The organism is Ktedonobacter robiniae (genome assembly GCF_016587375.1).
GTDB classification, from domain to species: domain Bacteria; phylum Chloroflexota; class Ktedonobacteria; order Ktedonobacterales; family Ktedonobacteraceae; genus Ktedonobacter; species Ktedonobacter robiniae.
The window spans coordinates 55,483-286,168 of the sequence record NZ_BNJG01000003.1; the positions used below are offsets into that span (position 1 = coordinate 55,483).

At 53.2% G+C, this 230,686-nt stretch carries 203 protein-coding genes and 21 pseudogenes (1 of these 224 cut by a window edge); 116 read left to right on the forward strand and 108 right to left on the reverse strand.

All coding sequences use genetic code 11. The features are described from left to right. The 4 genes from JMJ04_RS32665 to JMJ04_RS32680 all read right to left on the reverse strand — a co-directional run. Nucleotides 1-690, reverse strand: the 5' portion of a protein-coding gene (locus JMJ04_RS32665; RefSeq protein WP_201374602.1) for a purine-cytosine permease family protein. The gene continues 723 nt to the left of window position 1, outside the view; 690 of the gene's 1,413 nt are visible here — the first part of the coding sequence; the start codon lies at nucleotides 688-690; its stop codon lies beyond the left edge, outside the window. 55 nt (nucleotides 691-745) lie between these two features. Next, entirely contained in the window at nucleotides 746-2,542 is a 1,797-nt protein-coding gene (gene ade / locus JMJ04_RS32670) for an adenine deaminase (RefSeq protein WP_201374603.1), read from the reverse strand. A 25-nt stretch (nucleotides 2,543-2,567) separates the two neighbouring features. Then, a complete protein-coding gene (locus JMJ04_RS32675; protein WP_201374604.1) occupies nucleotides 2,568-4,499 on the reverse strand; it encodes a WD40 repeat domain-containing serine/threonine-protein kinase in 1,932 nt (643 codons plus the stop codon). 110 nt (nucleotides 4,500-4,609) lie between these two features. Then, the gene (locus JMJ04_RS32680; RefSeq protein ID WP_201374605.1) at nucleotides 4,610-6,427 is read right to left on the reverse strand and encodes a hypothetical protein; all 1,818 of its coding nucleotides are present in this window, start codon (nucleotides 6,425-6,427) and stop codon (nucleotides 4,610-4,612) included. A 1,002-nt stretch (nucleotides 6,428-7,429) separates the two neighbouring features. Here JMJ04_RS32680 and JMJ04_RS32685 point away from each other — a divergent pair. Continuing rightward, nucleotides 7,430-8,125, forward strand: coding sequence for a HEAT repeat domain-containing protein (locus JMJ04_RS32685; RefSeq protein ID WP_201374606.1), 696 nt, complete (start codon nucleotides 7,430-7,432; stop codon nucleotides 8,123-8,125). 158 nt (nucleotides 8,126-8,283) lie between these two features. Here the strand turns inward: JMJ04_RS32685 and JMJ04_RS49090 are convergent. From JMJ04_RS49090 to JMJ04_RS32700, 3 genes and pseudogenes are all read right to left on the reverse strand, one after another. Next, nucleotides 8,284-9,468: pseudogene (locus JMJ04_RS49090) on the reverse strand (IS256 family transposase). A gap of 324 nt (nucleotides 9,469-9,792) precedes the next feature. Continuing rightward, nucleotides 9,793-10,860, reverse strand: a complete 1,068-nt coding sequence (locus JMJ04_RS32695; RefSeq protein WP_201374607.1) for a WD40/YVTN/BNR-like repeat-containing protein — start codon at nucleotides 10,858-10,860, stop codon at nucleotides 9,793-9,795. Then, nucleotides 10,857-11,783 carry a 3'-5' exonuclease gene (locus JMJ04_RS32700; RefSeq protein WP_201374608.1) on the reverse strand — a complete coding sequence of 309 codons (927 nt, stop codon included), beginning with the start codon at nucleotides 11,781-11,783 and terminating at the stop codon, nucleotides 10,857-10,859. The genes JMJ04_RS32695 and JMJ04_RS32700 overlap by 4 nt, the downstream gene beginning before the upstream one ends. A gap of 252 nt (nucleotides 11,784-12,035) precedes the next feature. Between JMJ04_RS32700 and JMJ04_RS32705 the strand changes: the two are divergent. After that, nucleotides 12,036-12,590: pseudogene (locus tag JMJ04_RS32705) on the forward strand (IS6 family transposase); the annotation flags it as partial. Between the two features lie 408 nt (nucleotides 12,591-12,998). Here the strand turns inward: JMJ04_RS32705 and JMJ04_RS32710 are convergent. After that, nucleotides 12,999-13,640, reverse strand: a pseudogene (locus JMJ04_RS32710) (reverse transcriptase N-terminal domain-containing protein); the annotation flags it as partial. Between the two features lie 847 nt (nucleotides 13,641-14,487). On the opposite strand from JMJ04_RS32710, the gene JMJ04_RS32715 reads away from it, so the two are divergent. Beyond that, nucleotides 14,488-15,498, forward strand: coding sequence for an aldo/keto reductase (locus tag JMJ04_RS32715; protein ID WP_201374610.1), 1,011 nt, complete (start codon nucleotides 14,488-14,490; stop codon nucleotides 15,496-15,498). A gap of 154 nt (nucleotides 15,499-15,652) precedes the next feature. Further along, a complete protein-coding gene (locus JMJ04_RS32720; protein ID WP_236038703.1) occupies nucleotides 15,653-16,126 on the forward strand; it encodes a dihydrofolate reductase family protein in 474 nt (157 codons plus the stop codon). A gap of 155 nt (nucleotides 16,127-16,281) precedes the next feature. Here JMJ04_RS32720 and JMJ04_RS32725 read toward each other — a convergent pair whose 3' ends face one another. Continuing rightward, on the reverse strand, nucleotides 16,282-16,761 hold the full coding sequence (locus JMJ04_RS32725) for a sigma-70 family RNA polymerase sigma factor family protein (RefSeq protein ID WP_201374611.1): 480 nt from the start codon (nucleotides 16,759-16,761) through the stop codon (nucleotides 16,282-16,284). A gap of 94 nt (nucleotides 16,762-16,855) precedes the next feature. Between JMJ04_RS32725 and JMJ04_RS32730 the strand changes: the two genes are divergently transcribed. Next, nucleotides 16,856-17,140 carry a chorismate mutase gene (locus tag JMJ04_RS32730; protein WP_201374612.1) on the forward strand — a complete coding sequence of 95 codons (285 nt, stop codon included), beginning with the start codon at nucleotides 16,856-16,858 and terminating at the stop codon, nucleotides 17,138-17,140. 397 nt (nucleotides 17,141-17,537) lie between these two features. Here the strand turns inward: JMJ04_RS32730 and JMJ04_RS32735 are convergent, their stop codons facing one another. Continuing rightward, complete coding sequence (locus JMJ04_RS32735; protein ID WP_236038706.1) at nucleotides 17,538-18,773, reverse strand: M3 family oligoendopeptidase; 1,236 nt, start codon at nucleotides 18,771-18,773, stop codon at nucleotides 17,538-17,540. A gap of 203 nt (nucleotides 18,774-18,976) precedes the next feature. Between JMJ04_RS32735 and JMJ04_RS32740 the strand changes: the two genes are divergently transcribed. Continuing rightward, on the forward strand, nucleotides 18,977-20,593 hold the full coding sequence (locus JMJ04_RS32740; protein WP_201374613.1) for an ISL3 family transposase: 1,617 nt from the start codon (nucleotides 18,977-18,979) through the stop codon (nucleotides 20,591-20,593). A gap of 25 nt (nucleotides 20,594-20,618) precedes the next feature. Here the strand turns inward: JMJ04_RS32740 and JMJ04_RS32745 are convergent, their stop codons facing one another. Together JMJ04_RS32745 and JMJ04_RS32750 are read right to left on the reverse strand one after the other, a co-directional pair. After that, a complete protein-coding gene (locus JMJ04_RS32745; RefSeq protein ID WP_201374614.1) occupies nucleotides 20,619-21,152 on the reverse strand; it encodes a GNAT family N-acetyltransferase in 534 nt (177 codons plus the stop codon). Nucleotides 21,153-21,785: 633 nt separating this feature from the next. Continuing rightward, complete coding sequence (locus tag JMJ04_RS32750) at nucleotides 21,786-22,703, reverse strand: phosphotransferase enzyme family protein (protein ID WP_201374615.1); 918 nt, start codon at nucleotides 22,701-22,703, stop codon at nucleotides 21,786-21,788. Nucleotides 22,704-23,070: 367 nt separating this feature from the next. Here JMJ04_RS32750 and JMJ04_RS32755 point away from each other — a divergent pair, with 367 nt between their 5' ends. The 3 genes from JMJ04_RS32755 to JMJ04_RS32765 all read left to right on the forward strand — a co-directional run bounded on the left by JMJ04_RS32755 (nucleotide 23,071) and on the right by JMJ04_RS32765 (nucleotide 28,719). Beyond that, nucleotides 23,071-23,448, forward strand: a complete 378-nt coding sequence (locus JMJ04_RS32755) for a pentapeptide repeat-containing protein (RefSeq protein WP_201374616.1) — start codon at nucleotides 23,071-23,073, stop codon at nucleotides 23,446-23,448. 166 nt (nucleotides 23,449-23,614) lie between these two features. Continuing rightward, a complete protein-coding gene (locus JMJ04_RS32760; RefSeq protein WP_201374617.1) occupies nucleotides 23,615-24,007 on the forward strand; it encodes a hypothetical protein in 393 nt (130 codons plus the stop codon). A gap of 5 nt (nucleotides 24,008-24,012) precedes the next feature. Then, entirely contained in the window at nucleotides 24,013-28,719 is a 4,707-nt protein-coding gene (locus tag JMJ04_RS32765; protein ID WP_201374618.1) for a DUF4132 domain-containing protein, read from the forward strand. A gap of 59 nt (nucleotides 28,720-28,778) precedes the next feature. Here the strand turns inward: JMJ04_RS32765 and JMJ04_RS32770 are convergent, their stop codons facing one another. Beyond that, entirely contained in the window at nucleotides 28,779-28,967 is a 189-nt protein-coding gene (locus JMJ04_RS32770; RefSeq protein WP_201374619.1) for a beta-galactosidase small subunit-related protein, read from the reverse strand. 51 nt (nucleotides 28,968-29,018) lie between these two features. Here JMJ04_RS32770 and JMJ04_RS47285 point away from each other — a divergent pair. Continuing rightward, nucleotides 29,019-29,178 (forward strand): annotated as a pseudogene (locus JMJ04_RS47285) (IS6 family transposase); the annotation flags it as partial. Between the two features lie 199 nt (nucleotides 29,179-29,377). Here JMJ04_RS47285 and JMJ04_RS32775 read toward each other — a convergent pair. Next, entirely contained in the window at nucleotides 29,378-30,025 is a 648-nt protein-coding gene (locus tag JMJ04_RS32775) for a transposase (RefSeq protein ID WP_201374620.1), read from the reverse strand. Then, entirely contained in the window at nucleotides 30,026-30,559 is a 534-nt protein-coding gene (locus JMJ04_RS32780; protein ID WP_201374621.1) for an IS110 family transposase, read from the reverse strand. 308 nt (nucleotides 30,560-30,867) lie between these two features. Between JMJ04_RS32780 and JMJ04_RS32785 the strand changes: the two are divergent. From JMJ04_RS32785 to JMJ04_RS32810, 5 genes and pseudogenes are all read left to right on the forward strand, one after another. After that, nucleotides 30,868-31,065: pseudogene (locus JMJ04_RS32785) on the forward strand (DDE-type integrase/transposase/recombinase); the annotation flags it as partial. 648 nt (nucleotides 31,066-31,713) lie between these two features. Beyond that, nucleotides 31,714-32,054, forward strand: a pseudogene (locus JMJ04_RS32790) (DDE-type integrase/transposase/recombinase); the annotation flags it as partial. 142 nt (nucleotides 32,055-32,196) lie between these two features. Next, on the forward strand, nucleotides 32,197-32,400 hold the full coding sequence (locus JMJ04_RS32795) for a hypothetical protein (protein ID WP_201374622.1): 204 nt from the start codon (nucleotides 32,197-32,199) through the stop codon (nucleotides 32,398-32,400). 551 nt (nucleotides 32,401-32,951) lie between these two features. Further along, complete coding sequence (locus JMJ04_RS32805) at nucleotides 32,952-33,590, forward strand: hypothetical protein (protein ID WP_236038707.1); 639 nt, start codon at nucleotides 32,952-32,954, stop codon at nucleotides 33,588-33,590. 107 nt (nucleotides 33,591-33,697) lie between these two features. Continuing rightward, nucleotides 33,698-34,228, forward strand: a complete 531-nt coding sequence (locus JMJ04_RS32810; RefSeq protein ID WP_007920348.1) for an AAA family ATPase — start codon at nucleotides 33,698-33,700, stop codon at nucleotides 34,226-34,228. A gap of 387 nt (nucleotides 34,229-34,615) precedes the next feature. On the opposite strand, the gene JMJ04_RS32815 is transcribed toward JMJ04_RS32810, so the two are convergent. After that, on the reverse strand, nucleotides 34,616-35,854 hold the full coding sequence (locus JMJ04_RS32815) for an IS110 family RNA-guided transposase (protein ID WP_201371172.1): 1,239 nt from the start codon (nucleotides 35,852-35,854) through the stop codon (nucleotides 34,616-34,618). A gap of 290 nt (nucleotides 35,855-36,144) precedes the next feature. Here JMJ04_RS32815 and JMJ04_RS32820 point away from each other — a divergent pair. Both JMJ04_RS32820 and JMJ04_RS32825 read left to right on the forward strand, forming a co-directional pair. Continuing rightward, nucleotides 36,145-36,273 (forward strand): annotated as a pseudogene (locus JMJ04_RS32820) (IS6 family transposase); the annotation flags it as partial. A 62-nt stretch (nucleotides 36,274-36,335) separates the two neighbouring features. Next, a pseudogene (locus JMJ04_RS32825) lies at nucleotides 36,336-36,818 on the forward strand (IS6 family transposase); the annotation flags it as partial. 306 nt (nucleotides 36,819-37,124) lie between these two features. Here JMJ04_RS32825 and JMJ04_RS32830 read toward each other — a convergent pair. Further along, nucleotides 37,125-37,736: an SMI1/KNR4 family protein gene (locus JMJ04_RS32830; RefSeq protein WP_201374626.1), complete on the reverse strand. Its 612-nt coding sequence runs from the start codon at nucleotides 37,734-37,736 to the stop codon at nucleotides 37,125-37,127. 70 nt (nucleotides 37,737-37,806) lie between these two features. Between JMJ04_RS32830 and JMJ04_RS32835 the strand changes: the two are divergent. After that, nucleotides 37,807-38,513: pseudogene (locus JMJ04_RS32835) on the forward strand (IS5 family transposase); the annotation flags it as partial. Here the strand turns inward: JMJ04_RS32835 and JMJ04_RS32840 are convergent. After that, nucleotides 38,503-39,171 carry a Type 1 glutamine amidotransferase-like domain-containing protein gene (locus tag JMJ04_RS32840; protein ID WP_201374627.1) on the reverse strand — a complete coding sequence of 223 codons (669 nt, stop codon included), beginning with the start codon at nucleotides 39,169-39,171 and terminating at the stop codon, nucleotides 38,503-38,505. The pseudogene JMJ04_RS32835 and the gene JMJ04_RS32840 sit on opposite strands and share 11 nt — an antisense overlap. Nucleotides 39,172-39,444: 273 nt before the next feature. Here JMJ04_RS32840 and JMJ04_RS32845 point away from each other — a divergent pair, with 273 nt between their 5' ends. Together JMJ04_RS32845 and JMJ04_RS32850 are read left to right on the forward strand one after the other, a co-directional pair. Next, nucleotides 39,445-40,851 (forward strand): site-specific integrase, encoded by a 1,407-nt coding sequence (locus tag JMJ04_RS32845; RefSeq protein WP_201374628.1) that lies wholly within the window; start codon nucleotides 39,445-39,447, stop codon nucleotides 40,849-40,851. Nucleotides 40,852-40,922: 71 nt separating this feature from the next. Beyond that, nucleotides 40,923-41,204 carry a DUF5348 domain-containing protein gene (locus JMJ04_RS32850; protein ID WP_201374629.1) on the forward strand — a complete coding sequence of 94 codons (282 nt, stop codon included), beginning with the start codon at nucleotides 40,923-40,925 and terminating at the stop codon, nucleotides 41,202-41,204. A gap of 522 nt (nucleotides 41,205-41,726) precedes the next feature. Here the strand turns inward: JMJ04_RS32850 and JMJ04_RS32855 are convergent. Beyond that, a complete protein-coding gene (locus JMJ04_RS32855) occupies nucleotides 41,727-42,680 on the reverse strand; it encodes a WD40 repeat domain-containing protein (RefSeq protein ID WP_201374630.1) in 954 nt (317 codons plus the stop codon). 166 nt (nucleotides 42,681-42,846) lie between these two features. On the opposite strand from JMJ04_RS32855, the pseudogene JMJ04_RS47290 reads away from it, so the two are divergent. The 3 genes and pseudogenes from JMJ04_RS47290 to JMJ04_RS32860 form a co-directional block, all read left to right on the forward strand. Further along, a pseudogene (locus JMJ04_RS47290) lies at nucleotides 42,847-42,976 on the forward strand (IS6 family transposase); the annotation flags it as partial. Nucleotides 42,977-43,397: 421 nt separating this feature from the next. Next, a complete protein-coding gene (locus tag JMJ04_RS48225) occupies nucleotides 43,398-43,529 on the forward strand; it encodes a hypothetical protein (RefSeq protein ID WP_268887412.1) in 132 nt (43 codons plus the stop codon). A 72-nt stretch (nucleotides 43,530-43,601) separates the two neighbouring features. Next, nucleotides 43,602-43,967 carry a VOC family protein gene (locus JMJ04_RS32860; RefSeq protein ID WP_201374631.1) on the forward strand — a complete coding sequence of 122 codons (366 nt, stop codon included), beginning with the start codon at nucleotides 43,602-43,604 and terminating at the stop codon, nucleotides 43,965-43,967. Nucleotides 43,968-44,312: 345 nt separating this feature from the next. Here JMJ04_RS32860 and JMJ04_RS32865 read toward each other — a convergent pair whose 3' ends face one another. After that, the gene (locus JMJ04_RS32865; protein ID WP_201374632.1) at nucleotides 44,313-46,478 is read right to left on the reverse strand and encodes a S9 family peptidase; all 2,166 of its coding nucleotides are present in this window, start codon (nucleotides 46,476-46,478) and stop codon (nucleotides 44,313-44,315) included. Nucleotides 46,479-46,922: 444 nt separating this feature from the next. On the opposite strand from JMJ04_RS32865, the gene JMJ04_RS32870 reads away from it, so the two are divergent. After that, nucleotides 46,923-47,632, forward strand: a protein-coding gene (locus JMJ04_RS32870; RefSeq protein ID WP_420799538.1) for an IS6 family transposase whose coding sequence is annotated in 2 segments (ribosomal slippage) — nucleotides 46,923-47,022 and nucleotides 47,022-47,632 — 711 coding nt in all. Because the reading frame shifts where the segments join, the coding sequence is not laid out codon by codon here. A 178-nt stretch (nucleotides 47,633-47,810) separates the two neighbouring features. Here JMJ04_RS32870 and JMJ04_RS32875 read toward each other — a convergent pair. After that, on the reverse strand, nucleotides 47,811-49,118 hold the full coding sequence (locus tag JMJ04_RS32875; protein ID WP_201374633.1) for a hypothetical protein: 1,308 nt from the start codon (nucleotides 49,116-49,118) through the stop codon (nucleotides 47,811-47,813). Between the two features lie 74 nt (nucleotides 49,119-49,192). Further along, nucleotides 49,193-50,098 (reverse strand): hypothetical protein, encoded by a 906-nt coding sequence (locus tag JMJ04_RS32880; RefSeq protein ID WP_201374634.1) that lies wholly within the window; start codon nucleotides 50,096-50,098, stop codon nucleotides 49,193-49,195. 943 nt (nucleotides 50,099-51,041) lie between these two features. Here JMJ04_RS32880 and JMJ04_RS32885 point away from each other — a divergent pair. The 3 genes and pseudogenes from JMJ04_RS32885 to JMJ04_RS32895 form a co-directional block, all read left to right on the forward strand. After that, the gene (locus tag JMJ04_RS32885; RefSeq protein ID WP_201374635.1) at nucleotides 51,042-51,542 is read left to right on the forward strand and encodes a GNAT family N-acetyltransferase; all 501 of its coding nucleotides are present in this window, start codon (nucleotides 51,042-51,044) and stop codon (nucleotides 51,540-51,542) included. 150 nt (nucleotides 51,543-51,692) lie between these two features. Further along, nucleotides 51,693-53,009 (forward strand): ISL3 family transposase, encoded by a 1,317-nt coding sequence (locus JMJ04_RS32890; RefSeq protein WP_201374636.1) that lies wholly within the window; start codon nucleotides 51,693-51,695, stop codon nucleotides 53,007-53,009. Further along, a pseudogene (locus JMJ04_RS32895) lies at nucleotides 52,897-53,295 on the forward strand (ISL3 family transposase); the annotation flags it as partial. The gene JMJ04_RS32890 and the pseudogene JMJ04_RS32895, both read left to right, overlap by 113 nt. A gap of 1,206 nt (nucleotides 53,296-54,501) precedes the next feature. On the opposite strand, the gene JMJ04_RS32900 reads toward JMJ04_RS32895, so the two are convergent. The 4 genes and pseudogenes from JMJ04_RS32900 to JMJ04_RS49095 all read right to left on the reverse strand — a co-directional run. Further along, nucleotides 54,502-54,942 carry a PaaI family thioesterase gene (locus JMJ04_RS32900; protein ID WP_201374637.1) on the reverse strand — a complete coding sequence of 147 codons (441 nt, stop codon included), beginning with the start codon at nucleotides 54,940-54,942 and terminating at the stop codon, nucleotides 54,502-54,504. A 272-nt stretch (nucleotides 54,943-55,214) separates the two neighbouring features. Continuing rightward, nucleotides 55,215-56,379, reverse strand: a pseudogene (locus JMJ04_RS32905) (RNA-guided endonuclease InsQ/TnpB family protein). A gap of 182 nt (nucleotides 56,380-56,561) precedes the next feature. After that, on the reverse strand, nucleotides 56,562-57,695 hold the full coding sequence (locus tag JMJ04_RS32910) for a hypothetical protein (protein WP_201374638.1): 1,134 nt from the start codon (nucleotides 57,693-57,695) through the stop codon (nucleotides 56,562-56,564). A 274-nt stretch (nucleotides 57,696-57,969) separates the two neighbouring features. Next, nucleotides 57,970-58,141, reverse strand: a pseudogene (locus tag JMJ04_RS49095) (transposase); the annotation flags it as partial. Nucleotides 58,142-58,314: 173 nt separating this feature from the next. Between JMJ04_RS49095 and JMJ04_RS32920 the strand changes: the two are divergent. Further along, nucleotides 58,315-58,794: pseudogene (locus tag JMJ04_RS32920) on the forward strand (IS6 family transposase); the annotation flags it as partial. Between the two features lie 16 nt (nucleotides 58,795-58,810). Here JMJ04_RS32920 and JMJ04_RS47295 read toward each other — a convergent pair. Then, nucleotides 58,811-59,131, reverse strand: a pseudogene (locus tag JMJ04_RS47295) (hypothetical protein); the annotation flags it as partial. A 313-nt stretch (nucleotides 59,132-59,444) separates the two neighbouring features. On the opposite strand from JMJ04_RS47295, the gene JMJ04_RS32930 reads away from it, so the two are divergent. From JMJ04_RS32930 to JMJ04_RS32945, 4 genes and pseudogenes are all read left to right on the forward strand, one after another. Continuing rightward, entirely contained in the window at nucleotides 59,445-59,591 is a 147-nt protein-coding gene (locus JMJ04_RS32930) for a hypothetical protein (RefSeq protein ID WP_201374639.1), read from the forward strand. 571 nt (nucleotides 59,592-60,162) lie between these two features. Continuing rightward, nucleotides 60,163-60,741 (forward strand): hypothetical protein, encoded by a 579-nt coding sequence (locus JMJ04_RS32935; RefSeq protein WP_201374640.1) that lies wholly within the window; start codon nucleotides 60,163-60,165, stop codon nucleotides 60,739-60,741. A gap of 83 nt (nucleotides 60,742-60,824) precedes the next feature. After that, nucleotides 60,825-61,310 carry a hypothetical protein gene (locus tag JMJ04_RS32940; protein WP_236038709.1) on the forward strand — a complete coding sequence of 162 codons (486 nt, stop codon included), beginning with the start codon at nucleotides 60,825-60,827 and terminating at the stop codon, nucleotides 61,308-61,310. Nucleotides 61,311-61,862: 552 nt separating this feature from the next. Continuing rightward, nucleotides 61,863-62,024 (forward strand): annotated as a pseudogene (locus JMJ04_RS32945) (helix-turn-helix domain-containing protein); the annotation flags it as partial. Nucleotides 62,025-62,177: 153 nt separating this feature from the next. Here JMJ04_RS32945 and JMJ04_RS32950 read toward each other — a convergent pair. Beyond that, nucleotides 62,178-64,973, reverse strand: a complete 2,796-nt coding sequence (locus JMJ04_RS32950) for a winged helix-turn-helix domain-containing protein (protein WP_201374641.1) — start codon at nucleotides 64,971-64,973, stop codon at nucleotides 62,178-62,180. Between the two features lie 476 nt (nucleotides 64,974-65,449). Here JMJ04_RS32950 and JMJ04_RS32955 point away from each other — a divergent pair, with 476 nt between their 5' ends. The 7 genes from JMJ04_RS32955 to JMJ04_RS32985 all read left to right on the forward strand — a co-directional run bounded on the left by JMJ04_RS32955 (nucleotide 65,450) and on the right by JMJ04_RS32985 (nucleotide 70,541). Further along, complete coding sequence (locus tag JMJ04_RS32955) at nucleotides 65,450-66,409, forward strand: NADP-dependent oxidoreductase (RefSeq protein ID WP_236038711.1); 960 nt, start codon at nucleotides 65,450-65,452, stop codon at nucleotides 66,407-66,409. A 94-nt stretch (nucleotides 66,410-66,503) separates the two neighbouring features. Then, complete coding sequence (locus JMJ04_RS32960; RefSeq protein ID WP_201374642.1) at nucleotides 66,504-67,406, forward strand: SDR family oxidoreductase; 903 nt, start codon at nucleotides 66,504-66,506, stop codon at nucleotides 67,404-67,406. 135 nt (nucleotides 67,407-67,541) lie between these two features. Beyond that, nucleotides 67,542-67,937 carry a RidA family protein gene (locus JMJ04_RS32965; protein WP_201374643.1) on the forward strand — a complete coding sequence of 132 codons (396 nt, stop codon included), beginning with the start codon at nucleotides 67,542-67,544 and terminating at the stop codon, nucleotides 67,935-67,937. A 93-nt stretch (nucleotides 67,938-68,030) separates the two neighbouring features. Then, nucleotides 68,031-68,978: an NADP-dependent oxidoreductase gene (locus JMJ04_RS32970; protein ID WP_201374644.1), complete on the forward strand. Its 948-nt coding sequence runs from the start codon at nucleotides 68,031-68,033 to the stop codon at nucleotides 68,976-68,978. A 105-nt stretch (nucleotides 68,979-69,083) separates the two neighbouring features. Beyond that, nucleotides 69,084-69,410, forward strand: coding sequence for a rhodanese-like domain-containing protein (locus JMJ04_RS32975; RefSeq protein ID WP_201374645.1), 327 nt, complete (start codon nucleotides 69,084-69,086; stop codon nucleotides 69,408-69,410). Between the two features lie 75 nt (nucleotides 69,411-69,485). Beyond that, a complete protein-coding gene (locus tag JMJ04_RS32980; protein ID WP_338001083.1) occupies nucleotides 69,486-69,863 on the forward strand; it encodes a WD40 repeat domain-containing protein in 378 nt (125 codons plus the stop codon). Nucleotides 69,864-70,022: 159 nt separating this feature from the next. Beyond that, nucleotides 70,023-70,541, forward strand: coding sequence for a DCL family protein (locus JMJ04_RS32985; protein ID WP_201374647.1), 519 nt, complete (start codon nucleotides 70,023-70,025; stop codon nucleotides 70,539-70,541). 286 nt (nucleotides 70,542-70,827) lie between these two features. On the opposite strand, the gene JMJ04_RS32990 is transcribed toward JMJ04_RS32985, so the two are convergent. The 6 genes and pseudogenes from JMJ04_RS32990 to JMJ04_RS33010 all read right to left on the reverse strand — a co-directional run bounded on the left by JMJ04_RS32990 (nucleotide 70,828) and on the right by JMJ04_RS33010 (nucleotide 76,184). Next, entirely contained in the window at nucleotides 70,828-71,049 is a 222-nt protein-coding gene (locus tag JMJ04_RS32990) for a hypothetical protein (protein ID WP_201374648.1), read from the reverse strand. Between the two features lie 227 nt (nucleotides 71,050-71,276). Further along, on the reverse strand, nucleotides 71,277-72,185 hold the full coding sequence (locus tag JMJ04_RS32995) for a hypothetical protein (RefSeq protein ID WP_201374649.1): 909 nt from the start codon (nucleotides 72,183-72,185) through the stop codon (nucleotides 71,277-71,279). Between the two features lie 80 nt (nucleotides 72,186-72,265). After that, nucleotides 72,266-74,041: pseudogene (locus JMJ04_RS33000) on the reverse strand (reverse transcriptase/maturase family protein); the annotation flags it as partial. A gap of 494 nt (nucleotides 74,042-74,535) precedes the next feature. Then, entirely contained in the window at nucleotides 74,536-75,333 is a 798-nt protein-coding gene (locus JMJ04_RS47300; protein ID WP_236038713.1) for a hypothetical protein, read from the reverse strand. A 5-nt stretch (nucleotides 75,334-75,338) separates the two neighbouring features. Continuing rightward, nucleotides 75,339-75,785 carry a hypothetical protein gene (locus JMJ04_RS47305; RefSeq protein ID WP_236038715.1) on the reverse strand — a complete coding sequence of 149 codons (447 nt, stop codon included), beginning with the start codon at nucleotides 75,783-75,785 and terminating at the stop codon, nucleotides 75,339-75,341. Between the two features lie 54 nt (nucleotides 75,786-75,839). Next, nucleotides 75,840-76,184, reverse strand: coding sequence for a DoxX family membrane protein (locus JMJ04_RS33010; RefSeq protein WP_201374651.1), 345 nt, complete (start codon nucleotides 76,182-76,184; stop codon nucleotides 75,840-75,842). A gap of 160 nt (nucleotides 76,185-76,344) precedes the next feature. Here JMJ04_RS33010 and JMJ04_RS33015 point away from each other — a divergent pair, with 160 nt between their 5' ends. From JMJ04_RS33015 to JMJ04_RS47310, 3 genes are all read left to right on the forward strand, one after another. Next, nucleotides 76,345-76,947 carry a TetR/AcrR family transcriptional regulator gene (locus JMJ04_RS33015; protein WP_201374652.1) on the forward strand — a complete coding sequence of 201 codons (603 nt, stop codon included), beginning with the start codon at nucleotides 76,345-76,347 and terminating at the stop codon, nucleotides 76,945-76,947. Between the two features lie 101 nt (nucleotides 76,948-77,048). Continuing rightward, a complete protein-coding gene (locus JMJ04_RS33020) occupies nucleotides 77,049-78,059 on the forward strand; it encodes an RNA polymerase subunit sigma-70 (RefSeq protein WP_201374653.1) in 1,011 nt (336 codons plus the stop codon). Nucleotides 78,060-78,423: 364 nt separating this feature from the next. Then, a complete protein-coding gene (locus tag JMJ04_RS47310) occupies nucleotides 78,424-78,576 on the forward strand; it encodes a hypothetical protein (protein WP_236038717.1) in 153 nt (50 codons plus the stop codon). On the opposite strand, the gene JMJ04_RS33025 is transcribed toward JMJ04_RS47310, so the two are convergent. From JMJ04_RS33025 to JMJ04_RS33040, 4 genes are all read right to left on the reverse strand, one after another. After that, a complete protein-coding gene (locus JMJ04_RS33025) occupies nucleotides 78,565-78,915 on the reverse strand; it encodes a dihydrofolate reductase family protein (protein ID WP_236038719.1) in 351 nt (116 codons plus the stop codon). The genes JMJ04_RS47310 and JMJ04_RS33025 overlap by 12 nt on opposite strands. 609 nt (nucleotides 78,916-79,524) lie before the next feature. Then, nucleotides 79,525-79,806: an aldo/keto reductase gene (locus JMJ04_RS33030; RefSeq protein ID WP_201374654.1), complete on the reverse strand. Its 282-nt coding sequence runs from the start codon at nucleotides 79,804-79,806 to the stop codon at nucleotides 79,525-79,527. Nucleotides 79,807-79,844: 38 nt separating this feature from the next. Continuing rightward, complete coding sequence (locus tag JMJ04_RS33035; RefSeq protein WP_201374655.1) at nucleotides 79,845-81,044, reverse strand: DUF4158 domain-containing protein; 1,200 nt, start codon at nucleotides 81,042-81,044, stop codon at nucleotides 79,845-79,847. Nucleotides 81,045-81,192: 148 nt separating this feature from the next. After that, nucleotides 81,193-82,482: an RNA polymerase sigma factor gene (locus JMJ04_RS33040; RefSeq protein WP_201374656.1), complete on the reverse strand. Its 1,290-nt coding sequence runs from the start codon at nucleotides 82,480-82,482 to the stop codon at nucleotides 81,193-81,195. Between the two features lie 250 nt (nucleotides 82,483-82,732). On the opposite strand from JMJ04_RS33040, the gene JMJ04_RS33045 reads away from it, so the two are divergent. The 5 genes from JMJ04_RS33045 to JMJ04_RS33065 all read left to right on the forward strand — a co-directional run bounded on the left by JMJ04_RS33045 (nucleotide 82,733) and on the right by JMJ04_RS33065 (nucleotide 87,515). Continuing rightward, the gene (locus tag JMJ04_RS33045; protein WP_201374657.1) at nucleotides 82,733-83,203 is read left to right on the forward strand and encodes an HIT family protein; all 471 of its coding nucleotides are present in this window, start codon (nucleotides 82,733-82,735) and stop codon (nucleotides 83,201-83,203) included. Between the two features lie 23 nt (nucleotides 83,204-83,226). Next, the gene (locus JMJ04_RS33050) at nucleotides 83,227-84,339 is read left to right on the forward strand and encodes a rhodanese-like domain-containing protein (protein ID WP_201374658.1); all 1,113 of its coding nucleotides are present in this window, start codon (nucleotides 83,227-83,229) and stop codon (nucleotides 84,337-84,339) included. Between the two features lie 227 nt (nucleotides 84,340-84,566). Beyond that, nucleotides 84,567-85,793 (forward strand): chromate efflux transporter, encoded by a 1,227-nt coding sequence (gene chrA, locus JMJ04_RS33055; RefSeq protein ID WP_268887413.1) that lies wholly within the window; start codon nucleotides 84,567-84,569, stop codon nucleotides 85,791-85,793. Nucleotides 85,794-86,066: 273 nt separating this feature from the next. Then, on the forward strand, nucleotides 86,067-86,450 hold the full coding sequence (locus tag JMJ04_RS33060; RefSeq protein ID WP_201374660.1) for a hypothetical protein: 384 nt from the start codon (nucleotides 86,067-86,069) through the stop codon (nucleotides 86,448-86,450). Nucleotides 86,451-87,218: 768 nt separating this feature from the next. Next, nucleotides 87,219-87,515, forward strand: a complete 297-nt coding sequence (locus tag JMJ04_RS33065; protein WP_201374661.1) for a cytochrome P450 — start codon at nucleotides 87,219-87,221, stop codon at nucleotides 87,513-87,515. A 254-nt stretch (nucleotides 87,516-87,769) separates the two neighbouring features. On the opposite strand, the gene JMJ04_RS33070 is transcribed toward JMJ04_RS33065, so the two are convergent. After that, on the reverse strand, nucleotides 87,770-88,360 hold the full coding sequence (locus JMJ04_RS33070) for a hypothetical protein (protein ID WP_201374662.1): 591 nt from the start codon (nucleotides 88,358-88,360) through the stop codon (nucleotides 87,770-87,772). Nucleotides 88,361-88,662: 302 nt separating this feature from the next. Further along, complete coding sequence (locus tag JMJ04_RS33075; protein WP_201374663.1) at nucleotides 88,663-91,020, reverse strand: ATP-binding protein; 2,358 nt, start codon at nucleotides 91,018-91,020, stop codon at nucleotides 88,663-88,665. Nucleotides 91,021-91,329: 309 nt separating this feature from the next. Here JMJ04_RS33075 and JMJ04_RS33080 point away from each other — a divergent pair, with 309 nt between their 5' ends. Beyond that, nucleotides 91,330-91,824, forward strand: a complete 495-nt coding sequence (locus tag JMJ04_RS33080) for a hypothetical protein (RefSeq protein WP_201374664.1) — start codon at nucleotides 91,330-91,332, stop codon at nucleotides 91,822-91,824. Between the two features lie 159 nt (nucleotides 91,825-91,983). Here JMJ04_RS33080 and JMJ04_RS33085 read toward each other — a convergent pair whose 3' ends face one another. From JMJ04_RS33085 to JMJ04_RS33140, 13 genes are all read right to left on the reverse strand, one after another. Continuing rightward, nucleotides 91,984-92,883 carry a LysR family transcriptional regulator gene (locus tag JMJ04_RS33085; RefSeq protein ID WP_201374665.1) on the reverse strand — a complete coding sequence of 300 codons (900 nt, stop codon included), beginning with the start codon at nucleotides 92,881-92,883 and terminating at the stop codon, nucleotides 91,984-91,986. A gap of 368 nt (nucleotides 92,884-93,251) precedes the next feature. Then, nucleotides 93,252-93,833: a GyrI-like domain-containing protein gene (locus JMJ04_RS33090; protein WP_201374666.1), complete on the reverse strand. Its 582-nt coding sequence runs from the start codon at nucleotides 93,831-93,833 to the stop codon at nucleotides 93,252-93,254. Between the two features lie 57 nt (nucleotides 93,834-93,890). Continuing rightward, complete coding sequence (locus JMJ04_RS33095) at nucleotides 93,891-94,310, reverse strand: GyrI-like domain-containing protein (protein WP_201374667.1); 420 nt, start codon at nucleotides 94,308-94,310, stop codon at nucleotides 93,891-93,893. After that, the gene (locus tag JMJ04_RS33100) at nucleotides 94,217-94,729 is read right to left on the reverse strand and encodes a MerR family transcriptional regulator (protein WP_201374668.1); all 513 of its coding nucleotides are present in this window, start codon (nucleotides 94,727-94,729) and stop codon (nucleotides 94,217-94,219) included. The genes JMJ04_RS33095 and JMJ04_RS33100 overlap by 94 nt, the downstream gene beginning before the upstream one ends. Before the next feature lie 500 nt (nucleotides 94,730-95,229). Then, on the reverse strand, nucleotides 95,230-95,661 hold the full coding sequence (locus JMJ04_RS33105; RefSeq protein ID WP_201374669.1) for a hypothetical protein: 432 nt from the start codon (nucleotides 95,659-95,661) through the stop codon (nucleotides 95,230-95,232). 4 nt (nucleotides 95,662-95,665) lie between these two features. Beyond that, nucleotides 95,666-95,959: a hypothetical protein gene (locus JMJ04_RS33110; RefSeq protein ID WP_201374670.1), complete on the reverse strand. Its 294-nt coding sequence runs from the start codon at nucleotides 95,957-95,959 to the stop codon at nucleotides 95,666-95,668. Then, entirely contained in the window at nucleotides 95,911-96,153 is a 243-nt protein-coding gene (locus JMJ04_RS33115) for a hypothetical protein (RefSeq protein ID WP_201374671.1), read from the reverse strand. The genes JMJ04_RS33110 and JMJ04_RS33115 overlap by 49 nt, the downstream gene beginning before the upstream one ends. Next, nucleotides 96,122-96,352, reverse strand: coding sequence for a hypothetical protein (locus JMJ04_RS33120; protein ID WP_201374672.1), 231 nt, complete (start codon nucleotides 96,350-96,352; stop codon nucleotides 96,122-96,124). Before JMJ04_RS33120 ends, JMJ04_RS33115 begins: the two co-directional genes overlap by 32 nt. 10 nt (nucleotides 96,353-96,362) lie before the next feature. Beyond that, nucleotides 96,363-97,634 (reverse strand): phosphoribosylamine--glycine ligase, encoded by a 1,272-nt coding sequence (gene purD, locus JMJ04_RS33125; RefSeq protein ID WP_201374673.1) that lies wholly within the window; start codon nucleotides 97,632-97,634, stop codon nucleotides 96,363-96,365. Nucleotides 97,635-98,203: 569 nt separating this feature from the next. After that, nucleotides 98,204-98,836, reverse strand: a complete 633-nt coding sequence (locus JMJ04_RS33130) for an FAD-dependent oxidoreductase (RefSeq protein ID WP_201374674.1) — start codon at nucleotides 98,834-98,836, stop codon at nucleotides 98,204-98,206. Between the two features lie 294 nt (nucleotides 98,837-99,130). Continuing rightward, nucleotides 99,131-99,667: a hypothetical protein gene (locus JMJ04_RS47315; protein WP_236038721.1), complete on the reverse strand. Its 537-nt coding sequence runs from the start codon at nucleotides 99,665-99,667 to the stop codon at nucleotides 99,131-99,133. Between the two features lie 218 nt (nucleotides 99,668-99,885). Further along, nucleotides 99,886-100,692, reverse strand: coding sequence for a transposase (locus tag JMJ04_RS47320; protein WP_236038723.1), 807 nt, complete (start codon nucleotides 100,690-100,692; stop codon nucleotides 99,886-99,888). 187 nt (nucleotides 100,693-100,879) lie between these two features. Next, on the reverse strand, nucleotides 100,880-101,836 hold the full coding sequence (locus tag JMJ04_RS33140) for a DMT family transporter (RefSeq protein ID WP_201374675.1): 957 nt from the start codon (nucleotides 101,834-101,836) through the stop codon (nucleotides 100,880-100,882). Between the two features lie 449 nt (nucleotides 101,837-102,285). On the opposite strand from JMJ04_RS33140, the gene JMJ04_RS33145 reads away from it, so the two are divergent. Then, nucleotides 102,286-103,290, forward strand: a complete 1,005-nt coding sequence (locus tag JMJ04_RS33145) for an aldo/keto reductase (RefSeq protein WP_201374676.1) — start codon at nucleotides 102,286-102,288, stop codon at nucleotides 103,288-103,290. 134 nt (nucleotides 103,291-103,424) lie between these two features. On the opposite strand, the gene JMJ04_RS33150 is transcribed toward JMJ04_RS33145, so the two are convergent. Then, nucleotides 103,425-103,946 carry a nucleoside hydrolase gene (locus JMJ04_RS33150; protein WP_201374677.1) on the reverse strand — a complete coding sequence of 174 codons (522 nt, stop codon included), beginning with the start codon at nucleotides 103,944-103,946 and terminating at the stop codon, nucleotides 103,425-103,427. 53 nt (nucleotides 103,947-103,999) lie between these two features. Next, complete coding sequence (gene pdxR, locus JMJ04_RS33155) at nucleotides 104,000-105,532, reverse strand: MocR-like pyridoxine biosynthesis transcription factor PdxR (RefSeq protein ID WP_236038725.1); 1,533 nt, start codon at nucleotides 105,530-105,532, stop codon at nucleotides 104,000-104,002. Between the two features lie 425 nt (nucleotides 105,533-105,957). On the opposite strand from pdxR, the gene JMJ04_RS33160 reads away from it, so the two are divergent. From JMJ04_RS33160 to JMJ04_RS33170, 3 genes are all read left to right on the forward strand, one after another. Then, nucleotides 105,958-106,299 carry a hypothetical protein gene (locus tag JMJ04_RS33160; protein WP_201374678.1) on the forward strand — a complete coding sequence of 114 codons (342 nt, stop codon included), beginning with the start codon at nucleotides 105,958-105,960 and terminating at the stop codon, nucleotides 106,297-106,299. 67 nt (nucleotides 106,300-106,366) lie between these two features. Beyond that, complete coding sequence (locus JMJ04_RS33165; RefSeq protein WP_201374679.1) at nucleotides 106,367-106,636, forward strand: hypothetical protein; 270 nt, start codon at nucleotides 106,367-106,369, stop codon at nucleotides 106,634-106,636. 186 nt (nucleotides 106,637-106,822) lie between these two features. After that, complete coding sequence (locus tag JMJ04_RS33170; RefSeq protein ID WP_201374680.1) at nucleotides 106,823-107,233, forward strand: magnesium chelatase subunit ChlI family protein; 411 nt, start codon at nucleotides 106,823-106,825, stop codon at nucleotides 107,231-107,233. Between the two features lie 159 nt (nucleotides 107,234-107,392). Here the strand turns inward: JMJ04_RS33170 and JMJ04_RS47325 are convergent, their stop codons facing one another. The 9 genes from JMJ04_RS47325 to JMJ04_RS33215 all read right to left on the reverse strand — a co-directional run bounded on the left by JMJ04_RS47325 (nucleotide 107,393) and on the right by JMJ04_RS33215 (nucleotide 119,988). Then, entirely contained in the window at nucleotides 107,393-109,306 is a 1,914-nt protein-coding gene (locus tag JMJ04_RS47325; protein WP_236038727.1) for a hypothetical protein, read from the reverse strand. Nucleotides 109,307-109,522: 216 nt separating this feature from the next. Beyond that, the gene (locus JMJ04_RS33180; protein ID WP_201374681.1) at nucleotides 109,523-112,120 is read right to left on the reverse strand and encodes a hypothetical protein; all 2,598 of its coding nucleotides are present in this window, start codon (nucleotides 112,118-112,120) and stop codon (nucleotides 109,523-109,525) included. Nucleotides 112,121-112,244: 124 nt separating this feature from the next. Then, nucleotides 112,245-113,189 carry a carbohydrate ABC transporter permease gene (locus JMJ04_RS33185; RefSeq protein ID WP_201374682.1) on the reverse strand — a complete coding sequence of 315 codons (945 nt, stop codon included), beginning with the start codon at nucleotides 113,187-113,189 and terminating at the stop codon, nucleotides 112,245-112,247. Between the two features lie 4 nt (nucleotides 113,190-113,193). After that, complete coding sequence (locus tag JMJ04_RS33190) at nucleotides 113,194-114,129, reverse strand: carbohydrate ABC transporter permease (RefSeq protein ID WP_201374683.1); 936 nt, start codon at nucleotides 114,127-114,129, stop codon at nucleotides 113,194-113,196. Between the two features lie 261 nt (nucleotides 114,130-114,390). After that, complete coding sequence (locus JMJ04_RS33195) at nucleotides 114,391-115,719, reverse strand: ABC transporter substrate-binding protein (protein WP_201374684.1); 1,329 nt, start codon at nucleotides 115,717-115,719, stop codon at nucleotides 114,391-114,393. A gap of 231 nt (nucleotides 115,720-115,950) precedes the next feature. Further along, on the reverse strand, nucleotides 115,951-117,177 hold the full coding sequence (locus JMJ04_RS33200) for an ROK family protein (RefSeq protein WP_201374685.1): 1,227 nt from the start codon (nucleotides 117,175-117,177) through the stop codon (nucleotides 115,951-115,953). A gap of 284 nt (nucleotides 117,178-117,461) precedes the next feature. Next, complete coding sequence (locus tag JMJ04_RS33205) at nucleotides 117,462-118,283, reverse strand: alpha/beta fold hydrolase (protein ID WP_201374686.1); 822 nt, start codon at nucleotides 118,281-118,283, stop codon at nucleotides 117,462-117,464. Nucleotides 118,284-118,680: 397 nt separating this feature from the next. After that, the gene (locus JMJ04_RS33210; RefSeq protein ID WP_201374687.1) at nucleotides 118,681-119,076 is read right to left on the reverse strand and encodes a response regulator; all 396 of its coding nucleotides are present in this window, start codon (nucleotides 119,074-119,076) and stop codon (nucleotides 118,681-118,683) included. 162 nt (nucleotides 119,077-119,238) lie between these two features. After that, complete coding sequence (locus JMJ04_RS33215) at nucleotides 119,239-119,988, reverse strand: GH25 family lysozyme (protein WP_201374688.1); 750 nt, start codon at nucleotides 119,986-119,988, stop codon at nucleotides 119,239-119,241. 419 nt (nucleotides 119,989-120,407) lie between these two features. Between JMJ04_RS33215 and JMJ04_RS33220 the strand changes: the two genes are divergently transcribed. From JMJ04_RS33220 to JMJ04_RS33250, 7 genes are all read left to right on the forward strand, one after another. Further along, a complete protein-coding gene (locus JMJ04_RS33220) occupies nucleotides 120,408-122,300 on the forward strand; it encodes a sensor histidine kinase (RefSeq protein WP_236038729.1) in 1,893 nt (630 codons plus the stop codon). A gap of 143 nt (nucleotides 122,301-122,443) precedes the next feature. Next, entirely contained in the window at nucleotides 122,444-123,025 is a 582-nt protein-coding gene (locus JMJ04_RS33225) for a TetR/AcrR family transcriptional regulator (RefSeq protein WP_201374689.1), read from the forward strand. A 214-nt stretch (nucleotides 123,026-123,239) separates the two neighbouring features. Further along, nucleotides 123,240-123,731 (forward strand): DUF6114 domain-containing protein, encoded by a 492-nt coding sequence (locus tag JMJ04_RS33230; protein WP_201374690.1) that lies wholly within the window; start codon nucleotides 123,240-123,242, stop codon nucleotides 123,729-123,731. A gap of 369 nt (nucleotides 123,732-124,100) precedes the next feature. Next, the gene (locus tag JMJ04_RS33235) at nucleotides 124,101-124,715 is read left to right on the forward strand and encodes a DUF6230 family protein (protein WP_201374691.1); all 615 of its coding nucleotides are present in this window, start codon (nucleotides 124,101-124,103) and stop codon (nucleotides 124,713-124,715) included. A gap of 434 nt (nucleotides 124,716-125,149) precedes the next feature. Next, a complete protein-coding gene (locus JMJ04_RS33240) occupies nucleotides 125,150-126,403 on the forward strand; it encodes an RNA-guided endonuclease InsQ/TnpB family protein (protein WP_201374692.1) in 1,254 nt (417 codons plus the stop codon). Between the two features lie 122 nt (nucleotides 126,404-126,525). Next, a complete protein-coding gene (locus tag JMJ04_RS33245) occupies nucleotides 126,526-127,236 on the forward strand; it encodes a hypothetical protein (RefSeq protein WP_201374693.1) in 711 nt (236 codons plus the stop codon). Between the two features lie 150 nt (nucleotides 127,237-127,386). Next, nucleotides 127,387-128,091 (forward strand): DUF6230 family protein, encoded by a 705-nt coding sequence (locus tag JMJ04_RS33250; RefSeq protein ID WP_236038731.1) that lies wholly within the window; start codon nucleotides 127,387-127,389, stop codon nucleotides 128,089-128,091. A 212-nt stretch (nucleotides 128,092-128,303) separates the two neighbouring features. Here JMJ04_RS33250 and JMJ04_RS47330 read toward each other — a convergent pair whose 3' ends face one another. Next, the gene (locus JMJ04_RS47330; RefSeq protein ID WP_236038733.1) at nucleotides 128,304-128,690 is read right to left on the reverse strand and encodes a hypothetical protein; all 387 of its coding nucleotides are present in this window, start codon (nucleotides 128,688-128,690) and stop codon (nucleotides 128,304-128,306) included. A 555-nt stretch (nucleotides 128,691-129,245) separates the two neighbouring features. Beyond that, complete coding sequence (locus tag JMJ04_RS33260; RefSeq protein WP_201374694.1) at nucleotides 129,246-130,037, reverse strand: nucleotidyltransferase domain-containing protein; 792 nt, start codon at nucleotides 130,035-130,037, stop codon at nucleotides 129,246-129,248. Nucleotides 130,038-130,459: 422 nt separating this feature from the next. Between JMJ04_RS33260 and JMJ04_RS33265 the strand changes: the two genes are divergently transcribed. Then, nucleotides 130,460-130,699, forward strand: coding sequence for an IS110 family transposase (locus JMJ04_RS33265; RefSeq protein WP_201374695.1), 240 nt, complete (start codon nucleotides 130,460-130,462; stop codon nucleotides 130,697-130,699). Here JMJ04_RS33265 and JMJ04_RS47335 read toward each other — a convergent pair. Continuing rightward, nucleotides 130,682-130,969, reverse strand: coding sequence for a hypothetical protein (locus JMJ04_RS47335; protein ID WP_201376555.1), 288 nt, complete (start codon nucleotides 130,967-130,969; stop codon nucleotides 130,682-130,684). The genes JMJ04_RS33265 and JMJ04_RS47335 overlap by 18 nt on opposite strands. Nucleotides 130,970-131,033: 64 nt before the next feature. Between JMJ04_RS47335 and JMJ04_RS33275 the strand changes: the two genes are divergently transcribed. From JMJ04_RS33275 to JMJ04_RS33285, 3 genes are all read left to right on the forward strand, one after another. Next, nucleotides 131,034-132,692: a recombinase family protein gene (locus JMJ04_RS33275; RefSeq protein WP_201374697.1), complete on the forward strand. Its 1,659-nt coding sequence runs from the start codon at nucleotides 131,034-131,036 to the stop codon at nucleotides 132,690-132,692. Beyond that, a complete protein-coding gene (locus tag JMJ04_RS33280) occupies nucleotides 132,649-133,689 on the forward strand; it encodes an IS110 family RNA-guided transposase (protein WP_201374698.1) in 1,041 nt (346 codons plus the stop codon). Before JMJ04_RS33275 ends, JMJ04_RS33280 begins: the two co-directional genes overlap by 44 nt. A 481-nt stretch (nucleotides 133,690-134,170) precedes the next feature. After that, nucleotides 134,171-135,187 (forward strand): TIGR03842 family LLM class F420-dependent oxidoreductase, encoded by a 1,017-nt coding sequence (locus JMJ04_RS33285; RefSeq protein WP_201374699.1) that lies wholly within the window; start codon nucleotides 134,171-134,173, stop codon nucleotides 135,185-135,187. 176 nt (nucleotides 135,188-135,363) lie between these two features. Here JMJ04_RS33285 and JMJ04_RS33290 read toward each other — a convergent pair whose 3' ends face one another. Then, on the reverse strand, nucleotides 135,364-135,771 hold the full coding sequence (locus JMJ04_RS33290) for a hypothetical protein (protein WP_201374700.1): 408 nt from the start codon (nucleotides 135,769-135,771) through the stop codon (nucleotides 135,364-135,366). Between the two features lie 67 nt (nucleotides 135,772-135,838). Between JMJ04_RS33290 and JMJ04_RS49100 the strand changes: the two are divergent. Both JMJ04_RS49100 and JMJ04_RS33300 read left to right on the forward strand, forming a co-directional pair. Further along, nucleotides 135,839-136,158 (forward strand): annotated as a pseudogene (locus JMJ04_RS49100) (SDR family oxidoreductase); the annotation flags it as partial. Nucleotides 136,159-136,579: 421 nt separating this feature from the next. Then, nucleotides 136,580-138,505, forward strand: coding sequence for a PAS domain-containing sensor histidine kinase (locus tag JMJ04_RS33300; RefSeq protein WP_201374701.1), 1,926 nt, complete (start codon nucleotides 136,580-136,582; stop codon nucleotides 138,503-138,505). A gap of 344 nt (nucleotides 138,506-138,849) precedes the next feature. On the opposite strand, the gene JMJ04_RS33305 is transcribed toward JMJ04_RS33300, so the two are convergent. Further along, the gene (locus tag JMJ04_RS33305) at nucleotides 138,850-140,616 is read right to left on the reverse strand and encodes an MOSC and FAD-binding oxidoreductase domain-containing protein (protein ID WP_201374702.1); all 1,767 of its coding nucleotides are present in this window, start codon (nucleotides 140,614-140,616) and stop codon (nucleotides 138,850-138,852) included. A gap of 1,095 nt (nucleotides 140,617-141,711) precedes the next feature. On the opposite strand from JMJ04_RS33305, the gene JMJ04_RS33310 reads away from it, so the two are divergent. Then, nucleotides 141,712-142,491, forward strand: coding sequence for an alpha/beta fold hydrolase (locus tag JMJ04_RS33310; protein ID WP_201374703.1), 780 nt, complete (start codon nucleotides 141,712-141,714; stop codon nucleotides 142,489-142,491). Here the strand turns inward: JMJ04_RS33310 and JMJ04_RS33315 are convergent. Beyond that, on the reverse strand, nucleotides 142,442-143,257 hold the full coding sequence (locus JMJ04_RS33315) for an alpha/beta fold hydrolase (protein ID WP_236038735.1): 816 nt from the start codon (nucleotides 143,255-143,257) through the stop codon (nucleotides 142,442-142,444). The two genes, JMJ04_RS33310 and JMJ04_RS33315, sit on opposite strands and share 50 nt — an antisense overlap. Before the next feature lie 159 nt (nucleotides 143,258-143,416). On the opposite strand from JMJ04_RS33315, the gene JMJ04_RS47340 reads away from it, so the two are divergent. Together JMJ04_RS47340 and JMJ04_RS33325 are read left to right on the forward strand one after the other, a co-directional pair. After that, entirely contained in the window at nucleotides 143,417-143,569 is a 153-nt protein-coding gene (locus JMJ04_RS47340) for a hypothetical protein (protein ID WP_236038736.1), read from the forward strand. A gap of 391 nt (nucleotides 143,570-143,960) precedes the next feature. After that, entirely contained in the window at nucleotides 143,961-144,179 is a 219-nt protein-coding gene (locus JMJ04_RS33325; protein ID WP_201374705.1) for a hypothetical protein, read from the forward strand. A gap of 102 nt (nucleotides 144,180-144,281) precedes the next feature. On the opposite strand, the gene JMJ04_RS33330 is transcribed toward JMJ04_RS33325, so the two are convergent. Beyond that, nucleotides 144,282-147,203: a PAS domain S-box protein gene (locus JMJ04_RS33330; protein WP_201374706.1), complete on the reverse strand. Its 2,922-nt coding sequence runs from the start codon at nucleotides 147,201-147,203 to the stop codon at nucleotides 144,282-144,284. Between the two features lie 778 nt (nucleotides 147,204-147,981). On the opposite strand from JMJ04_RS33330, the gene JMJ04_RS33335 reads away from it, so the two are divergent. Continuing rightward, nucleotides 147,982-149,241 (forward strand): hypothetical protein, encoded by a 1,260-nt coding sequence (locus tag JMJ04_RS33335; protein WP_201374707.1) that lies wholly within the window; start codon nucleotides 147,982-147,984, stop codon nucleotides 149,239-149,241. Next, nucleotides 149,238-151,553, forward strand: coding sequence for a tetratricopeptide repeat protein (locus JMJ04_RS33340; RefSeq protein WP_201374708.1), 2,316 nt, complete (start codon nucleotides 149,238-149,240; stop codon nucleotides 151,551-151,553). The genes JMJ04_RS33335 and JMJ04_RS33340 overlap by 4 nt, the downstream gene beginning before the upstream one ends. Nucleotides 151,554-151,797: 244 nt before the next feature. Here the strand turns inward: JMJ04_RS33340 and JMJ04_RS33345 are convergent. The 4 genes and pseudogenes from JMJ04_RS33345 to JMJ04_RS33360 form a co-directional block, all read right to left on the reverse strand. Beyond that, nucleotides 151,798-152,533, reverse strand: a pseudogene (locus tag JMJ04_RS33345) (RNA-guided endonuclease InsQ/TnpB family protein); the annotation flags it as partial. Nucleotides 152,534-152,631: 98 nt separating this feature from the next. Continuing rightward, the gene (locus JMJ04_RS33350; protein WP_201374709.1) at nucleotides 152,632-153,138 is read right to left on the reverse strand and encodes a nitroreductase family protein; all 507 of its coding nucleotides are present in this window, start codon (nucleotides 153,136-153,138) and stop codon (nucleotides 152,632-152,634) included. 127 nt (nucleotides 153,139-153,265) lie between these two features. After that, a complete protein-coding gene (locus JMJ04_RS33355; protein ID WP_201374710.1) occupies nucleotides 153,266-153,706 on the reverse strand; it encodes a YybH family protein in 441 nt (146 codons plus the stop codon). 517 nt (nucleotides 153,707-154,223) lie between these two features. Next, nucleotides 154,224-154,385, reverse strand: a complete 162-nt coding sequence (locus JMJ04_RS33360) for a hypothetical protein (RefSeq protein WP_201374711.1) — start codon at nucleotides 154,383-154,385, stop codon at nucleotides 154,224-154,226. Between the two features lie 480 nt (nucleotides 154,386-154,865). Here JMJ04_RS33360 and JMJ04_RS33365 point away from each other — a divergent pair, with 480 nt between their 5' ends. From JMJ04_RS33365 to JMJ04_RS33380, 4 genes are read left to right on the forward strand one after another with little or no spacing between them, the layout of a single operon-like run. Continuing rightward, nucleotides 154,866-156,578 carry a serine/threonine protein kinase gene (locus JMJ04_RS33365; protein ID WP_201374712.1) on the forward strand — a complete coding sequence of 571 codons (1,713 nt, stop codon included), beginning with the start codon at nucleotides 154,866-154,868 and terminating at the stop codon, nucleotides 156,576-156,578. Further along, nucleotides 156,575-158,167: a serine/threonine protein kinase gene (locus JMJ04_RS33370; RefSeq protein WP_201374713.1), complete on the forward strand. Its 1,593-nt coding sequence runs from the start codon at nucleotides 156,575-156,577 to the stop codon at nucleotides 158,165-158,167. The genes JMJ04_RS33365 and JMJ04_RS33370 overlap by 4 nt, the downstream gene beginning before the upstream one ends. 35 nt (nucleotides 158,168-158,202) lie before the next feature. After that, complete coding sequence (locus tag JMJ04_RS33375) at nucleotides 158,203-159,849, forward strand: serine/threonine protein kinase (RefSeq protein ID WP_201374714.1); 1,647 nt, start codon at nucleotides 158,203-158,205, stop codon at nucleotides 159,847-159,849. Next, entirely contained in the window at nucleotides 159,842-160,762 is a 921-nt protein-coding gene (locus tag JMJ04_RS33380; RefSeq protein ID WP_201374715.1) for a hypothetical protein, read from the forward strand. The genes JMJ04_RS33375 and JMJ04_RS33380 overlap by 8 nt, the downstream gene beginning before the upstream one ends. 159 nt (nucleotides 160,763-160,921) lie before the next feature. Here JMJ04_RS33380 and JMJ04_RS33385 read toward each other — a convergent pair whose 3' ends face one another. Continuing rightward, nucleotides 160,922-161,269 carry a hypothetical protein gene (locus JMJ04_RS33385; RefSeq protein WP_201374716.1) on the reverse strand — a complete coding sequence of 116 codons (348 nt, stop codon included), beginning with the start codon at nucleotides 161,267-161,269 and terminating at the stop codon, nucleotides 160,922-160,924. A gap of 132 nt (nucleotides 161,270-161,401) precedes the next feature. Here JMJ04_RS33385 and JMJ04_RS33390 point away from each other — a divergent pair, with 132 nt between their 5' ends. Together JMJ04_RS33390 and JMJ04_RS33395 are read left to right on the forward strand one after the other, a co-directional pair. Then, nucleotides 161,402-161,596 (forward strand): hypothetical protein, encoded by a 195-nt coding sequence (locus JMJ04_RS33390; protein WP_201374717.1) that lies wholly within the window; start codon nucleotides 161,402-161,404, stop codon nucleotides 161,594-161,596. Nucleotides 161,597-161,727: 131 nt separating this feature from the next. Continuing rightward, nucleotides 161,728-163,680, forward strand: a complete 1,953-nt coding sequence (locus JMJ04_RS33395) for a protein kinase domain-containing protein (RefSeq protein WP_201374718.1) — start codon at nucleotides 161,728-161,730, stop codon at nucleotides 163,678-163,680. A 205-nt stretch (nucleotides 163,681-163,885) separates the two neighbouring features. Here the strand turns inward: JMJ04_RS33395 and JMJ04_RS33400 are convergent, their stop codons facing one another. Then, entirely contained in the window at nucleotides 163,886-164,467 is a 582-nt protein-coding gene (locus tag JMJ04_RS33400) for a dihydrofolate reductase family protein (RefSeq protein ID WP_201374719.1), read from the reverse strand. A gap of 252 nt (nucleotides 164,468-164,719) precedes the next feature. Further along, nucleotides 164,720-165,436, reverse strand: coding sequence for a helix-turn-helix domain-containing protein (locus JMJ04_RS33405; RefSeq protein WP_201374720.1), 717 nt, complete (start codon nucleotides 165,434-165,436; stop codon nucleotides 164,720-164,722). A gap of 1,069 nt (nucleotides 165,437-166,505) precedes the next feature. Here JMJ04_RS33405 and JMJ04_RS33410 point away from each other — a divergent pair. Then, entirely contained in the window at nucleotides 166,506-168,398 is a 1,893-nt protein-coding gene (locus tag JMJ04_RS33410) for a hypothetical protein (RefSeq protein ID WP_201374721.1), read from the forward strand. Nucleotides 168,399-168,455: 57 nt separating this feature from the next. On the opposite strand, the gene JMJ04_RS49105 is transcribed toward JMJ04_RS33410, so the two are convergent. Both JMJ04_RS49105 and JMJ04_RS33415 read right to left on the reverse strand, forming a co-directional pair. Further along, nucleotides 168,456-168,590 (reverse strand): hypothetical protein, encoded by a 135-nt coding sequence (locus JMJ04_RS49105; protein ID WP_420799542.1) that lies wholly within the window; start codon nucleotides 168,588-168,590, stop codon nucleotides 168,456-168,458. Nucleotide 168,591: 1 nt separating this feature from the next. Then, the gene (locus tag JMJ04_RS33415; protein WP_201374722.1) at nucleotides 168,592-169,410 is read right to left on the reverse strand and encodes a hypothetical protein; all 819 of its coding nucleotides are present in this window, start codon (nucleotides 169,408-169,410) and stop codon (nucleotides 168,592-168,594) included. A 529-nt stretch (nucleotides 169,411-169,939) separates the two neighbouring features. Between JMJ04_RS33415 and JMJ04_RS33420 the strand changes: the two genes are divergently transcribed. From JMJ04_RS33420 to JMJ04_RS33490, 15 genes are all read left to right on the forward strand, one after another. Then, the gene (locus JMJ04_RS33420) at nucleotides 169,940-170,092 is read left to right on the forward strand and encodes a hypothetical protein (RefSeq protein ID WP_201374723.1); all 153 of its coding nucleotides are present in this window, start codon (nucleotides 169,940-169,942) and stop codon (nucleotides 170,090-170,092) included. Next, on the forward strand, nucleotides 170,089-170,628 hold the full coding sequence (locus JMJ04_RS33425; RefSeq protein WP_201374724.1) for a hypothetical protein: 540 nt from the start codon (nucleotides 170,089-170,091) through the stop codon (nucleotides 170,626-170,628). The genes JMJ04_RS33420 and JMJ04_RS33425 overlap by 4 nt, the downstream gene beginning before the upstream one ends. A 664-nt stretch (nucleotides 170,629-171,292) precedes the next feature. Continuing rightward, nucleotides 171,293-171,916 carry a phage tail sheath family protein gene (locus tag JMJ04_RS33430; protein WP_236038740.1) on the forward strand — a complete coding sequence of 208 codons (624 nt, stop codon included), beginning with the start codon at nucleotides 171,293-171,295 and terminating at the stop codon, nucleotides 171,914-171,916. Further along, the gene (locus JMJ04_RS33435; protein WP_201374725.1) at nucleotides 171,909-172,391 is read left to right on the forward strand and encodes a phage tail protein; all 483 of its coding nucleotides are present in this window, start codon (nucleotides 171,909-171,911) and stop codon (nucleotides 172,389-172,391) included. Before JMJ04_RS33430 ends, JMJ04_RS33435 begins: the two co-directional genes overlap by 8 nt. A 6-nt stretch (nucleotides 172,392-172,397) precedes the next feature. Continuing rightward, on the forward strand, nucleotides 172,398-173,381 hold the full coding sequence (locus JMJ04_RS33440) for a hypothetical protein (protein ID WP_201374726.1): 984 nt from the start codon (nucleotides 172,398-172,400) through the stop codon (nucleotides 173,379-173,381). After that, entirely contained in the window at nucleotides 173,369-174,124 is a 756-nt protein-coding gene (locus JMJ04_RS33445; RefSeq protein ID WP_201374727.1) for a LysM peptidoglycan-binding domain-containing protein, read from the forward strand. The genes JMJ04_RS33440 and JMJ04_RS33445 overlap by 13 nt, the downstream gene beginning before the upstream one ends. Further along, nucleotides 174,121-175,641 (forward strand): phage baseplate assembly protein V, encoded by a 1,521-nt coding sequence (locus JMJ04_RS33450; RefSeq protein ID WP_201374728.1) that lies wholly within the window; start codon nucleotides 174,121-174,123, stop codon nucleotides 175,639-175,641. The genes JMJ04_RS33445 and JMJ04_RS33450 overlap by 4 nt, the downstream gene beginning before the upstream one ends. A 3-nt stretch (nucleotides 175,642-175,644) precedes the next feature. Next, on the forward strand, nucleotides 175,645-175,986 hold the full coding sequence (locus JMJ04_RS33455) for a hypothetical protein (RefSeq protein WP_201374729.1): 342 nt from the start codon (nucleotides 175,645-175,647) through the stop codon (nucleotides 175,984-175,986). Next, a complete protein-coding gene (locus JMJ04_RS33460; RefSeq protein ID WP_201374730.1) occupies nucleotides 175,983-176,414 on the forward strand; it encodes a GPW/gp25 family protein in 432 nt (143 codons plus the stop codon). Before JMJ04_RS33455 ends, JMJ04_RS33460 begins: the two co-directional genes overlap by 4 nt. Next, a complete protein-coding gene (locus tag JMJ04_RS33465) occupies nucleotides 176,414-178,999 on the forward strand; it encodes a baseplate J/gp47 family protein (RefSeq protein ID WP_201374731.1) in 2,586 nt (861 codons plus the stop codon). The genes JMJ04_RS33460 and JMJ04_RS33465 overlap by 1 nt, the downstream gene beginning before the upstream one ends. Then, nucleotides 178,986-179,555, forward strand: a complete 570-nt coding sequence (locus JMJ04_RS33470) for a phage tail protein (RefSeq protein WP_201374732.1) — start codon at nucleotides 178,986-178,988, stop codon at nucleotides 179,553-179,555. The genes JMJ04_RS33465 and JMJ04_RS33470 overlap by 14 nt, the downstream gene beginning before the upstream one ends. Before the next feature lie 16 nt (nucleotides 179,556-179,571). Then, a complete protein-coding gene (locus JMJ04_RS33475) occupies nucleotides 179,572-180,051 on the forward strand; it encodes a hypothetical protein (protein ID WP_201374733.1) in 480 nt (159 codons plus the stop codon). A 30-nt stretch (nucleotides 180,052-180,081) separates the two neighbouring features. After that, nucleotides 180,082-180,984, forward strand: a complete 903-nt coding sequence (locus JMJ04_RS33480) for a Kelch repeat-containing protein (protein WP_201374734.1) — start codon at nucleotides 180,082-180,084, stop codon at nucleotides 180,982-180,984. Then, nucleotides 180,957-181,139: a Kelch repeat-containing protein gene (locus tag JMJ04_RS33485; RefSeq protein ID WP_201374735.1), complete on the forward strand. Its 183-nt coding sequence runs from the start codon at nucleotides 180,957-180,959 to the stop codon at nucleotides 181,137-181,139. Before JMJ04_RS33480 ends, JMJ04_RS33485 begins: the two co-directional genes overlap by 28 nt. Nucleotides 181,140-181,210: 71 nt before the next feature. Next, entirely contained in the window at nucleotides 181,211-181,588 is a 378-nt protein-coding gene (locus JMJ04_RS33490; RefSeq protein WP_201374736.1) for a Kelch repeat-containing protein, read from the forward strand. A gap of 62 nt (nucleotides 181,589-181,650) precedes the next feature. On the opposite strand, the gene JMJ04_RS33495 is transcribed toward JMJ04_RS33490, so the two are convergent. The 6 genes from JMJ04_RS33495 to JMJ04_RS33520 form a co-directional block, all read right to left on the reverse strand. Beyond that, nucleotides 181,651-183,645 carry a glycoside hydrolase family 31 protein gene (locus tag JMJ04_RS33495; protein WP_201374737.1) on the reverse strand — a complete coding sequence of 665 codons (1,995 nt, stop codon included), beginning with the start codon at nucleotides 183,643-183,645 and terminating at the stop codon, nucleotides 181,651-181,653. A 53-nt stretch (nucleotides 183,646-183,698) separates the two neighbouring features. Continuing rightward, the gene (locus tag JMJ04_RS33500) at nucleotides 183,699-184,547 is read right to left on the reverse strand and encodes a carbohydrate ABC transporter permease (protein ID WP_201374738.1); all 849 of its coding nucleotides are present in this window, start codon (nucleotides 184,545-184,547) and stop codon (nucleotides 183,699-183,701) included. Between the two features lie 23 nt (nucleotides 184,548-184,570). Continuing rightward, entirely contained in the window at nucleotides 184,571-185,518 is a 948-nt protein-coding gene (locus tag JMJ04_RS33505) for a carbohydrate ABC transporter permease (protein ID WP_201374739.1), read from the reverse strand. Between the two features lie 93 nt (nucleotides 185,519-185,611). Further along, the gene (locus JMJ04_RS33510) at nucleotides 185,612-186,919 is read right to left on the reverse strand and encodes an ABC transporter substrate-binding protein (protein ID WP_201374740.1); all 1,308 of its coding nucleotides are present in this window, start codon (nucleotides 186,917-186,919) and stop codon (nucleotides 185,612-185,614) included. A 254-nt stretch (nucleotides 186,920-187,173) separates the two neighbouring features. Then, a complete protein-coding gene (locus JMJ04_RS33515) occupies nucleotides 187,174-188,190 on the reverse strand; it encodes a LacI family DNA-binding transcriptional regulator (protein WP_201374741.1) in 1,017 nt (338 codons plus the stop codon). Between the two features lie 207 nt (nucleotides 188,191-188,397). Then, nucleotides 188,398-189,192 (reverse strand): AraC family transcriptional regulator, encoded by a 795-nt coding sequence (locus tag JMJ04_RS33520; protein ID WP_201374742.1) that lies wholly within the window; start codon nucleotides 189,190-189,192, stop codon nucleotides 188,398-188,400. 107 nt (nucleotides 189,193-189,299) lie between these two features. Between JMJ04_RS33520 and JMJ04_RS33525 the strand changes: the two genes are divergently transcribed. The 7 genes from JMJ04_RS33525 (at nucleotide 189,300) to JMJ04_RS33555 (ending at nucleotide 197,094) form a co-directional block, all read left to right on the forward strand. Further along, a complete protein-coding gene (locus JMJ04_RS33525; RefSeq protein ID WP_201374743.1) occupies nucleotides 189,300-191,096 on the forward strand; it encodes a beta-L-arabinofuranosidase domain-containing protein in 1,797 nt (598 codons plus the stop codon). A 200-nt stretch (nucleotides 191,097-191,296) separates the two neighbouring features. After that, complete coding sequence (locus JMJ04_RS33530) at nucleotides 191,297-192,589, forward strand: aminopeptidase P N-terminal domain-containing protein (protein ID WP_201374744.1); 1,293 nt, start codon at nucleotides 191,297-191,299, stop codon at nucleotides 192,587-192,589. A 10-nt stretch (nucleotides 192,590-192,599) separates the two neighbouring features. After that, nucleotides 192,600-194,579, forward strand: a complete 1,980-nt coding sequence (locus JMJ04_RS33535; protein WP_201374745.1) for a S9 family peptidase — start codon at nucleotides 192,600-192,602, stop codon at nucleotides 194,577-194,579. 437 nt (nucleotides 194,580-195,016) lie between these two features. After that, entirely contained in the window at nucleotides 195,017-195,400 is a 384-nt protein-coding gene (locus JMJ04_RS33540) for a hypothetical protein (protein WP_201374746.1), read from the forward strand. 186 nt (nucleotides 195,401-195,586) lie between these two features. Next, nucleotides 195,587-196,066: a transposase gene (locus tag JMJ04_RS33545; protein WP_236038743.1), complete on the forward strand. Its 480-nt coding sequence runs from the start codon at nucleotides 195,587-195,589 to the stop codon at nucleotides 196,064-196,066. A 195-nt stretch (nucleotides 196,067-196,261) separates the two neighbouring features. Then, entirely contained in the window at nucleotides 196,262-196,870 is a 609-nt protein-coding gene (locus JMJ04_RS33550; protein ID WP_201374747.1) for a hypothetical protein, read from the forward strand. A gap of 26 nt (nucleotides 196,871-196,896) precedes the next feature. After that, nucleotides 196,897-197,094, forward strand: a complete 198-nt coding sequence (locus JMJ04_RS33555) for a hypothetical protein (protein WP_201374748.1) — start codon at nucleotides 196,897-196,899, stop codon at nucleotides 197,092-197,094. Nucleotides 197,095-197,426: 332 nt separating this feature from the next. On the opposite strand, the pseudogene JMJ04_RS33560 reads toward JMJ04_RS33555, so the two are convergent. From JMJ04_RS33560 to JMJ04_RS47355, 5 genes and pseudogenes are all read right to left on the reverse strand, one after another. Next, nucleotides 197,427-197,675, reverse strand: a pseudogene (locus JMJ04_RS33560) (transposase); the annotation flags it as partial. Nucleotides 197,676-197,921: 246 nt separating this feature from the next. Beyond that, a complete protein-coding gene (locus tag JMJ04_RS49110) occupies nucleotides 197,922-198,416 on the reverse strand; it encodes a GtrA family protein (RefSeq protein ID WP_420799560.1) in 495 nt (164 codons plus the stop codon). A gap of 106 nt (nucleotides 198,417-198,522) precedes the next feature. After that, complete coding sequence (locus tag JMJ04_RS33570) at nucleotides 198,523-199,260, reverse strand: mannosyltransferase YkcB-related protein (RefSeq protein WP_201374750.1); 738 nt, start codon at nucleotides 199,258-199,260, stop codon at nucleotides 198,523-198,525. Beyond that, on the reverse strand, nucleotides 199,212-200,231 hold the full coding sequence (locus JMJ04_RS33575; protein WP_307811805.1) for a glycosyltransferase family 39 protein: 1,020 nt from the start codon (nucleotides 200,229-200,231) through the stop codon (nucleotides 199,212-199,214). The genes JMJ04_RS33570 and JMJ04_RS33575 overlap by 49 nt, the downstream gene beginning before the upstream one ends. After that, the gene (locus JMJ04_RS47355) at nucleotides 200,113-200,514 is read right to left on the reverse strand and encodes a serine hydrolase (RefSeq protein ID WP_236038747.1); all 402 of its coding nucleotides are present in this window, start codon (nucleotides 200,512-200,514) and stop codon (nucleotides 200,113-200,115) included. The genes JMJ04_RS33575 and JMJ04_RS47355 overlap by 119 nt, the downstream gene beginning before the upstream one ends. Nucleotides 200,515-200,542: 28 nt before the next feature. Here JMJ04_RS47355 and JMJ04_RS33580 point away from each other — a divergent pair, with 28 nt between their 5' ends. The 4 genes from JMJ04_RS33580 to JMJ04_RS33595 all read left to right on the forward strand — a co-directional run bounded on the left by JMJ04_RS33580 (nucleotide 200,543) and on the right by JMJ04_RS33595 (nucleotide 204,236). Beyond that, entirely contained in the window at nucleotides 200,543-201,421 is an 879-nt protein-coding gene (locus tag JMJ04_RS33580; protein ID WP_201374751.1) for a sensor histidine kinase, read from the forward strand. Next, a complete protein-coding gene (locus tag JMJ04_RS33585; protein WP_201374752.1) occupies nucleotides 201,421-202,113 on the forward strand; it encodes a response regulator transcription factor in 693 nt (230 codons plus the stop codon). The genes JMJ04_RS33580 and JMJ04_RS33585 overlap by 1 nt, the downstream gene beginning before the upstream one ends. 129 nt (nucleotides 202,114-202,242) lie before the next feature. Then, complete coding sequence (locus tag JMJ04_RS33590; RefSeq protein WP_201374753.1) at nucleotides 202,243-203,277, forward strand: hypothetical protein; 1,035 nt, start codon at nucleotides 202,243-202,245, stop codon at nucleotides 203,275-203,277. A gap of 290 nt (nucleotides 203,278-203,567) precedes the next feature. Beyond that, complete coding sequence (locus JMJ04_RS33595; RefSeq protein ID WP_201374754.1) at nucleotides 203,568-204,236, forward strand: hypothetical protein; 669 nt, start codon at nucleotides 203,568-203,570, stop codon at nucleotides 204,234-204,236. Between the two features lie 60 nt (nucleotides 204,237-204,296). On the opposite strand, the gene JMJ04_RS33600 is transcribed toward JMJ04_RS33595, so the two are convergent. Further along, entirely contained in the window at nucleotides 204,297-204,788 is a 492-nt protein-coding gene (locus tag JMJ04_RS33600) for a hypothetical protein (RefSeq protein WP_201374755.1), read from the reverse strand. Between the two features lie 432 nt (nucleotides 204,789-205,220). After that, entirely contained in the window at nucleotides 205,221-206,513 is a 1,293-nt protein-coding gene (locus tag JMJ04_RS33605) for an MFS transporter (RefSeq protein ID WP_201374756.1), read from the reverse strand. A gap of 486 nt (nucleotides 206,514-206,999) precedes the next feature. Between JMJ04_RS33605 and JMJ04_RS33610 the strand changes: the two genes are divergently transcribed. After that, nucleotides 207,000-207,446, forward strand: a complete 447-nt coding sequence (locus JMJ04_RS33610; protein WP_201374757.1) for a hypothetical protein — start codon at nucleotides 207,000-207,002, stop codon at nucleotides 207,444-207,446. Nucleotides 207,447-207,512: 66 nt separating this feature from the next. Then, nucleotides 207,513-208,301 carry a replication-relaxation family protein gene (locus JMJ04_RS33615; protein WP_201376127.1) on the forward strand — a complete coding sequence of 263 codons (789 nt, stop codon included), beginning with the start codon at nucleotides 207,513-207,515 and terminating at the stop codon, nucleotides 208,299-208,301. Between the two features lie 169 nt (nucleotides 208,302-208,470). Here JMJ04_RS33615 and JMJ04_RS33620 read toward each other — a convergent pair whose 3' ends face one another. Further along, nucleotides 208,471-208,911 (reverse strand): hypothetical protein, encoded by a 441-nt coding sequence (locus JMJ04_RS33620; RefSeq protein ID WP_201374758.1) that lies wholly within the window; start codon nucleotides 208,909-208,911, stop codon nucleotides 208,471-208,473. 23 nt (nucleotides 208,912-208,934) lie between these two features. Between JMJ04_RS33620 and JMJ04_RS33625 the strand changes: the two genes are divergently transcribed. From JMJ04_RS33625 to JMJ04_RS33645, 4 genes are all read left to right on the forward strand, one after another. Continuing rightward, entirely contained in the window at nucleotides 208,935-209,999 is a 1,065-nt protein-coding gene (locus JMJ04_RS33625) for a hypothetical protein (RefSeq protein ID WP_201374759.1), read from the forward strand. Beyond that, the gene (locus JMJ04_RS33630) at nucleotides 209,960-211,621 is read left to right on the forward strand and encodes an ATP-binding protein (protein ID WP_236038750.1); all 1,662 of its coding nucleotides are present in this window, start codon (nucleotides 209,960-209,962) and stop codon (nucleotides 211,619-211,621) included. Before JMJ04_RS33625 ends, JMJ04_RS33630 begins: the two co-directional genes overlap by 40 nt. 330 nt (nucleotides 211,622-211,951) lie before the next feature. Further along, nucleotides 211,952-212,500 (forward strand): RNA polymerase sigma factor, encoded by a 549-nt coding sequence (locus JMJ04_RS33640; RefSeq protein ID WP_201374760.1) that lies wholly within the window; start codon nucleotides 211,952-211,954, stop codon nucleotides 212,498-212,500. Nucleotides 212,501-212,502: 2 nt separating this feature from the next. Then, the gene (locus JMJ04_RS33645; protein ID WP_201374761.1) at nucleotides 212,503-213,216 is read left to right on the forward strand and encodes a DUF3221 domain-containing protein; all 714 of its coding nucleotides are present in this window, start codon (nucleotides 212,503-212,505) and stop codon (nucleotides 213,214-213,216) included. Between the two features lie 320 nt (nucleotides 213,217-213,536). Here JMJ04_RS33645 and JMJ04_RS33650 read toward each other — a convergent pair whose 3' ends face one another. Then, on the reverse strand, nucleotides 213,537-214,019 hold the full coding sequence (locus tag JMJ04_RS33650) for a hypothetical protein (protein WP_201374762.1): 483 nt from the start codon (nucleotides 214,017-214,019) through the stop codon (nucleotides 213,537-213,539). A gap of 437 nt (nucleotides 214,020-214,456) precedes the next feature. Between JMJ04_RS33650 and JMJ04_RS33655 the strand changes: the two genes are divergently transcribed. Both JMJ04_RS33655 and JMJ04_RS33660 read left to right on the forward strand, forming a co-directional pair. Beyond that, nucleotides 214,457-214,765, forward strand: a complete 309-nt coding sequence (locus JMJ04_RS33655; RefSeq protein WP_201374763.1) for a hypothetical protein — start codon at nucleotides 214,457-214,459, stop codon at nucleotides 214,763-214,765. Beyond that, entirely contained in the window at nucleotides 214,758-215,030 is a 273-nt protein-coding gene (locus JMJ04_RS33660) for a hypothetical protein (protein WP_201374764.1), read from the forward strand. The genes JMJ04_RS33655 and JMJ04_RS33660 overlap by 8 nt, the downstream gene beginning before the upstream one ends. Before the next feature lie 266 nt (nucleotides 215,031-215,296). Here JMJ04_RS33660 and JMJ04_RS33665 read toward each other — a convergent pair whose 3' ends face one another. The 6 genes from JMJ04_RS33665 to JMJ04_RS33690 form a co-directional block, all read right to left on the reverse strand. Next, the gene (locus tag JMJ04_RS33665) at nucleotides 215,297-215,596 is read right to left on the reverse strand and encodes an alpha/beta fold hydrolase (RefSeq protein ID WP_201374765.1); all 300 of its coding nucleotides are present in this window, start codon (nucleotides 215,594-215,596) and stop codon (nucleotides 215,297-215,299) included. A 437-nt stretch (nucleotides 215,597-216,033) separates the two neighbouring features. Next, complete coding sequence (locus JMJ04_RS33670) at nucleotides 216,034-216,597, reverse strand: TetR/AcrR family transcriptional regulator (protein ID WP_201374766.1); 564 nt, start codon at nucleotides 216,595-216,597, stop codon at nucleotides 216,034-216,036. Continuing rightward, on the reverse strand, nucleotides 216,587-217,303 hold the full coding sequence (locus tag JMJ04_RS33675) for an MBL fold metallo-hydrolase (RefSeq protein ID WP_201374767.1): 717 nt from the start codon (nucleotides 217,301-217,303) through the stop codon (nucleotides 216,587-216,589). Before JMJ04_RS33675 ends, JMJ04_RS33670 begins: the two co-directional genes overlap by 11 nt. 430 nt (nucleotides 217,304-217,733) lie before the next feature. Further along, the gene (locus JMJ04_RS33680) at nucleotides 217,734-218,018 is read right to left on the reverse strand and encodes an alpha/beta fold hydrolase (RefSeq protein ID WP_201374768.1); all 285 of its coding nucleotides are present in this window, start codon (nucleotides 218,016-218,018) and stop codon (nucleotides 217,734-217,736) included. Between the two features lie 22 nt (nucleotides 218,019-218,040). After that, on the reverse strand, nucleotides 218,041-218,904 hold the full coding sequence (sigJ, locus tag JMJ04_RS33685) for an RNA polymerase sigma factor SigJ (RefSeq protein ID WP_201374769.1): 864 nt from the start codon (nucleotides 218,902-218,904) through the stop codon (nucleotides 218,041-218,043). 8 nt (nucleotides 218,905-218,912) lie between these two features. After that, nucleotides 218,913-220,205 carry a phytoene desaturase family protein gene (locus JMJ04_RS33690; protein ID WP_201374770.1) on the reverse strand — a complete coding sequence of 431 codons (1,293 nt, stop codon included), beginning with the start codon at nucleotides 220,203-220,205 and terminating at the stop codon, nucleotides 218,913-218,915. A 325-nt stretch (nucleotides 220,206-220,530) separates the two neighbouring features. Between JMJ04_RS33690 and JMJ04_RS33695 the strand changes: the two genes are divergently transcribed. From JMJ04_RS33695 to JMJ04_RS33705, 4 genes are all read left to right on the forward strand, one after another. Then, complete coding sequence (locus JMJ04_RS33695; RefSeq protein WP_201374771.1) at nucleotides 220,531-221,109, forward strand: recombinase family protein; 579 nt, start codon at nucleotides 220,531-220,533, stop codon at nucleotides 221,107-221,109. Between the two features lie 166 nt (nucleotides 221,110-221,275). Further along, nucleotides 221,276-221,752: an IS5 family transposase gene (locus JMJ04_RS47360; RefSeq protein ID WP_201369692.1), complete on the forward strand. Its 477-nt coding sequence runs from the start codon at nucleotides 221,276-221,278 to the stop codon at nucleotides 221,750-221,752. After that, entirely contained in the window at nucleotides 221,718-222,152 is a 435-nt protein-coding gene (locus JMJ04_RS33700) for a transposase (protein ID WP_236038367.1), read from the forward strand. Before JMJ04_RS47360 ends, JMJ04_RS33700 begins: the two co-directional genes overlap by 35 nt. A gap of 335 nt (nucleotides 222,153-222,487) precedes the next feature. After that, on the forward strand, nucleotides 222,488-223,180 hold the full coding sequence (locus JMJ04_RS33705) for a Type 1 glutamine amidotransferase-like domain-containing protein (protein WP_201374772.1): 693 nt from the start codon (nucleotides 222,488-222,490) through the stop codon (nucleotides 223,178-223,180). Here JMJ04_RS33705 and JMJ04_RS33710 read toward each other — a convergent pair. From JMJ04_RS33710 to JMJ04_RS33730, 5 genes and pseudogenes are all read right to left on the reverse strand, one after another. Further along, nucleotides 223,143-223,822: pseudogene (locus tag JMJ04_RS33710) on the reverse strand (IS5 family transposase); the annotation flags it as partial. The gene JMJ04_RS33705 and the pseudogene JMJ04_RS33710 overlap by 38 nt on opposite strands. Continuing rightward, nucleotides 223,731-225,047, reverse strand: a complete 1,317-nt coding sequence (locus tag JMJ04_RS33715; RefSeq protein ID WP_201374773.1) for a tyrosine-type recombinase/integrase — start codon at nucleotides 225,045-225,047, stop codon at nucleotides 223,731-223,733. The pseudogene JMJ04_RS33710 and the gene JMJ04_RS33715, both read right to left, overlap by 92 nt. Nucleotides 225,048-226,157: 1,110 nt before the next feature. Beyond that, nucleotides 226,158-227,129: a ring-cleaving dioxygenase gene (locus tag JMJ04_RS33720; RefSeq protein WP_201374774.1), complete on the reverse strand. Its 972-nt coding sequence runs from the start codon at nucleotides 227,127-227,129 to the stop codon at nucleotides 226,158-226,160. An 81-nt stretch (nucleotides 227,130-227,210) separates the two neighbouring features. Beyond that, entirely contained in the window at nucleotides 227,211-227,624 is a 414-nt protein-coding gene (locus JMJ04_RS33725) for a MarR family winged helix-turn-helix transcriptional regulator (RefSeq protein ID WP_201374775.1), read from the reverse strand. A 180-nt stretch (nucleotides 227,625-227,804) separates the two neighbouring features. Next, the gene (locus tag JMJ04_RS33730) at nucleotides 227,805-228,650 is read right to left on the reverse strand and encodes a tagatose 1,6-diphosphate aldolase (RefSeq protein ID WP_236038752.1); all 846 of its coding nucleotides are present in this window, start codon (nucleotides 228,648-228,650) and stop codon (nucleotides 227,805-227,807) included. Between the two features lie 98 nt (nucleotides 228,651-228,748). Between JMJ04_RS33730 and JMJ04_RS33735 the strand changes: the two genes are divergently transcribed. Then, nucleotides 228,749-228,958 carry a DeoR/GlpR transcriptional regulator gene (locus JMJ04_RS33735; RefSeq protein WP_201374776.1) on the forward strand — a complete coding sequence of 70 codons (210 nt, stop codon included), beginning with the start codon at nucleotides 228,749-228,751 and terminating at the stop codon, nucleotides 228,956-228,958. A gap of 130 nt (nucleotides 228,959-229,088) precedes the next feature. On the opposite strand, the gene JMJ04_RS33740 is transcribed toward JMJ04_RS33735, so the two are convergent. Both JMJ04_RS33740 and tsaA read right to left on the reverse strand, forming a co-directional pair. Then, on the reverse strand, nucleotides 229,089-229,928 hold the full coding sequence (locus JMJ04_RS33740) for a phytanoyl-CoA dioxygenase family protein (protein WP_201374777.1): 840 nt from the start codon (nucleotides 229,926-229,928) through the stop codon (nucleotides 229,089-229,091). A gap of 159 nt (nucleotides 229,929-230,087) precedes the next feature. Continuing rightward, entirely contained in the window at nucleotides 230,088-230,504 is a 417-nt protein-coding gene (gene tsaA / locus JMJ04_RS33745; RefSeq protein WP_201374778.1) for a tRNA (N6-threonylcarbamoyladenosine(37)-N6)-methyltransferase TrmO, read from the reverse strand. Between the last annotated feature and the right edge of the window lie 182 nt (nucleotides 230,505-230,686).

Consider the following 230,686-nt stretch of genomic DNA (forward strand, 5'->3'; position numbering starts at 1 on the left):
CACGGCGTAACCGAAGACAGTGCCACCGAAGGTCAGCACGCTCGCGAACAGGGGCAAGCCTGCAACAGTCATAGGGAGATCTACGTGGTAATGACCTGTACCAGCAAAGAATACATACCCAAACAAAAGAAACATCGGAATCCAGGCGAAGCGCTCAAAGCTGTGGACAATGAAATAACCAAAGGTGCTGACAAGCACTGTTGCGACCACCAGAATGATGAGCCCAACCCAGAAAGGAATAGCCCCTCCACTCCAGGCTGTGAGCAGGCTGGCACCAATGGCCGAGTTCACTGCGTTCCAGCCAATGCCAGTCAGAGCGTTAAAGGCCGCTGGAAGCTTCGCTCCCTGAAAACCAAAGGCAAAGCGAGAGAGAGGCATCTGAGCCAGACCTGTTTTGGGTCCGAGTGTGCTCAGAAACGCGACCAGCAGCGCCGCCAGAGCGTTAAAGACAAGGATGACCACGACTGAACCCCAAAAACCTAGCCCTGAATAGAAACTTAGTGCTCCAAGAGCCACAGTCGCAATCACCGAGTTAGCGGACCACCATAGCCACATAGTGTCTGCTAACTGCGTATGGTGACGCTCATCCTCACCAATGCGTTCAATACCAGTAACCTCAAAGCCCGTTGTCGTTCCGGGCTTCGTTCCCACTGACGCTTGCTCAAGCTCGGAAATATTTCCTGCTTCCATAATACGTTTTTGCTCCTTTGCATAATACCAGGATTGCTAGAATATAAAATAATGTTCAGTATGATTCCTGAACAGAAATAATGCTCCATGCATCGACGTCTAGTATTCCAAGATCAGTAATCTTAAGCGATGGGACAACACTTAACGCCAGGAATGATAAGAAGCCAAACGGGTGTGCTATCTTTACGCCCATTTCCGTTACTACCTGGTCGAGGCCTTCTAAATCGCGCGCCACTTCCTCCACTGGTTGAGGAGAGACAATGCCTCCAAGGGGCAGAGGCAGTGTCGCTATGATTTCGCCATTTGCTACCACAACTAACCCTCCTTGCAATCGTTCAATTTCACGTACCGCCAGGGCCATATCACTGTCATTGCTTCCCACGACCACAATATTATGCGCGTCATGTGCCACTGAGGATGCCATCGCTCCCTGCTGTAGCCCCAGGCCATGCAGCAGGCCAACACCAACGCGCCCACGCCAATAACGCTCCACAACCGCGACTTTCAGGAGATCACGCTCAGGGGCAGCTACCAGGTACCCATCTCTGGCTTCGACCTCCATAAGCCGATCCTCAGTGACAATCTGATCAGGAATCAAACCAATCACACGCGCTTTTCCACTATGGCCCGGCAAACGCAGGCGATCAACACTAAAATCACGCAGGCGAATAGTTTGCATGACAGCTTCAAGATGTACGCTTGGCAAAGAGGGAGCCTCGAAGAGTGCTTTCCCATTCTCCGCGACCAGTTGACCGCCAATATAGACACGGCGTGGTCGAAAATCATGGAGATCTGGCACGACCAGTAAGTCTGCCAGGTAACCGGGTGCTATGGCACCGCGATCCTTGAAACCAAAATATTGCGCCGGGTGCAAGCTGGACATCTTGATAGCTTGAATAGGGTCCAACCCCAGACGGACGGCACGACGAATGATGTGATCAAGATCCCCCTCACGCAACAGGTCGCCAGGAGTGCGGTCATCAGCAACGAAGCCACTGCGCTCAGGTTTATGCTCCATAATCACGGGTAGCAGTTCTTCCAGGTTGCGCGTTGAGCCTTCACGCACCCAGAGCCACATGCCCAGGCGTAGTTTCTCCAACGCCTCCGCCGCGCTCACCGATTCATGGTCCGATTCAACGCCAGCTACTACGTAACCGCACACATCTAACCCATGCAATTCGGGGGCATGTCCATCGACCGGCAATCCACGTGCGGTCGCGCCTTCGGGTCGCCCAAGCTCTATCATCTCCAACAACACTTGATCCCCCTCTAGTACACCTGGAAAGTTCATGACCTCACCGACTGAAGCGATACGAGGATCACGTGCCAGAGGAGCCAGATCGCTAGCAGTCAGAGACGCTCCCGCGTTCTCATATGGGCTGGCTGGCACACATGAGGGCAACGTGTACATCAAGCGCACAGGTATGCCCTCGGTCGCGGCCATGAGCCAACGAATGCCCTCGACGCCTGCCACATTGGCGATCTCATGAGGATCACTGATACATGTTGTGGTACCGTGCGGTGCCAGCGCGCGCGCAAACTCACCTGGAACCAGAAGCGCATCTTCGACGTGCGTATGCGCCTCAATCAGCCCGGGCACAAGGTAATGGCCTTCGCAATCGATGATCTCCTGTCCGTCGTATGCGCCCTCTGGTCCAATACCGGCAATACGATCCCCAATTATCGCAACGTCGGCGCGGTAGACCTCATGAGAGAAGACATTGACAACGCGGGCGTTGCGAAAAACTGTGTTCGCCACCTTAAGACCACGTGCTACCTCTATGCAGTCGCGCCGCTCCTCTATTGTGAGGGGACGGACACTCTTTACGCCGTCAAACCAACGTTGAGTCATAACCTTCCTTTACCTCCTATCCTTTTTATGCGTTCCACTGTTGTAAGGAAATAATCATCTCAGCCGTGCCTATCGCGGCGATCCTCTGCTCTAAACTCCCATCGATAGAAGTTGGCATGACACCCAACTCAAGGGGTGGCAAAGGTGTCACCTGGTTACCAACTACCTGCCAGCAGCGTAGCATGCCATCCCTAGCTGCAACTGCAAGCCAGCTAGCGTCTCTTGCCCAGAACATACCCACGATTTCGCGTCCACTCTCCCTCAATTGAGCCAGGCGTTGACCCGTACGAGGCTCCCATATGTGTATTTCTGCTTCCTTTTTCCCACTCGAAGATGCAAGCAGTTTGCCATCAGGACTCCAGTGTACCTGGCGAATCTCGTCGCTATGCTTGGTATAACTCCCAAGCAGCGCCTTCGTGGCAGCGTTCCAGAGATGGATCTGCCGATCACTTCCACCAGTCGCGAGGATCTGACCGTCAGGAGACCAAGCCAACGCGGTTACACCTCGTTTATGTGTTTGCCAGAAGGCGAGTTGCGTCCCTTTGGGGTCCCAGAGCCGTATCATCTGATCCCTGCCACCCGAAGCCAACTGGACCCCGTTGGGCGACCATTCTAGCACCGTAATGGGGCCATCATGGCCCCACCAGGAAGCATCAACTCGCGCGGTAAATGTTGGAGCGTGCACGAATCTCCAGATACGCAGGGCCGCATCCTTGCCCGCTGTCGCAAGTAGCGCACCATCCGGTGACCAGCTCAAAGCGCTGATCTCGCCCTGATAACCGGTCAGGGTTGCGAGTGGCGTACCAATACGCTGCTGCACCTTCCATATCAACACGCTTCGATCTAAACTCGCCGAAGCGAGGTGTTGACCATCTGGTGCCCAACACACCAGTGTTACCGCTTCGGTATGTCCGGGCAAACGACTTAATGCAGCCAGGCGCACGGGAGCAAGTAGACTCTCCTGTTTTTTCTGGATCGAGGTGCGCCGTTCCTGTGCGGGCATCTGACGCGGGTAAAGGAGATGTTCTCCACTGTTACGAAGGGAAGCGGGCGATGGCGAAAGCTGCGTGCTCGATGGTATTTGTAAACGTGTCTGCGATGCCACGCTAAGAGCTTGCTGCAATTCACGGGCAAAGATCATTACACCAGGATAACGCGACATAGGATTCTGGTTGAGTGCGACAGCGAGAGGACGGCCAATCGCGGCAGGAAACCGCATCACTAGTGACATAAAACGCTCATCCGATGGCGAAAGCAGCTCACTTTTCATCTCATCATTGGGCAGGTGGAAGCACAGGAAATGAAACGCGAGCACCGCCAGGGAATACTGGTCCGATGCCGGGAGGAGCGTCCCTTGTAATTGCTCTGGAGCCAGATAGGGTGATACGAAGAGTTGCCTCATCCCATCTGGTTGTAAACCCCGATAAAAATCACTTACCTGGATATGGTTGGAGTTGACAATCAGGCAATTCTCAGGCTTCAAAGAACCGTGTATCAGATGGTGCTCGTGGGCATACTGAAGCGCCAGCGCGATCTGGGACACAAGTGCACCAATAGTTTCAAGAGGAAGGCGTGTGTTTGCTCTAAGCAAACGCGCCAACGAACCCGCAGCTTCATAACGCCCCAACAGATAAATGGCCTGTGCCTGATCAACCTGACCCATCTGCAATATGTGATGAATGTGCGGATGGCGTAGTGTCAGTAACGGTTCCAGCAGGCCAAGCAGGCCTGGCGAATACTCTCTTATAACCTTGACCAACATCTGCTCGCCGGGTATAGTAGATGTTGCCAGATATAGGTCGGTCGTATGCTGGCGACCAATGAGGCGTTGCGCCTGCCAGCGCCCAAGAGCAGCTCCCTGTAAAAGAAAGCCACATTGGGGAAACTGGCACCTAAGTTGCTGTTCAGTCTTTTCCGATACCTCGTGAGGCTCACTCGGATTCAAGCAGACATACATTGTTCGTCCTACAGCTAAAGATCTCAGTACTCCATAACTCACACGGAATCATTATGCCCAACTATTTCGTTCCCTATTTCGCGTCGGGGAGGAGGAAGCGCACTTGCTTTCTAGCTCTCTGACTCCCCATAGATATTGGCCTGCTTGCGGGCCTCAAGAAGCATCTCCTGATAACTCACCAGCCCTTTCTCCAATTGCAACAACAAGGCATCTAATTGCTGAGGAGAAGACTGCTCGCGAAGCATCTGACGCGTCTTTGCCATTGCCTCATTGAGAGACCTGTTACGCGTATACAGTCGCTCTAGTGTTTCATTGATATAGCGAAACTGGAGGTGCAAACGCTTGCCCAGGTGCAAAAGACTGATCATTGCGCCACCAGTCGGTAGTGCGCTGGGCAAATAGTCGCGCTTCTGTGGCAGATGTCCCTGGTTGAGTGCCTCAATATCGCCAGTTAGCAATCGTGCCTCACTTTGTAATATCCGATTCTGCTGGCTCAGTTGCTCCCAACGTTGCATACGCTCAATCAAGAGATTCAAGCTCTGGGCAACAGGCGAGAGGGGGCCCTGTACATGTGCGCGTGTAGACATATCACCGCGAGCCAGCGCAGCGTGGACGGTTTGAAGATTTTCGATGCTTGTGCGCAACTCTTCATACTGAGCGGCGCGCGAAGTGGTTGAGAGCAGTTCTTTCTGGCTATCGCGGAACGCCTGCTGCGATTGAGTGAGTGAGACACGCAAACGTTCATTTAAGAGCATATTATCCACAAGCGTGAGTCCCTGGCGGATAATAGGGAGTAAGAACAGACCAGCACATACGAACACCACCTGAATCAAAGGAGCGCTCTGGCGCAGTTCTACTTCCAACAAGAGCAAGGCACAAGTCAACAGAGACAGTATCATCGGGGCGACCGCGCGCAACGCAACACCTGTACGGCTTAGGCGGGTAGAGGATTGGACTTCGTGTATTGGTCGATGGGCATCAGCTCCACGGGCCAAGTTATTGAGATAAGTAAGCACGGCCCAACCAATCAATAGCCAGCTCAAAGGCCAACCTGCATCTTGAAGGAAACCCGTATGATAGGTTCCCTGGAGCAAGAAGTAGGCATATAACGAATCGGTAACCGCCAGCAATGTCACACCGGCAGAGAGAATTGCCAGCGTTGAATTAAAGGTTGTTGATCCAGAGGTGCCAAAGAGCAAGATCGCAGCCGCAATGCAGAGCGAAAGATCACCCAGGGGATAGGCTAGAGCAACTATTTTCGCCAGTGGTTCACCGGTCAAATTGGCGATCGTTGGACCAAGCAAGAAATACCAGGAGATGGCCAATATTGAGGCTACAGCAGTCGCAGCATCCACGACCAGGCGAGTACGTCCAACTCCGGTTCCTCCACGTGGCAAGAGGAGCGCGACTCCGACCCAGCTAAAGGGATAGACAGCCAGATAGAAGGGATCGTATGCGGCTGGAAAAGGGAACGCGGAAAGAGGCGTTGTCGCCTCATACCAGGTCCAGATGACCTGTCCGATAGCATAGGTCGCAGAGGATGCTCCAAGGCAGAAAATCGCGATCCAGGCACGCTTCGCGAGGATGTCAACGTCGCCGACCGAGACGCTGCGCAGCTTCCAGAGCGCGATACCACAAACGAGTGTACAGGCAAGGGCTCCCAAAAGCACGATAACATCGGTAATATCACGCAGAAGGGCATTTTCGAGAACATCTGATCGCGTCTGCAAGAAGATCAAGTATGCTAGGTGAGCCACAAAAAAAAAGCCCATCCCACGCGTATACAATGCTATATAGCGTTGGGGAATAATTTGATGGGCATGGGAATCAGGTCTGGGCGTCATCTCAGGCGCAGCAAATGTCGCAACTGATCCACCTGATTGCGGGACCTGTATTGATGTTGGTGTAATATTTCGCTCGTATCGCATTACTATGTTAAACCTCCACCGGAAAGTAGGGTGATCAAGAGGAAGCGCCGCATTCATAGCGAACAATAATAAGAAAAACACATCTTTGCATATCAGCCGTCATCTTCTAGAGTCATTGCGAATGAGAAGGCACGCTATGTTGTGAATGGACACAGCTAGCATGTATGCATTGAAGTATGCAACAGATTTTCAACGTGCTTAAATGACTTACTGGTCACATGTGACGCTTTATCAAACAAGAGAAGTGCCTGTGGTATTTACAGATGAAATATGTTCATTTCCTCCTTCTTCGACAAGACATAATCTCGTTGCAAAATATCTGCACAAGGGCCTTGACTTCCTTCAAGTGAAAATTATTTTGCTTATAAGCTCTTATATTGTATAAGAGCTTATAAGCAAAAAGCGATTTCTATCGATGTGAAAACTCTGTTAAAAAATAACATGCACCTACATACAATGTCAAGGCTTATATGGCTCATCTAGAGTAAAAATACTATTGAGAAAATATGGGTATAAGGTGCTTTATTAGCTAGTGTAGCAAAAGACGTTTGCACCTTTGGATCTATAATGAATAAAATTTATTTCTAGCCTTGCAAATTTATCTGCGCCTCTAAAAACATTTATCTGAGGCACGTCTATTTTTGCTGATGCTGATATATAACACGATATAAAATATTCTTCCACCTAGTAAGTAAATATCCCGGGCTCATTGCAAATTAATCTTCAAAATCACACAATTTAATAAGATAAATTTAAATCCTTGTCCTTTAGTTTATGATTTATAAATGCATTTTATCATACAAAAAAATGCATTTATTAACCATCTTAAGAGTGTGTCGATACCATGCCGAATATTGTGTATCAATAGGGCTTTCTTGAGAACCAGCTCCTTTCCCCAGAGTTCCATGAAAATACTTCTTTTCGCCTGCGATATAATAGGCCAGCACTCTTTTTTCTTCGGTCCTCTTCGCCGTTTGTCGTTCGCACGAATAGGGGTGGAACATGTTAGAACAACTTCTTGACGAGGCACTTCAGGCCACTCGTCTGGGCAATAAGCCAAAGGCCGATCAACTTCTCTACCAGTTAGCAGATGCCTCTGATGGGGTGGTGGATGTCCTAGTGAAAGCGCTTCGCCATCCAGGGAAAGCACGGCAAGCACTTGCCATTCGGGCCCTTCATCTCATTGGTTACCCCAAGAATGAGCCAGCTATCCCAGAACTCATCTACCATATTGGCGATCCGAACCTTCTTGGATGGAGTGAGGCAGTAGAGACGCTCACTGATATGGGACCAGATGTCATTGTGCCACATCTCATCCAAGCACTTTTGGAAAAAGGACCACCATATCACGCGGATGCCGGCAAGAACCAGACGTGGGCCTACGATGTCGAAGGACTCTGTACGATGTTAAGCATGAAGACGATTGCAGATGACTATGCGCTTCGTTGCTGCCCTACCGTTCATTGCTTGTTGAGTCAGGCTGGATTCTCTCAAGCGGCTGGAGCAAGCCCAGATGTCGACACCTTGCTGGATGTCGTTGAGAGAGCAGGGGATCAAGTGGCTTACGTTCTTCCAACACTCATCGCTCTGGTAAAGAAGCAGCGCGAGAGCGAGGTGGGAAAACACGCGCAGAAACTCATCTCGGCATTTCCCGAAGAAGCGCTCACGGACTACAAGCTCCAGCTTCGCCAGTTATGAAACTCATTTGCATTGGGGCTCCAACACCATCCCAACACGTGTGCAGCGCAGGGAGAAAACCATTCTTGTTACACAGGAATGGCAGTACAAGAACACCTCCTCCTGAACTACCCTTTTCGGCTGGTTGCTTTGATGAGACATCACTCAAGCTGCTCCTCTTACGAGACGGGTATTCTGGGCAAATGGATATCCTGCATGACGGCCCAGACAATGGTCAGACAGCTGGTTTCTGTCGTAAAAGCGTCTATCTGGTCCGTGCGCCCTCGAACGTTACTGAAAAAGCTTTCAATGGCATTGGTGGTGCGAATATACCGATGCATCACCTGGGGAAAGGCATAAAATGTGAGAAGATGCTCTTCATCTTCACAGAGACTGCGGATCGCTTCTGGATAGCGCTTCTGATATTTCGCTTTGAACGCTGCCAAATTGAGCAGAGCATCCTCTTTTTTCTCCTGCTTGAAGATCCCAGCTAATTCCGTGCTAACTTCTTTGCGCTCCCGATGGGGGATGGCATTGAGAACATTGCGCTGTTTATGCACGACACAGCGTTGCCGAGGAGTTGCGGAAAAGAGGGTGGAGACTGCGGAGAGGAGTCCTTCATGCCCATCTGTCACGATCAAATCCATCTGCGTAGCACCACGAGTGCGCAGATCTTGTAAGAGGCAACTCCACCCATCTTTGCCTTCCTCCGCACAAGCTCGTAAAGCAAGCACATCCTTGTTTCCTTCCAGGTCAACGGCAAGGGCCGTTAAGATGATCGTGGAATCAGTTTGACTCCCGTGCCGAACGGTAAAATGGATGCCATCGAGGTACAAGATACGGTAATGAGCAAGCAGGGGACGCTGGCGCCACGCTTCAAATTGTTCAGTCAAGGTTTGATTGAGTCAGCTCACGGCGCTAGCAGAAGGACCAACTCCCATCAGTTTTTCTGCAATAGCCCCTACCTTATGAGTGCTGACCCCACTCACGAACATCTGGGTCAAGGCTTCAGCTACCTCGGGAGCATTGCGGTTATATCGCTCGAACGCTTGTGTGTGAAACTCTCCTTCCCGATCTCTGGGAACTTTTAGATCTTCAATGCGCCCAGTGGGAGTTACCAGATCGTGCGTGTAGAACCCATTGCGATACTCACGACGATTGGGGGTGCATTCGCCCCATGATGCTCCGATGCACTGCTCTAGCTCTTCACACATGACTTGTTCGATCAAGACTTGGACGGCGCTCACCGCAAGATGACGTAAATGCTGTCGAAATTCCTCTTGTTCTGGGAGTACAGGGGACGATGGTTCTGATGTCGAAGCTTGAGGCATGGATGTAGTAGGTTTGTTCTTGGGGACAGGCATAGCATCCTCCTTTTAGGAATTGAAGGAAAATCTACGAAAGAGACAGTCTATGCCTGTAGTATCGCCTCAAAAACACCTCTTTAAAAAGCCTCTTCTTTACACACACTACGAGATGGTGTCATGTTCAAAGCGTGAGCAACGCCCGGTTTCCTTCCTCTTTGCTCGTTAGCCTGTCTTCCCCTGGTTGAAGAGAGCCTTACTGTGAGTAGCTCCCTTTCCGAGTCTCAGTCCCAAGAGAGCGTTTCTGCTGCTCGTTACCTTCAGTCACATTGGTCAATCCCACCACCCTCTCCATGGAACGTGTCCGAGCGGGAACGGAAATGCTCAGGAGAGAAGGCCCACTTTCTGCCACGTTTTGCCTCCATCGATGGTATGGTAGAACTCCCGACCCCTTTGCCCTACTTGGATCATGACAAATCCTCTTTGAGTGGAAAGGAAGCTAAAACCCCTTATGCTACCGTTAGCAGTAGGATTGTGACGCTGAAAGGTGGTTTGCTGCCAGCGGCCATTGATCAACGAGAAGGTATTGATAGCTTCTACAATGTGCTGGCCATCAGGGAGCACTTGTTGTTTGGGCATCTCCAAAGGAGGGATGATGATGCCCATGTCCTGCCCCCAGGGAAGGGCATTCCCACTCTGTTGCCAGGATCGACCCCCATCATGGGTCACATACAAGTAATACTGTAAGTTGACGCCACTAAGACCATATTCTGCGTAGACATACCCTTCTCGCTTGTTAAAAAAAGTAAGATCGAGATAGGCATTTGCTTTGATCCCTGCCAGGGCGGTATCTAGCGACTGCCGTTGCCAGCTACGTCCCCCATCATGCGTCATATAGAGGTACCCAGTATGTTCTGGAAGAGGCGCGCCTTTTTCCTGGGTAACCGTCTCACTTGTGATCCATCCCGTTTGTTCATCAAGGAACTGGACTTGCTCAATCCTTCCAGCGATTGGAAGTGGACCAATCTTTTGCCAGGATTTTCCCCCATCACGAGTATGGAGCAAAAACTGCTGGAGTTCTTTGTCCGCCTCACTCACATAATTCCCCGTTCTGACATCTTCAAGATTGATGACAAAAGGCGAGGTCACCAGCAAGCTCCACCCATGATTCTGATCAGTAAATGTCATATAATCCGGAGCCTCTGATGCATAAGGCCATTCGAAACGTTGCCAGGTCTTTCCTCCATCAAGAGTCTGGTAAAGCGCTGCATACCTTTCTCCATCATACCTGGTAATGAGCCAAGCTGTCACCTTATCGCGTACATAGAGTGACCACGAGAATTCTTTATGAAGCGTGAGATTGGGTGTGACCTGTTGCCAGTGTTTTCCTCCATCGGTTGTATGCCACACTGGCGCGTATCCTTCTTTTGTCGGGAGCTGGTTATCCATCATCCAACCCACCTGTTTGCCCCTGGATAGGCCTGCTCCACTCCACGGTGGTAGAGCGCATAAATCTCCTTGTCCCGCTCGCTCTGGCTGACCTGCCCGGTGCGCAACCGTTGGATAAGGAAGGATGGTCCCGTACTCCCTTCTACAATCTCGAGGACATCCGGCGTAAATCGGACACGACCATACGTCAAAGGAACCTCCCATGCGGCTTGGGCAGGTCGTTGTGCTGGCTTGGAAAATCGGCGGATCGCACGAGTCACAAGGATGGCGGCTTGCTGTTGATACATCATCTCGTAGGGGTGCTCTCGCGGACCTTTGACCTCCCAAAGAGCGAGTAGATACCTTTGGGGCACCTCTTCATCAACCCCGCGTCCCTGCCTTCGCTCATCCTGCAACCAGGACAAAACGCCATAGACACAACGATGAAATTGAATATAGGCTGAATCAGTACGTCTGCGTCTCAAATCCAGAACGAACTCATAGTAGTATTGGCGTGGACAACTCAGATACCGGTCGAGCCTCTCGACGTCAAACACCTGGAAAGCATCCAGAGGTGGGATTTTTACGGTGGCAGGAACATCAACCAGGCTATCACTTCCTTCCCAGAGAGCCACGGGGTTTCCTACGCCTGTCAGGTGGCGTTCAACCAACGCGAGGAGAGAAGAAGGCTGGCTCCTTCGGTTCCCGATGCGGCGAGCATAAGATATGTAGAGAACATCGCGGGCACGGGAGAGGGCCACGAAGAAGAGGGCCTCTTCTTCTTTTTCGTGCTCATTTTGTCCCCCATAAATCATCATTCCAGCAGGAGGCGGGCAGGGCTGCCACTGGCGACGAGCCGGAAAGTATCCCTGATTTAAACTGGGGAGATACACCACCCGAAACGGTAGTGTTGCAAAAAAATTAAAGCTCAGCAAATGGAAGCGCACACGAACACATTTCACGAGGAAAAAGGTACAGAACGCTCACCTTTTCTCTATGGTAATGCTTCTTGTACCGTAATTACTTACTCTATTTTCTCAGATCTAAATTTTTTGCAACACTACCACCAAACAATGGTACGAGTTCCTACGTCTCATGCCGAAACCTCGGTTGGCCCAAACACCACATTCCCCAGAGGCGTTCCCACCTTCTCTACAGAAGGAGGATACCACCCACGTGCCTTCACCACAACATTCTAACAATGGTGTCTCACATTCGGCCAACAGTATGCCAATGAGGTGAAACGTTCTCGTCCTCGAACGGGAGACAAATGGCATCTGGATGAGGCCTTTCTCAAAATCAATGGGAAAACGCATTACTTATGGCGAGCCGTCGATCAGTATGGAAATATTCTCGATATTTTGGTTCAGAGTAGGCGAAATAAGCAGGCAGCCAAGAAATTCTTCCGTAAGCTGCTTAAAGGGCTGCAATACGTCCCACGCGTCATCATTACTGACAAACTAGCCAGTTACGGAGCAGCGAAACGAGAACTGTTAGCTAGCGTAGAGCATCGACAACACAAAGGCTTGAATAATCGAGCAGAAAACTCGCACCAACCGACGAGACAACGGGAGCGCACCATACGTCGGTTTAAAACCCCGGGACATGCTCAACGCTTTCTTTCGGCCTTCGGTCCTATTTCCAATCACTTTCGTCCCAAACGGCATCGTCTTCATGCCTCAGATTATCGTGCCCTCATGCAGGGCCGATTCCAGATATGGAATAAAATCACCGGCGCACAAACCGCAGCGTAGCACCGTGCCAACCTCCCCGGTCTTTCATCTCTTTTCGTCCTCTCGTCATTCTTCTCAGAAAAGCTCTTCCTTTCATTCCTTAAGTTGACAATACCACTCATTCCGTTTCCTCACTCATTGTGAGTTGACCTGATCGTAAGGAGGTTGCAAAGGCCGGTTGTTTATGCCTCTGCATAGATCAGTATCCCGTTGAGATGCCGTAAGGATAGGCTATCGCCTAAACCGTCGGAATTGGACTTCAGGGAGTCTACCTTTCGCCATATCACACAGGTCTTGCAGGACAACAGATTGGGCATCATGTCTCTGTTCCCCGCGTTACCAGCATGCTGCTTTTCCCTTCTTCTTTCGATTCCAGGTGAGCTGGTTAACCTAGAGATGTCCCTCCTAATCTCTCCCGATCATTTCGGGAATGCCGTGGTGACTGTCACGGCGCACACAGCCCTTAATGTCGGCATCAAAGACAAACTTCGGTTTGCTTTTGATGGTCAGGAAGATCGCTCCGATGGCATCATGGCATGATCGCCCTGGTCGGAAGCCGTAACTGTTCGGTTCAAACACTGCCTCCCAGGCCGGCTCCAGTGCCAGCTTGACCAGTGCTTGTTTCGAGCGCTCCATCATGACAGGAATGCCTAATGGTCTCCGCTCGTTTGGTTTGCCTGACTTGAGTATCCAGACGCGCCGCACTGGTAATGGTCGTTTGCTGTGTTTCCAGTTCTTCGGGTGGATGTGTTGGGCCAGAGCAAAGCGTTCTTGAGGAGGGACTGATTTAATTCCATCGACTCCTGCCGTTTTCTTCCCCTGGTTATCCTGTGTCACTCGTCGTACTGCCAACAATCGTGCAGCTTCCGACTTCATCAAGAGCTTTTGTAGTTTTTCTACTTTTCGCGTATTACCATTCTGTTTGGCTCGATAGATGCGTTTTGGAATGCGGAAGCAATGCTGCTCTAGCTTGCGCCAGGGTAACTTGTTCCAAGCCACGCTCATCTTATCAGTTTCCTGAGTTGATGACGTTTTCCTTTCTTTCATTCTACTCATCTCTCTATCCTCCATACAGCAGGGTCTACGTCAGCCTATCCTCCCCATTACAGAGAGGTATTTGCTTCTTAGACCATCTCTCCCTGTGTGACATTGGTTGGAACCTACTTGACGCATCAACCACCGCCAAGAGTACAGCACAGGGTTACTCCGTTCCGATCTGTTGTTGTCCGCTGTTGTAGGTGGGTACTATCCACCGTGCGCCGTTCGTCATGGGATAAGACGATGACGAAGTCGTCTTACGACGTTCCATGTGGTTCATGGAGAAGGCACAAGTACCATTTTGGTCAAGCCTGTCATTCCGCGTAGGCTTGTTCATCATGACGATGGGTCGGTCATACCTTCAATTCACTCCCTGGTTAGAGAGCATTTCACCATGACAGCACGTTTCAGGCTTCTTCTGCCTCGGACTTGCAGTTTTCTCGCCTCACATCCCGCTTCGTGGATTGATGTCCAGTCGCTACCACGGGGATGTCACTTTCTGGTGCCCATACACCAGGTGAGGATTTGCACCTCACACCAACGGATCAGTTGTGTTGCAGTTCATCTGCAACCAGTCCATCCTCATGCTTTCGCATGTTTCGAACTAACAGGATCGCACTCGTCACATGATGCTTGAAAGGGGTGCGCACTCGAATTGGGCAAAAAAGTGGCGTAATCTCCCCACAAAAAGTCATGGGAAAACCCTCTTCTCCTCTCTCGCCTTTTTGATGGATCGACGCGGCTACCGCCCTCTTCCCCAAATTTGCTGATCATTTGCGATGAGTTTGGGATCACTTGTGTGTCCTAGAGGTGAAAGGGAATTGATCCCTCTTACACATCGAGTTTGAATACATAGAAACACTAGAAAAGTGAGCCATTGATGGACATTACATCGTTAGGGCGTACCGGCCTGAAAGTCAGCCGAATCTGTCTGGGGACCGCGACCTTTGGCAATCAGGCAAACGAAGCAACATCCTTCTCTCTTATGGATGCCGCTGATCAAGCTGGCGTCAATTTTTTTGATACCGCCGACGTCTATCCGTTCGACGCTGATTTAGAGAACGTTGGCAAGACGGAGGAGATCGTTGGGAACTGGCTACGTGAGCGCAAAGCCCGCGACCGCATCGTGCTGGCAACCAAGTGCTACAGCAAAATGGGTCCAGGCCCCAACGACGAAGGATTGAGCCGCCGTCACATTCTTGCCGCCTGTGAGCAGAGCCTGCGCCGCCTCAAAACTGATTACATCGATCTCTATCAGATGCATGCCTTTGATCCAACCACGCCCATTGAGGAAACTCTGCGTGCTCTTGACGACCTAGTGCACGCGGGCAAAGTACGCTATATTGGCTGCTCAAACTTCCCGGCCTGGCGACTCGCCGATGCGCTCTGGACCAGCAAACTGCTCAATCTGGCCCGTTTCGAGAGCGTCCAGCCGCGCTACAATATGCTCTTCCGCATGATCGAAGACGAACTGATCCCGCTGTCTCAGGCTCATAACGTCGGCGTTATCGTCTACAATCCTCTGGCCGCTGGTGTGCTGACCGGACGTTATCGAAAGAGCCGTACTCTTGAGCAGAATACTCGTTTTACACTAAAAAACAGCGGAGAAATGTATCAGAGACGCTACTGGCGCGATCCCATGTTTGAGGCTGTTGACCGTCTCGCCAGCATCGTAGAGCCGCGTGGCAAGAAGCTTGTCGAGGTGGCACTGGCCTGGGTTTTGGCTCAGCCTGGCATTACCTGTGCCATTCTAGGAGCCAGCAAGTTGGAACAATTCACGGAAAGTTTACGTGGTGTCACTGTTTCATTGGATGAAGAAGAGCGCAAAGTCTGCGATGATCTCTGGTACACCATGCCACGTGAGCGTGATCCCTTCCTTGCGCGCCGGTAAGCCTGACCATAAGCATTCTCATATCACAGCGAGCAGTTCCAGGAGGATACCCTTATGGCCCTGCCCTTTCAACGTTCTTATCAGCCAGCCCTTCCTGCCGAAGGACAGACGTTCTGGTTGACCACATACTCAAGATAAGAAAGGACATCATTTTATGCGCAACCTTATCGAATACACTCTCGTCTCGTTAGACGGTGTTTTCGCCGGAGCAGCCATCTCAGGATTTTCTGCATACCGTGATGACACGTATATGCGGGATGGATTGGCCCAGGCACTGGCATGCGACGCGCTGTTGATGGGCCGCAGTACATACGAGGTCTTTGCTGCGACTTGGCCGAGACGCACTGACTCGTGGGCCAACAGAATCAATGCCATGCCCAAGTATGTCTTCTCATCAACGCTGGAAAAAGCCGAATGGGCCAACTCGACCATTGTTCGAGGCGACGTGGTTGATGAAGTGACCAGGCTCAAGCAGCAGGAAGGAGGGAATCTTCTCATCTATGGCCACGGCCTTCCGGAGAGACGTTGCTCAAGCACCATTTGCTTGACGTGCTCGATCTTTCCATTCATCCGCTGGTTGTGGGGCAAGGGAAGCAGTTCTTCCGGGAGGGCGAAACCGCCAGATTGAGGCTTGTTGCGACAAAGAGTTTCTCGAAAGGCATTGTGAAGCTCACCTATGAACTGCAATCCTGACAAGGGTTCGCCCTCATGCATCACCGTTCTGAGCGGAATGCCTCCCATCGGTGCCTCTGCTCCATGAACGGGGGGATTTCTCCGTCCTGCTCACCCTTCTGCGCACACGCGTGGCAGAGTGAGCGGCAGGGCAAAAAAGGAGAGGCTGGATACCTCCAGGAACGCGATCAGGCTTACAATCTGCTCACCCTCCACGCCCAGAACCACCAGGCCGAAAAGCTGATAGTCGTCTGCAAAAGCCTCTCGCCGATAGAGTCCGAACGCTGGACTGCCATTGGCGTGCGTTGGAAGCAAGCGCCATTGCAAGCCGAGAGTAAAGAGATGGGTCTGGAGCAGTAAGGTGATAGCCGCTCGTCCCTGATACCAGACAGGAAGCGGCGGCATGGTGAACCAGGCATCCTCTCGCAGCAGAGCAACGAGGCTGGGAACGTCCGCTTGTTCCCAGAGGGTCACATAGCCCACGGGATGCGCAACGAGCCTCGCTAGCTGAGCAATGATGGAGCGGCATCCCTGGTAGAAGGGTGAAGGTATACGCCACCTTACTCGATTCTGCATCATTTGCTCAAACATATCAGGTCAGAAACTTTTTCTTGACAGGGCTTGCTTCCATCTCGTATCATCTTTCCTATCTCTACTCCGTTGAATCGCGACAGGAATAAGCATCATGAACAAAGATCTGAACGATTTACGCGAAAGCCTTGATAACATCGACAATGCTTTAATCTTTTTGCTCGCTGAACGGTTTCGCGTTACCCAGAAGATAGGGATATACAAAAGCGAACATGGGTTGCCCGCAGTGGATGAAGCACGAGAGAAGATACAATTTGCGCGTATAGAAAGGCTGGCGCGGGATCGTGGACTCAATCCTGAATTTGCGGCGAACATGCTGCGTTTAATCATCGACGAGGTGGTCGAAAATCACGAGGCTATGCGCAGAGCAGAAGGATGATATGAAGTATCTCCGCTTTTGAAGAGTGTCAGACCCATAGGATACTCAATGAGATAGATGATAAATGACGTCCGAAGCGGGCAGGTTTTGCCCTCCGACGTAAGCACTTGCCCTCCCATGTGAGCACTGGGACACATTTTCCTGGAAAAGCCGCTCCTCGCCAGACTTTTCTCAGCGACATCTTGTCAATTGGAGGGAGAATGAGAAGTCAAGCTGTGAAGTTTGAGATGAAATTGGCGGAACTTTGGGAGTTGTTTTGTGGATGAATTGTTCCCTCTCTCCTCATTTCATCGGCCTTCTCGAAGCTCGTGACAACCGCCTATCAAACAGAAAAGGGCAACATGCGCACCAATTTCATCTCAACGTTTCCATACTGGAGTGGGACGCAGGCGTTTCGTTACACGTGCGCCTCTAACTCTTCCACCGTCCGGGAGATCAACTGCACCACATACTCAAGCATACCCGTGTCAAAGGCAAATCTTGCTCCAGCCGCCTCATAGAGTTCAGGCACCGTTCTTGTCGCACCCAGAGAGAGCGCGAAACGATACTGGCGGATCGCTGTCTCTTGATCGTGGAGATAGTTGTCCCAGATCTGCAAAGCGCCTAACGCGGCAAAGGCGTATTCGATGAAGTAGAACGGAAGGCAATAGTAGTGCAGCACCCCCTGCCAGCGACTTCCACATTCTCTCTCCAGGCCGTTCCAGTCGATTGCTGGTTGATAGCGTTGCGAGAGTTCTGCCCACTTCTGCCGGCACTGCTCTGGATCCATTCCTTGTTTGGGGTGATCGTAAACCCAGTGCTGGAAGGCATCGCCCATAACAATGAGTGGCAAGTAGCTTGTAAGCGTATTCTCCAGGTGCTGGATGCGCAGGCGGGCCGCCTCCTGTTCTGTACAAAGGCCGACCTGGTGGAGATGCATGGCCCCAATAAATTCCATGCTGGTTGATGCAACCTCGCCAAACTCTAGTGGTATGGCCTCCTCTTTTCGCTGGTGAATGTAAGGCAGAGGGATGGTCTCAAAGACGTGGAAGGCATGCCCCATTTCGTGAAAGATCAACGGCACAACGTCGGTAATCGAATTCACGCGCCCAAAAATGAAAGGACGGCGCCTGACCTCTAGCGGCAGATTGTAGCCATCGTCCGCTTTGTTGGGACGCTCCTCCAGATCGAAAAGCTGCTCCTGGAGCATGGTCTCAAAGTAGCTTCTCAGTTGGGGATCGATCCGCTGAAAAACGGGGATGCACTGCCGCAGCAATCCATCGACATCAGAGATATGGCGCGGCGCCTCGCTCGCCCGTGGATCGACCTGCATATCCCAGGGGCGCAGTTTCTCCACACCGAGCAGCTTCCGGCGTTTCTCGGAGAGATGGCTGGCTGCTGGCACGATAACCTGCTCTACAGCCCTGTGGAATGCCTTGCAATCATCCGGGGTATAATCAAAGCGCAGCAATTGCTGCCAGCGATAATCGCGGTAGTTCTCATAACCGGCGTTGCGCGCAATCTGCTGGCGCACATGCATCTTTTTCATCCAGAGTACATCGAGCTTTTCGCGATCTTCAGCTTCACGCTCCGCAATAGCACGCCAGGCTCGTTCTCGTTGTGTGCGATCAGGATGAAACAGAACATGTTCCACGGTGGTTTTTGGTCTCTCTTCCCCATCCCACGTGATCATTTGTGCCCCGCCAATCTGGTAGTATTCTGTCGTTTGACACATAAATTGGCTCAGACACAGCTTTGGGGATAAACTCATCAATATATCTGGAGAGCCACGAGTGAGGCGGTGTGCTGGGTGGTTCGTGTTTCTCACAAAAGTGAGAAAAGGAGAACCACACCGGAATGGAGACGCCTCAGTTCTTCCCATTGGGCGAGGGATTGGAACTGATCCAGATGGAGCAGCAAGAAGATCAGCTCGTGCTCCACGTGACCGCGACCTTACCGAGTGCGTTGTGCCCACTGTGTCAGCAGCCCGCCACCCGCCTGCATAGTCGCTATCGTCGAGTGGTGAAAGATCTGCCCTGCGCGGGACAACGTGTCCGATTGATCCTGTATGTGCGCAAGTTCTTTTGTGACGCCGCCGACTGTGTGCGCAAGATGTTTGCCGAGCGGCTACTGCATCTGGTCGCTCCGTGGGCCCAGATGACTACTCGATTGAACGAGGCCCTGCAAACCATCGGGTTGGCGACGTGCGGCAAACTCGGCGCGCGACTGGCTGCGCATCTGGGAATCACTACCTCCTGGATGACGATTGTGCGCCGGATCATGGCGCTGCCCACGCCGCAGGCAGAGCACGTGGAGTGTCTTGGTCTAGACGATTTCGCTTTTCGGCGCGGGAGAACCTTTGGGACAATCGTCGTTAACCTGGATGCTCATCAGATCATCGACATCTTGCCAGATCGGCGGGCCGAAACCGCTGCCACATGGATGGCGGCTCATCCTGAAATTACCCATGTGAGCCGCGACCGAGGGGCAGAGTACGCCAGTGCAGCTTCGACCGGTGCCCCACAGGCGATTCAGGTTGCTGACCGCTTTCATGTCTGCGAGAATTTGTCAGATGCGGTACAACGGCTCTTCGCACGCGTTCTCTCTGAGATGAAAGCCGCAAGTCGACAAGCAGAAGGAAAGATACCAGTTCAGGAAGAGGTACCTGTCGCTGTGCAAGAGTGGCGTCCAGATCCAGGAAAACAGGTTGCGCGGACCATCGCCATCCGCCGCGCCGAGCGAGATGCGCGTTATCAGCAGGCCAGGCGCTTACGCGAACAAGGGCTTGCAATCAAAGAGATTGCCTACCAGCTCGGTGTCAGCGAACGAACAGTGCGACATTGGTTCGAGCGGGGCGTGGCCCCTGATACTAGACCCCGGCGCAAGCGGCAGAGCGACTTTGACCCCTACACTCCTTACGTGCTCAAACGCTGGCAGGGCGGGGAACGCAACGGCACCCGCCTCTGGGAAGAGATCATGGCGCAAGGCTATCCCGGTTCACAGCGGATGGTGTATCGTTTCTTGAAAACGCTCAAAGCGACGGAGGTAAATACGCCAGGGGGAACGTCTCAAGTGCTCCACTATACCTCAACCGCCGCCGTATGTCTCTTCATGCAGCATCCAGACAACCTGGATGAAGACGAGCGAGTGGACCTGGCGGCCCTTCGCCAGGTCCATCCCGATCTGGAGATGGCGTACCACTTGACCCAGGACTTTCTCCAGATGCTCCGCAAGCGAGAGGGGGAGCGCCTGGATACCTGGCTAACTCAGGTGCAAGAGAGTCAGCTCTCCGAACTACACAGCTTTGCTCATGGTGTAGAACAGGATAAAGCCGCTGTGCAAGCCGGATTAACTCTGCCTATCAATAACGGTCAGGTCGAGGGCCATGTGACGAGGGTGAAGCTCGTTAAGCGCATGATGTATGGCAAGGCTGGGTTTGCCCTCTTGCGCCAACGGGTGCTGCACCGCATCTAGCTGCACCTTGCCCGTGCACTGCTCTCTACCATAAATCCCCTTCACGCCACTCTGCGGTAATCGTTGTGGAAACATCGAGAGACGGCGTTTTCGCAGTACGAAGGATCATCACGTCCTCATCCGGAGTAGCTATCAGTGTCTCGACTGTACGAATCGCCTTTGGCCCACGCCACCTCTCCCAACCGAGACGTTGATAGAAACCGATATGTTCGTGGGCGGCACACAGCCCTCCTAACGCATAGTCTTGGATTTCCGTCGCCACTCGTTGCATCACAGTACTTCCGATCCCTCTGCCCTGAAAGGCGGGAACAGTTGCTACTGCCTCGACATAGGCGGTTTGTAAAAGTGGTAGCCCATCTAGCTGAAGCCAACGCGTCACCCAGCAAGCATGGCTCGCCGGCTTGTTTTCCCAGTATGCGAGGAGATGCAGAGCGTCAGGGAACTGGGCGAGCACAGTTGTGAAATCCTCTCCATACGCCTGGGTGCAGACATCAATGATGATTTGTTGCTCGCTTGTTGAAAGATCGTGGGCGGAACGCAAGGTAAGCTGAAGTGACATAGAATCTCCTCCTGAGAAGAGAATATCTGAGCATCTTTTCCTTTACAAAAACGTTGAAGGATACAAAAGGTGCAAAGATGTAAGGAGGAGCACGAGGACGCACACACAGCGCAGCATATGTACACTCATGGGTAATGGAGAAGAGAAAAGGATAAAACCAGAAGTTTCCTTGAAGAGAGATCAGATCCCAACAGCGTCAATAGAACATGCTTGCACGGCTCCTATCTGTATACTACTAGGCTCTTCCACAAAAGGATACCATCCAACTAGGCTCTCATCAAGCCTTTATCAGGAAGAGCCATCATCAAAGCAGGGCATCTGGTTTGTCCATCTTCCCGAAAGAAAGGCACATATCTTCCAGCAAGCCGTTTAAAGGATCAGCTTATCCCCAAAGCTGTGTCAGAGCCTGCTTCGTTTTGAAAATACGGCCAGGAATATTTATGCAAGAAATGCAAGGCGTGGTCTTCCCTGTATTCGGGCTTTACAGGCCGATCTAGAGAAATCTCTGGAACAGTTATCTGGGTTCTTGGACACATTCAGTGTGCCTCTCAGATGCGCTCAGTGGAGAGAAGGAGTCATGTGATACTCTTCTGCCTCAGAAAGGATAGATGGAAGAGGTATCACAGCGAGCGATTACTCCAGGAGATGCTCAAGTGCCATTCTGTTTTCTCTTAGCGCCAATTCATTAGCTAGGGGATCAGGATTACCGAGAGTCGCTTGATGTGCCAGACGCCAGGCGAAGAACTTTGCCAATTGCGCATAGCGCAAGGCCTGATAGTATTTCAGCCCTTCCAACTCTTGGGGCTCAATCGGGGCTTTAGCCAGATAGCTCTGCAAGAAATAGTCAGTTTGAGCCTGGCTGAACGAGAAAAGCTCTGTTGCAAGAGCCACATCGAACAGAAGCGGTCCCCAGCCAATCGTTCCCCAATCAATCAGACCCACCCGATGCGTTTCTCGGTCATAGAGCACTTGCAAGCTATCTCCATACAGTGTTCCGTAAGTGACCTGGGTGCGTTTTTCAAAGGCTTCTACAGCCTCAACTGCTTGTTGGAGTAGCATAGGCAAGCCAATCTGAGCATTCACCTCCACCGCTTCTTCTTTCAGATAGGCAAAGAGGCGGTCACCGCTTTGTGGTCTGAACTGTTCACGAAGCAGAATGGTATGGATGCGCCCCAGCAGGGAACCTGCGAGGTACGCGCTTGCTGGCTGCTCAACGTCTAGGGATTCTCCTGGAACAAAATGCAGCAGGGCTAAAGGATGAAAGAGGGTCGGTGGTCCCTCAAGCATGACGGTTCGTTCCCCTGCCACGGTTCGCAGCGGTGCGCCACTCGCAATACCAGCACATTCGACGATCTCAGCAGCTTGCAGCCCAGCCTCGAAGGCCTCCTGGGCCTCATAGGCAAATTTGGCCACGAGGCGTCCTTGGCTGGTATCCACATACCAGACATCCCCTGTAAACCCTCCGCGAATGCGGGTGAGCGTCAATAGCTGGGGAAGCGACCAGGCAGTCAGAGCCGAAACCAGAGCTGCATCCGGCAAAGTAAAGTGCATGTTGCTTTCCTTTCCGTTCGACTCAAGGACCTCCATGAGCCTGTTCCTTCACAAAAACGTTCTTCTCCCTAACGAGCAGCACACCGAATGTGTCCAAGAACCGTTATCTGATTGGAAAACGAATTTTATTCTGAGAATCCACAACTACCAGATACATCATTCCTTGATTACGCTTATTACACGCAACGGTCACTTTCCCGCGCAGAATATCAGGAATACGAGGCAGCACATGTTTCCCTCGATCAGATGCTTTTTCAACATGTGAATCTTAATAAAACGCTCTTCAAAAAAGTTCAGGTGCTCGATAGTCGCTTCTCCGTCTGTGACCTTGCCAACGCCCAGTGGACCGAGGCCAGTATGAGTCGCGTTGGAACTGATCGGTTGCCATCTGATTGGCTGGCAATGTGGTGAAGCACAGTTCCAGGATGTTCCCTTTAAAGACTGCCATGCGGGCTTTTCCCAATTCGCCTACTCACGCTTCAAGGCGGTACGCTTCGAGAACTGCGATTTGAGTGAGGTCAACTTCATGGAGGTCGATCTTTCAGGAACAATGTTCGTCGATTGCGATCTCCGCAATGCGGACCTCACAGGAACGAGGCTCACAGGTGTCGATCTACGTGGTTCGCAGATCGATGGTGCACGCGTGGGCCCACGTGAGCTCAAAGGTGCGATCATCGATCCAAATCAGGCGCTCGCTATCGTCCGAGGACTGGGTATTACGGTCAAAACTACTGATGAGGGCTAAAGCAAGCGCAACGATTTCAATACATTCAGAAATCTGCGTCGGCCTATTCCCTTTCCGATTTATAATGCAATGGAAAGAATAGAAGCATAAGCAGAAACAAAAAATACCTCTTCACATAAATTCTGCGCCTTAGTCTCAGAGAACAGTATTATCAGGAGATTTTTGTATGTCAATTACGATCACCGTCAACAACGAATCGCTGCAAGGGGAAATTCAACCACCCTTGCAGCTTGAGATATTTGAAGAACGCTGTACGCTCCGCGAGATTATTCGTAGCCGCATCTATCAGGATGTCACCGAATACAACGCCCGCAAGCGTGCCCGACAGCTCTGCCTGATCCCACCATCACCCGACCAGAACCACAGTGAAGCAGTAACAGAGAACCAGCCTCAGCTCGATTGGCAATTACTATATGAGCAAGCCATCAAAGCCTTCGGGAAAAGAAGCTACATTGTGATCGTCGATACCAGACAGGTAACACAGCTCGACAGCCCGATCCTGCTCACGCCGGAGAGCAGCGTCACCTTCTTCAAACTTGTACCACTGGTGGGGGGCTAACAACGATGATCAATGAACAGGAATTGGAAACGCTTCAACAGATCCTCACAGAATACGATAAGGCTCATCGTACCAGCAAAGCCAGCCAGCAGTGTCCGCGCATCATCGAAAAAATCGATGACAATCAATATAGCCACCTCATCCAGGTAATACTGAACGATATCCAGAGAGTCCTCTATAAACATCGGCTGGAACCCTACAAGATACGCGATGATAAAACGTTTGCTTCAGACCTCTCTCTTCTCAGTGCGATCAGCGAACGAGGCGTGCCATACCAGCAGGAAGACCTGCAAGCCATCCTCTCCCTTGTGAACGACGTGTTCCAATCGTTTCTCGCGGTGGAATATCACTCAGATAGTGCACGGACCCCGTTCTTGCACCTGCTGAGCAGCTTTGTACCGGCATTGCAGCAACCAGAGATTCTCAACTATTGTCGCAGCGAATGCGAAACACTCTATACCTATGTGTATCGCTGGGGCACCTTTGAACCATTCCACGAATCCTACCAGCTTCGACAACAGCTCGAAGCGCTGCTCTTTGGGGACGACGCACCCGGCCTTATCTTCCAATTACGCAGATATGCCAGCGGGGATGCACCCGATAGCGACGAGCAAGCCAAAGTCTTACTCACTATACTCCACCAGGAGCTACGCGGACTGAGGCTCTACAAATATGACCACCCTGTATTTGCGTTGCTCAGACAAGCCAGCCCGCCCGTCAAAAAGAGTATGATTCTCCTTGCCTTACAGGAAGGTATAGGTATTCAATCGGATGAGATTACATATAATAACCGGGAGATAGTAGCCGCGCTCATCACAGATGATCTCCCCTGGACCGATGCAGATATTCAGCGCATCCTGAACATCCTTGCGCACGGTGGAGAACTCGGCAATGGCCGCAGAGGTGGCATCGTTCTACTGCAATACGCGCTCACTATCCTTAAAGCATCAGGCAAATCTTTCCGTAACCAGCCAGAGCTGCTAACACTTGAAGCTCGTCTGGCACAGGAAAAAATGAGCTATATGCAAGACAAAATCTACGCATTGAGACAGTCCATTACAGCGATGTCCTCTCCCGGCAATTCACATGGACTCGCCGCGCTCCTTCATGCCTATCAAGAAAACCAGATGCCAGATGCAGAACAGGTGGACACGTTTCTTGCCGCCTACCAGCGCGAGTTCGGAGAGCACATACCGCCTCTGGATCATCCTCTCTTGCAGCAGATGAGGGATACCCTCAGCGATTCGCTTAAAGCGCGTGTCATCAGCACCACAATCCAGAGTAGAAGTCTCTTAGAGCGAGATATGAATCTCGTCACAGTTCTCTCCTCTACACCCCTCACCTGTAGTAGAGAAGATGTTCGTGCGATCCTGCACAGCTGCGTGACATTTTATAGCAACCAGAATCTACGCAATCTGCATAACTATCCCCATAGCTTGACGTTCGATGAACGAGGTCGTTTCTTGCAATGGGCGATCAGCATCACGGCAGTTCTGCACGCCATCGCACCCGCCATCAAACAGCCTGCTATCCACGAATATGTACAGGAAGAGCTCCATACACTCTACGCCTGGTCGCAAGAAGCAGATTACACAGACTACTTCTTGAATGGAAGCCAGGAGACATACGCGTTGTACCTCTTAATCGCGGACCTGTGCTACGCCGGGAATCCTCCCGGCCTTGCTCCGCTGCTACGCGACGATGCCGAAAAGGCCGAGTCATCAGCAGAAGAGCACGCACGTGCCATCCTGGTCGCCTATCATCAGGAGATGCGAGACGGCCTGGTCAACAGGCCATATGTGGTTGAATTTATCAGTCAACAGGCCAGCGAGCAGATCAAAGCTCACCTGATCAAGGAAGCATTGCTCGATGGCTATACATCCACTCTGAACCCTCCAGACTCTTATTCCAATCACCACCCCGTACACTACAAGCAAAACGTTCTGCTTATCCAGGCTATCTTTACCTACGATCTGCCCTATACCTACGAGGATATCTATGGTATCCTGGTGGGCATCGCAAAGCTATTCGGGCTGGATGAAAGTTATTATCGAACATTTCAATACGGCCCACAAAATATACGGCTCTTCGACCTGTTTAAAACCTTCGTTCCTGTGCTCAAGCCGTCAGAGTTAGAACGTCTTTGTCAGGACGAGTTAGCACCTCTCTATGAACACCTCTCGCAAGTCCGCTGGCATAGCGCACAGATAGAGGAAAATCAAATGCGCCTTCTGATCCGCCACCTCCTCTTCCCACAAAGCGCGGGTCCATTGAGAGATCTTCTCCAGGACAACACCAGACACTTTACCAGCGATAGTGAGCTCCTCATACTGCTGGCAGCATATCATGAGGAGTTTGGAGCGGGCACCCCGGATATAGACGCCGAGCTTACACGCCTGATTCAGCAACGACTCGGCGCACAGAGCATCGTGCGTCTCCTGCGCCTGAGCGCGGAAGAGACACACAACATCCAACCCGGCTCTGAATCCGAGCGGAGAGAGGGAAACACCTACCAGGTAGAGCAGGATCTCTGCCTGATAGGAACCTTGCTCAACAACCAGCTGCCCTTCGTCCCTGAAGACATTCATATGCTCCTGCATGATCTCCTGGGAATACGTTACGCGACCCATACCCTCAGGCCATACGTGCAAGAACTGGAGCCATTCCTGCGGCAACCGGACGTGCTGGCACAGTGTCGCGCCGAGATCAAGTGGTTAGTCAACCAGACGAAAAATTCCCTCTCCGATCCGGATACCCGTCGCTTCCATCTCCTGCTCCGCGATCTGCTCTCCGAACGGGGACAACAGTTCAGCTATCCTTTGCTGCCCGATCGCTGGGGTACCGCTATTCTTGACGAACTGACGGACCTCACGCCAGAGCAACGTGATCCCTGGCTCGCGATCCTGAACCTGTGTGCCAGTGCTAAGGGAACGGCCCCTACAGACAAATGGCAGCAGCAGGCCTACACACTCACGGAAGCCATAGAGCCAGAGCAACTCACATCCACCGTACGGCGCTGGATCGACCTTTTCTGCACCCAGAAGGAAGGCCGCATGGATGGCGATAACTCTGACATCTTGCGTGGGCTGATCTGGCTCTGTCGCGGAAATAGCGATCGTGGACTGGCTGCGACCCTGGCCGATGCCGCTATTGAGGGCTATCGCAAGCTCCCGGGTGAGGGACCGCGCTGCCCCAAAGTGGGAGATGCTGGCATCTTCACGCTCGCGACCATGCCCGGCAAGGACGCGATCAGTCAACTAGAACGCATCCGCAGAAATGTTAAACAGCCTTCCTATCAGGAAAAAATCGGCAAGGCACTGGATGGCGTTGCCAGACGTGAGAAGATGAGTCGTGAAGACCTGGAAGAATTGATGCTCCCAACCTTCGATCTGCACGATGGTCAGCTTCAGATCACTGTTGGCGATTGGACTGTACAGCTAGACGCAGGAGGAAGAAAAGTAGAGCCGCTCTGGTTTGATGCCAGCGGTCAGCCGCAAACGAAACTCCCAACCGCATTCAAGCGTGAGCACAAAGATGAGATCAAGTCCGTCGATCGTCTGGCGGACGATATGCAACACTTGATCAGCTCACAACGGGGCCGATTAGAGCGCCTGTACCTGAATCCGCGACACTGGTCACTGGAGGACTGGCGTGAACGTTACCTGGAGCATCCATTGGTCAGCGTGCTGGCTCGACGACTCATCTGGCAGATCAGTTCTGGTGCACACAACTGGCGCGTCATCTGGCAACATGGGCAACTGGTCAACGCGCAGGGCCAGCCCTGTGAGCTGCCTACCCAGAGTGAGGTTACTCTCTGGCATCCCCTCATGAGTGAGCCCCAGGAGGCGCAGCTCTGGCAACTCTGGTTGGAGGAACAACAGATCACACAGCCCTTCAAGCAAGCGCACCGTGAAATCTATCCCATTACGGACGCAGAGCAGGACACATACGACTACTCGCGCCGTTTTGCGGACCACATTATCCAGCAGCACCAACTCAATGCTCTGGCCCGTGCTCGTGACTGGCAATTCTCCCTGCACAGCAATTTTTCTGGCTCGATCCAGGATGATCCGGCTTATATAGATATCCCATCGGCGGGAATACGTGCCGAATTCACGCTCGGCAATCTATACCAGGATCAAGAGATCCCACGCCACCTTTTGACCAGGAAGGTACGCTTTCAGCCCATCACCAGCCCTTTTCACAACCAGCAGTTCAAGCCACTGGAAGAGATTCCCCCCATTGTCTTTTCAGAGATAATGCGCGACGTGGATCTCTTTGTCAGCGTCACCAGCGTAGGCACTGATATCTATGGTCATGATGATGGAGATTCATTACTGGCAGAGTACTGGCAATCCTATAACCAGGAGACGCCTTCCCTGCAAATTGAAGCAAGAAGGCAGATCCTGGAACGCTTGTTGCCGCGTCTGGCAATCAGCGAACGATGTTCACTGGAAGAACGCTTTCTCACCGTGCGCGGTGACTTGCATACCTATCGTATCCATCTCATTTCTGGCAATATCTTCATGCAACCGGGGGACCAGTATCTATGTATCGTCTTTGGAGGAAAGATGCATAAGACGGAGAAAGAGCGCTTCTTCTTGCCTTTCGAAGGCGATCCTTTGCTATCGCTCATACTCTCCAAGGCATTCTTGCTGGCGGAGGATAGCAAAATTAAGGATAAAACAATCCTCAGCCAGATTCGCCGTTGATTCCGGTATTCCATCCCGGTTCTGTAGGGGAGGAATTCGGGAGGAGACAAGCTCCTCCCCTACAGAACAGAGGGAGCAACAAGATCGCGCGAGTATGGGGACAGACGGAGCGCAAATTGAAACGCCTGGCAGAGTAACTCATATTGCGGTAGCACATCCGGTCCACAACTGGCGGACCCCATACCGTGCTGACGATAGTCCAGATGCCAGATCAGCCGTCCACTATCACTTAATTCATAGGTGTGCATAGGGTATTGTCAACTTGCTGAGTGGCTCCAATTTCTGATAGACTCAGATACATGAAAACACAAGCACCTGCATCCCTCTACAAAGGCTTTCGCTTCCCGGCTGAGATAATTGGCCATTGCATCTGGTTGTACTTCCGCTTCTCGCTTCCGTTTCCGTGATGTCGAAGAGATGATGGCAGAGCGTGGGGTCGTGTTGACCTACGAAACGGTTGGGCACCGATGTGTGAATTTGTCAAGAAGAAAACAGAAAGATCTTCATTATCCTTAATCTGACTTCCTTCGCCAAAAAAACGATCATGCGGATGCTTACCACGCGAGGAAATACGTTCGTCTGGTTTGCTCTTGACGTGGCATAAAAAAGAGGTTGTTGGATCCGAGCCTTGCCCATCAGATGAGAAGGATCAAACTGCCTATCCAGATGGATGAAATGAGGCTGATCCACCATCATCAGCCTCAGTGGTCAACCCAAGTTGCTGGAGATAGTGCTGCAACAAGCGTGCTCGTGTTCCAGGTGCACGATGTTTTCCTGGGGTGACGCCCGTCCGAGAAATCCATGCTAGCAACTTGCGACTCACCACCTGGGCATCAGCATGCCGATCTGCCTGCTCGTACGTAAGAATGTGCCAGAGAGCTACCAGCAGTTTCCGAGCGATCGCCACAATCGCTTTTTGCCTGCCGATGCGGTTCGCCAGTCGCTCAAACCGCGCTTTCCAGTCGCGATGGTGCTCAACCGCCATCCACGCGGCTTCTACCAATGCCGCTCGCAAATCGCGGCGTCCCTCTTTCGTCATCCTCCCTCCTCGATGTGTCTGGCCTGACTCATGGATGCTGGCTGCGAGCCCAGCGTAACTGACAACATGCCGAGCTGTAGGAAACCGATGAATATCGCCAATGGCTGCCAGAACCGTCATGGCATTGAGCACGGCAAACCCAGGGAGCTGAAGTAATAAGGGCATGCTCTTCACCCAGGGATCCTGGATGCTGAACGCATGGATTTGGGCATCGGCTTCGCCAATGAGGGTTTGCAGGGTCTGGAGAAGACGTCGATCCTGTTGCATCTACAAGGTTTCTGCTAGGGTCAAGGGCAGCTGGTCCCACCAGGCATCATCTGTAACAGTCGTAAGGAACCGCTGGTGTTCGGGCTGTTTCAGATTATGGCGTTGAAGCAAACCGTGCAGTCGATTGAATGCCTGCGTCCGCTGAGAGACGAGTCGTCGGCGGTGGGAAAGCAGGGTTCGTATCTCCCGCACGTTGTGCGGAGGAACCCAGACCGATGGGACCAGACGGGCAGCCAGGAGTTGCGCCAGTTTGAGCGTGTCGCGCGCATCGGTCTTGATGCGCGCGGAGGCAAGCAATTTGACCGTTGACGAATGAGCGACGGTTACACTGGTCACCAAAGGTGTAAGGCGATCATACATCTCCCAGGCGTTCGTGCTTGCTTCCAAGACGACCGCATCGGATGGAAACAGGTGTTCGCCAGGCCCATGCCCAGAACGCCTCAAAGCCGAAACGGCGTGGTGCCAGCACAACGTTCTGGTGGCCATCAACAGCTCCGGCAACCAGATACGTGCGGTGGAGATCCAGGGCGACAAAACGCGTCACCCCGGCGAATCAGAAACGGAAAGCATGGAAAGTTCCCTTCTTTTGAAAAAAACACAGTCTCAACAAAGCCATTATGAGGCACGTGTTTGTGGGCAAGAGATGAGCATTCACCGATACGAGCTCTGAAGTCTTCTCCAGTCTCAGTTGAGAGATCCGGGTGGGCAACCAAACAATGGTACGAGTTCCTACGTCTCATGCCGAAACCTCGGTTGGCCCAAACACCACATTCCCCAGAGGCGTTCCCACCTTCTCTACAGAAGGAGGATACCACCCACGTGCCTTCACCACAACATTCTAACAATGGTGTTCGAAATTCGGCCAGATGCACGCCAATGAATTGAAACGTCGTCGCGGCAAAACTGGCGACAAATGGTATCTTGATGAGGTCTTTCTCAAAATCAATGGGAAACCCCACTATCTCTGGCGAGCGGTGGACCAGGAGGGCACCGTGCTTGATATCCTGGTCCAAAGTCGGCGGAATAAGAATGCTGCCAAGGTGCGCCGTTTTGGCGCGTATCAGATTTCCCTCTGAGAGGGATGAGGTTGAGAGGAGATGACCTTAAGGACACCTGACCAACCTGGCGGGGAAACCCAAAGGGGAAAGCAGCATGTCACGGAAAGCGGTTAAACAGGAAGGTATGTACTGTGATGCACCGCAAGTCCTGTACGCATGGTGAAACCTGAATTGGCTGAACCCTAGTTTCCAGTGGTCTAAGCGTTGGCTCATCACACCATATCTGAAGTGATGTCATCGGAACACGCATATATTCTTGGCATATGCGCAACCCTCTCTCCGATGAACGACCAGAAGTGATCTGGTTCAAGGAAACGAACGGGGCACCTACACGTACTCAACGTTTGATACGCGTAAATGCGGGATCGTCTACGGGTGCGAGCCTATGACGACGGAGTTTCCATAGTACTCAACCGCTCAGGGTAACGCCTGAGACACGGGGAAGGGAAACAGGGAAATGCACTGAACCCAATCGCAAGACGAGGCCGTGAGATGCGTAAGTCCAAGTCGATATTCGATTGTCAAGGTGCAGGAACTGGAGAGCCGGGTGCTGTGAAAGCAGCAAGCCCTGGTTCGGGAAGGGGCGGATGAAAACGTACCGCAAGGCAACGCGTCAGCCGCCTACTTCACAAGTTCTTCCGCAAGCTGCTCAAGGGGCTGCAATACGTCCCACGAGTGATCATTACCGACAAACTGGCCAGTTATGCTGCGGCGAAGAGGGAGATCATGCCCTGCGTTGAGCACCATCAACACAAGGGCTTAAATAATCGGGCGGAACGTTCGCATCAACCAACCAGACAACGCGAGCGTTCAAATCACCGGGCCATGCCCAACGCTTTCTTTCCGCGTTTGGCCCGATTTTGGATCACTTTCGGCCCAAACGCCATCTTCTCCACGCCTCGGTCTACTGTGCTCTCATGCAGGAGCGCTTTCAGGTCTGGAACGAGGTCGCCAGAGGGAAAGCAACTGCCTCACAGCACATCATCCTCTCCAATCCTCCGCTTCTTTCCTCCTTTCCCTTTCTCCTCCCCAAAAGCTCTTCTGCTCTCTCGCCAAGTTGACAATACCCGAACTTTTATCGCCGACATTCTGAGCACGCGTCTCCAGGAGCTAGTGGGAGCACTCACCCATCAGCAAATTGCTGAGAAGAGCGTCTTCGCAAATGGTTTTCTCCCGAATCTCATCAGCGCGCAGTTCATCGAAGCCATTGTCTGGTGGCTTGAGCAGGAACGACCGTATTCATCCAGGCAGATCGCCACGTACTCCTATCACTTGATGAGATCAGCACTCAGAGAGGCAGGGACATGGGAGGAATGAAAAGCAACGACAAACAATCTCATGGCCTGACAGGGTGGTTCTCAAGTGGCGCAAAACGTACGTACAATCTATATGAATTGTCATACTTCACCGGGAATCCGCCACAATTTGTTTCTTGTCGCCGTTCTCGTGGTCGAAGCAACAGCCCGAAATGGACGCCATTTTATGCTTACAAAATGAGCCGTTGCATTTTTCTGAAAAGCATCAAAGAGATGAGATGAAATTGCATCGCCATATTATGAGAGAGAAGTTTTTCAGAAAAATCGTCCCAATACACTCTTCAAGCCAATCGTCGGCAAATTATCTGAGAGAAACGCGCCAATTTACCTGAGAAATGACACGAGTGTCCACATAACTTGAGAATTTTTCGCGTATGGTTCTGGCCTCAGCCATTACTCCTACACAAACCCAATGGGGCTACCTTTCCGTCTTAGCTGAGGCCATCCACCGCTACGGCACTCCAGAAGCGCTGGTCACAGACGGGGGCGGTCAGTTTTACAGTGCCCAAGCTCTTCAACTGTATGATATGTTAGGCATTCGTAAGGAGAGGATTGACCCAGGAGAACCCTGGCAAAATTATGCAGAAAACGTTACTTGCGGTACAAATGAGATTAGCGGATTTCGCATTTGCGAAAGCGCGTACCTGGTTGGAAATCCAGCAGGCGCACCGGACCTGGTGGGTCAACTACAACATCGAGCATCCCTCTGCCCACCGGGAGCGCCAGGACGGGCGCCATAGCCCTGCGGCGGTACTCCGTGGCGTGCTGGGCCGAACGGTCCCTGAAGAGGTCCTCTCGCGCGCGCTGTACGCCACACAGTTTACCCGCCAGATTGATCGGCATGGGTTTGTGAGATTTAAGCACTGGAAGTTTTACGGCGAGCGCGGATTAAGCGGGGAGAACGTCTCGGTTTGGGTCTACGAAGGCAATCTGAAGGTGGAATATCAGGCCACGGCGCTTGCTCTGTACGAACTAGGTGTTGAGAAAAAGACGGGGGAGATTACCACAGTGAAGAATTCACGGCGCTTGGAAACGCACTTCCATAGCCCTCAAATGGACCTCTGGCAGATCTCGGACACAGAATGGCTGTTGGCGCTACGCAGGCCAGAGCCGGTTGCGCGTCCGAAGCCAGGCAAGGTCGTGGTCTTGGCAGAGCAACTCATCTTGCCTGAGTTTGGCGCGACTAGGTAGCTCGTGCAGAAACAAAAAGCATATTTGAAAATGTTCTCAGACGAGTATCCCATGACGGCAAGTAACACTAGTAGCTACGCATAATTGTCTATGAGATAATAAATCTCATGAAAAACCTTATTATCGTAGGCGGCACCATGGGCGTTGGCAAAACTGCCACCTGCCGCGAACTGCAGAAAATACTTCCACGGAACGTATTTCTTGATGGCGACTGGTGCTGGGATATGCACCCATTTGTGGTGACAGACGAAACAATAGCGATGGTGGAGGGTAACATCACTCATCTGCTCAATAGCTTCCTGGCTTGTTCGGAGTTTGAGAACATTATTTTTTGTTGGGTGCTTCATGAGCAAAAGATACTAGACAATCTCATTGCCAAACTCAACCTCGATAACTATACAACATATAGTTTTTCGCTTGTTAGCAACAAACAGGCTTTATCCGAAAGGCTGAACCGTGACATATCAGCAGGAAAACGCGAGCGTGACATCATAGAGCGTAGCACGGCTCGGATACCACTATATGATGAGCTTGATACCGTTAAGATTGACGTAAGTACCATCTCGCCAGCAGACGCGGCACAGCGCATTACAGAGCACATGGCAGACGTTCAGGCCAATCTTGCAAACAAAAAGTAGAAAGTTATACCCAATAGTCCCGGTGACAATTATGCTCTGACGTGCCACTACTTACTTGCTGTCACGGTATACTCGCCTGTTCTCATTTCCGCAAGTCTAGTATACACCTTTTGCGTTTGATGCACATCGGTCTTTTGGGCGATGTGTTTTTCAGCCGAGCTTTGGTATTCTTGAGAACAGGCGAAGAAGCAATGGATTACCATTTGTATTTGCGGGAGAAGAGAAATGCATCAGGTATCGTTCCCTCATGGACCAGAAGAGCTTACTCCTGAATGGTTTACTGCCATCTTTCCTCTGAAAGAGCTGGAGAAAGAGACAAAAACACCCCCCTGTGGGTCAAGTGACCCAAGAGAACCTCATCCGCAAGCTCGTATGCTGGAAGCAGGATTAAGCGATCTGAGTAGGGGTCAGCGTCACCTGATATCCCAACCGTTCAAGCTGCCTGGTTGCCCGTCGCTCAGCATGCTTGCGATCTAATTCCGAAAAGTAGTTTGCTCCTCTTTCCTGATAGGGCTCACCAGTCGTGAGCATGTGATAGTAGATGACCAGAATGCTGTGAGCCACCGCCACGACAGCACGTTTGTTGCCACGACGAGCAGCAATCTGATGATACTGTGCCGAGAGATAGCTGTGCTTGGTTCGAGCGGCGGCATTGGCGGCTTGAACCAGCATCGCTTTAATCCAGCGATTGCCTTTGCGAATGCGTCCACTTTTGCGTTTGCCTCCACTCTCGTTATTGCCAGGACAAATGCCCACCCAGGAGGCGAGGTGAGCGGCATCCGGAAAAGGAGACACATCCGAGCCTATCTCAGCCAGGAGAACTTCGATGATTCGACGGCTACATCCAGGAATAGCATCGAGCCGCTGAATCAACGCCTCCTGAGGGCGCAAGCGCTCCTCAATCTCCCTGTCCAGGCGCGAAATTCCCCGATCATGTCGCTCGATCAGGGAGAGCAGTTCCTGCAAGAGGAGGCGGTGATGGTCCCTCAGGCGTCCACGCAGCGCTTGTGCCAGCGCGTCACGTTTGCTCATCGCACGTCCCAGAGCCAGATCTGCTAACACGGCTGGATCTTCCTCTCCGCGAAGGAGAGCCGAGAGAATCTGCTGTCCTGATTTCCCCATGATATCCGTCAACACGGACGAGAGCTTCAGATTGGTATCTTCCAGCGTTTTGTGGAGCCGATTCACCAGCCGGGTTCGCTCGGCGATCAGAGTTGTGCGCAGACGGGTCAGATCACGAAGCTCTCGTTGTTGGGGTGACGGGATAAAGCTGGGTTTGAGGAGCCCAAACTGCAAGAGTTCGGCGATCCACTCCGCATCCTTTTTATCGGTTTTGCGACCTGGAACGCGTTTGAGATGTTCGGCATTGACAATCATGACCTGCTCAAAGTGCCCTTCCATGAGGTTGAAAGGGGACTTCCAATACACCCCGGTTGACTCCATCGCGATGGCCTGGCACCGCGCTGTTTTCAGCCAGTCAACGCACGAGAGTAATTCACTCGTCATCGTCGAAAAGCGCCGCAGCTCTTTGTGTTGCTGTCCTTTCTCATCGACAGCGAGCAAACATGCCACCAGAAATTGTTTGTGGACATCAATCCCGCAACAGCTTCGATACAGGACTTCCATCAGGGTTCCTCCTTCTGATACGCTGTGGTCAATGGTTAGCGATCAGCGACCAGGAAGTACCCGGCCTGTGAGGTTAGATTCCTCTACGTGCTTCTGGAAAAGAGCGACAACTGGCGGTGCAAACGGGTACCTGGAGACAGCTTCGGGCTCACGCTCATGTTCATAACTGGGCGTCCGTTCTCACCTGGCCGCGATCTCTCCAGTATATCCTCTTTCATCCCTGGTGGTGTCCCGGCACGGGGCATGCTGCTTCGGGCAAACGCTCTTCTCATCTCTGAAGCAGTAATCCAGCATGGCGAACGTTACAGGGATTTGAGGTGATGAACATGCTACGGAAAGGACAACTGCGTGACGTGGCAAAAGGGGATGTAAGAGGGCAGATGGCCTTGGTTGCCAGGCTCTTTGAAGTGGTTGCTTAAATAGAACAAAGAGAGACCTCTCTGCTCATTTGGTTTTCTTCACCATTCTTGCAACACAACCCGTCGATGAAACCTCTATCAAAGTCTGCGGAAAGTGGTGCTATCTCTATCGGGCGATTGATGCTGATAGCAATCTGGTTGACTCGAGGCTGAGTGAGAAGCGAGATATGGATGCAGCAAAACAGTTCTTTCAGCAAGCTCTCGCGGTAGTTGGCCGTGCTCCAGAATCTGTTACCACAGATGGGCATCGTTCTTATCCACGCGCCGTACGTGAAACCATGGGAAATGAGGTGACGCATCGGACGAATAAATATCTCAACCATCGCATAGAACAAGATCATCGTGGCATGAAACAACGCTACTCCCCCATGCGTGGCTTTGGGAACGTTGCGTCAGCAGCTCGTTTCTGTCATACTTTTGACGAATTGCGCCAGTATTTCCGTCCCCGCCACATGGAAAAAGAAACGCTGCCACTGATGCAACAGCGGCAACTCTTCTGTGAGCGACTTTTGGCTTTACAAGAGCTGATGGGTGCCGTCTCATAGTTCTACCGATGGGATTTGAGAGACATTATACCCTGCTGGCTGTTGAGTTCTCAGTTCTGACACTACCCTTAGGCGCAAAAATCTGAGGGACACCCTTTGTTTCCGGGTGCAGCAAGTTTTTTTGCGTCGACCCCATCCTGATCACGAGAGCACGATCGGCCCCAGTGTTTCCAGTGCTTCATCGCTTGCAGTTGACGGTAGGCCTGGCAGTGACACCAATCAAAACAGTACTCCTTGGTTCGATGTCTCTTGAACCGCACCAACGACGCTCCGCATGGGCACTTGTAGGTCTGTGAGTATGTGTATCTAGTCATTGAACCAAAGAGATGTGTAGCCTTCTTTGCGTTCAACCCGATATTTACCCGCTTCGAGGTCATCGGCAAAGTTGGAAAGGAGATCGTACCAGCTAGAAGCATAGAAGGAAAAACCATTCTGGGCAAAATATTCAATGACCATGCCATAGGTATTGTGGATGGGATCCGTATCGAAACAGAGTATCCTTTCGTCGAGATGGTTCAGAAAAGGGATAAGCTGACGATCATAGCCTTCTTCGATCCAGATGTTGTCTCCTTGCTGAGGAGAGAGTGATACACGCCAGTTCTCCTCTGGTTCCTCAAACTCAGGATCGAGATCGGTAGGCTCATCAGGATACTGCTCTTCGACTGGTGGCGCATGAAAGGACCACCTGTCGACCATATCTTTGAGCGAATACAAAGCGAAGAACACGTCGATGAAATGAAGATCCTTGCTGCCATTGTGAATACGATAGGATTCTTTGATCTCTTCGGGAAAAGTGATGTTCAAAAGCGCTTCGGTCTGCTGAATTTCTTCTTCACGCGCACCAGGTTGTAAGAAACTGGTCAACTCCGGAGCATGGATGTTGAGCCAGTCTTCAATGCGCTTCCAGATAGTTTGCATAGTACCTGCCTCTGTTTCTAGAGATATTCTGTGCAGGCCTGAAAAACGTGGAAGAGAGGTGGAGAGATCTGATGCGATCTTCTACGTACTGCGCACGGGCTGTCCGTGGCGCTACCTCCCAGCCAACTTTCCACCGTGGCAGACGGTCTTCTACCATTTCCGGCGTTTGCGCCTCAAAGGGACCTGGGCGCTCTTGCTGCGGGCGTTGCACCGGGCTGAACGCGAACGGCAAGGAAGGCATCCTGACCCAAGTGCGGCCAGCATGGATTCGCCATCCGCGTGAAAACAGTCGAGGAGTCGTCTGGGATCTGTGGCTACGATGCCCACAAACACATCAAAGGGCGGAAACGGCATCTTCTCGTGGATACGCTGGGCATCCCCATTTCCATCTACGTGACCCCTGCCGATACGCACGATACCAAGGGAGCCCGTGGTCTACTCGCAGGGCTCAAGTTTTTCGTGCCCCGTCTAAAAAAGATCTGGGCCGATGCGGCCTATCGCGGGCAGGAGTTGGCTGAATGGTGTCAAGCCACAGGGGAGTGGGAGCTAGAGGTCGTGGAACGCCCACCTGGCACACGCGGCTTCAGCGTGGTGCCCAAGCGATGGGTGGTAGAGCGAACATTGAGTTGGATCTCCCGTAACAGGAGAATGAGCAAAGACTACGAGCGCAAAGTGCAAACCAGCGAAACACTGATCCAGGTGACAATGATTCGCCTACTCCTTGCTCGTTTGGGGCGCAAGAACGAACCAGCTCCCAAACACCCCATTAGGGCGTAAACCGTTTCCAGTGGCCTTCGGAGATAACTTCCACTGCTCCATCAATCACTTTGATAGCAGTCTGATCATCGATCAAGTAGGACGGTACCGGCATGCCCGCGGCCCATTTTTCAGCATTGGCCATGGAATTGTCTGGCATCTCTGGGTGATCCAGGTGCGGAAACATCGCAAAATCAACCAGTCCCAGTGTTCTATCGCCACCGGTGGGCGGCTTCCACCCGACGAAGTCCTCCCCGATGCTGGGGGCCATCACCATGCTCCCGGCGCTCAGCCCCACCCAGACCGTCTCGGGAAGCTGGGGCAAGAGGTCCGCTAGCCCGGACTGCCGCATCCAGTGGCACAGATACAGCGCATCGCCGCCGTTCACCAGCAGGACGTCTGCCCCCCGGACCCAGGGGACCCAGCGCTCTTCACCGATGCTGGGCAGCGCGGTGAGCTCCAGCACTCCCAAGGACTTCCAACCCAGCTCGCACATGGGTGTGGAGGACTGACCGGTAATGAAACGCCATGCCCCACCAGGACTGCCCATGGGGTGCCCGTACCCCGCAGTGGGGATGCAGAGGGCGCTGGACTCGGCAATGGGTTTGCCCAGCAGATCAATCAGAGCGTTACGAATGCTGTCGTTTTTGATGCCAGCAGAGGTGAGAAGCAATTTCATAATGGTTTCCTTTCCAATCCATGAAGAGCGCGACGCGTCTTTTCCGCTCATGCTCTTTGAGACTGAAGCAGAACGACCCCAGAACGTCACGACTCCGTTTCTCCTAGGTTGAGTCGTCTGCTCGCGCGCTCGCAGTCTTGCGCGACATCCGGTCTTCCGCTCCCCAATTGCATGCAAGACATTCTCCCATCAAACCTGCGCAAAAACTTCTCCGATCTTGCTCTTTTGGTCATGCAGCATGACCGCCGCGCATTCCAAAACACGGTCTCAGATTTGATCAAACGCCCTCATGCGGTTGGAGGCGCACCACCGAGAAGAATCAAGCTTGACTTCTCTCCAACAGAGATATTAACCACGCCTCAACATATTAAGCGGCTCCTCGACACTGCCGAACCCAGAGATATTGATCTGCGTACCTGGGCAAGGCTCGCTATGGCAGCCGCGACGCTCTCGGCCTCTGACCTCCCACAAGGGCCATCGACGTACCCATTGAGCTTGTATCGAGCAATCGCCTTGATCTGGGTAACCTCCGCTCGTCGTCCTAATGAGATTGTTCGCTTACGATTCGACTGTGTTCGGGCAGATATTGAACCGGGGTTCCTTGGCGAAAGCGAAATAGCACTCGAATATCTGAATATCCTCGCCTTCGAGAGCAAGCCTGAACAGCGTGAGGAAGAGACAAAAGCTCCATTGTCGCATTATCTGCATATCCCTTCGGGGAAAAACCGGGGGGCTTTCTATATCTGGATACCTGATTATGTTGTCACTGCCATTGATGCTTGGAAGCGCGAAAGGCCTCAAAACCAGGACAAATTGTATGATCCTAAGGATCGAGAGTTTGTTGATTTTCTGTTTTGCTACAAAAACGTCCGCGTCGCACGAGAGTTTATCAATCTTTCTCTTATTCCTGCTCTTTGTGCGAAAGCTGGCGTCGAGATGGAGCATGCCAAAGGGAGGATCACCGGCCACCGGGGACGAAGTACGCGACTGACGCTGTTGCGCAGTCGCGGCGTGAGTCTGGATGACTTGGCAGAATACGCTGGACATGCGAATACTCAAACCATCCGTCGTTATGCGCGGCAAAACCCGTTGCAGCTCCATCGAATCATTCGCGATGCGGACGATGTGAGCAGGGTCATCGAAGGCGTGGTAGACCTGGAAGCGGCAGAGCAAGGGATAGCGGCCCTGCGCTGGTTCATTGGCTACGACGCTGACGGAGAGCCGATGTACTGTGCCAACCAGGCATACTTTACTTGCCCGCATCGGCTCGACTGTGTGCATTGCGGCATGTTCATCGGAGGAGAGAAGGCCAGGCTCTTGCATGAGGGCGAGGCTACGCTACCTGTCACGTCAAAAGCGCCCATGACACCCATTGAAAAATGCGTGGTGAACGGTGATCCAACTGGGGCAGAGACTTGTCGTGCCGCATTACAGCAAGTCCCAGCACCGGAGACTCCAGATCTCGCCCTCATTTTCAACCCCGAAGGGCTGTCTAATGCGGAGTTGGAAAAGCTTGCGCGGATGGGAACACACGAGGGCATTGGACAAGCTCCAGCGGGCGCTTCTCGCACATCAGGCACGCCTTGCAGAAGTTCAGCGATCCAAGACTGGCCGCAACGCCCTGGTTGGTGCGCAGAAAAAACGCATCAGTTTGTTGGAGGTACTTATTGGAGACTGTGAGCATCGTTTATATGGGCAGGCTGAGAGAGGCGATCAGCCTGTCTGATACTCTCTTGACGTGGGAGGCACTAATGAAGACGCATATCCGCGAGGGAATTCTCTATCGAAACCACCATCAGCGCTACTACTTATGGGAACCTGGCGTGCCAGATAATCAACTCCTCACCTGTACATCAGGATGCCCATTGGCGATCTGGCTGAACCAGGCGTGGGTTGCCGGACATGTGGAAGGGGATGGTGAAGACTACTGGCTCTTCGTGATCGGAGGTGGCAAGTTCCGACTCTCCGAACACATGAACAGAGAGTCACGGTATTTTGGACACCTTCCGCGCAGCAAGAATGCAACTGGTTGAACACATAGTAAATAAGAGGCGGCGTCTGTCAGGCAGATGGGGTGACGCCTGGTTGACGCGCTCACACAGGATTGCGAGATCTCGATTGAGCGCACGATCGTTGAACGGACGCAATTCGACCTGCACCGTCTGAGCGTACTGCGTGATTGTACCATGGAGTTGAAAAAACGGCAGTAATCAAGCACATAAGTGAGCACCTCTCTCCGAAGCTTCGTGGGGTGGTCGTGACACCTCTCGACGAATGTCTGCTTTCCTTCACGCTCGACGCGCTTGAGCAGTCGATAGACGGTCGTGCAGTGCATCGAGACGGAGCTACGCATACGTGCCTCTGAGGCTGTTGCTCCTTGCTCTACCTGCCAGACAATCTCACGCCTGGCTACCTGGCGCTGTTCTGGGGTCATGGAGATTTGCATCAGTATCCATTCTTGTCTCTCTTGCTGCTTCCAACAGATTTTTCTTCAATCTCCATCCTCTGCTTGTTCCTATCCGACTCTGCCCATCCTTCTTTTGTCGGGTGACTCTCTAAGAGTCACCCAACCTGAAACACCTGAAGAGCATACGTGTTGAACAGTTCGGGTGGCCGGGAAAACCTTTTGGCACTGAGCAATTCGCACTCGTTAGCATATATGCAGCCAGGAAATGGCTATCAGGGGACCAGAGCAATTTTGGAGACCAGCCCAAGAAGTCATCCTCGTAGGGCGCATGATAGGAGAAAAGCGCTTTGCCAGTGTGCGCATCCCAAAATTGGAGCGTGGCCTGAGCTGGTTTGTTCTCAGGAAGTGTTCGTGCAACCAGATACCTTCCATCTGGCGACCAGGAGACAATGCCAGGCTCCCCTATGTTCGGATTGCCTACTCCACCGAGGGCCAGACCGACTGAGCCTTGAACCCGCTGGCAGGTAAAAAGATGCTGACCCGTTTGCGCCTGCCATACCTGAAGGACCGGTCCGTTCTGCTCATTGGCGAAGAATGCCAGGTGCGTCCCATCGGGAGACCAGGCAAACGCTTCCCCAATCGCTGCAGGAGACGAGGGAGCCATCGTCGTTTGGAAACGAATAGCACCAGTCCGTGCGTCCAATACCCCAATATGAGAGAGATCTGACGCATATGTATACGCCAGCGCCAGGCCATCAGAAGACCACTTTATGCCCTTTATGCCCTCCTGTGCAGAAGCAGGCTGGCCCTTGCGCGGGGAGATATCCGTTCTCCAAAGGAGGCGCTTCTCTCCCGCTAGCCAGAGATGCATCTCCGGTTGCCTCCAATTGGCGTAGATAGCCAGAGACGGGCTCGTGGGCGACCAGGACAGGGCAGCATCGTGCAAAGGATACGATGGAGAATCCTCCGGGCCCCGCCACTCGCTATCAAGGCTTCTTTGCGGGATATTCCAGATCTGGACATAGGAGTCCTGCTCGGGTCTGATAAACGCCAGATAGGTCTGAGCAGCAGAGAAAGCGTACTCCCATGGGTAGTGTTGCAAAAAATTTTGAGTGGAGAGAATGGAACCAGTAATTACAGCACAAGAATCATTATTCTAGAGAAAGGGCGCACGTTTTGCATCTTTTACTAGTGAGGTATGTTTGTGTGTACTTCAATTGCAGAGCTTTAATTTTTTTGCAACACTACCCAAAGGACTACGCTATGTGCCTCGGGTCATTCTCACTGATAAGCTGAAGAGGTATGGAGCGGCGAAACGCGACATCTTGCCTGATGTGGAGCATCGTCAGCACAAAAGGACGGAACAATCGAGCAGAGAACTCACACCAACCTACACAGCTGTGAGAGAAAAAACAACAATAGCAACCTTCGTTTGAGTGCAATCCTCGGTTAAACGATGAGCATTGTTTCCGACAACAACTCTTGATGATTTTTCACAAGTAGCAGACAGTATCGTTAGCGAGTCCCGAAGACCAACTGGTATTGTCTGGCAGGAATAGGTCAGTACATTTTGTGCATTTCTGCCTGTGCCGGGATGGTTGTGAGCAGCAACCACCAGGTGTGGTTCTGACTCTCGACGAACACGTCTTTATCTCCTGCGAAAGATAGTTGGCTGATTCTCTCAGGTAGTAGGAGAAAAAAAGATCAACACCTATTAGGAGGCCATGCCAATTATTGTGTAAAGATCGTTTGTGTCAAAATCGAGGTAGGCTTGCAGCAACCCGGAAAAAGGATGAGAGCAGTTGACCAGGAGGCATGGATGTGCTATGATACCATCGTCAAAAAGGCAGGACCGGTAGGTAGCCCGGTCGCCCTCCCCTACTCCGAGGGTAACTGTCCGGCGCAGAAGCGCTCGGACCCACGACAACGGCAGATGAAGTGCATCTGCTGACTTGCCGAGGTCCGATGCTTGTAAGCCGACAGGGTGCTCATTCCATCGGACCTCCAACCTTAGGAGGATCTCATGCAACTCAACCACCTTAATCTCTGTGTGGACGACCTCGCCGAAGCACGCACCTTCTTCCAAAATTGCTTCGATTTTCAATTTTTGGAGCAAAGAAAGGATGCCGTCGCCGTCATGAGCGATGGGCATGGCTTCACGCTTGTTCTGAGTAACCCTCGCGCATTTGGCAATGAGATGCTGCCGTATCCAGAAGGTTTCCATATCGGATTTCTCTTGGAAACAAGCGATCAGGTAGACCAGGCGTACCATCGCCTTGCAGCAGCAGAGGTTCAGCTCGCTCGAGAACCGAGGAAAATGAGAGAAAGCTACGGCTTCTACTTCACTGCCCTCAATGATATTCTCTTTGAGGTAAGTAGCCCACTTTAGCTGCTTTCAGCCGATGGAATCGGGATACCCCCCGATTCCATCGGCTGAGTCTGATCGACCTCATTCATGAGTGCTCACTCATCAACCTTGATGCAAAACGTGGGCAGGATTTCAATTGAGGAGATAATACAGGCATGGTATGACCCTTTGGGTCAAAACTTTTCAGTTCAAAGAAGGAGAGAACTATGCCTGCGCGCAAGAAAAAGCATACCACCTTTCAGCGGGAGAAATCTGCATAACTTTGCGGGCCGTTGTAGGCTCAGGAGTCTCTCTCCAGACCAATTGCTCGTTCAGGATAGCTATGCAGATTTCTCCCGCTCAATGTTGGGATTCACAGACTATGAGCTAGGCTTGCTCCAAATGGCGACGCAGAAACTCTACCAGTTGGCGCTCCATATGCTCAAGATCGGCGGGGTTGCGCGGCATGTGACGGGCTTCTGGGAAAAGCATCAGTGAGTAGTCTCGCGCCGCGGCAGAGAGGGCCTCGATCAGTCGCATGGTATGGCGAGCATGAACATTCTCGTCTACCAGGCCGTGTACCAGGAGCAGTTTCCCTGCCAGTGATTTGGCAAGAGGCAGCACAGAACTGGCCAGATAGCCTTCTGCATTGGTGGAGGGCAACCCCATGTATCGCTCGGTATAGTGGGTGTCGTAGCCCTCCCAGAAGGTGACTGGAGCACCGGCGATGCCCGCTTTGAACACTTCCGGGGCCTTCGTGAGAGCCCGACAAACCATGTAGCCACCGTAGCTCCAGCCATAAATGCCTACGCGCTCGCTATCAACGTAGGGGCGTTCGGAGAGGAAACGAACCCCTGCCACCTGATCGTCGACTTCGATATGCCCCATAGTCCGCGCAATGGGAGCCTCAAATGCCAGCCCACGGTTGGCGCTTCCACGGTTATCGACTTTCAGGACGACAAAGCCCTGTTGAGCCAGATATTGTGCTCGTAGATCGACGGTGAGAGCCCAATTGTTGATGACCATCTGTCCGTGTGGGCCACCATAGGCTGAGATCACCAGTGGGCGCGGTTGACCCGCAGCTTGTGTCTCCTCCGAGGCGTAGATTGCAGCATGGAGCAAGACACCATCGTGTGTGAGGAAATTGGTGATCTCCGGCACGCAGAGTCCCAGCGAGGTGGGTGTGATCTCTGCGTTCTCGAACAGCAGAGCGCGCTCTGTTCCATCCGCCAGGTCACGCAAGGTCAGGTGTGGCGGCTGCTCCGCGCTATTCCAGCCGTCGACAAAGAAACGGCAATCCGGCGAGATCACCACATTATGCCAACCTGGCTCCTGCGTGAGACGTCGAATGGGTCCGCCATCAAGTGAGACTACATACAAATGCCGCTCTAGTGGCCCATCAGCGGTGCCCTGAAAATAGACGAGGCGCCGATCTTCATCCAGCGTTACCTGACCTGTCACCATCCACTCGCCCTCAGTCAACACTCTTTCCTCACTGCCGTCGGGATTATGGAGAGAAAGGTGGCGAAAACCTGTCCGCTCGCTCGACCAGATAAACGCGCCTGAGCGGAGGAAACGCAGATCGTCGTGGAGGTTGAGCCAGGGGTGGCCCTCCTCTGCGAGCAACGTCGTCGCCGCGCCGCTCTGAGCCTCGAAGGCGAGCAGTCGCTGTGTGAGCTGATCGCGTGATTGAACCAGCGCTGTCAGCACGCCATCGGGTCGCCAGTTCACGCGTGCCAGGTAGATATCCTTCTCCTCGCCAAGGTCCATCCAGGTGACGTCCTCAGGCTGCCCATCAATCGCCACGATGCCCAGTTGCACGATAGCGTTCTGAGCGCCCGCAAAGGGGTAGCGATGTTCCTCCACCTTCACATGCTCCGTTCCCTGGTGGACAATGGGATACACGGGGATATGGCGGCTGTCGGCACGTACAAAGGCCAGGCATGTGCCATCGGGACTCCACCAGTAGCCTGCCTGGCGACCCATCTCCTCCTGGGCGATATATTCCGCCAAGCCGTTGGTCACGCCATCTATTGCACCATTGGTCAGCATACGTGGTTCCCCTGCGCCATCGGTTGCGACGACATACAGTTCGCCAGTCCGTACAAAAGCCACATGCGATCCGTCAGGGCTCAAGCGCGCATCGATAGCTCCTTCGCAGCCTGCCAGAGGGGCCAGACTTTCCCCACCGCGCGCGAGATAGAGCCGCCCATCAAAAGGAACGAGCAGTACAAGCGGAGCCACTTCAGCTGGTTGAGCGAACTGATAGCTCGTCACCCCCGATATTCGTTGGCGGCCGCGTTCACGCCGTAATTCTTCGTCAAGGGAGCACGACTCGGAGGGCTGAGCAGTATCACTGGTCAATCCGGTCACTTGTTGCTCTGCTCCGCTCTCCAGGTCATAGGTCCACAACTCCTGATCCAGCGAGCCTGTTACGCTCTGTAGATAGGCAACCTTTCGGTTATCGGGCGTGAACTCCACACTGCCCGGCACGCTCATGCCGGGGCGTGGAAAACGCGCGACATCCGCCAGGGATAACTGTTTGTCTGTCATGTGTCTCACCTCGTGCTGATAAGTGCATTTTACCCTCGGCTAAGGTCGAGGAAAAAAGTGCCTCACTCTTTTCTCTTTTCTGATGGGTTTAATCATTAAAACGTTTGTACCAGATGGTTCCCATCGGCTATGTCATCATAGGTTCCTCTGTCGGGTATTGTCAACTTATTGAAAGAATGGAAGAGCTTGTAAAAAAGAAGGACGAGGGAAAGAAAAGAGGTAGAAGAAGAGGAGTGGACGATGCAGTGTTGTACTTATCCCGGTTTGGATGACTCAATAAACTGAACGTGAAGAGTCGAAGAAGAAGTGAGGAAATGATTTCAACGGGACAGGCATACGATAAAACATTTAAGCAAGAGATAGTGCAATTAGTGAAAACTGTTATTTTGCAAGAAGTAAGTGAATCTGCTACATTTGAGAGAAAAGAGCAAAAGAGAGCGCATCATGACCGAATTGCACCCGTTCAAATGGCGTCACTTCCAAGCCGACATCATTCTCCTGTGCGTCAGGTGGTATTTGCGCTATGCTTTAAGCTACCGCGATTTGAAGAAATGATGAGGGAGCGAGGTCTGCATGTGGATCATACGACGATGTACCGCTGGGTTCAGCGCTCTGCTCCTGAGCTTGAACGACGTTGCCGTCCTCATCTGAAATCCACGGTCGATTCCTGGCGTGTTGACGAGACCTATATCAAGGTCAAAAAGGAATGGATGTATCTGTATCGGGCCGTTGATTCGCAGGGATACACGCTCGATTTCTTTTTCAGTCCAACCAGAAATGCAGAAGCTGCCACATGCTTCTTTCGGAAAACCTTTGCGGCGTCTCATACCACAGAGCCGCGAGTGATCAACGTGGACAAAAACGCGGCGTATCCCAAAGCATTCGCTGAGTTAAAAGCGGAAGGACACATCCCTGAACACTGCGAATTACGACAGGTCAAGTATCTCAATAACCGGATCGAACAAGGCCACCGCTTCATCAAACGGCTGACGAAACCAGGGATGGGCTTCTTCTCGTTCGAGACAGCCCGGAAAACCTTACAAGGATACGAGATCATGAACATGTTACGGAAAGGACAAGGACAAGGGATAGAAAGAGGAGATGTGGGTGGTCTGGTTGCACTGGTTGCCAAGCTCTTTGGGATAGCTGCCTAAACTGATCAATCGGAGAACAACTGTCGTAAGGCGTGCAAGCGTCCAGGTTCCTTGAGCATCGCCTTGACGTGGCGTCGGTGCTCCTCGAAATCAGTGGGACGGGCTTTGGGGTACATTCTCGGAAAGTACGAGCAAAACACCGCTACGCCCCAGGGAGGCGCTAACAGGAGAAAAACCGTCAGTTTGGTGAGCAAAGCGGATCGTGGGGCGGCAACAAAAGGCCCAATGAGAACCAATCCACGCACCAGCGAAGGCTCCTGCAGTGATGCCTGAAGGGCAGCTCCGGTGTCCAGGTTACGGACACCTTGCCGTGCCCCAGCCAGTCGGCCACGAAGAATTTCGCAAAGAATGGCATTGGGACTATATCACGCAGATTCGTCGGTGGATTCAGACCCTCGGCAGGACCAGGGGAAGATGCTAGACCAGGGGGAATATATCCAATGTTCTGGTCCGGTCCCTCCCACAGATGGAGATCAGTCTGCTGCTTCATTTGTGCACGAAGGTTTTCCTGCCAAAGGTGGTAGGAATTATCGACTTCGGTAGCCCAGTCAAGGACCGCGTTAGTATAGTTTTTCAGTAGGGTATCGAGTAGCGGTGTATCGGTCGATCCTGGTCCAGGAAGCATGATGGCGCGGAGCTTTTCTGATGCCTGAGCAAGCTTACGGCCACCCTCGCGGACCTCATCACGTTTCTTGGCAGTTTCATCGACACGGTTGTCAGCAGTCCCAGCGATCGCTGGCTGCTCGGCTTCGAGTTGGGCGTATGCGGCCGCAGCGATCGACCAGGTGAGTGGGTTCGGCAAGCGTTCTAGGGTGTTATCGGAAGCAAATGTCAGCCACCCTCGGGTAGCGAGAATGTGATTCGCGAAAGCGATATTCTGGTCCATAGGTCCGGAAAGCTCGTCAGCCAGGTGGAAATTGTCTGTCGAGCGATTATCGACTGGCGACTCCTGGGGATCGGCATATGCGTTTTGGCGACCAAACGTGTAGAAGACACCGCGCGAACGTCGGTATTCTTCCAAGCTCATCGGTCTGTCGCCTGGCCATCCCAGGTCAGTATTGATTGCGATCTGTAGCGGCTGCCGGTACTCATTGGTGAAGTAAGCACCGAGACTACGAATGATTCGGTCGAGTTTAATTTGCTCCTCGACGACATCGGACAGGATGTGATCAACTGTCTCCTGAATCTTGCCGAGCCGGATATCAATCTTATTGAGGGCAATCATTACGTTGCTGTAGATTGTGTTGAGCTCCCGATCGACCTGGTCAAATCTCGCTTTCATGTCCTGGTGGAATGCATCGATCTCCTGGCGAAGTTGTCCAATTTCCCTCAGGATCATTTGGTCAGGACTCTGCTCTCCCATGCCCTGAAAAACGCTGACAAGGTTCAGTGCAGCGCCGATAAAGTTGCCAGTCGCGACTGCTACTCCGAGTTGGCTAGCGACAGTCAAGGTGGATGACATACAGTTCGTTATTGAGCCAACCATCTCAACAGCCGCACGGCCGATCTGGACGGTGGCCGTGCCAATTTGGGAAATCTGCTTACCGAGTTTTGGGTCAACTAGACTGCGACAGTCGCAAGGACATTCACCGCAGTTTGTGCCCCCGCGAACACTGCCTCGTACTGTGCCTTTCGCTGGGCCGCCTCGCTGGCCTGCTTCTGTCTTTCTTGCTGGTCGGATACATATGCGAGGAGCGTCTTCTGACCTGCCTGTAGTTTGGCGATGTCGTCGTGCAGGTTCTTGTACTGCTCCTGCATCTGCGTACTGATACCGCTCATCTGGTCACTGAGCGTCTGCTGCACATCGTCAATCTGTGCCAAGAGCCCAGAATCGACTTGCACTGTAAAGTTCTGCTTGATGATTGTCTGACTGAACACCTCATCATGAGCTTGCAGCACATCACCAGGGGCGGTTGGGATTGTCGCTCCACTTGCTGCAGCGTCCGGGTCTACAGTCGCCAGGGCCTGATTAAACACGGGATCGTCACGGAGCATCGGCACAACGTCTGCAACGGTTTGGTCACAGTTGCGGTAGGAGCCGGCAACGATGTTCGCAGTTGCGTCCGCAGCGTTCTCCGCGTGGTAGTTTTTCACCCATTCTTCGACGGGCGTCAATTCCATAAATGCTTTACCCAGGCCAACAACCCCCTCGGCGATCTTTATGCCGCCCTCTGGGATGAATTTCGATGCACCATCAGCTAGACCAAGCAACTGATTCTGGTCATCGGGGATATCATATGGGAACTTCTTGTGCCCTGCCATTTCAGCGGCGAGCTCATTCTTATGTGCAACCAACGCGTGCACGAGTTCGTCTTTCGACTCGTTTGGATTAGCCGTCCGATGCTCCTTTGCCCAACTCCATAGTTCGCAACGCGGTGCAAGCTGAGTAGGTGATGAGCTCTGTGCCTTGAGGACAGCGCTGAGCAACGACGAGTCGGTGGTATCGAAGGACAGAGTATTGGGCATGATTATCCCCATTGGTATCGAGGCTGTTGGTTGCCGTCTCTGGTTCCTACATTCCAACATACCTGCTAAGCAGCAACGATATAGCGCAGTTTGTCCTAGACTCCTGATATGTATCTTCTCAGCAACAATCAAAATTGCAACAATTTTATATGTACACCCATATACAACCTAAAGAATACTTTTCTCAATATGCAAGAAATGGATAATTCTCTGTTGCAAGAGATCTGTATTATTTCCAGATCTGAGTAAGAGGACTACCCCGCGACCTCAAAAAAAGATAACTCACCAGGCAAAGTATGAGTGCAACATATCCGACTGTTAAAAAGGCCATAACATGACTCTTACGCAACCTCGCTGATCACAGCGGTGGTATGCTGAGAGTTTACGGTTTTTTCTCCGCTTCTCGGCACGGTTGCGTAAGAGTCATAACATCACCACTTTGGACGCATAACATCGCCAGTTCTTTGAGCTTGATGTGAAAATTTGTTCTTACCTTTTCTGACGCATATCTTTGCCCAAATTCCATATTGACCCGTAAACCTGCCTGAAAAAGCCTCACACCACCTCTCCAGAAATTTTCTCCACACGTCCCGGTTTCATCCCTCAATTGGGCAAGCAATTGCGTCAATGTGGCGAGCAATTGCGTCAACGCCTTGTTTTTGGCCTAAGAATTGGGTATCATTGTGTTCTTTCTCTGGAGCTGTTTCATTGAATGGGTAGGCTGGCTACAATCAGCGATTCAAGAGGTTCAATGTTCCCTGTGCACTCGGCGAGGAAAGTCAAGAAGAGAGAACACTTTGTGATGGTTTCTCGGCTCCCTCGAAAGTTACGTGTAATGGAGAACGTCTCACTCTAGTGGGAACAGGAGGCTGCGTGAGTACGTGTCCAGAAAAAGATGTAACACAGATACCACAAAGAAAATTTTGAATAGAGGAGAGTATCTATGAAAATCCGCATGCTCTGTGAACGTGATGCCGAGGCGTTTCTTCACTTAAGGAAACAGATCAATGAAGAAACATCCTTTATGTTGCGTGAGCCTGATGAAAACGCGACGCTTGCAAAACAACAGTTAGAACAGTTTCTCTGCCATTCCCCACAAGACCATCTTCTTCTTCTCGTGGCCGAACACGGTGAGCAATTGGTCGGATTTCTGATAGGAGAGCGAGGAGAGCGCCAGCGCAATAGGCACCGCCTTGGTCTCGTGATTGGCATTTTGCAAGCCTTTACAGGACAAGGCATCGGAACCCAGTTCTTCATGACTATGGAAGACTGGGCCCGCCAACAAGGCATTCGCCGCCTAGAGTTGACAGTCATGACACACAATCAAGCCGCAGTCGCTCTCTACCAGAAGCGTGGCTTTGAAATCGAGGGCACGATGAGACGCACTATGTTGATCGATGGTGATTATATCGATGAGTATATGATGGCAAAACTCCTTTACTGAGATTGAAATTACACATTGGAGGGTGATTGAATCTCGTGGTTTGACACATATCCTGACTCTTACGCAACCTCGCTGATCATAAATGTGATAAAATAGAAGGTACAATCTTCCCTGCCTTCATTACCCATTTCGCTTCTTCGAGTGTCTCCCATGGTGATTTTCCCAGATCTTTCTGACGGAATGGTAGAGCAGGTTCAGGTCGCCGATGAGATCACGGTGACGCTGCGATCTGCTTCCCAAACAGCCGCTTGTCCGTGTTGCGGTATGGTGGCCAAACGGGTGCAAAGTCGTTACATCCGTCATTTACATGACCTTCCCAGCAGCGAACGAGCTGTTCATTTGCTGGTAGAAGTCCGTCGCTTCTTTTGCCCAAAAAAGACGTGTCAGCGCAAAATCTTTGCGGAGAGGTTTCCTTTCTTGGCACTTCCCCATGCCCAGCGGACGATCCGGCTGCAGCAAACACTGCAGATGCTCGGATTTGCTCTGGGAGGGCAGGCTGGCGCACGCGTCAGTAAACAGCTTCATCTCAAAGCCAGCCGCGATACAATCTTGCGTCTGGTGCGCCAACGTGATTTGCCAGCCCCAGAGCCTCCACGAGTCGTTGGAGTGGACGAGTGGGCGTGGAAGCGCAGACTGCGTTACGGAACCCTCCTATGCGATCTCGAACGGCGGATACCTCTGGACATCCTTCCCGATCGCAGAGTAGAAACCGTTGCAGCATGGTTCAAGAGGCACCCCAGCATTGAAGTGATCAGCCGCGACCGCTCCGCTGAGTTTGCCGCAGCTGCGTCTCAAGGGGCACCTCAGGCCATACAAGTCGCCGACCGCTGGCATCTTGGCAAGAATCTGTCAGAGACGCTCACAGCGGTCCTGGCCCGGTGCCAAGCGGAGCAGAGACGAGCAAACCGAGCAAATGGGCACCAGGAGGAGCCGCTGCGAGAACCTTCCCAAGAGCGCTCGGCCTATCGATCCAGAAGAGAGGAACAAGCGCGGCTGGCTCGAAAAGCAGAGCGGGAGCAACGGTATGAACTGGTTCGCACGCTTCATCTGCAGGGTCTGAAGACGAGTGACATTGCCAAGCACGTCGGAATGGGGGAACGAACTGTTCGAGATTGGCTGGCTCACGGCAGCTATCCTGAGCCGAAACGTCGGCGACGACGACCCAGCCTGGTCGATCGCTATGAACGCGAGGTTCTCAAACGATGGGAGCAAGGAAACCACAACGGCGCGTCTTTGTATCGGGAACTGCGTGCCCAAGGCTATCGTGGCTCGCAAAAAGCTCTCTATCGCTATCTCGCGCGCTTACGCGCGCCTCGTCAAAGATCACTCATGCTGGAGAAAGAGCAGGTGCCTGCTGGACCGCTGGAGCGTTTATCAGCTGGGCGTATCACCCGGCTTTTTTCTGCGGAAATCGGTGGATCTCAGTCAGGAGGAGCAGGAGGAATTATTCCAGATCAGACAAGCTAGCCCGGAGATTGAGGCTGCTTATCAGTTGGTTCAGACGGTTCTCCAGATGCTGCGGGAGCGCACCGGTCAGCACCTGGAGACATGGCTAAAAGCGGCAGAAACGAGCCACATCCCAGAATTCGAGTCATTTGCTGCCGGGGTGCGACAGGACCAGAACGCAATCCTTGCTGGTCTCACATTACCGTGGAGTAGCGGTCAGACTGAGGGGCAAATCACACGACTCAAGTTGCTCAAACGAAGCATGTATGGTCGGGCAAAGTTTGACCTGCTCCGACTTCGCGTCCTCCATCGTGCCGAAGATAACCCGAAGGTGGACAAAACCACGAGAAAAGTGCATCATCGACAACAAGATCCCGCAACCGTGCCGAGAAGCGGAGAAAAAACCGTAAACTCTCAGCATACCACCGCTGTGATCAGCGAGGTTGCGTAAGAGTCATATCCTCGCCATTTTCTTCCTCTGACGCATATCACCCCTTTTTGTTCTTTAGAGACAAGATTACACGGGAAAAAACGAAAGAAACGTGAACTTTAAGACGTTAAAACGTTCGTTCTTTCACTATTCTTGTGAGAACGTTAAACGTTACGTTGGCGCTCTTAAGCCAAACGAGACACATTCTCGTTTCGTTCTTTCTGTGAAAAAGAACGAGGAGTGAAGGATAGAAGCGGCTTCTACGTTCTTTTCTCAAAAGATCAAAACGGCGAATTTATGTGTCAAATTACACCGACCCATTAGGGATAAGAGCGACTACTGCTCCTCTTTTTCATCGCTAAGATGGAAACCAGGGGCAGAGAACACGTCCAAGCCTGCACCACAAGCAAAATCAGCAGCAGAGGGAGCCTCACACCACCCCACTGGCCAAGAAGACGAGACGCAAATCGATGCGATATCGCTTGCTTTTACCTCCTCTGTAGCACAACGACATCCCACTCACCTTGGGAACGCTCTTCTTCACGACTACCTCGTCTTGCTCATCCTTTCTCACACCCCAACAATGGAAATGATGGTCACGCCATCACTGCGCCCAGCCCTCTCCTCCTCTCTCTTCCGCTTTTACCGCTATGCCCCGTGTTCCTCTGCCTAGCGTTACATACTACATTCGATATTGTCAACTTAAAAATTTTTGTTGATGATCTTTCACCACTCCGGCGCTATTTTCGCCAAGATTCTCCTAAATACCAGGTCAGAGATAGGAATCTCTCCCCACTTTGGGGCCGTTTTTCGCAAGTAAGCTCTACAATTTTGGCTAAGTTGACAATACCCTGCAGAGGATTACCGTGCTCTCATGCAGGATCGTTTCCTGGTTTGGAACGAGGTGGCCAGAGGAAAGACGGCTGCCTAACAGCGATCCATTCCTTTCAATCCTCTGCTTCTCTCCTCTCCCTTTCCTCTTCTCTTCAAAAAAGCTCTTCTGTTTTCTCGCCAAGTTGACAATACCCAAGAGAGGAGGTTCCTAAATAGAGAAAATGTTATAGTCCTGGCTAGGAATCGTCGCTACCCTAGCTTGTAGGTTGCCAGGCCCTTGGCGACGATGTTCCCCGCCTCGTTGGCGACCTCGATATCGAGATAGACCAGGCTCCGGCCACGGCGCAGCACGCGGGCCGTAGCAAGCAGGTTTGATTTCTCCGCAGGGGCCAGGTAGTTGACGGTCAGGCTGACGGTCGAGCCGCGCTGATTGGTAGGGATATCGTCGCTCGCCCAGGCCGCGACCATCCCCGCTACATCAATCAGAGAAGCGACTGCCCCGCCATGGACCACGCTTTCCGCCGTTACCAGCTCCTCCCGGTAGGGCAACTCAACCGTCGCGATCCCATCTCCCATCTCGACAATGCGCATATCCAGGTATCCGACATAGGGCGAGGTGGGGAAGAACCGGCGTATAACCTCGGCGCGCGTCAGTTGCTGCCTCGCTGGCTGCTCGTTAACTGTGCTCATAAATACCTCCTTGCAGTAAGTGATGGAGATGATTGGATCATCCTCTGAAAATAACTGTTTCATTCTAGTGGTCAGTCCAGTTTGTTTTTGCCAATACAACCTCAGTACAATGGCCGAGGCGTTCTTTTTGAGGAAAAACGCCGCTAACAAAGAGGGAAAGCGACGAACGCTGCTCCGATTTTCCTATGCAAACGTATGCAAGCATACGTTCACACCGAATTTCGTTGTTCCTGTTTCATCCGTAGGTGCCTCCGGGCCAAAGCCTTTTGGTCTTACCCCGCGTCCGCAGGCAAGTTTGCGTCTTCGTCCGAGCCAGTACCGGAGACGGCTTGATCCATCAGCCCAATCAAGCGAAGGGCTTCCCGTAACACATTCTGACCTGCGTTGTGATCTCGATCCTGCGGAAACTGATCACACGGGCAAGCAGGATTCTGACACACAAAGATGCGATCCTTGAGCGTCATCGCTTCCCACGTCCAACTGCAGCAATGACAGGTCTTACTAGAAGGAAAGAAACGGTCCACCTTGATCACCTCTCCCCCACGTTGCGCCACTTTTGCCTCGAGCAGACGTCTGAGGGTGCCCAGCGAGGCATCGGCGAACGAGCGAGCGAGACGGCGATTCTTGAGCAGTCCCTTGAGGTGCAGATCTTCCACCCCGATGATCCCGTAACTGTCGGCTAGTTTGGTTGTGAGCTTCTGAAGGACATCCTGGCGCAGGCAGGTGATGCGATAATGCAGACGGGCGACCTGTCGGCGCGCTTTCTCCCGATTCTTTGATCCCAGTTTTCGGCGGTGCAGCCGTTTGTTGGCCTGACGCAATTTCTTGAGGGTGGTTTTGAGGAAGGCTTGGTTTTCGACTTCCTCTCCTGTACTCAAGGTGGCCAGGCGGTTCAGCCCCACATCGATACCCACGGCGGCTGGTTTCTTCACCACGATGGTCTCAGGGATCTCGACCTGGATGGAGACAAACCACCAATCCGCTGTTTTTGGTGATGCGTGCCCCCTTCACGCGGCCCGCAAACCGGAGCTTCTCGGCCATATTCACCCAGCCGAGCTTGGGGATCCACATGCGGTGATCACCCAGCTCAAACTGATCGTTGGCGAGGTAGAAACTCGGCGTACTGCGCTTCTTGCTTTTGAACTTCGGGCGGCGTGCACAGCCCTCAAAGAACGCGGTAAACGCCTTGCCAAAATCGAGAAAGGGCTGATCAGAGGCGTTCTTGGTGACCTCCCACGTCCAGGGGAATTGCTCCCGCCTGATCTCGTTAAACTGCTTCTTGAGCTTGAAGGCGGTGGGGTTTCCCCCGGCCTCATATTGGCGATTCCACTCAGCCAATGTCCAGTTCCAGACAAAGCGTGCGGTCCCGGCGGCTTTGGCAAAGTACACCGCCTGTTCCGCTGTGGGATGGAGTCTGATCTTATGCGCCTTGATCATCCCTCACATCCTTTCACAGAACCGCTGCTCGAAGAAGGTTGTTGCTTAAAACATATGTTCTATAACTACATCTTAACTTATTTTCCTCGCTTTTTCAATACTGCTGAAACCTCATTTCCTTTTGAACTACTCGTGTTCGTCACCATTGTTGATTTTCGCGGTCGCCTACCGAAGCAGGCTATTCAGGTTTGTTGATAGACGGTGGCTGCTTTTCTGCAAGGCAGACAGAGAAACAGGTAAAAGATCCCTTCCTGCAGATCCTCCCAATCTTCCAGGGCTACTTGCCCTAAGCACGGCATGGTCTGTCGGCATGTGGGGCACTGCGGATAGTCAACATTTTGAATCCACTCTGGGAGTCCTCCGAGTTGAGACATGCCCATTTCGTCTAAGTGAAATCGACCTATGGCTTCAAAAGGCGTTTGGCGGGCCTGGCCAGGACCGAACGGGGTGAGGGACCATCCCTCGCCTCCATCATCGGGAATCTGATGGACCCAAGTAGGGCCGTCCCCATTGACACGACTCCAGTGGACTTCACCGGTCAGGGTAATATCCAGGTAGATCGTTTCATAACACGAACATCTCTCGCAGATAGCCAAACAGAGTCGTTCGCCCTCCGCCGAGATCCATCGGCATCGCGGGTCGCGAAGATCGAGGTCGAGCAACCTTCGTAACGGTCGTTGGCACCAGAAACAGCGCTCCTGGTTTGTCCTCTCCGCTTCCAATGTTAGTTGAAAAGAAGTTGCTGGTTCAACCGGGACCAGATCAAAGCAGGAAGAGGAATACAAGTCCCGTCGCCTCCCATCTGCTGTGAGTTCCCAACCAGCTTCCAATGAGGAGCTTTCTGGTGGAAAGTGTTCTAGACGCCAGTCAGGAGGAGAAAGGCGCCATGCATGAAACTGTGCTTGAACCGCTTCATTCCCTATCCAGGCCAGCGCACTGAGCAGATGATACGGGAGGGTGTTTGCTGGGCTCTGGAACAACTCGAGGATCTGCTGAGAGATCTCTTTCCCTGCGCCCAGATACAAGTGGCCTGGATCAAACTGTCGATGCTCCACCAGTGCTGGGAGAACAGGGACAAGCGCCCCTGGGACAAACAGATTGATTTGAGCAAGCAACCGATACCACGTTTCGAGTTGTTCTTCCTCCTGGAATGCAGCCTGAGTCAGCATACGCTGGCTCAGCAATTGTGCCTCTTCCAGGCGAAGAGCGCGCAAATGGTGGAAGAAGAGAGGGGCCTGCTGCTGTTGCCAGACCCATTTATTTTGCATCTGGATGCGCTGCTCGGCGAGCGAGAGCAAAGTGGGAAGAGTATTCATGTTTCTCCTGCACCTGCCTGCGTTCTTTTCATCGGGAAGGAAGTTTGCGCCTCTTGAGTATACCACCAGGTTTCCTCCTGCGCGTGAGATCTCGCTCAACTCAGGTGGTGAACACAACGTCGAGGTCCCTTTCAGCTTGTGATATCAGGATACACATTGTGAAGCTTCTCACGAGCATCCCTGGATGTGAACTGCCACGAGATGGTCCGACGCTCCCGATTGCGTTTGAGTTCCAGGGTGTTGATACGCCGGCGCAAGGTGTCCAAACAATCCATGCGGCGAGACAAACACCCTCGCTGAAACATGCTGATCTCGATTTCAGCCATATTCAACCAACTGCCGTGTTTGGGGGTGTAGTGGAACTCCACGCGCTGCAAGATGCGTCGAGCTTCCGCAGGAGGGAAAGCTTCGTAGAGAGCAGCAGGCGTATGGGTATTGAGATTGTCCGGTTCTGTCAGAATTCAGAAAAGAGCTTGGCTTGGCGATCATTCGCGAGGTATGCTAAAAACAACAATTCTCTGACGAGAAGTGATTCATGAACTGCCCGCACTGTGCCTCAGCCACCACGAAGGTAGTGTCAACTTGGGAAAGTAGCTGAACAATGTGCGAGAATAGCTGCATGAAAACAAACACCCCTGCTCCAAGCTACAAAGGCTTTCGCTTCCCACCTGAAATCATCAGTCACGCAGTGTGGCTATATTTCCGCTTCTCCCTCAGTTTTCGCGATGTGGAAGAGCTTCTGGAACAGCGCGGAATCGTCGTGAGCTATGAAACCGTGCGGCAGTGGTGCTTGAAGTTTGGGCAGATCTACGCGAACGAACTGCGCCGTCGCCGTCCGAAAACGGGAGACACATGGTATCTGGACGAGGTGTACCTGAAAATCAATGGCAAAACCCATTATTTGTGGAGAGCTGTTGATCAGGACGGCAACGTGCTGGACATCCTGGTGCAGAGCCAACGCAACAAGCAGGCGGCCAAAAAGTTCTTTCGCAAGCTCCTCAAAGGGGTGCAATACGTCCCGCGCGTGATCATTACTGATACATTGAAGAGCTATGGAGCAGCGAAACGCGAGATCCTGCCTGGCGTGGAGCATCGGCAAGGCATTGTCAACTTATTTATACAAACGAAATATACTGGTGAGCTATAGGAGAAAAGCAATAAACGGGTAATAAGAAGTGGGGAGGGAGAGGTAGGTATACGATCTGCTTGACTCTAGTTACCTCATGCCATTGCTGGAATCGGCCCTGCAAAAGGGTACGGTACTCCCCGGCAGGTAAACGATGCCTTCGTGGTTGGAAATGTCCAGCGATGGGTCCAAAGGCCGAAAGAAAGCGTTGTGCGTGTTTGGCCGATTTAAACCGCCGCATTTTCTTCTCTCGTAGTCGCGTCGGTTGATGTGAGTTTTCCGCTCGAATGTTCAAGCCTTTGTGTTGCCGATCAAACCGTCAACTTGCTATCGCACTTCAGGGACAAGGACTCAATGAGCAAGCTTCACGCTTTGCTTATCGCGCACAACAGCTTCAGAGATGTGTCTTCTGGTTTGAGATGGGGCAACCCCGAGTGTCCCTGAGGCAACGAGGCCGAGCACTGGGTTCATGGCTCTTTTCCTGGTCTCTCGATCTACTTGCAGGATATGGATACAAACCTGGGCACAGTTTGCTGGCTTATGTGCTTGTCATTAGTCTATTTGCAGGACTTTACCTTTGGCTCTCCCCGCAACTTGCCTGGTATGAAGCAATTGTCGTGAGCATGAATGCGTTTCATGGACGAGGTTTCTCGCCTCTCTCTTCTTCGGGCGATCCGCTCTCAATTGCTTCTGCTTTCGAGGCGTTTGTGGGGCTGATTATCGAAGTGACATTTATTGCGACGTTAACACAACGCTTCTTTCACAAGTGATCGCAAAGAGGAAAGTACTCATACCTTTCTGTTAGCATTACATTAGATACAACCAGCCGACACGAAGCGCCACCTGCACACGAGCACGAACCTCCCCTCCCCAGTCTACCCAACTCTGTCTGACGCTACCTGACAAAAGCCCCATTTTGTCAGGTAGCGTCAGACAGACCGCCCCTCCCACCGCTCCCTAGGCCCCTTTCACCTTTGCACTTTTTCACCTCACTCACACAGCGCTCACGACACACGCCCATACACGGCATACTGCGAGAGCAACTGGCTCTCACCCTCGAACACTGAGAAGCAGACTACGGTGCTACAGGCTCTTCACCGGCTGAAACAAAACCTTATTCCAACCTCCGCTTTGCAAAAAAATCTTCCACCAAATACGATTTTTGTCTGTATTTCTTTTTTAAGCTTTATAACTTAAAAGAACTTTATGGCTTCATAAAGGCTACCGAAAAGTAGGTTTTTTACGTCGGTGACAACTTGACTTTTCTATTATTTTGATGTGTCATAAAAGAATATTCCAACGGTAGAAATGTCAATCATCAAAGAAATGAGATATAAGTGAATGCCAAAAGAACGAGACTTGCAGGCAGAAGAGATTGAACTCTTATTACAGGATCTTGGTAGAGAGTTCAGCAGACGCAAGTTACAACCTGTACGGGTGATGTTTGTGGGAGGAGTGTATATGCTGTTGGTGGCTCAGTCCCGCCTCATTACCCATGATATTGATATATTTCCCTTGAACTTCATGGACTCATCCAAACCTGAGAGAGATGAAACGTCACGCCAGATTCAAACGGCAATCAATGCCGTTGCCAGCCGCCACAAACTGAAACGAGACTGGTTTAACGACCATGCATTCGGTGTTATTGGTGCGCTCAAGCCCGACGACAAGGAACTGCGGCACTGGAAATCCTATGATGCGCTAGAAATTTATCTCCCCGCGGATGAATTTATCCTGATGACGAAAATTTACAGCTATCGAGACAAGGACTATGGCGATGTGCAAACCCTCATCAAACGCACCGGTATTTCCACGCGAGAGCAGGCCCAGGCCCTCATGGACAAATATATGAGCCGCAAAATGCAAAATGAGTGTTTTGTGAGCGATATGCTCGATATGTTTTTTGAGGAGGAGGAGTGAGAGGAGAGCAGCACAGGTATTGCTCTCCTCTTTTTTTCTCTGCTGCGAGTAGGTATAATAGGGATGAGGAGGTTTGTGAGAACATGTTTGCCCTAGATGTACCCCAGACAATAGCGGAAGCATTCCGCCAAATTCACAATGGTGAAGACCCATGGCAAGCCATTGGCAACTTTAGTCATGACTGGTACGGGAACTATCCCACACCAGAACAACGCTGTGCCCTGGTGGCAGAGCCTATCAAAATCGGACTGAGCGAGCCAGAACATGAGGCAAGCCAAAGCCCGGAGCAACAGATGCAGCTCCGTCAATGGGCGGCATTCTGCGCAGCCAGCGTGGAGTACCTGTGTGAGCAAGCGAGGTTGGAGGTTCCTGCCTGGGTGCAAAATGCCGACTACATTTTGTCAGAGGACCAGTCTTTCTATACCTCCCCTGCCGCCGCAACAAAGCCAAAAGTACGCGAGCGCCTACGCCAACAGGCCCCAGAAGCATTTCGCCGTCGTAACGTGTTTTGTAGTAATCGTGTGTATGCAAACAAATACACAGCAACGCCCATTCACAAGATCGCTTAAGAGACCGTTTCACCACCTCCTTGCAGATCCAGGCTCCTCAGGCCCAGGAAAAAGGGGGAAACACCCTCCTCCAAGTAGAGATACGGCTATAGGACTTATCAGTCGAATGCGAGCTTTAGCATTCGACATTGTCGCCAGCTGCTTTGGCAGCGCTTTGCCCATGCGGGGTATTTCCTTTCGTTTCTTGCTCTGAAATCGCTAATGAAGCAAAAACTCTTGAAACAGCGGATGCGGAAAACTATAGGCTCCCCCCATACGCTTGAGCAGATCTCGTTCACAAGCCTCATCCAAGAAACGCGCTGCCTATAATGGCAACACCCCATGGCACCACAGAAAGAATCGAAGCATATAGTGCTTCACATATGCTTTTCCTCCATAGCACAACCCTACAAACAGACCAAAAAGAGTTTTCAACAGTTCTCAAAAAGAGAGGAGAATGTAGGCAAAGCGTGGCAAGATGCCCATAAAGTACCTTCTCATAGACAGATGCAAAAAAACGTTCTATGCATAGAAGCTATGCGAGGTTTTGACATCTATCAGGAGCGGTGGGCAATGATTCGCGCGCATAAGATACGCCTGCATCCAACAGAAGAGCAGAAAGGCTATTTTGTCAAGGCTGCAGGTGTTGCTCGTTTTACCTGGAACTGAGCACTGGCGGAGTGGAACCGGCAGTATCAAGCGGGCGAGAACCCAACGGCCCTGAAATTTAGGAAACTCGTCTGTCTCTCGATCTATTGGATCTGCTTTTCATTGCTTCCGCTACTTACACACTTCCACTAAGTCCTATTAGGAGAAGCCCAACCTATGGTATACTTCTACTAAAGAGACCCATGAGTCACATTTTCCATGAAGTAATGCGTGGAGGCTTTATGATGCTGAAGAGAGCAGGCCAAGAATACGGGCCCGTATTGCTGCTTGTGTGCGATTGGTCACTCCGAGTTTGCTGAGAATATTACTCACATGGTGTCTGGCCGTATCATTTGAGATCGCCAGCGTTTCTGCAATCATCTGATTAGAGGCACCTTGCGCAACCAGTCTCAGCACTTCGTATTCCCGCGCGCTCAAAAGGTCGAGCAACGGCGAACTTACATCTGACTGCTCCTTCTTTGCTTGCCTCATCTGTGCTTCATGTGCATCGTCGAAGGCGGTCAGGAGCGTCTCCAGATAGGAGATCGAGTCTCCCTGGTGTCCTTGTTTTCTCAGTCGGCCTAACAGATCTGCCATCTGGACCCCCTCGTCCACAAAACAACGGATGTAGCCTTCGGGAGCTGCCAGATTGACTGCCTGGGCAAGCGTGGCAAGAGCCTCCTGGCTCTGTAGACGCATCTGGTAAGCCTGGGCTTGTAACAACCACATTTCCAAAACATGGGCCCACCGCCCCGTCGCCTTCGCCCGCACGATCAATGGGGCCAGCAAAGCCAGCGCCCTGTCAGGTTGGGACTCGGCAAGCGCTATTCTGGCAAGCGAAACGCCCTGCCGTTCTCGTGCCAATGGGGACACCAGCGGTTCTTCCCGTTCCAGATTCTTAGCCCATTGCCTGGCTCGTTCCAAATCTCTACACGCAAGCCAGAAACGAACCTGATCCACATTACTGTAGAGCGCATAGCAATACGGCGCCGGCATCCTTTTCCAGGAGTCTTCCAGCAATTGATTTGCCCTGGCGGCTTCTTCTAAATCTCCTCGTGAGAGTGCGAGCTTCAACAAAATAGTGTATCCCAGCGGCAACAGAGCGGTGATTTCAGCCTGTTCCCCAAATTGGATTGCTTGCTCAACGAGATGCTGAGCTTCCTTGAGCCTGTTCCATTCACGCAGGATATCTGCCTGACGGGCATATGTCCAACAGACAGTAACTGGCAAATGCCCATCTGGAGTTTGTGCCCGTTGAATGGTATGCTCGGTAAACTGCCAGGCGTCATGCAATCTTCCAGCCATAGTAATATCCCAGCTTGCCCTTGTCAGACAGATGTTTGCAAGAGCAGTATCTCCTTCAGCTGCCGCGGCTGTATTTCCTGCTTGCAGCGACTGAATAGCAAGTTCGAAGTGCCCCAGAGATAAAGCGGCCAGGGATTGAGCGAAAGTAACCTGGACATGAGCCGCTTGTTGCTGCTCAACAAGATGGGTGAGAGCCTCGTTACAATAAGCCCGCGTGGCTCCTGCATCACCATCATAGAAACCTACGACCACAGCCTGCAAGGTAGCAATCTCGCCCAGAAGGTGAGTCGAGGCCTCTGGCTTTTGTGCTGGCGTAATTCCTGTAGCATTTTCCTCCCTTGCATGGAGAACCGCCCACGCCATCCTGGCATCGCGCAGCCAATCTTTCGTGATACGAGAAGGAGCGTTCCAAAATAAAGCATTAGCATATGCCAAACACAAACGCGGTCGCGTACGAACAACATCAGGAGGCAGGTGTTCGATCCAGAATGGGGCATTTAGCCGACTCCAGATGCTCTGGCTCGGAATGCGCTCGATAAGCTCTGTTACCCTGGACCACTCTTGAATATAGATAGCATGCTGGATGGCCTCGTTCTCATAAAGATGGCTGTCGTACCACTGACTGGCCCGTAGGTTCAGTATGGAAACATTGTCTGGGGAGATTTGCTGTAGACGATGACGTAACGCCTCGGCAAACAGGGGATGGTACGTATACCACTGATGCTCTTCATCGAGCGGGCTGAGAAACAGATTGGCGTGTTCCATTTCCTCCAGGATGGATTGACTGTCCTGTTGCTCTAACACCGCATTACACAGGGCAGGAAATAGGCGGTCCAGAATTGAGGTTTGCAACAGGAAATTTTGCACTCTGCTTGACTGCTGTTGAACCACTTCATCCAACAGGTATTCAAGGATAGCACGCTGGCTTCCATGGAGCTCATGGAGCAGATCTCTTGGGTTCGATCGTCCCCGCAAGGCAAGTGCTGCCAACTGCAATCCCGCGCACCAGCCCTGTGTGCGGGATTGCACCTCTTGCATATCCTGCTCGGAAAAGCGAAAGTCCACTGCCTTGCGGAGAAAGATCGTTGTCTCCTCCTGCGTATACCGTAGCTGTTCGGTCCGTAATTCCTGGATCTGCACACGTGCCCGCAACCGGGCAAGCGAGAATGGGAGATTTGCGCGTGTGGAGAGAACCAGGCACAGGGTAGGCGGAAGGTGTTCAATGAGAAACGAGATGAGAGCATGAATGGTTGGTTCGGTAATCTTGTCATAGTTGTCTAGAACCAGCACCATACGTTCGCTACACTGGGCCAGGTTATTGATCAAGGCCGTGAGCATTGCCTGCCATGCTGGTTGGGACTCTTTTTGCAAGAACGTCAAAGGGAGGGCAGAGATCCCCGACTTACAACGTTCTAGAGCAGCCAGGACATATATCCAGAACTGGGATGGTACGTTGTCGCATGTATCGAGAGAGATCCAGGCCGCGTGCGGATCATTGGGTCTGAACATACGAACCCAGCCCGAAAGTAGGGTCGTCTTACCAAAACCAGCAGCAGCGGAGACAAGAATGGCCTGACTTTGAAGTCCAGCATCAAGCAAAGCAGTGAGACGGGGACGGGCAAAATAGGTGCTTGGGAGTGTAGGAACAAAAAATTTGGCTGTCAGCAATTGGTCGAGCGGTCCCTGTGTGGGAAACCTACTCGAGCTGTCTCCGTAGTTTGCACTATCCATGGTCGCCCCTCCTTCCTGACTTTGATTTTTTGCACTGCCCACTTTTACTTCTGGGAAAGAAACCACTCTTCAGAGTATTGTCCCCTAAAGTTCGTTCAGGTGTCAAGATCTTACTAACGTATTCACCCAGATCCCTCCAGAAGCCAGGATAATCAGACGCATGGTAGGATGGTCGACACCACTTTTGTGTGGATTCCCTACTGGCATGCCTGCCGTTGGAAACACCCTTTTTGGCCCATGATTTTTTCGCCTCCTCGCGGTACACTGACCGAGGTCATAACAAAGCAAGCCAGGATAAAAACGGCCTTACGGTCAATGTGCTTTTCTCACAACGTACAGAAAGCTTATTTCGGATGCATACAATTCTTCTCCATACAAAATGGCAGGCACCCACGCTCACGTATCCACCTACGCCTCGTGTTCGCCCGCTACATCGCCTGGCTCTCTTTCGATGATCGCAGAAAGGAGAGAAAACAGTGATAGACAAGGAACAACGCATGCAAGCGATCGCCATTCCCGCCTTTGGCGGCCCTGATCAACTCAAGCTTGTGGATCTGCCTGTGCCATCCTGTGGCCCAGAGCAAGTCCTCATCAACGTCCAGGCAGCTGGCGTCGGGATGTGGGATGTGAAAACGCGGCAAGGAAGCATAGTATTAGAAGGGCAACAGTTTCCGCTCGTTCTTGGTTGGGAATCAGCAGGGATCATTGCAAAGGTGGGAGAGGCAGTCACGGGATGGGATGTGGGAACCCACGTGATCTGCGCGACCTACCAGGTCGGCATTGGTCATTATGCTTCTGCCGTGGCTGTCCCTGCGAATCTCATCGCTCCAATGCCTTCCTCGCTCGATGCCCTGCACGCATCTGCCCTTCCCGTCAACGGGCTGACCGCTTACCAGGCGATTTTCGAACTGCTGAAGATCCAACCAGGAGAAACGCTCTTGATTACCGGTGCGGCGGGAGGAACAGGCACGCTTGCTGTCCAACTGGCTGCGCGCGTTGGAGCACACGTCATGGTCACTGCAAGGAGCGAGCACCACCCGTACCTTCAGCAACTGGGAGCAAGCGAACTCATTGACTATACGCAAACGGACTTCGCGGAGGCTGTCCACGCGGCTCATCCTGAGGGCATCGATGCGGTCCTGGACTGCGTTGGGGGAGAGACAGCGGCAAGAAGTATGCAGGTGGTACGCGAGAGGGGGCGGCTCGTCAGCATTGTCGACCTTGAGCAGGTGACACCCACCCGTCATATTGACACGCACGTACTCTACTTCCGCCCTGATGGACGACAATTGGCCGAACTGACGAAGCTGGTGGACCATGGTCAGTTGACGGTTCACCTTGATCAGGTGTTTCCCCTCGTCATGGCCAAGTTAGCTCATGAGCGACTGGAGACGCGGCACCATCAAGGAAAAATCGTGCTCGATGTATTAAGATGAAGACCCTCTATGGTCAAATTCTAAAAAACCATGAGAAGGTATTGTCCACACGACCGAAACCCTAACCGTATGTTTATTAATGGAGGATTTTCCCATGAGAGTTTTTGTTACTGGCGCGACCGGTTTTATCGGCTCCGCCGTCGTCCGCGAACTGATCGAGGCGGGCCATCAGGTCCTTGGCCTGGCGCGCTCAGATGCAGCCGCGGCCTCGCTTGTTGCCGCCGGCGCACAGGTGCATCGTGGTTCCCTCGATGATCTTGACAGCCTGCGCAGCGCAGCGGCTGCATCTGACGGCGTCATCCACCTCGCGTTTATCCACGACTTCTTCGCGGACTACGAGGGCGCTGTGAACACGGATCTGCACGCCGTCCAGACAATTGGGGCAGCGCTCGAAGGCTCCGGCAAGCCGTTCGTGATCACCTCGGGAACATTGATGCTCACATTCTTTCTCCCGCAAGGGCGTCTCGGGACGGAAAAGGACGTGGCCGACGCCGGGTTGGTCGCGCCCCGGATCGTATCGGAGAACACGGTGCTCGCTCTCTCCCGGCGCGGCGTGCGCTCATCGATCGTGCGACTGTCCCCCTCGGTTCACGACACAAAAAGAGGCGGCTTCACGCAGATCATGGTCTCTATCGCCCGTGAGAAGGGCGTCTCCGGCTACGTCGGCGATGGTTCTAACCGCTGGCCCGCTGTGCACCAACTCGATGCCGCTCGTCTGTTCCGCCTGGCGCTGGAGAAGGCCCCAGCGGGATCGATGCTGCACGGGGTCGCGGAAGAGGGCGTGCCGACCCGCACCATCGCCGAGGTGATCGGTCGGCATCTCGATCTCCCGGTGGTCTCCATCACTCCAGAGGACGCGGGCAAGCACTTTAGCTGGCTCGGACCCTTCTCCTCAAGAGACAACCCGACGTCGAGCGCGCTGACCCGCGAGCTGCTGGGGTGGCAGCCAGTACACCCCACGCTGCTCCAGGATCTCGAAGAAGGGGACTACTTCTAGAATAGGATCTATTGGACCGATAAGAAGATGACTCGCATGCCGATGTTGTTTGAGAGAAAATGTCCTTTGAAAGGAACGTTGAGCTTTCTCGCATATGCTCTCAAATCGAGATAGGGATAACCAAGGAGACGAAGAATGAACACAATCCACAATATAGGGGTGGCAGCGCAGATTGGTCGCGGCAATGATAGCTACAGTGATGGGGTGGAGGTCCCAGGTAATGCTCGCTGGCTGTATGTGTCCGGAACGCCCGGCATCAAACCTGATGGGACCATACCAGAGACGATTGAGGAGCAGACCGACCAGGCCTGGAAGAATATTCTGGCAACCCTGGAATCCGCTGGCATGGGGATAGCCGATATCGTGAAGGTCAACCAGTATCTGATTCACGCGGAGGATAAATCGGCCTATATTCAAGTTCGAGGCCGTTACCTGGGTGGGTTTCGTCCAGCAGGCATGTTTTCTGTGGTTACCGAATTGATTTACCCGGAAATTCTCGTTGAAGTTGAGGTCATTGCGGCAAAAGCGTAAGAAAGCCAGAGCCAACAGAGAGCCATAAAAAATACAAGTGTGGAGATGAACGCTGAGGCTGCATATGTACGTTTTAAAGGAGACATGTAAGAGATGAAAGCTATTCGCCTATATAGTCAGAGCGGACCCGATCAATGTGTGTTCGAAGATGCACCGAAACCTCAGCCAGGAGTAGGAGAAGTCCTGATTCGTGTCCATGCGACAAGTGTGATGTGGCAGGAACCGACCTGGTCGGAAACCTGGAAAACGCCGGCTGGTATCGAACGTCAGCATCCTATACCAGGTCATGATGTTTCTGGTGAGGTCGTTGAAGTGGGGCCCGGCGTCGCTGGTATAGCCGCAGGAGAGGCTATCTATGCGCTCACCGAATCCTGGCGGGATGGCGCGGCTGCGGAGTACACGATCGCACGCGCGACTGATGTGGCGCCCAAGCCACGAACCCTTGGGCACATCCAGGCAGCCGGAGTCCCCCTGGTTGGACTGACAGCATGGCAAGCGCTTTTTGAGCACGCAGGGCTTACCAGTGGGCAATCGCTTCTCATTCATGGTGCCGCTGGTGGCGTAGGAAGCATGGCGGTTCAAATGGCAAAGTGGGCAGGTGCCACGGTGATCGCGACAGCCTCTGCACGCAATCATGCATTCCTACGCACGTTGGGAGCCGATGAGATCATTGATTATACCACCACGCGTTTCGAGGATGTGGTGCGTGATGTTGATATAGTGCTTGATACCATAGGCGGTGAGACAGTAGATCGCTCCTGGCGCGTTCTAAGGAAGGGCGGACTGCTCCTGAGTGTGTTTAGCCCCCCATCCCAAGAGCAGGCTGCCGCCTTTGGTGTGCGTGAGCTCTTTTTTATCGTCAAGCCCAATCGAGAACAGCTCATACACATCGGGGACCTGATAGATACAGGCCAGCTCCGACCAATCATCGAGCGGGTCTTTCCTCTCTCAGAGGCATCCCAGGCGTTTGAGCAGGCCCTACAAGGGCACACGCGCGGAAAAATCATTTTGCGCGTAGAGGGCGAGGAAAAGAGCAGTTAAAACGTCTCTCGTCCTGCTCAAGCCACAGTGATACATGAGAATACCATTGAGGAACAAATCGAGCAGGTACAAGCAGCGAAGTAAAACGTGATGAAGGAGAAAATATTGAGAACCATTGACCATCAAGAGTTGAAACAGAAAATGGACCACGATGAATCCTTTCGTCTGGTAATGGCTCTGAATGAGTGGCAGTACCAGATGAAACATATTCCTGGTTCCCTGTACTTCTCCACCATCCAGGGCGCGCTGGCCGAGCTTCGCAAAGAAGACGAGATTGTCGTCTACTGTTCCGACCGAACCTGTATTGCCAGTGCCGCTCTCGGTAAAGTGCTTGAGAACCAGGGCTATACCCAGGTGCTGCACTTTGCCGGTGGGCTGGCCGAGTGGGAACAGGCAGGCTATCCATTAGAAGGCAGGGATGCCAAGGCCTGATTGTGTTAGCATCAGTAGGCCTGTCAGTGCGATCCTGACGATACAATCAATGTGCGGGATTTATCTAATGGCCGGGTGCTTCATACTTTGAGTGGACACATGGGCTTTTCTGGCTCTATAGCACTCAGCTCTGATGGGCACACGCTAGCCAGTGGCTACACCCATCAAATGATCGATATCTGGGATATCCGGGACACCTCATTCGGCCAGCCATTGTGCACGCTAAGCGGACACACAGGCCCTGTTCGTACAGTGGCATTCAGCCCCGATGGACGCATTTTGGCTAGTGGCAGCAGAGATACCACGATTAAAGTCTGGGATTTATCCAATGGTCGGTTGGTTCAGACAATTGGCCAAGGAAGTATTGTCAGTATCGTGATCCTGGGTCAGAATAATAGCCTGCTAATCAGCGGGTGTGATGATGGCACAGTCAAGACCTGGATACGCAATTAGAGACATCTCCTATATTTAGAACCCCTGAAGCCCTGTAGGAAATATAGCAAATTGCTTTAAGTCCTAAAATATCAGTTATCTGAGAGCTGACTCAGCGTGTTCTATTAACACTGAGATTCTTGCTCATAAACACAAAGTGCAGACAGATGGAGAGTATGCATGCAAAAGGAAGAGCGAGCAACATCTAGCAAGCCTCGGACCTATGTCATCGGCGAAGCCACCTTTCGAAACAAGGAGGACCTCGAGAAATACCTTCAACACATTCTTTACTCCTATCAGTCTGGGGAGGTGCTTAACAGTCAACACACCCGTTTTTTGCTCGCACTTCTTCATAATCATCCCAAAGCTGAGGAGAAATTTGGCTGTGGAATCCAGGCATTCGTGGTTCGCCAAAATCCTCGCTTTACCACAAAGCGTTTTTTTTACCTGGTTCGCCTCGACGGAACAGAGGATGATTTCAGTTTTAAAAAATGCCTGTATCCTCCATCGCCGCTCATGCTTTTTAAAGCCGTGTGCCAACGATTGACGGGGAAGCGAATGTATTGGATAAAGGCTGAGCATTTTCGCAAGCACGCGAATGCTGAGGGCAAGGTCCAGTGTCCCATTACTGGCCAGTGGATTGCACGCGAACAAGCGCACGTTGATCATGCAGTTCCAATACATTTGAGCGTATCGTGACTGATTTTATTCGCCAGTATGAGATACAGGTGGACCAGATCGCACTCAAAGAAACAGAGGGAGAACAGGAAGTTGGATTAACCTTTGCCGATCCTCACCTCGCTGATACCTGGGTGGCCTTTCACGACGCACGAGCTTCCTTTCGTATTGTGAGCGAATGGTGCTCACGCGTTGGAGTGAGACGTAAAACAAGTGTTCTATCCATGCAAAAAGTATCTCATGGAGACCTAGCATTGTCAAGTGGAGAGGATGCACCCCCACCCTGTCCACCCACAAAAGGAACGCTTCATTCCTCCTCTGGTTCAAACGCAGGGGTCTCCAGAAGCAGAGTTCGATGAATGGTAATCCAGCCAACAAGGATCGGCTGGAGCATCGCAATTGGATGCTGGGCATCCAGGACCGGATGCCCTAGCTCTACAAAAATCAGGGCCATGGGAGTGCAAAAAAGAACGAGGCGCGTAGCGCGCGAGCGACGAAACCGCCGAAAAAAATGATCATAATGGGACATTGCACCTCTCCAAAACGTTGACTGGTGTGGTTGAAACGGGAACTTAGGAACAAAGCCCACGGATTGCGCAACGGGATAAGCTCAAGCAGAGCGAAAAGAAACAGTCCGAAAGTCGATGCTGTATGGTCAAAAAGCCGAGGAAAATGCCAATGATTGGTGTCCATTGATGCAGAAAGGCGAGCAGGTCAGACAATGCCGAGGGAAGAAACACTGTCCGTGATGGGTGGTTAAGCGGTGGCGAGCAGATCAAAGCCAAAAGAGCGAGCAAAGGTAGCCGACAGGCCGTGCAACGTGACGACTAGCCTGGGCGCATCGGATGGACGGACCTTGCGAGCTAACCGCTCCGCCCAGGACAGACGCCAATGTGCACGCTTCGCACGGGTCAAGGGTGGCGAGATCTGCTCCGGGCTAGGCGAAGGATTGGCAGAGGTGGAGCTTTCTAGCCGGACGGTTTGGCTTCGGATCACTTTGAGCCAGGTGCGTCGGATGCCACAGCGTGGCCAATCCCTCCAGAGGACTGGAGCAAGAGGAAACTCTTGAGGCGTTTTTTCCTGAGGAGGTGAGACATCCGAGCGAGAAGCGTCCAGCGGCCACAGCACCGCACTCACCCGGCGTGGTTTGAGCGTTGTGCTACTCTCTTGACACTGTGCCCGCAGGGAACAGGAGCGGCAATGGCCGATACGAGCGGCATACAAGACCCGCAGGGAACCATTACGCTCAGGACGCCGTTCCTGGGGATACAGGGGACGGTTGGCAGGGCAACGCAGTGTGCCATCGGGCTGCGGAGTAAACGCGGAACCAGGAAAGCCATGAGTAAAGGATGGGCGTGCGAACTTCGGAGGGCCATACGCCGCTGACATTGACGTGTTGAGAGCCGGGTACTCCACAGGTGCCGCAGGCTCGGCGGTCTCGCACGCGTGTATCAGCTCGACGACGCTGGGAGGAGCAAATTCGGTCGTGCGCAGTTCCGATGGAGAGAGTGCCTGCCCCAACTCCAGGCGCAGGTTCCAAATCCACTGCGCCAAAATTTGGGCAAATTCCTGGCCGCAGGGGTAGAGTAGGAGGCCAGCGAGGTAATGAGCGGTTCTCATCCCTTTTCCGACCTCCCCTCCCCGAACCGGACGTGCCACTTTCATGGCATCCGGCTCTCCAGTATCGTAATCGCTGCCTTTCTTTTTGCTTTGATTTCCGTGACGCTGATTAAGGGCCGTGAGAGCGGGAGGCCATGTTCCACGTCCTCATGGCATCTTTTGCAGAGGAGCAACGTTTTCCTTTGGAGGGCAGTCATCCTTTTCACCCATTTGGGCTTTGGCCTTCCTGGGTATTCGTGGAGTTTTCTCATTCCCTGCACGTGGTGGACTTCTACGTCTTCCGAACTCCCGCAGAGTTCGCAGAAGTCTGCAAGAAGTCTTTGTACAAGTTCTGTTCTTCCTCCCCACACTTTCTTTGGTTGTTCCTCTAGGTTTGCCTGGATGTCCCAAGTGAGCGGCACACCACCCCATATTGCGATAAGTGGCTCCTTATCCTGTCGCGGTATTTTCACTTGGAGTACTTTGTACTCTTTGCTGTCTCTTGCGACTTTGGCCCCGTATTTCTCATAGATTTTGGATGCTGACACGTTGTATTTACGGGCCAGCGTTTTGGTCAATGAGAGTTCCATGATCCACCTGAGTTCGCCAAGTGCGTACATGTTGAAGGCCAATTGATAGTAGTTTGCGAGTCCCCGGAATTCTGCCTGATACTTTGAGATGATGGTGAAATCACTCTCTGGTAAGAGTTCTGTCCGGTGTATCGCTTTTCCGCCTCGCTTGTATCGTTCCCCCTTTTCCTTGATAACGTTCTTGGGTACTTGTAGCGCTATGTGCCCGTTGATACTTCTACGGGTAATTCCATCTTTGAATCTTACCTGCTTGGTGTCAACTTGCCTTACCGTTATTTCGTATCCGAGGAATCGCGCTGCTTCACTCCTTGCGTGGGTGATGAGCGTTTTCTCCTGCGAGAGTTCTAGTTTGAGTTCCTCTTGCAAGAATGTTCGCAGGGCTTGTTTGATTTCCTCCGCTTCCGACCTTGTGCCAGTAAACCCTAGTAAAAAGTCGTCGGCGTAGCGAACGTACTTCAGGCGTTTGTAGTTTGGGTCATTCACTTTCATCGACGGGAGCTTTTGTGCTTGTTTCACTAAGGCTTCCGCCTGTGCAGTGTTCCCTTTCTTTCTTTGCTGCCGGGAGCGTTTCAGGAGGTTGATATATTCCTGATTTCTCTTCCTTTGGCTTCCTTTGGTGTATCTTGGGATGAGTTCCGTTTCTACCCATCTGTCCAGCTTGTTGAGGAGGATATTTGAGAGGACCGGGCTAGCTATTCCACCTTGCGGGACTCCGCTCAGTGTTTGGTTAAAGGTCCAGTCCTCCATGTACCCTGCGTCCAAGAGTTCTCGTAGAAGATTGATAAACCGTCTGTCGTGTATCTTCTCTTCGAGTGTTCGGAGGAGAAGCTCATGGCTGAGTTTATTAAAACACTGCGAGATGTCTCCCTCTATGAACCACGTCGTTCCCGTCCAGTTGTAGTAGATTTCTCTAAGCGCGGTGTGACAACCTCGCTCAGGGCGAAATCCGTGCGAGTGTTCGGAGAATTGGGGTTCGTCATACGCTTCAAGGATGAGGCGTATGACTTCCTGTACCAGCTTATCCGACCACACTGGCATGCCTAATGGCCGTTTCTTTCCGTTTTTCTTCGGAATGTAGGTCCGTCGCGTTGGCAACCATTGATAGCGTTCATATCGCAGAGCTTCTATGATAGCATCAACTTTTTCCCGCAACATTCCATCGGGTGTTTCTTCCGTAACGCCATGCGTCATTGCACCTTTGTTGCGGTAGATTTTCCCGTAGGCCATCAGGAAGAGGTCTTGGTTGAACAGAAGTTTGTAGACCCGTTCTAATGGCAAACCCTTTTTGCCTCGCTCACGAATGAGTCCCAAGATAGTTTTGGCTGTACGCATCTCACGCACCTTTCTATTTGGTTCCCAACGATACCTACCCTGCTTGCCTGTATCAAGGGCAAGCTCTCGTCCTCTTTCAAGGACTGCCCCTTCAGTTGTGCTTACACACACCTTACTATGGGGGTTCCGTCGCCTTGAGGTTCGCACCTTTTAGGCGATCCCGTATTTACGCTTATGAGACGTTTAGCGCGTTTAGGTGCCCCGTTCACTTCCTTCACCCTGTTCTTTACAGGTCACTCACCGTAGAGAGCATTCGACAGCTTCATACCCCAAAGCTACCTCTTACGGTGTCGTCGTCTCAGGTATGCTACGACGGGTGTACTCTTCCACCGTTGGAAGTTAGGGTTCAACCAATCCAGGCTTCACCTCTGTCCTTTTTGGGATTTCTTGCGCGCAGGACTTGCGGTGCATCACCCTACATACCTTCGGGTTTAACCGCTTTACTGCCATGCTGCTTTCCCCTTTGCCTTTCGACGCCAGGTAGGGCAGTTGTCCTAGAAGGTATTCGCTCTCGACCTCCTGCTCCTTCTGGAGCAATCTCGATAAGCGCCGAAACGGCGCACGGTATGCGAGTACCAGCGGTCAGATTCCTGCTCATCGTCTTCGTCGGCCAGCACGGTTTCAAACGAGCCGCGATGCAAGTAGAGGTCAAGGACATCCGAGGCCGTAAACGCTCTTAAGGGAAGCGTGCTGACAAAGAGTTCATAGATCATCCCGTCGCGCTCGGTGCCAATGGCGGGAGAAGAGCCTGTGGCAGCATGGGTAGCGACCACCAGGCGCACATTAGGTCCAGCAGCGGTCAAAGGGACAGATGCACAATCGTAGAGAGTTCGTTTCATACCGCTTTCCGGATGGGTGCTCACGTGGTCTGGAGTACGCAGAAGGCGAAGCTTCACAACCTCCAGATCGAGGAGATGATAGGCCCGACTTCTCGCAATCACGGCCAAGTCAGCCGAGAGCACATCTAGAAGGGGAGCGGCGTCGCCATAGAGGCCATCCAGCCGCACGAGCAGGGAAGCAGTGGGATGCCCGAGTTGTGTCGCATAGTTGCGGATCACCTGGATCGACTGCTGCAATTCCCCACGATAGTCCCCATTGCCAGCTCCGCCAAACGTGCCGAGCAGCTGATGCGTATGCGTCTGGAGGATCACTGTACGCGTGCGAACCACTTCATCTCGCTTGCGCCCTTGATAACCTGGCGCACATGCCTGATCAAACCGGCGATGGGGAGCGGGCAAGTCGTCCGTTTGCGGCAGTGCTCGTTGCCGAGCCGCCTGTCGGGTCCCATCCACGTCAGTCACCACCCACAGCCTGCCCGTCCGGTCAAACAATCCACCAGGGACGGCAAACGGTTTGCGCGCAAGCAGATCTCTTGAAAGAGCGAACGAAGTGTTTCCACGCTGGCTTGATCAAGGGCAGCAAGAAGGCGGGAAAGCGTCGAGCGATGGGGCAACTGGTTGCGCCCAAAGAGGGCCATGAACGGCTCGGCAAAAGGAGCGAGCCGTTCGTAAAACGCCTTAAGCGTGGGTTCGGAGCTGACAGCATAGCCGATGAGCACGACCACGAAATCGATCAGCTCATAGGTCCCAAAGCGTGCGCGGGCAAAACGCACCTGCTCCTGGATCGTTTTCAGGAGACCCTCATGACTGAGAACCTGAGCAAAGGCTGCCACTTCTCCCATCCAGGATGGGACACTTGGCACAGCTTCCGGAGTAATCTGAATGGTGACTTTTGATTGTGTCATACGGATGGGATCATCTCCTTGCCTGCGGTGCCGGAACCATGCTTCACGCGCCGCTCAAGGACGGGTGAGCCACAACAACAAGAGAAGCAAGAGAACCGTAGTAACCGGAAGAAGAACACTTTTGACCTTGATATGACGCCAGGAACGAATGGAGATCCAGAGAATCAGCAGGAGCTGCAAAAGCGCGGCGGCGAATCTCAAAGGAGGCAAGATGAGCCCGATTCCGGAAACGACCTCCACGACCGCAGAAACGTAATAGATCCAAAGGGGGGAATGTTTGAGATAACTGTTTTTTCCCCATTCCCATCCATACAGTTTTCTTGCCCCTGCAAACAAGAAGAAAATACCAAGGACAATGCCAAGCAGATTGACCCAGAACGTCGTCGTTTCGAAAAACATACCTTTCTCCTCAAAAACAAATGGATTGAAAACAATGCATGCAACAGATTGTCGAAAAATGCGATATACTGTTGCTGAATTGAGCATAGTGCGGCAGTCGGGCAAAAACAAGAATCAAAGGTGGAACCCTGTCGCATTCCACAACACAAAGGGGATTTTGATGCGCAAACACCAGGATATCCGAGCCAGACTCACACGCAAACTCCTCCAGGACACGTTGCTTGCTTTACTGGCCGAAAAACGTTTTGAGGTCATCACTGTGGGAGAAATTGCCGAGCGGGCGATGGTGAATCGGGCCACCTTCTATCGCCATTATCAGGACAAATATGCGTTAGGCAACAGCCTTTTTCAAGAAGCGATTGAACAACTCGCTTGCGATCTGAGTTCCCCACTCAAGCCCCCTTCAGCCTCTGAAGTAGAAGGGGTGGTCACCCTCCTGGCCACCTCTTTCGCACATATTGCTGAGTACTCGAGATTGTATCGTGTGATGGTGAGAAATGTCTGGTTCACTGCAAAGATGCATGACACCCTGGCAGAACTTCTGGGCAAGCGTCTCTCTCTGCCTCCCAGAAGCTCGCAGAACGCAGTTGAAGGGATGCCAGAGGAGCTAGCCGTTGCCTCGCTGGCGAACTGGCTAATCAGTATGATCCGTTGGTGGCTCGAAAACGGCATGCCCTATCCCCCCCAGCAGATGGCGCTTTGGTGTACCACCTTTATCTCCTCTGGACTTTTTCAAGCCATGGGCATTCCTTCCTCTCGCTAAACTGAGGAGCTGCCTGCTGAACTCTCGTTGCACATCCCGTGGGATACGACTTTCCAAGAAACCAGATCAGATGACTGCTAAACAAGAGGAAGAGGGACACAATGAAGACACCAACCCAAACCGCCCTGGTGCTCGCTGCTCAAGCGGGCGATCAGAAGGCGTTCGAGACCCTGGCGGGCACATATCGACGAGAACTGCTTGTGCATTGTTATCGGATGCTCGGCTCGCTCTCCGACGCCGAAGATCTCGTGCAAGAGACCCTGCTGCGAGCATGGGAGAAACGTGCGACCCTCACCAGCCCGGAATCCTACCGTGCCTGGTTGTACCGCATCGCTACCAATCTTTGCCTCAATCGGCTCACACGCGCTCCTCGACGGTTCTTGCCATCAGAAACCCATCCGCCGAGCGATCCCCGCAGCCCTGCGCCGCCACGGCTGCGGGAGCCGATCTGGCTGGAGCCGTTTCCCGATGATCTGCTCGCAGATCCCGAGGCCGATCCCGAAGACCGCCTGGAGAGGCGCGAACGAATCAGCCTGGCCTTTCTGATGGCGCTGCAGCACTTAACGCCAGTGCAACGGGCTATTCTGCTCTTGCGTGAGGTGCTGGAGTGGGAAGCCTCCGAAGTCGCCGAATGGCTTCACCTCTCGGTTCCCGCTGTCAATTCCGCCTTGCAGCGTGCTCGACGGGCTTTGCGTCAACGCAACGTCGGAGGCGAGGCGGAGATGGTTCTGCCTCGCCCCCAGTTACAAGAACTTCTTGACCGCTATGTGACCCTCTGGGAACAAGCGGACATCCCCGGCTTGGTGGCGCTACTGCGAGAGGATGCCTGGTTCACCATGCCGCCATTTCCCGTCTGGTACCAGGGAAGAGCGGCTATCGCCACAATGTTTCAGACGAGTTTGTTTCCTCCTGGCCAACAATGGCGCCTGCTTCCAACGCGCGCCAATGGCAGTCCGGCGTTCGGACTCTATCGGTGGGAAGCTCTTGCAGACAACTATCAGCTTGTTGGCCTGCTGGTTCTGTGTGTGGAGGGCGAGCAGATTGGCAGTCTTGTCGCATTTCTAGACGTGGCCAGTTTCAGATCCTTTGGCCTCCCGCCCACCTTCGTTTGACCTGTATTGATTCGTCTGGCCTCATCTAGCAGCACTCCCGGCGTCGGCCGGAGAGGAAGCGGATGGTATAGAGCCCGGCTCCTCCTGTGTCAGCGAGAGCGGTACAAAGAATATGAATTGTTCAGCTTTTTAGAGGCTATCTTGGGGGTTTCTGCCCCAAGATAGCCGAACTTGCTTAGTATCTGCGATCGGACAGGTCCATGATCCCTCATCATTGCAAGGTGGTTTCATGCCTCACCACCTCTCGTTACTGATAGAGACTCACCTCTGCCAACTGAATGACTTCAGCGGCGACCGCAATCGGAATTGTAAAATCAGTACTATAGCTCATAGGTGAGCTTGACAATGCCACTGGAGAAGCTCTTTGTCGCAAGATGCTTCAATGCGGGGGATCACCCTGCCGGAAGATCTGCTTCCCCTGTCTGGTAACAAACGGAAAGATCGAAAGAGTGAGGGCGTCGACCAAGTGGTGCTTGCGCAACGTCTCTGCGAGAAGGCCAGCCCCTTAGACGAGTAGATCGTGCCCTTCTTGCTGCTTGAGTTTAGTCACGTAAGCTCCCACATCGCCTCGAATGATGGTCGTATTGTTCCAGTCGGCTTTTTCCAACGTCGATGAGAAGACATACTTTGGCATGGCATTGATCCTGTCAGCCCACGGATCGGTGCGTATTGGCCAGTTCATGATAAACAGCTCGTACGTCGCGCGGCCTATCAACATCGCGCTGCAGGAGAGCGCCTGGTCCAATGAGTCCCGCATATACGCCTCGTCGTCGCGGTAATCACCAAATCTTACGATGGCTGCTCCATCGTAAACGCCGTCTAACGAGACGAGAACATTTTCAATAATGTTACGCATAATATGGTATCCTTTCCTATTCAAACTTGATGTGCGAGAGGGATCAATTCCCTTTCACCTCTAGGACACACAGTTGATCCTAAACTCATCGCAAATGATCAGCAAATTTGGGGAAGAGGGCGGTAGCCGCGTCGATGAGCGCAAAAGGCGAGAATGGAGAAGAGGATCTCCCGCTGATTGGTATTGATGGCAAGGGGGACCGATCACGCGTCTCTCTTTTCAGCTTTGTGCCAATTTATGCTTGCATAGACTGTACTGCGAGAGCCAGCCGTTACCAGGAGAGGAGCGTCAGTTCTAGTGAAGCTCCAGAAGATTGCCAGCACCTCTCCAACTGAAGCCCAGAGTATGAGCCATCCCAGATTTTTGAAAAAGTTCTTTATGCCCGAGGTTTGGGTGTTCCCAACCCCGGCAGGAGGCTTTGCCCCCTGCCCGCCGGGAAAATTGGAGCAATAGAGGTTTCATAGACTTGCTCGGCCTGAAGTGACTGAGCGACCAGAACGCCTGTCCTTCGGCGGGAAGGGCTGGCGGATAAGGACGTTGAAAGGTCAGGGCCAGAAGGGTATCCTTCTGGATCTGCTCGTTGTGATATGAGCATGCTTATGGTCAGGCTTACCGACGCGCAAGGAGGGGATCACGCTCGCGTGGCATGGTGTACCAGAGATCATCACAGATTTTGCGCTCTTCTTCATCCAATGAAACATTGGCACCACGTAAACTTTCCGTGAATTGTTCCAGCTTGCTGGCTCCTAGAATGGCGCAGGTAATGCCAGGCTGAGCCAGAACCCAGGCCAGCGCCACCTCGACCAGCTTTTTGCCACGCGGCTCTACGACGTTGGCGAGACGATCAACGGCCTCAAACATGGGATCACGCCAGTAGCGCTTCTGATACAAACCTCCGCTGTTTTTTTAGTGTAAAACGGGTATTCTGCTCAAGAGTAGGTGCGTACTGTGGCGTATTCCCCAAGCAACTGCTGATACTGCTGCTCCTCTTCAGCAGGACGAGCCAGTTCCCCAACCAGTGCGCATGCTTGGGCCAGCGCCTCCTGGGCAATCTGCGCGTAGACTTTCTCGCGGACCTGCGGATCTGGGTGCGTGCTATCCAAGAGCACCAGGCAGGCTTCTCGTAACTGCAAGGCTGCCGCGTCGAGATCACGAAGCGTGCGTAAGCGTTCCCGCTCTCCCACACGCGTGGCAAGGGTCCATAGGGAGCGCATCAACCCATCCAGGAGGTCGAATGCCTCATCTTGAGCGGTCACCTCAAACACCCGCGCAAACGCCAGCAGGGTGGCGATGCGTCGATCATCAGCCATGCGCTCAATCTGGGTCATACGAGCAGCAGCAGCATAGCGGGCCAACTGCTTCAATCGTCCAGGGGGCACAAAGGAGAGATCGATCTCCGTTACACCAATCGCACGGATCTCGGTCAGTCGCCGTAAGGCTTTGATCAGACCTGGACCGCTCACCTGCGTGGGAGCACGACGAAGTCGATCCAGACGTGCTTGGCTGCTGCCGTCTTGCGCCTTTAACAGATCTTCCAACAAGAACCGTTGGTGCGCCGTAGGAAGACTCGCGAGTTTCTGCCACAGACGATTTGCGGCATGATCCCGCACACGAGCAACTAGGCGTTCCAGCACACTGACGCCGGGTAAGAGCACTTTCTGGTCAACGAGGCGCTTCGTCGCCAAATCAAACAACACACTGGGGCGTTCGGCGGTGAGCCAGGCATGGGTATAGAGCCATCGAATGAGCTGAAAGTGGTTGGGTTGCTCCGCGAAATCGTGATAGCCATAGAGCTGTTGAATTTCACGGGAGTGCTCACGGGTTTGCCAGGCCGTTGCATAGGAAGCCAACAAGGGTGCGGGATCATCATCGATGCCTAATTGCCTGGCAACATGGCGGACAGCGCCAGCGGGAACAAGCGTCGGGTTCGTTAGAAAGGTACTCAAGTAACGCACCGTACACACTTGTAGGGCAAATCCCAAGCGATGATGGCTTCCGCGCTTGGTGGCGAGCCGTTCGCGATCCGTATCGTCGAGGTAGAAATAGCTGGCTAATTGCGCGTCAGACGGTTCGGCAGTGTAGGCTCCATAGCGTTGTCGTTGCTCCTCCGTCAAAAATTCAACCGGCATGTTTTACGCTTTCTTGCTTACTCTTCAACCATTGATGTCTCCACTGAGGTGTGAAAGATGTGACAGTCTTCTGGGAAAAGGCTGTTCTGTTTTACCGCTTTTCATCCAACCATTTTTCTGTTCTGCTGCATCACAGACCCAATCATTCTCAAGAGATGGTTAGGACACGCAAGGTGTAACGATGGGCCAAAACCGTCAGGTGGTTGCTGCTCTCCACGTCAGCCATCCGGAAGTGGAGAGCAGATTCACCATCATACTCTACCAGTCTTCCTGGTTCACTGGTCCAATGCGGATGCTGCTGCAAAAACTGCTGAGTGAGCGGATGCGACCAGTAGACCAGTTGGTCGACGGAGGGAACATCGCCACGCGCGCCCATGTCCTTGCCACAATGGACACAGTGTATATGAATCCAGAACGGGTAGGGAGACGCCCTAAGGCGTTCTGGGTACGGAGAGAGAGGTGCCTCTGTATCGTTTCCTTCCACACAGACCAACGCTGGTTCTCCACAAGACAGGCAGGGGTGCTGACCCTTGAGGAGCGCTTGCATCAGGCGATCGGTCAGCCCTTGCATCGTCCGCTTCCAGGCAGGCCGAAACGAGTGGAGGCCCGCGAGCTGGACCAGGCCCATACTATGGACCGTATCCTGATGGTAGCGCCGAACACAGTCAGGACAGCGGAGATGAAGATTCGATCTCGCCTCACCCCCAGCTGCCAGAAAACACCCCTCCAGTCGGTGGCGCGCACAGAGGGGACACCACAGACGAGTTGGCTGCCATCCCTCGGCCAGTGCTTCATCCAATGTCAATCCCACTGCTTCTGCTTCGTGACGCAACGGTCCGTGGAGAAGGTGACGCAGACGGCGACGTGCTCGATACAGGCGAACCTCCAGAGCGTTGCTTGTGAGGGAGAGGCGCTCAGCAACCTCAGAGCGAGGGAGTCCAAGCAGGTGGCACATCTCCACTATCTGGCGTGTGTCGGGAGGTAACGCACCAAGCGCCCGATCAAGCAGCAGAACCAGGTCCTGGCGGCTGAGCTCTTCAAGAGGATCGGATGTCTCAGCAGCGAGAAGATCGATCTCGTTGGAGCCTTCCTCATACTCCATCGTAGAAGATGGCTGGAGCAATGGGACATGCCGGAGAAGATCCATCTCACGTCTACGAGCCGCGCGACGACAGATATTGCGACAGATCTCGTCAATCCAGGGGTGGAAACCAGCTGGAGAGTGGAGACGCTCCAGATGACTCCAGGCTTCAAGCAGCGTTTCCTGGACCACATCGTCGATGCTATGCTGTTCTGTGCCTCGTGCTCGCGCAATGCGAGCGAGGCGCAGACGTGTCGCTGTCAGTATGCCATCTTGATCCGCTAGCAATGCAGACCGCAGCCACTGCCGTTCGCCAGGGAAGCACTGCTGCACTGGAGGATCGATAATTTCTTGCATAGCTTTTCCTTTCTTCGTCTCTGCTCTCTTATCACGTGAGAGGAGCTTTCCTTACCCCTTTTTTCGAACGTATCGGGTGTCGCACTCTCTCTTCTGCCATCTTTCTCTCTCCTTCTCCATCCGTTGAGAAAGCTGCTCAAAATTGTGGTAAGTTTCTCGGCATCCAGGCGATAGGATACTGACGCACGATGAGAGGAGCACAAACGTCTGCTCTCTCTCCGTCGATCATAGCAGCGTATGGAGGAAAATCATGGACGCATGTCCCTTTTGTACCACTTATAAGGATCTCCCTTCTACTCCAGGCGGGATTCTCTTTGAAGACCGTCTCGTCTATGTGCATCACTACTGTCGGGATGAGGGACCCAGTTACCTGGGCCATCTCTTGCTGAAGACAAAACGCCATGTTCCCGGCCTGGCGGATCTGACCGAAGCTGAGGGACAAGCAGTCGGTCAGAGTATAGCACGCCTCTCGAAAGCACTCCAGGCCTGTACAGGCGCGGAGAAAATCTATGTCGAAGCGTACTATGAGGTGGTTCCGCATCTCCATCTGCACCTTCTGGCTCGCTATCCTGGAACCCCACAGGCGTACTGGCGTTGGAAGATCGGCGAGTGGCCTGAAGCGCCTCAAGGGGGGCCTGAAGCAATCGCTGCTCTTTGTGAGCAGATACATGCATATCTTGCACAAACAGTATCTGGAAGCGTCGAGCCAAATGTTGAGTAGCTCCCATGAAAGGACATCATGCAATGAACAACACATCAATGAAAGCCCACATCCTCGCACTCCTCCACTTCACACGTCAACAAGAGTTACACCTCATCGCTAATCTCAGTGACGCGGAGCGCAACGCGACAGGTACACCGAACACTGAGACAACAAAAGGCGTGTGGGCAGCAAAAGACTTTTTGGCAAATATGCTGCACTGGAAAGAGTTACAGACTCAAAAGCTGGTCACAGTGCAACGAGGAGAGGTACCGCCTGACTGGACAGACATAAAAGTGGTCCACCAGATCAACGTCGAGACATTTACCCGCTATCGAACCTCCACTTTCCAGGCGATAGAAGAAGAGGCGGAACACGCTTTCAATGCCTTCATCACACAGGTGGAAAGAATGAGCGAAGAGGAACTCAACGATCCCCATTACTACGCTTGGCTGGAAGGAACCCGATTGCGCAATGAAGTCCTGAACTATGGGTTCTGGTATCCCTGCAACCAGCTCACCATATGCGCTTTTCAGCTGGGCAAAAAGCAGCTTGCCTTCCAGCTTCAAGAGGCCCTGGTCCAGGCAGTCCGCCAGAGCACATTGCCAAATGAGGGGGTCGGGGTCGCCATCTATAACATGGTGTGCTTTTACGCCACAAACGGTGAGCCTGAGAAAGCCCTGCAGTATTTGCCAGAGGCATTACGCCTGAGACCAACCCTTTTTGAAGTGTCCAAGCGCGATTCCGATCTCGGGGGCCTGCGAGCCAACCCCGCCTTCCAGGCCATCCTCACTGATCCTGCATTACTGGCTCTCGTGCCTCTTAGTGAGCTTGTGAAACCACACGATCTGCACACGAGCCTTCGTGGAGAGGTCCCCCCTCTCGTAATTGATGTCCGTGGGTCCGCAGAGTATGCAGCTGGTCATGTGGAGGGTGCGGTGAATATTCCACTGGGAAACCTCGAAAGCCAGCTCTCACAGATTCCGCGCGAGCGACCTGTGGTTACCTATTGTAACATGCACCACCAGGGAGCGTCGCGTGGAGAACTGGCCGCAACCAAGCTTCGTGAGCAGGGATACCAGGTGCGTACCCTGGATGGCGGCTATCCCGCTTGGAAAGAACAGAGCTTCCCTGTGGAAGTAGCGCTCCAGGTGTAAAAGAGAAGCATCGACCAGGGAACCCCCTGGTCGATGCAATATGACACTGTCCGCTTGCACAGTACTATAATGGTGAGCAGGAAGCCATTTTCCTCGCAATGGACCCACTACTCAAGCCGTCCTTCCTGCTCACAGTATACCAAGTAGGAACAGCATCCAACTTCCATTCAATGTCGGGGCTATTGAGTGGAAATACAACAAGGAACAAATAGAATGGGAGAAACACCATGAGACCAGTATCGAAGGAAAAAGCATCAGCAGCAGACCATTCGAAACCTTGCCACTCGCTTCTGGAAGTGCTTTGGCTTTTTTTGCACCTGGGCTGCACCGCTTTTGGCGGACCCGCCGCTCACATCGCGATGATGCGCGAAGAGGTGGTGCGGCGACGACAGTGGGTCAGTGAGGAAGACTTCGTGGACCTGATAGGTGTCACGAACCTGATCCCTGGTCCCTCATCGACCGAACTGGCGATCTATCTGGGATACCTGCGAGCGGGATGGCCGGGCTTACTCGTGGCGGGGGTCTGCTTTATCGGTCCTGCTATGCTTATCGTGCTGGCGCTCGCCTGGGCGTATGTCACCTACGGAGCGTTGCCCCAGATTGACTGGCTCTTCTATGGGATTCAGCCAGTTGTCGTGGCTATTATTGCGCATGCCATCTGGAATCTGGGGCGCACGGTCTTCAAAGGACTGCTCCCCGTGGGTCTCGCCATCCTGGTACTGGTGTGCTATTTCTTTGGGGTCAATGTGTTACTTTTGCTCTTCGGAGGGGCAGCGCTCTACGGTTTGTTGCGCCTGCTCATCGCGCGCTGGCCCACAAAATCGAAAGTCGCCAGTTTTGTTGTTCCGTTGTTGGGAGCACACTTCCAAGCGAGCTTTGAATCACTCGGTTCCTTTGTGCGCACCGGTGCTGTTGCGGTGGCAGCGCCCATCAGTTTGGGCGTGGTCTTTCTGACCTTCCTCAAATTCGGATCAGTGGTGTATGGGAGCGGATACACCCTGCTGGCGTTTCTGCGCACTGATCTGGTACAAAATTTGCATTGGCTGACCGACAAACAACTGCTGGATGCGGTTTCCATCGGGCAGTTTACGCCGGGGCCGGTCTTTACCACGGCGACCTTCATTGGGTATGTCATTGGTGGCTGGCCAGCGGCACTGCTGGCAACCCTGGCCATGTTTTTGCCTTCGTTTGTCTTGATCGCGCTCATTCATCCGGTGGCCTCGCGCTTGCGCCAGGTTGCCTGGACAGCCACGCTCCTGGATGGGGTGAATGCCGCAGCGCTAGCGCTCATGACTGGAGTCCTCATACAGATCGGACAGCATGCACTAGTGGATGTCCTCACCTGGGCGGTAGCCGCACTTGCCTTTGCAGCCCTGGTGCGTTTCAAACCGAATTCGATGTGGCTGATTCTGGCGGGTGCTGTGATTGGCCTGCTTCGTTTCTGGGTCTTTTGAGGATGAAAGGCAAGAGAGGGAGCACCTTCTTCCCCGTTCTCTCGACATCACGCTCAGAATTCTTCATTCTGCGTTCGTCATGTCCCTCCCTTGGGTTCTGAGGTCTTTTCCTTCACTGAGAACCCAAGAGGCGCAAATAGCTGCTTTCGATACATGTTCTACCGCTTTCCCCTAAACCACTTTTATGTTCCATTGCGCCACAGACCCCTTTTATGACAACAATCATGGCGGAAAAACGCCAAGAATTCTTCCAGTCAAAGGATACGAATCACCATGGTTACGATTACTGTTCATGAAGATTGCGGCAATGCGCCTAAGAAATTATTCCTGAAAGATTTTATCGTTGCGGCTGTCAGCAACGACAGTGCTTTTGTTGCCCGCAACACTACCGACGATATCCGCTGGAACCTGGTTGGCGGCCGGTGCATCAGCGGAAAACAGGACATTCTGACAGAACTTCAACGGTCGCGAAGTGATGAGGTTGCGGAACTGATCATCAATACGATCGTCACGCACGGATACAATGGCGCTGCCGATGGATTCCTGAAGTTCAAAGACGGGAAGACGGTCGCTTTCTGTGACGTCTACCAGTTCCGTGCCTCAACGAACAATGCGCCCATAAAAGCGATAACAACGTATGCGATTGCGCTGGCGTAAAGGGAGGCAATCAGTCAGCCTTGATTACCAGAAAGCACGGAGAAGAGCCTGAGACGCATTTGTTCTTCGTGAAGCATATGTTGGCTCTTAGACTCGTTTGGTGATGTGGCTTGCACAGTCAAGAAGGCCCCTTGGCTCTTGCATCATCCACAAGACGCATTTGCAGTGACTCTGGGCATTCTTCTCAGTTCCCAGGCTGATATAGTTCTCTTTTTTATCACCAAACGTGTCGATGAGCCATATGTTGGCTCATGGACTCGTTTGGTGAGAAGAAATGGAACCAGATCGGCCTGGGAACAGCGAAGGGCTATGCTGAATCCTCTCCATGCTCTCGAAGGTGTGCAAGGGCTTGGTGCGCTCTTGCATACGCAATCCGTATCACCAAACGAGTCCATGAGCCATATGTTGGCAGTCTATGTCTTAACCAGAAGGATACATGAATGATGAGTGGCTTTTCCCTGCACAACCTTGGAAAAGGGACGAGGAAAGAGCCATTTAGGTTATGAGCACGCTTTATAGGCCAGCTTGATTGATGAGAAAGCTCCTTTTCTCGACTCGAGTCCTCTTTGTGAAGTATATCGTGCCGCCTCCTTTCTGAAGCATGTCGCGCGTGATTTTGCCACCATATGCTGTAAATTTCAATAGTGTATAGTAAGGATAAAGCTGAGTGTTGTACGTTTGATGCTCGCCATCTCGTTTTCTTTACCTGAAAAGGTCCGAACTGCTCCTGCTGATCGTATCGAGAGCACATATAGAAAGTGGGCAATTATGTTGCGTTCAACGATGCCATCATTTACTCTCAAACAACGAATCCACAGTTTCCTGGCTTTCGCACGCGATCCCCTGGCCTACTTCCCCTTTGGCGCGGGTCCCCATAGCTGTATCGGGATGTCGCTGGCGATGGTGGAGCTGCTCCTGGCGGTGGTGACCATTGTGCGGAGCTACCAAATTGAGCGGATCACGGAGGAACCGGTAGAGGCCAAAATGCAGCCGTCATTGCGTCCTGTGGCCTTTACCATGCGCGTCAAAAAGCGCGTACAGGGCCAACTTCTGGTCGAGCAGTAACAACCACTGGAAGCGATTCCTCTTTCTCCCTTCCTAAACGGGGTTTTGAGCACGCTACTCCAACTTTTGGTTCCTACCGTGCTCAAAGGCCGATTTCATTCGCATTTGACGCATCGTTCACTGCCGGGTTTCCCAGGTGCGCAGAGGAGCAGCTGAGCAGGTTGCCGCAGGAGCCAGGGGAGTGCGATTCCTCTCGTCTCGCCACACGCTCTCTCACACCCAGCGCTCTCTATGCAGATAGGCTGATGCGTTTATTATTGCGTAGTTCTCGTAGAGGGCTGAACCTGCATGGCTTGCTTCTGTTTGGCTATGCGCGTGAGGACCACGTAGCTGACGAGTATCCAGGGAAGACCCCAAAGGCCAAGGAGGAGAAAGTGGATGAACTGACTGATCTCGTAGACCGCTAGTGCAATGAGCGGAAATAGGCCCGCGAGCAGAGGCGTCCACGCCTGCCAGCCGCTCAATTGCTTCCCCAGGAGCGTCGCGATTCCCAAGATGCTCATTCCCAGAATGATCAGGAAAGCGCTGCTGAGGATAAACGGGACATAGACATCAGATGGAGACAGGATGTTAAAGGGGATCACTCCCAGGCGGATGAGACAGCCAAGGATGGTCAGCGTTGCTCCAAGGAGGGCCATCCATCGAGGGCGAGCAACACCCAGGGCGAGAAGCCCGAGTGCTCCGCCAATCATGCCAACATTGACAAGCCCCCAGAGGGCCTCATCCCAGCCCAGATTATTCTGAGCGAACGCAAAGGGGATGGAGAGCAGACCATAGATGATTTGGAGCATGCCCCCCACGAGGCAGACCAGGCCTGCAAGATGAGCACGATGGAAACTGTTCATGATAATTGCCTTTCTGTTCTTCAGCGCAAAACGTCCGCGAGCGCTCTTCATTGTTCTCCTGCACCGATACCAGTCGGCCATCCGACCGCTCTCTTGCCTCGGCATACAGCGCCAAGTGTGGCAGGAGAGAGGCGCATCGCGTGCCACGACTTGAGGACCAACTGCTTCTACTCTAAGCCCATTGAAGGAAAAACACATCGTTAGGTCTACCAATTTTTGGAGAGGAGTGGAAATGCCAGGCAGGTGTTAACTGTAACAATATGCGGTGAGGAAAGGCTAGGTCCTTGCGCTCTTCTGCACCCTTAGCTAAGCTGATGGTCGAGGGCGTAGCGCATGGCACCTGAGCGCGTGGAGACACCCAGTTTGCTGTAAATGGCCGTCAGATGAGCATTGACCGTCCGAGGTGTGACGCTTAAGTGTTGGGCAACCTGGGCATTCGTGAGCCCTGTGGCAACTAGGCGCAGCACCTCTAATTCACGCGCGGTTAGAGTGGTATGTGCGGGAATGGGATGAGGGGGACTGGGCAGGATTACCGCAGGGGCAGTGATCTGCTCCGTGAGTCGAATCAGATCGGCAAGTGTCATTTGCTTGCCGATCTCAAAGGCTTGAGCAAAGGTATCAGCACCAAGCATCGTCGTAACCTGCTCGATTGCTTGCTGGTGTGGCCCTTCAGCCCAGGGAGATTTTCCGCCAATCTTCGCTATCCAGGTCGTCATCACCCCAAACGCCTGTGCGGCAGAGCGCGCCCCTTCCGGTTGCACTTGGGCATGCATCGCCATGAAACCCAGGGCGACAAGAGGGCCTATTAAATCGATGAAGTCTCCCAGTTGGACCTGAAGCCGCACAGCTTGGGCCAGCAGGGGCTTCGCACGCTCATGATTTCCCCGTTTTTCCTCGGCATGCGCCAGGATGCCCATGGCTTTTGCCATGTTGCTGGTATCCCCCAATATCTGCCAGATCGCTAGGCTCTCTTCCAGAGCGGGGATCGCCTCATCTACTTGATCGGCCTCAGTGGCGGCGAGCGCCCCCAGGAGCAGGGCCCTAGCTATCGCTGGCTGGTCCCCCACCTCTTGGGCAAGCGCCAAACTTTCCGTGGCATACGCTCTGGCCTGCTCCAGTTTCATCTCCTCAAACTGTTGCCAGCCGATGTCGAAAAGAGCTTGCGCTTGGCCCTCGCGGTCACCACGCTCGCGGAACATTCGCAACGCCTCGGCATGGTAGAATGCCGCACGGTCAAACTGCCACAACGTGTGGGAGAGCACGCCGAGCGCGTTCAATAGCTGGGGACGTAAGGCCATCGAAAGCGGAATATCTCCATCCAACATCAGGATGCGTTCCAACCAGCGCAACCCTTCCCTCTGGTAGGTATGCGTGTGCCAGAAGCGCCACAAGGCCAGGGCACAGCGAGCAGCTTCCTCCGACCTTTCAGTCTCTATCGCCCAATCCAGCGCCGCCCGCAAATTATCATGCTCCTGTTCCACTTGCGCGACCCACGCCTCAGGCTTGGAGCCGGAAAGGCTCGGGACACCGCGTTCGGCCAGTTGGAGATACCAGGCAAAATGTTGACGGCTGAGAGACTGCGTTTCGCCTACTTCCGCAAGCCGTTCAAGCGAGAACAGACGGATAGTCTCCAGCAGGCGATACCGACCAGTTTCCTGATTGAATTGAACCAGGGACTTGTTCACCAGTTGTGGCAGGTGATGTAGTATCATTTCAGGCATAATGCGTTCCCGTCCGTTCTGGCCGAGATACGCTCCGGCACACACACTTTCCGCTGCCTCAAGCTTGAATGCTCCGACAAAGATGCCAAGTCGCCGCAAAACGGCCTGCTCTGGTTCGGGCAAGAGGCGATAACTCCAATCGATCATGGCATACAGTGTTTGCTGGCGAGGAAGGGCGGTGCGATCACCCTTTGTCAGAAGGTGGAAGCGCTGGTCCAACCGTTTCGATAGCTCCGCCACGCCCATCCCACAGGCCCGCACCGCAGCCAGTTCGAGCGCCAGGGGAAGACCATCCAGATGACGGCAGATCTCCGCTACTGCCTCAGCATTGCCATCTGTCAATCGAAACGAGGGGTCAGCGGCATGTGCTCGTTCCATAAAGAGATGGAGAGCGTCGTAGTGGAGGAATCTCGCCCAATCCAAAGGCCGAGACTGCTCGGGGAGGCTCAACGCCGGGACGCGCAGAACCACTTCTCCGTTGATCAAGAGTGGCTCGCGGCTGGTCGCCAGCAACGTCAAGCGCGGACAGCGCGTCAAAAGAGAAGCCACAATGCGGGCACATTCCTCGATGACATGTTCACAGTTGTCCAATACCAGAAGCAGGTGCCTGACCGAGAGATAGGCAACCAGCTGCTCTATCGGCACCAGGTCAGGAGTCTCGGGCAGCGAGAGCACTTTGCAGATCGTTTCAAGCACGAGTTCCGATGCAGTCAGAGGAGCCAGGTCAATCAGCCAGGCCCCATCGGAGAAATGATCAAGTTCGGCAGCCGCCGCCTGAAGCGCAAGACGAGTCTTTCCTGTTCCCCTCGTCCCTGTCAGCGTCATCAGCCGATGTTCGTGCAAGCCCGACCGAATCTCACGCAACTCCTGCTCACGCCCAATGAAGCTTGACACGGAAGCAGGCAGATTATGCTTATGGGTGAAGCGTTCAGACGTCATATCCAGGTATGGAATGCCTCCGACGTCATTCTCATGGCCATCTTCCCTTAAATCGTGCTGAAAGCGGGTATCCCTTTCTCTGATCTGTAGCAAGTATACCTGAGATGTGCCAGAAATGCGACCTTTTTCAGGCATTTCTTGGCGCATCTCTCAGATATCTTGGCGAATGAGTAGTGAGAGTCTGGCGGAAAAGGGAAGTGAAAAAGGAAAAAAGGTTCCTTACGACGCCGCGCCAGATTATGTGAGAAAGCCGATTCGCTGGGAGCGCTTGACAGTGTGGCAAGTTTTCTGAGAAACAGTACGTTTTACATGATAAATGACAAATGGACATATGAAGCTGGCAAGACCAATGTGAAAGAAGAAACGCTAGAGCAAGCTGCCGAGCTGCTCATGCTTCGTCGTTATACGTTTCGGATTATTGACGGTGCAGGGCCGAGCGTCGATGACCAGAACGCATCGTCGATCAGTCCGGCACAAACTGAGCTTGTCGATACGAAAGAGGAGAGCCAGACACTTGCTCCGAAATCGGAGCAAGTGTCTGAGCGCAAGAGAGTGGAAAGCCAGAAACAACCTGTCACCCAGCCGAAATGTACCTTCTTTGGGGAGGTTCCCATTGATCTCCAGCCGTTTCTGGACAGCGGTGTTCCTCTGGTTGAATGCCCCGATTGTACAAGCACCAGTGCGCTTTCTCCACACAAGGGAATCCTGCAATTCAAACCTCACAAGCGGCGCAAAACGCGCTCGACTTCAACAGAACCACGATGGGCTAGACGCGAAACGATCTGGGCAGTGGTGAACGAGTAGCGTCTTTTTCTGCCCGAATGTAGTCCTCATTTAGGCCCTTGCTCATCTCTCTCAGAGAGAAAGAGAAGAGCGCTCATCGTCGCCAGGATGTCTCCCACCAGGAAGCCCAGCGCAGAAGCAGAGGAGAGAGACAGTCTATGCCGTGAGGGAAGACACGCATCATGCCAGGGAGAGGCGAGCAAAATAATCCATGACAAACTGGCGGAATTGCAGTACCGCCATCGAGAGGCGACGATCGGTCAGCCAGGAAAGTCCAATCGTGCGCTGACACGTCGGTTCAGAAATCGGCATTTGGACGACGGCTGGATCGACTAATCCCTGCCAGGAAATCGCTGGCGCAAAAGCGATGCCTTGCTCCGCTCTGATCAACCCTCGGATCGTTGAGGGGTCGTCACTTTCAAACACGATCCTGGGGCGAAAACCAGCCTGGTGGCAGAAACTGTCGGTCAACTCGCGCCAGCCGTTCCCTGGCTGCATGATGATAAAGGCTTCCTCGGCAACCTCCTGCAGACGAAGCTGGGAGCGCCGAGCCAACGGGTGGCTTGAGGGAAAAGCAAGCCAGATATCCTCGGTCAGCAGGGAAACGCTGGTGATATCAGGCTGGTGGATGGGAGGAGAGGAAATACACAGGTCACATGTTCCCCTGGCAAGTTGCTGCACCAGGCTGGTGACGGTATTGGTCCGATGCCCCGAGAGCAAAAAATGAACACCTGGGCGATCTTTGCGAAAGGCGCTGAGCAGGTCTGGAAGCAGGTGGGTTGCCGCACACATCGCGAGCCCAACCTGTCCTTGCCTGCCATCCGCGAGATCGCTCAGGTCACGCCTGCCCTGCTCCAATTCCTCAAAGATCCGCTCAACGCGCTGGACATACGCTCGCCCAAAGTGATTCAGGCGAATCTTTCGCCCCAGACGGTCAAATAAAGGCACGCCCAACTCTTCCTCCAGGCGAGCAATGGTCTGGCTGAGAGGGGGTTGGGTAATGCCCAATTCCTCCGCTGCTCCGGTCATGTGCTCCAATCGTGCAACCGTCAGGAAATATTTGAGCTGCAAGAGTTCCACCGTATCTCTCCTTTCTCATTCTGTCCAATATATGATAGAGATATCATATCATATATTGGACAGAATGAGAAAACGATGGTATCTTCTTCACAAGAGAAACACACAATGCAGAGTGAAGGGAACAGATATATTCTCGGGCCGCTGGTTCTATAGAAGGAGGCTAGAGAATACAGAATGCTCCTTTTCTTCTTCCAAAGGAAAGCACGATTGCAGAGACAATGCACGATCGTGTTTGTGTGGAAAGGAAATACCGGGGCGGTTACGAGAATTGATAGCAGTTGTACAAAGTCCTCCCTTCCTCTCGAAACGATCTGGGTCGACGGCGAAGTTGCAACACCTACCGCCGACCAGGTCATTCACGATGATATTCATCCCTCCTGGGTATCAGCGAGCCGAATGGCAACCTCTGTCTCCCATTTTTCACGATCCGGCTCCTCACCTGGGTTGGTAAGGAAGATTTCTAAACGTGAGCCGAAGGCATCACCATCCTTCGTTTCCCAGCGATCCCATACCAGGCCTTGGCTTACGCCCCACTCTAACAGTGCCGCATTGCCCTGAATCCCATGATCTATCCCGGTATAGATCAGCGAGGCATAGCGCCCTGCAGGAAGAACACCTCCATGAATATGGCCCTCATCTGGTAAAGTGTTCGCCACCGGCACACCGACCTCGATATCAAGCATTTCAGGCATATTGATAATATGGTAACGAACGAAAGGGGCATTCACTGGCCCTACGCCATACTTTCCTAAGAAGGCAAATATTTCTCCCAGGCCTTGTGGAATAGCCACGTCTAATTTCTGCATAGGTACTCTGGTTCGAATTCCCATGTAAGGCTGTGCCTGACGATTTTCAATCTTTGGTTCAGTCATAACGCTCATGCATATTGCTCGCTTTCTTTTTGGATAATTTGAACTCATAAAAATGGTGCGTTTTTCTACTTCTAGCACATCACAAATCCCACAAAACGTGAGGAAGAAGGTTTGATCTGTGCCTTCTCATGGTGTTTATTGCTTTGTCACAGGAAACTGCACCTCTGTTACGTACTGCGTTTCATCACCATTGGGATCATATACAAGATTCAGTTCGCGACTGGGACCCGTAATCGTGTAACCGTTGCTCTCAATCCACTTCAGCAGGATGGTATAAGCCAGTTGCAATGTACTGAAACTGCCATGATGAATGACCGAGGCCATTGTTTCGACTCCTGGCAGTTCTACTATCTTGACCGGCTCACCATCAGGAAGGAGACCTTCACCAAGAGTACCTGCAAAGGTCAGGCACGCGGAGATGCTGATATTCTCATGGACGTGCTCTCCATTGGAGAAGAGGGTTATACCAGGTATGCGCCAACTCGCCCCCTGCTGCTGGATATACGCTTGTAGCTGAACAAAGACACGAGTAAGGGTCGGGCTGACCTGCCCCAATCCGCTAGAACGAAGTTCACCTGGGCCACCTGTAGAGGCGCAACCTGTTTGAGCTCAGCATCAGTTGCCAGCATCACGGTCTCCTGCTCAAAAGCTCGCAGCCACGCTTCCACCCGGGCCAAACGCGCCTGTCCCTCCTCAATCTGCTGGTGCAGTTCCACCTGTTTTAGCCGGAGCATTCCCTGAATCTGCTCCGGCGTCATCTCTTGCTTGAGTAGTTGAGCGATCTGCTGAAGGTCCAACCCCATATCTTTCAACGCCTTAATTCGGTTCAGCCGAGTCAGCTGACTAGTCGAGTAGTAACGATAGCCTGTAGACGCATCTACTTGGGCTGGTTTAAGTAATCCAATCTCATCATAGTGCCTCAGCGTCTTGATTGTCACCAGGCTCAACTTAGAAAAATCGCCAATCTTTAGCATACTTACATCTTCTCATCCCTTTAGCATTCAGCGTGATTGGATGCACCGGACGCGTGAGAAGGAGAGGATTTACGATGCATCATCATGTGCTTCAGCTCATAGAACAAGTGTACTCTCTCCCCTAGGGGGAGAGTCAAGAGGTTGGGGTGAGAACTCTATCGCCACGAGTTTCCATATCATGAGCGATAGCATCTCTTTTGCTTGATAGCACAGCTGGCAAAGGAGTGAGCGGGCACGAAGGAAAGATACTCAATTGGCTTCCCGTCCACTCGGCTAGTCAGAAGTCAAAGGATAGGCAGGTGGCATTGAACTCGTTAATGCAGAGGTATTTCTGATTCCGGGCTAGTAAAAAACTCGAGCATTGAATGAGCCTGTGAAGCTAACTTGCAAAATTACACTCGTTGCGCATCCTGTGGGAAAAGTACGTCCAAGGAAACGCGCCAGGATGGCTCCATATTGAGAAGATAGAGGCAGTCTAGCACGGTTACAGGAGAAAGAGCTCAAAGATCTTGCTGCTCATCAATCCGCGCCCAAAAATTCTCTCCGCCAGGAGGAATAGGATACTCTGGAAGAGAAAGCGCATCAATGATAGACACGGCCTTCTGATTCATAGTAGGGTGAATCTCATAGAGATCATGATGGCGTCGCAACGCTCCTGAGTGCTCTTCAAGGTATCGACCCACACCAACGGGATCTCCGCTAGCAAGTGCTAAAACTGCCCAATAGTTAATGTACCAGCGATCCTCACTCCGAACACAGGCCCGATTATGCATCATGATAGTCCACACCGCACGACGCCAGCGTTCTCTTCTCGCCGCAGGGGTTTGAATGCCCACCAGATGGGAATATGGCAGTCGCTCATAGGAAACCAGGGCCTCGGACATACCTTGCTGCGAGCGATCTTGACGCACCAACTGATGAAGATACGCCACGGGATCAACGACTCCACTGCATTCCAACCCACGGGATGCGCAACGAGATAAGCTCAAGTAAAAGAGACAGAAAATCACCCTTGACCTTCCCATAGTGTTCGCTATCATGTCGTCTCGCCTGGCTGCGCAGGTGACGCGCCTCCCGCTCTCCTGCTGCCAGGAGATAAGATAACAGATCGGAGGCTCCCGTCTGGGCCATCCCTTCCCGTAACAAGGCCGCCGTCTTGGCCGCTTTCTTTCGCCCTTTCTTCAGCACAGACGTGGGCTGAATCTGGTCTGGATGCGCTTCTCTACCCACTGCTCATACTCGTGCCGAAAGACATCGAGGACCCTAACGCCAGGTTGCCCCAGGCGCACGCCCTGGCGGCCGTCAATGTTACCGTCTTTATCAGCAATCTTATAATCCGCATAATTGGCATGACTGGCATAATTGAGCCGGATCTTCTCCATCGTCTGCATGTTATTGCGAGACAGCATGCCAGCCTTTGCCATTCCAGTATTCCATTCTCTCTACATATTGTCCATTAACGGTGGTGCGCTCAGCGACCCAGATATTGTTGCTAGAGATTATTAGCAAACCTCCCAACGCCGCAGAGTAGGGATTAGGGACGGGAAAAAGTCCCCAACTGGTGCCATCCCAGTGCTCAAGTGATGGATGGGAAAAAACTGCCACCAGTCGCCCAGATGACATGCGTTTGCCTCTACTCCACTTCCAGGCCGCGATGCGCGATATCGTGGCGATAGAACATGCCCTCGAACGAGATCAGTTTCGCGGCCTCGTAGACAAGACTGGTAGCCTCGCGGAGAGTTGCGCCGCGCGCGGCTACGCTGAGAACGCGCCCTCCAGCAGTGACGAGCTGACCATCCTGCATGGCCGTCCCGGCGTGGAAAACATGAACACCGGGCAGGCGATTGGCCTCCTCGATGCCGTGAATAGGTAGGCCTTTCGGGTAGTTGCCTGGATAGCCAGCAGAAGCCAGCCCCAGGCTCACGCCGTAACCGGGATGCCAGAGCGTCTCGCGCTTCACCGGCAGCGTTTCAGCAAATTGCACGACATTCAACAGATCCTCGCGCAGCAACACCATCATGGCCTGCGTTTCGGGATCGCCAAAGCGCGTGTTATGCTCGACCACCATCGGGCCTTGCGCGGTCAGCATGATGTTTGTATACAGAATACCAGTGAAGGTAATCCCCTTCCCCTGCATGGCCTGGAGCGTCGCGGCAGTAATCTCGCGATACATGCGCTTCTCCGTCTCCGCGTCCACAAACGGCACCGGCGTGTACGCACCCATGCCACCAGTGTTCAGGCCCTGGTCATTGTCGAGTGCGCGTTTGTGATCCTGGGTCACGGCCAGGGGCAAATAGTGTGTCCCATTGCACGCGGCAATGACGCTCACCTCGTCGCCTTGCAAATAGTCCTCGATCACCACGATGCGGCCAGCCGCGCCAAAGGTATGTCGGACCAGCATCTGTTCCACAGCATCGCGCGCGGTCTCCAGATCCAGCGCTACGATCGCGCCCTTGCCAGCCGCCCAGGCGCTGGCCTTGACCACGACCGGCGCGCCATGCTCCTCCAGGTAAGCCAGAGCAGGTCCGGCCTCTAGAAATGTGCGATGCTGCGCGCTGGGAATACCAGCCGAAGCCATGAGTTCTTTGGCAAACGCCTTGCTGCCTTCGAGCGCGGCCCCGGCTGAATCGGGACCGAAGACCTTCAGACCGCGCTGGCGAAAAATATCGACAATCCCTTCGATCAAGGGAATCTCCGGTCCAACCACCGTTAGATCGATGCCGTTTTTTTCAGCGAACGTGGCTAGATCGTCAAACTGAGACATCGCCAGCGGCACACACTCGGCGCACTCGGCCATGCCCGGATTGCCGGGAGCCGCGTAGAGCTTCGTGACCTGGGGACTCTGGGCCAGTTTCCAGACCAGGGCGTGTTCGCGTGCCCCCGAACCAATAACCATTACTCGCATAAAGTGAAGAAAACCTGCCTTTCCAAAATTGCACCCTACGTGTAAACTTTGACATGACGCTGCCGGTTTTTAGGCAATTATGCCGTTGGAGAATTTCTCCTCCTTTGGCCTTTTCAGCCTATTTCCTCGTGGTTGGCCGAGAAAGGGCATCCTTGATCAGCAGGGGGATGGCCTAAAAACCGGCAGCGTCATGTCAAAGTTTACAACAAAAGTGGATGAGATATGATTCGATTTCACAAAGTAGTCCATACAAAGCTATCTTTGAGCAAGCGTCCAGTGGATGCTCACTTTCATCCAGCGCGGAATAGCCTGCGATCGCTTTCTCGTAGGAGCAGCATGATTAGCGAAAAATACCATTCCTCCCTTGATTTTGGCTGCCCAGACTGCTCCACATTCAGGACACTGTATTTTTGTTACACCAGATTGTTCTAGTTCAGAAATGGAGATTTCTACTTTTTGACCTGAAAAGCTACAATTTCCCGTTTCCTTCTGGTTCTTTGGGGCTCCTACCTCATGGCGAACCGGATGTTGCTCTCCGGTACGGGGGTGTTGCGTTGGAGAAATCGGGTTCAGAAGGTCTTTCCACTGGTGGAGCTTCGCTGAGATTTCCGAGTGCGGAAGTGATCATGGGGATCTTCCTCAGCCTCTAGTTTATCGTCAATCCCGACCTCTGGGGCGATGAGCTGACGAATCACGGAATTGGTCCCGTCGGCCTCCACAAGCAGATCACCCGTGGCTGTGGTTCCATCAGTAAAGCAAACACGAACCTGACCGTTGCTCACCTGCTCAAACCGTTCGCAGGTCTTGCCAAAATGGACAATCCCTTCCAGACCCGCTAGCAAAATTTCGCGCAAAGTGAGTCGATTCACCCCGAAGCCCGTCTCATCAGGGACAGCTGGATGTGAGAGGGGCCTGGCAAATTTGACTTGTAACTGCTGATCCATCACGACGAGCCGAGTGGCGGCCTTGATGGCCGTTGCAACACAGAGCTTGAAGAGAGGCTCTGGTAAGCAGTCACGCAACGCCTGGCTTCCTTCCTCTTTGATACTGATCCGATATCCCTGATGGCGAAACTGAGCCGATGCGTCGCGCTCATAGACCGCGACGCTGATGCCTGACTTCTTCAACCCTTGGGCCAGGCACAGGCCTCCGATCCCGCCACCAACAATCAGGACATGGAAAGGGGAGAGAACTGTTTTCAAACGATTACCTCGCATTTCATAATCAAAAAGCTGTTTTTCCTCTGGTGTTTCGGCACGCCGGAGAAATCGCTCTGCCAGACGGTCATCGCGTGCCAGCTAGATAGATCACAGGTGTTCTTGATTGCAAGCATACTGGTTTTTGATGCAAGGGGGAACCGTCTGGAGACGGTGATGGAGGCGACAGGAACAGGAGTTTTCATGAGAAGAGAGAGATAAACTCATCAAGGAAAGATTGTTGACGTAGTTTTTTGCTGAACGGAAAACTTCACTGGAGTAATCGGGTCTCAACCTCAGCTAAATAGACCGCGGTTTTTTACGGAAACGCCATTGTTGTCGGCGTGTTTCCTCTCGTTGCTGGAGTTGTCGCCGCAGATCACGCCAGCGCTGGTAATTCTTGGGTCGCAGTTCCTCCACCGAGAAAATCTGTGTTGTGCTGGTGACCGCAGCAATGACGCGAACTGATCCACGAACCACCACGCCAGGAATGGCTCCTCTCCGACCAGTGGCGCGTCGTTTATGGACACGTGCAACGCCAAAACAGTGCTCCAGATCATTGTTCGTGCGCGGTAATCCCACGATGTCATAGCAACGAAACAGTCCAGCGGCGAAGTTGTCGGTGATATGGCAAAAATGCTCAAATGCCTCCGCAAGTGGTCCCAATGTCGTAAGCTTCTCTCGCATTTGCGCTAGGTGAGCGAGATACCTTTCTCGAATCTGCTCACCGCTGTCCTGCTCTGGGTTGGCCAGGATCGCCTTCGCCTGATCCAGGAAGCAGTAGGCATGCTCCAGCGGCGGCCAGAGCGACGCTGTCGCCTGCAACCCCTTGGTCACCAGCTACTGCAACTGCTTTAAGGCTGGAGGTAATCTTTTTTTTCCTGGACGTGCTCAATCGAGTTGCTGATTTGCTTGATACGACTGTACAAGCGCAGACCGGACGCTTCGAGCGGAGAGCGTCCATCATCGGTTACCGACGCACGAACCGCCAAGCAATACTTGCGGATCGCGTCATTTTCCGGGGTTGGATGCTCTTCCAGCGCGCGTTCAATCGGTCACCCCCCACGCAAGCGCTTCTTCAAATCCGTTTTCGCGTGCCGGTCAGCTTCGTAGAACGGCTTGATCGCGTCTTTGAGATAGTGAAACTGACAGAGCTGATGGGGCACACCTGGAAACACAAAGGCCACAGCGCTTCGGATCGTCTCTTCGCCATCCGAGATGATGCCTTTGATCGGGACCTTGAGCGGCTCCAGAAGCCGCTTGACTTCTTGCAGCAAGGCGATGATATCCCCTTGCGTACTGCTGAGGAGCGGACGTGCCAAGAGGATTTCTTCCGAGAGGCAGTCGCGCACAACCCACAACACCTCGTGCCCCGCGTCAGGCTGCAAGCCATCAAGCGCCAGAATCACATGTCCTTGTTTTTGCAACCGGGCTTTGATCCGCTCATGGTCGGTCATGCGCAAAGCCACCAATTCTTCGTAGCGGTGCATCAAATGGGTTACCGTGCGTTCGGTGATGGCCAGCCCGCGGGCCTGCAAGCGTTGATGCATCTCGGGCACACTCCGATGCTCCCGGAACCGCCAGGCGCCAATGAGCGCAATCCCGTCCAAGCCAAACTCGCCATGAGGCAATGCCCAGCGCCCTTCTTCTTCGGGGCGATAGCGGACATGATACTGCGAACATGTGGGGATATGACACTGGCTGATCGCGAGTCGCAGCTGAACAATACCCTCCAAGGTGACGACCTTCCGCCGGCTGTTGTAGGCCACCCACCAGCGATTCCCACACTGGGGACAGGTCTGTTGCAGCGGCCTCAAGCTTGCTGCGAACTGCGCTTCGGGTTTGGGGGTTCGCCGGGCCATCGTCTTCCTCCTTGTTTCAACACAGGCCAGCATTTCCATCTGAGCGTACACCCGCTGTCAAGGAGAGTTTTCCGTTCAGCGTTTTTTTGTCTTGACAACTTGGGCCATCTTAGGTCTCTCCTACTCGTTCTAGAGTCCATTCCCAGAAAATGTTGAGCTTGTTTGAAACAAGCTCAACATTTTCTGGCTATTTTCTGGGTGGAGCGGCGAGTTTGCTGACCTCGGTGTCGCGACTGATTGGTTCCCGTCGGGTTGTCCGAAGAAGGTGCTTCACCGGCGGTGGTAAGACACCGCCGGTGGATAGCCAGGACCCAACAATGATCAACAGGAATCCTGCGATGATGGCGGCGTTGAGCGGTTCAGCGAGCAAGGTGACACCGAGGAGGACAGAGACAGCTGGATTGACGTAGGTTATGACGCTACCCCGACTAGCTCCGACTTCGGTCACCAGTGCGAAGAAGAGGAGATAAGCCAGCGCCGTGCAGATCAGGCCGAGCACAAGTAGGCTCACAATCACCTCCAGATCAGGTATCCTGCCGGGCAGTCTGGTCACGGCCAGTGGCGCCAGCACCACGGTCGCAGTCGTGCACTCGACGGTCACCACTCCCAGGCTGGGCAAGGTTGCGATAGTTGGTCGTTTGATGAGCAGAGCGCCGACAGCGTAGCCTGTGGCGGCGAGCAGGACCAGTGTTGCTCCGAGTAACCGTTGCGTATCTCCGCCTGCGTCGAGGCCCAACAGCGTTACCACGCCACCCAGGCCGATCAGCAGTCCGAGCAGGCGCGTGCCGCGCACTCGCTCACTCGGATCGAAGCGGAGCGCGAAAAGCACAACAAGAAGTGGATCGGCGGCGATGAGCAGGCTGGTGAGCGACGATGCGATGTGCTGCTCACCGTAGCTGATCAACAGAAACGGTCCGGCAATCTGCACACAGGCAAGCGCGGCAACAGTGAGCCAGCGCTCGCGCAGTTGCCGCAACACACCCTGGTGGACTGCCACCGGGAACAGAACAAGAGCGGCAACCCCAACCCGAGCAAATACGACAACGATAGGGTCAAGTTCCCGCACCGCAATTTTGATGAAGAGATAAGGAATGCCCCAGATCACCGACATTGCGGTGAACAGGAGCCAGCCTTTGCGTGTCATGGTTCCTCCGGCACACGAGGTCAATAGCGAGACTACAGTTTTCTTGATGATTTTCAAAACCATAGAGTGAATACAATGGTAGAATACGACAAGTTCAGAGAAAAATGGTAATTCCCGGGAATCTGCGGGAGGGTTTGGTCTACTTTTGCGAGTCGTTCCCCTACAAAAAGCCCCTCTTCTCGGACCATTTGCCCACTCAGATACCTGTACCTGCGCACCAGAATTCGCAGGCACACGCGCTTTCCGCCAGATCGGAGGTCCGTCATGCGGTGGGTGTACGAGCTATGGAACCATAGAGAAGCGAAATTATTCATCGGTTGTTTGCTCTCTCCTAAACGAAAGAAGTACAATAAGGCCACATCGCCCCAAAGAACCCTTAGAGGTGGGAATGGATAGAGAAATGCCAGGATCCCATCTCTCATCATGGGAGGAAAAGGAGAAATTCGATTATGAAAACCAAGCGTATGGGCCGCACGGGACTCCATGTCTCTGAAATTTGCCTGGGTACCATGACCTTTGGCAACCAGTGCGATGAGCCAACCTCGCGTGCCATTATGCAAAAAGCCTTTGACGCAGGAGTGACGTTCTTCGATACCGCCGATGCGTACCCGCTGGGAGGGTCCCTGGAAACAGTTGGGCGCACCGAGGAATATATTGGACGCTGGCTCAAAGGTCGCAGAGAACAGATTGTCCTGGCGACCAAGTTTTTTGGCAAGATGGGCCAGGGACCTAATGAGCAAGGCGGATCACGCAAGCACATTGTTCAGGCCGTAGAGGCGAGTTTGCGTCGCTTGCAAACGGACTACATCGACCTGTACCAGATGCATTTTCCTGATCCGGAAACACCCCTTGATGAAACATTGCGCGCTCTAGATGATCTGGTTCACAGCGGCAAAGTGCTCTATATTGGCTGCTCCAATTATCCAGCTTGGCTGTTGACCAAGGCGCTTTGGACCAGCGACAAATGGGGCCTGGCTCGCTTTGATTGCGTACAACCGCGTTATAACCTTTTATTCCGCCATATCGAAGCAGAGCTATTCCCCCTTGCGCTTGACCAGGGAATAGGGGTAATCAGTTACAACCCTCTGGCCGGAGGAGTCCTGACGGGGCGCTATCAACCAGGGCAACAACCGAGCGAGGGGACACGTTTCACGCTCAACAGTGCTGGGAAGATGTATCAAGCCCGCTACTGGCACGATGCGCAGATGCAAGCAGTGGAAAGACTCAAGTCGTTTTGCCAGGAGCGCCATCTCTCGGTGGCGCAACTCGCGCTGGCCTGGGTCCTGGCTCAACCTGCAATTACTTCAGCTATCGTGGGCGCGAGCAAACCAGAGCAACTCGACCAGACCCTCCCGGCGGTTGATCTGGTACTCGATGAGCAGATGCGAGAAGTATGTGACGATGTCTGGTATCAACTTCCACGCGAACGCAATCGCGATGTCGCCTTCCGTTAGCTCGTGGATAGAGAGCAGAAGCCTTTGCTAGCCAACAACAAAGGCTTCTCTCTTTCTTTGTTCTCGCCTCCTCGTTCAGGGTTCCTCTCTTTCAGGAAACGGTCGATTATGAGATAGCGCATTTGCCTTCTTCCTCAATCCGGAAAAGCGGCGCGGATACGCTCCAAGTAGAACCGAAGAAAACCGTCCACATTGACATCAACAGCCGCCAGGACATTGGAGGCCGCAGGCAACGGTCGACCGGGGACCTCGAAATAGGCAGCGGTCTCACCGAAGGTGAGCTTCCCGGTCAGTTCAATCTCCACAAACGCTCTCTGCCACGTGAGCAGATCGGGACGTATCACGGAAGCCAAACAGAGAGGGTCATGCATATGGAAGACCCCTGCCTGGTCGGCTTGGCCATCGCAATAAAAGTCCACCATGCGTTTGATACAAGCGGTAATCGCGCTGCCATTCCTGGCCAGTTCCTGCACCTGGCTGCGTTTGAGCAACGCTCGTTCAGTCACATCCAGCGACACCAGGCGAATAGGCCAGCCAGCATGGAGGGCAATCTGCGCAGCATGGGCATCAGCCAGCATATTCAACTCAGCGCAGGGTATCAAAAGAAATGGAAGCCCCATACGTTGTCGTCGTTTGATTTGACGAAAATGAGACAATGCCTGCTACGTCCCTCTTTGGCCGGGGCGATATCACTGGTATGCATTCCCATTTATGAGTGAAGCACGTGTGCCAGTTGATGAACGCCAGCTTGAATCTCCTGCTCATTCACTGCCCCATAGCCAAGAACGAGACCGCCTCGCTGAGGTAAACCCAGCGCCAACTTGGAAAGAGGAATGACTTCGAGTCCATGTGCTCCTGCTCGTTGTGACATCCGCTGGTCATCCATTTCTGGTGGTAACCAGCACAGAAGATGCAAGCCTGCCTGCGGCGGCTGTATTTCCACCAGGTCTCCAAGTTCCCGCTGAAGCAATTCGACGAGTATGGCTCTTCTGGCCGCATAGATCTCTCGCATATGCCGGATGTGACGCAGAAAATACCCTTTGGCGATAAACGCTTCCAGGATCAGCTGCTCAAGAATAGGCACATGGGTGTGCGTACAACTGCACAGATTGGTAAAAGGTGATATAAGCTGAAGCGGCACGATCAGATACCCTATGCGTAATGCCGGAAAAAGAACTTTGCTGAATGTTCCAATGTAGATGACGCGCTGAGCGGTATCGAGTCCCTGTAAGGCATCGAGCGGTCGACCACTGAAGCGGTAATCACTGTCATAGTCATCTTCGAGAATCCAGGCATTGGCCTGGTTCGCCCATTGGAGGAGGGCAACGCGTTGCGCCAGATGCATGGTGACACTCGAAGGAAATTGATGCGATGGAGTGACGTAGGCCAGGCGAGCTTGTGGATAGCGCTTTTGTCCGACTTCGACATTCATCCCTTCCGACGTCACAGGGATAGGAGCCAGTTGTGCACCAGCATTACGTAGGGCTTGTTGCGCTCCTGGATATCCCGGATCTTCAATCCAGGCAAGCTCCCCCGGATTGAGGAGGAGGCGAGCTGCCATATCTAACGCTGATTGCGCGCCTGGCACAAGAAGAACTTGCTCTGCCTGGCAATGCACGCCTCGTGTGATGCTCGCATGAGAGGCGATTGCTTCGCGCAATGGATAGTAACCTGCGACCTCCTGATAATCGGCCGCGCTTCTGAGCGTCGATCGTGCGCAGTGGGCAGCAACCTGGCTCCACTGCTGAAAGGGAAATGCGCGTAGCTCCGGGACGCCCTCGCGAAAAGCGCGTGGAGCATTGGGTCGAGGATAGGTCAGCGGAGAGCGGACAGGTGCCTGGCGCATTAAATCCTCTCCCAGGTGAGACAAGGAGAAGGGAGCGTGTATGCTCTCGTCAGGAGATGTTTTCCCCTGGGGAGCTGCGCTTGGAATGAAAAAGGTCTCAGGAAGGTCACATGCCACCCTGGTCCCTTGGCCGACCTTTCTCTCAAGATATCCTTCCGCACAGAGTTGTTCATAGGCATTACTTGCTGTATTACGAGAAATACCTAACTCACTCGCGAGAACCCGTGTTGATGGGAGGCGTTGACCTGGCTGTAATTGACCACTGAGGATAGCATGACGTAGTCGGTCGTACAACTGGCGGTGCAATGGCATCGTTAATGCGCGGTTGAGTGTGATATCTGCGGTATTTTGAAGTGTGTGTTGTCTTTTCGACATGGGTGAAAAGGAAATCTCCACGAAATGGCTCCATCATGTTTGTAAAAATGACCCTTGAAAGGGCTCTCTTTCTAGACTATGCTTCTCTCACAAGCTACAGGCTACGACTGATCTTCTTTGAGAAAACTCATCTAAAAAATACACAAGCGACGCTTCTCTTCGTCCTGAATAGGGCATTTGACAGGCCGCCTACAAAGATATGGAGAAAACCACTTGCCACCGATCCAGTCGCCTTCTATCGCCAGGTACAGCAACACTGTGACAACCATGCGAAGGAGAAGCACAAGCTGGCTGGAGGGTCCAAGCTGGCTTGGACTGTCCCCGACGAGGAGTCCGGCGTGGTCTAGAAAACCGAAGAAAAAAAGTACTCTGAGTCGTTGGTAGCATGGCAGATTTCCATCATGAAAGAGATGGGCCGTTAAAGAAGACAGAGGAAGATCAAAGATATGGAACCTCTCCCCTGCCGTTATCACACCTTTGGATCTGTTGAAAGCAATCGTCAAGAAGTGCAGCGTTTGCAACAAGCGCAGCTGGAATATGGGGTCTATGCATGTATTCCCGGAACTCAGCACACCTATGAAGAGATGATCCAATCGCTTGTCGGGCTCGATTTACGCCGTCAATGCGAAGAACGCAGGCAAAGAAACCACACGTACGAACCAAAGCGGCACCAAACCATCAAGGCGAAAAGGAGGAACCAAAAGGAGACTCCTGATAAAACAAGAGAGCGAGCCATACAGCAGGACGTCTGGACCCACAACCATGGGGCTCAAGAAGACCATCGCTGAGAAGAAAAAAGGCGGAGATGCACGATAACAGGCATATACAGCAAGATAATATGAAACGGGAGAGACCATGACCACAAAAAAACACGTGCAGGCAATTGTTGGGCAATTGGGATTGATTGCTCTAGAAGAGGCTCAATGCTACTGGGAAAAGGAGAGAAAACAGATGACGACCATGCAAGAAGTGCAAGAAATCGTCGAGCAATTGGGATTAATTGATCTAGGAGAGGCTCAATGTTACTGGGAAAAGGGAACAATGGAGAAAGACGTGAACGACAACAAGCGAAAACAACGCCTTGACGCGAAGGCACCTATCGAGAGCCAGAGGAACGCGGCATAGTTTTCATAGGGATCAGCAATGCATGGACACGAAAGCAGCGTTCAAAGGAACTGGGTCGCTTCATTGACGAGGTGCCGGGCGATCCTGCTATCCGGGTGATTGTGTTTGAGAGTGCCAACCCGGATATGCAGAGAACGTCCTGCGCTTGGGACACTGGAGTAACGAGAGCAATAGTGGAAGCGGCATGTGGCACCACTTAACAAAGTGCTTGATATAGGCATCAATGTGCCCCGCGTTGCCGATCACATCCTTCCTTCCAAACGAGGAACAGACGCCATCACGACCTTGCGAACCCGTATTCTTCAAGCGCAAACACCTACAGCAACAACGCATTGGCACCTTGAACGCCCTCATACTAAAAGAGCAAATACATCAATGGTGTGTCCACTCGAAGATGAGAGCCAGTACCTCCTTACCTATGCGCAGGCTACACTCGGGCGCACCAAGAATGCAACCTTGCGCTCTCTCAAAGTCTCACGCACCATCGCTGATCTCGCAGATTTAGAGACAATTACTCCTGCCCATCTTGCTGAGGCATTCCACTATTCGGGATGGAGTGATTTATCAGAGAGGTTGCCTGCGAGCTCCCTGTGCTAAAGCATAGGGAGCTTCAGTCAAAAGATTCCTAGTTATAGGAAGAAGGCATATGTACTACGCTGCTTACATAAGCACCACGTAGCACACATGCCTCTCGAAAAAGCTTCAAGCAACAATCATGCAAGATAGTGTATATAAACTACGTGCCAGTATCCCGGGTCAGCCAACCTGCCCCCAGCGGAATTGTTCCCAGGCCTGAGCCTGGGTTGCCGTGGCATCCAGGGGGGTATTCGTCTGGTCCGTGCGCGCACTGATATAGTTGTTATTGGCCACCGACTGCAAGGCAACGGTCCCATTGTTTTGCAGGACCCAGTTGAACTGCTCCCAACCCTGGACCTGGGTCGCGGTAGCCTGCAGGGGCGCATTCGTCTGACTGATGCGGGCGCTGACATAGTTGTTATTGGCGTGGGAGAGCAAGGCGATGAGCCCATTACCTGCATCGACCACATCAAACTGCTCCCAACCCTGGACCTGGGTCGCGGTGGCTTGCAGGGGGGTATTGGTCTGATCGGTGTGGGCACTGACATAATTGTTATTGTTTGTTGCCTGCAGCCAGATGGTTTTGCCAATGGGAGGAGTAGCCAGTCCCCAGTTGAACTGTTCCCAGGCCTGCACCTGAGTCGCCGTGGCATCCAGGGGAGTATTGGTCTGGTCGGTGCGGGCACTGACATAGTTATTATTAGCCGCCGATTGTAAGGCAACAGTCCCGTTGCTCTGCGGTAACCAACGGAACTGTTCCCACCCCTGCACTTGGGTCGCGGTGGCTTGCAGGGGGACATTCGTCTGACTGATGCGTGTGCTGACATAATTGTTGTTGGCGTGGGATCGCAAGGCGATCAGCCCATTGCCAGCATCGATCACGTCAAACTCTTCCCAGGCCTGCACCTGGGTTGAGGTGGCCTGTAGAGGAATATTGGTCTGATCATTGCGGGCACTGACAAAGTTGTTGTTATTTGTCGCCTGCAACCAGATGGTTTTGCCAATGATACTGGGTGGTGTGCCAGTTGGAGTAGGAGTTGGCGAAGAACTGCCGCTGGTGAAGGGTTTCCAGAGATTGGTAAATGCGTAGTTGCTCTGTGAGAGGCCATCGCAGGTATCCGAAGTAGGAGTAGTACGACCCGGGCAAGAACCATTATCTCGTGAGACCGCCCAGAATGCGAGTTCTCCAATTTGGTTTGCCTGCGCGAAAGACAACACCTGGGACGCATTGCTCTGTGTAAAGATCTCGCCCGGAGTGTCGTTCTGACCAATCATCGCGGTGATCCCAACCATCGACCACAGTTGGCTGGAGGTCTTTGAGGGGAACATCTGCTGTAACTGGGCATGCAGGCCGTTGGCCGCGTTGATCGCCTCCTGCCCCATCTGACTGTCAGGGCTTCCATAATCCATCGTCATCAGGTTGACCACGCTAAAATTGACTCCCTTGGATATCGCGTCCTTGAGCAGATCTAGACTTCCTGTATGGCCAGCAGGGGCTGGTTCCAGGCCGGTGGTGCCTGAAGGCAGGGTAAAGGAGATGGTCAAGCCCGGATTGGCCTGCTGCAACGCCGCCAGGGCTGTGTTGCGGCGCGTATAGGTGGTCGCGTCTCCTTCTTCCCCGCCTTCAATATCGAAATCTAGATGTGACGCGCTGTACTGGTTAATCACCGCCTGGTACTGAGCCTGCAAACTGCTAGCACTGGTACAGGCCTGTGCCAGTTCCTGGCCTGATGCTCCCCCAAACGAGATGATCACGTCTCCGCCCTGGCTGCGAATGTAGGAAATATCGCTGGTCAACGTCGGCAAATCTGACGAAGTATTATTGATTGGGACGTATCCATCCCAGACAGGACTACACCCACTGGCGGTAATAAAAGCCAGTGTGTAGTATTTCTGCTCGGTACTCTGGGTCACTGATTGCAAGGACGCGCCTACACCAGTCTCGGCATAGGGGGCAAAGTAACTGCTGGGCAAGGCCGAAGCCGCGTAGGCTCGGGGTATGCCTTTAGAGAAAATAGTTGTCGCCGCCACGATACCACTTAGCACCATAACACAGGAAAAGAAGAGAGCGAGGACACGGGGAAATTTGCGCATAGCGATTCCTCCATGAATACTATGACAAAACACGACATTCAGGTTGAGAGAGCGATTGCTCACTCCATGCATACTCTCAAGGAACTTCGGCGTGAGGGAACCAGCCAACAAAGACTGACTCTCTATTACCTGGCATACCCGTTTCCTCAGGGCTGCTAATTTCATCCCAGAAATCAAACAGCCCCGAGGAGCGGCGTTCAGCAAGTGTGAACCAGGCTAGGGGTAACTGACCAGTTTAGCGACGCTATTGCTGGAGTTTGACGGACCTCCTGTACTGTTGATGATATGGGCAATCGTACCAATGCCACCTAGCGAGACGGTGACCATATCGTGGAACTTGACTCCTGGCGTGTAGGGGACCTCAAAGGAATGATCCTCGACCACGCTGGAATTGACATTGAAGTAACAGTAGCTGCCCAATCCCCAGGCTTCGTGACTGGTGACCGAGGTCGCCACCTTGTAGGCCGCGTAGCCGTTGGTGCTACCATTCATCCAGGCTGACTGCGTAGGGGGATCATAGGGCAGTTCGTTCTGGAAGAAGTAGGTCCGGCCACCGTTGCCATTCCAAATGACCTGGTACTGCTGGTAATGCTCGACGAACAGGCCATACGCGGTCACGTTGTTGCCATTAACAATCAGGCCATTGGCGGCGGGATTGACGGTCCAACCAACCGTGGCGTTGTTGTTGATGCCGTGGTCCGCGCGCCAGATCCAGAGGTCGTCGAGAATGACATCGTTGCTGTTGATCACCAGGCTCTGAGTGGCCAGCCCGGCTGTCGCAGTGCCACCGATCCTGATGAAGACATCACTGAGCAATGTAGGATTGGCCGCGTGACTCTGTGAAGATCCACTTGGGCCAATCTGCAACAGAACCGGCGAGTTGACTGGGCCTGCATCGAAGAGCAATCCGGCAATGGTGACGCCATCGACATCGGCTACCGTCATGGGGATGACTCCGTTTTGCGGAACCAGCGTGGCCAGGCCCAGGCCGAGCACCACCGTGTTCGCTCGTGTCACATTAATCGTGCCATTGAGGGAGTAGATGCCGGGCGTGAAGAGCAGGTTTAACCCCTGTGCAAGCGCGTTGTTGAGGGTTGTCGCGGTATCACTCGGCTGAGCAATATAAAACTGGCTAAGGGAGATGGAGGTGCCAGCAGGCGACCCACTGCCCCAACTCGTGCCCTGTGAGTTCGTCCTGAGGGCAGGTACAAAGACCTGATAGTTGACAGACTGGTCAATATACAGGAACGGCTTTTCTCGGATCACGGGTACCTGACCAACTACAGTGTAGGGCGGGTTGGGGAAGCTTTGTCCCGGTGCGCCATTGACCCCCACAAAGACCATGTTCCAGTTGTAACCGGTCCAGCTTCCCAGTTGATCGTTCCTGGAGAGCCACTGCTGCTGCGTACCCGAGTTGACCTGACCGCTGACGTTGGTGTCGGCCAGGAAGCCGCCACTGGACCATCCACCATCATCCAGTTTCATATTCCCCTGCACATTCATGCGCCGGAAAGGTGCGGCCTGAGACACCGCCCAGACGTTGGTGCCGGTGGGAGGAATCACGGTCATGTTCTCGGCCCCGCGCCAGAAGTTACAGGTGGCATTGTGATCCGGCATCCAGTCAGCGGCGACGTGAACCGCACCATTGATCGTCACATTGCCGGGCAGATAGCCCAGACCCAGTACCTGGGTGTAGAAGCCAAGGTTAACATCCACGTTGTAGGTGCCTGGCTTGAAGAGGAAGGCATAGCGATTCGAGCCAAATTGATTGCTTTGCTGCTGATTGAAGACCGAAGTCAAGGTGTTTTGAATCGTTGAACTAGACATTGTGGGATCAAAGATGTACACGTTGGGACCAAAGTTCGGCGATCCACCAGATCCACCGACCTGCCCCCAGCGGAATTGTTCCCAGGCCTGGGCCTGGGTTGCCGTGGCATCCAGGGGGGTATTCGTCTGGTCCGTGCGCGCACTGATATAGTTGTTATTGGCCACCGACTGCAAGGCAACGGTCCCATTGTTTTGCAGGACCCAGTTGAACTGCTCCCAGCCCTGAACCTGGGTCGCGGTAGCCTGCAAGGGCGCATTCGTCTGACTGATGCGGGCGCTGACATAGTTGTTATTGGCGTGGGAGAGCAAGGCGATGAGCCCATTACCTGCATCGACCACATCAAACTGCTCCCAACCCTGGACCTGGGTCGCGGTGGCTTGCAGGGGGGTATTGGTCTGATCGGTGTGGGCACTGACATAATTGTTATTGTTTGTTGCCTGCAGCCAGATTGTCTGGCCAATGGGAGGGGCAACCAATCCCCAGTTGAACTGTTCCCAGGCCTGGACCTGAGTTGCGGTGGCATCCAGGGGAGTATTGGTCTGGTCGGTGCGGGCACTGACATAGTTGTTATTAGCCGCCGACTGTAAGGCGACGGTCCCATTGCTCTGCGGCAGCCAGTTGAACTGCTCCCACCCTTGGACCTGAGTCGCGGTGGCTTGCAGGGGAACATTCGTCTGACTGATGCGTGCGCTGACATAATTGTTGTTGGCATGAGATCGCAAGGCGATCAGCCCATTGCCAGCATCGACCACATCAAACTCTTCCCAGGCCTGCACCTGGGTCGAGGTGGCTTGCAGGGGAATATTGGTTTGACTGTTGCGGGCACTGACAAAGTTGTTGTTATTCGTCGCCTGCAGCCAGATCGTCTGGCCAATGGGGGCAGAGGCCGCATATATAGCATGTTGGCCTATGGCCTCGGGCAACATGCCCAGTGCGCCTGCCATGGCGACAGAACCGGCCAGAAAACGCCGCCGGGAAACTCTCATTATGCATTCCTCCATGAATAACATTAAATAAACTAGTATCCCCATGTCTTTGAGGACCAAAGAATAGCCATCACTGTAGTGTTGAGGCTTGATCCTGATTCGTTTGAGCACTCACCTCCAATCATTAGCCTTTAATGCTTCCCGTTCCCAGTCCCCCACGCCAGAAGCGTTGCAGGATAATGCAACCAATCAGCAGCGGAATTGAGGAAAGCAATGATCCAGTTATGATCAGGTTATAGATTGTCTGGCCAGCGGTAGCGTTCGTGGCGGTCACATTCCAAGTCTGTAAGCCCACTGTAATTGGGAAGAGATTGGAATCATTGAGCATCACCAACGGCAGGAAGTAGTTATTCCAGATAGCCACAAATTGGAAAAGTAAGATCGTTACCAGCGCCGGGGTCATCAAATTAAGCGCGATCAGAAAGGTTGTGAACTCGTTTGCTCCATCCATGCGGGCAGCCTCCAGAAGTTCATCGGGCACAGCCGACGCCGCATAGATACGAGAGAGATACACCCCGAAAGGGCTAACAAGACTGGGCAAGAGTACTGACCAGTACGTATTGGTCAACCCCACACTACTCATTAACAGGTAGAGCGGCAGAGCCAGGGTCGTTGCCGGCACCAGGATCGCCCCCAGGATAATAGAGAAGGTCAGGTTACGCCCACGGAAGGTATATTTGGCCAGGGCGTAGCCAGCCATACTCGCGATAAACGTCCCAACTACGGCTCCCACGCCTGCATAGAGGAGGGTATTCAGCAGCCAGCGTGCATAAATTCCACCGTTGAAGGTAAAGAGTTGCTGTAAATTGGCAAACAGATGGAAGTCAGGCGAGAACCAGAAGCCAAATGTACCGAACAAATCGGCCTGGCTTTTCGTCGAGGAGATCACCAACCAGAAAAAGGGTATCAGAAAGTAGACGGCAAAGGCGATCAGAAAGGTCATAACCCCAATGTTATTCAAGTTGAACTGACTGGGGCGCCGCTGCTTGGTGGTCACTGTTTTTTGGGCGAGAGGCATCGGCTCTGAAGAGATGATTTGGCTCATATTATCAGAAATGCTTTGACTCATATCCTTATACTCCTGATTGTCGCTGGGTAATACGTAAGAAGCCGAAAGAAAGGACGCAGATAACGAGTGCCAACACAACTGATAGCGCAGCGGCATAGTTGTAGTTGTTGTAGTTAAAGGCGGTATTGTATGCATACAAGACAGGAGTGTATGAACTCGAAATGTTGTTGGAGATCGCCGAGAGTACTTGGGGTTCACCGAAGAGTTGGAGTGTCCCGATGATAGAGAAGATACAAGTCAAAATCAGGGTGGGGACGATCAATGGAATTTTGATATGCCAGGCAACGTGCCATCCCGAGCTACCATCCATGCGAGCCGACTCGTAGATCTCAGAAGGAATAGCCTGGAGAGCGGCAAAAATGATGAGCATATTGTAGCCCGTATACGTCCAGGTAGCAATATTGGCAATTGACCAGAGAACGGTTCCTGCACTCAAAAAATCCAGCCTCGGCAAGCCGAGTGCCTGGACCCCTTTGACAATTGGACTGAGAGCTGGGTCATAGAGATAGCCCCACAACAGAGCCGCAATGATGCCCGGGATAGCATAGGGCACAAAGAAGGCCAAGCGGAAGAAAGCCTTGAAGCGTGCCGCTGCTGAATCCAGGAACAGTGCCAGGATGAGTGCCAAACCCAGCATAACTGGAACCTGCACGATGCCATAGAGCAACACCCGACCCACTGAGGCAGCGAAATTGGGATCGTGCACGACATCGGCAAAATTGGCCAAACCACTGAAACTCACTGTAGCAGCACCTAATCCCAGACCACTGCGGTGGGACTGAAACATACTCTGATAGAGTGCATAGATGAGTGGTGCAATAAAAAACAGGATGAAGAGTAACCCGAAGGGCAAGAGAAACAGATAGGGCGCCAGGGTTCGACGGCGCAAGGCCTGGCGTGGTTGGCGACGTGGACGGGGTGAGGCTACTTCCAGAGCCATACAATATTCTCCTCATTCAGATCACATCCATGAAAAGTACGCAGGTTTTTCGCTTGTGAACGCATCAGTGCTCATGATGCGCAGCATCAGCATTACTTATCATATGATGTAATAACGCTTATGAAGAAGGTAGCTATGCTTGTTGGTTGTAAGATACCGACACACAACCAACAAGCGTCCCAGGGGCCATCGACGCGCTTCCAGGCATTGGCACACCGGGAAACGCGTATTTGGCCTGGTAAGACGTAGAGATACGCCTTGCTACGAACTGACGCTAAAGCCCTGCTTTTTCATGTCGTTTATTGTGCTCTGCTGGACGGCATTCAGCCCCTGCCCCAATGTCCCCTGGCCGTTGACCGCGTTGGCAAAATTATCACCAATGTCGCTATAGACCTTCTCCATCGTTGGCCCCCACTGGAAACTGACATCCACCTGTGTACTCGCAGTCTTGAAGAGGTCGAAGATCTTCTGGTCCCCAAAGAACGGGCGAGGACCGCTCAGCAAAGATGAATCTAAGAGCGGCTGATAGGCTGGATAAAGCGCATTACCCTTAATCTGTAACTCCATGCTTCCCTGATTGGTATTGAACCATTGAGCAAATTCGGCGGCCTCTTTGGGATGCTGCGTGCTTTTGAATACGACATTGGAGGAACCGCCCCAGTTACCATCAACTTGCTGCCCGGCCTCCCACTGTGGGATAGGGGCAACTCTCCAATCCCCAGCGGTTTTGGGAGCATTTTGCTCAATGATACCGGCTCCCCAGGGCGCGGTAATCCAGGTAGCAACTGCCCCGCTCTGCAAGTCGTGGAACCAGCCATCGGCAAAGTCCGGCTCAGTTTTGATGAGCTTTTTGTTGATCAGATCTTGCCAGTAAGAGGCAACCTGCTGGGCCTGAGGATTGTTAATGGATACTTTCCAGGACTGGCCATCGATGGTGAACATGCGCGCACCAGCCTGCCACTCCAGCCCGGTAAACCATCCTGGTTGCTTGGGAGGGAAGTCAGTGATGAAAGTACTGGGGGCGGCGGCATGCAATTTGGCCGCATCTTCAGCGTATTCCGCCCAGGTAGTGGGTACCGGGATATGATACTTTGTGAAGAGGTCAGCCCGATAGTACAGAGCCAGAGGACCAGTATCGCCAGGAATACCATAAATAGCGTTGTCAAGAGTATCCTGCTTCCAGGTCCAGGGTACAAACTTATCCTTCAGTGCTCCAGCTCCATAAGGGGCAAGGTCAACCAGCGCACCCGTCGTCTCAAACGTGGGCATGACCTGGAACTCGACCTGAGCAACATCGGGCTCGTTATTCGCTTTTATGCCTGTAAATAGCTTATCGTATTCAACCGGGCCTGAACCCACATTGCTGAATTTGACATGAATATTGGGATGAGTCTGGTTCCAGAGAGCAACCGCCTTATCCGCTCCAGTGATCCATGACCAGAACGTTAAATTCACCGGGCCGGTGGAGGTATCGCTTGAATTGCTGCCGCCACAGGCAGCGAGAGGTCCTATGAGCGCGAGTATGATGCCCAATATGGCGAACTGTGACGCCAGCTGGCGCATCCGAGGGGAAGAGGAGAAAAACTGCATTGTCCAATGCCTCCTACATTCAAATAAGAAAACAACAGCGTAATCTATGAAAAATACCCCACGATATCTGCTCCTTCGTTTCTGTCTCTAAGCTTGAAGTCACCTCCAGGGTAGTACACCAATAAAACTAGACATACGGACATAAGGGCCTACATTCATTGGGATATCTACGCTGGAGAGGCAATAAGCCCATTCAAGCGTAGAGCACTGATCTCAAATGAGGATCTGGCCTCATTTGAGGGAAGATGAATTGTGCCTTCCTGCAACTGCAAGAAACTGCTCCAGGGTAAACGCTGCGGCTCCCATCACAACAGCATCCTGGCCCAGGTGGCTGAGTTCGATCCTGGTGGCTGAGAACAGCCGTTTGAGAGCATAACGCGCGACAAACCGGTGCAGTTCTGGGAGAATATACTCGCCAATTTCCAACCCAACCCACCCACCCAGGACAATGACTTGTGGGTTGAAAAGGTTAATGAGATTTGCGATACCAGCACCAAGATAGTGCGCGGTGTCTTTGAGTACGCCAATTGCCGCGGGATCTCCGTTACGTGCCGCCTCAACGATAGCGGCAATAATGCGCTCCTGATCGTTACTCTGAAGAAGTGAACTCTGCGGTGCTACTTCTCTCAATCGTCCAATAATGCCCGGAGCGCCGGCATAGGCTTCAAGGCACCCATAGCCACCACAGCGACACAAGCGTCCATTCAGCTCGATGGTCGTGTGCCCCCATTCTCCCGCATTATTGCTGACACCGCGATACAAGGAATCATCAGCGATAATGCCAGCCCCTATCCCTGTTCCTACCAGTAAAACAGCTAAATGCTTAGACCATTGACCGGCCCCAAATAAACTCTCTGCATGTGCCATAGCTTTCGCAGCATTATCAAGATAGATGGGCATAGGGAAATATGTTTCGAGAAGTGAGACAAGTGGCACACTCTGCCATCCCCAACTAGGTACATAGGCCGCTATCTGCTCATCCCGTTCGACCAGGCCACCCACACCAATCCCGACACCAAGCACTTTCGCCAGTGTGATTCCAACTTCGGCCAATACAGCTTCTGCTCCCTGGCAAATAAATTGTACCGCCTGCTCTGGTCGATTCTCATCGAGAACTTGTGGATATGTTATGGAACTTAGCTTGTGCAATGCCAAATCAAAGAGCTGAATCCTGATGAATGTCTCACCGATGTCGACACCGATAAAATATCCATAATGTGGGTTAATGGTCAGAATGGAACGAGGTCGTCCTCCTTGTGATGCCTCTATACCAGACTCGATAACGATCCCTTCCTCAAGCAATTCGACAACCACATTGGTGATCGTCGCTGAGCTCAGACCAGAATATTGACTCAGTTTCTGGCGACTCATCGACTTACCTAGATAGATTTGCCGAAGGATCGTAGAGCGGCTGATCTGTCGCACATCTGGTACAACTGGATTGCGTGTCCGCTTCATTGATCTCTCCGCAAATAACAAGATATCTTCATTGTTTCATGCCGCTAACCAGCGCAATCCGGGGATGAAAACTACCTCCTTTGAAGCCAATCCTTATTTCATCCTTTTGCTTATTCATGAGGTATTTTTACTTATTTTAATCAATAAAATAAGGGTTGTCAAGGGAGCAGATTCTAGGTGTCAAGGTTTTGGGGTCGGTACATATCAAATGGCGAGGATTTGCGTCAAAATCCTCGCCCGATGGCTCCTCTATTTCTCACGAGAGGATAGGTGCGGCAGCTCAACTATTCCTGTGCTTGCGTTCCGCCAAGAAAAGGAGAAAGAACCGGGAGCAGCAGATCAGGTCGGAAGATAATGTTATAATGGGTGGCGCCGGGCAAGATGGCGAGTTGTGATGGAATGAGGTTTTCACCATTCCAACCAGCATCCCTCAAGCCACCGCCGAGGAGATTGAAAAACTCGACCGCATGCGAAGGAGGAAGCCCATCGGAGTCGCCGGCGATAATCAGGGTGTTTTTTTTCAGAGCAGCGACCTGCTCCCTCCAATCATAGTCCTGGCTCATACCTTCCCTCATGGTGGCAACAAAACGAGAAAAATCTTCTGGCTTCGGAGCCACACGCATATAGGCCTCATGCATGGGAGTACCGAGGAAGAACTCAGGGGACGTAGATGCCATGCCGGCTTGCATCTCGGGGTGCCAGCCAGTTCGTTTGAAAGGCGTGGAGATCACCACGAGTTTGTCGATCTGTTCTGGATGACGAATGGCGGCCTGCAGAGCCACAGCGCCTCCAAAAGAGTAGCCGAGGAGATCGGCTGTTTCCAAACCAAGGTGCTCTATCAGGCCAGCGATGTCATCAGCCAGATGCTCAAAGTCAAAGGGGCGATCAGTGAGAGCGGTGCGTCCGTGCCCGTAAAGATCGACCCCAATGATCTGGTGGTTCTGAGCGAGAGTGGGAGAAAGAGCGGCGAACATGTCAAAGGTTCCAAAGCCACCGTGTAGCATGATTAACGGCTCGCCAGTGCCATGAAGCTCATAGTAAAGATTGATACCGTTGATAGGAGCGTATTTTCCTGCCGGATGGTTCGTATTGGATGTCGTTGTCATGAGCAAAAACTCCTCGATCCTTGTGGAATGACAGGCATGCTTACAAGATGCCACGCACCTATTCTACCGCCTTGGAAAGAAGAATACTTCTTCGATCTTGCCCTTCTTGCACATACATACTAGACGCGCCTTGCGCCATCAGGCGTCTCTCTCGGAGGGCAAGAGCCTGCTTGGCAATGCAAGGCGCGTGTCCTTCCTGTGTGGCAAAATGAGTAAGATGGAAGAAGGTTTTTCGGGTCCATATGGTATGCTCTCTCAAGAGGCACTGCTCGACGCGCTCTGTGACCCGATGACCAGAGCCACATGTGACAAACACGCCCATCGAAATAGACCTTCATTTGCTGTTCACAGCCTCACAGGCAAGATTCGTTGCCTATGACTAAAAACTGCGATTATCTTATTCCAGAATATTATTGATGAGGCACAAGAATGTATCCAGTTCAAAAGGTTTCTTCAAACGAAGCAGCTTTTCATGCTGAATGGTCCTTGTCATCACTTGCGGCATGGCACTCATCAGGATAATAGGGATATTTATGAACTCTTCTCTCGCACGAAGCAGATCATGCAATGTAAAGCCGTCCATATCGGGAAGGCAATAATCACAGACAATCAAGCTTGGTCGCAGATAGTGAAGCAGGTCTAATGCTTGTGCCCCCGTCACCGCAAGCATCGCTTGATATGATGTCTCCTCTCGAACGGCTTCGACGAGAAACGCTCCAATGTATGTATCATCTTCCACTACGAGCACGGCTTTTGCAGCAGAGTGGATTGCTTTTTCTCTTGGCTGAAGCATCGTATCATCCTTTTTCGGCAGTGAACGAAGAACACTACTATTGATACGTGAGATGTTCGTATCTCGCCTCAGGAACGACGTTCAATACCTCAAATCCCTTTGAAACTGCGACGGCGTTGAAGTATACCGAAAGGTTGATCCTTTGTGCGTGGCTCTCTGTAGCTACTGCACACTGCTGTAAGAGATAGATTGGTAGGAGAGTTCATAAAGTTTTTCTCTCCCTGCAGAAAAGACATTTAAGTCAACAGGCTCCGATATTCCGGGGACATGCCCCCGATCACAATACTGCCAGAATGTCCAATTGGTGACATTGCTCCATTGGATCGGGAAAAGTGCTTCACCGATCCAGATGACATAATCCTCAAAATGCCCTTTGATATATTCTGCGTATCGGTTGAGATCCGTGTAAATAATGGGCTTCATACCATAGTGGTGTTCCAGCCGCTTAAGAAACACATTGACTTCGCGTAGCATCGCCTGGCGATCCTTACCGGATACTTCCAGATCCAACACGGGTGGCAGCATCCCTGCCTCTTTGGGAACCATATTGATGTAATTATCTGCCTGTTCAGCACCGCTCAAGGATGCTGTATAGAAATGATACGCACCTCGAAGCAGCCCCTGCTCTTTTGCCCCGCGCCAGTTCGCCTGAAAATAGGCGTCCTGATACGTTTTGCCCTCGGTCGCCTTAATGAATACAAACGTGTACCTCCCTGTTTGGGCAACGCGTTTCCAATCAATCTGCTTCTGATAGCTCGACACATCAAGGCCTTGCACCTTGTTATTCGACACAAACCAGGAGTTCGGCCAGATGATCCCCGTATATAATAAAATTGCCACTGCCAACAGGCAAAGCAGGACAAGCACAACTCGCCATACTCTTCTTCTCAGAAATTCCCGTGCCTTGTTCAAGGATGTCACCTCCGATAGGATGTATCTATAGAGATGATAACACACCAATCGTCTTGATCTGCCGCCTGAGTCCACCGGGGCATAAAAAAAGCATACAAATGCACATTATCACAATGGATTGATCTTTCTGTACACCGCTGTAGGCATCCTGAGCAGCAGACAGTCGCTCAAAATTTGCTTCTATCCAGGGATGGCTCAAGATGCTGGCAAATGGCTCCCTTCCTGGAACTAACTTCCAAACATTTCCCTTTCTCAGAGTGCTACTTCAATCATTCTTTCATAGGGGTTTGGATCGAGTTGCTTAACCTCAGAAGTGAGGTGATATTGTATCCTTCTATGCGAAGCATACAATAGTAGTATCAAGACACTCTTTTCCCTTGCTCATGAAACATCTGGTTGTTCCCGAGAGGAGGATTGAAGTGGGTAAGAGTCCTCGACCTGTCACTCGCCATCAAGCACATAGAGGGAAACGATATCAACGCGCGATGCCTGCAAGAAAGCGAGAGCTCCACGCCTCCCCATTGGAAAAAGCCATCGCACATAGCTATGCTTTGACATTGCCTGAGATGAAAGCTATTTTGGACGTTCTCCCCGATAGCATCATTGTCTGTGATTGGGAAGGAAAGATCCTTCAGATCAATGCCGCGGCCTCTCAACTCTTTGAACTGGCTCCTGACTTTCCTTACCGGGGAATCTCCTATCGGCAGTTTCTCGAACCCTATGAGCTGTCTGACGAACAGCAACGCTTCTCCTCTATCGAGCAATGGCCCATCAACCTTGCCCTTGCTGGAAAAGTGATGTCTCATTCGCCAGAAAACACGCTCGCCCTCCATCTGCCTTCCGGGCGCAAGATCTATGTGTATGTCTGGTGCTTTCCCCTGCTGGATACCCACAAGCACACTACTAAATTCGCGTATATCTTCCGTAATATCACCTTCCGTTATCAGAAAGCCTTGCACCTTCAACGCGTTCAGCAGGCAGTGTTGGCCCTGACCCAAACCATTGTGCAAGTTCCCACGAATGTGGATTTTACCTTGCCGAGAGCAACACCGCTCCTGTCACCTCGGCTGCTTCTGGTCGCCCAACAGTTGGTGAACGTGATCCATGAGGTTCTGGATTGTCGCCGGGCCGCTCTTTGGGCGCTGGGATCAACAGGGCATCTGCATTTTGTGGCAGGAAGCGGTTTTACTGCTGAGCAAGAACACCGTCGCCGGCGCGACAGTGGGCGCTTCTCGGCCACAGAATTGGTCGGGGAGGCGGTGATGGACCGCCTTCAGTCCAACGAGGTAATTATCCCAGCTAACCTTGTGCATTTACCATCTGAATATGCGAGAGAAGTTAGCGCTGAGGAGAGCTTCCTGGTGGTCCCCTTGTTTCTGGAGCAGCGGCTGGCTGGAGGGCTAATCATTACCAAGACGGGTTTGGAGAGCGAATACCTACCAGAGGAAATCGAACTGGTGAAAGCGGTCGCAGCGCAGGTCGTGTTGGTCATTGAATGCGTCCTTTGCTTCCATGAACAAGCTGAGACGAAAATGAAAGCACATATGTTACAGGAAATGAATCGCCTCACCACGGATTTTCTGACCCTGGCCAGTCATGAGCTGCGCACGCCGCTGACAGGGATCTTCGGCAACCTGCAATTAGCCCAGCGCAGGTTAAAGACGTTGCAGTGCCAGATTGCCGAACAGTCTGAGAGGGTGGGGACACACGTTGCGCATGTCCAGCAGCCCTTACTGTTGGCCTCGCAAAGTGCCGAAATTCAGCAACGTATGATCAACGATCTCATTGATGATGCACATCTGCAAAGCAACACGCTCAGCTTGTGCATGAAGCACTGTGATCTGCTCACGGTAATCCAAGAGGTGGTGACCAGACAGCAACAGTCCAATCCTAAGCGAGCCATCATGCCGGAGTTCCTGCCGACGGAACACGCGGTCCCCATACTCGCTGATGTTGAACGGATCCGCCAGGTTCTCACTACCTACCTGACGAATGCCCTTCGCTCTGCGCCTGCAGGGCATCCTATTAGCGTGCAGGTGACCGTCGAAGACACAACTGCGCGCGTTTCGGTGCATAACGAAGGGCCAGGGATCTCCTTGGAAGAGCAAGCGCATATCTGGGAACGTTTCTATCGAGCCAAAGGCAGCGCCGTCCAGCATGAGTTGGATCTGAGCTTAGGACTAGGCTTGTATCTTTGTCGGGCCTTCATTGAGCTTCACCATGGCAACGTTGGAGTGCAAAGTGCCCCCGGGCAGGGGGCAACCTTCTGGTTCACCCTACCAATTGCAAGTCCCACAGAAGGCGAACATTAGACGTCACCGCCTGATATGAGAGCACCGCAGATATGAGAAGTACATCGCAATCTTCGCGGGATAATGTACTTTATAGTCCTGGTGTGCTATTCTAAAAAAACTATGCAAAAGAATTTTTTCTGCAGCCAGGGGAAACAATAAGTATGCATCGGAACGCGAAGCACCCTAAAATCGACCGCCGCGCCGAACTACTCAAAGTCTCACGAGAGATCATGGCCGAGAAAGGTTATGAAGCCACCACCGTTTCTGAAATTGTCGCCAAAGCGGGGGTAGCCCAGGGAACGTTTTACTGGTATTTCCCTTCTAAGGCATCTATTGTCAAAACCCTCACCATAGAGATGCAAAATGAGGTCCAGACGGCTCTTTTGCGTGTGTTTACGGAGCATCGTCCTATTGAGCAGAAGATTGAGAGGAGCATCGAAGAAATATTTGGCATTTTGAGTATGTATCGTGATGTACTTGCCCTGGCCCACCTCGTCGAATCGGCCTCAGAAAATGAACTCGTCTTCGAGCCGTATCACCGCTTGATCTCCGAACTGCTTCGCTATGAACAGATGCAAGGGACAGTCAATAGTTCAATCAATCCCGATATCACCGCGACACTCATTGTAGGGGCGGTCTACTATGCCACGCTTCAGTGCTACCTCTACAATTCACCAATATCGATTGAACGCTATATTGAAGAAACCGCGCAATTTGTCTGCCGAGCACTTGGAATAGATTGAGGCGTCGCGTACAGGTGTGATCACGGCAAAGTTAAAATTCGCGCATTGGCGCGACCCGCCCCTTATTGATCAAAATCTTGACCCCTTACCAGTTTTGCTATTTTTTTCTCATGTGCTTGACAAATGTAGTGCTATCTTTTATTTTTGTATATAAGACCATTGATTGATAGTCAGTCAGTTTTTTTCTCAGTGTAGAGAAAAGGAGGCACTCGCGATGGCCAATCAAGACGACCCAACCATCGCTGCAGTTCAGGCTAATGACACCAATGCCGGGGGAGAAATGTCCGGCACAAAGATCTCCACAGAACCAAAACACTGGTCTTGGAAACGTCTGTCAGCAGCACAACTGCGGTCGGCCTTACTCTTACGTCTTCTGCCACTTTCGCGCCCAGGGAAGAAGAAGGCGAAGCAGGAGGACAATTGGCGAGAATGGTCACGCTTCCGCCTCTGGCGCAGAACGCGTCCATTCTCGGGATCAATTCTCATCATACTCGCGGGGCTTCTAGTGCTCTGGGGTCCGATTGAACTGCTTCCGTTCGCGCTCTTACCAGGTAGTAATATTTGGGCCGGGTTGCTGGTGGGTGGCCTGCTCTTAGTCATGGGATTAATCCAGTTACTGGTCCCTTCCAACGCACTTGTTACCGGATCAAGCGCCGTCGTACTTTCTCTCGTCTCACTCCCTGTCGCCGCTGGGGTTTGGGCATAGGCATGTTACTGGGTATCATAGGTGGCGCTATGGGTGTTGCCTGGCAGCCTGTTTCCCGGTCTCGGAACCGTTCGCCTCAAAGCGTCACAAATTACAACCTCCCACGCAAGATCCCAGGATGGATGAAAAAAACCTTTCCTCGCTCACACTAACCATATTAATCTCTAAACTCAGCTTGTAGGATGTTCATTGTAGTGCGGCAAGCCAGTTCTAGAAGGCATGGATGCCTTCCCCTGGCCAAGTGATCTGTGAACCAGACAAAAGAGCCAGTTCTAGAAGGCATGGATGCCTTCCCCTGGCCAAATTGCCTGGTTCATAGACAAACAAGACGACCGTTTGCTATTTTGTGGAAAGCGGGTGTGCAACCTTATGGAACAGGAATCTTTCGCTGACGAAACCCCGACCAACCCGGATCTTCACGATGAAGAGCAGGAGCAACCTGAGCAGGAGCCAGCCATTGGCAGGGTCAACCGTACAGCATTTTGGGTTGTAATGCTGGTCGCATTGACCTTCCTTAGCGGCATGACCGTTCTTCTCGAAAGGGGCTACATTGCCATGGCGGCGGCGGTGCCAATCCCTGTGACGGTCAAGGCCTCAAGCATCAAGACCACGAGATTCCGCCTCTACCCGGGGATTTCCCAGGCCGATGGTAAAACTGCTGTTGCGGTCAACCAGCTCGATGGGACGCTCTCGGACCTGGTGATCTCCAAGACGGTTTCCTTGCCAGTTGTCGGCAATATGACGATTACCCTGAAGGCGGGTCAGAATAATACGCCAGTCACCACAACTGGTCTGACGACCGACCTGGCGGGCCTGTCCTCTGAGTCGGCGACGTTTGGGGGCCAGGCGGTAAGCAGCAATGCCAATGGCAATGCCTTCGAAATTGATGCGCAAACCGTTACATTGAACAATATCAACATTAGCGCGCCGTACATGATAGCCAATAGTATGACCCTGCCAGGGTTGACACTCACGGTGAGTTAAAGCGGCTGCCAGCGTGATGCCTGTACGTGGCGTATTCGTGCGTGTGCTGATAACCCAATCCTTTTACACACATAAGGGATACCCCGTACTCCACCAGGGGGCCGTACAGGCTCCCTGGCCCCTCATATTTACAATCCGTCAAATACTACTTTTTACTTATTTACTCTATTTTTTCAGCGGTGCTGTTTCCACTTTGCGGAGGAGCAACACTGCTCCCACCATAAAGGAGCGTAAGAACAGCAATCGAACATGTGCGCGACTCTGCTTCAAGGTGTGCTTGTTGTACACCTTTGGAGGCATTGACAGAGAGATGATAGCATGGTACGCTACACGCATCAGATAAGAAAAAATGTTCTAAGCCATGATATCTAACGTTTCTAGCGAAAGAGGCGAAATCCATCTCTCAGTGGAGTGTTGAAAGGGAAGGGGTCTTCATGCTCCTGTGCAAAAAGATCAAACTTGACCTCAGCGAGCAAGACGCGATCACCCTTGAGTTCATGCAAGGGAAATGCAGAGGCCTCTACAATTGGTGGGTGATGAGACTGCGAGATGGGGAGAAGTGGCACTTCAACGCCTGCAAGAAAACCCTGGCCGAGAGCCGTGTCTATGATCCTGAACTCAATCAGGTGTACGGCAAGCTGCTTGCGGAAGTGTATTATCGCCTGGATGGGGCCATGCGAGCCTTCTTTCGTCGCGTCGCCAATGGCGAAACCCCAGGCTTTCCCCGCGTGCGACCTCGCCATGGCTTCTTTACCCTCTGTTATCCTGCGACGTATCTCACGCGTGAGGGAAACACGCTCATTCTGCCTACAGGGGGCAAGGGCAAGAACAAACGGTATCCAGCTATCTGTGCTAAGCTCACAGAGCTGCCTCCTGAAGGCTTTCGAGAAGTGGCGATCAGTCGCGATGGCAGGGGCAATTATTACGCCTCCTTCAGCTATCGACAGCCCGAGGAAGCGACACGCGATGGTGGCACTGTGGCCTTTGATCTGGGTATCAAGACGCTGGCAACTGGGGTCACGCAAGAGGGCCGGATCTATCACATCGGTGGGTTCAAAGGCTCGCGTTGGTACAACAGACAACTAGATAAGCTACGTTCGAAACGCAGCAAGTGCAAGAAGAAATCCCGTCGCTATCTTCATCTGAGCAAGGTGTACAAGCGCGTTTCACAGAGGAAGCGCAACAAACAGCGCGATAGCCTGCACAAGGCGTCGCATCTCATCGCACGACGATTGGTTGAGAGAACTGTCATCGTGGGCGATCTTTCCCAACGGCAGATGGTCATGAAAGAGCATCAGGAGCGCAACAAGGCGCTCAATCGAGCAGTCTATAACGACTGGGGCTTGTACGCCTTTGTCCAGATACTCAAATATAAATGCCAGTTGTATGGGAAAGAGCTTCAGTTTCTAGATGAGCGCAACACGTCCAAGCAGTGTAGTGGCTGTGGCAAACTGCAAGCCATGCCACTGTGGAAAAGAACGTATCAGTGCGCGGAATGTGGACTCGTCATGGATCGAGATGTGAACAGTGCTCACAACATCTTGACGAGGTTCTTTGCCCGGCGAGGGCCATACACTCAGGCTCGTCCTGAGTGCAATGTGCTGCATGCGACCCAAAGCGGCGTAGAAGTCATGGGGGCTTCCTGTGAGGGCCAAGTGCAGCAATTGAATCTATTTGAGTGCGTATAAGCACTTTTGAGTAGATTTAGAAAGGCAGAGTGGACGACGTGTACTCTTTGCGACGTAACGTCATAAGGTTATGTATTCCCATTCTCTCCCTCGGTCTGATCGTGGGAACCATACTCCTACTTATGCATCCTGTTGAGGCCTATGCGCATCCTTCACAATCGCAAGACACCCTGAGTGCCTTCTCATCATCTAGCATCAAAGTAAATTATTCTTCAAATGGGACATTCGCGGCTTCGGGCGACTATACCTTAGAGGCGACCGAAATCATTGGCACGAACGCGCACATGAATTCACTACCTGACCCACTTCACCCCACGCTCACCTTTAGCGCGTCCACGATGACCGGGTTTAGCTTGAGCCATCCATTTTATGGTGTGAACCTGGTGCTCTCGTCGAATGGTTCGGTATCGGCGACTGGCGTGGCAATTAAAACGGGCCTTTTCCAGGATGTCAATACCGGGCTCAAAAGTTTCGCGAATAAAGCCGATTTACTTATCCTGGCGGCTGGCGGCACCGTCCCAAGATTGGTGATGAAGAACGTGACATTAAAGGTGGATCGCTCCATTTATGCCAATACCTTTACCGTCACCAGTTTCCACATGGTGGTATCCGCGACAGCTCCCGCGCCACTGAAGGCGTCGCCACCCACGGATACGCCCTCACCCACGGTTACACCGTCACCTACGAAAACACCACCAACGAAGGGAACGCCATTCCCTACGGGGACGCCATCGCTGCCCTTGCCTCTGCCGACGCTGACGCCTCCCTCCGTACCGACACCCACACCCACGCCTAAAAAATGTCCGTGTCTGCTTCTTTGCTTGATATGTTGAGCCAACCTGAACACGCCTCTTGATTTTGTCTTCGGGGAGGGGAGTGTGTGAGACTGCCAGAGGCAGTCTCACACACTCCCCTCCCCGAAGAAGGCGCCAAAAGTGAACCTGAAGAGTCGGGAGGTACGCCATGGGAGGGGAGCCATAAACATGGAACAGAAACCTTTCGCTGACGAAAGCCTGAATAATGAGGAGCAGGAGGCAGTCATTGGCACGGTCAAGCCATCCATATTCTGGACTGTAATGCTGGTCGCATTGGCCCTCCTTGGAGGTATGATCGTTCTTATCTCCAAGGGCGCGCTTGCTATAACAGTGGCAGTGCCCATCCCTGTGACTCTCAAGGCGGCAAGCATCAAGACCACGAACTTGCGCCTCTATCCGGGAATTACCCCAGTCGATACTAGTTCCCCCGCGGTCAACCAGCTCGATGGGACGCTTTCGGATTTGGTGATCTCCAAGGCGATTGCCTTGCCGATTATTGGCAATGTCACGGTGACCTTGAACGCGGGACAGAATACGCCAGTCACCACAACTGGTCTAACGACCGACCTGTCAGTTCTCTCCTCTGACGTGGCGACGTTCGAGGGCCAGGCAATATTCAACAATGCCAACGACAATGCCTTCGGATCCGATACCCAAACCATGACGTTAAACAATGTCACTATTAGCGCGCCATATGTAATTGCCAATAGTATGACTCTGCCCGGGTTGACGCTCTCTATTACTTTCCAGCGAGGTGGGCGACAACTGGCGCAAACACCTCTGCACTATCTTCAAACACGGAGATATACGAGATCCCATACATCTCTCGCCTTTCTTGGAGCGTTTCACTTATTTGATCGAGCGTATCGATGAGACAATGGGGTATCGCGGGCACGTGATCCTCTGTGGTTTGAAATCTTCCCGCAAGCTGCTGAAATGCTTGGGAACGGTCCTCTGTCACAACAATGGCGAAGAGAATGATATTGAGTTCTACTCACAGGAGAGAAGCGATTTGCATACGCAACATGTGATCACGAGAGGCTTTGAAGTCCCCCTCTTGCTGAAGAAGAGAACTTCAAATAAAGCTAGAGAGGCCGTTGTCCGCAGGCAATGAAGGTGTTGGAATAGCTCTTGTAACTATCGTATTCGTCTAGCGATGCTGCCAGGGCCTGATCATACTGTGCTGGCGACACACCAAGTTGAGACAGCACTTGCTGGCGCATCGCTTTATTGATGGCCTGGACGCCTGTTGCCGCCATAGTACCAATGCGCCCTCCCCAACTGCCAACGGGATTGGGAATCTGTTGATACACAATATTGGTCAGGCCTATACCTTCAAGAAGATTCTGGGTACGACGGGCCATCGAAGGATCAATGCCTTGCTGGCGGCTCGCCTCCGTGATCCAGGTCGCAAGTTGCCTACTGGCTGGCCCCATCTGCTCAGAGGATACGTAACAGCCATTTCCTGACACCAGCGCCCCGTTCCACACCCAACATCTAACATGCTGGTTGGAGGCTGCAACGGAGCCAGAGCATTGCCTTTGAGCGTGGCACGCAAAATATAATGCTGGAAATCCAATCGATTGATTTCTTCATCGTTTCGGGGTAAGAGATAGGGAGCATTTTCCTGCTCCCCGAATGATTGTAATCCTGATTGTCTCTGAGTCACTGAGGGTACCTTCCCCCTCCTGTCTGTTGGAACCTGTGATAACGTCTTCCGTGAAACTATCTTGAAGAAAGACATGTGAGCATCCTGCCTTCTCTGTATGTTTGCTTTCTTGAAGTACTGTAGCATGCTTAACCGCATCAACACATTAAAAACCTATAAAGATTTTCTCTCCAAACGGGTATGAGTGCTCTCCCAGAGGCCTTCGGCTGCCGAAGAATGCGCCTTCTTCAAGGAGATCAGAGACAGGAACAGTGCACTCACGTCCTTGACTTCGCCCACTATTGAGTGGTTTTCCTCTTCCTATTCACGGTCCTCGTCTTGGGCAACCCTCTGTCATACTAAAATCAATCGCCTGGCCTTACCAATCCTGTAAAGGAGCCCGGTTATCGAGCCAGTTCCATTCAGTATCTTGCATAAAACGGACCAGTCCGTGCTCATAGGAAATATTCCATTCACGAAAGTTAGTGATGCATTCCCACAAAGCCCGGGCATTGGCAACAGACCCCTGTGTCAAAAGCTTCTCACACAGCTCAAGGAAGTTTTCAGGCTTCTCGGGCGCGTTCTCTACAGCTTGCATCAGCCACTTGTGGTAGGGATAAAGGATGCGGTTATATGCCAGCACTAAACGCGAGGCATAAAAGACCATCTCGCTGGTTGCGTGGGCCATCAGGTAGGTTGACTGTTTTTGCTCGGCTTCACCAACAAACCAGTTAAGCATCTGGACCTGACTGTAGAAGGCCAGCATCTTTTCCTCACGCTCAGCCTCCTGGTAGACTGGTATTTGTTTCAGCAAATCATCCAACTCAGGGAGATGCGAGAAAACTGCGAAAACATTGGTGAAAGCCGCCCGCGCTGGCTCGCTGCCCTTCTGTGCAACATCTCTCAAAAACTGCAGGTGAAAAAATTTCCCGTCGACGTATCCACCAGGATAATCGCACATCTCTGTGTTGTAATACCAGCGCTGACCACTAGCTACACAACGAGCATATTCCTCATCGGTAGCAATAAACATAACATCTACATCCGAGTTCTCTCCGCCCCAACCCTTGACCAGTGAGCCGCCGACCAGCAAGGCCAGGTAGCGGGGATCATCTTGAAATGTCTCTTTGAGGCGCTCGATAACGCGTAAATGGTGTGGTTGCAGGTACAATTCAGAGTTCCTTTCTCATCTATCCTCTTTGATGCAGTTGCCGGGTAGGACTCCTCTCACTTGTAGAGGGTTGGCCGGAAACCTTGAAATGTGAGTCGACCATCTGGCAAACGGCAAGAATGAAATCACAAGCAGAGAGCCAGATGGATGTCACCAACGTATTTTGCCCCAAGCAGCATGCTCCGGCGCGGAGCACCACCAGGGATGAAAGAGGATATACTGGAGAGAGATCGCGGCCAGAGTGAGAACGGACTCCGAATTATGAACATGAGCGTGAGCCCCAAGCTGTCTCCAGGTACCCGTTTGCACCGCCAGTTGTCGCTCTTTTTTAGAAGCACGTAGAGGAATCTAACCTTCCAGACCGGGTACCTCTTGGTCGCTGATCATTCATCGTTGATCACAGCGTATCACAAGGAGGATGAATGATGGAAGTCCTGTATCGGAGCTGTTGCGGGATTGATGTCCACAAACAATTTCTGGTGGTATGTTTGCTCGTCCTCGATGAGAAAGGACAGCAGCACAAAGAGCTGCACCGCTTTTCGACGATGACTGCTGACTTACTCACCTGTATTGACTGGCTCAAAGCAGCGCGGTGTCAAGCCATCGCGATGGAGTCAACCGGGGTGTACATGCCTCCCCCAATGTTACCAAAGGTGTGCTAGACTGGGAGTATACGAGAGAGATCCTGCAGAGCGACCTTCGCGCTCGTGCTGGAGACCAGCGTCACGCCCCGCCTCACAGCCCAAGTTTGTCCCACGAAGGCCCCATTCCTCAGGGTCCGGGAGCTGCTCATGTCCCAACAACTTCTTCGACCCAACCGATCCCTGGAGGTGCTGACCATGTATGAGCCACACCGCCTCCACCAGCAGTTTCTCCAGGCTGCCTATGCCTTGGTGGTGCCAGTGTCCTGCAGACGCCTCACCACGGTCCATCAGCGAGTTTGCGCTCCTGAGAACAGGGACCGACGTCTGGTGCGTGCGAAGAAAGGAGCATGTGATGAATGAACGACAGGTGGCCTTGTATGCTCGAGTGTCATCCGAGCAACAAGCCGAAGCCAAAACCATTGCGAGCCAACTGGACGAGATCCGCGATCGGATTGCTGCTGATGGTATTGATCTCGCCACAGTCCTCGAGTTTGTCGATGAGGGGTACAGTGGCTCGACGCTGGTGCGGCCAGCGTTAGAGCGGCTCCGTGATGTGGCAGCAGCTGGAGGTATGGATCGGGTCTATGTCCATTGTCCTGATCGCCTCGCCCGCAACTATGCCTATCAAGTCTTACTGGTTGAGGAACTCACGCATCAGGGGGTGGAGGTCATCTTTCTCAACCGGCCTCTGGGGCAGACACCAGAGGATCAGTTATTGTTGCAGGTCCAAGGAGTGATTGCTGAATACGAGCGAGCGAAATTTCTCGAGCGCAGTCGACGAGGAAAACGCCATGCGGCCCAGGAGGGTCGTGTCGGGATTCTTTGTCATGCTCCCTACGGATATCGGTATGTGAGTAAACAGGGGGGTGGCGGAGAAGCACGCTATGAAATCGTGTGGGATGAAGCCCGTGTCGTGCAACAGGTGTATACTTGGGTGGGCCAGGATCGCTGCTCGATCAACGAGGTCTGCCGTCGCCTGCATCAAGCCGGGATCCGCACACGCACGGGCAAAGACTATTGGGACCACAAGACCGTCTGGGATATGCTGAAAAATCCAGCCTACAAAGGGGAAGCGGCCTGGGGCAAAACCCGCTGGGTGCCCAATGGTCCACGCCTGCGCGTCCCGCGCAACAAACCAGCCCAACCACGACGACCGTTCTGGGGGAAAGATGCCCCCAAAGAGGAATGGATCATCATTCCCGTTCCGGCCCTGATTGATCCGGCGATTTTCGATGCGGTGCAAGAACAGCTTGAAGAGAATCGGCGACGCGCGCGTATTCCGCAGAAAGGTAGTCGTTACCTGTTGCAGGGGGTGCTGGTCTGTGCCCAGTGTGGGTATGCTTATCATGGCTGTACCAACGATGAGCGCAACGCCTATTACCGCTGTAGCGGCTCGATGCATCACACTCGCTTTGGAGGGAAACGGCACTGCTGGAACAGAGAACTGCGCATGGATGAGACCGATATGGTAGTGTGGCAAGAGGTCTGCCATCTCCTGGAAGAGCCAGAGCGCCTCGCGCAGGAATATCGCCGACGTTTACAAGCCCCCCAGAAGCCGCACGAACCAGAAGGGTTAGATGCGCAAATGGGCAAACTCCGCCGAGGGATTGCCCGATTAATTGATAGCTACGCGGAGGGGTTTATTGACAAGCAAGAATTTGAATCGCGAGTGACACGTATGCGTGAACGACTTCATCATCTAGAGGAACAATTGCAGCGTCTCAAAGAAGAAGCCGCAGGAGAAGACGAACTGCGGGCGATTCTCGAACGCCTGGAAACCTTTGCTGCTAGGGTCAACGAGGGGCTCAGTGATGCCGATTTCCAGACCCGCCGGGAGATTATCCGTGCCTTAGTCAAACGGGTCGAGATTGATGAGCAGCAGATCCGGGTGGTCTTTCGCATCAGTCCGCTGGCTTCTGCTCCCCCTTTTGATGGGGCCTCCCTCAATTTGCACCATTGGGGGAGGCGTGTATTGGAAATCCCCTTTCAATCTCATGGAAGGACACTTTGAGCAGGTCATGATTGTCAATGCTGAACATCTCAAGCGGGTCCCAGGTCGCAAAACCGATAAAAAGGATGCGGAGTGGATCGCCGAACTCTTGCAGTTTGGGCTTCTCAAACCCAGCTTTATTCCCTCACCCCAACAACGAGAGCTTCGTGATCTGACCCGTGTGCGCACGACTCTGATCGCCGAGCGAACCCGACTTGTGAATCGGCTCCACAAAACGCTGGAAGATACCAATCTGAAGCTCTCGTCTGTGTTGACTGATATCATGGGGAAAACAGGACAGAAGATTCTCTCGGCTCTCCTTCGTGGAGAAGAAGATGCAGACGTGTTGGCAGACCTGGCGCTGGGACGTGCTATGAGCAAACGTGAGGCTCTGGTGCAAGCGCTACGAGGACGCCTGAATGACCATCATCGTCTCCTCTTGCAGGAACTGCTCTCCCTGATCGAGCAACATGATCAGGGAATTTGCCGCCTGGACAGGGAGATTGAGGAGCGATTGCGCCCTCACGAGGCACTGATTCAGCGGCTCGACACTATTCCTGGGTGTAGCCGTCGAATCATCGAAGTTCTCTTGGCAGAAATAGGCTCGGATGTGTCGCCTTTCCCGGATGCCGCTCACCTCGCCTCTTGGGTGGGAATTTGTCCTGGCAATAACGAGAGTGGAGGCAAACGCAAAAGTGGACGCATTCGCAAAGGCAATCGCTGGGTCAAAGCGATGCTGGTTCAGGCTGCCAATGCTGCCGCTCGAACCAAGCACAGTTACCTTTCGGCGCAATATCATCAGATTGCTGCTCGTCGTGGCAACAAACGTGCTGTCGTGGCGGTGGCACATAGCACTCTGGTGATCTACTATCACATGCTCACAACTGGTGAGCCCTATCAGGAAAAAGGAGCAGGCTACTTTTCGGAATTGGATCGCAAGCATGCTGAGCGACGGGCAACCAGGCAGCTTGAACGATTGGGATATCAAGTGACTCTGACCCCCGCTCAGATCGCTTGACCTTGCCCAATCGCGGATGAGGTTATCTCGGGTCACTTGACCCACGGGGGGTGTTTTTGTCTCTTTCTCCAGCTCTTTCAGAGGAATTCGGCGTGTTCCGCAAGGGGAAAAATAGGGACGGGCAACATCGTCATTCATGGTCGCAAACGACAACGCTACCGTTGTAGGAGCTGTCGCAAGACCTTTAGCCAGCGACGAGGAACCATAGAGGAAGGGCTGCGCAAGCCAACAGAATTGATCGTCATTGTGGTGACACTTTGGTGAAGCAATCCAATCATCGACCGCTGTTTCGCCTTCGTCAGGGGCAATTGTGCTCAATCACCGGTTAGTGTAGCTCTATCCAGGGAATGAAATAGTGGTTTCACATAGAAATGGGCAAAAGCGGCCTCAGGCCAGGAGCGAATCGTGTTTTTCCTGCCAAGTATACTACCTATCTATAATGAAAACAAGGGAACTTGAATAGTGATAGGGAGATGAAAATATGATCGAGTTTGGTATTACCCTCAGGCCCTATCCACCACCAGAGCGTATTGTTGAGCTGATGCTTATGGCCGAGGCCCAAAACTTCTCCTATGGCTGGTTGTTTGATTCACATGTACTCTGGATGGACCCCTATCCTCTACTCACATTGATGGCCGTGAATACTACTTCCTTGCGGCTAGGGACCTGCGTGACCAATCCCGGCACTCGTGATCCCAGCATCACGGCTAGCACCTTCGCGACCTTACAGGCGATTTCAGGCGGTCGGATGATTATGGGCATTGGTCGCGGAGATAGCGCCTTGCGTGTTATGGGAAAGCAACCTGTATCGCTGACTGTCATGGAGAACGCTATTCAAGAGATACGAACCCTTGTTTCGGGAGAGGCTACACATCTGAATGAGCAGGCTATCCAGCTAAAATGGGCGCGTAGCCACCTGCCTATTTTTGTCGCTGCCTATGGACCCAAAGCTTTACGCCTGGCGGGACACGTGGGCGATGGCGTTGTCCTGCAATATGCCGATCCCCATCTGATTAAATGGAGTCTGAATTTTGTGCGCGAGGGTTGTGAGGAGGCGGGACGTGATTGGTCACAATTCCATATTATGTGTGCCACGGCAGGCTATGTTTCGAATGACCTTGAGTATGCGCGTTCGCAGGTACGTTGGTTCCCCGCGCTTGTGTCCAATCACGTTATCGAGTTGCTCTCTCGCTATCCCGCCACTGACTTGCCAGCGGAATTGACCAGCTATGTACGTCAGCGTTCGGGCTACGATTACCAGGAGCATTGCCAGGTAGGGGCATCCCATGCCGAGTTTGTCACCGACGAGGTTGTTGATCGCTTTTGTGTGATTGGTACAGCGGAGCAGTGTCGCCAGCGTATCCGCGAACTGGCCGCCATTGGCGTCAACGAATTCAACCTCTACCTGATGGCCGAAGATCAAGAGCGCCTGCTGGAAATCTATGGTCGAGAAATTATTCCAGAGTTTTGCAATGTCCAGGTGAGGCCTCGCACCTAAAAAAGTCTCTGTTGGGAAAGCAATAGATGGATGAGTTATGGCCTCACACCAGCCTTTCACCCTCCCGTTTATGGCGCACTTTGTACGAAGCACGGCTCCCCCACCGCTCGACCCTCAGTCGCTTTCTCGCCGCGCTGAATCAAATGGTGCGCATCTCTTCTCATTTCCTCGTGGAGTTATGAAGGCTCCTTCTTGGGACGTCTGCGATGTGATTGCAAGACTCCTCGACTCTCTCCTTCTGGCACATAACTTACCAGCTTGGCCTCTTCGGGGTGTTTCTCAAAAAAAATCCGCCCACACTTCTCGCATTCATAGATGAAGCGTGTAAAGAGGTCGATCTCCTTGGCGAGCAGGTCATCAATGATGTTCTGGAGAGCTAACTCTTGCGGATAGCCTTCTCCGAAATAACTGCCAAGAAATTCCTTCTGTTTGCCAGCTTCTCTCGCCATGAGAAACGCTTCCAGGACTTTGGCAAAACTACTGAAGTCGGCATCTCCATCTTCATCTGGAATCAATCGAGCTTTGTAGGGCAAGGAATTTCTCTGGTCACGGACAACGTGTCCGCAGGTACAGCGAAACTTCATGCTTCCTCTCTTTCCACAAGATTGAGAAATATGTTTTCTCTATCACTACTTTAACATATCTTTTCCACCGTTTGAGCAGATCACAGAACAGGACTTTGACCGAGAGTTCGCAATCAATGTGAAAGGGACCTACTTTGCTTGCCAATTTGCCACCGGGTACATGCAAGCAGGAGGGCGTATCATTTAATTTCTCCTCCTCTGTCCTGGGGCAAATGATGCCCACCTACAGCCTTTACGCTGGCACCAAAGGGGGCAGTCGAGCAAATCACTCGGCACCTGGCCAAGGAGCTTGCCCCAAAGGGCATTACCATTAATGCCGTCGCTCCAGGACCGGTCAACACGGAGTTGTTTACCGCCGATAAATCAGAAGCCCAGATAGAGGCGATCAGTTGAAGTCAACGAGGGAAGGTGAAACTCGGGATCACGGCCCCGACACTACTGTTAATTGCGCAAGAATCTGTTGCTCTCGCGCAAGAATCTGAACGAAGACCCCGCTCTATCTCTGTTAGAGTAAGAGCAGAAGCCCTGCTTCAAATATCGCCGGAAACAGGTGTGAGGAGAACACGCTGCTTTCCATGGACAATCATCGCTTGGGAACCTATACTTACACGCCGCACCCTTTGTCACCGACCAAGTCCTTTCGGTGGATGGAGGAGCATATATCGGCAAATTATTGCTCGCACTGGTTGGGTGAGCAATATGTTGGAGTGAGGAGAACTCGAAAACTCAATCTTTTTGACCACTGTGAGAAAGGAATACATCTTCGTTCTCAGGGATGGGGGTACGTGAAAGGGAAAGCTACCGCACGATGTCGAAGACCAAACAGACCAAGCGTGTCACGCCTGCGTCGCGTGACACGCTCCGTACCATGCCTGACACGCTTCCAGGCGCCTTCTTTGTTCTCGATCATGCCGATACCATTGTGTATGCCAATGCGAGTGCACAAGCCATGCTCGGCACACCACCCAAGGCATTGTGTGAGAACAACTTCTGGCACTGCGCTCCCCACCTGGTGAGCCCCATGCTCCACCAGGCGGTGCGCCAAACGAAACAGACGCGAGCCTTGACCGAGGTACAGTATGTGTCTCCCATCACCCAGAACTGGCTGCACGTGCATCTCGCGCCGATGGTTGGGGGGCTTACGTTGCAGTTCCACGAGGCGAGCGCGCCAGCCCGACCTCAGGAGGTGTTTCCCCAGGGCGAGCACCTCTGCGCGTACCTCGCCATGACCGGGATCGACATTACCGCGCGCAAGCGCGCCGAAGCAGCCATTCATACCCTGATTGATGCCATCCCCCAGTTGGTCTGGACCGGGCGACCAGACGGATATATCAACTATTGCAATCAACGCTGGCGCGACTATACGGGCATGAGCGCCGAACAGGCCCAGGGGAATGGATGGATGCAGTGTATCCATCCTGAGGACCGGCAACGCGTGCTGGCAGTGTGGCAGCGTGCCGTCCAGACCGGCCAGCTGTGTGAGGCGGAACAGCGCCTGCGCCAGGGCACGACTGGAGCATATCGCTGGTTCCTGATGCAAGCAACGCCGTACAAAGATGGGCAAGGCACAATCCTCACCTATATTGGCACCTGTACCGACATCCAGGAACAGAAACGGGTGGAGCAGAAGCGCATCGCAGATGCCTTGCACCAGAGTCAGGAGCTCATCCACGCCCTCATCGACTCCAATATTATCGGGATTACTTCTAGCGCAGTGGAAGGAGAAGTGCTGGTGGAAGCCAATGAGGCGTTTCTTCGCATGACCGGCTATAGCCGAGAGGAGGTGCGCAGCAGAACGCTGACCAGGGCGAGGATCACTGCCCCAGAAGATGCGCCGCTCTTAGCGCGCGCGATCCAGGAGGTCATCACGCACGGGCAACACACGCCCTTTGAAGCCGAACTGGTGTGTAAAGATGGCAGTCGCCTGTCAGTGTTGTTGGGAGGCGTCCTCCTCCAGGAGCAGCCGCGCCAGATGGTTGCTTTTGTGCTGGATAATTCGGCGCGTAAGGAACTGGAGCAACGCAAGGATGATTTTATCAGTATGGCCAGCCATGAACTCAAGACCCCGCTCACGGCCTTGAAAATGCAGGCCTCCTTGCTGCATCGGCAACTCGCCAGGCAAGGCATCCTGCAGGCGGCTCCCGCCCTTTCTAGCATGGAAGCCCAGCTCAACAAAGTTATCCGGCTGGTGGGGGAATTGCTGGACGTCTCCAAGATCCAGGCTGGGAGGCTGGAGTACGCCCAGGAGCCAGTGGATCCCGACGCGTTGCTGCGGGAGATCGCAGAAACGATGCAGCACACGAGTCCCAGCCGTACTCTGGTGGTGCGGGGCGCAGCGCAGACCTGCTTGATCGGGGATCGAGACCGGCTCGGACAGGTCTTCACCAACCTGATCAGCAATGCTTTCAAGTATTCTCCTGACACCGAAACAGTTGAGATAGATCTCGCCACCTCCGAAGATGTGGTCATGGTCCGCGTCCGTGATTATGGTCTGGGAATCCCACAAGAGCAGCGCGACAAGATTTTTGACCGCTTCTATCGGGTGGCTGATCCGAAGCGGAAGGCGATCCCCGGCCTGGGCATAGGGCTCTACATTGTGGCGGAGATCGTCAAGCATCATGGGGGAACTATTACGGTGGACAGCGCCGTCGGGAAAGGATCAACCTTTACAGTGACCCTTCCTCGAACACGGGATGCCTGTGCAGTTGACGCGCGTGGCGAGCGTGTCAACTGAGACAATGATGAGTCAGTTTGTTGAGAAAGAGAGGGAAAACGTGTAGCCACAGCCTCTGCTCTTCCGCATCGCCACAGAACATGCGTTCTTACAAATGGGCATCGCAGTGCATAAGAAGGGATAGCAGGGTGGATGTTGAGTCCCTCCATCCATCCTGCTATGCTGGCACTACACGTGCGACAGATAGAGCCTGGCTCTCTGTCTGCACATCACGAAAAGACAACACGTGTCCTGTGTTGACTGGAGCATGCTTCCCATCTTCTATAGCAGGCATGAGCCAGTATACAGCAGTGTTCACAATGATTGAGCCATATGCATCTGCTTCAAGGTTCGAGACTGCTGCATCACAGGTCGAGCATAATCTCTCCCTCAGGTTGGGAGCAGCAAATCAATAGGGTTCCTTCGGCAGGCCGTTCGAGTGGCTCTGGCTGGTAGCTGGCGCTGCCCGCAATCAGCCCGCTTTCACAGCTATGACAGACTCCTGTCCGGCATGACCACCTCACTGGCACATCGCAGGCCTCGGCGAGTTCGAGCAGGCTCTGGAACGCGGGAACCCAATGAACACTGAGGCCACTGCGAGCGAACGAGACCAGCGGCCCCATGCCGGACGATCCGGCCGGTGGGTGTGGTGGAAGACTCGGTCTGGTGTAAACCACTCCGGGTGTGCTGGAAGGAGTCGGGCCGAAAATCTCTGTGTATACATGATCCGTGGTAATGCCCCAGGCAACGAGACCGGTGGTTAGATCTTGCAGGAACGCGGCAGGCCCACACAGATAGAAGTCCGCCTCGCGCGGCACGCCAAGCGCTTTAAGCACTGTGACACTGAGATGTCCAGGAGCGTCGAAGTCCAGACCAGGCCGATCCTCTTGCCCTGGCCGGCTGTAGAGGATGTAGCTGTGGCTGTGGGGCAGCGTCGTGAGGCTGCGGCGGGCTTCCTGTGCAAAGGGGTGTTCGTCGTGGTTCCGTGCTCCGAACAGCCACCAGACGTCCCGGGGTGATGCCTCGGCGGCGAGGGTATGCAGCATAGCCATCATGGGAGTCGCCCCCACGCCAGCACTGAGCAGAACAACGGGACTCTTGCTCTGGCGGAGCGTGAAGGCGCCCCGTGGGGCACTCACCTCTAAAACGTCGCCAACATGCACCTGGGTATGCACGTAGGTGCTGGCTGCGCCGTTCGCCTCTTGCTTGACACTCACCCGGTAGTGGTCGACACTTGGCGCGTCAGAGAGCGAGTAGTTGCGTAAGAGAGGGGGACTGTCAGGCCTGGGTCGCAGACGCAGCACCACGAACTGGCCGGGCAAGGCAGCGGCGAGAGGATGCTCGTCTGCTGATTCAAAGACGAGTGAGACGATGCTCCTGCTCTCTCGTTCCATGCGGGATACGCGCATGGGGCGAAACCCTGGCCATGCCGGGGGCGGGCCGCTCACCTGGGTGAGTCCAGGGTTTCCGCTAGCCGTCTTCTCGCTCAGCGCCTGCTCGAGCAGAGCCTGGAAGGACGTCCGCCACCCTGGACTCAAAGCGGGGAGACGCAACGCACGCTCCAGTTGCTCACGGGAATGACGACCCAGGTAGAGCATCGCGTCGATCTCCTCCACGGTCATGTGCTCCGGGCCATCAGCGACCTTCACGATCTTGTTTCCGGCTTCTACCTCGCCTTCTTGCAGCACACGCAGGTAAAAGCCCGGTTTCTTGTGTGAAACCAGCAGCGCAGGCATCTGGGGGTTGTTCATACGGATGCCGACCCGGTAGCAGGTAACGCGCGGTTGCGTGACCTCAAAGAGCGCGCCGCCGATCTGGTACTGGTCGCCGATGCACACCTCTTCGTCGGACAGACCCTCGACGGTAAAATTCTCCCCGAACTGTCCGAACACGAAGTCATTGCGGTTGAGCTGGCGCTCCCAGTAATGATAGGACTCTATCTGGTAGACGAAGACCGCCCGCTGTTCTCCTCCGTGTCCGGCCAGGTCTCCTTGCCCATCACCATCGATGTTGAGCCGCCGCACCATCCGCCGGCCCTGAACAGGCTTCTTCCAGACGGCGGTGCGCACCATCTCACCACGCCAGGCGATGTCGCGGGGCAGACCAACGTTCACCGAGAGCAGTCGTGGCATAAAATCTCACCTTCCTTTATCCCGTCTAAACTCCAACAGTCTTGTTCAGACCATCTACCCTACCTACGAAGTCCACCTACCCTACCTACCGATCATTTCTATCAACAACGTCACATGCACTTCTCAGCGATGGCTCAACCTTTGTGAACACCGCTGTAGGAACCGTATGTTCCTGTACATTGAGATTCACGTTTTCTTCGTACACACTGGCTCATCTGCCTGCACTAACAGGGGGGTGAGCCAGTTTTTTCATGTCTTTTTTTGAAGACACAAGAAGGAGCATTCCCTATACTTCGAGAAGATACATGCTATTGCTTTCTGCTGAAAGAAATAGAGGCCTTCACCAGCCTCTACAAAACAGAGACCCGGGGCTGGTTCGTGGAGTTTACCAACGCCCCATCTAACGTGACAGATCAGGAGCATGGCTACCAACACGTTTTTCCTGGCTAGGTCCTTGCCCGCATCGAAGGCTTTGACGCGAATAAAGAGCTCTTCCAGCCCTTTGGCCCCTGCCTTCACACCCCATCGCATCCAACCCAGGCAGGCCCTCGCAACCACACAAGGCGAGGCACACTGCCCATGAATACCTGTAGCCCCCTCCTTCTCCAATGCCGTGGTCCCCCTTCAATCTTTACCACACCATTCCAATCACAACAGTTCTTCACAGAAGAAGGAGAACACCTTCAAAAGAACGCCGTACCCGGTGGAAACAACAAGCCCGTTTCAAGAGCGTTTTTTTGAACAGATATCACACAGATAGTAGAATACAAAATTTTGGTAATCCCTCCCAAGGAGCAGAGGAGCAAAGTATTGCCTTCGTTCACGCATGTGTTCACAGGCTCAAGCCTCGAAGTGCATGATAGTTGGTGCCCTTCCTGATGGATAGAGAGAAAAGTCATAACACGAGAAGTGATAGTGTCTGGCTATATTGTTGCTCCCTCTCAAACTGTCACCCCCAAAGAGGACCCATACGTGTAGCTTCTAAGCGCGACAAGCACACAAACTGCATGTTCTTATGCTCGCCACCACTTCACGCGCTCATATTTGGAGCCTGACAACGGTGCCCATCGCAAAGAATAGACAGGAACTTATAACATGAATGCAACCAGGCAGAAGTCAAAGATCATTACACGGAGTGTGGAGATCGAGGGATATCCTATACACTATCGAGTCATTGGAGAGGATATGACGCAGGAAGCCATCATTCTGGTACATGGACTGAGCGGCTCAACGCTTTGGTGGACTCATAATATTTTTGCGCTGGCACAGGATTATCGCGTCTACCTTATCGACCTTCCCGGCTTTGGCACAATGCGTCGCCTGGCGCGTCAGTTTACGCTGGCGAAGGCCGCCACCTGGGTGCTGGCATGGATGAAGGCGGTTGGGATTGAGCGGGCGCACCTGGTAGGGCATTCGATGGGTGGATACATCTGTATGCACCTGGCTGCGACCTATCCTGAACGCGTGATGAGAATGATACTTGTCTCGCCCGCCGTACAACCCCAATTTCACTCGATTCTGGGCTACATGCGTCCTTTAATCCTATCAACTCGTTATGTTCGGCCCACATTCTTACCCTTGCTTCTTTATGACGCATTACGGGCGGGACCACGCCTGCTCCTACGAGCCACACGTGACCTGATCCTACTTGACCTCAACGAAGAGCTATCTACCATCTGTCAGCCTACACTGCTCGTCTGGGGTGAACATGATATTGTCGTTCCACTCACCACTGGTATTCAACTTCGGCAGACACTCCCCAATGCGCAACTGCTGATTCTCCAAAAGGCCGGGCATGTGAGCATGTTTGATCGTCCCCTGGTTTTCAATCAGGCCGCTCTGGCCTTTTTACAGGGCGACCTGGTTGGCAGTTGAGAAAGCTCTGTACGGCCTGTGCCAACCTGGCAGGCGAATTATAGTTGACATCATGTGCCGCACCTTCAATTGCCAGGAATTGCCCCTGGGGAAGCTTGTCGGTTACCTCTTGCGCCCAGCCTGAAGGGACAATAGTATCACGTGTGCCACGAATGACCAGGGTCGGAACCTGCATATGGGGCAGGCACTCTTCTATACGATCCCGCAAGCCAGAGCGAAACACGGCAATGAAACGTCGCACGCCAATGTCGAAAAAGTCACGCAGGACAATCGGGTAGAGCGAGAATGGCTCGAATGCCAGGTTCACCAACCAGCGCCCAATCTGCTGATGCGCTGTACGCGCGTGAGCATCCATCGTTGGCCCAACCAGCACTGCTCGCATGAGACGCTCGGGATAACGGAGCGCAAACTGTGCAATAATCTGGCAGCCAAGCGAGTTACCAACGAGAACAGCCTGCTCTATTCCCAGGCAATCCATCCAGCGTGCGAGCATATCCGCGAAATCGGGTAGTGTGAGATTGTACGAAGGTTTACTACTAAGGCCATAGCCAGGCAAATCAGGGACAAGCACCTGGTAGAACGGGGCAAGATGCTCGGCTGTCGGCAACATGTAGCGACTACACACCGCTAATCCATGAATGAGGATAATAACTTCTTGAGAAGTGGGAACCAGTTGAGAGGCGTAATAATGAATGGAATAGTCTTGCATCTCTACAAGGCAACTACGTAAGGTTTTATTTTCGGGTTTTTTCTTTGATTTTCTCATTTTGACACTCATCACATACACCGCTTTAGTATCATATCAATTGTACGTAGCTCATTGGTCAAATCGTTTCATAAAGGTCTGCCTATTTCATAGCGCAAGGGAAGCTACGTCTCTCTTTATTAAGAGGGAAATAGTCTCCAAGATAAGAGGAGGTCAACGATGACAACGACGAAGTCTGCTCACTCTTCTGATGATGCTGACGATCTCGATGCCCCTGGCAAGAACGCAGCCGGGTCAGATAAGACGATCCTCCATGAGGTGGCTCATCACTTTGGCATAGAGCACGAAGAAATGCCGATCTGGATTCAATAAGGGGAAAACAGCAGAAGAAATCTTCCTTGTGGGTACGACTCCTCAGGATGTAATGTGCAGGCAAAAAAGGCTGAATGGCAATCTTCCCATGACTAGTTGCGCTTCGGGTCGGGGAGTTCGTCGTGCCATGTCGGTGTTCCTGCTTGCAAAAAAGCCTGCTTCATCGCTTCGGCCTACACCTGCTGCCAAGGCAAGTTTGCCATTCAGCCTTTTTTTTAACGTGTTTTGTCCCAACACGTCCCGTTTTCATGCAGATCTCCTAGCAAACCTGGGAACTTACGGAAGGAGTTGAACCTTCGTCTTTCAGTCGCAAGGCCTGGCGCTCTACCTCTGAGCTACGTATGCAGATATATAATTGGCATATACTGTATATATGAAAAGGGGGATTTTTATGTTTGAGCGATGCCAGAAAAAACACGACTTTTTGCAACGTGAGCTAAACACCATAGAAGCTGCACTTAAACAGGTAAGTACTCAACCAGACGAAGAATCCTATATGCGTTGCCTGCAACAGGCGCTCATGCATCTCCTCACAATGCAATCTACTCTAGAATACTTCGTAACCGATGTACGAGCGGAACTAGCGGAATTAGAGGAGAAGACCCTTTAACGACCGGTGCTTTCATCCCTCCCTCTTTGAGGGGGAGGGATGAAAGCACCGATCCTTTCCGCATACTTTTTTGAAATGACGCACATCGTGTTCTTTCCCTGCTCAGGCATCCCTCTTCTTGGGAAGAGTCACCGTAAAGGTCGATCCTTTCCCGACGGTGCTGTCCACGGTGATGGTTCCCTCATGACGCTTGACGATCTCCGCCACAATGTAGAGTCCCATGCCCAAACCAGGGATCGCTTTCTGCCTGGGACCAGAAGCCCGATAGAACCGTTCAAAGATTTTGTCACGCTGCTCTCGTGGGATGCCCAGGCCATGATCGCAGATACGGACCGTGACCGTCTCTTCGGAGGTACTCAGGTCCATCTCGACCGTCTCTGCACCGGGAGAATACTTGATGGCATTGCTGATCAGATTGGTGAAGACCTGTCCGAGCCGATCTTTGTCTCCGACGAGTGAGCACGGTGCCGCACCACGCACCACAATGGCATGTGTCGTACTGAGCTGCTGCATCGTTTCTGCCACCTCATGGAGCGTCGCATCAAGATCGACCGTCTCCCGGACGTACTCCAACCTGCCTGCCTGGATCTTGGAGACATCCAATAACTCTTCAATCAGGCGTTCCAGTTGCTTGACAGGCCCCTCTACCCTGGTAAGCGCTGTGGCAGCCTCGTGATGAGATTGCCTTTCCAGTCGTTTTTGCACCAGCTGGATCTGCATCTTTAAGGCGGCGAGCGGGTTCCTCAGTTCATGGCTGGCCATGCTGATAAAATCATCTTTGCGTTGTTCCAGTTCCTTGCGGGCAGAATTATCCAGCACAAAGGCGATTGCTTGGAATGGGTGATGCTGTAAGACGACACCACCTACGAGTACTGGAAGACGGCTGCCATCTTTACACACGTACTCTTTCTCATACGTCGTAGACTGCTGAGTGGCAAGTTCCTGATGGGCCTGCTGGGTACGAGCCAGGTAGTCTGGAGGCGTCATGTGCATCCAGTTCATGTTCCCTTCACGCAGGTCTTCGCGGGTATAGCCGGTCATGCGCAGAAAGGTGTCGTTCGCGTCCACAATCTGCTCTCCTTCGATGATATTGATCCCGATAATGCTGGAGTTCATCAGGACGCTCGCGCGCTCCTGACTCTGGCGTAAGGCTTCCTCCGTCCGTTTCTGATCGTCGATGTCAGTGATAGTCCCAAACCACTTGACGATCTGACCGGTGTCATTGCGTACCGGCATGGCGCGGGCTAAGAACCAGCGATAGGCCCCGGTCTGGCTATTTCTGAAACGCTCTTCGTGCTCATACATTCCTCCCGTGTCCAGGGCCTGCTGCCAGAGCGCTCGGGTGCCTTCCCGATCATCGGGATGGATGAACGAGAGAGGAGCCCATCGGTCGCTTTGCATGTGCTCAACCGTAACCCCCATGTAGTCACACCAGCGCTGGTTTATATACTCGTGCTGGCCATTTGGGCGCGTCGTCCACACCATCTGCGGCACCGTTTCGGCCAGCACCCGCCAGTTCTCCTCGCTGATTTTGATTTTCTGTTCAGCCTGTTTCTGCTCATCGATGTCAGTGGTAGTGCCAAAATATTTCAGGATCGTGCCCTGCGCATCTTTGAACGGTGCTCCTCTGGCAAGAAACCAACGATAGTCTCCGGTGGTACCATTGCGCAGGCGCTGTTCCGCTTCATAGGGTCTGCCTGCCTGGACGGCGCTCTGCCACCCCGCCAGGACGCGTTGCTGGTCATCGGGGTGGATGGCCTGGAGCCAGCCGTCCCCCTGGTATTGTTGGGAGGTCATGTCGGTATAATCGCACCAGCGTGAGTTCGCGTATTCAGCAGAACCATCGGGGCACATGATCCAGACAAATTGGGGGATGGCATCGATCAGGGAACGCAGTTCTGCTTCGGCCCGCTTTTTGTCATGAATATCGGTGCAGGTACCAACATATTTGAGGATCGTACCCTGCGCATCGGTGTAGGGTGTTGCTTGCATCAGGAACCAGCGATACTCCCCGGTCGTGCCCTGGCGCAGGCGCTGTTCCGTTTCATAGGGCTCGCCGTTCTGGACGGCGCGCTGCCATGTCTGCAGGACGCGTTGCCGGTCCTCCGGATGCGTACACTGCATCCATCCCTCCCCCTGGGCCTCTTCGGTGCTCAGGCCCGTATAATCGCGCCAGCGTTGATTATACGAGTCGACGTACCCGTCCGGTCGCCCCGTCCACACCAACTGGGGAATGGCATCAATGAGGGCATGGATGTCTCTTTCAGCTCGCTTGCGCGCGGTGATGTCGATGCCGGCGATGACGAGGTACTCGACGTGGTGATTCGCATCCATGTGGGGGGTAATCACGCTCTCAAAGGAAAGGAGCATCCCTTCCCTCGGGCAAATCAGGGCCTCGAAACACACCGTTTCTCCCCTGCTGGCTCGCGCGATGGCTGCGCGGAGCCGCTCTTGACTGGCAGGAGCAAAGGACCACCAGGGGGTCTCGGCCAGCGGTTTGCCAATCACCTCCTCGCGTCGGACCTGCGCGTCATCTAACGGGACCGCATTGATGTCCAACACGATCCCCTCGGGCGTCAGAATCCCGATCCTGGTATGCAAGCCATCCAGGTCATCGATGCAGAGGCGCTCGCCCTGGGGAAACGTCTCCTGGCGTGGTGCTGGTGCTCTCATCTGGTGGAATTGCAACGTGAGTCCCCCAACGGTCGGAGTGAGTTGCGCGTGCAGCCAGTTCCGGGTCATAGGAGACCAATACTCCACTTCGTTCGGTTCTTTGGTTTGCCTGGTCCTGCGCATAGCCTGATAGAGTGAGGGGCTCACCAGTTGGGGAGCATAGCGCCAGAACCTGTTCCCAAGGCATTCCTCGGGTGGTGCTCCGGTGATGGCCTGCGCGCTCGCATTGGCATACATTATGGTCTCAGCGTCATCGACGACAAAGAAGGCATCAGGAAGGGTCTCAAGAATGGTGAGGAGCGTCTCACGCGACCCAGGAGTAAGACGCTTGGTTTGCTTGGTATTGGACATACGGTGGTACCTCTCCTTTTCACGTACCCCCCCATCCCTGAGAACGAAGAAGCATTCCTGCTCAAACCGAAAGCACGTCTAGTGAAATGATGTGATACCTGTGAGAAACAAGCAAGCTGGACTGGACTCCAGTACCAGGCCTCGAAGGAGAAATGCCTATACGCCTCTATTTATATTTTACTATATTCGTGCGGAAATAAATGCATAAGAAGTTTTTGGAGAAAATTGACTGGAAGGAGTCCTATCTTTGTCATGGTAAAGTTTTTCTTTTTCAGATATCCTTCTTAATGTAAACGTTTCTACAGACAAATGAGGAGCAAGCAGGCGTCCCCGTTTTCTTGTTCTTTTAGAGCAGGAATATATGGCTCGCTCTTGAAAAGAATTGCAGTTTTTTTGCATCTTCCTTCATTTGCCAGTAGAGACATAGTACATGCCTTGTAAACGAATGGAAAGGAAATCTTACCTATGAAAAAGGTTGTTGTCCGCAAAACACAGGCCGTCAAATTGACTACCGGGTCGACTCCGCTCTATGGGATCTGCATCTATTAATTAAGAGAGAAGCCTTTGCAGCCTCGCTTGCAAAGGCTTCTCTCATCTCTTACACGATCTTATGCGGAAACCAACGTCACGTCGCTGTGTCCCCGAATGGGGGTGACTAGCGCTTCCCTCATTCGGGGACCACCTGAAGGTGGCACCCCCATTCGGGGGCACAGCGGCCGCGCGCTCAGGTTTCCGAATAGGTAGCACCTGGAAAACAAAGACATTCTGGGGAGGCTATGTGAGCTCAAATACACCTATCTCGTTCTATCCATTAACTTTTGTGCCGGATTCGCCCGATGTGGTTGTCGGACGGAAAGATATAGACAGTTACGCCGTTTTTCCGGAAGACGGTGCAGCATTGCTACAAACGCTGCAATCTGGGGCCAGTCCTGAAGAGGCAGCGCAGTGGTATCTTGAGCGCTATGCAGAACCGATTGATATGGAAGATTTTCTGCATACGCTCGGCGATTTGCAGTTTATCCGTAATGGCGCAGATAAAGGAGCCGTGCCTCCTTCCACACGATCGTCTATCTGGCAGTCCATAGGTCGCGCCACCTTTTCTCCATTGGCCTGGATTATCTATAGTGCCGTCCTTGGGTACGCTCTCTACATTATGATCCGTTTCCCCTATCTGCGTCCGGGCTATCACAATCTTTTCTTTTCACCTTATCTTGTCGTGCTGGAATTGGGCCTTTTCCTGGGGCAATTCCCCGGCATCCTTTTTCATGAACTCTATCATGTGCTGGCAGGCAGACGCCTGGGTATTCCTTCGCGCCTGGGGATAGGCCGCCGTCTCTATATCATTGTCTTTGAGACCCATTTAACAGGTTTATGGAGCGTGCCGCGCAAAGCACGTTATCTGCCTTTTCTGTCCGGTATGCTTGCAGATCTCCTCTGGTTTGCTCTTATGACTATCATTGCTAGCTTGACCTATACTCCTGCTCACCCGTTCTCATTCCCCGGAGCCTTCTGCCTGGCTCTAGCTTTTTCTACCTTATTGCGCTTCATCTGGCAATTTTATTTTTATCTGGAAACAGATACCTACTATGTTTTTACCAATATTTTGCACTGCATCGATCTTCAACAAACAACGTGGCAATATCTCTGGAATCGTATTTACCGCCTACTCAAGCTCACTCACAAAATACGGGATGAAGATGCATGGAATCCCCGTGATAGACAGGTCGCCCGCTGGTACGTTTTTTTCTTTGGAGCGGGATACCTCTTCACTCTGGGTACTCTTTTCTTTGTCGGTGTACCAACCGCACTGAGAATTTTCTCTGGTATAGTGGCAGATTTACTGAATCATGCAGCTTTTAACCTCAATTTCTGGGATTCCTGCGTGTTTCTTCTTCTCAATGGAGTGCAAATTGCGGTAGTTGCCTGGATTTACTGGCGTGAACGCAAGGCACGCAGAGCTGCGGAACGTTCCTCATCTGTCATGAGTCATGCACAAAACCTCTTACCTGATTATGTTCAAGAAAAAGGAGTTCTATGATGTCGGCACAGCCTTTTCACATCTGGCTTATCTCTCCTTCCCGGCGAGGTAGACAAATGTTATGGAATACCTTGAAAACAGGAGCCTCTTATGAGGTCAATTGCCACTGGCATCACCGTGGTCCGTATACTGGAACTGGTACATTGCTACGCCAATTGGTTCCTGAGGTATACCGACAGTTTCCCGAGCATGTTCTAGCACACGCAGTTGAGATTCTTTCCATCGCACCCGAACTCCGCTCGACCTTTTCTGTTTCTCATGAGACGTTGACTTCCCTGGCCATTCCAGAAGAACGTACGCGCTTTTATTCGCACACCAGAACGTTACGTTTAGCACATGGAATCATCGATTTCCTCAAAGGATGCCTTAGCCTGAAGATGTATAGTCATCTCTCGCTCTATTTTGAGAATGTGCAGGCTACCGATACACTGGATCAAGAATTCCTCCGTGTGCTCTTGAGGCGTGCTGATCCAGCTACATTGACTGTAATTATTGGCACAACCTGTGATCCTTTACCTGAGCAGTTGCAAACTGCCCTTGCAGATCACACCCACCAGATTCGCGTTGAACCCCAGGACGCAGGCGAGTATCTTCAGCTTCTCCAGGCATGGCAGTTTCCTCAAGTATGGCAAAGCTGGCTGCTGAAACATACCGAGGGATGGCCAGAAGAGTACGAACCGTTACGTGACCTCTCACAATATCTCAGAAAAAGCATGCCACAAGGGGAAACGTTTGCCCTGGGCATGCAGGCAATTAGCGAGCAAGTGTCGGCTGAACAAAATGCGGCCTGGGCGCAAGCCTTTATTGCATCTGACTGTACAAATGATTGCCTGTTGGAACGCCTGGCCTACCAGAGATTGGACGCTTCTACGCGCCAGAGGTGGCATGATGAACGGGCGGACTGGCTGGAACAACAGCATGAATGGTCGCTGAAGCTGGGGGCTATCCCTTACCATCGCGAGCGAGGCAGTTCTCCCGCCAATCAGGGAGCTGCGGCCCTGCAGGAGGCGCTCGATTACTGTATTAGCATGGGCTATTACGAAGCTACAGTCGACTTTGGCTATCGCGGACGCGCTGTCATCAATTGGGCAGAGCAAGAGCACTATTACTGGATATTTACGACCAAAGCGACGACCTCCCTTGCTGCCCTGGGGCGGCCCGAGGAGGCGGAGAAGCTTTACAACGAGGCTCGCGCACTCAGCACAAGGGCCAAACTGCACATGCAGGCTGCCTATGCCACTGCAATGCTTTATACACGTCACCTTCCAGAAAATCGGCGGGATCATGTACTGGCCAAAGCCTGGATTAACGAGGCAATCGCGATTGCCAACCTGCTTCCCGACGCCAAAGAGCGGGCGTTTCACTCGGTTTTTAATCAGAACGGCCTGGCTCTGATCGAGACTCATATGAAGAATCCTCAGGAGGCTCTGCATCTGGTGACAGAAGGGCTGAAGCGCCTCGAAGAAGAACTGGAACCAGGCGAGCACATGCTGCATCGCTCGGTCTTGCTCTATAACAGGGGCCAGGTGTACGCGGGGATAGGAGCCCTGGAAGAGGCTCTGGCCGATTATACCGCTGTCATTACCCAGGATCCCTATTATAGCGAATATTACCTGGAGCGTGGCAATCTCTACCGCCGCCTCGGACGTGATGAAGAGGCTCTAGCCGATTACGAACGAGCCGTTTCCTACAGCCCACCTTATGCCGAAGCGTACTTTAACCGTGCCAATGTACACTCTCTCTTTGGTCACGAGGAGGAGGCCCTGGCTGATTATAGCTACGTTCTGGAAATTGATCCTACGTATCTGGATGCCTTGATCAATCGCGCCAGTATCTTTTACGAACAAGGCAATTACACCGTCTCTCTTCAGGATGTAGAACGCGGATTGCAGCAGGATCCGGAAAATGCCCAGCTACACTGTACTCTTGGCTTGCTCTTAATGGCACAGAAGGATACCGAGAAGGCTTATCAGGCTTTCTCAGATGCCCTCCAACAAGATCCTTTACTCGTTGCGGCCTGGACAAATCGTGCAATCCTGGCCTTCGAGGAAAACAGAATTGAAGCTGCTATTAAGGATCTTTCTCAGGCGCTGACATTAGAGGAGAATCCAACCGTTCTCTATAACCGGGGTATCGCTTATCAAGCTCAAAACCGTTGGCAAGAAGCCATCAACGATTTCACACAAGCGTTGGCGTTATCCAATGAAGACGCGCAAGATATTCTTTATAGACGCAGTTTGTGCTTTGCCCAACTAGGGAACACCAGTCAGGCACAGAGAGACCTTCAGGAGCAGCAAGCGTTAAGGCCATAGAAGGTGACCGTGCGAAAAGAGGAGAAAGGCGCCCAAGAGCCCAATATCCCAGATGCTTCTTGATACAAATGGGCTTCAGCCCACCGCAAGCCACGCCATTTCAACGGCAATGATGAGGCGGATATGGCTTTCTCCCTTGGTGACAGTATACGCCAGGCAACACGCTCTAGCGGGAACTCTTTCTATGACGTTGAAAGTTTCATGAATTGGGCTGTGCTGCCTTTCTAAATCTACTCAAATGTGCTTATACACCCTCGAATAGATTCAATTGCTGCACCTGGACCTCACAGGGTAAGTCCCATGCAGGCGGCAAGCCGCCTGCGGGAGAAGTCATGGGGACTTCTCCGCCGCTTTGGGTCACGTGCAGCACATCGCACTCAGGCTCGCCCTGAGTGTATGGCCCTCGCTGGGCAAGAAACCTCATCAAGATGTTATGAGCGCTGTTCTCATCTCGATCCATGACGAGTCCACATTCCGCGCACCGATACGTTCTTTTCCGCAGTGGCATGGCTTGCAGATTCCCACAGTCACTATACTGCTTGGACGTGTTGCGCTCATCTAGAAACGCAAGCGCTTTCCCATACAGCTGGCATTTATAGGTGAGCATCTGGACAGATGAGATAAGACGCCTTGTGCAAGCTATCGCGCTGTTTGTTGCACTTCTTCTGCGAAACGTGCTTGCACACCTTGCTCAAATGAAGGTAGTGACGGTACTTCTTCTTGCACGTGCTGCGTTTCGAGCGAAGCCGATCCAACTGGTTGTTGTACCAACGTGAGCCTTTGAACCCACCGATGTGATAGGTTCGGCCCCCTTCCGTGGCCCCAGTTGCCAGCGTCTTGATGCCCAGATCGAAAGCCATGACATCACCTTCGCGTTTGGCTTCCTCGGGCTGTCGGTAGCTGAAAGAGGCGTAGTAGTTACCTCTGCCATCGCGACTGATCGCCACCTCTCGAAAGCCTTCGGGAAGCTCCTCGGTGAGGGAGAACCAGGCAAACGGTACCACCACAGCAACCCAGTGGAGTCAGTTTTTCCACCGCCTGGTGCAACCATAGACCACTCGCCAATATGACGCCGTCTCTATTCGAAAGGCTGGTTCCAGCGGCCGCGATGAACAACCTCACTCAATGTTTTGCGCTTCTTCAGTCCTTTCCCAAGCGAGGTCGCAGGATAGCCGAAGGGGACAATCGCCAGGATCTCGATGTTTTCGGGGATGCCCAGGAGAGGCCGCACATCTTGCAGGTTGTTGAAGCCAACCCAGTTCGATCCAATGCCCCGCGCCCACGCAGTCAGGATCATGGATTGAATCGCTCGGCTGGCATCGGAGATGGCAAATGGGCTCTGCTCCATCCCTACCACAATCGCGAGAGGTGCCTGAGCGATATAGGGGCCAGAACGTGCGAGGGTGGCAAGTTGCCCCATTGTCTCCCGGTCCTCAATCACAATAAAGTGCCAGGGCTGCCCATTCATACTACTGGCAGTCAGGTGTCCCGCTTCAACAATTTGCCGAACCGCATCCTCAGGAACGGGCTTCTCCTGGTATTGTCGCACGGCAAGCACAGTGCGAATAGCCTCAAATACGTTCATCAATTTTCTCTCTTTCTCGCCCCAGTAAGGCAATGATGGAATTCATTCACTACTGCTCAATAACACATAGTGACGCCCAAATATGCCGTTCGTCTGAGCGTGTCCCCAAAGAGTTACGAGCACGCCATTATCTATCTATTTGAGAAAGGTTGTTATGAACCCGGTCTTTTCCCGCGACGGGATCAGCGTGCCGATGGAGAAGCTTCCAGATACCCTCTTCATGGCGAAAGATCTCAGTGACGCGCAAAGCCAGTGGACTATATTCCTCTTGCCCATCTACGCGTACCACACCATTTTGAAGGTAGATGAGATAGGCCAGGTCACCACTCATACCTGTGGAGATGAGTTCGAAGGTATCGTGTCCTCCACTATAACGAGAGGCAACCCACTCCAGGCGAGGCCCGACCTGGTTCCACCCTTTCTCATAGGAACCAAAGCCACCAAAAATAGTAACATCATCAGAATGCGACCAGGACGCACTGTAGTGTGTGGGATCTCCTTCCAGAAGGCGCTGATTCGCTTCCCTCATCTGCGTCACTGCCTGATCGAAATCATCTGTTGTTGACAAAATCTTCTCCTCTCATGACTTTTGGACGACAGAACGCATGTGAGACGTGCCACTCTCCCACTTGAGCAGAGGAACAATCCCAGCAGCATATTTGACGCCGCTGAAAAACTCCACTAGATAGCATATCTGCTTGAGCCCATTTGCCTCTTCTCAAGCAGAGCGCACAGGAGCGTGTGGCTGACCCAGGTCATGCGTTAAGTGAGGTGAAGTATATATAAAAGAAGGGAAGAAAGGAAGGAGAAGATAGGGACAAAAATGCAGCCTCAAAATCAAAGAAGAGCCATTCCCCGCGGGACGTCCACCTTCCAGGTGCAGATCTGGCCCAGCGCCCAGATGGTCCCGAACCGGGGGATATGCTGGCGGGAGAGCAGGAGGAGTGAACGCTGCGCCAGGATTCTGTGTGTATAAAACGATGAACGATATTGGTGCACTATAGTGCGCGCAGTTGATTGATCTCGCCACGCGTCTGGGAAGAATGTTTAGCTTGCTGCTCTGTAAAGGCCATAGGAAAATACCATCAGGGCCAATCAGAACCTGGTATCCAGGTATGATCGACTGGAAAAAGGTGAGTCAGAACAGCCAGAACCTCGTGAACCTCTTTCCTGACAGAGCGCTCATTGAAGGGGATGCGTTCAATTTCAATCGAAAGGGATGTTTCCAGAGGGCTCTCGACGTACACGAGCCTCCTCCTCTACCTGGCCAGCAGGAGGAAAGACCTCCTGCTGGCTAACTCTGGTGAAGCCTCTGGCCCCTTTGGCTTCAGCAGGGACTAGTTCCTCTCGCTACCAATGTCTTTAGTTAACATAAATGTATTAGGTGATAAAAATAAAGATAATGAGTACGTAGGACTCTCGATGTAAAGTGGCCTGAAAGTGTCCCGCTCCTGTCCTGGTAGGAACTTCCTTTTCCTCGTACACTTCTAATACAGAAACCGGCGTTTCCTCGCGAGCGAAGAAGCAGAGAGCTTTCGTCAACCATCTCCATGCCGTTCATTTGCCTGAGCGCATGCTAGCCGCTGTTCAGGCGGTGTTGGCAAATACTATTTGATGGCATGCCAGGTGAAGGCAATCCCTTCCAGAGTGGAAGTGGCTGCTGCCAGAAGCAGAAGAGAATGACGGCGAAGGCCTTGCTCTACGATAGAAGGGATAGATAGAGCGTTATGGCAGGCCATGTTGGTCAACAGATCGACCAGTATCACCTTATGCGTCTTCTAGAACAACGTGCTACGAGCGAAATCTACCTTGCGCAGCTTCGTAATCAAGGAACACCTGTCACCATACATTTGTTTCACAGCACTATCGAGAATGAAAATGCCCGCGAGCGTTTTCGGGCAGAGATAGAACCCCTGATACGCTTAAAACATCCTCATCTGCTATCGATTTATGGCTATGGAGAGAAGGAACACATTCCATACCTGGTCGTGGCTACTATAGCCGGAGAAACATTGCGTCAACGATATCCCCTGGAGAGCAAGGTTGAGCTTGCCACTGTGCTCGATGTTGTAAGTCAGGTTGCCAGCGCCCTCCAGTACATGCATGAGCATGGTTTGATCCACCACGATATTCGCCCTGAACAGATATGGATTGACACAAACAATACTGTCCGGCTTCGTCCACCAGAACTGACATCGCTCACGATGACAACGCAATTTCAAGAGCAAAGCGACCTGGTAGATATGGTTGCGTATCTGGCACCTGAACAGCGCCAGGGGCGCCCTGAACCAGCAAGTGACCAATATTCCCTGGCAGTTGTTGCTTACGAGTTGCTGAGTGGCCATTTGCCTTTCCAGGGATCATTTATGGAGGTGATAAAGCAACAGGAGAGCGCTCCCCCACCTCCGCTTGATGCCTCACCTGGCCTGCCACCTGGGATAAACGCGGTGCTCTCGCGAGCACTCAACAAAGATCCAGCGGCACGCTTCCCCTCTATGCTGAGTTTTGTCTCTGCCTTGCAAGATGCTGCCGATGGCAAGGAGATCCAGGCGGTGGCCCCTGTCGCGCTTGTTTCTAGCTACCAGGGACAAATCGGAGTTCGGGCAACTCATACAGGCTCGGGATACGATCCAGCATCACAGTCTCACCAGTTCGAGGCAGGTACGGCAACCTTGGGAAAACCCATGATCTTGCCAGTCGTGCGTGGCCCTTTCCAGAGCCGGGATCTGCGGATAGTAGGCGTATACTGTGCAATTGCCTTGCTCCTGCAAGGCCTGGTCTGCCTGAGACTCTATACTGGCTTAAATGACTTTGTTACCAATATGAATGCTCAAGATCCTGCGACCTTCTCAAACCTGTTAGCAGAGTATGCTGGAGCGATGATTGGCTTTGAGGTCATCACAGCTATACTCTCCTTCTTGACAAGCTACATGACCGGCCCGGTGTTTGGAGCATGGCGTGCGGCTATTATCAATCTGATCTATTACACTGGTTCCACACTTGGGTTACTGACCGTGTTTCTTCTAATCGATCCCGCAAACCAGAGCGCCTCGGATCCCACGAATCTTGCACCTGGCACAATCAAATTTTACCTGAAGATACCCTCTCCAGCACAAGTGCTCATTCTCGTGGCGATCACGCTCCTGGGATCGATGGCCTTTGCCTTTGTCGTAGGCAAAGTGTATGAGCGGCGTAAGAAGCGCAACCTGTTCATTTCCTGGGGAATCTATACCCTGGCGGTCCTGAGTATGACTCTCTGGACTAATATTGCTTATGCCCTCGCTACGCCACTGCTAGGAAATTTACAGCAAACCCCGAGCCTCGGAGTTATTGGCCAGACTCCCTGGATCTCGTTGATCATCGTGCCACCATTGATGGTAGGCCTGGAAGCCATTATCCAGGCTATCGTGCTCAGGCGTCGTCAGAGGCGCGACTCATGATAGACGACAATCTGAAAGACCTGCCAGACCTACATGCCTTTCGTTTATTGCAACGAATAGGAAGAGGAGGTTTTGCAGATGTATACCTTGCCAGGCAGGAGCACCTCGATATGCTGGTTGCTATCAAGCTATTGCATAACCGCCTGGATGGCGAGGACAAGCTTGAGAGCTTTCGTCAGGAAGCGCGCTTGATTGCTCAGCTTGAGCATCCCCATATCGTACGTGTGCTTGACTTTGGGATTGTGGAGCAAACCCCTTACCTGGTAATGAACTATGCATCAGGGGGAACGCTGCGACAACGCGTCCCCAGAGGGAGTCGCTTACCCTTGCCACAGGTTGTCGAGTATGTAAGCCAGGTTGCCGATGCGCTCCAATGGGCGCATCGGCATCACGTTGTGCACCGCGATGTGAAGCCAGAGAACATTCTCTTTGGGAGTCACGGGCAATTGCTCTTGAGTGATTTTGGCATTGCAATCATGGTTCAGGATCTCTCATCCGAAGGACACCATGTAGCAGGCACAGCAGCTTATATGGCACCTGAACAGGTGCAGAGGCGAACAGAACCTGCAAGCGATCAATATGCACTGGCTGTCATGGCTTATGAATGGCTCTGCGGAGAACGACCATTTCAGGGATCATCAATGCAGATGATGCTGCAACATCTATCAGCTCCCCCACCATCGTTTCCTCTATCTTTTGCGATACCAAGAGAGGTGGAGCGCGTCATACATAAAGCGTTGGCGAAGGAGCCCACAGAACGTTTTGCGTCGGTAGTGGAGTTTGCGCAGGCCCTCCGAAAAGCGAGCGCCTTACACTCCGCCTTTGTTGCTAGGCCTGATCAGTACCAACAGGATCAGCAAATCGCTCACCTGGAAACTACTGCCTCCGACGTGAACGTCGCCGCCTTGACCAGCGCACTCTATCTCTCACCTGGTGAAGAGAAGCCAGAACGCACCACTATTTTCCCTCTCCAGCGAGAGGCATTCGGGAGTGGTGGCGTTCTCGTAACCCTGGTGGCCTGCGTCTTCCCACTGTTGCTTCTGTTCCCAATGTTGATTGGAGAAGGTGCTCTCTACTCATACCTGAACGAGAATGAGTTGCCCTCACTCTGTCTTCTCGCCTGGCTTCTGCTTATCGGCCCGGTATTGGGAAGCAGGCGCGCGCCACTGGTAGTCGCGCTTGTCTATAGCCTTGTTTTGACGCCACTGCTGTTACAGGGGCGCATTCCCCTCTTCACCGCTCTAAGTACGACGCTGGCACAGATCGTCATAACCGCCGGAGCAGGGGCCTGGCAGGAGCGCAAGAGAGCGTATCAGTTTCTGTCATCATTGCTGCTTACCCTTGTAAGTATGGTCGCTTCAATCTCACTCAATTCATTCATTTTTCAACAACCGCTTTATTGTCCGTTTATCAGTATCTCAATATCTCATCCAACATCATTAACAATTCTACCAATTGTAGCGTCGCTGCTGGCCGCGAGCCTGGAGTGGATAGTGTCTATCTGTATGCCATCATCGCGTCGCCTGTCATTGCCACAAGTAAAGGCTCAGCAGCACCGAAACGACATCCATGATCAGCGGACACAATAGCTGCTGAGCGTCTGCTTGCCTGGAGAGAGGGAAGAATGGTCAACTATAAAGAACATCTTGGTAACTATCGCCTGCTTAAACCACTGGGTGAGAGCAAACTTGCCCAGGTGTACCTGGCTGAACATATACACCTGGGCACCCAGGCCGTAATCAAGGTCTTGCATACGCGGGAATTGCAAGAAGAGCACGGAGAGCTTTTTAAGCAAGAGGCTTATATCCTGGCTCGCCTGGAGCATCCCCATATCTTGCGTATACTCAATTTTGATCTTGATGAGGGAATACCCTTCCTGGTCATGTCCTACGCTTCAGGAGGCTCGCTCCAAATGCGTCATCCCTCTGGCAGCCGCGTACCTCTTCCCCGGGTGAATGACTATGTTCAGCAGATAGCGGCAGCATTGCAATATGCGCATGAACAAAAGATTATCCATCGGAATGTCAAACCCAAAAACCTTCTGATAGGAGCGCATGGTGAAATTCTTCTGACTGACTTTAGTATTGCCTCGCAGAGTCGGAGTATGGCCGGTGGAATTGTCGGTACACCAACCTACGCGGCCCCTGAGCAGATGTACCAGCAAGCTGTAGCCGCCAGCGACCAATATGCGCTTGGCATTATCGTCTATGAGTGGCTGTGTGGACACGTCCCCTTTCAAGGTACCTTCGCGGAAATACTCTCCCAGCATTATTCAGCGCCCGTACCTTCTCTTCGTCAGCAGACAGGGCTCTCATCAGCCGTTGAGCATGTTGTGCTAAGAGCACTGGAGAAGGAGCCAGAGCAGCGTTTCCCCTCGCTCCAGGCATTTGCGAAGGCATTTCAGGACGCAGTTGATCAGCAGGAACGGGCCGCGAGAAGGATCAGCGAAGGGAAAGGAGATGAGCCATCTTCGGCGGAGCAGACCGCGATGGTGCTGAGAGATACCGATGAAGAAGATACGAACGAAAGTGAACAATCGCCCGCGTATATACCTTCTCAGCCTCTTGTTGAGGACGACATAAAGCATTTCCCGCTCTTTCGCGGTGCACCACGCTGGCGTGACATACTGGTCATCCCAGGATATATCGTGAGCCTTGTGCTGCTCATCCTGCTGGCCTATATATTGAGACCGACCTCATCTTCAGGTGTGGTTACACAGGGTGGAGAGCTCTCTCCCGAGGGTTTAAGTACCGTGGTGTTTGTTTTTCTCTTATGGGTATTTATTGGCACCTGGATGTTACTGGCTGGTGCCATGCTTGGCTGGTGGCGGGGATGCTGTGCCATGTTTCTCACGGGTTTGCTGCTCTACATCTTGTATCCCCAGGCATTGGGACCCATCCTGGTGTTTACAAGTACCACGCTATTGTGTGCCTGCTTAAGCGGTGTTTTATTGGAATATCGTCAATATCGTCGGCAGCGCAGCTTCCTGGCGAACTGGGGCATTCTGAGTCTGGCCTTTCTTCTCTCCTCCTCGTGGATGATGTTCCTCTTGGAGATTGTAGGGGGGCCTTTTCTCTCTCCCACACTTCGTATAGGGGAGGGCGGCTGGATGTTTATGTATGGGCCAATTGCTGCCCTGACTATGTCTGTCATAGATTGTGCGCACTGTCTCGGAGGTTCCCTCTTTCTGGCTCCACTGGTTGCCGGTATTGAGGTTGGATTGGCGCAGTTAGACAACTTTAGAAAGGTAAGAATGATAGAAAATGAATAGTATATCATCGACTATGGCTATGCAATTTGATCCATCTCAGCGATGGAAGAGCTTGAGTGTCCTATGGTCTGCCGTGCAAGTCTTTTTTTTCGGCGTGAGCATCCTCCTCTTGCTGCTGATGGTGAGTTTCAATCTGCAAATTCTCCCTGAACGAGGGCAGATAGAATTCGCCTTCATTGTCATTGTCGTCCCCATACTCCTGATTCTTAGTATTGTTCAGGCTCAACGCTCGTATCATCAAAGCGTCTCACGCCGCCGACAGATCCTCAGTGGAGAGTGGCAGGAACGCACGCAATTTCAGCCCGCGCCTCAGAACCAGAATGCGCTGCCGTCAACGCCGATATGGCTGGGCATCCGTCTCAATCTGGCACCAATCATCCTGAACTTCATTCTCATTCTCCTATGTTTTGGGGGCATCCTGCTGTTACTCTGGTCGCTTTACTCCACCTGGGCCACCTTCCTGAACAACTATGGCAACGCAGCCACAGCGATAGCATTGGATGCCTGGCTCAGGTATGTCGTTCTTGCAATCATCTTGTGGGTAACCTGGACCGCCCTGGGAGTCTTTGTCAACTTGAGGATGCGTCGCTGGCTCTGTCCAGAGCTTGAGGCGACGGAGGATGGCCTGGCAGCCTGGTATCCTGGCGAGGAAGTGATTATCCCATGGGACGACGTTCGCTACTTCGCGCTTGTCAAGCAACATAAATCATCACCAGACCCAAACAACTGGGCCTATGAGATCGGCGATGGCGAGAAAAGTATTCGCTGGCAGCAGCCATACATGGCAAAGCGCATGTACCCCCTCTACGTATCAGAGCTTCCGCGAGACCAGTATGAGCAAGAGTTTGCCAATCTCCTCTCACTGATCGCGGCGCGAACGGGGCGGCCGCTGCTTGACATGCGCTTGAAATAATCGTGTGTATGTCAGCTATTCATTTTGCTCGTTTCTGGGGAGGGCGGGTCTTGCTCTGCACCTCCCTGTTCCTGCACAAGTTGAGCGTGGAGTTCCCGGGTAGCGGCCGTTTTGGGGTGAGCTTCTCCCAGAGACAACGAGCGGACCTTCAGGGCACGCTCAGCAAAAGAGTTCTTCAGGGATCGCATCTGGCTGCAGCAGCGCACAGACCCGCAAAAAGTCCCGCACCGCTGGGTGGCGTTCGGCTATCGCCGCGACAGCAAGAGCAAACGTCGTGGACACTGGCAGCGGGTGATTCTGTGCACCCTCTCCTCGCTGCTGGAGCAGGGCAGTACGCCGGGTACGGAAGAGATCCAGGTAGGCTCCAGCCTGATCGAGCGCCAGGGGCAATCCTCCTGTCGCCGTGACCAGTTCCGCCGCTGCCGCGTAGTGGGACGGCTGTTGCACGGAAAGCTGATACATGGGTTCGCCAGTCGCTTCCGCCTCCAACACTCTGGCACGACGCAACAGGAATAATATCCCTTCCCTGTGCTTCATGGGCAAGAGGGAGATGCCTCGCGCATGTGTCCCCAACGCCTGCCCCCTGCCGTCTCGGCTGCCCTTTCCTCATACACTTGAGATGGTACATGTTCATCATGTATGGTGCACACGGCATGGATTGGGTTGACGAACACGGCGGTCTCCTCGGCGCGTTTTTACTATGATAACGCTCATCCCCAACCTTATTCAGGACCTGGGCAATACTCAGCCAGCAATGGTCGTTTCCTGGAGATCACAATCAGCCGAGAAGAAACTATTGAAGCCGCTGATGGCCCCAACTGTTCGTTTTTTTGAATATAAGCTGGTCCTATGTTCGTGAAGCGGTAATTGTATCTATTTTCCTCCCTCTCCCGTCTGTGTCTGTGCTATACTTCCATTGTTTATCTCTACAGAAACGCTATTATTTCTCTGCTCTGGGGGAAGGCATGTCTTTCGAAGGCCGTCAACTGGGACATTATCATTTGCTGCGTCTAATTGGTAGTGGGGGCATGGGCGAAATCTACCAGGCTGAAGATACCCATATCCCGCGCCAGGTGGCTGTTAAAGTTATCCGTGATGAAAAAGATCTTTCTTATGGCGATAGCCACGTCTCATCAGATGCGGAACGGCTCTTTCAACGCGAGATGAAGGCTATCTCCTTGCTTGATCATCCACACATCTTACCCGTGTTCGACTACGGCGCAGACCAGGTACATGAGGACACGCTCACCTACCTGGTTATGCCCTATCAACCAGAGGGCTCATTGCTCGATTGGCTGCGTAAGCGTGGTACTAATAAGTTGCTTGCTCCCGGCGAGAGCATTCATATTCTACTTCAAGCTGCTGATGCTCTACAGCACGCACATGAACGACACATTGTTCACCAGGATATCAAACCATCCAATTTCCTCATCCGCATACGTAACAGCGCGACAGAGATGCCCGATGTGTTGCTAGCCGATTTTGGCATTGCCAAATTTATCAATGCCACTGCCACTGTGAGCCAGAGCGTGCGTGGCACCCCTATTTATATGTCTCCTGAACAATGGGAAGGCCAGCCCGTGCCTGCCAGCGATCAATACGCCCTCGCCATCATGGCTTTTCAATTATTGACTGGTTATGTCCCCTTTCGGGGCAGCCCTGGGCAGGTCATGCGCCTGCATCTTACCGCGCAGCCTCCCACACCCAGTAAGCTCAACCCACAGCTCTCAGCGGAGATCGATGCTGTGCTTCTCCATGCTCTCGCGAAACGGCCCGAAGAGCGATTTTCCTCAGTACTACAATTTGCGCAAGCTCTCCAGCAGGCATTTCTCCAGGATATCGAATCCCAATCCACATCTATTGCGCATAACCAGAACTCTCAGACTGCCTCTCATTCCCTTTTGACCCTCAAGAGACAATCGGTCGCGTCAAACACCCCCTTCCATGACATACAGGAGGCCAACGCTACAAGCAAACCACTTCACAATCTCCAGCAAGCAAGCACTATTTCACCAGCGGCTTCTCCGATAACCCCCGCTTTATCCACTCCATCATTTAGGCCCGTTATTTCCCAGCCAGTATCGACGACTACGCCTACAACACCGCTCGACCAGCAGGCACAGCCTCGCTTCAGGCTTTCTCACTTGCAGAAACTTCTTCTGATCGCTGGTGTTGTCCTCCTCATCCTGAGCAGCAGCATCGCGCTCGCTACTGTTGTTAGCAGGGCAGCTAATTCTGATAGGCAAACAGTTGCTACTGCCACAGCGAACAGTGTTCGAACTTCTCAGGCAAACGCATCTGCAACCACACAGGCACGCAAGAACGCTACAGCTACCGCCATTGCCAACGATCCTTACCTCTCTGGCAAAGGCACACTACTGGTCAGCGATCCTCTGAGCGTGCCAAAGCTCTGGAAGAACACTACATCTGGTGACTGGGGTGGTACATGCACGTTTAGGAATGGCATATATCATACTATGCAAAATATTGGCCCCAATCGCTCTTTCCATTGCGATGCTGGTACTCTCCAGGTCAGTAACTTCATATATGAAGTGCAGATGACCATTCTCAAAGGTGATTGCGGAGGCATAACGTTCCGCTATGCCAATAGCGATCATTCAGGTTACAGATTCCGGGTATGTGCCGATGGAACCGCCCGCCTCAGCGTATATCCTAATGGCGCAACGTACAACATATTATTTGATAGCGCGTCTCCTGCTATCAAGCAAGGCTTCAACCAGAGTAATGTCATAGCAGCGGTAGCTAACAGCAATCACGTTGACCTGTATGTAAATAAACAAAAAATCGGCAGCGCCACCGATGATACGTTCGGCAAAGGCATGCTCGCGCTCTTCACTTCGGATCTTAATAAGCCTACTGAGATCGCTTTCAGCAACGCGCGCATCTGGCAGCTTTAGGATGATTTATTACTGAGAAGATCACTCTAGCACAGTTCCAGTATCAGCAGCGTTGATCCGGTATCGTCTCAACAACGCTGCTGATACCACCAACATTCTGATCAAAGCTCGACCAATACGATCTGTTATCGCTTCAGTTTGCTAGTCATGGGAGTGCTTTCCCCGCTCAGATTCCTCCTTTTACCATTACGTCGCCAGCGGCCCGTCATGCGCGCGCGTAGCGCATGAACACAACGCCTGATGGCAGTGATCTGGCTTCGAGCAGGCGCAGATGAACGCGCAGAGCCTCAGGAAAAAGCTTCTTGCCACTGCCGAGCACAACCGGGTAAACATGCAGGCTATATTCATCAATCAGATCGTGCTCGGCCAAGGTATGAACCAGCACGCTGCTGCCATCGATGACGATGTTCTTGCCGGACTGTGCTTTCAAGGTGCGCACTTCCTCGACAACATTGCTGCTAATCAAGGTTGAGTTGCGCCAGGCCGAGGCCGTTGTTAGGGTTGTGGAAACAACGTACTTCGGCATGCTGTTCATGAGATCGCCAAAGGGGTCCCCGGCTGGCATGGGTTCAAATGCCCCGCCGTGTATCTGCCAGGTTTTGCGCCCCAGAAGCAGCGCGTCAGTTTGGCTCATTTCCTCAAAGAAGTGCGCGCCAATGTCATCGTGCCAGAACGGCCATGTCCACCCGCCATGGGTGAAGCCGCCCTCGGTATCTTCTTCTGCGCCACCAGGCGCTTGTATGACATTGTCCAACGACACAAACTCTGAGACAACGATCTTTCGCATGATTCCCTCCATATTATTTCTTTTCGATACTCTATCGAAAGGGATGTTTCCCAAAAAGGATGTTTCCCAGAGGGCTCTCGACGCACACGAGCCTCCGCCTCTACCTGGCTAGCAGGAGGTCTTTCCTCCTGCTAGCGAACTCTGGTGAATCCCTTGCCTCCCTGTTTGGGGGCGATGAGAGGAGCATCCTGCGATCTGAGGATGCCCCTGGTCGTGATTCTTGTGAGATTCCCTGGACAGGGATAGTATGCCTCAAGGAAAAGGGGTTGTCTTGTACAAAAACGAAAGCTGCTCAGGTCGGCTGTGATGAAGCAATTGAGCGGGAGTTTGGCCAATGAAGTGCCCCAGCGACCTGGTGAGATGTGGCTGATCGTAATAGCCAGCCTGCACAATGGTGTCGAGAATTGAGACGCCTTGCAGTAAGAGGAAGGTGGCAGAGCGGGCTCGTTCGATTTGTCGGACAGCGCTCTGGGTGATCCCGATAGACTGCAAGAACCGATACTGGACCGAGCGCACGGTCAGGTCGTTGAGGTGTCCCTGTAGGGCAGCCTCGATGATGGGATCATGAACCAGCAACCCCTCATGCACCAGCCTGTCAACAAAGGTATCGGCATTCTCATAGGTAGGAAATTGCCAGGCCGAGCCACCCAGCCAGAAGGTGGTGTTGGAAGAGGCTTCCAGGTTCACCGAGTCATCCACCAGCGATCTTACAGGCAGATGGGGCAGAAACACGCCCGGCTTCAACAAGATGCCAACCCACTCCCCCTCGGCAGGACAGTCTCCAACCGGGGTGGCTTTGGTCTCGGGCCCCCGCACCGTCAGGGTGATCTTGCCCTGGAGTTTACTCACGACAAGCTCAAGGCGGCTCACGGCAATAGAGAGAAACGGGTGAGAACCCTCACTATGGGTGCACCAGATCCGTTCGACAAAAGGCGAGTCCGAGGGTCTCTGCGCATCAAAGAAAATCATGCTTTTGTCTCCGATGTCTGCATTCGTTATGAATAGCAGTTTGTAAATAAGCTGAAACTTCGACCAATTTTTAAGCGAAACCTGGATCTATCCACGGCATACGTAACGAGTTCTACCTCATCAGTAAATTGGTCTGAAAGCGTCCATCATTGCTTAACTGTTTCTATAAGGCAGAGGTATTTTTGAGTCTTTGCAGAAAAAAGTGAGAGCCTTGCTATGCTGAAGGCACAAATGCTGGCACTCACCAGTTCTCATTCTGAGACAAACAAAGAAAAACGGAAGGGCTCATCTCCATTGGTGCTGTTTCAAAGAATATTTGCCTGATGAGGTGATTCGAGATTGGCACTCTTAGCCATATCTTCTTTAAGCGCAATCATTGAGTTTTATCAATAAGGGTAGGGCCTCCTTATCATCAAAATTGCGTTTGAGCCCTTCATCAGCAAAATACAAAAATTTTGTGTTTTGTCTTCAAACCTTTTTCTCGCTGTCGAGAAAGATAAGGCATGAAAAAACCTAAAATCGCTTGGATATAACATTTCTCGAACACATTTTGGCAAGCCTTAAGGAGCAAGAGGGCACGGATCAACTTAAGGAGGTACTTTGCGTGATAATTTATCTCCGACATGAATGACCGGGAATTCCTCGGCACAATCTTTGTAATGTTGATTCTTCTTATGTAATTTCTTATGTAATTTTCAAGCTCAATAGAAGTAAAAATTAGCATCCCGCGAGTTTTTTTTCGCATTCTACCATAAAAAAATCCAGAGATACACGAAATAACCGATAAAAAGTACTGATCTTGCTCTCAATGAGATGCATTTTTTGTACATTTAACAAAATCGTCCCAAATGGTATGAAATTTCTAAAGAAGTGCCCGTGAAGGAGGAAGATCTATACTTAAGAGTAATAATGGCGAAAATGAAGGGAGAGTACAAAAATGGGCCATTTTGTTGGGAGGATTCCGTCACGTTCGCATGAATGGTGGCAATGAGTGCCAGCCATCCTCCCATGAAAACCTCCTGTTCGCCATTAGAGGATCGTTTCTTTTCACACAAAAAAGGAGTTTTCCGTGCAGAAACGAGCTATCCGAGCGTTTGCAGTCTCCATGTTTGTTCTCATCCTGGCAGCCTTAACCCCCCTGACCGTATTTGCGGCGCCAGCTTCCCAAGAGAACACCGCTTCCTCCCTGGACACGAATCCCTACTCGCCTGCGTACCAGCACAGCTACCGACATGGCGCAGTCCCTACGACCAGTCAACAGGCTAAGATCAAAGCCTATCAGCAGGCGCATTCGAGCTCAACTCCGGCAGTGTCCGCTAACACACTGTCCTATGGTGGTGGCATCGACGGCATTGGTGTGACCAGCGGCAAAGAGAAAGTCTATCTGGTTTTCTGGGGCACCCAGTGGGGAACTCAGAGCACTGACAGCAGTGGCAACCTGACCTTTTCCAACGACTCCGCTGGTGCCGCGCCACGCTTACAGAATATGTTCAAGGGCCTGGGCACTGGCAACGAACTGTGGTCAGGCGTGATGACCCAGTATTGTGACGGTTCCGGCGTCACGGCAGGTGCTACCAGTTGTTCGTCGAGTACCGCACATGTTGGCTATCCGACTGGTGGTGCTTTCTCTGGTGTCTGGTACGATAACTCTGGTGCCGAGCCAAGTACGGCGAGCGGAAATCAGTTAGCCAACGAGGCAATCAAGGCCGCCGGACACTTCAGCAACACAACGGCGGCAAGCAACCGATATGCACAGTACGTGATCCTCTCGGCGACCGGAACCAACCCCGACGGCTGGAGGACGGGAGGATTCTGCGCGTGGCACGACTATAATGGTGACACGACGCTTTCTGGCGGCGCGGCCAGCTCGCCCTACGGTGATATCGCCTTCACCAACATGCCATATGTTCTAGACGCTGGCAGCAGCTGCGGCCAGAATTTCGTTAACTCTGGCTCAGCGGGCACTCTCGATGGCTTCACCATGGTCGAAGGCCACGAATACTCCGAAACCATTACCGACCAGAACCCCGCTGGCGGTTGGACGAGTAGCAGTAGTGGGCAAGAGAACGCGGATGAGTGCGCCTGGATCTCCTCCGGCCAGGGTGCCTCTGCTAATGTCACGATGGGCAACGGCACCTACACCATGCAATCGACCTGGTCGAATGACACCAACAGGTGCGATATATCCCACCCCATCGTTGGTGGAGGAACCACAACGAATGATTTCTCGATCAGCGCCAGTCCCACCAGCCTGTCTATTGCTCCCGGTGGCAGCGGCACCTCTACGATCAGCACTGCGGTAACCAGTGGCTCGGCGGGAACCATTAGCCTCTCAGCGAGCGTCTCGCCTTCCGGCCCAACAGCCTCGCTCTCGCCCACTTCGGTTACGGCGGGTAGCTCCTCGACCCTGACCGTCTCGGTTGGCTCGTCGGTCGCGACGGGAAACTATACCGTTAGCGTGACTGGTACCGAAGGCAGTGCCACCCACAGCACATCCGTGACGGTGACTGTCACATCAACGAGCGGTGGTGGCATTACCAACGGAGGCTTCGAGACGGGGAGCCTCTCCGGCTGGACCTCCGCTGGGACTACCTCGGTCAGCACCACGGTGCATTCGGGCAGTTATTCCGCTCGGGTGGGCTCAACCTCGCCGACCAATGGCGACAGCAGCATCAGCCAGACCTTCACGGTACCCAGTGGGAATACGCATCTGACCTTCTGGTATCGCGTGTATTGTCCGGATACGCTGACCTATGACTGGGCAACGGCGACACTGAAGGACAACACGAGTGGTACGACCTCGACCGCCCTGGCCAAGACCTGTAACACCAACGGGACCTGGGTCCAGGTGTCAGCTACGGTGACGGCCGGCCACTCCTATACCCTGAAGTTGATCAGTCACGACGATAACTATGCTGGCGACGCGACGTACACGTACTACGATGATGTTGTACTAAGCTAGCAAGATCAATGGGCACTCACAGATGGGGGTAGCTGCTTGAGCTATCCCCATCTGTGATCATTTGGGTGCGCAAGGGTGGGCGCTGGTGACTACTACCTGCTGCGACGCGAGGTCGAGCGTCCACAAAAAGCGCAGTGCAACGAGAATCTGCATCATGACGCCCGCTATACCCTGTGCCAGGATATCGTGCAACTCACGCGCCAGGCGTTGGCACTCGGCGATACGCGAGAGGTCCTTGCATAAGCCGAACAGTTTTAATAATGGACGTGATGGAGCCGATGAGCAAAGTGATGCCCCAGATGATGGTAATGATACCAATGCATAGAGCGGCGATCGCGTCAGTAATACTGACGAGGAATGCCGGAAAGATACCAAGAAGAAGGCTAACGAGAACAGTGCCAAGAAGAGAGGTAAGGAGAAGCAGAAGAAGTCCTTTGCTTTCAAGAAAGCGCTGTTGAGCGAAGAACAGGCTACCGGAGAAACCGAACTTGAGTAACATGATAACGCTCAATACCACATATGCACCTGCCCGATTAAAGGATCCGTACACAATGAGGTAGATAAGCGTGCCGAAAGGTATGGATATGAGCAGCGAGATCATCAGCATAAGCAGGCTAAGGGCGATGAAGATCTGGCGGAGAGCGAAGCCCATGAGCAGGAGTGAGAAGATGAGGGTGGCAATTCCCTGTACTCTGCCATGCAGGCGCTCTGGAATGAATAAGGCAACACCCATAAGAGTAACGGTGAAAAGCATGATACTGTCAAGGAGGGCCAGGTCGGGGAGACCAAGACCCGGTGGATGCCCCTGGCTGCTAAGCTGTGCCACCATATTTTGCTGGTCACGGTTGAGTCCGGCAGTAGCTGCAGAGAGTTGTGGAGGCAGTTGGAAGGCCGTGAGTGGAACCGGGTTGTTGCGAAGCACACCAGGGAGAGCTGTACCTACTTCAATGAGTACGACGCTACAAATCAAGATGATAGCACAGAATAAGAAAGGCGTACGCAAGCGATTCATCGCATACCTCATAACTACCGAACGCTTAGGACAGACGGCAAAAACACAATCCTCTTCCTTTGATCCGATTGTCAATCTTGGATAGGAAGCATACTTCGCTGCTTACCTGTACCGTTCCTGAGCCAATTATAGCTGGAAGTCAATGGAGCGGTCAAGCACACAAAGTATTGTTCATGCTATTTAAGAATTTATTTCACTTCTAGCTTAAATATATCCTATCGCGTCGCGATCAATGATTAAATAGAAATCTTCAAGTTTCTATAAGTAGCTTTTGAAAGCGGTTTTTGATATTTTACTATGAAATAAAGTATACTACTTTTGTACATCTCAATTGCATATAGATGCCTGTGTATCTTTAACCTCTAAAAAAAGCGCCGGGGCACGTCTGATCTATAGATGCCGTCACAAGAAGCATATATTTTCCTTCCTCTGCCTGGAGATGGGGACCTCCAGGCAGAGAATTAACAGAAGGGTTTGGAATGATACCGGTCGCATATCAATCGATTTCAGGCGCAGAAACGAGGACGCCGTGATTGATCAAGTGGATAGAGAGCTACAAGAGTGGGTAAAGAGCGTTGTCATGGGGGCTGATGTTGTTCTGGGCCCACCTCGTCAGTTAGAAGGCAAATATGGCGTGAGCCTCTATTTGCTCGCGTTAATCAATCCCCGCAAGCGTGGATGAATCGACAGCCTCCTATACGAATTGCATTGCGCTATTTCGTGGCAACCTGGGCAGGAGACGATGAGGAGGAGGCACATCGTCTCCTGGGAAAACTCGTCCTGGCGGCTATGAAGAAGCATGAGTATGAGCTTGACCTGGCAGAAGTGCCTGCGGACATGTGGGCGGCCTTAGGCATAGCCCCACGACCCACGTTTACGCTGTGTGTTCCACTCCCCATTGAGCGGCCAGAGCCGGTCACCAGGCTAGTACAAGGGCCTCTAGTGATGCGTGGAACGCCTATCACAAGTCTGTACGGGATCGTTCTGGGGCCAGGTGATGTCCCGATTGCCGGGGCAAGTGTGGAACTGCCCGCTCTCCAACTTCGCAATCACACCGATACAGGGGGGCGATTCCACTTCCCCACAGTGCCTGGAGAAGCGGGTAGTATCCGCTTGCTGGTGAAGGCAAAAGGGCGGATGCAGAATGTTACGGTGGAACAGTCCACTTCAGGCAGAGAGCCACTGGCTATACGGTTCGATTCATTTGAGATAAAGTGAGAACTACCATGATGAATCCTATGGCACCGGACATTTACATTGAGGAAGTTTCGGGGGGGACGAGACCAATCCAGGCAGTTGGCACAAGCACTGCTGGTTTTGTTGGCGAAGCTCCCGATCCAACCAGGCGCTTGAACGAAGCGGTAGCTATTAACAACTGGTCGCAGTTCATGCGCTTTTTCGTCTCCGAGGGGAGTAAGAGCACGCCGCTCTCACACGCCGTCTACGGTTTTTTCCAGAACGGCGGTAGCCGATGCTTTGTGGTCAACGTTGGTAAAGGTGGGTCGATCGCGGGCGGAGGACGTGCCCGCGTAGGACTCGATGTCCTTGAGCAGATCGATGAGGTCGCTATCGTTGCAGCACCGGGATACACTGATGCAACTTCATATGACCTCGTCCTTTCGCACTGTGAAAGGCTCAAGGACCGGGTCGCGATACTGGACGCGTCTGAAAATATTGAAGACATTACGTTGCTGACACAGGTTGCCACAGCGAAGGCCCAGCCGACATCGGGAACGGGTCATGCAGGGGCGACTGGTGAAACCAAAAAGGGCAACGCCGCCGAGGTAGATGACGGTACGACCGCGGAACTCGGGGATCGAGGGGGGCTCGGCCACGGCAGTCAGATGGCGGTTATGGAGCGTTTTATTTCCCCTGGATCACAGTGCGCGACTCACTCTCGCCCAACGACCTCGTTGATGTGCCGCCCTCTGGTCATCTTGCCGGAATTTGGGCGCGCACGGATGCGACGCGAGGTGTACATAAAGCACCAGCGAATGAAGCGGTACGGGGTGCGCTCAATCTTACCTATCTGCTCACACGCGATGAACAGGGGATATTGAATCAGAGTGGCGTAAACTGTCTTCGGTCGTTCGCGCGTGAGGGAATTCGTGTTTGGGGCGCGCGTACCATTGCCGATGGAAGTAGTGAGTGGCGTTATCTCAATGTGCGGCGCCTGTTCAATATGATTGAAGAATCGATAGCCACGAGTACGCGCTGGATTGTCTTTGAACCAAATGACAGGACCCTATGGAAATCGATCCGGAGGGACCTCTCGGCATTCCTGACGCGTTTGTGGCGAGACGGGGCGTTGATGGGTCGCACCCCTCAGGAAGCGTTCTTTGTCAAGTGCGACGAAGAAACAAATCCACCCGACACCATTGATGCTGGTATGGTTGTCACGGTTATTGGCATTGCCCCTGTCAAACCCGCCGAGTTCATTGTTTTCCGTATCAGTCAGCATGCAAGTGGGCTTGATACAGAAACTGTGGGAGGTTTTAATGCCTGAAGCTGGAGATATAGCACCAGGAACGGCGCCGTCTGGTGCGCAACCAGGCGTATTCAACGACCCCTATCGGGCCTATAACTTTAAACTGGTGATTCAGGGTGTCACTGAAGGACATTTTACTGCTTGCAGTGGGCTGGGAATCAAGATTCAAGTCATCAAGTACCGCGAAGGGGGAACGAACCAGGTGGTGCATTGCATTCCAGGCCCGGTAGAATATGCCGATGTGACGTTACGCTATGGACTCACCGCCTCGCATGAGGTCTGGGATTGGCTCATGACCGCAGTGGCAGGAAGAGTCGAACGCAAGAATGTCTCTATTCTGATGCTCGATAGTGATGGCGTGAGCGAAATGATGCGTTGGGATCTCATCAATGCCTGGCCGTCTGAGTGGCGTGGCGCTCCCCTGGACGCGCTCAATCGCGAGGCCGCCATCGAGACCTTGACGTTAGTCTACGAGACGTTGCAACGGGCGTAGAAAACGATGGAAAAACGGAACGTCAAAGGCTTGATGTTGCATGCACTGGCAAGCCAGTTACAGCGTTGGGCAGATTTCGTGGCCAGGCAGGCGGGAGCCGAACGTCGCGGAGTGCTATGGGGCCAGGGGAGCGCGCAGCGCGTCGATTCTCGTTTTGTATCTTCACCCATGCCGGTAGCGCAGTCGCCGATCCCTGAAGAATATGTGGAAAGTGGGGATATTGACAGTCCGCCTGCTCACTGGCTGGCACGCGTGCAGCAAGGCGCACCAGAACTGCTGTGGCAGAAAGGGCATGCCAGCCGGAGCACGGCAATACCATCTCAGGTACCCCTGGCGGCACAGAAACAGAGCGGCACATGGACAATGATCGACGGAAAGGAAATGCATGTGCCTGCGGCGCTACGAGTGAAGAAGGATACTAGCAGGTCAGCGGAGCCGGGTAAACAGCCTGACGAGGCACGCAGGGAACGTCAGGTCAACATGGAAGCGTCTGTGTCAGGAGAGGAGAGCCCACGTGTACCTTCCGCCAAGCAGGCCAGTCACGACGCTCGCCCTTTCACTGATTGGCACACGTTTCCAACTGGCAACAGCGGAGGAGCGCTAATAGGTGTAGAAGGGAGGAGACCAGCGCGAACAGAGAAGACTGAGCCAGCAGAACCAGCGGGAGAAACCTTGCCCCAGGCAGGCGTTGGCCACAGCCATCAGGTGAGCCAGGGTGCTTTGCATGCGCCAAACACGCAAGTGGTAAGCAATCACTTACAAGACAGCGAGAAGAATGAGCACAACCTCTGGTCTCAAGCGAGCATGCCAGGTTCAGCATACGACCATCAATCACTCATCGAGCAGGAACAGGCAAGCATGCGCTGGCCATCTCTTCCAGAGGAAGAGGCAACCCGCAACCTGAGCACGGATTGGGACATAGCGCGACGAGCCTGGGAACGGGAGCAGCGCTTGGACGAGGAACAGCGAGGTCGCTCATGGAACGCGTAGCCTTTTTGCTGGAAGAAACCAATGAGCGCCTGGGATGTTTACTCAATCCCGATAGCCTGGTGATGCGACGGCTGGCGGGAGTGCTGCCCCGGCGTTCACTGGGAGGAGTGGTGAACGGAGTAGAGTTACGGGATGATCCCCTGCTCTACACCGGAGGTGGCAGGACAGAGCTAGAACTCAATCTCTTGTTTGATATTTCTCTGGCAGGGTCTTCCATCGTGACGGGTGATGTGCGTAATCTCACGGGACCACTATGGAACCTTGCTGAAAATACTCGTGGCGTCAGTAGCTATCGACGGCCTCCGCTGGTGCGTTTTGTCTGGGGCAAATCGTGGAACATACCCGCGATCGTGGTCGCGGTGGCTGAGCACCTGGAGCAGTTTACAGCAGAGGGGGCCCCACAGCGCTCCTGGTTGCGTATGAGGCTCTGGCGAGTAAACGAGTCGCTGAAAACGACGTTACCAGGAAGGCAGCCCCTTCAGGCTCAAACGCTCTCCCCGGAAGGGCTACAAGTGCCTCCGGAGAGTGTATCAGAGGACCGCGTACGCGTGCATGTTGTCAGCGAAGGTGAGCGTCTCGATGTGATTGCCGCTCGTTACTACCCAGAACAATCGGCAGCAGAGGTATCCTCTCTATGGCGGATGCTCGCCTCGTTCAATAATCTGCAAGATCCGCTTCACCTCCCAGTGGGTTTCTTGCTGCGCATCCCGCCACTCTCGGTGCTAGGAGGAGAAGGCGCATGAACTATGTACATTCCCTGCCCGAGGTGCTTGTGGAAGCAGAGGGAACGGCGCTCGCCACTGATATTTCGCAGTCGCTAGGAGAGGTACGGATTCAGCAGCGTCTCTCGCTGCCGACGCTCTGCGAATTGACATTTGCCGATCCACCAGCATCCCTGGCGAGCGCCGTATGGCTCACACCAGGGACAGCGTTGCGTGTCATGATCGCAGGGCAACCGGAACCACTTTTTGTGGGTCAAGTGACGGCAGTTGAGCATTGCTACGAGCCAGCCTATGGTCGCGCAATTCGCGTTCGTGGGTACGATCTCCTGCATCGGCTACGGAAGCGCCAATCGGTGCGCGCCCATGTACAGGTCACTACACGAGACCTGGCGCAAGAACTGGCCGCCGACCTGGGATTGGTTGTGAAGGCAGCGGAACCTGGACCATTGTGGCCCCGGCTCATCCAGCATCGGCAATCAGATCTCGAACTCCTGCAGGAAGTGGCCGAACGGTGTGGGTTATACCTGGCGCTACGGGGAAATGTCCTGCATCTGTTGACCTTGCAAGGCATTGGCGAGGTCGTGCCACTTGCCCTGGGCGAGTCCCTCCCTCAAGCACGCATCGAGATCAATGCTGACACGGTATGCCAATCAGTGGCCGCGGCGGGATGGGATCCATCACGAATAGAAACCCACGAAGGCCAGGCATCACGGGCGCGAGTAGGACGTGCTGTTGCCGCCGGGATAACGCCGGCACATGTCGGTGGAAGCGAGAGGCGCGAGCTTGTTGATGAAGCGGCACCTGGCAGCGATCACGCGATCGGGCTCGCTCAGGCAGAGTTAGACTTGCGGGTAGCGCGAGAAGTGACGCTCTGGGGGATAGCCGAGGGCGATCCACGCCTACAACCAGGAACGCCGGTGGAGGTCACAGGAGTAGCCGACGCCGTGGCGGGGCGCTACGTCCTCTCGGCTGTCACGCATACCATTGATGCCCGTAAGGGGTTTATTTCCGAAATCACCAGTTCTCCTCCTGCTACGCGACCGCGGTCGCGTAGCAGTCTCGCCACGCCAGGAGTGGTAACTCAGATAGATGATCCCGAGAAGTTAGGGCGCATTCGCGTTTCCCTGCCAACGTATGGCAATGTGGAGACAGACTGGATGGGGGTTTTGAGCGCAGGGGCGGGCGCGGGAAAAGGATTTATAACCTTACCAGACATTGGAGATCACGTGCTGGTCCTCTTCGCGCACGAAGATCCAGGCCAGGGAGTAGTGCTCGGTGGACTCTACGGAGTAGAGGAACCACCAGATGTGGGCATTGATGGCGGTGTGGTGCGCCGCTATACGTTGCTGACCCCGGGCGGGCAGCGTATCCAGCTTGATGATGGGCAGCAGACGATCCGCCTGGAGAACAGTCGTGGAAGCTACTGCGAACTCTCGCCGCAGAAGGTGCGCGTACATGCGACGGCGGATCTGGAGATCGAGGCACCGGGGCAACGGGTAGTCATTCGCGGCAAGAACATCGACTTTGAGAGAGGATAAACGATGAAGTGGCTCACTGAGTATGGGGTTATTACCTGCAAACACGAGTTAGGAGTCGTCTCTCTCGCGACGACCCAGGACCTGGTGACCATCGAGCAGCGAAAGGTGCTGGTAGAGAACGATCCGGAAGGCAGGTTGATCACGGGCTGCCCGAATATTGGCGCCACGATCAAACCATGTACTCGCACCCTCAACGTAGAGGTCGGCTACTCCGATTTTCTGCGCATTCATGGTCAGCGCATCTGCCTGGATACGGTGACCGGCCTGACCGACGGGACGCCACCGGGCGTGGTCAAATACACGGTGCGCGACCCCGGTCAACAACTCGTGACGGAGGTACTATGAGCACGCCACGCTATCGCGCCTGGAAATTCGTCCATCCCGACCTGGACACGTCGGAGGGGCCAGCGGGCCTCGGTCTCACTCCACGGGGAGGTATTGCCATGGTGGACGATCGTGACTCCGTACGCCAGGCAATCTTACTCTTGCTGTCCACTGTCCCAGGCGAGAGAATCATGCGCCCTGAGTATGGTTGTCATTTGCATCGCCTGGTGTTCTCTCCCAATGATGAGACGACTGCCGGTTTAGCCATTCACTATGTGCGGCAGGCGCTCGATCGGTGGGAGCCGCGCATTGAAGTGCTGCGGCTAGATGCGCAGCGTGACGCAGTGAATCCAGAACAACTCACGATCAGCCTTGAATACCGTGTACGGGCCACCCAGCAGACCGATGTCACGACGCTTCCCTTTAACCTTGCGGGAGGGAGACGCTAATGCCACTTCCCTCGCCCAACCTGGACGATCGTGACTTCCGGCAGCTTATGGAGGAAGCGCGTCGTCGTATTACGCAGTCGTCTCCGGAGTGGACAGACCTTTCGCCGGGCGATCCCGGAATGGTGCTGCTGGAACTGTTCGCGCACCTCACCGAAACGATGATCTACCGCTTAAACCGTGTGCCCGAGAAGATGTACATCGAGTTCTTGAGGTTGATCGGCCTGCGCCTGCAACCCCCAGCCGCGGCCAGCGTGAGCTTGCTCTTTAGCCGGGCACGAGCCGAGGATCAACCGATCCAGATCCCTCGGGGAACGCGGGTGGCGCTCAGTCGCTCGGGGAGTTCAAGCGACGCGCTTATCTTTACGACGGCGGTGAACGCGACTATCCCTGCTGGTAGAACTCAGGTAGAAGTATTGGCTCACCACTGCGATCTGGTGGAGGGTGAGCTTGCCGGGACGGGTACCGGTTTGCCCAATCTGGTTATCAGGGTACAGCGGGCACCATTCGTAGCGAGAACGGGAGACGATTTGGACCTGATCGTCGGCGTTGAAGCTGGGCCAGGCGAACTGGGCGAACGTATCCCAGCAATCGAATATCAAGGCAAGACCTATCGTGTATGGCGCGAGGTTGATAGCTTTACCAACGTTGGAGATGACCCGTATGTTTACCTTGCCGATAGGATGTCGGGAATGATCATGTTCGCCCCAGCGGCGCGGCTTGGGCAGCGGGGGGGCGCGCTGGAAGATGTTGCACATGCACTATCGGCTATTCCGGGTGCTAGGCGAGAGATACGGGTCTGGTACCGGCGTGGGGGTGGGCCAGAGGGAAATGTTGAGGCCAACACCCTGACCAAACTGAAGGACCAGATCATCGGCGTCCAGGTCACAAACCCCGGTCCGGCAGTGGGAGGACGCGCGGCGGAAACGCTGGAGAATGCGTTGGTGCGCGGGCCACAGCAATTGCACTCATTGCAACGGGCGGTAACTGCCCGCGATTTCGAACTGGTCGCGCTCTACAATTCACGGGTAGTGGCACGAGCGAAAGCGCTGACGCGGGCCGCGTTATGGGCATATGCCACACCTGGAACCGTAGAAGTGCTGCTGGTTCCCTTTCTCCCCGAAGAGAAGCGGGATGGAGGACAGGTGACGGTGTCCGTGCTCCAGGACCACCAGACCACGGAGGCCCGCGTACATGTCCAGCAGGCACTGGACGAGCGACGTCCGCTTGGGACGACCTGCCTGGTAAATTGGGCCCATTATAAGGAGGTACGTGTGAAGGCGAGAATCGTGATCAGGCGGGAAGAAGATCCTCAGGCAGTCAGGCAGCGGGTCATTGAACGCCTGCACCAGACGATTAACCCACTGCCGACACCGTTCAGTTCGACTGGATGGCCCTTTGGGCAGGCCCTGCGCGCATCCCATGTCTACGATGTGGCATTAGCAGAGCCAGGGGTGCGCTGGGTGGATCAGGTACGGCTCGTGGTAGATGAGGTCCCCGAGAGTAATGTAACAACACTTGTCGCCGATAGCACACAGCCGCGAACCTGGTATGTCGGGAGTGGAAGCATGCTGTTCCGCTCGCTCAACGATGGCGGGGGCTGGGAGCCGGCTGGCCGCTTCAAGGGAGAGGAAATCACCGTTGTGCAGGTTCATGCGCGTCAAGCGGGGCTTGTCGCCGTTGCCACTCGCCTGCCCAACGATAAGGGATCGCGCCTGCACATTTCGCGAGATTGCGCAGAAACATGGGAAGCCACCATCTACTCCCTGGCATTCCTGATACAGGACCTGGCATGGACATTACGGGGCGGCGCGCCTGTTCTGCTACTGGCGACAAACGTCGGGTTGTATGAACTCACCATGCAGCCGGGCAGTAGCCCTGTACAGGTGCTCGTGGACCAGTCGAATCAGGGGCTAGGCTTTTACGCGGTAACAACCAGTACGGACGCGCGGGGGAGCACAAACGTCGCTGTGGCGGCGCAGAATACCGGTGGGGTCTATCTTTCCAGCAGTGGGGGCGCGACGAGCACCTTTCGGCATACTGGGCTGCGTGGCGAGGATATCAGGGAATTAGTGATAGAGCACGATGGTCCCCGCTCATTTATCTGGGCGGGCGCGGCGGTCTCCGGCGGAGATGACCCCGGCAAGGGATGCTTTACCTGGGAGTTGCGCGGCTCAGAGGACCCGCCAGAAGGATGGCAAAGGTTCGGAAAAAACTGGACTGGGGGGACGTGTCGCTCAATCACTTTTATCGGCACGAAGGTTCTGGCGGGCTCTCATCGCGCGGGTGTGCTGCAACTAGACCGCCGTGGACGTGATGCCGCCTGGCGAGTATCTGACGTAGGCTGTGGCCTGCCCCTGAGAGACCCGGGCCGCTTCCACCCGGTCATCGCGCTTGGAGCGGACCCTGAAACCGGGTTGGTACTGGCGGGCGGAGCAAAGGGGATTTTCCGTAGCGAGGATGGTGGGGGGGCCTACTCTTCATCCTCGAACAAAGAATTCCCCGACAAAGTGACGTTGCCAGCAACCTGGTTGTTCGTCTCAGGCGAGCACGATATAGCGGTAGTAGGTGAAGATGAAGCGGACTGATATTGAGCGCCTGCTCCCCGAGGTTTTTCAGCGGGCCATAGAGGGAGGCTCGCCCTTGCTCACCCTGCTCGAAGTGATGGAAGCCCTGCCAGCTCCAGACGAGGCAGTGTTAGACCAGCTTGATGCGTTCTTTGATCCTTATCGCGCTCCCGATGCGTTCGTGCCTTTCCTGGCGAGCTGGGTCGATCTAGAACGTTTTTTACAGGGCGTTCCCGCAACATCCGCGACGCAGGCTGCTCCTTCCTGGCCCAGTGGAATGGGGCGGCTCCGCGAACTGATAGCTGCCGTACCGTTCCTGGCACAATGGCGAGGGACGGCAAAGGGACTGCTACGCTTCCTGGAAACGGCAACCGGCGTACAAGGCTTCACGATAGAGGAGCAGGTGCCGGGATCTGATGGCCTGCCCCGACCATTCCACCTGCGCGTTCGGGCCCCACACGAAGCGGCGCCATACCGCGCCATGATCGAGCAGATCATCGAGTCGGAAAAGCCTGCCTATGTTACCTATGAACTTGAAATGGTGGAGAATCCAGAAGGCAGACCACCTTCCTCTTAGAAAGGGGTACATTCGTATGCGCAGCCCCAAAGTCTTTCTCGCCCTATTGTTCGTGATAGGTGTCCTCTTCGTCGTCGGTCTCAACCTTGGGGCCATACACTCCGACGATCAGGCATTCCAGCCTCCTGGGTGGGTGACGGGACTGGGTAGAGCTCTCGTCATTCAGCAGCCGTTAAAGGTTGGTGATCTGAGGCCTGCGCCCGCGAGTTGTCTTCAGAAAGATACGCTCGTCGTGCCCCTGGGCAGCGTCTGCACGTTTGGCATTGGAGAGTCCCCCTTCACGCTGCGTCTGGTCTCACTGCAACTCATACAAGGGGCGTCGGCGACGGTAACGCTCACTCAGGAAGAGACGCTACCCGTGCAAAAGACCCTCATGGGGGCAGAGACCACAACGGATACCAATTTCAAAGTTTACCCGGGCAAAGCGCATGGGACACTCAGTATCACGTGCCTTCGTACGGAGGGGGCACCTGCGTGTCTCCTCGCACTCAAGTAAGTTGAGCCGGACCTCCAGGAGGATAAAACTATGTCAAGCTCATTTGCGATCACCGCGGCGACCAGCAGCGTGCCTCTGGATAGCAGTCGCCAGGTGCAGACCTCGTTTACCGTTTCTAACACAACGACACGAGTCATTAGCGGTCGCGCCCGCGTGGTCGCCCTCTCATCGGCTGCCAGTTCCTGGTTGACGCTGCTGGGAGAATCTGAGCGCGAATTCGCCAGCACCGGAAGCCAGCAATATACCGTGCAAATTACCGTTCCACCAGGCGCCCCAACTGGCGACTACACCTTCCGGCTGGATATGCTGGACCTGGCCAATCCCGATGATGACACTAGCGAGGGGCCAACGGTCAAATTTACGGTGCCCGCCGCGGCACCTGTGAAAAAACCCTTCCCCTGGTGGATCGTGGCCGCTGCGCTAGGAGCGCTGATTTTGCTAGGTGGCGCAGCCTATGGACTCAGTCAGATCACTCGGAAAGCCCCTGCACCCATCGCCATGCAACCCACCGTTACCCCCACTGTCGTGGCTGGACAATGGAAGAGCGTTGCGCCTATGCCAACCGCACGTGAGGGATTGGTGGTGGTACGGGGGTCCGACGGGCGGCTCTATGCGATCGGTGGCCATGGTATCAATCCCGATGGCAGCTATTACCTTACCCGCGTGGAGATCTACGACGCCGCGAAGAATACCTGGACTACCGGTACGCAGATGCCCACCCGCCGAGGGTATCTAGCGGCGGTACTGGGGCCCGATGGCCTTATTTATGCTATTGGCGGCACCAATCGTGTCGCAGACTCCGGCAATAACCAGCTCAGTACAGTGGATACCTACGATCCCTTGACAGATACCTGGACAACTCTTGCCTCCACTCTGCCCACCCTCGTTCCAACCTTACTGCTGCCGTGGGGGCCGATGGGCGCATCTATGTAATAGGCGGTAAATTAGATAGCGGCGAGCTAAACGTGGTGGAGGCGTATAATGTCAGGGCACAGACCTGGACAACCCTTGTACCGATGCCGACCGCACGCTATGGGCTCGCATCGGCGGCTGGCCCCGATGGGCGTATCTACGTCATGGGGGGATAAACGCAAGCGGCATCCTGAAGACGGTAGAGGCATATGACCCCAGGACGAACACCTGGACAACCCTTGCACCTATGCCAACCGCACGCACGGGATTGACGGCAGTGGTAGGGCCCGATGGGCGAATTTACGCCATTGGGGGTCGAAACGCAAACGGCCCTCTCAAAACGGTGGAAGCATATGACCCCAAAACGAATACCTGGACAACCCTTGTCGCCATGCCGACCGCACGCTATGGGCTTGGAGGAGCGCTTGGACAGGATGGAAGGATCTATGCTGTAGGTGGCTTTGCCGGGAGCCCAGTCAATATAGTCGAGGTCTACAATAACCAGCCAGTGGCGATGCACGGTATGCAGGTAGGAGAAATTTACCCGCACACCGAAGCGACGATACCACAAACCGGGCAAGAAAGAAAACGCATCATCAAGGGAAAGGATTCCTCTCGTCCCTGAGAGGCTTTCCTGCTTCGCTGAGTCCCGCCTGCTTTGTTTTTCACTGCTTGTTTGTTCGCTACTTAGCGGCCATCTCGAATGGGCACATCGGCTCCATCACGAAGATACACTGGAATCCGCTCTAAGGGGGCCACTGCCGTGATATAGTGGCCACCCTCAAACGTCTCGCCGCTCCAGGCATCGGTCCAGGTGGTCCCCGCGGGCAGGTAGACACCGCGACTGCGCGCGCCTTCCGTCAAGATTGGGGCCACCAGCAAGTCGGGGCCAAAGAGGAACTGGTCATCTACACGCGTGCACTCCTCATCCTCAGGGAAATCGAAGAAGAGGGGCCGCATGGGAGGGGTGCCCTTCTCGTGCGCTACCCTCATCTGAGCTTCGACATACGGGCGCAGGCGCTCGCGCAAGAACAAGAGCTCCTTAATGATCTCGTATGCCTCCGGGCCAAACGACCACGCCTCGTTCTCCGCGCCGGTATCGATCATGGCGTCAATGTTGCGCTCGGGATTACGGTAGCCATGCAGACGCAGCATCGGGCAGAAGGTACTGTACTGGAACCAGCGAATCAGCAGTTCGCGGAAGGAAGGCGAGTCGATGTCGCCACCATAGAAGCCGCCGATGTCGGTTGTCCACCAAGGGATACCGCTCAAGGCCATATTCAGGCCCGCGCGCACTTGAATCTGCAAATCCTCAAAGGTGCTATCGATATCTCCTGACCAGACAGCCGCCCCGTACCGCTGACTCCCTGCCCAGGCCGAGCGGCAGAGATTGAGGATAGGCTCATCGCTCTCCCGGTGCTGATGGTCATAGAACCCCTTGGCGTGCAGCATCGGATAGGCATTCGCCACTGCACTGCCATTGCCCAGGTGGAAACGAACGTTATCCGCATCCAGTGGATGCATCTCCGGCTCGCAAGCATCCAGCCACCAGGTTTTGATACCGTATTGATAGTAGTGCTCGCGTACCTGCTCCCAGACAAACGCGCGTGCCTCGGGATTGGTGGCGTCATAGTATTGCACAAAGGCCGGACCCTCCGGACGGTTATCCTGAAAGATCATCATAGCGGGGATGCCACGCTCCGTGCGCATCAACAGGCCACGCGCCTGCATCTCCACGAAGTTCTCGCTCATGGGGTTGACTGTCGGCCAGACGGAAACCATCAATTCGACGCCCATTGCTCTGAGCTCGTCAACCATGGCCTGGGGGTCAGGCCAGGCTTGCGGATCAAAGCGCCAGTCACCTTGCAAGGTCCAGTTAAAGAAGTCAATAACAATAACCGAAAGAGGCAGGCCGCGCTTCTTATACTCGCGGGCGACCTGGAGCAATTCATCCTGCGTGCGGTAGCGTAATTTACACTGCCAGAAACCAGAGGCCCATGTGGGGAACTCAGGCGCATGGCCGGTCGCATCGGCATAGTGCTCCATGATCGAGGCGGGCGTATCGCCCGTCGTGATCCAGTAATCAAGCTGAGCGGTCGCCTCGGCGATCCAGCGCGTCGCGGTTTTGCCAAGCTCCACGCGCCCGATGGCCGGGTTGTGCCATAGCAGGCCATAGCCCCGGCTTGAGAACAGGAAGGGAATCGCCACTTCAGTATTGCGCTGGGCCAGTTCGACTACCGCCCCCTTCTGATCGAGCAACCCGTGCTGGTGCTGCCCCAGACCGTAGAGCCTCTCGCCTTCATACGCCTTGAAACGCGCCTCCAGATGATAGAGATCGCTGTGAAGCGCTTTAAAATGGCGAGGTGGAATGCGGGTCGAATGCTTAAGAGGGGTTTCCGCCAGCAGTTCCTCTCCGCTCTCCGTCTTGGAGAAGCGAACATGCCCCTGCGGAGAAACGCTCGCGGTAAGCGCGCCATTGCTGATCCTGGCCCCCTGCGCGTCAATCGCGATCTGCACTTCCGTTGGTTCCGGCGACAAAAGGACGCTCAACAGGTCGTCACGAACTGCAGCATTAGGCGTCGAACGGACGCGCAGGCTGTCGCGCCCCCACGGCTCTATGCGCAGTTGCTCGTGATTCCGTTCCCACAGTAGTGCATTTGCATATCGTTGAAAACCTTGCATGATAATCCTTCTTTCTTGGTCCGAAGTTCTGAGACATCCCCACTCACCAGTTCCTAGCCCTTCAACGCACCAGACGAGAGGCCGGACGTGATATAGCGCTGGAAGACAATCAGCAGGATCGCGGCTGGTATCGCTCCGAGGGTCGCGACCGCCATCAGGTTATTCCACTGGGAGTTAAACTGCCCCAGGTAGCCATAGATGCTCAGGGAAATGGGCTGAATATCATTCACCGTCATAATAGTGAGGCCGTAGAGGAAGTCGCCCCACGCGAAGAGGAAGGCGAAGAGCCCCGCCGTCACAATACCCGGCAACGCGAGCGGCAGTATGATTCTGAGGAACGCGCCCCACTCACCCGTGCCATCGATAAACGCCGCCTCGACCAGTTCATAGGGAAGCGATTGCATATACGCGGCCAGAATAATTACATCAAAGGGGACAGCATACGTGCTATCTGCCAGAATCAAGCCCAGGTAGCTATTCAACAAGTTCAGCTTGTTAAAGATCAGAAACATCGGCGTCGCCAGGGTGACCGCCGGGATCATCTGCGCCAGCAAGAGCGCGAAAATCAACACGTTCGAGAAGCGCAGGCGGAAATGCGCCAGGGCATAGGCAGCGGGAATCGCGATGGCGAGCGAGATCACCACCGCCCCCAGCGCGACGATCAGGCTGGTAAGCAGGTGCGGGAACTGATCGGCGAAAGTCGCCGTATACGCTTCAAACGTGATCTGGGTCGGGATCAGCGAGACGGGTATCTTGAAGATATCCTGGTTTGTTTCCAGCGAATTGACAATCATCCAATACACGGGAAAGAGCATTATCACGGTAATGATCAACCCCAGGATGAGGAAGAGAAGCGGGCGCAGCGAAACGCTCCTTTTGCGCTTGACAGATTGAGCCTGCATTGCGAAATCTCCTTTGTCTATGCTCAGGCATCCTGCTGACGGTTGGCGCGTACGTAGAATAGCGCCACTACCAGTGAAATGACCAGGATAACATTCCCTAACGCCGATCCCTGCCCGAACAGCTGCTGTGCGAAGGAGAGGTTATACGACCAGGTCGCGAAAATCTGCGTCGTGTTCGCCGGGCCTCCACCGGTCATTACATACACAATGTCGAATACTTTCAGCGTGTAGATGAGGCCAAGCATCAAGACAACGCCGATCACCGGTCTAAGCAACGGAAGGGTAACATACCAGAAACGCTGCCACTGGGTCGCACTGTCAATTGACGCCGCCTCGTAGAGCTCGCCCGGAATGCCTTGCAGGCCACTGTATAGCAGCACCATATTAAAGGGGATGCCAATCCAGATGTTGGTCACGATAATTGTTGCCAGGGCGTATCCAGGAGTGGTCAGCCAGCCAAAGTGCGCGGGGATGAGATGCAGGCCCGCCAACGTCTGGTCAATAATGCCGTTCGTCTGATCAAAGAGCCAGCGCCAGACCGTTCCCGACACGACCAGAGGCAACAGCCAGGGCAGGAGCATCAACGAGCGCAGAAAACGGCTCAGCGGGAACTTTTTGGTGAAAAACACCGCCAGCGCCAGACCGATCACAAACTGAGGCACGATCGACCCCACCGTGAAGATGAGCGTGTGAAGCGCCGCACCACCGGTCGTCGCGTCCTGAAGCACGGCGATATAGTTGCTCAGGCCAATGAAGGGCGCGTTGCCCGTGTATTCAGTCTGAAGGGTGTATTTCTCCAGGCTCACACTGATACTATAATAGAGCGGATAACCAAAGAAGATGAGCAAGTAGATAATCACTGGCACCAGGAATGAGAAGCGAACCAGGCGCGAACGACTGCTTCTGCGCGCTATTGATTTCGACACGTTCCCTCTGACCACCGATTGCTGCTCCTGAATATGCGTAGCCACGATAAGCCTCCCTGAACACACACACCAGAACTCTCGCTTGACTGGCCCACGTTAGAAAGCGTGGGCCAGTCAAGCGAGAGGAGAGATCCCACATTAGCCCTTTACAATCGCGTCGATCTTCTGTTGCGCCTGGGTCAGCGCAGACTGTGGAGAGAGGCTGCCAGAGAGAGCGGATTGCTCGGCAGTCCAGATCTGCTGCGAGATGTTGGGATACTTCTCGCCGACTTTGGCGGTGCGAGCCTGGGCGTTGTTCAACTCATCGGCGAAGACCTGCAACTCGGTATTCTGCTTCAGAAGATCCTGGGCAGCAGCCTTCAAAGGAGGAATGTAGCCCTGTACCTGGTCGTAGTCCGTGATCTGCTTTGGCTGCTCCAGCCAGTTCAGGAAATCCCAGGCAGCTTTCTGATGCGTGTCGTCGGTCTGCGGAATGGTCCAGATCTCTCCGCCCAGCGGGGAGACTGTCTTTTTCCCAGCGGACGGGGCTGGCAGAGCAACAACGCCGTAATCCACCTTGGCTTGCTTCAACAGGCTCAGGTCCCAGGGACCATTCTCCATCATAGCCGCGTGTCCCTCTTCAAACTGTGTCAGGACATCGGCCTGGCCCCAGTTCAGCGAGGCCTTGGAGAGGGAGCCGTCTTTCAGCATATCCGTAAGGAACTGCAATGCTCCGACGCCTGCAGGGCCATCGACCTTGTCGAGATCACCACCATTCGACCACAGGTACGGCTCAAACTGCCAGGAACCTTCTTCGGTAGCAGGTGCCGAGAGAGCGAAGCCGTAGGTATTGCCCTTGGTCAACGCCTTCGCGTCAGCCTGCAGCTCAGCCCAGGTCGTGGGAGGCTTGAGACCGGCGTCATTGAACATCTTCTTGTTGTAGTAGAGCGCGAGATCGTTGTTCCCCGTTGACACAGCATAGGTCTTGCCCTGGTACTGCATCGTGGAGAGCGAGCCTCCGTAGAATTTGGAGGAGGCGAGATCGCCCGTCAGATAGGAGTCGAGCTGTGTGAGCGCCCCAGTTGATGCGAACGTCGGCAGGTTCGGATTATCCATAACCAGGATGTCCGGTAGTGTATGCGACGCGACCTGCTGGGATACTTTGGTGGTGAATGAGCCAATCGGCACCGCGGTTCGTTTGATCGTCACGTCCGGGTGCTCCTGCTCGTACTGCTTGATGAGTTTATTGATTTCAGTGTTTGCTGGCTCTGTTCCCAGGTAGTCCATCTCGGTAAGCTCAATCTTCCCGTTAGAGCTTTGAGCGGACCCACCACAGGCGCTCAACAATAGTCCCAGAGCGAGAAATATGAGGCAACTCATTGAGATCAGGCTGAAAAAGCGCTTAGAGGTGCGCTTTTGGGATGTTATATATGCTTGACCCGCCACTTTAAACGGCTGTGGATCCATTGTATATCCTCCTTTGGATTGACCATCACACCCGACACGAGAGTAAAAGCCCACCTTCTGCCCCCTCCCCTGTGAAACAACACGAACATACTCTCCAGTGAATGGAGATGCGTTCCCGCTCCACAGGAATCTCCAGTCATGTTTCCCTCTCGATCTGGAATCAGCTTTGTCCCTTTTATCGAAGCGCTTCGATAGAGAAATTATAAGTTCAAGAACAGAAACTGTCAAGAGTGATATCTGTCAATATTGATGTCTTAGCGATGAGGGCCTGAACTAGAACGTATGGTGAGAGGCGGAGTCAGCAAGACTTGTCTCGCAGCGGTCTCGATCCCATTCAACTTATCCACCAGAATTTGCGCTCCTAGTCGTCCCATCTCCTCAAAAGGGAAATCGACCGAAGTAAGGGCGGGCATCGTCATCTGCGCCAGGTGCGGTGAGAAAATCGCGACTAAGGAAACATCTTCAGGAATGCGCAAGCCCTTGTCAGTAAGAGCGCGGATAATACCACCGCTCGGCCAGGGCGTCATGAGAATGAAAGCACTAATGGCTGGATGGTCATTCAGCAGGTTCGTTGTTGCCTCATACCCCGCCTGATCATTTGCCTCGCAGCAGCAATCTATGCCCTGTAACCCATGCTTCTGCATCTCGCGATAAAAAGCGTCCCTGGAGCGCACGACATAGCCAATGCCCCGCTCCAAAAGCTCTGCCGACTGGTTAATGAGCACGATATGCCGATGCCCCTCCTCTACCAGGTAACGAACGCTTGTCTCCAACGCATAATCAAAATCCAGGTCCACAAAACTCATATCGGCATTTTCCGCGTAGCGGCCAATCATCACGAAGGGCACATGCTGCTTCTGGAGCAACTCAACACGTGGATCATGCAGGGCAACTTCCATGAGAATCGCTCCATCGATAAAGCCCTGGTGGGTCATGTCCATTACCTTCTCATCATCGGTCAGGGGGGACGTCCACAGCAGGAGAGCATATCCGTGATCGGTAGCCGAGGCCGCGATACTGGTAATAAACTCGGATTGGGGACCTAACTTGGAGCTCCAGGCAGGATAGAGCAAGGCGATGATACGCGTACGCTTGGTCACCAGCGCGCGCGCCAGCGAGTTCGGCTGATACCCCAACTCTTCCATCGCCTGGTAGACCTTTTGCTTCACCGCATCGGAAATGGGTCTCTTCCCACTCAGCGTATACGAGACGGTGCTTAAGGTAACGCCCGCGCGCTTGGCGATATCCGACATCTTGGGCGAGTTTTTCATATTGTTCGATGACTTATTCACAACTTTTTCGACAATCAGGCCAGAGCAAAGCCTCTCCCTCCTACGTGAGCATACGATGTGGCAAGACATATTTGCCATCAATGTATAGCTCTGTTATTCACCTGCATATTGCGCTAAAAATGCCACCCCTGTCAAGAGTGGCAGTGTACACGAGAGTTTCTTCAGAGGCTAATCACGCTCCAGAGCTTACCATCTGGCAGACGGGCGACGTTGCAGTTCGCCCGGTGAGACACCTCGGATCTTTTTAAAGACTTTCAGGAAATAGTGATAATCATGAAAACCGACTTGCACTCCTACTTCCTTGATTGGTTTACCCATCACCAGTAATTCCGCCGCGATGTCGATGCGCAGGTGTTGTAGCTTCTGATGAATGCTCCTGCCAAAGTGCTGCCGAAAGACACGATCCAGGTGTCCATAACTATATCCTAACTCCTCCGCGATCAATTCACTATTCACATCCTGCTCGATATGCTCTCTGAGGTAGTCCATGACGCGATAGGCCAGTCGCTTCGGCCTATCCTGTTCACTCCCTGTGTAATCCTGCATGGCGCTCAGTTGTGCGAGGATCGCGGCAACCTGCACGTTTATCTGCGCGGGGGACAACACGGCAAAGTCCACAGCGCGCTTGAGAAAGCGATACAGGTTAAGATATGAGGTATCGGGTGGTATGCGTCCCAAGACAGGCAAGCTCAACATTTGAGACGCGTAACCTCCCTCTCTCGTTAGAAAGTGGAAATAGATTACATCGAAGCTTGTCCCGCTCTGTATCCCATAATGCCGCACATATGGCGGCAGAAGATAATAGCTATTCGCGCATACGTTCACTCGGTCCCCACCCACCTGTAAACTCGTCGCACCCCTTGTGAGCATACCAAGCACCCAGAAATCCAGCACACGGTCAGCGTGCAGTGTTTCCTCCTGCACAAAACCCATACTCAGAACTTCTGGTTGCCCATCTAGTCGATAAATCGAGCCGGACATGTTGAAATTTTCCACCTTTGCGTTGAGAATCTACATTGCGCCTCGTGCCTACGTCCTTTATCCTATCATGTATATACCAGACACGGAACTATAGAGGAGGTCCTTCAATGTTTGAAACTCACCATTCGCTCCCCTGGAACGCAGTCACGCTTCAGCCGGGATCACTCAAGAAAAGGGCAGAGCTTAATCGCGCCTATATGCTCAGCCTCAAGAGTTCTCATCTGTTGCAGAACCATTATGGTGAAGCTGGACTCTGGAACCCGCCCCAGCAACCAACAGATTGCCACGGCGGATGGGAATCGCCAACCAGCCAATTGCGCGGACATTTCCTCGGACACTGGCTCTCGGCTGCGGCACGCCTGTTCGCATCGACGGGCGATACTGAGATCAAAGGGAAGGCTGACTTTATCGTGGCCGAGTTGGCGCGTTGTCAGCAAGAAATGGGAGGCGAGTGGATCGGCTCTATTCCAGAAAAGTATCTCGACTGGATCGCGCGTGGCAAGCGTATCTGGGCACCTCAGTATACTCTGCACAAGACCTTGATGGGTCTGTACGATATGTACGAAATTGCTCAGAATGAGCAAGCACTTGACATCCTCATCCACTGGGCAAACTGGTTTCATCGCTGGACAGGGCAGTTCTCACGCGAGCAGATGGACGATATTCTCGATGTCGAAACCGGCGGCATGCTTGAAGTATGGGCAAACCTCTACGGTGTCACCAACAAACAGGAACACCTGGATCTCATACGGCGCTATGATCGCCGCCGCCTCTTTGATCGCCTGCTTGCTGGGGAAGATGTGCTGACATATATGCACGCGAATACCACTATCCCCGAAGTGCATGGCGCAGCGCGTGCCTGGGAGGTAACCGGTGAACAGCGCTGGCGCGACATTGTTGAAGCATACTGGCGCCTCGCGGTTACGGATCGCGGCTATTTCTGCACTGGTGGTCAGACAAGCGATGAGATGTGGTGTCCACCGCATCAACTTGGCGGGCAACTCGGACCCGAAAACCAGGAACACTGTACTGTCTATAACTTGATGCGCCTGGCGAACTATCTCTTCCGCTGGACCGGCGATGTCGTCTACGCGGACTACTACGAGCGCAATTTCTATAATGGTATCCTCGCGCAGCAGAACGCGCAGACAGGCATGGTCGCGTACTACCTGCCTCTGGAGACGGGAGGAACCAAAGTATGGGGAACTCCGACGAATGATTTCTGGTGCTGTCACGGAACCCTTGTGCAGGCACAGGCAAGCCATACGCGCGACATTTATTTCACGAATGATGAAGGGCTGCTCGTCAGCCAGTACATCCCTTCCCGCGTGCAATGGCATCACGATGGATCCGAAGTTAGCGTAACTCTGGAGAGCAAGGCCCACGACGTCTACGCGCTGAAGGCTTCGCGTGAGCAGCCGCGCCAGACATCACATCCCGAGTATACGCTTAGCGTCAACTGCGAGCAGCCCACAGAGTATACACTTACGCTGCGCTTGCCCTGGTGGCTCGCGGACGAACCAACGATCACGATCAATGGCGAGCGCCAACAGGTTCCTCACACTCCATCCAGCTACTACAGCATTCGCCGAACCTGGCATAACGATAAGCTTACCATCCTGCTTCCGAAAGCCTTGCAAATCGTCCCCCTGCCAGGTGCATCTGACATGATGGCCTTTATGGATGGTCCCATAGTTTTAGCCGGACTATGCGATGACGCGTCTATGCTCTATGGAAGTAAAGATCAGCCCGAAACGCTCCTGGCTCCTTATCATGAACGCCAGTATGCCGCCTGGCAGCCTGATAGCTATGAGACGCGCAACCAGCCGCACACCACACGCTTCCTCCCTCTGTGCGACATTCGCGACGAGCGTTATACTGTCTACTTCCCTATTACTGAATAGTTTTAAAGGAGATGCAGGAGGGTCTTGCTTCTGCATCTCCTTTAAGGCTGCGCCATTATGCATAAATCAGCATAAACCATAACTCAATTGTACAAGCTTCCGCCTGGCTGTGCATCATATAATGTAGTACTCATTCTAAATAGGATACCATAGGCAGAGACTGATTCAGACTATTTTTTGCTAGAGAGGGACTCCATCGTATGTTTGAAGCACGACGAAAAGCATTTATGGATCGCATGGGCGGGGGCGTGGCAATCCTCCGTAGCTGCCCACAATTTCGGCGCAGTGGCGATTCCCTGGAATTTACCTATCGCCAGGACAACAACTTCTACTATTTGACAGGCTTCGAGGAACCAGAAGCGATCTGCGTCCTGGCCCCAGAGCATCCAGAGCATCACTTTATCCTCTTCGTCGCGCCACGCGACCCCTTCGCTGAATCCTGGACGGGACGGCGCGCCGGTCCAGAGGGAGCGATGAGCCAGTATGGCGCTGATATTGCCTACCCACTTGAGCAGTTCGCGGAGAAACTACCTGAATATCTCAAAGGCTGTCAAACCCTCTACTACAGCAGCGGCAAGGCCCAATCCTTCGATGATCAATTGCTAGAACTGCTCGCGCGCCACCGCCGCGTCTTCATCCCACGTCAGATCGCCGATCCTCTATTTATTCTGAGTGAAATGCGCGTACGCAAATCGCCGGAGGAAATCGAGCTGATTCGTGAAGCCTCTCGCATTAGCGCCAAAGCGTATAGCGAGGTGCTCAAAGCCCTCAAACCGGGAATGTACGAGTACGAGGTCCAGGCGATTCTGTCATATGTCTACCAACAGCACGGCTCGCCTCGCCATGGCTACGCGCCTATTGTCGGCTCCGGTGCCAACGCGACCATTATGCATTACGATAAGAACAATCGTCAGATGCAAGATGGTGAACTAGTTCTTATTGACTCGGCCTGCGAATACCAGTACTATAGCTCCGATATCACGCGCACCTATCCCATCAACGGACGCTTCACACCTGCCCAACGCACGCTTTACGAGTTGGTACTCAAAGCACTTGAGACCGCAACGGCGATGGTCAAGCCAGGTATTACGCTTACCGATATCCATGACCATACTGTCGAGGTCCTGACAACAGGGATGGTGGAGCAGGGCATTCTTAAAGGCGATGTGAAGCAGCTTATCGCGGATAAAGCCTATCAGCCTTTCTATGGCTACTTCACCAGCCACTGGATGGGCCTTGATGTTCATGATCTCGGCCCATACAAGCGCCTGGGGCAATGGGACGAAGATCCAAAGCTCGAACCTGGCATGGTCTTTACCATTGAGCCGGGGATCTATATCCCCGAAGGCACCAAAGACGTGAACCCCGAGTTCTGGAACATCGGCATTCGCATCGAGGACGATATCCTTGTAACCGAGCAGGGCTACGAGAACCTCACCAGCGACGCACCCAAGACGTTCGCAGAAATCGAAGCCATTATCGCAAACAAATAGAGGGTTTCCTATGAACGAGTTACATTCTACGGTCTCCCAACAGGAGGCGATCCCCTTTCACACAACTCATCCGCACGTGCCTGTGGTCCTGGACACGCTCTTTAGTATACGCAACGTCATCAGCGCGGTTATTGCGCCTGATGGGAAGCGCGCCGCGTTTGTGGTTCGCGAATGGGTGCCAGATCAGCCTAGACAGCGGGGACGTGTCTGGTGTGTAGACACAGCAGGCGGCGACCCCTATCCCCTAAGCACAGGGACGCTCGATGATTCTGCCCCCTCCTGGTCACCTGACAGCCAGCAGCTTGCCTTCATCTCTAAAAGTGGGCATGAGGACGAGGCCCTGCTCCGCATTGTCCCCGCACAAGGTGGAGAAAGCCGGACCATTTGCGCCATGCCTAATGGCATCAGTGAGGTCAACTGGTCGCCTGATGGTAGCCGCATCGCCTTCCTCTCACATGATGGTCCCAAGCCAGGCAATGATCCTATCATATTGCGCCCTGGCGAGGAGCGTTATCGCCGCCTCTGGACAGTGCGGCCTGCGTATGGCACTCCCGAGTCTATCACCCCCAATGGCGTCTCTATCTGGCAATATGCCTGGTCACCTGACAGCAGCCAGTTGGCGGTCTATTTCGCCACTGGCCCCGAATACTCCGATTGGTACTGGGGGCAGGTTGGTATCGTCGCGGCTAGCGGCGGAGCAGTTCGCCAGCTCAGCCAGCTTGACCGCCAGGCATGCTCCCTCGCCTGGTCGCTTGACGGTAATACTATCGCATATGTATCGGGCAACTGGAGTGATCCCGACCGCAACGGCGGCGACATCTATGTCATCTCGCTCACGAATGGCCAGACACGCAATCTCACACCGGAGCTTGATTGGAGTCCTACCTGGTGTAGCTGGCTCCCTGACGGGCGGCACTTGATCTGCGCGGGCTTCGAAGGCCTCTCCTGTCAGATAGGCTTGCTTGATAGCACAACTGGCAAGATGACTTCCCTGAGCAGCAATTTCGCCCTGGGAGACCGCCACTGGCCCCACCTGTCAATGACGGCAGACCGGCGCTATGTCGTCGCTACGCACAGCGAGAAGCATCCCTACGATGTCTGGTTTGGCGAACTACACTATGAAGACGCTAGCGTGAGGGATCTTACCTGGAAGCGCCTCACGCGTATGAACCCGCAGCAGGAAGAGACGCTGACGCTGGCGAAGACTGAGCGCATTCGCTATGAGAGCGTTGATGGCTGGCACATTGACGCTCTCGTGACATGGCCGCTCCACCATGAAGGCAGCACTCCCCCACCCCTGATCTTACATGTCCACGGCGGTCCCTCAGGGGCGTGGCTGGACGACGGCGACTACCATTCGCAATACCTGGCGGCGGCTGGCTTTGCCGTCCTACGTCCAAATGTGCGCGGCAGTATGGGTCATGGAGTCGCCTTCGCTGACGCTGTACTGGGTGATATGGGTGGAAAAGATTTTCAGGATGCTCTGCGCGGCGTCGACTATCTCGTCGAGCGCAATCTGGTTGATGGAGAGCGCGTCGGTATTATGGGCTGGAGCTATGGCGGCTTCCTCTCTGCCTGGGCCGTCACCCAGACCAACCGTTTCAAAGCCGCGATCATGGGAGCTGGAATCAGCGACTTCCATAGCTATCATGCTCAGTCTAACGAACAGGGCTGGGATATGCGCTTCCTCGGGCAAAACGGCCATCCTATCGATCCGCTCACTCATCCCGAAGCCTATCGCGAGCGCTCGCCAATCACCTACGCCCGCCGCGTAACCACACCGACAATGGTCGTTCACGGCGAGAAGGATCTCTGTGTACCCGTCAGCCAGGCTTACGGCTTCTATCGCGCACTGCAAGAGAACGGCGTTGACGCCGTGCTGGCGGTCTACCCACGTGAAGGGCATGGCTTTGGCGAATTGAAACACCAGCGCGACTACCAGCAACGTGTGCTTGCCTGGTTCAAACAACACTTGCTCAAACAGTCTTAGTGCTCCAACAACAAAGCCTCTAACCTGTAAATTTGCGAATTAAGTGGGCGGATTCTGACTAAATCTTGACAATTAAATGGGCGGTAGAACGGGCAGCAGAGCACAAAATTTTTGCTCCCCATCAAGGCGACGTTTCGAGATCTCTCTGTAAGCCGATTCATATTGATTGCTTGCTCTCCCATTTAATCATCAAAATTTTTAACAATCCGCCCACTTAATTCGCAAATTTACACCCTCGGTACGGGACATATCGTACATTCAGTCATATCTGTCTTTTTGGTATATTTCCCTGTTAGTTCCCACATCTAGCGAAACACATTGTTTTCTCTGATTGGCAACAATTATAATCGAATTTTGTTAGCAGGAACGTTTAATAGGTAGTATGTATTCTTGTAGCTAGAATGTATGAACAGGACCAGCAGAGAGGATTTTAATCAATGGGCGTAACAGCATTTCGGCAAGTTGAGAACAAATCAGATAAGATTATTAGGTTAAACAACCATGAACATCCCAGCGACACAGTAATGCTACAACCAGGTGGAAGAGCAGGAATAGAAATGTGGATTCCTTGGTGTGTCGGTACAACGGATTTCAAAAATGGCCACTATATTACGGTTGACCAAATGTCACCAAATTACCCAAGTTACCCTCTTCCTACAGCAGTTCTTTATGCTATCTGGCAGAAGGACAATACTGTTTGCTATTCTACAGACGCACAATACCACAATCCAGGTACACCTATTCCTGGTATTTGCGCAATTAATGGTGATAGAGGATTAACGATCAATTCCGACTTAACAATCACTGTAATTCTCGTTTGAGGCAATTCATCCAAATAGCAATCTTTACTATTGGTGATGCTATCATACCTTATCTTTAGTCGCGTAGCTATCAAGGGTTTGTTACCATTACAGATAACCCTGCGGCCTGTTGAAAAAACCTAAAGCGCCATAGAACGTAATCATGGCAGAAGAGGAAGTCTTTGTCGAGCAGAAGGAGCGGCTGCCATGATGGGAACCAAAGTGCGGACCTTCGCTCCCCAGATCAAGATGTCGCTGGATGATTTGGTCCCGCAAGATCATTTTTATCGGTACTTGGATCAGAAACTGGATCTCTCGTTTGTGCGGATCTTCGTTCAGGACAGCTATGCGCAGGGAGGTCGCCCTTCCATTGATCCCGTCGTGTTTTTCAAGCTGCAGTTGGTCATGTTTTTTGAAGGGATTCGCTCTGAGCGCCAACTCATGCGCCAAGCTGCGGATCGCTTGAGTGTGCGATGGTCTATCGGTTACGATTTGGACGAAGCTCTGCCGGATCATTTCAGTCTGACACGTATCCGAGCGCTCTACGAGGTTGAAGTCTTCCGCCGTTTTTTCGAGGCTATTGTTGATCAGTGTCAACAAGCAGGGTTCGTCTGGGGAAAAGAACTGTATGCCGACGCGACCAAAGTCCGGGCGAACGCCGCCCTTTCTTGGCCCAGTACTACGTAAGCTGCTACAAGTAGCAGCTTACGTAGTACTGGGCCAAAATGTGTCAACCCTTCGTTCTTATTACCACCTCCACCTGTCAGGTGCCTACCAGATTGCATGCAAAAAAAGACCTGATCAACGTTATTCTCACAGAGAAAACTCTCTGTTTGTTAATCTGGTCTCAGATAAAACTATGAGTTTAAAAGGAGGCACCAAATGGTTCAGGCTCAGTCCTCAGTATCGACCCCACAAAAAGTCTATAAGCAGAACAGCATATTGCTAGTTGCGCACCTGTTTATTCTTGCCCTTGGTCTTGGTTTTGGCGTGGTATTCCTTGTGCTGTCTTTGCGCATGGCTATCGATATAGGGTCACGTATAGTGTTCCTTTTTGGGGCGGGCATTATGGCAGTGCTTGGCGTTCTGGTCTTTATTGGCTTTCGGCGCATGCGCCTGATAACCTCCCCACAGGGTGTGATACTGAATGGCCTTGGTTATAAGGTCTACACTCCCTGGGACAATATCAAAGAGCTAAAGACAGACTGGTATGGTGGAAACAGCGCGTACTTTACGCGTTTTTATCAGCCCGCTAAGCTGGTTGAGGGTTTCATTTTTTATCGGCCTGCTGTTTTCGGGCTTTCCGTTGAGGACGGTCTTAGACAACATGTCCCTGTTATTCAAGGGTGGGCCTTGCTGGCTGCCCAGATGAGCCGCTTTTCCCATATGCTGCCGCTGGCTGGGTTTTTGAATGAGCAAACGCGTCAGGAATTGATCAAGGATGCAAAAAAGTATGCACCTGAAACGTTTCAGGTGATAAAACAGGGGTAAAGTGAGCGCTCGTTAGGGAGTCCTTAATGGAACCATATGAATTCATGAAGCCTCCTTTTCCGGAGGAGGTATTCCAATTGGGGAAGACATATCAACTTGGCGAGCCGCAGGAGCAATATGGGACCAAATTTAATACCTTTGCAGGCTGTGCCGTACTGGTGGTTATAGCTTTTATTGGACTGGTCATTGCCGCTGGTGGGGATATGGCAAGAATTCCTTCCTGAGACAGCCATTTGGAACCGTCAAACTTGAAAAGTTGCTTTTATACTAAGAAATGAACTTATACTTTTGTACCTGAAAGCGGGCATTTCTTCCGAAAACGAAGGGTAGCAGAAATGACATCCCTCATTTATCCTTGTTTATTTCTGCTCATGCTCTCAAAACCCACGTTGTAAATACGATAATTAGATAGAGGCAAAATCGTACAATTATCTGAAGTAATACCACCTTCGTCTTTTTCTGCCATCGCTGCTCAAAGCCCTTTGGAAGCCAATAAAGCTACATTGGCGCGGCCGAAGAATTCCTTGCTTTACCTCAGATAATTGTCAAAATTACCTCATGGAATTTCAATATTTACAATGGCGTGCCGAACTTTTGCCCAGATATGCGTATTTAAATTGTCCAGGATGCCAATGTGTCCAGTTGGTAAACTGGGAGCCAGGATCTGCTCAACATAGAGTTCAAAGACGGTAGCATCCGCTGAACCTTCCAGGACGAAGGCTTCACCCATTCCCTGAAGCGAGAGCAATGCCAGAAGCGTGATATTCTTCCTCCTATTACGTGGAACAGAACCATAGACGCGTTCTCCTTTTGGAGAGGTGGGTTAAGGCAATGTTTGAGCCACATTCATCTATGAATACTAATTGCTTGGTATCCGAGGAGAAAGCATAACCCAACCAGTATGCTCGCCAGCGTGCCTGAAAACGACAATGTCAACATCTTGCGTAGGGAATACTTGATGACCCCGGCAAAGCGTTCTTCGCATTCATAGGGAACGAACACCTGTCGGAAACCGACCCAGACAGAGAGTCCGCGCATGAAACGGTGGTGCTCAGGCATCGAGACAAGTACATCGACCACCTGCCGGTCGAGCAGGCAGAAATTCCCAGTATCCTGTGGAATGGGAACCGAGGTGAGCCGGGTCATCAGCGGAATACCAGGGAGTCACCAAGCACAAAATTGGCGACAGCAGCCATGCCGATCTCCAATCCAGAGGCAGCAGTATCGGCAAGAGCGCCCAGGCAATGATGAATATCCCCTGGTTGAGCAGAGTGGTTCCGGCGATGGAACCATGAAAACGGAGCCAACGCCGGAACAGCGTCCTTCTCGCTGTGCGTATGGAAGGGCAATCATTCCAGGTGAACACGTTGCTCAACACAAAATTCACCTGAGCAGCGAGCAGGAGGGCTAGAATATTTGCTAGGATAGATTCTATGTTGAGCTCTGCCAGGAGAGCTAGTAGCCTAAGCTGCAACATTCCGCAGGCACCACCTGTGAGAAGGAAACGCAGAGGGCGCGCCTGCTCGGAGAAAAGCAGCACCAACATATATTTTGCCCGCAGACGCGTTTTCTGTGGAATGAATGACAAGAGTTTTATCTACTTTCGATCCTTTATATTGCCTGGAAGATGGAAGAAATGAGCGCCCTGCACCTCAGGAGATCACGGCGCAATTATACAACTGATTTCTACTTCCAGAGACATTGCCAGGCCCAGCGCCATTGGCAGAAGATTGCCACAGGCGGCTCTCCACGCTCTGACAATGCTGTTCCACCCAGTCGGTGAGTTGGGTGTGCTGGACTCCTCGTGCAAGGACTGGCCCACCTTGGGGATTCTTTGCCGGCAACAGGAAGAAGTGTACTGTACCCTGCTTGACCAGCACCTCAAGCTCATTGACCGTTAAAATGGGATCGCTGCCGGTGAAACCACTCATTGCCATCACTGGTGTGTTCGTCGCGAGCATGATTTTGCCTGCTGTATCATCCTGTGCATTGGGCACGGCCAACAGAAATTTTGCCTGACCTCGATTGGCCTCCAGGTAATGAATCAATGCGGGATCAATCATTTGCGAACCAGAAAGGGGTCCCTCTCCCTGCGGAGGTCCCGCCACCGGCTCTAGTGACTGACTCCGCGTGATGGGAATGATTGCCCACACGGTCGGCGTAAGCAGCAAAGCTACCCCCCCGACAATGCCCAGCAGCAAAGCGAGGAAACGAGTATTGATTTCCTTCAGACGCAGGAACGGAACCGCACGAACACTCACAAGTGCCCCTGCGGTTATGAAGCTCAATACAACTAGCGGCGGAATCAGCCAGCGGCCCCATATTGGATCAGGATAAACGCTCAAGAGAAAAACCTGCTCTGCCGTGGTGACGACGACTGCGATCGGCAAGAGCCAGCTCCGCCACCCCCACGACGATAGTCCTGCCACGTCGTCACCAGACCAATGCCAACGAGCGCCGCAATGGCAGGAGCCATCACGGTCAGGTAGTACTGGTGGAAGAAGCCAGCCACACTGAAAAACATCCCCATCGTGAGCAGCCACATACCCCACAATACCAACGATTGTAGCTTCCGATCTTCCCGCACGTTCGGGCGTTGCTGCCAGGCTCGCGCCAGCATTCCCAGCACCGCCAATGGCAGGAGCCAGCCGATCTGACTGCCAAGTGAAAGCCCGAAAAGGCGTAACGGACCAGGAGTGCCGATATCAAAACCCATTCCACCTATTTCTATTTCCCGCGGTGTTCTTCCATTCTCGCCTCCAGGAACTGAGGGGGGCTGACTGGCGGGTGTCTGTGGTTGCTGGGTTCCATCCCCCGCTGTAGGAGTTGAGATGGTTGGGGTATGACCAAACAGACGTTCGAAGCCATTGTAGCCAAGCGCCAGACTGAGCGCTGAATTGTCTTTCGTCGAGTCAACGTAGGGCCGTTGCGAGGCCGGTGTGAGATCGACGGCCACCAGCCAGGAAAACGAGACCACCAGGAGCAGTAGCCCGGCTAAGGCCAGATGCCCAATGCGCTTCCAGATGCGATGAGGTGCGGCAAGCAGGTAAAGCATCCCGTAGGCGGGCACCACCAGATACGCTTCCAGCATCTTGATGTTGAAGCCTATGCCGACGAGGATGGCGGAGAACGCTAGCCAGCGCAAGCTCCCGCTCTCCGCCGCCCGCATTACGGCCCACGCTCCAATGAGCAATGTCAGTGTCAGTGTACTATCAATCGTGACATCGCGATTGGTCACAATGCTAATCGGGCACAGTGCCAGGACCAACGCTGCCAGCAATCCAGCAACTCTGCCAAAGTGACGCCGCACCAGAGAGTAGAGCAGGAGTACTGAGAGCGTACCGGCCAGCGCTTGTGGCAGCAGTCTGCTCCCGCTGTGGCTTCGTGTAAAAGCGGCTTTTGCTCATGCCAGCCGCTGCGAAGACGCGCTGATGGATATAGTCATAATAGTCCATCTCTGATACCTTGGCGACAATCGCGCCCAGAACCACGTAGCCTGAATTGCTGTAGGACCAGACCGTTCCAGGAGTAGACTGTAACGGCTGCTGCTTGACAATCTCCAGCAGACCATTCATGGTTTCAGCGGCGCTCTGCCAGGTGGCTAGCTTGGCTTTGTAATCGGGGGCCAGATGAAAATCCCCCATTCCGGAGGTATGGGTCAATAACTGATGGATGGTGACTGAAAAACAGATCAGGCACATCGTGATGGTTGTCGCCTGCTTTCTTGCCCTCTTTCTTGCAACGACCATCATCCAGATACTGCAAATGACCATCTGGATGACGCTTGAGTCCGTGTTGCTTCTGGTGGTCTTTCTTATCGGGTGGATTCTGCTTTTGATCCAACAGGCCCATGCTCGCGGTCGGCTGGAAGCTGCTCATCTCCAACTAGCAGCCTTTGCGATGCGCATGGAAGAATTGACCCTGGTGAACGAGCGGCAGCGCCTGGCGCGTGAGTTACACGATACGTTGGCACAGGATTTGGTGGGGCTGACCTTGCAACTAGAGCGTATCGATCAACATCTGGAGAAAAAGCGGCATGAGCGCGCTCGCGAACTGGCCCAGCAGGCCATGTCTCGCGCACGGGCAACACTGGCGGAGGCCCGTACCGCCATCGATCATCTGCGTGCCAATGCGCTCGGCCCTCAAGATCTACTCCAGGCGCTACACAAAGAGATCGATCGTTTTAGAGAGACCACATCCATCGCGTGCGTCGCTGACATTGCAGCGCTTGCACAGACACCTTGTGCTCTCTGTGAGCATGTGCTGCGTGCCATCACGGAAGGACTAACCAATGCCGCCCGTCATTCCCAGGCACAACAGGTGCACATTTGCGCTCAGTTCCAAGAGGACTTCCTGATCATTGAAATAAGTGATGACGGGAGAGGCTTTGAGAGCGCTGCCCTCGCCACGCTACAAGGTCACTATGGCCTTCTGGGGTTGCGTGAGCGTGCTCATCTTTGTGGGGGCCACCTGATGATTGAGAGTGCTCCAGGACAAGGAACGGTACTTCGCTTGCACCTTCCCACACAGACAAGAGGAGGAGTTCTCTGATGAGAGAAGAACACCCAACCATTCGGATTGTCGTCGTTGATGACCACCTCATTGTGCGTGAGGGATTACGTTTTATGTTGGAAGAGGCCGATGAGGGATTTGTCCTGGTTGGTGATGCAGAAGATGGTGCCGCCGCCCTCCAGGTGGTGGGCAGAGAACAACCTGATGTGGTCCTGATGGATTTACGGATGCCGGGCATGGATGGATTGGAAACCATCAAACGTATTCGTGCCGACTGGCCACATATTGCCGTTTTGATTTTGACGACCTATAACGAAGATGATCTCATGATACGAGGCTTGCAATTGGGAGCCTGCGGATACTTGCTTAAAGAGACGGATCGAACCACCCTGTTTCGGGCCATCCGTGCCGCAGCGCGCAACGAGATGATGGTCCAGCCAGAGATGATGAGTCGTATTCTTTCGTATGCATCTCATGGTGTCTCTTCACCTTCTCTCTCGGCGATCCCATCTTCCCGCAAAGAAACAGAGCTGACGGAGCGTGAGTTGGAGGTGCTGACAGGTCTTGTGCAGGGGGAACGCAATAAAGAGATTGCCGTGCGACTGGGCGTCGCCGAACGCACGGTACGCGCTCATTTGAGCACTATGTACATGAAGCTCAACGTGGACTCCCGTGCTCAGGCAGTTGCCCATGCTCTTCAGCATGGTCTCGTTCCTCCTCATCCCTTCTAATCTCAGCAGAGAAAACGAAAGCCGTGGGAGATACCTTCCATGCTTTACAAGAGAGAGAGGGGTGTGGAACGAAATGAACGTCTTGCTGTCAGCATAGGTGTGCATCTTTGCGATTAGGGTTTGGGGCATGTGAAAGGGGGATTTACTGCACTATGTCGAGTATCCTGCACCGACATCGACGACCGGAGACGTGCCAAGCAGCAGCTCAAAGAGAGCCAGCGCTATAACCTGGCCCGAAGCTGTCCTATCAACCTCTTTGATCTCCCCTTTGGGCCTGCCGATGTTGATCCCGGTGATGCCTCCGACATGCTCGCGGAATTCTTTGATAACTCGTTACTCACTGGCCTGGCGCTGCTCGTGACCGATGAGGAGACTCTCCTTACCAGGAGCGAGGAAGCCTACTTGACTACCGTGGCGCGGGCAACCTATGCCGAGAAAGGCATTACCAGGGAAGCCATACGAGCACATGCTGAAACGACGCTTTTGCCTGCACCAACCCTGGCTGACTTCATTGAACGGCTGCACACCATCCCGGCCTCATCAGAGAGTATGCGGTGCTCACTGCTAGAACGCTTCGAAAAAGCCGCCTATCTCTTTCAGGCCGGGCAGACCAGTGTCTCGCTGGAAAAGCCACTCACCATTTTCTCGATCAAAGAGGTGCATCCCAAATGGTATGCACTCATGACCTACGTGGTTCAGAACTTCCTGACACGCCATCGCGCGCTCCGCCAGAATGAGCGGTACCTCGCCTACGTTGTCGAGGAGACGTCCTACCTGTTAAAGCACCCGGCGGGGAGGAGCTATCTCGAAAGTGGCAGTCGAGGCTTTCGAAAGCTCGGCATTGCCCAGATCACCTTGAGTCAGCATCCCCGTGATTTCCTAGAGGCAGGGCAGGTCGTCCTCTCCAATGCAGGGACCGTCTTTTATCTTGGGATGCAGCGGACCGCCGTCGAGAAGTTGCACCTCCCCGAGGAGTTAGAGCGCATCCTGATCGAGAGCGTACCCGGCCAGTGTGTGTTACGCATTGGCAACGAATATGCGCCCCTCACGGTGTGGTCCAATCCCGTCTATAAAGCCATTTTCACCACAGACCCAGTCGAGCGCCGCGAGATCAGACGCAAGGAGCAGGAGCGCCAGCAGAAGCAGCGTGCAGCGGTTTCCTGAGCACAGAAGCACGGATCACGACATCAAAAGGAAACACATAAAAGGAAGTGAGAGAACGCATGGGGCCAACAGGAGCAACCTCCCGTTCCACAACGAACACAATATCAGGTCACAGACATCAACCGATAGAGAGATCGTTGCCCTGCCGCTGGGTGCTGAATACCTCATGCTGATCACGCCCAGCGACGAGGGAGAGCGAGAGGCCTCGGCTATGGAAAACTTCTTTCAGGCCTGTGCCTTGGACGAGGCATTTGGATTAGAACTCGTCGGCACACGAAGGGAGCAGGGCTTTGTCTTGCGCGTCCTCGGCGGAACAATTCCTCTTGCTCAGCAAACAATTCGCGGCCCAGTATCCCCAGGCCGAACTCTCGCGGATCGCGCCCATAGCCGATCCGCTCCTCCTCCGTGAAGGGGAGCACGCGGTGATTGGTGAGTTTGCCATGACGCAGAAGCCCTGGATGCCACTCAAGACCTTTAGCGGAAAGGTGCTGCTTGAGCCTGGCGCCGATCCCCTCGCAGGCATTCTTGCAGCGATGGAACCCCTTGGCTCGGGAGAGCGCCTGATTGCGCAACTGGCACTCAGACGCGCCCCCGAGCACTGGATTACACGCTATATCCGTAAATCAGTCGAGCACCCTCTGCAAGGGGAGCGCGATGCCATTCTTCAAGGGACGCGCGTACCCTCAAGCACCAACGAGATGCAAAAAACGCTCGTTTTCGTTGGAGGCCTTTTTGTCAGCCTTCTTGGCTATCGATGGTATCTCGCACAGGCCTGGACGCAGCTCACGCTCCTGCTTGTCATCCCCCTTCTTCTTGGGATTGCCTTTCTCTGGTGGAAGAGAATATACGCGCGCCAGGAGATCTATGATATGCGCCTGGTTACAGAAAAGCTCTCGCGCCAGGCATTCTACACCCGCCTACGCGTTATCGCCATCGGGCAGCAAGCGACCTCAACATAAGCGCAGTTACAACAGCATATCAAACGCCTTGAGGTCGCCTACCGGCAATTTACCCTGTCCTCAGCCAATAGTCTCACCCTCACAAGGATGCGCACGCTCCAAGCTAGACACAAACAGGCCCACAGGCTGCTCTCCGCCGCTAATGCGTTTCCTTACCAGCACCCGTTGCTTCAATTGCTGCATGGAGGCGCGCCAGGGCCCGATATCTGGAACGGGTTGGAGCTTTCGGGAGCGTTCCATCTGCCACAGGCCCTGACAGATCTCCCACTGATACACAGGGTCTCGGTCAAGCATCTGCTGGCTTCCCCAGAGATCGCACGGCAGATTGAGCAGGCACAGGCACCTCTTGCCCCGGCCTTCATTGGGTACTCCAGGCATCGCGGCTACTCGGTTCCCGTCTATCTTCCCTATTCCACCCTCTTCAGCCATAAATTCCTGGTTGCCCGCTCCAGGTATGGAAAGTCCACGCTTATCCAACTCCTGGCCCAGGCCGCCATGCAAGAAGTAAGAGACGGCACGCCCCAGCCAGGCGTATTTGTCATCGACCCACACAAAGACCTGGTCGAGGATCTGCTCCAGCTCATCCCAGCTGACCGGGCACCAACGCGATCAGCGCTGCGCGTGAGGAGGGCGCCATTCACAAACAGCCACGTAAACCGAAAGTGCCGGGCTTACGCGGTCAAAAGCGGTTTCACACCGCCTGAGGGGAACAGATATCTTTTATTCATCAGCCAGATGATAGCATGGAGACCGCAGCGGTGTCAATGGAGACTGGTCACCCCACCCATCCACTCTTCACATCCATGAAAAGGAGATGGGAAGACTCGTTTGGCGAGGTGCGCGTGCTGACAACGCCACATCTCATGGGTATTCTGGCAACGCGGATGGGGGGGCAAGCTCAGAAGTTTCTGAGGAGGCACAGAAGGAAGAGGGAGAGGAGAAATACTCCTCTCCCTCAAAAGCAAGCGACAAGGAAAACCTTTTTCAGTTCTCTTCATTCGAGAGCAATGCAGCCTCTTGTTCACCACCAAGCGTTTGTTTTGTCGCCTGGTGCCTCTGAAGAAGCGGAAGAGCGATCCAGACACAAACAAGGGCGAGGAGTATAATGAGCGAAGCTAAGGCATAGACTTGAAAATGCCCCCACGCTGTGTAGATGAAGCCGCCAACGAGTGGTCCGACAACCCATCCAAGCGATTGCAACGATTGCATCGCTCCACTCACACGACCTTGTTCGCGCCGTCCAACCATTCCAGAGACAAGACCTCGCAGAGCGTTTTCAACAAGGCTACCCGAACCTGCGAAGAGAATGATACCGACAAGCAAGAGAATCGGCGTAGCGAGAAACGCGATAGAACCAAGCACGAGGCAGCTGATGCCGACAAGCACGAAGGCAATGAGACCGAGCCGGACGTTTCCCAGCATTGCGAGGAACCTGCCTACCAACACACCCTGGACTAGAATGTCTACCGCGCCGAGCACGGTGACCACAAGACTGGCCTGCGTGGCATTGAAGCCAAGGCTGTCTTTCATCAAGACGATGATCGTCGTCTGCAACATGCCCACTGGGAAAGCGTACAAGAACCAGGCCAGCAGTAACCAGCGCACGTTTGCCCAACGAAACGCGGACGCCAGTTGTTTCAAGGGGTTCAGTTCATGTACCGAAACGGAGGTGATGCGATGTTCTTTGTCCAAACTCTCTGGTAACAAGAAGTATCCCCAGACAAGGGTAAGCAGGAGAAGGCCAGCCGCAGCAAGAAAGGGAGCGCGATCGTTGATCGTTGCCAACAGTCCACCAAGCACAGGGCCAATGAGAGAACCGATACTTGCCGCAGCACCCAACATGCCAAAGTACTTGCCACGATCCTTTGGTTCCGTGAGATCAGCGACATAGCCAAACAAGACACTGATGTTGCCACCTGTCAATCCATCGATGATGCGTCCGAGGAAGAGCAACCAGAGCGCACCGCCAAGGCCCAGGATGAGATAGCCAAACGCGGAACCAAGGAGACAGATGAAGAGAATGGGGCGTCGCCCAAAACGGTCGGAAAGCACGCCTAAACCTGGCGCGGCGATCAACTGGCAGATCCCATAGGCAGCGGTCAGCCACCCCACGATGACTGCGAGAGTATTCGGATGAGCCAGGTACTGGACCGTGAGAAACGGAACAAGAGGGACAATGATCGTGATACCCATCGTATTCAAAAGGGCGATAACGAGAAGAAGCACAAGAGATGTGCGTCCTACAGACGTGTTTGTAGGACCAACTGATTTGTTCATGGAGATGTTCTACCTTTGCAAAAAATTCTATCCTCCTCCTGTGAAGGAGGAACATGAATCTTTTCAAACAAGTCCCAGCTTTCTCGCGCGGTAGATACGCTGCACACCTGTTTACGAACGGTTTTCACGGAGAAGAAATGGGGAACGGGAGAGCTTCTCTTGCTACTCTCTCTCCTCGTCGTGCGCCGCATGCGGCTCGAACACATTCGTACGACGAGCAAGAACGCTAACAATGAATATTTGTTGGAGGAGTTGTCAGCGCTTCACCCTTGCTTCATCGATATATTTGCTGTGGTATACTTGCTAATTGCTTTTTGAAAAGATGTGCTCACCTTATCACAGGGCGTTTCTGTCTGTCAAGCGTCGTTTCCTCTCTCCACTCAGCATCTTACAATCAACCATTTAATGGCGCTCTCTGTTCAGCTTTTCCTATGGGGAAGACTCAGTCCACATCATCGAGCAGACAAGCAAATCGAAAAATATCTTTTGTCGCTCCTAGATCTCCGTGAGATCAGCCTCTTGTATCGTCAAAGTTGGCCACATCTCCTTGTCATCACCGCCCACAATCGCCTCTCCACCTGGGCACATTTGCTCGCTGAAAGTAGCCTCAAACGCACCACCAGACCGCTCGCAGGTGGTCTGACAACGCTTGAAGCCATGGATGATGGTCTCTATTCAAACATCTGGCAAGATCTGGCGAACCTGGCACTCGCGACCGATCTCGCGCAGATCCCACATATTACCTTCTCCCAGCTCCTACGAGAACCTGCGTCTGAAGAACTTGCAGAAGCCTTCTCACAGCAACGCCATTTTTACCAACTACGCCTGAAAGAGGCAGCGCTTCCACCTCCGCGCACAAAAGAGCGATTGACACGCTATGTTGGCGATTCGCTTCAGGACGAAGCCACACATCTGAACAGAGAGCAGATTTAACTACTCTTCGCCAATAAGAGAAAAACACGTGACAGCGTAAATGGTGCAGGGTTACTCACACTTGCGCTGACAGATCAGGAAAAAAGCGTACTCTCCTTCGTAGCCCACCATCCACTGCTCAACATCTTTACCTTGCACGCGCTCCTACGCCCCGATGCAGAAACGCATGCCATTAAGCCCACTCAGCAAAAAATCACCCATCTTTTCAAACAACAGTTACTCGAAACAAGGCTCTGGTCCACTGAAAAGACCCCACTGGAACGAGAGCGCTACTTACTGACTCCTGTGGCATTAAAATTTATGGCCATTCGCCAGGGAGAACCATTCAGTTATTATTTTGTCCACCCCAGATACCGTATGGGCGACGATGAACAAGTATGGAGACAGTGGGGTGTGGCTGGCCTTGATAGTCAGAAATGGCACACACGTGGCCTCTATACATTTATGCGCCAGCTCCTGAAAAAAACACACGAACGAGGAGAAATTATCTATGAGTGGAAAAGTGCTCATAACTCCGTACGATGGTATATGGATATGTTTTTGCAAGGTGAGGGCCATGCGCGACCAGATGCCGAGTTGATCTTTGCTCCATCCCTCACTGCTCAGCGCACAACGCTGCTTCTCGAATATGACCGCGGTACGACAGGGATATTTGAGTATCATCGTAAATTCAAAGCGTACATTGATTTCCAACTCATCACAGGGAAGACGCTTCCCCTCATTGTCGTAGTAACCCCCACTCAAAGGTCGGCCCAGAAAATACAACAGGTGCTCACGCAACTGGGTAGCTCACTACACGTTGTGGTCCTCTTGGAGCATGAGGTCCTCTCAAAAGGGCTAACACAGGCGTTATAAAGTACTCTATTTTCCGTAACCGTGTTCTTTTGGCGGTAGGATATAATGTGCGATAGGAATAACGTTCTATCGCACATTTAAACTTGCAACAGGTACAACCATCTAGATAACATGGCTCTCCTGGCTCAAGGCGTATCCAGAGAAGCATGCTCATCTGAGCAGGAATTGGTTACTCTTGAAGTATTATGATCCCAACGCTGTAGCCCTGAAGCGTCATAATATCCTCAACCCGCACCTGTTGAGGAGCGCTCTCTCTTATCTTGCTCGTCTCACGAAGTGAGGGAGCCGAGACAGTTGAGAGCGAGGCGCTCTTATAGGGATGGGAAAGTGAGAAATGCAGACGTGCTTCGCCAGAGGAGAAATTGAGAACCACAATTTGCGTCCTCTTTCCTCTGTAAATCGCATAGGCTTGGACCTGAAGCGAAGAGCCCTCTGAAAGCGCAAGCAGGTGGGCGCCATAGGTCAGCGTGGCAAAGAGTGCCATACTGTTGTAGAGCGGCGAGGTTGCCCCGTTCTCCTTGATTGCATTGTAGATGGTACCTATTGACTGCTGGATCGCGACCTCCTGCGCGCCAACGTGCAATGCAGAAAAGAAGAGTCGGCTACACATTTGAAGGCAAGCCCTATGATTACTTGCCTGATGCTGTTGGAATGCTCTCCGATGGAACCTTTTTCATCGCAGAGGCAGGCATGGAGGATGATAAACTGCAAGAGCGTAATCTTGTGAAGGCAGAGGCCGCACGACGCCTGGCGCGCATCCGACGAGGGGTCTTCTGGATGGGGACCGAACGCACGCTCACCCGACAACGCCACTACAATTTGGTGTTCTTGCATGCCAGGCGGAAGACCTTTCCTACCTTTGCTGAGATCGTGCTGGCAGTACAAGAGATCTGGCCCTGGGGAGAGGTTGCGAGCGTCAAGGAGATCGAAAGCCGTCTCGCCGGGCGATGGCCAACGAATCTGGTGGAAGCCGCAATCTGGAAACTGGTGGGAGATAGCCTGGCTGTGGGGCACCTCCTGGTTGATCTGGAGCAACATACGCTTGATCGTCATCTTCCTCTGGCTCTCCTGCCGCCTGATGCGGTCGCACTTTTGCCCCCATCTCTTCCTGATACGCTTCTTGCAGACAGTCCCATGGTCGAGGTGGCTGCCGCTTTGCCAGAACAGAGCACGAGCATGGTCGGTTCAACCGTTGATGCCTCCACTTTGCCAGAGAAACAACGGGAGCAATTTCACCGGAATCTGCGCGCGGTCGAGTTGGTACTTGCTGGAGCCTCTCAAACCAGCGTGGCCAAAGAGGCAGGAATGGCGTGTTCAACGCTTTCCCGTCTGATCCAGCGGACTCGCGAAAAAGGTCAGATCGCCTGTGCGCCTCGGGGGAGTTACCAACGAAAGAGCACCATGCATCCAGCCTTCCAGGAGTGTATCCGGCGGCTGTATCTGTTGCCGACGCGCCTGTCGAAGACCGCCATTCATGAGCATACAGAAATGCAGCAGGTGGCCGCACGCTTGTCGAAGGATTCTGACACCTCGGCCAAATATCCTTCTTACGACCAGGTGCGTCGAGAAATCCTTCGGTTGGAAAGTGAACCGGAGCTGGTGGCCGTGCGCGAACAGGCCAAATCACTTCCTCGCTCACGTTCTTCCCCGAGTCGTTTGTGCTCTCCATTCCGTCTCCAGCGCTGCTCACCCAGGTAGATGAGCACTCACTCGAATTGTACGTGGTCACGCCGGATGGCATAGCTGTGACCCAACGAGTCCACGCGGCGGTCCTCGTGTGCGTCAAAACCGCCGCGATTCTCGGAGCTATTCTGTCTCTTGGCACACTCAAGGAGGAGGATTACATGCGCCTGGTCAAGCTCAGCCTGGAAAGGAAAGATTCCCTGGTCGGCTTGACTGGATGCGAGCATTCTTGGCCATGTTTTGGCAAGCCTGCGATTATCTTCCACGACCGGGGCAAAATCTTTACCTCCGAACGCGCCCGGCAGGTTCTGGTGGATCGACTTGGGATTATCACCGAGCAAGCGCCTCCATACGCGCCATCGGCAAAGGGAACGGTCGAGTCTCTCTTTCGGTGGATGACCCAGCGCTTTGAACGACGCTTCCAGGCGATGCTGCGTTCGGCCTTACACAAGCGAAGCTGGCATGTCATCGTCGCAGATCCCGGTTCGGGCAAGACCATGGGCATTCGAGAACTGGTCCAAACGACGGGCTCTCCGGTGATTTTGGCCGTAACGGCCCCGAAAAACGATGACGATGAGCAGGCTCTGGGCGATCAACTGTTTGACGCCCTGGGTCTGAAGCTCACGGGACGTTGGCGCACTCGCAAGCCCAAACTCATGGGCCACCTGCACCAGTTTGGAACAAAGTTGCTGGTTGTGGATGATGCGCATGATCTCTCTCTGGAGCATCTGATGTTCATCAAGGAAATCACGGACCAGGGGCGATTACAGTACAACCATCCACTTGGATTATGCTTGGTGGCAGCGGGGCGAGGAAACACGATTCCCTTGAAGGAAATCTTCGATCAGCCAGAGACCATGTGGTTGCAATTTCGCCGCCGCCTCGACAAATTGGAACCTTTCTGCCGCATCGCGGGCCACACGAGCGAGGAAGTGCGTGAGATCCTGGCCGCCCTGGAAACGGTGTACCGTGAACTCTTTCCCCAGCTCAACTTGCGCCGGTGGTCAGGCGCCATTTACACCTGGCTCACGCAGCCGGTTCTTGACCCGACGAACTCCGGTCGAGTCACGATGGATTCCCTGATGAAGCTCGTGATCACGGCTCTCGAATGGTCATTTGAAGCTTCAGAAACCAACGTGCGGGCTGAGGCGCTGGAAAGGGCCGCTGAACTGCTGGTACTGCGCCGCGACACGCTTCGGATCATTGATGGAGCAGGGCCAGTCTCTGACGCCACCGGGCAAGATCAGGCGAGCAGGACCGAGGGAGAAGGCGTCTCAGAACGTGCGAATCCGCCAGAAAACACGGCGCAGGCTCACACATCACCCACGGATACCGAAGACCAGACTTGCTCCACACAATCCGAGCCGACAGCCAGTCACAATGCGCGGATGGACCAAAAGCGCCCTGTCAAATCGCCGAAATGCACGTTCTCCGGGGTAGTTCCCATTGACCTCAAGCGCTTTCTGGACAGCGGCATTGGACGTGTAGAATGCCCCGACTGTGCATGCACACGTACTCTCACACCACAGGGCGGAGTCCTGCAGTTCAAATCTCACGACAAACGCAAAACGATTACTCCCAATACCAGACAACGATGGGTCAGGGGGGGAACGGACTGGAATGTTGTTGGCGGTTAAAGACGGATGGCGGATGCGGCAATCGAGATCGTGAGCGGTTTATTTACCATACCTCCTGGTGAACGTCGTTGGGCAGGAGGTCATGGCCAATACGTGCTTGTGGGCCCAAACGACTCCTTCTCATCTGTTGCAAAGAAGTGAGCCGTCATGGCTGCCCGCGTTGAAAGATGAGCGCCCGACGCGCGTTGCCTTTTTTGAGTACACGCAAGCAGCCGCCCTTTCTGGTGCCAAGTCAGTGCCTATCTCTCTGTCTGATGTCACGTTTTCTCTGCCAGCGCGATAGATGTGCAGAGCGTTTGACAACTACGTGATTTTGGGAGGAAACCCAACGTGTCTAAGCCCCCTTTGGAGCCAGAGATGCTCTTTTTGGAGAGCGAGACTCCCTCGCTCTTTCAGCACTATGGACGTGCCATCTTTGCCTATGTGCGACTGCATGCCCTCTCCTACGAGGAATGCAAGGATATTACCCTGGAAGTCTTTCAGATTGCCTGGACCCGCGATGACCTGAAAGCGATCCAGGAGACGGAACACCTCAAGTGGTTACGCCGGGTGGCTTCGTACAAGATCGCCGACCGACATCGACGTACCAGCCTTCATCCCGAAATCTCTCTGGAGGTAGTAACCCCGCTCGTTTCAGACGAGCAGAGCATGGACCCGGAGTCGATAGTCCTCCAACGGGAAGCCTGTTTGCGTCTGCACCAGATGATTAGGCGCTTGCCCATCCTGCATCAACAACTGTTGCGTCTGCGCTACGGAGATAGGCTCTCTTTTGCCGAGATCGGCCAACTGCTCAACAAAGCAGAAGCGACAGTGCGCAAACAACATGCGCGCATTCTGTCCCGGTTACGATCCCTTTACGATCAACAGAAAGGAGCATGAAGATGACCACCCCTGACGATTTTACGGCCCAGGAGCAGGAAAATCTTTTCCTTATTGAGCACTTACAGAAACTCTATGACACCCAGACTCAGGACGAGCAAGCGCTGCATGCCATTGGAGCACGTCTTGCCTTATCCCCCTGGCCGACCGCGCCAGAAAGTGTTCCAGGACCTGGAAGGAGGAAGGAGCATCAAGCGCCAGGACGAACTTCCTTTCCCCTCTCCTTGCGTCCAAAGGTTGGTTCTCTCAGCTTGTTGGCGGCAACTCTGGTAGTGGTTCTGCTCACGGGTTCATTCGCAGCCATGTCGATGTTCCTCCAACATCACTCCCCGGCCAACGGAACGCCCGCTCACGGATCAGGGACCCCTGCGGCCACGACTCCCTGTACCCAAGCTTATCCAGTGAGCGGAATCATCACGAGAGTGGGGTTCAGCAACGGGACGCTCGGCACTGCGACCACCGTAGGCTTCGCTGATGTCAAGGGAGCGAAAGAGCAGTATCAAGGCTTACTGGGCGAAAACTTCTCTCTTCATTTCTTGAAAGGAATCAAAGTATTTGAGCAGCAGGAGAAAGGATGCCAGTCCGTCTCTTTGACTCGTTTAAAGATCGGGCAACATATTCGGGTCCAGTTTGACGGCAACATTATGCAAAGTGCTCCGCCTCAGATAGTAACGCAGCAATTGATGATTGTCGCCGATAGGGGAGGCGGCTCTTGAGCAACCAATTGAGGACCACCGGATGATCAAACCAATCCTCCTCCCCTGGAGACGTCGTTGGGCAAGAGATCCTGGCCTCTTGCCCCTTTGGTTCACCCTGCTACCAGAGAGGGGAGAAACAACCACAAACAGATCGAAGAAGCCGAGAGAGAGGATGCCGCGAGGGAAACGTACCCTCGCGGTCAACTCCCTACTTCATCGTTCCTGCCACTGAAGAGGTGAATGCTGGATAGCGTTGCTCTTTCCTCTCCAATCTTTCTTTTCTTGACTCAAGGAATTGCCCATAGATATATCCAAGGCTCGCCAGAAGGTATGATTATTTACAACATTCTATGCTGATATTCCAGATGGGGAGCGGTTTCTCCAGGTTCTGGATGGCGAATTTCGACTCTTCGCGCTGATTTTGTCAGTTTCACCTCAAAAGTTGTGCTGGTTTCACCTAATTTACTAACGGGCAGCGGGCAGGCACGCGTGAACAGCCTGAGCGACCGTGTCCCATTCACGCAGGTAGTCTGCCGCACCCCAGTCAGCAGGGCGAAATCCCTGCCCCACATAAATATCTGGCTCATTGCCAATGTGAAAGCCAACCAGGGTCGTGCCGTGCGTCGTTTTCCGTCGAGGGTATGCTGTGCCTTCCAGTAGAGCAAGAGTGAGAGCAAGAGGAAAATGAGTTGAGAATCCTCAATATAGATCCCCTGATTGGTGAAAATGATCCAGGTATCGCTCGCCACCGCGAGTAGTGTGAGGAGCGCAACCCATTTCCCCTGTATCTGCCATACCACGACATAGAGGACGCCGAGCATAATGAGCGAATTAAAGACGCTAAAGAGCCGCCCGGTAAAAAAGCTCTGGTCATGGAATACCCGAACCAGCCACCCAGCAAAAGCAGGTAGAAGGGTGGATGATAGAGGAAGGAGATCGTTGGTTGCCCAAGTGCCGGACGGACCACGGGAAAGCCGTAGCGTAGCACTTCCCCTGCTGCATAGCGATAGATTGGTTTATCGACCTCTATCCCGGTATGCATCGTGGCGATGAGGCGCGCGAGTGTCGCGAGCAAAAGGACGCTCAAGACAGTGATATGCTCCCACGTCAGTGTGGCTGTGCGTGTTTGTTTATAGGAAAGTGTTGTTGTCATCCCTGACTCCTTCTATCGTGCTTGCTGAAGCATATTGGCGAGCTCTGAGGCTCTGTGTTTTCCTTTGAGCCACATATAACAGGTTCCGCCGACCCAGAAGCTGATATGGAGAAGATCAAGAAATGGGAAGATCAGCGCGCGGTAATCCCTGGCTTTGCGTACACTGGCCACAGCAAGGCCTGCCTACACGAGGAATGCGCACACGGCATCCGTAAGCAGACCAACACTCCCAAAGAGATCGAAAAGGCGAGATCGGAGCGACGCAAGCAAGTTCGAGCAGAACTCAGTACGCGAGAAGCCATGGTCAATCAATATGTAGAGATACACCATGCTCCGCCGCCTGCCCCCAAAACGGTGGTGGAACCCGCGTCGGTCGAAGTGCGGCCACGACTCAAGAGGTACATCAATGACTGACCAGAATGGGAAGAATTCTCAAAGCTTTGTGGCGACGAAAAGCTATCGTCGTTTCGGTGAGATGTGCGATGCCTGTCGGCGTGCTCGTGTGGTGGGTCTAAGCTATGGTCCCCCAGGCACAGGCAAAACCGAGTCCGCGAAACAGTACGCGCAATGGAGCCTGTTCAAGCCTTTCCTGCCTGAAACGTTCATTACCTTCACGGGACGGAGCGCCAAAGAAGTGGTCGAGACCGCACGCCAGAATCTCATCATCGGGCCAGATTGAGCGGACCTCTCTTGATGAGGTGTCTCAAAACCGTTCGCAGCCTGTTGAAAAAGTCTCTGATGGATGAGTATATCGTGCAATCGGGCTACTTTTACGCTCAAATTTCGTGTACCAGGGATAAAATGATGAGTTTATTTGGACTTTTTCAACAGGCTGGTTCGCTTTTTGCAACTTCCATTTCTGTTTCAGATAGTATTCTCCGCAACTGGGTATCATTTTGAAAGCAGGTGCCTTCGATGATACCCAGGAAGAACACGTGGCGACGTTTAGATGCCTACAGCCTTTTGCGAAATCGTTGCAAAGAAGGCCAGAATGCTTTGCCCTACCACCTCTGCTTCCTCGACATGCAGATGGTGTCCAGCCCCCTCGATGATCTGGACGGTTGCGTGTGGCAAACGCTTAGCAAGCGTGCGCGTTTCCTGTTGGGGATCTTTGAAATCTGGATCACGCGAGCCCATCAGGAGCAGAGCGGGAGTCTGAACCTCCCCATGGCGAGTATAGGTTGCTCCACTGCTCTCGGAGAACAACTGCCGTAAGGCTCGCAAGCGGCCAGGTTCCTTGAGCATCGACGCCACTTCACGGCGATGCTCCTCAAAATCAGCGGGACGGACTTTGGGATACTGTCATTAATACCATAACTTCGCCGAAAGGAGCGTTAATGCGTCATAAGTCAAAACTGGCGAATATATGTGTCAGCCCCTCAATCAATGACTAGCCTTGCTTCACAGCATTAGGACCTGGTTGCCTCGTCTCTCTGCCTCCTGGTTGGCGACCTCTCTGGCAATGATTCGCGGCAAAAATGGCATGTGTATCCATTTCATTGCCGCTTTGACGCATATACTCGCCTAAATTCGGCGATTTGCGGCTTTCCCAGAGCAGGAATTCGACTCTTTTCGAGGTAGGGCTAGGAATAGCAGGCCGAAGCGCGTTGAACGCGGCGGGTGTGCTGCCTCAGCAGGACTGTGCAAGCACAGCCCCTACGGTCGATTCGTGCATTCGCGCATCATATCGAGCGTTCCAGCCCGGCGATAAAGAGGTTGAGGAGCCAGTGAAAGCTGGCATCTAGGTCATATGACATCTTGAAGCCGCCCGCCATCTCAAGTGAGATGAAGCCCTGTACGATGCTGCGCAGGCTGCGGATGGCGTGAATGGCATCGTGCTCGTTGAGCTTGTATGGCGCAAGTACAGCCTGCGCGATCTCCAACACCTCTCTCGTGAGGGCCTGTATCTCCTCATAGTCGGGATCAGGTGCCAGCGTGAGGGCATAGCGTCCGGGGTCCTGGCGGGCATAGGCTCGATAGACGTCGGCGAAAGCGAAGATCGCTTCCGCGCGCGCCTTGCCGATGGTCGCGCGCATAATAATGTCGCGCAGCTCCTTCGCGCAGTAGAGGGCCAGGTCGCGTTGGAGTCCGGGCAGTCCCGCGACGTGGTTGTAGAGCGAGGGTGTGCGAACACCCAGGCGTTGAGCGAGGCGACCGAGCGAGAGCTGCTCCAGGCCCTCTTCGTCGACCAGCTTCGCCGCCTCTTCCACGACGCGAGCCTTGTCCAATCCCATTCTATGCGCCATGCGGTTGCGCGCCTCCCTCCTTCGCCAGTTCGCGCTCCGTGACGCGAATCGCGCGCTCCATCGCCTCCTGCGGTTGTTTGAGCATACGCCCATGTCCAATGGCGAGCACGGATGGCTGAAGGGCCAGGAGCTTGCGCGCGCTCTCCAACGCCAGCCCTTTATTCCAGGTAGACAGCGCGGGCAGGGGGAAGAGAGGGCGAATCGTTCCCGAAACGGCGACGCCACCTAGCGTCTGCATGGCATCGCCCGCAATCACGGCGCGATCCCTGGTATCAAAGAAAGCGGCGTGGCCCGGCGTGGCAATGACTTCCAGCGAACCAAAGCGGTCGCCCTCGCGCAAGAGAACAGTGGGTTTGGTCTGGCAGCCGGGATAGCCGCCACGCAGCTTTGTCTGCGGCTCCAAGGGGTCGAGACTCATGTCGCCGGAGAGGAAGCGCGTGTCTCGCTCGCTGATAGCCACGGGCACATCAGGCAGGGCCTCGTGCAATGCGTCCAGTGAACCGATATGGTCAGCATGGGCATGGGTCAGAGCGATACGCGCGATTGGAAGGCCGAGCTTGCGCGCTTTCTGCATGATCGCCTGCGCCTGCCCGCCCACGATGGCATCAATCAGGGTAAAGCCGTCGTCCTCGCGTACGAGATAGCAGTTCATCATGCCCATGTAGGTCAACTGGTAGAGGTTGTCGCTATAAGCCGTTACTTTCATGATCCTTCATAATCCTTTCGCTAATCATATTTATGTTTGAATTAACATTAGAGGCCTATTTGCTAATCATATTAGCATAGCAAACTAATATAATTAGTTTGTCAAGAGGAACCTGCCTCTTTGCCTTCCCAATCGAGCGTGATGAGTGATCCTAGCTCTACCTCTTTTCCGCAATGAGAAAATTTGGCAAGGTTATGAGTCGATCTGTGTTTTGTACGAATTTATGCGTCAGAAAATTCAGTATTGGCTCATCCATTCAAGCTCAAATGGCTGGCGACATTATGGTTCATACACAACTTTGGTGAAGTATGAGCTTATTTTTGAAATCTCCTCGCGGTTTTGAGCGGAAAGAATTGCTTATCAGCATTCTATTGATGTGCTTATCACCAAAGTTGTGTATGAACCACATTATGAGTCAAAACTGGCGAGTTTATGATCTTTCTGACACAGAGGAGGCACACAGATGTTTGATGAGTGCCAGCATATCCGAACCGAGTGCCGCATCAGTGTATGAGGGCCAGTCAACGCTCGATTCTCCTTGCCCCCGCATATCCATCGCGACAACACGGTATCCTGCAGCAACCAGTTGAGGTGTCGGATAACGATATTCGGAGCGCAAATCGCCCCCGGCTGGCATACAAAGTACCAGAGGTCCCTGGCCCTGATCATCAAAACCAATCGTTCCATCGGCGAGTTTCAAGTAGTGCGTTTGCATTGGTATTTCTTTCTTTAGTTCTCTATTGAAGATGACGTAACTTCTCTGCATTGACGATCACATCGATCTCCTGTATGCGTCCTTTCAGCAGTTCACAGGTCACGACCGCATCGACTCTCCCGTAGGCATGTACGATGACCCCGGGTTGCCCGTTGATAGTGGCGAGATTCCAGGACCACTCCGTTTCTCGCGAGATTCTTTTGACAACCGTGAGCAGATAGCGTACCGCCTCGGCAGCCCCATGCAGTGGCATCGGCCAGCGTAGTTCGCCGCCATCGCTGTAGAGCGTCACATCTTCCGCGAGAAGATCCAGCAGTGCTTTCATATCTCCTTGAGAGCTTGCCTGGAGCAAACACTGCAAGAACTGCTCATGCTGCTCCTTAGAAACAAGGTAACGAGGCCGTTTTGAGGCCAGATGCTGGCGAGCACGGTAGATGATTTGACGACAGCTATGCTCGCTTTTTCCCACCATCCGAGCAATTTCATCATAGTCGTAGTCAAAGACTTGACGTAGCAAAAAGACTGCTCTTTCTAGCGGCGAGAGTTGTTCAAGCAAACGTAAAAAGGCGATCGAGAGATCCTCGGCACGCTCCGCCTGCTCTTCAAGATCAACCGAAATCATCGGTTCTGGTAGCCAGATGCTCGTCGATGTTTCATGTTTCACGCGTGCCGTACGCATATGATCAAGGCACCAGTTGGTTGCAATCGCACAGAGAAAAGCTCGTGGAGAGTGGATCGCCTGCGTTTCCCCTTTCCTCTCCGTGAGCTCCCAGCGCAGGAAGGTTGCTTGTACACAATCCTCAGCGTCCATTACACTTCCCAGCATGTTATATGCCAGAGAAAATACCAGTGGTTGATAGGTGTGAAACAGTGTTTCTGTATTCATATTGTTTTCTAACATGTCCGTTTCAGAATCAGATGAGCCGCCGTCTGCGCACTCACTAGGCTCGCGTTTGCCAGATGATCAACCATCCCCACCCAATCGCCTGCGACATACAGTTGGTTGTACAAAGGAACGGCTGGCTCTGGCCTCCCGGAAAGACCTTGACGACGGGCCTGAAGCAGATCAGAGGAAACAAGCATATGGGGGAGAAACTGCTGTTCCACCACTGCTTCTCTCCAATCAGGCTGCAATTGATCAAGCCAGGCTTCCATTTCAGCGCGGTTCGCATCGGCATCGCTTTGTTCGTCCGGGGCCAGATATTTGATCAGATGGAGTAACGCTCCTCCTTCTGGAGCAAGCCGAACGTTGGGCGCATGATTAGCATAGAACAGTGGGCGTTCAAGATGCAAGACGGTCAATCGTTCCGGATGGGGTAAACGCTCCAGGGCAAGATCCAGGCAGGCAGCATACAACGGAATGGTTTGCTCAGCGTATGAGCGCAAGATGTGTTGTGGTCCATTAACCACTAACTCAGCGGCTCGCGCAGGCTCGATTGCCAGGACGACTGCCCGTGCCTGCACGGTACGTCCATCGGTCAGGTGGATAAGATGAGCCTCCTGGCCCGTTTCCACGGCTACGACACGGGTTCTGGTGGAGATCCGCGCCCCAGCAGCCTGCGCCTGGGTGGAGAGACCATCAACCAGCGTTTGCCATCCCCCGTCAAGGCGCAAGGCGTCAGGGCGCTTGCCAACGAGGTCCAGGGTAAAGCTTGCATCGAGCAATTGAGGGGCATGGGTATAGGTGGCTAGGCGTGCTCCCGCTTCGACAAACTGTCTAACCACCGGATGGACAACCTGCTGATCGAGCCAATCTTGCAAGCTCATTCCCACGAGAGACTCAGGGCGAAGCGTTGCCAGGCGCATCAGGAGACTCCCAAGTTCCATTCGGCTCTCTTCCTGAAGCAAAGTGGTGGTGCGCAAGCTGACTGGATCAATCGGCAAACGATGAAAGCTACCCTTAGCGTAGGCCTCGTAGCTTTCCCGTTCTGATCGTTTTCCCTGATAAGTCACATCAAGTTCGCGGAGAACTGCTTCACCCGTGCCTGTAAGATAAAGGGCATGGATGCCCTGATTGAAGAAAAAACCGTGATGATCTTTCGTTCTGGCTCGTCCCCCAAGCTGGTTCGCCTTCTCAAAGAGAAGGACTGAACATCCTCCTCGGGCCAGTATGGTAGCAGCGGTGAGGCCTGCCAGGCCTCCCCCAACAACGACTGCATCAAAAGATGGAGAAGATACTTCTTGCATAACTACTTTTCTCTCTTTCTTGTGTCGAAGAAACGTGGCGTTCTCGTCAGCGCATACATAAGACGGGAACCTTTCCCTTTTTGTCACCTCACTTCCCATTGTCCAGTTCGTTTTTTGCAAGAAGATGAGAGTGTTGCTGAAAAAATCGCAAATCGTCTCATATACATCCGTTTAATGAGACATATGCTTCTGCTTTTCTAGAGCTACATCGCACCAGCTCCTTACCCACAAATGCTCCCCTTGACAATTCTCAAAACTCATCTAATAATCAAATTCTCAAAAGGTCAGACGCTTAACGGGAAATCTGAGACAAACGGAGGAGTTTATGAAAATCGGCTATGTACGCGTTTCCAAACACGAGCAAAACGAAGCACTTCAGATTGATGCGTTGAAGGCGGCAGGATGTGAGAAATGGTTTATGGATAAGATTCCAGGATCAAAAGCCGAACGCAAAGGATTGAACGAAGCACTGGCATATGTCCGACCAGGTGACACCTTTATGGTGTGGAAATTGGATCGGGCAGGGCGCTCCTTAAAGCATCTGATCGAACTCCTCAAGAGTCTTCAGGAGCGTGGGATTGAGTTTATGAGTTTGACAGAACAGATTGACACCACCACGCCAGGAGGCAAGCTCATCTTCCATCTCATGGGAGCTCTGGCAGAATTTGAGCGTGATCTCATTCGCGAGCGCACGAATGCAGGGTTAGTGGCAGCCAGAGCGAGAGGGAGAGTTGGTGGACGACCACGAAAGCTCAAAACGAACGGGAAAGTGGAACTGGCTCGACGGATGTTCGCAGACCACAGTCACTCTATTCCAGAAATCTGTACCGCCCTTGGGATCGCCTGTGCTACTTTGTACCGATACGTCAAAGAGCCAACCACCAGCCTCGGATGCATGAAGTGAAAAGAAGATGATCCCTGATCAAGTGAGTTATGCCCTCTCAGGTATTACCTCAGATAATTATCGAAATTACCTTAGATAGTGTTTGAAAGTGGTCATCTCGCCGAGAGGAAGAAGAAAGGGGTTGATGTAACGAGTCGAAGAAGCAGAAAGAAAGTGCAGAAGGCGTATGAAGGTGACACTGGGGAGGAAAGCCTATCCCTCCGATCTGACGGATGAGCAGTGGGAACTGTTGGAACCCCTGATCCCTCAACCATCCCTGCAGGGCCGCAAGCCGTTTGTCTCGCGACGCGAGGTCGTCAATGCAATTTTGTACGTTTTGCGCAGTGGATGTCCCTGGCGCATGCTGCCCCATGAATTTCCCGCGTGGCAAAGCGTCTATTACAATTTTCACCGCTGGGAGCGCGAAGGCGTTTGGGATCGTATTCTGCAAACCCTACGCATGCGGATGCGCACCAGGCAAGGCCGAGAGGAAGAGCCAAGTGCGGCGATCATCGACAGTCAATCCATCAAAACGAGTGCGGTTCGGGGTCCTGAAAAGGGCTACGACGTCGGAAAAAAAAACGTGGGGCCGCAAGCGTCATGCATTCGTCGATACGCAGGGCAATCTGTTGGCTGTGAAGGTGACAGGAGCCCAGGCCTCTGATCACCAGGGCGGCACTGCCCTGCTCGAGCCACTCAAGAATGCGCTTCCCCGTCTGCAGCTCATTTGGGGCGATAGTCATTACGGCGGAACCTTTCTGACCTGGGTGAAAGAAACGCTGGGCTGGACGATTGAGACCATCCATGCAGTCACGCTCCCCAAACGAGGCCTGCTCGTGCCCGAAGGGGAGGAGGTGGACTGGGACGCATTGTTTCCCACAGGCTTGCGGCCTCAGCCCAAGCGATGGATCATTGAGCGCAGTTTCTCCTGGATCGTGCGCTGGAGGAGGCTTTGCCGCGATCACGAGGGGCTCCCACAGAGCAGTGAGGCCTTTATCAAGCTCTCTGCCAGCTACCGTATGCTCACCACGCTCGTGCCAGCTTTCCCATCGCGACCGTTTTAAAACACTATCTTAGACTGTGTTTTGGAATGCGCGGCGGCAGCCCTGCGTGGCAAGCAGAGCAAGATAGGAGAAGTTTTTGCGCATGTTTGACGGTAGAATGTCTTGCATGCAATGAGGGAGCGTAAGACCTTTGTTTCAAGACGTCCAGGAGAGCAGACGGCTCACGTTGGAAAAAACGCAGTCGTTCTGTTGACGCCAGTATGGTCGGCGAAAGGATTGCTCCTTCCGCCGACCATACTGGCGTCTTCTGTTCTGGGGGAGTTCTGCTTCAGTCTCTCGCGAGAGGGACTGGAGGAGCCTTTCGGCTCCCATGAAATTGGCAAGGAGAACCATTTATGAAATTTCTTCTCACCTCGGGTGGCATTACCAACACCAGTATCCATGACGCGCTGGTTGATCTGCTGGGCAAACCGATCGCCGAGTCCAGCGCCCTCTACATTCCCACCGCGTTGTACGCCAACCCCAATGGTCCGTCCATGGCCGCCCGGCTGATCCGCGGAGAGACCAACACCGCTCCATTCCCTGATGAATTCACCTCTCTGTGCGAATTGGGGTGGAAGTCGTTGGGCGTGCTGGAGCTCACCGCGCTGTCCAGTATCGATGAAGAGCGTTGGCTCCCGCTGGTCCAGGAGACGGACACCCTGCTGGTGGAAGGCGGCGATCCCCTGTATCTGTGCTACTGGATGCGGCAATCCGGACTGGCCAATCTCTTGCCGAAGCTTCCCGAGGCGGTCTACGTGGGGGTGAGCGCCGGGAGCATGGTGATGGCCCCCAGCATCGGGGAGTACTTCGTCGGCTGGAAGCCGCCCACCGATGGCGATAGAACGCTGGGACTGGTTGATTTTGCGATGTTTCCGCACCTGGATAACCCCTCTCTTCTGCCGGGCAATTCCCTGGCCAACGCTGAAAAATGGGCCGCCGGCATGCCGGTTCCGTCGTACTTGATGGACGATCAAACCGCCATACAAGTGGTTGATGGCGTCGTCAACGTCATCTCCGAGGGTCATTGGAAGCAGTCGACGCCCTAATGGGGTGTTTGGGAACGGGTTCGTTCTTGCGCCCCAAACGAGCGAGGAGCAACCGAATCATTGCCACTTGGATCAGTGTTTCACTCGTCTGCACTTTTCGCTCGTAATCCCTACTTATTCTTCTGTTACGAGAAATCCAAATGCATGTTCGCTCCACGACCCATCGACGAGGCACCACGCTGAAACCGCGGGTGCCTGATGGGCGTTCCACGACGCGCCCGTTCCCACTCTCCTGTGGCTTGACACCACTCAGCGAACTCCTGCCCGCGATAGGCCGCATCTGCCCAAATCTTTTTCAGACGCGGCACGAAGAACTTGAGCCCTGCAAGGAGACAACGAGCCCACGCGGGTATTCATGCGTATCGGCAGGGGTTACGTAGATGGAAATGGGGATACCTAGTGTATCCACGAGGAGATGCCGTTTTCTCCCTTTGATGTGTTTGTGGGCATCGTAGCCACAGATCCCAGACGACTCCTCAACCGTTTTCACGCGGATGGCGAATCCATGCTGGCTGCACTTGGGTCAGGGTGCCTTCCTTGTCGTTCTCGTTCAGCCTGGTGCAACGCCCGCAGCAAAAGCGTCCAGGTCCCTTTGAGGCGCAGGCGCCGGAAGTGATAAAAGACCGTTTGCCATGGCGGAAAAGCCTCGGCGGCGCAGCTCGCGGGGGCCAGGCATGCTTGCGGGAAGGTGGTCGCCAGGGATATATTTGCGCTTTTGCTCCTGGATATCGTCGTCGTTCATGTGCATATACAGCTTGACGGTCGCCATATCGTCATGCCCTAAGAGTTCTTGCAGGCTGAAGGGGTCCTTGCCGAGCTTGAGATAGCGAATGGCAAAGGTATGGCGGAAGATGTAAGGGCTGACGCGTTTCCCTGTAATCCCTGCGCGTTTCTTCAAGCGCGCAAACAGGAGGGTGATCCCATTTTTGGTTAACGGGCGTCTCGTCTCTGCAAGAAAGAGATGATCCTCTCCGAGGCTGCCCCACTCAGTGAGTTCCTCCTCATTAGGGCGATGGCGGTCGACATAGTAGAAGAGGTTGCGCAGGCAGTTTTGTCCCAGGGCTATCCGTCGCTCTTTCGCGCCCTTCCCTTTGACGGTCATAATGCCATGCTTACGATCAACGTCGCCCAGACGCAAATTGGTCAGTTCAGAGACACGAATACCAGTATCGTAGAAAAGCCAGAGAATCGCGCAGTTACGCACCGTCGCTCGCTCTGCAAAGCGCCCATCTTCATTGGGAGGGATACATGCCAACAGCAGTTTTTCAAATTCCTCGTCGGTAATAGTCTGGATTAAGGGCTTCCCAACTTTTGGAAACACGACCCGGTCAAATGGGCTGGTCGTGAGCAGGTTTTGACGTATAAGCCAGTAGAAAAAGGCACGAGCAGAGCGGGCATAGGTCTGGATAGTTCTCTCACTGCGCACTTTGCCACGCGCCCCCGGCGTCTTGCGCATAAAGACAAACCAGGCGCTGATGTCTGGGGCATCAACATCAGTAATGGAGGCAATGCCTCGTTCCTGTTCAAGGTGCTGGCGCATGAGTCCAAGTGCGGTCTCATGCCACTCAAGTGTCTTGGGGCTATGATTGCCCCCTTCGTGATCATCCAGGTAATCCTGAATCGCACGCTCTAGCGTGACAATAGTTCGCTTTTTCGCCCCGCGCTCCTGATGCCACTCCTTTGTAGGCAAGTGGATGGGAGTTGGCTCTTCTTCAGTAGATGCCTGTGCATCGATTTTGACGCGTTGCGCTCTGGCACGTGCCTGTGTGGTACCCTTGGCACTACGTGAACGAACTTGAGAACGAGAGGATTCTGTAAAAGAGGCTCCTGTTTGTGTAGAACCGATGTGTGTGTTGTCTGTCACCATGAATAGCTTGTCTCCTTCAACGAGATCAATGAGCCAGGTGCGTCAGCCGTTCCTGGCTCTATACTACCTGTCCAGGGTGGGCAGGCGAGAGGGAGGGATAGGGAGTCGGGAGGCAGGGAGTGGGAGGGGAACGTGACAGACCGAGAAGGAGACAGGGTGTTCCATCCTGCGAGGCAGGAGGTTCCCTGCAATGGATCTTGCGACACCCCTTTTCGCGGCAGGATGTCAAGCCCCAAAAGGCAGGATGTTTCGCATACTCCAACCTTGCGACACCCCTTTTCGCAGCAGGGTTTCCCGTGCCAGGCGGCAGGGTGTTGCCCACGTTGAAGGCAGGGGGTTGCACTGCGCGAGGCAGGCTGTCCGCCTTTTTGGAGGCAGGATGTGGTTGGAGGGAGTATGACCCAAAACGACATCGTCCCTGTGCTTCCTCTCGACTGGTCACTTCCTGGTGAAGTGGCCTCTCATCGGCTTGCACAGGGACGATTGATAGACAAAAAGCGGGAGACGAGACTCGAACTCGCGACAGCCTGCTTGAAAAGCAGGATTCCCCAAGCGTCCGCGAAATCCTCCTAAACTGGCGCTAGAAGCCACTTCACAAAAGTAGCTCATCAGTTGTGCGAGGAAGGCAAAAGATGTTGCGTGGTTGTGCACGCGGTATGTTGAGTCATGCGTAAGCCGGTCGGTTGCAACCACCGATCATAGAATTGTGTAATCACACGTGCGGCCTTGCGCACGTGTGAACAAGCACACGCTTCTGCGAACGCCTTCAAGGCCGTTGTTTTGAACCTCACAGAGATGGGTCCATTCCCTCTCAGACACAAAGCAACCCTGGCCGCAGAGCCGCTGGCGTTCAACCGGCTGATGCAAGCGAGTCGGATTACCACACGTCATAGAAAATCATGTGGCAAGCCATTCCTAGACGCAAATCATCACCCCATGCCCGCATCTGCTTAAAGTTCGAATAGTCTATTTTATTCTTGTTAACAGCTTTCTTTCGATCCTTCTTCCGACCTTTCTTCAGCACGACCATGAGCTCAAGCTGCTCAGGATGAGTATTCTCAACCCACGCTCATACTCCTTTTTCACCCTCATCCCATACTCCTACGCTATTTAGCGGACGGAAGCAAGCTTAAAAGGGACGATGGGGCGAAGGTTCTCCTCGATCTCCTGGCGGTGTGGCTCCAGGAAGGGAGGAAGCGCGAGCTGCTCGCCCAGGTGCTCCAGGTCCTCATCAGTCGCAAACCCCGGGCCATCGGTCGCGATCTCAAAGAGCACGCCACCTGGCTCGCGGAAGTAGATCGAGTGAAAGTAGAAACGGTCAATAATCGATGAGATGTTACGGGTGTGCTTGCTAACGGTTTGAAACCACTGCTCTTGTTCCTCATCGTCTGGCGTGCGAAATGCTACATGATGTACACCGCCGATACCGGGTCGTCCGCCACGAGTACCTGGACGCACGTCAAGGTGTACTTGAGCACCGGCGCCACCGGGTCCCGTCTCAAAGACAGAGACCGTGTTGCCCTCCTCGGACTGGTAGCTCTCGCCCTGGCGGAAGCCCAGCGTCTCGGTGAGGAAGGAAGCAGTCGGCTCCAGGTCACGCTCGATCAAGGTCACGGCGTAAAAGCCCTGAATGGCCATCTCAGCAGGGATGGGACTCTGCTTCCAGTAGGTGCTCTGGAGTTGTCCCTGGGCATCCACCAGCTCTAAACATTGCCCCTCGGGATCCTGGAAAGGCAATACCGTGCGTTCATTGCGAACCTGGATGCCCTCATGAGAAACCTTAAAGCTGTCAAAGCGCTGTACCCACCAATCAAGTGCCTCGCGGCTATTGACACCAAGCGCGATGGTAGCGACCGTGCCCGCACCCTCACGGTTAGGACCAGCCGAGGGCCAGTCAAAGAATGTCAGGTCAAAGCCAGGTTTACCAGTTTCATCTCCGTAGAAAAGGTGATAGGCACTAACATCATCCTGATTGACGGTCTTTTTGACGAGACGCATGCCTAAGATGTCCGTATAAAAGGCGACATTGAGCGAGGCATTGCCAGTAATAGCCGTAATATGATGTAAACCACCAAGTTGCATAACGTATTTTCCTTCTTGCTTTGGTGAACTTCTCTATATCTATCTAAAAGGTTTAGCACTAAACCCTAAGCATAAAAAATTTTAACGGAGCGTATACTCCAGTTTACGCAGGAGATGCTGAAGCTGTCTCAGTTCAGAAGGACTCACGCCGCTCATCAAGCACGCAATCAACTCCTCGTGTGCGGGGACCACGCAATCATAGAGTTCCTGGCCCTTGGCGGTGAGGAATAGCGTGTTGCTGCGTCGTTCCTGATAACGCTTAAGCAAGCCCATTTCTTCCATGCGATTGAGCAGAAGGGAGATATTACCCTTGGTTACAAGCAGGCTATCGGCCAGCTCCTGTTGTGTTATCCCTTTATGCGTACCCACACGTGCCAGAACATCGAATTGGGCAACGTTCAAATTCCAGGAGCGTAGATGCACCGTCTGTGCGCGATCAATCCGCTGAAAAACGCGAAACAGGCGCAACCAGGCAAGCACCGCTGAAACAGGCATCTCGTTACCTCCTCTCTTTTGCTTATGGATAGTTTAGCACTAAACTCCAAAGATGTCAAGAGCAAGAGACGTGTAGATTTTGTTTTTGTATGAGAGATATCGAGGGATCAGTATGGATTTTGCTCCTCTTCACCAAAAGCTGGGATGAGCCCCCGTGCTTCTGCCGAGGGTATCTGGCACTTAATCGGTGACTTCGATAGCTTCCAGGCCGCCGTAAATGGCGTGCCATGGCCTGGCACACTGGCTCAGCACCGCGTTGAGGACCTGCATATTCTGTACACCTTGTTCCTGTAACCACTCTTCCAGCGCTGCTTCACCGTCGTTGACGAAGACCGGGATGCCTCCTTTCCAGGTTGCACGACCGCAAAGGACTCCGCTGAAAGGAATATTAGCCTCAGATGCCAGCTCTAGCTGCTCGCGAAAAAGGGCATCATCCACACCTCCACTCAAGAAGAGAAACGGGAGTTTGCTGGTCGCTGCGAGGGCCTGGAAATACTCTCTGGCTTCCTGCCAATCATAGGCAACTTCATTGCCTTTGAAGCTGTCGCTGCCAGCTAAATAGGCGCTGTTGATCGGGATCTCGACCTTCAACATATCAACACAGTAACATGGCCGTGAAAACTCTTCAATGATCGAACGGCCATACCCAGGCTTTAAACAAGCAAACTCAAAACTTTGCTCAGGATGCATGTTATCATAGGCCAGTGTCTCAAGAAAAAAGGAGATATCAAGCGCCCTGCACTCATCGCCTACGCGTTCGACAAAAGCCTGTTTGATCTCGTTTAGCCATCCTGTGTCGACAGGGTTATAGTAGAGGAGAATTTTGATCGCGTCGGTCCCCACTTCAACGAGCCAACGCGCGCGGAAACGGGTGAGATCAAGAGGCGGATCACGACGCGTCGCAAGGAGGCCCGCTTCTTCCAGCCAACACTCCCAGGCAGGTGTATCAATAGAAAGCGTCCGTCTGATGTCTTGTAGATAGTAGGTGGGTGTCTTTTCTCGCAAGATGGGATGTTTGGTCGACACAGTTCCTCTTCGTCATCAAAGAATACCTCAGCATTATACCATATGTTCGGAAACGTTCCGAACATCCCCCTTCTCTCTATGCCATCTCGATGACCAACATGAATCCTCTAGAAACCATGACCGACCGCGTCATTGTGCAATGCGCGCGTGAAGTGATCCTGGTAGCTGACCATACAAAGTTTGGGAAGGTCGCTACCAGCATTGTTGCGCTCTTGATCACAGTGCACAAGATTATCACCGATGAGCAAACACCGTTAGATATGCTTGAGGAGCTATGTGCGTTAGGTATTCAAGTAATTCAGGCCTAAAATCAGATAATCGGTACATCCTGGGCCTTTACCTCGAATTGCAACTAAGCTGCATAGTTGCAATTCGCAAATTGGGGCAAAAAAGCGAGGGATCCGACCGGTGATATGTCCGGCTGGACCCCTCGCTGTGTTATTCGCTGCGGAAAACGGTGTTGATCTCCAGGCCGCTCAATTCGATGACGGGTTTGCCATCTTCCTCGACCCAGACACCACAGGGTCCACCTGGGAGACTCGCCTCCAGGTCGACCTCGCTGCCGTCCATACGCAGGATGGGTTTCATAAATTGCGAGGCCTGCTCCGCCTCGCCTGAGATATAGTGTCCGATTAACGAACGGCGGAAACGGTCGCTGCTCGTGTTGGGATAGCTGCCATGCACTAGAGTTCCATTAAAGAAAAGGACATCCCCCGCCTGCATGACAATGGGCTGAACTTCCTGGCCCTCCGGGAGCGGCACCGTGACATCGGTAAAGCTATTTTTGGTGTCCGCCTGCGTGGTACACAGCAAGGGCCAGGTATGGCTACCGGGAATGACCTGCATACAGCCATTGGCCTCGTCGCAGTCGTCCAGCGCCAACCAGGCCGCCATGCAGGTGCCGGGCCGGGCACGCAAGAAGTATTGATCCTGGTGGAGCGCCTGCCCACGCGCTCCAGCGGGTTTAAAGTAGAGCATAGTCTGGACGGCATATGGCTCACGCTCCAGTAAACCCGTCAACATTTCGTTTAAACGCGGCTCCAGGAGCCAGTTGTAGCTGGTCTCATCCCAGTGGTGCATGTGAATCATGCGTGGGAAGCGCTTCAAAGGATCGCTGCTCGCCGTGTCGACGCCAACCATATCACCGGGATGGGCTCCCTGTGCGCGCAGCTCCATATAGTGCTCGCGTAACGTATCCACCTCTTGTGGGTCGAACAGTGCTCTCGCCACTACATAGCCATTTTCGTCGAAGAACGCGCGCATACTCTCGCTCAACATAGAGATAAGCTTCCTTTCATCTTCTTCATGCTCATTCCTTGTACATAAGCATACCCTGGAAAATGCGAAATGACTATATCTGAGAGTGACCAGAAGGTGTCTACAATTACCCAACCTGCATGCACGTGGTATAAATCCGTTCCTTACTATATAGAGGCTTTATGCGTCACTCGCTTGAGAGAGCACGGGCTTGATATCTACGACGGGGGTTCCATCAATCGCCTCTAGCGGCCCCACGTGTAATCTCCTGCCATCGATGGCCAGGACCCTCACCCGATGTAGGCCAAGCGGATTTGGTCTATCGGGTGAGCGCGTCGCAAAGACTCCAGTCAGGGGATTCTGCATATCCCCACGGGGATGAACCTGCAAGACATCGCGGTGCGACTGGTGAAACCAGGTAATCAAGATAACGTTATCACCCACAACGAGTCCGTCAAGCCCCTCTGCAAACTTTTCGTTTATCTCAAGCCAGGCGTTGGGCGCCCCCTCATAGCCCTGCTTCGGCGCCCCCTCACGATTCGTAAGTGGCGAATGAATAAAGCCAACCGGGGCAAGTGTATAATCAATATCTGACATATTATCCTCCTTCGTTGCGCTGGTAGTAAAAACCAAATTCTGTCACAATCCTCTCGTGTGTTCCGTCAAAGTAATGACGGAACACACGAGAGGATTGTGACCAACACCACAAATATATTTCCGGGTTGGGTAGAGTGAGCGCCGCAGGCGCGAGCAGTAACACATAGCATAGACATATGAAG

Excerpts from the sequence above, each read along its gene's own strand:
- ade (WP_201374603.1), bottom strand. The coding sequence starts at position 2,542 with ATGACTCAACGTTGGTTTGACGGCGTAAAGAGTGTCCGTCCCCTCACA.
- JMJ04_RS32675 (WP_201374604.1), bottom strand. The coding sequence starts at position 4,499 with ATGTATGTCTGCTTGAATCCGAGTGAGCCTCACGAGGTATCGGAAAAG.
- JMJ04_RS32680 (WP_201374605.1), bottom strand. The coding sequence starts at position 6,427 with ATGCGATACGAGCGAAATATTACACCAACATCAATACAGGTCCCGCAA.
- JMJ04_RS32685 (WP_201374606.1), top strand. The coding sequence starts at position 7,430 with ATGTTAGAACAACTTCTTGACGAGGCACTTCAGGCCACTCGTCTGGGC.
- JMJ04_RS32695 (WP_201374607.1), bottom strand. The coding sequence starts at position 10,860 with ATGATGGATAACCAGCTCCCGACAAAAGAAGGATACGCGCCAGTGTGG.
- JMJ04_RS32715 (WP_201374610.1), top strand. The coding sequence starts at position 14,488 with ATGGACATTACATCGTTAGGGCGTACCGGCCTGAAAGTCAGCCGAATC.
- JMJ04_RS32720 (WP_236038703.1), top strand. The coding sequence starts at position 15,653 with ATGCGCAACCTTATCGAATACACTCTCGTCTCGTTAGACGGTGTTTTC.
- JMJ04_RS32725 (WP_201374611.1), bottom strand. The coding sequence starts at position 16,761 with ATGTTTGAGCAAATGATGCAGAATCGAGTAAGGTGGCGTATACCTTCA.
- JMJ04_RS32730 (WP_201374612.1), top strand. The coding sequence starts at position 16,856 with ATGAACAAAGATCTGAACGATTTACGCGAAAGCCTTGATAACATCGAC.
- JMJ04_RS32740 (WP_201374613.1), top strand. The coding sequence starts at position 18,977 with ATGGAGACGCCTCAGTTCTTCCCATTGGGCGAGGGATTGGAACTGATC.
- JMJ04_RS32745 (WP_201374614.1), bottom strand. The coding sequence starts at position 21,152 with ATGTCACTTCAGCTTACCTTGCGTTCCGCCCACGATCTTTCAACAAGC.
- JMJ04_RS32750 (WP_201374615.1), bottom strand. The coding sequence starts at position 22,703 with ATGCACTTTACTTTGCCGGATGCAGCTCTGGTTTCGGCTCTGACTGCC.
- JMJ04_RS32760 (WP_201374617.1), top strand. The coding sequence starts at position 23,615 with ATGTCAATTACGATCACCGTCAACAACGAATCGCTGCAAGGGGAAATT.
- JMJ04_RS32765 (WP_201374618.1), top strand. The coding sequence starts at position 24,013 with ATGATCAATGAACAGGAATTGGAAACGCTTCAACAGATCCTCACAGAA.
- JMJ04_RS32770 (WP_201374619.1), bottom strand. The coding sequence starts at position 28,967 with ATGCACACCTATGAATTAAGTGATAGTGGACGGCTGATCTGGCATCTG.
- JMJ04_RS32775 (WP_201374620.1), bottom strand. The coding sequence starts at position 30,025 with ATGCAACAGGATCGACGTCTTCTCCAGACCCTGCAAACCCTCATTGGC.
- JMJ04_RS32810 (WP_007920348.1), top strand. The coding sequence starts at position 33,698 with ATGAAAAACCTTATTATCGTAGGCGGCACCATGGGCGTTGGCAAAACT.
- JMJ04_RS32815 (WP_201371172.1), bottom strand. The coding sequence starts at position 35,854 with ATGGAAGTCCTGTATCGAAGCTGTTGCGGGATTGATGTCCACAAACAA.
- JMJ04_RS32830 (WP_201374626.1), bottom strand. The coding sequence starts at position 37,736 with ATGCAAACTATCTGGAAGCGCATTGAAGACTGGCTCAACATCCATGCT.
- JMJ04_RS32840 (WP_201374627.1), bottom strand. The coding sequence starts at position 39,171 with ATGAAATTGCTTCTCACCTCTGCTGGCATCAAAAACGACAGCATTCGT.
- JMJ04_RS32850 (WP_201374629.1), top strand. The coding sequence starts at position 40,923 with ATGAAGACGCATATCCGCGAGGGAATTCTCTATCGAAACCACCATCAG.
- JMJ04_RS48225 (WP_268887412.1), top strand. The coding sequence starts at position 43,398 with ATGTGCTATGATACCATCGTCAAAAAGGCAGGACCGGTAGGTAGCCCG.
- JMJ04_RS32860 (WP_201374631.1), top strand. The coding sequence starts at position 43,602 with ATGCAACTCAACCACCTTAATCTCTGTGTGGACGACCTCGCCGAAGCA.
- JMJ04_RS32865 (WP_201374632.1), bottom strand. The coding sequence starts at position 46,478 with ATGACAGACAAACAGTTATCCCTGGCGGATGTCGCGCGTTTTCCACGC.
- JMJ04_RS32875 (WP_201374633.1), bottom strand. The coding sequence starts at position 49,118 with ATGGTTGGCTCAATAACGAACTGTATGTCATCCACCTTGACTGTCGCT.
- JMJ04_RS32880 (WP_201374634.1), bottom strand. The coding sequence starts at position 50,098 with ATGCCCAATACTCTGTCCTTCGATACCACCGACTCGTCGTTGCTCAGC.
- JMJ04_RS32885 (WP_201374635.1), top strand. The coding sequence starts at position 51,042 with ATGAAAATCCGCATGCTCTGTGAACGTGATGCCGAGGCGTTTCTTCAC.
- JMJ04_RS32890 (WP_201374636.1), top strand. The coding sequence starts at position 51,693 with ATGGTGATTTTCCCAGATCTTTCTGACGGAATGGTAGAGCAGGTTCAG.
- JMJ04_RS32900 (WP_201374637.1), bottom strand. The coding sequence starts at position 54,942 with ATGAGCACAGTTAACGAGCAGCCAGCGAGGCAGCAACTGACGCGCGCC.
- JMJ04_RS32910 (WP_201374638.1), bottom strand. The coding sequence starts at position 57,695 with ATGAATACTCTTCCCACTTTGCTCTCGCTCGCCGAGCAGCGCATCCAG.
- JMJ04_RS32930 (WP_201374639.1), top strand. The coding sequence starts at position 59,445 with ATGAATGCGTTTCATGGACGAGGTTTCTCGCCTCTCTCTTCTTCGGGC.
- JMJ04_RS32935 (WP_201374640.1), top strand. The coding sequence starts at position 60,163 with ATGCCAAAAGAACGAGACTTGCAGGCAGAAGAGATTGAACTCTTATTA.
- JMJ04_RS32940 (WP_236038709.1), top strand. The coding sequence starts at position 60,825 with ATGTTTGCCCTAGATGTACCCCAGACAATAGCGGAAGCATTCCGCCAA.
- JMJ04_RS32950 (WP_201374641.1), bottom strand. The coding sequence starts at position 64,973 with ATGGATAGTGCAAACTACGGAGACAGCTCGAGTAGGTTTCCCACACAG.
- JMJ04_RS32960 (WP_201374642.1), top strand. The coding sequence starts at position 66,504 with ATGAGAGTTTTTGTTACTGGCGCGACCGGTTTTATCGGCTCCGCCGTC.
- JMJ04_RS32965 (WP_201374643.1), top strand. The coding sequence starts at position 67,542 with ATGAACACAATCCACAATATAGGGGTGGCAGCGCAGATTGGTCGCGGC.
- JMJ04_RS32970 (WP_201374644.1), top strand. The coding sequence starts at position 68,031 with ATGAAAGCTATTCGCCTATATAGTCAGAGCGGACCCGATCAATGTGTG.
- JMJ04_RS32985 (WP_201374647.1), top strand. The coding sequence starts at position 70,023 with ATGCAAAAGGAAGAGCGAGCAACATCTAGCAAGCCTCGGACCTATGTC.
- JMJ04_RS32990 (WP_201374648.1), bottom strand. The coding sequence starts at position 71,049 with ATGTCCCATTATGATCATTTTTTTCGGCGGTTTCGTCGCTCGCGCGCT.
- JMJ04_RS32995 (WP_201374649.1), bottom strand. The coding sequence starts at position 72,185 with ATGAAAGTGGCACGTCCGGTTCGGGGAGGGGAGGTCGGAAAAGGGATG.
- JMJ04_RS47305 (WP_236038715.1), bottom strand. The coding sequence starts at position 75,785 with ATGACACAATCAAAAGTCACCATTCAGATTACTCCGGAAGCTGTGCCA.
- JMJ04_RS33010 (WP_201374651.1), bottom strand. The coding sequence starts at position 76,184 with ATGTTTTTCGAAACGACGACGTTCTGGGTCAATCTGCTTGGCATTGTC.
- JMJ04_RS33015 (WP_201374652.1), top strand. The coding sequence starts at position 76,345 with ATGCGCAAACACCAGGATATCCGAGCCAGACTCACACGCAAACTCCTC.
- JMJ04_RS33020 (WP_201374653.1), top strand. The coding sequence starts at position 77,049 with ATGAAGACACCAACCCAAACCGCCCTGGTGCTCGCTGCTCAAGCGGGC.
- JMJ04_RS33025 (WP_236038719.1), bottom strand. The coding sequence starts at position 78,915 with ATGCGTAACATTATTGAAAATGTTCTCGTCTCGTTAGACGGCGTTTAC.
- JMJ04_RS33035 (WP_201374655.1), bottom strand. The coding sequence starts at position 81,044 with ATGCCGGTTGAATTTTTGACGGAGGAGCAACGACAACGCTATGGAGCC.
- JMJ04_RS33040 (WP_201374656.1), bottom strand. The coding sequence starts at position 82,482 with ATGCAAGAAATTATCGATCCTCCAGTGCAGCAGTGCTTCCCTGGCGAA.
- JMJ04_RS33045 (WP_201374657.1), top strand. The coding sequence starts at position 82,733 with ATGGACGCATGTCCCTTTTGTACCACTTATAAGGATCTCCCTTCTACT.
- JMJ04_RS33050 (WP_201374658.1), top strand. The coding sequence starts at position 83,227 with ATGAACAACACATCAATGAAAGCCCACATCCTCGCACTCCTCCACTTC.
- chrA (WP_268887413.1), top strand. The coding sequence starts at position 84,567 with ATGAGACCAGTATCGAAGGAAAAAGCATCAGCAGCAGACCATTCGAAA.
- JMJ04_RS33060 (WP_201374660.1), top strand. The coding sequence starts at position 86,067 with ATGGTTACGATTACTGTTCATGAAGATTGCGGCAATGCGCCTAAGAAA.
- JMJ04_RS33065 (WP_201374661.1), top strand. The coding sequence starts at position 87,219 with ATGTTGCGTTCAACGATGCCATCATTTACTCTCAAACAACGAATCCAC.
- JMJ04_RS33070 (WP_201374662.1), bottom strand. The coding sequence starts at position 88,360 with ATGAACAGTTTCCATCGTGCTCATCTTGCAGGCCTGGTCTGCCTCGTG.
- JMJ04_RS33075 (WP_201374663.1), bottom strand. The coding sequence starts at position 91,020 with ATGACGTCTGAACGCTTCACCCATAAGCATAATCTGCCTGCTTCCGTG.
- JMJ04_RS33080 (WP_201374664.1), top strand. The coding sequence starts at position 91,330 with ATGATAAATGACAAATGGACATATGAAGCTGGCAAGACCAATGTGAAA.
- JMJ04_RS33100 (WP_201374668.1), bottom strand. The coding sequence starts at position 94,729 with ATGCTAAAGATTGGCGATTTTTCTAAGTTGAGCCTGGTGACAATCAAG.
- JMJ04_RS33115 (WP_201374671.1), bottom strand. The coding sequence starts at position 96,153 with ATGGCAAAGGCTGGCATGCTGTCTCGCAATAACATGCAGACGATGGAG.
- JMJ04_RS33120 (WP_201374672.1), bottom strand. The coding sequence starts at position 96,352 with ATGTCATCTGGGCGACTGGTGGCAGTTTTTTCCCATCCATCACTTGAG.
- purD (WP_201374673.1), bottom strand. The coding sequence starts at position 97,634 with ATGCGAGTAATGGTTATTGGTTCGGGGGCACGCGAACACGCCCTGGTC.
- JMJ04_RS47320 (WP_236038723.1), bottom strand. The coding sequence starts at position 100,692 with ATGGCCCGGCGAACCCCCAAACCCGAAGCGCAGTTCGCAGCAAGCTTG.
- JMJ04_RS33140 (WP_201374675.1), bottom strand. The coding sequence starts at position 101,836 with ATGACACGCAAAGGCTGGCTCCTGTTCACCGCAATGTCGGTGATCTGG.
- JMJ04_RS33145 (WP_201374676.1), top strand. The coding sequence starts at position 102,286 with ATGAAAACCAAGCGTATGGGCCGCACGGGACTCCATGTCTCTGAAATT.
- JMJ04_RS33160 (WP_201374678.1), top strand. The coding sequence starts at position 105,958 with ATGGAACCTCTCCCCTGCCGTTATCACACCTTTGGATCTGTTGAAAGC.
- JMJ04_RS33165 (WP_201374679.1), top strand. The coding sequence starts at position 106,367 with ATGACCACAAAAAAACACGTGCAGGCAATTGTTGGGCAATTGGGATTG.
- JMJ04_RS47325 (WP_236038727.1), bottom strand. The coding sequence starts at position 109,306 with ATGCGCAAATTTCCCCGTGTCCTCGCTCTCTTCTTTTCCTGTGTTATG.
- JMJ04_RS33180 (WP_201374681.1), bottom strand. The coding sequence starts at position 112,120 with ATGAGAGTTTCCCGGCGGCGTTTTCTGGCCGGTTCTGTCGCCATGGCA.
- JMJ04_RS33185 (WP_201374682.1), bottom strand. The coding sequence starts at position 113,189 with ATGAGTCAAAGCATTTCTGATAATATGAGCCAAATCATCTCTTCAGAG.
- JMJ04_RS33190 (WP_201374683.1), bottom strand. The coding sequence starts at position 114,129 with ATGGCTCTGGAAGTAGCCTCACCCCGTCCACGTCGCCAACCACGCCAG.
- JMJ04_RS33195 (WP_201374684.1), bottom strand. The coding sequence starts at position 115,719 with ATGCAGTTTTTCTCCTCTTCCCCTCGGATGCGCCAGCTGGCGTCACAG.
- JMJ04_RS33200 (WP_201374685.1), bottom strand. The coding sequence starts at position 117,177 with ATGAAGCGGACACGCAATCCAGTTGTACCAGATGTGCGACAGATCAGC.
- JMJ04_RS33205 (WP_201374686.1), bottom strand. The coding sequence starts at position 118,283 with ATGACAACGACATCCAATACGAACCATCCGGCAGGAAAATACGCTCCT.
- JMJ04_RS33210 (WP_201374687.1), bottom strand. The coding sequence starts at position 119,076 with ATGCTTCAGCCAAGAGAAAAAGCAATCCACTCTGCTGCAAAAGCCGTG.
- JMJ04_RS33225 (WP_201374689.1), top strand. The coding sequence starts at position 122,444 with ATGCATCGGAACGCGAAGCACCCTAAAATCGACCGCCGCGCCGAACTA.
- JMJ04_RS33230 (WP_201374690.1), top strand. The coding sequence starts at position 123,240 with ATGGCCAATCAAGACGACCCAACCATCGCTGCAGTTCAGGCTAATGAC.
- JMJ04_RS33235 (WP_201374691.1), top strand. The coding sequence starts at position 124,101 with ATGGAACAGGAATCTTTCGCTGACGAAACCCCGACCAACCCGGATCTT.
- JMJ04_RS33240 (WP_201374692.1), top strand. The coding sequence starts at position 125,150 with ATGCTCCTGTGCAAAAAGATCAAACTTGACCTCAGCGAGCAAGACGCG.
- JMJ04_RS33245 (WP_201374693.1), top strand. The coding sequence starts at position 126,526 with ATGCATCCTGTTGAGGCCTATGCGCATCCTTCACAATCGCAAGACACC.
- JMJ04_RS33250 (WP_236038731.1), top strand. The coding sequence starts at position 127,387 with ATGGAACAGAAACCTTTCGCTGACGAAAGCCTGAATAATGAGGAGCAG.
- JMJ04_RS33265 (WP_201374695.1), top strand. The coding sequence starts at position 130,460 with ATGATGGAAGTCCTGTATCGGAGCTGTTGCGGGATTGATGTCCACAAA.
- JMJ04_RS47335 (WP_201376555.1), bottom strand. The coding sequence starts at position 130,969 with ATGGACCGTGGTGAGGCGTCTGCAGGACACTGGCACCACCAAGGCATA.
- JMJ04_RS33275 (WP_201374697.1), top strand. The coding sequence starts at position 131,034 with ATGAATGAACGACAGGTGGCCTTGTATGCTCGAGTGTCATCCGAGCAA.
- JMJ04_RS33285 (WP_201374699.1), top strand. The coding sequence starts at position 134,171 with ATGATCGAGTTTGGTATTACCCTCAGGCCCTATCCACCACCAGAGCGT.
- JMJ04_RS33290 (WP_201374700.1), bottom strand. The coding sequence starts at position 135,771 with ATGAAGTTTCGCTGTACCTGCGGACACGTTGTCCGTGACCAGAGAAAT.
- JMJ04_RS33300 (WP_201374701.1), top strand. The coding sequence starts at position 136,580 with ATGTCGAAGACCAAACAGACCAAGCGTGTCACGCCTGCGTCGCGTGAC.
- JMJ04_RS33305 (WP_201374702.1), bottom strand. The coding sequence starts at position 140,616 with ATGCCACGACTGCTCTCGGTGAACGTTGGTCTGCCCCGCGACATCGCC.
- JMJ04_RS33310 (WP_201374703.1), top strand. The coding sequence starts at position 141,712 with ATGAATGCAACCAGGCAGAAGTCAAAGATCATTACACGGAGTGTGGAG.
- JMJ04_RS33315 (WP_236038735.1), bottom strand. The coding sequence starts at position 143,257 with ATGAGAAAATCAAAGAAAAAACCCGAAAATAAAACCTTACGTAGTTGC.
- JMJ04_RS47340 (WP_236038736.1), top strand. The coding sequence starts at position 143,417 with ATGACAACGACGAAGTCTGCTCACTCTTCTGATGATGCTGACGATCTC.
- JMJ04_RS33325 (WP_201374705.1), top strand. The coding sequence starts at position 143,961 with ATGTTTGAGCGATGCCAGAAAAAACACGACTTTTTGCAACGTGAGCTA.
- JMJ04_RS33330 (WP_201374706.1), bottom strand. The coding sequence starts at position 147,203 with ATGTCCAATACCAAGCAAACCAAGCGTCTTACTCCTGGGTCGCGTGAG.
- JMJ04_RS33340 (WP_201374708.1), top strand. The coding sequence starts at position 149,238 with ATGATGTCGGCACAGCCTTTTCACATCTGGCTTATCTCTCCTTCCCGG.
- JMJ04_RS33350 (WP_201374709.1), bottom strand. The coding sequence starts at position 153,138 with ATGAACGTATTTGAGGCTATTCGCACTGTGCTTGCCGTGCGACAATAC.
- JMJ04_RS33365 (WP_201374712.1), top strand. The coding sequence starts at position 154,866 with ATGGCAGGCCATGTTGGTCAACAGATCGACCAGTATCACCTTATGCGT.
- JMJ04_RS33370 (WP_201374713.1), top strand. The coding sequence starts at position 156,575 with ATGATAGACGACAATCTGAAAGACCTGCCAGACCTACATGCCTTTCGT.
- JMJ04_RS33375 (WP_201374714.1), top strand. The coding sequence starts at position 158,203 with ATGGTCAACTATAAAGAACATCTTGGTAACTATCGCCTGCTTAAACCA.
- JMJ04_RS33380 (WP_201374715.1), top strand. The coding sequence starts at position 159,842 with ATGAATAGTATATCATCGACTATGGCTATGCAATTTGATCCATCTCAG.
- JMJ04_RS33390 (WP_201374717.1), top strand. The coding sequence starts at position 161,402 with ATGGTGCACACGGCATGGATTGGGTTGACGAACACGGCGGTCTCCTCG.
- JMJ04_RS33395 (WP_201374718.1), top strand. The coding sequence starts at position 161,728 with ATGTCTTTCGAAGGCCGTCAACTGGGACATTATCATTTGCTGCGTCTA.
- JMJ04_RS33400 (WP_201374719.1), bottom strand. The coding sequence starts at position 164,467 with ATGCGAAAGATCGTTGTCTCAGAGTTTGTGTCGTTGGACAATGTCATA.
- JMJ04_RS33405 (WP_201374720.1), bottom strand. The coding sequence starts at position 165,436 with ATGATTTTCTTTGATGCGCAGAGACCCTCGGACTCGCCTTTTGTCGAA.
- JMJ04_RS33415 (WP_201374722.1), bottom strand. The coding sequence starts at position 169,410 with ATGAATCGCTTGCGTACGCCTTTCTTATTCTGTGCTATCATCTTGATT.
- JMJ04_RS33425 (WP_201374724.1), top strand. The coding sequence starts at position 170,089 with ATGAATCGACAGCCTCCTATACGAATTGCATTGCGCTATTTCGTGGCA.
- JMJ04_RS33435 (WP_201374725.1), top strand. The coding sequence starts at position 171,909 with ATGCCTGAAGCTGGAGATATAGCACCAGGAACGGCGCCGTCTGGTGCG.
- JMJ04_RS33440 (WP_201374726.1), top strand. The coding sequence starts at position 172,398 with ATGGAAAAACGGAACGTCAAAGGCTTGATGTTGCATGCACTGGCAAGC.
- JMJ04_RS33445 (WP_201374727.1), top strand. The coding sequence starts at position 173,369 with ATGGAACGCGTAGCCTTTTTGCTGGAAGAAACCAATGAGCGCCTGGGA.
- JMJ04_RS33450 (WP_201374728.1), top strand. The coding sequence starts at position 174,121 with ATGAACTATGTACATTCCCTGCCCGAGGTGCTTGTGGAAGCAGAGGGA.
- JMJ04_RS33455 (WP_201374729.1), top strand. The coding sequence starts at position 175,645 with ATGAAGTGGCTCACTGAGTATGGGGTTATTACCTGCAAACACGAGTTA.
- JMJ04_RS33460 (WP_201374730.1), top strand. The coding sequence starts at position 175,983 with ATGAGCACGCCACGCTATCGCGCCTGGAAATTCGTCCATCCCGACCTG.
- JMJ04_RS33465 (WP_201374731.1), top strand. The coding sequence starts at position 176,414 with ATGCCACTTCCCTCGCCCAACCTGGACGATCGTGACTTCCGGCAGCTT.
- JMJ04_RS33470 (WP_201374732.1), top strand. The coding sequence starts at position 178,986 with ATGAAGCGGACTGATATTGAGCGCCTGCTCCCCGAGGTTTTTCAGCGG.
- JMJ04_RS33475 (WP_201374733.1), top strand. The coding sequence starts at position 179,572 with ATGCGCAGCCCCAAAGTCTTTCTCGCCCTATTGTTCGTGATAGGTGTC.
- JMJ04_RS33480 (WP_201374734.1), top strand. The coding sequence starts at position 180,082 with ATGTCAAGCTCATTTGCGATCACCGCGGCGACCAGCAGCGTGCCTCTG.
- JMJ04_RS33490 (WP_201374736.1), top strand. The coding sequence starts at position 181,211 with ATGCCAACCGCACGCACGGGATTGACGGCAGTGGTAGGGCCCGATGGG.
- JMJ04_RS33495 (WP_201374737.1), bottom strand. The coding sequence starts at position 183,645 with ATGCAAGGTTTTCAACGATATGCAAATGCACTACTGTGGGAACGGAAT.
- JMJ04_RS33500 (WP_201374738.1), bottom strand. The coding sequence starts at position 184,547 with ATGCAGGCTCAATCTGTCAAGCGCAAAAGGAGCGTTTCGCTGCGCCCG.
- JMJ04_RS33510 (WP_201374740.1), bottom strand. The coding sequence starts at position 186,919 with ATGGATCCACAGCCGTTTAAAGTGGCGGGTCAAGCATATATAACATCC.
- JMJ04_RS33515 (WP_201374741.1), bottom strand. The coding sequence starts at position 188,190 with ATGAAAAACTCGCCCAAGATGTCGGATATCGCCAAGCGCGCGGGCGTT.
- JMJ04_RS33520 (WP_201374742.1), bottom strand. The coding sequence starts at position 189,192 with ATGTCCGGCTCGATTTATCGACTAGATGGGCAACCAGAAGTTCTGAGT.
- JMJ04_RS33525 (WP_201374743.1), top strand. The coding sequence starts at position 189,300 with ATGTTTGAAACTCACCATTCGCTCCCCTGGAACGCAGTCACGCTTCAG.
- JMJ04_RS33530 (WP_201374744.1), top strand. The coding sequence starts at position 191,297 with ATGTTTGAAGCACGACGAAAAGCATTTATGGATCGCATGGGCGGGGGC.
- JMJ04_RS33535 (WP_201374745.1), top strand. The coding sequence starts at position 192,600 with ATGAACGAGTTACATTCTACGGTCTCCCAACAGGAGGCGATCCCCTTT.
- JMJ04_RS33540 (WP_201374746.1), top strand. The coding sequence starts at position 195,017 with ATGGGCGTAACAGCATTTCGGCAAGTTGAGAACAAATCAGATAAGATT.
- JMJ04_RS33545 (WP_236038743.1), top strand. The coding sequence starts at position 195,587 with ATGATGGGAACCAAAGTGCGGACCTTCGCTCCCCAGATCAAGATGTCG.
- JMJ04_RS33550 (WP_201374747.1), top strand. The coding sequence starts at position 196,262 with ATGGTTCAGGCTCAGTCCTCAGTATCGACCCCACAAAAAGTCTATAAG.
- JMJ04_RS33555 (WP_201374748.1), top strand. The coding sequence starts at position 196,897 with ATGGAACCATATGAATTCATGAAGCCTCCTTTTCCGGAGGAGGTATTC.
- JMJ04_RS49110 (WP_420799560.1), bottom strand. The coding sequence starts at position 198,416 with ATGTTGGTGCTGCTTTTCTCCGAGCAGGCGCGCCCTCTGCGTTTCCTT.
- JMJ04_RS47355 (WP_236038747.1), bottom strand. The coding sequence starts at position 200,514 with ATGGGGGATTTTCATCTGGCCCCCGATTACAAAGCCAAGCTAGCCACC.
- JMJ04_RS33580 (WP_201374751.1), top strand. The coding sequence starts at position 200,543 with ATGGTGACTGAAAAACAGATCAGGCACATCGTGATGGTTGTCGCCTGC.
- JMJ04_RS33585 (WP_201374752.1), top strand. The coding sequence starts at position 201,421 with ATGAGAGAAGAACACCCAACCATTCGGATTGTCGTCGTTGATGACCAC.
- JMJ04_RS33605 (WP_201374756.1), bottom strand. The coding sequence starts at position 206,513 with ATGAACAAATCAGTTGGTCCTACAAACACGTCTGTAGGACGCACATCT.
- JMJ04_RS33620 (WP_201374758.1), bottom strand. The coding sequence starts at position 208,911 with ATGTGTAGCCGACTCTTCTTTTCTGCATTGCACGTTGGCGCGCAGGAG.
- JMJ04_RS33645 (WP_201374761.1), top strand. The coding sequence starts at position 212,503 with ATGACCACCCCTGACGATTTTACGGCCCAGGAGCAGGAAAATCTTTTC.
- JMJ04_RS33650 (WP_201374762.1), bottom strand. The coding sequence starts at position 214,019 with ATGCTCGGCGTCCTCTATGTCGTGGTATGGCAGATACAGGGGAAATGG.
- JMJ04_RS33655 (WP_201374763.1), top strand. The coding sequence starts at position 214,457 with ATGGAGAAGATCAAGAAATGGGAAGATCAGCGCGCGGTAATCCCTGGC.
- JMJ04_RS33660 (WP_201374764.1), top strand. The coding sequence starts at position 214,758 with ATGACTGACCAGAATGGGAAGAATTCTCAAAGCTTTGTGGCGACGAAA.
- JMJ04_RS33665 (WP_201374765.1), bottom strand. The coding sequence starts at position 215,596 with ATGCTCAAGGAACCTGGCCGCTTGCGAGCCTTACGGCAGTTGTTCTCC.
- JMJ04_RS33670 (WP_201374766.1), bottom strand. The coding sequence starts at position 216,597 with ATGGCGCATAGAATGGGATTGGACAAGGCTCGCGTCGTGGAAGAGGCG.
- JMJ04_RS33675 (WP_201374767.1), bottom strand. The coding sequence starts at position 217,303 with ATGAAAGTAACGGCTTATAGCGACAACCTCTACCAGTTGACCTACATG.
- JMJ04_RS33680 (WP_201374768.1), bottom strand. The coding sequence starts at position 218,018 with ATGCAAACGCACTACTTGAAACTCGCCGATGGAACGATTGGTTTTGAT.
- sigJ (WP_201374769.1), bottom strand. The coding sequence starts at position 218,904 with ATGAATACAGAAACACTGTTTCACACCTATCAACCACTGGTATTTTCT.
- JMJ04_RS33690 (WP_201374770.1), bottom strand. The coding sequence starts at position 220,205 with ATGCAAGAAGTATCTTCTCCATCTTTTGATGCAGTCGTTGTTGGGGGA.
- JMJ04_RS33695 (WP_201374771.1), top strand. The coding sequence starts at position 220,531 with ATGAAAATCGGCTATGTACGCGTTTCCAAACACGAGCAAAACGAAGCA.
- JMJ04_RS47360 (WP_201369692.1), top strand. The coding sequence starts at position 221,276 with ATGAAGGTGACACTGGGGAGGAAAGCCTATCCCTCCGATCTGACGGAT.
- JMJ04_RS33705 (WP_201374772.1), top strand. The coding sequence starts at position 222,488 with ATGAAATTTCTTCTCACCTCGGGTGGCATTACCAACACCAGTATCCAT.
- JMJ04_RS33715 (WP_201374773.1), bottom strand. The coding sequence starts at position 225,047 with ATGGTGACAGACAACACACACATCGGTTCTACACAAACAGGAGCCTCT.
- JMJ04_RS33720 (WP_201374774.1), bottom strand. The coding sequence starts at position 227,129 with ATGCAACTTGGTGGTTTACATCATATTACGGCTATTACTGGCAATGCC.
- JMJ04_RS33725 (WP_201374775.1), bottom strand. The coding sequence starts at position 227,624 with ATGCCTGTTTCAGCGGTGCTTGCCTGGTTGCGCCTGTTTCGCGTTTTT.
- JMJ04_RS33735 (WP_201374776.1), top strand. The coding sequence starts at position 228,749 with ATGAATCCTCTAGAAACCATGACCGACCGCGTCATTGTGCAATGCGCG.
- JMJ04_RS33740 (WP_201374777.1), bottom strand. The coding sequence starts at position 229,928 with ATGTTGAGCGAGAGTATGCGCGCGTTCTTCGACGAAAATGGCTATGTA.
- tsaA (WP_201374778.1), bottom strand. The coding sequence starts at position 230,504 with ATGTCAGATATTGATTATACACTTGCCCCGGTTGGCTTTATTCATTCG.